This is a genomic window from Cellulomonas carbonis, assembly GCF_014636275.1.
Taxonomy (GTDB): domain Bacteria; phylum Actinomycetota; class Actinomycetes; order Actinomycetales; family Cellulomonadaceae; genus Actinotalea; species Actinotalea carbonis.
Genome location: NZ_BMEB01000001.1, coordinates 1 through 230,686, shown reverse-complemented (window position 1 = coordinate 230,686; position 230,686 = coordinate 1). Strand labels below are relative to the sequence as shown.

General features: G+C 74.4%; 202 protein-coding genes, 3 tRNA genes, 1 other RNA gene and 2 pseudogenes (1 of these 208 cut by a window edge). 90 read left to right on the top strand and 118 right to left on the bottom strand.

Features of this window, described 5'->3' with window-relative positions; genetic code table 11:
* Together ctaD and ctaC are read right to left on the bottom strand one after the other, a co-directional pair.
* On the bottom strand, positions 1-1,717 hold the 5' portion of the coding sequence (gene ctaD / locus IEV86_RS01030) for an aa3-type cytochrome oxidase subunit I (protein WP_043606919.1). Its footprint begins 122 nt before the window's first position; only the first 1,717 of its 1,839 coding nucleotides appear in the window; it begins with the start codon at positions 1,715-1,717; the stop codon falls past the left edge of the window.
* Complete coding sequence (gene ctaC / locus IEV86_RS01025; protein WP_229734427.1) at positions 1,714-2,574, bottom strand: aa3-type cytochrome oxidase subunit II; 861 nt, start codon at positions 2,572-2,574, stop codon at positions 1,714-1,716. Before ctaC ends, ctaD begins: the two co-directional genes overlap by 4 nt.
* A 285-nt stretch (positions 2,575-2,859) precedes the next feature.
* Here ctaC and IEV86_RS01020 point away from each other — a divergent pair, with 285 nt between their 5' ends.
* Positions 2,860-3,990, top strand: a complete 1,131-nt coding sequence (locus IEV86_RS01020; protein ID WP_188484519.1) for a cysteine desulfurase family protein — start codon at positions 2,860-2,862, stop codon at positions 3,988-3,990.
* 97 nt (positions 3,991-4,087) lie between these two features.
* Here IEV86_RS01020 and erpA read toward each other — a convergent pair whose 3' ends face one another.
* Both erpA and IEV86_RS01010 read right to left on the bottom strand, forming a co-directional pair.
* A complete protein-coding gene (gene erpA, locus IEV86_RS01015) occupies positions 4,088-4,438 on the bottom strand; it encodes an iron-sulfur cluster insertion protein ErpA (protein WP_043607942.1) in 351 nt (116 codons plus the stop codon).
* Between the two features lie 165 nt (positions 4,439-4,603).
* Positions 4,604-5,797 (bottom strand): glycerate kinase family protein, encoded by a 1,194-nt coding sequence (locus tag IEV86_RS01010; RefSeq protein WP_043607940.1) that lies wholly within the window; start codon positions 5,795-5,797, stop codon positions 4,604-4,606.
* Positions 5,798-5,903: 106 nt separating this feature from the next.
* On the opposite strand from IEV86_RS01010, the gene nadA reads away from it, so the two are divergent.
* The 3 genes from nadA to IEV86_RS00995 all read left to right on the top strand — a co-directional run bounded on the left by nadA (position 5,904) and on the right by IEV86_RS00995 (position 8,348).
* Positions 5,904-7,103 carry a quinolinate synthase NadA gene (gene nadA / locus IEV86_RS01005; RefSeq protein ID WP_043607939.1) on the top strand — a complete coding sequence of 400 codons (1,200 nt, stop codon included), beginning with the start codon at positions 5,904-5,906 and terminating at the stop codon, positions 7,101-7,103.
* Positions 7,104-7,164: 61 nt separating this feature from the next.
* Positions 7,165-7,764, top strand: coding sequence for a DJ-1/PfpI family protein (locus tag IEV86_RS01000; RefSeq protein ID WP_043607938.1), 600 nt, complete (start codon positions 7,165-7,167; stop codon positions 7,762-7,764).
* Positions 7,765-7,823: 59 nt separating this feature from the next.
* On the top strand, positions 7,824-8,348 hold the full coding sequence (locus tag IEV86_RS00995) for an acyl-CoA thioesterase (protein ID WP_043607936.1): 525 nt from the start codon (positions 7,824-7,826) through the stop codon (positions 8,346-8,348).
* A 37-nt stretch (positions 8,349-8,385) separates the two neighbouring features.
* Here IEV86_RS00995 and IEV86_RS00990 read toward each other — a convergent pair whose 3' ends face one another.
* Entirely contained in the window at positions 8,386-9,723 is a 1,338-nt protein-coding gene (locus IEV86_RS00990) for a dipeptidase (protein WP_043607950.1), read from the bottom strand.
* A 122-nt stretch (positions 9,724-9,845) separates the two neighbouring features.
* Between IEV86_RS00990 and IEV86_RS00985 the strand changes: the two genes are divergently transcribed.
* Complete coding sequence (locus IEV86_RS00985) at positions 9,846-10,451, top strand: DUF3043 domain-containing protein (protein ID WP_043607934.1); 606 nt, start codon at positions 9,846-9,848, stop codon at positions 10,449-10,451.
* Here IEV86_RS00985 and yczE read toward each other — a convergent pair.
* The 5 genes from yczE to IEV86_RS00960 are packed head-to-tail and all read right to left on the bottom strand — an operon-like array spanning position 10,366 to position 13,170.
* Complete coding sequence (gene yczE, locus IEV86_RS00980; RefSeq protein ID WP_043607932.1) at positions 10,366-11,148, bottom strand: membrane protein YczE; 783 nt, start codon at positions 11,146-11,148, stop codon at positions 10,366-10,368. The two genes, IEV86_RS00985 and yczE, sit on opposite strands and share 86 nt — an antisense overlap.
* On the bottom strand, positions 11,145-11,354 hold the full coding sequence (locus IEV86_RS00975) for a hypothetical protein (protein WP_043607928.1): 210 nt from the start codon (positions 11,352-11,354) through the stop codon (positions 11,145-11,147). The genes yczE and IEV86_RS00975 overlap by 4 nt, the downstream gene beginning before the upstream one ends.
* Positions 11,351-12,382, bottom strand: a complete 1,032-nt coding sequence (locus tag IEV86_RS00970; RefSeq protein ID WP_043607926.1) for a quinone-dependent dihydroorotate dehydrogenase — start codon at positions 12,380-12,382, stop codon at positions 11,351-11,353. Before IEV86_RS00970 ends, IEV86_RS00975 begins: the two co-directional genes overlap by 4 nt.
* A gap of 9 nt (positions 12,383-12,391) precedes the next feature.
* Complete coding sequence (locus tag IEV86_RS00965) at positions 12,392-12,814, bottom strand: hypothetical protein (protein WP_043607947.1); 423 nt, start codon at positions 12,812-12,814, stop codon at positions 12,392-12,394.
* Positions 12,811-13,170 carry a hypothetical protein gene (locus tag IEV86_RS00960; protein WP_043607924.1) on the bottom strand — a complete coding sequence of 120 codons (360 nt, stop codon included), beginning with the start codon at positions 13,168-13,170 and terminating at the stop codon, positions 12,811-12,813. Before IEV86_RS00960 ends, IEV86_RS00965 begins: the two co-directional genes overlap by 4 nt.
* A gap of 51 nt (positions 13,171-13,221) precedes the next feature.
* Here IEV86_RS00960 and IEV86_RS00955 point away from each other — a divergent pair, with 51 nt between their 5' ends.
* Positions 13,222-14,700 (top strand): leucyl aminopeptidase, encoded by a 1,479-nt coding sequence (locus tag IEV86_RS00955; RefSeq protein ID WP_043607921.1) that lies wholly within the window; start codon positions 13,222-13,224, stop codon positions 14,698-14,700.
* A gap of 67 nt (positions 14,701-14,767) precedes the next feature.
* Here the strand turns inward: IEV86_RS00955 and IEV86_RS00950 are convergent, their stop codons facing one another.
* Positions 14,768-15,088, bottom strand: a complete 321-nt coding sequence (locus tag IEV86_RS00950) for an oxidoreductase (RefSeq protein ID WP_043607919.1) — start codon at positions 15,086-15,088, stop codon at positions 14,768-14,770.
* Between the two features lie 147 nt (positions 15,089-15,235).
* On the opposite strand from IEV86_RS00950, the gene lpdA reads away from it, so the two are divergent.
* The 3 genes from lpdA (at position 15,236) to IEV86_RS00935 (ending at position 19,700) form a co-directional block, all read left to right on the top strand.
* Entirely contained in the window at positions 15,236-16,615 is a 1,380-nt protein-coding gene (lpdA, locus tag IEV86_RS00945) for a dihydrolipoyl dehydrogenase (protein WP_229734426.1), read from the top strand.
* Between the two features lie 24 nt (positions 16,616-16,639).
* On the top strand, positions 16,640-18,727 hold the full coding sequence (gene sucB / locus IEV86_RS00940; protein ID WP_043607916.1) for a 2-oxoglutarate dehydrogenase, E2 component, dihydrolipoamide succinyltransferase: 2,088 nt from the start codon (positions 16,640-16,642) through the stop codon (positions 18,725-18,727).
* Between the two features lie 73 nt (positions 18,728-18,800).
* Positions 18,801-19,700 carry a TIGR01777 family oxidoreductase gene (locus tag IEV86_RS00935; protein ID WP_043607914.1) on the top strand — a complete coding sequence of 300 codons (900 nt, stop codon included), beginning with the start codon at positions 18,801-18,803 and terminating at the stop codon, positions 19,698-19,700.
* Between the two features lie 3 nt (positions 19,701-19,703).
* On the opposite strand, the gene IEV86_RS00930 is transcribed toward IEV86_RS00935, so the two are convergent.
* From IEV86_RS00930 to IEV86_RS00920, 3 genes are all read right to left on the bottom strand, one after another.
* A complete protein-coding gene (locus IEV86_RS00930) occupies positions 19,704-21,116 on the bottom strand; it encodes a phosphotransferase (protein ID WP_188484518.1) in 1,413 nt (470 codons plus the stop codon).
* A gap of 167 nt (positions 21,117-21,283) precedes the next feature.
* Entirely contained in the window at positions 21,284-22,381 is a 1,098-nt protein-coding gene (locus IEV86_RS00925; RefSeq protein WP_081978712.1) for a Gfo/Idh/MocA family protein, read from the bottom strand.
* Positions 22,288-24,561 (bottom strand): MMPL family transporter, encoded by a 2,274-nt coding sequence (locus tag IEV86_RS00920; protein WP_229734425.1) that lies wholly within the window; start codon positions 24,559-24,561, stop codon positions 22,288-22,290. The genes IEV86_RS00925 and IEV86_RS00920 overlap by 94 nt, the downstream gene beginning before the upstream one ends.
* A gap of 54 nt (positions 24,562-24,615) precedes the next feature.
* Here IEV86_RS00920 and IEV86_RS00915 point away from each other — a divergent pair, with 54 nt between their 5' ends.
* The 4 genes from IEV86_RS00915 to IEV86_RS00900 are packed head-to-tail and all read left to right on the top strand — an operon-like array spanning position 24,616 to position 27,622.
* Positions 24,616-25,104, top strand: a complete 489-nt coding sequence (locus IEV86_RS00915) for a MarR family winged helix-turn-helix transcriptional regulator (protein WP_081978711.1) — start codon at positions 24,616-24,618, stop codon at positions 25,102-25,104.
* A complete protein-coding gene (lipB, locus tag IEV86_RS00910) occupies positions 25,101-25,799 on the top strand; it encodes a lipoyl(octanoyl) transferase LipB (protein ID WP_052426182.1) in 699 nt (232 codons plus the stop codon). Before IEV86_RS00915 ends, lipB begins: the two co-directional genes overlap by 4 nt.
* Before the next feature lie 19 nt (positions 25,800-25,818).
* Positions 25,819-26,820, top strand: coding sequence for a lipoyl synthase (lipA, locus tag IEV86_RS00905; protein WP_043606397.1), 1,002 nt, complete (start codon positions 25,819-25,821; stop codon positions 26,818-26,820).
* A 37-nt stretch (positions 26,821-26,857) separates the two neighbouring features.
* Positions 26,858-27,622 (top strand): DUF4191 domain-containing protein, encoded by a 765-nt coding sequence (locus IEV86_RS00900; RefSeq protein ID WP_043606370.1) that lies wholly within the window; start codon positions 26,858-26,860, stop codon positions 27,620-27,622.
* A gap of 69 nt (positions 27,623-27,691) precedes the next feature.
* On the opposite strand, the gene IEV86_RS00895 is transcribed toward IEV86_RS00900, so the two are convergent.
* On the bottom strand, positions 27,692-28,165 hold the full coding sequence (locus IEV86_RS00895; protein ID WP_152605637.1) for an RDD family protein: 474 nt from the start codon (positions 28,163-28,165) through the stop codon (positions 27,692-27,694).
* A gap of 215 nt (positions 28,166-28,380) precedes the next feature.
* On the opposite strand from IEV86_RS00895, the gene glnA reads away from it, so the two are divergent.
* Positions 28,381-29,805: a type I glutamate--ammonia ligase gene (gene glnA, locus IEV86_RS00890; RefSeq protein ID WP_043606367.1), complete on the top strand. Its 1,425-nt coding sequence runs from the start codon at positions 28,381-28,383 to the stop codon at positions 29,803-29,805.
* 94 nt (positions 29,806-29,899) lie between these two features.
* On the opposite strand, the gene IEV86_RS00885 is transcribed toward glnA, so the two are convergent.
* Positions 29,900-30,283, bottom strand: a complete 384-nt coding sequence (locus IEV86_RS00885) for a hypothetical protein (protein WP_152605636.1) — start codon at positions 30,281-30,283, stop codon at positions 29,900-29,902.
* 136 nt (positions 30,284-30,419) lie between these two features.
* Positions 30,420-31,376, bottom strand: a complete 957-nt coding sequence (locus tag IEV86_RS00880) for a NosD domain-containing protein (RefSeq protein WP_043606361.1) — start codon at positions 31,374-31,376, stop codon at positions 30,420-30,422.
* 485 nt (positions 31,377-31,861) lie between these two features.
* On the opposite strand from IEV86_RS00880, the gene IEV86_RS00875 reads away from it, so the two are divergent.
* A complete protein-coding gene (locus tag IEV86_RS00875; RefSeq protein WP_043606358.1) occupies positions 31,862-33,907 on the top strand; it encodes a S9 family peptidase in 2,046 nt (681 codons plus the stop codon).
* 38 nt (positions 33,908-33,945) lie between these two features.
* Here the strand turns inward: IEV86_RS00875 and IEV86_RS00870 are convergent, their stop codons facing one another.
* From IEV86_RS00870 to IEV86_RS00840, 7 genes are all read right to left on the bottom strand, one after another.
* Positions 33,946-34,527, bottom strand: coding sequence for a carboxymuconolactone decarboxylase family protein (locus IEV86_RS00870; protein WP_043606356.1), 582 nt, complete (start codon positions 34,525-34,527; stop codon positions 33,946-33,948).
* A 76-nt stretch (positions 34,528-34,603) separates the two neighbouring features.
* On the bottom strand, positions 34,604-35,368 hold the full coding sequence (narI, locus tag IEV86_RS00865; protein ID WP_043606353.1) for a respiratory nitrate reductase subunit gamma: 765 nt from the start codon (positions 35,366-35,368) through the stop codon (positions 34,604-34,606).
* Entirely contained in the window at positions 35,365-36,039 is a 675-nt protein-coding gene (gene narJ / locus IEV86_RS00860; RefSeq protein ID WP_043606351.1) for a nitrate reductase molybdenum cofactor assembly chaperone, read from the bottom strand. Before narJ ends, narI begins: the two co-directional genes overlap by 4 nt.
* A complete protein-coding gene (gene narH, locus IEV86_RS00855) occupies positions 36,036-37,835 on the bottom strand; it encodes a nitrate reductase subunit beta (protein WP_052426181.1) in 1,800 nt (599 codons plus the stop codon). The genes narJ and narH overlap by 4 nt, the downstream gene beginning before the upstream one ends.
* Positions 37,836-37,881: 46 nt before the next feature.
* Entirely contained in the window at positions 37,882-41,634 is a 3,753-nt protein-coding gene (locus IEV86_RS00850; RefSeq protein WP_043606348.1) for a nitrate reductase subunit alpha, read from the bottom strand.
* 73 nt (positions 41,635-41,707) lie between these two features.
* On the bottom strand, positions 41,708-43,012 hold the full coding sequence (locus tag IEV86_RS00845) for an MFS transporter (RefSeq protein WP_043606346.1): 1,305 nt from the start codon (positions 43,010-43,012) through the stop codon (positions 41,708-41,710).
* 151 nt (positions 43,013-43,163) lie between these two features.
* The gene (locus tag IEV86_RS00840; protein ID WP_052426180.1) at positions 43,164-44,069 is read right to left on the bottom strand and encodes a helix-turn-helix transcriptional regulator; all 906 of its coding nucleotides are present in this window, start codon (positions 44,067-44,069) and stop codon (positions 43,164-43,166) included.
* A 163-nt stretch (positions 44,070-44,232) separates the two neighbouring features.
* On the opposite strand from IEV86_RS00840, the gene IEV86_RS00835 reads away from it, so the two are divergent.
* Genes IEV86_RS00835 through moaA form a run of 3 tightly spaced genes read left to right on the top strand, consistent with a single transcriptional unit; the run spans position 44,233 to position 46,231 of the window.
* Positions 44,233-44,790: a MogA/MoaB family molybdenum cofactor biosynthesis protein gene (locus IEV86_RS00835; protein WP_081978714.1), complete on the top strand. Its 558-nt coding sequence runs from the start codon at positions 44,233-44,235 to the stop codon at positions 44,788-44,790.
* A complete protein-coding gene (locus tag IEV86_RS00830; RefSeq protein WP_043606344.1) occupies positions 44,787-45,206 on the top strand; it encodes a molybdenum cofactor biosynthesis protein MoaE in 420 nt (139 codons plus the stop codon). Before IEV86_RS00835 ends, IEV86_RS00830 begins: the two co-directional genes overlap by 4 nt.
* Entirely contained in the window at positions 45,203-46,231 is a 1,029-nt protein-coding gene (gene moaA, locus IEV86_RS00825; protein ID WP_043606383.1) for a GTP 3',8-cyclase MoaA, read from the top strand. Before IEV86_RS00830 ends, moaA begins: the two co-directional genes overlap by 4 nt.
* A 64-nt stretch (positions 46,232-46,295) precedes the next feature.
* Here moaA and IEV86_RS00820 read toward each other — a convergent pair whose 3' ends face one another.
* The 6 genes from IEV86_RS00820 to IEV86_RS00795 are packed head-to-tail and all read right to left on the bottom strand — an operon-like array spanning position 46,296 to position 49,630.
* Positions 46,296-46,535, bottom strand: a complete 240-nt coding sequence (locus tag IEV86_RS00820) for a MoaD/ThiS family protein (protein ID WP_043606380.1) — start codon at positions 46,533-46,535, stop codon at positions 46,296-46,298.
* Complete coding sequence (locus tag IEV86_RS00815; RefSeq protein ID WP_229734424.1) at positions 46,532-46,876, bottom strand: DUF6457 domain-containing protein; 345 nt, start codon at positions 46,874-46,876, stop codon at positions 46,532-46,534. Before IEV86_RS00815 ends, IEV86_RS00820 begins: the two co-directional genes overlap by 4 nt.
* Positions 46,873-47,535, bottom strand: coding sequence for a molybdenum cofactor guanylyltransferase (mobA, locus tag IEV86_RS00810; protein WP_052426179.1), 663 nt, complete (start codon positions 47,533-47,535; stop codon positions 46,873-46,875). The genes IEV86_RS00815 and mobA overlap by 4 nt, the downstream gene beginning before the upstream one ends.
* Positions 47,532-48,011 (bottom strand): cyclic pyranopterin monophosphate synthase MoaC, encoded by a 480-nt coding sequence (gene moaC, locus IEV86_RS00805; protein ID WP_043606340.1) that lies wholly within the window; start codon positions 48,009-48,011, stop codon positions 47,532-47,534. Before moaC ends, mobA begins: the two co-directional genes overlap by 4 nt.
* Positions 48,008-49,240 (bottom strand): molybdopterin molybdotransferase MoeA, encoded by a 1,233-nt coding sequence (locus IEV86_RS00800; protein WP_043606337.1) that lies wholly within the window; start codon positions 49,238-49,240, stop codon positions 48,008-48,010. The genes moaC and IEV86_RS00800 overlap by 4 nt, the downstream gene beginning before the upstream one ends.
* On the bottom strand, positions 49,241-49,630 hold the full coding sequence (locus IEV86_RS00795) for a DUF2249 domain-containing protein (protein ID WP_152605640.1): 390 nt from the start codon (positions 49,628-49,630) through the stop codon (positions 49,241-49,243). It abuts the gene before it with no gap.
* Between the two features lie 99 nt (positions 49,631-49,729).
* Between IEV86_RS00795 and IEV86_RS00790 the strand changes: the two genes are divergently transcribed.
* Positions 49,730-50,491 carry a helix-turn-helix transcriptional regulator gene (locus tag IEV86_RS00790; RefSeq protein WP_188484517.1) on the top strand — a complete coding sequence of 254 codons (762 nt, stop codon included), beginning with the start codon at positions 49,730-49,732 and terminating at the stop codon, positions 50,489-50,491.
* Positions 50,492-50,546: 55 nt separating this feature from the next.
* On the opposite strand, the gene IEV86_RS00785 is transcribed toward IEV86_RS00790, so the two are convergent.
* The 3 genes from IEV86_RS00785 to IEV86_RS00775 are packed head-to-tail and all read right to left on the bottom strand — an operon-like array spanning position 50,547 to position 55,693.
* Positions 50,547-51,785, bottom strand: a complete 1,239-nt coding sequence (locus IEV86_RS00785; RefSeq protein ID WP_202595212.1) for a ThiF family adenylyltransferase — start codon at positions 51,783-51,785, stop codon at positions 50,547-50,549.
* Between the two features lie 60 nt (positions 51,786-51,845).
* Positions 51,846-54,512: a multicopper oxidase domain-containing protein gene (locus IEV86_RS00780; RefSeq protein ID WP_188484516.1), complete on the bottom strand. Its 2,667-nt coding sequence runs from the start codon at positions 54,510-54,512 to the stop codon at positions 51,846-51,848.
* The gene (locus IEV86_RS00775) at positions 54,509-55,693 is read right to left on the bottom strand and encodes a DUF8744 domain-containing protein (RefSeq protein WP_202595204.1); all 1,185 of its coding nucleotides are present in this window, start codon (positions 55,691-55,693) and stop codon (positions 54,509-54,511) included. Before IEV86_RS00775 ends, IEV86_RS00780 begins: the two co-directional genes overlap by 4 nt.
* 121 nt (positions 55,694-55,814) lie before the next feature.
* Between IEV86_RS00775 and modA the strand changes: the two genes are divergently transcribed.
* Genes modA through IEV86_RS00760 form a run of 3 tightly spaced genes read left to right on the top strand, consistent with a single transcriptional unit; the run spans position 55,815 to position 58,524 of the window.
* Positions 55,815-56,663, top strand: a complete 849-nt coding sequence (modA, locus tag IEV86_RS00770; protein WP_052426521.1) for a molybdate ABC transporter substrate-binding protein — start codon at positions 55,815-55,817, stop codon at positions 56,661-56,663.
* The gene (gene modB / locus IEV86_RS00765) at positions 56,660-57,334 is read left to right on the top strand and encodes a molybdate ABC transporter permease subunit (protein ID WP_202595203.1); all 675 of its coding nucleotides are present in this window, start codon (positions 56,660-56,662) and stop codon (positions 57,332-57,334) included. The genes modA and modB overlap by 4 nt, the downstream gene beginning before the upstream one ends.
* Positions 57,331-58,524, top strand: a complete 1,194-nt coding sequence (locus IEV86_RS00760; RefSeq protein ID WP_052426520.1) for an ABC transporter ATP-binding protein — start codon at positions 57,331-57,333, stop codon at positions 58,522-58,524. The genes modB and IEV86_RS00760 overlap by 4 nt, the downstream gene beginning before the upstream one ends.
* Here IEV86_RS00760 and IEV86_RS00755 read toward each other — a convergent pair.
* The 4 genes from IEV86_RS00755 to ku form a co-directional block, all read right to left on the bottom strand.
* A complete protein-coding gene (locus IEV86_RS00755; protein WP_229734423.1) occupies positions 58,505-59,887 on the bottom strand; it encodes an MFS transporter in 1,383 nt (460 codons plus the stop codon). The genes IEV86_RS00760 and IEV86_RS00755 overlap by 20 nt on opposite strands.
* A gap of 130 nt (positions 59,888-60,017) precedes the next feature.
* Entirely contained in the window at positions 60,018-61,532 is a 1,515-nt protein-coding gene (locus IEV86_RS00750; protein WP_188484515.1) for an outer membrane protein assembly factor BamB family protein, read from the bottom strand.
* Between the two features lie 138 nt (positions 61,533-61,670).
* Positions 61,671-62,768 (bottom strand): PHP domain-containing protein, encoded by a 1,098-nt coding sequence (locus IEV86_RS00745; RefSeq protein ID WP_229734422.1) that lies wholly within the window; start codon positions 62,766-62,768, stop codon positions 61,671-61,673.
* 11 nt (positions 62,769-62,779) lie between these two features.
* Entirely contained in the window at positions 62,780-63,814 is a 1,035-nt protein-coding gene (gene ku, locus IEV86_RS00740; protein WP_043606249.1) for a non-homologous end joining protein Ku, read from the bottom strand.
* A gap of 63 nt (positions 63,815-63,877) precedes the next feature.
* Here ku and ligD (IEV86_RS00735) point away from each other — a divergent pair, with 63 nt between their 5' ends.
* Together ligD (IEV86_RS00735) and ligD (IEV86_RS00730) are read left to right on the top strand one after the other, a co-directional pair.
* A complete protein-coding gene (gene ligD, locus IEV86_RS00735; protein WP_081978704.1) occupies positions 63,878-64,816 on the top strand; it encodes a non-homologous end-joining DNA ligase in 939 nt (312 codons plus the stop codon).
* Between the two features lie 16 nt (positions 64,817-64,832).
* Positions 64,833-65,726 (top strand): non-homologous end-joining DNA ligase, encoded by an 894-nt coding sequence (gene ligD, locus IEV86_RS00730; protein WP_043606231.1) that lies wholly within the window; start codon positions 64,833-64,835, stop codon positions 65,724-65,726.
* 18 nt (positions 65,727-65,744) lie between these two features.
* Here the strand turns inward: ligD (IEV86_RS00730) and IEV86_RS00725 are convergent, their stop codons facing one another.
* The 3 genes from IEV86_RS00725 to IEV86_RS00715 all read right to left on the bottom strand — a co-directional run bounded on the left by IEV86_RS00725 (position 65,745) and on the right by IEV86_RS00715 (position 70,648).
* Positions 65,745-66,152 carry a CoA-binding protein gene (locus tag IEV86_RS00725; protein WP_052426168.1) on the bottom strand — a complete coding sequence of 136 codons (408 nt, stop codon included), beginning with the start codon at positions 66,150-66,152 and terminating at the stop codon, positions 65,745-65,747.
* Positions 66,153-66,242: 90 nt separating this feature from the next.
* Positions 66,243-69,314: a bifunctional [glutamine synthetase] adenylyltransferase/[glutamine synthetase]-adenylyl-L-tyrosine phosphorylase gene (locus tag IEV86_RS00720; protein ID WP_081978701.1), complete on the bottom strand. Its 3,072-nt coding sequence runs from the start codon at positions 69,312-69,314 to the stop codon at positions 66,243-66,245.
* Positions 69,311-70,648 (bottom strand): glutamine synthetase family protein, encoded by a 1,338-nt coding sequence (locus IEV86_RS00715; protein WP_043606222.1) that lies wholly within the window; start codon positions 70,646-70,648, stop codon positions 69,311-69,313. The genes IEV86_RS00720 and IEV86_RS00715 overlap by 4 nt, the downstream gene beginning before the upstream one ends.
* Positions 70,649-70,781: 133 nt before the next feature.
* Here IEV86_RS00715 and IEV86_RS00710 point away from each other — a divergent pair, with 133 nt between their 5' ends.
* Positions 70,782-72,431 (top strand): NAD+ synthase, encoded by a 1,650-nt coding sequence (locus tag IEV86_RS00710; protein ID WP_043606218.1) that lies wholly within the window; start codon positions 70,782-70,784, stop codon positions 72,429-72,431.
* Positions 72,428-73,252 (top strand): 3-methyl-2-oxobutanoate hydroxymethyltransferase, encoded by an 825-nt coding sequence (panB, locus tag IEV86_RS00705; protein WP_043606215.1) that lies wholly within the window; start codon positions 72,428-72,430, stop codon positions 73,250-73,252. Before IEV86_RS00710 ends, panB begins: the two co-directional genes overlap by 4 nt.
* A gap of 19 nt (positions 73,253-73,271) precedes the next feature.
* On the opposite strand, the gene IEV86_RS00700 is transcribed toward panB, so the two are convergent.
* The gene (locus IEV86_RS00700) at positions 73,272-73,499 is read right to left on the bottom strand and encodes a hypothetical protein (RefSeq protein ID WP_052426169.1); all 228 of its coding nucleotides are present in this window, start codon (positions 73,497-73,499) and stop codon (positions 73,272-73,274) included.
* Between the two features lie 74 nt (positions 73,500-73,573).
* Between IEV86_RS00700 and map the strand changes: the two genes are divergently transcribed.
* The 3 genes from map to IEV86_RS00685 are packed head-to-tail and all read left to right on the top strand — an operon-like array spanning position 73,574 to position 76,048.
* A complete protein-coding gene (map, locus tag IEV86_RS00695) occupies positions 73,574-74,464 on the top strand; it encodes a type I methionyl aminopeptidase (RefSeq protein ID WP_043606211.1) in 891 nt (296 codons plus the stop codon).
* Positions 74,461-75,240 carry a polyphosphate--glucose phosphotransferase gene (ppgK, locus tag IEV86_RS00690; protein ID WP_043606208.1) on the top strand — a complete coding sequence of 260 codons (780 nt, stop codon included), beginning with the start codon at positions 74,461-74,463 and terminating at the stop codon, positions 75,238-75,240. The genes map and ppgK overlap by 4 nt, the downstream gene beginning before the upstream one ends.
* A 19-nt stretch (positions 75,241-75,259) precedes the next feature.
* Positions 75,260-76,048, top strand: a complete 789-nt coding sequence (locus tag IEV86_RS00685) for an MBL fold metallo-hydrolase (RefSeq protein WP_043606205.1) — start codon at positions 75,260-75,262, stop codon at positions 76,046-76,048.
* Between the two features lie 4 nt (positions 76,049-76,052).
* Here IEV86_RS00685 and IEV86_RS00680 read toward each other — a convergent pair whose 3' ends face one another.
* Positions 76,053-76,442: an STAS domain-containing protein gene (locus tag IEV86_RS00680; RefSeq protein ID WP_081978703.1), complete on the bottom strand. Its 390-nt coding sequence runs from the start codon at positions 76,440-76,442 to the stop codon at positions 76,053-76,055.
* 192 nt (positions 76,443-76,634) lie between these two features.
* Here IEV86_RS00680 and IEV86_RS17780 point away from each other — a divergent pair, with 192 nt between their 5' ends.
* The 3 genes from IEV86_RS17780 to IEV86_RS00665 all read left to right on the top strand — a co-directional run bounded on the left by IEV86_RS17780 (position 76,635) and on the right by IEV86_RS00665 (position 79,972).
* Positions 76,635-76,808: a chromosome partitioning protein gene (locus IEV86_RS17780; protein ID WP_229734421.1), complete on the top strand. Its 174-nt coding sequence runs from the start codon at positions 76,635-76,637 to the stop codon at positions 76,806-76,808.
* A gap of 107 nt (positions 76,809-76,915) precedes the next feature.
* Entirely contained in the window at positions 76,916-79,606 is a 2,691-nt protein-coding gene (locus tag IEV86_RS00670; RefSeq protein WP_052426167.1) for a bifunctional diguanylate cyclase/phosphodiesterase, read from the top strand.
* A 102-nt stretch (positions 79,607-79,708) separates the two neighbouring features.
* On the top strand, positions 79,709-79,972 hold the full coding sequence (locus tag IEV86_RS00665) for a hypothetical protein (RefSeq protein WP_043606202.1): 264 nt from the start codon (positions 79,709-79,711) through the stop codon (positions 79,970-79,972).
* A gap of 46 nt (positions 79,973-80,018) precedes the next feature.
* Here the strand turns inward: IEV86_RS00665 and IEV86_RS00660 are convergent, their stop codons facing one another.
* The 3 genes from IEV86_RS00660 to IEV86_RS00650 form a co-directional block, all read right to left on the bottom strand.
* Positions 80,019-80,399 carry a VOC family protein gene (locus tag IEV86_RS00660; RefSeq protein WP_043606199.1) on the bottom strand — a complete coding sequence of 127 codons (381 nt, stop codon included), beginning with the start codon at positions 80,397-80,399 and terminating at the stop codon, positions 80,019-80,021.
* A gap of 83 nt (positions 80,400-80,482) precedes the next feature.
* An RNA gene (gene rnpB, locus IEV86_RS00655) (RNase P RNA component class A) lies at positions 80,483-80,863 on the bottom strand.
* A 58-nt stretch (positions 80,864-80,921) separates the two neighbouring features.
* Complete coding sequence (locus IEV86_RS00650; RefSeq protein WP_043606196.1) at positions 80,922-81,308, bottom strand: tautomerase family protein; 387 nt, start codon at positions 81,306-81,308, stop codon at positions 80,922-80,924.
* A gap of 103 nt (positions 81,309-81,411) precedes the next feature.
* On the opposite strand from IEV86_RS00650, the gene IEV86_RS00645 reads away from it, so the two are divergent.
* The gene (locus IEV86_RS00645) at positions 81,412-82,239 is read left to right on the top strand and encodes a YaaA family protein (protein WP_043606193.1); all 828 of its coding nucleotides are present in this window, start codon (positions 81,412-81,414) and stop codon (positions 82,237-82,239) included.
* Here IEV86_RS00645 and IEV86_RS00640 read toward each other — a convergent pair.
* The 6 genes from IEV86_RS00640 to IEV86_RS00615 form a co-directional block, all read right to left on the bottom strand.
* Positions 82,236-83,456, bottom strand: coding sequence for a bifunctional RNase H/acid phosphatase (locus IEV86_RS00640; RefSeq protein ID WP_043606190.1), 1,221 nt, complete (start codon positions 83,454-83,456; stop codon positions 82,236-82,238). The genes IEV86_RS00645 and IEV86_RS00640 overlap by 4 nt on opposite strands.
* Positions 83,453-84,193: a zinc ribbon domain-containing protein gene (locus IEV86_RS00635; protein WP_043606187.1), complete on the bottom strand. Its 741-nt coding sequence runs from the start codon at positions 84,191-84,193 to the stop codon at positions 83,453-83,455. Before IEV86_RS00635 ends, IEV86_RS00640 begins: the two co-directional genes overlap by 4 nt.
* Positions 84,190-85,419 (bottom strand): Nif3-like dinuclear metal center hexameric protein, encoded by a 1,230-nt coding sequence (locus tag IEV86_RS00630; protein WP_043606185.1) that lies wholly within the window; start codon positions 85,417-85,419, stop codon positions 84,190-84,192. Before IEV86_RS00630 ends, IEV86_RS00635 begins: the two co-directional genes overlap by 4 nt.
* 32 nt (positions 85,420-85,451) lie before the next feature.
* Positions 85,452-85,525: transfer RNA gene (locus IEV86_RS00625), tRNA-Val, on the bottom strand.
* 15 nt (positions 85,526-85,540) lie between these two features.
* The gene (locus IEV86_RS00620) at positions 85,541-86,038 is read right to left on the bottom strand and encodes a peroxiredoxin (protein WP_043606182.1); all 498 of its coding nucleotides are present in this window, start codon (positions 86,036-86,038) and stop codon (positions 85,541-85,543) included.
* On the bottom strand, positions 86,035-86,466 hold the full coding sequence (locus IEV86_RS00615) for a DUF3052 domain-containing protein (protein ID WP_043605941.1): 432 nt from the start codon (positions 86,464-86,466) through the stop codon (positions 86,035-86,037). The genes IEV86_RS00620 and IEV86_RS00615 overlap by 4 nt, the downstream gene beginning before the upstream one ends.
* A gap of 360 nt (positions 86,467-86,826) precedes the next feature.
* Here IEV86_RS00615 and aceE point away from each other — a divergent pair, with 360 nt between their 5' ends.
* Positions 86,827-89,565, top strand: a complete 2,739-nt coding sequence (gene aceE, locus IEV86_RS00610; protein ID WP_043605938.1) for a pyruvate dehydrogenase (acetyl-transferring), homodimeric type — start codon at positions 86,827-86,829, stop codon at positions 89,563-89,565.
* A 90-nt stretch (positions 89,566-89,655) separates the two neighbouring features.
* Here aceE and IEV86_RS00605 read toward each other — a convergent pair whose 3' ends face one another.
* Positions 89,656-90,339: a hypothetical protein gene (locus IEV86_RS00605; RefSeq protein ID WP_043606235.1), complete on the bottom strand. Its 684-nt coding sequence runs from the start codon at positions 90,337-90,339 to the stop codon at positions 89,656-89,658.
* A gap of 228 nt (positions 90,340-90,567) precedes the next feature.
* Here IEV86_RS00605 and IEV86_RS00600 point away from each other — a divergent pair, with 228 nt between their 5' ends.
* The 5 genes from IEV86_RS00600 (at position 90,568) to IEV86_RS00580 (ending at position 95,616) form a co-directional block, all read left to right on the top strand.
* On the top strand, positions 90,568-91,734 hold the full coding sequence (locus IEV86_RS00600; protein ID WP_188484514.1) for a PucR family transcriptional regulator: 1,167 nt from the start codon (positions 90,568-90,570) through the stop codon (positions 91,732-91,734).
* 112 nt (positions 91,735-91,846) lie between these two features.
* Positions 91,847-92,863 (top strand): ACP S-malonyltransferase, encoded by a 1,017-nt coding sequence (locus IEV86_RS00595; RefSeq protein ID WP_052426211.1) that lies wholly within the window; start codon positions 91,847-91,849, stop codon positions 92,861-92,863.
* On the top strand, positions 92,860-93,864 hold the full coding sequence (locus tag IEV86_RS00590) for a beta-ketoacyl-ACP synthase III (protein ID WP_043606679.1): 1,005 nt from the start codon (positions 92,860-92,862) through the stop codon (positions 93,862-93,864). The genes IEV86_RS00595 and IEV86_RS00590 overlap by 4 nt, the downstream gene beginning before the upstream one ends.
* 95 nt (positions 93,865-93,959) lie before the next feature.
* Positions 93,960-94,208 carry an acyl carrier protein gene (locus IEV86_RS00585; RefSeq protein WP_043606677.1) on the top strand — a complete coding sequence of 83 codons (249 nt, stop codon included), beginning with the start codon at positions 93,960-93,962 and terminating at the stop codon, positions 94,206-94,208.
* 166 nt (positions 94,209-94,374) lie between these two features.
* Positions 94,375-95,616 carry a beta-ketoacyl-[acyl-carrier-protein] synthase family protein gene (locus IEV86_RS00580; protein WP_043606674.1) on the top strand — a complete coding sequence of 414 codons (1,242 nt, stop codon included), beginning with the start codon at positions 94,375-94,377 and terminating at the stop codon, positions 95,614-95,616.
* 99 nt (positions 95,617-95,715) lie between these two features.
* Here IEV86_RS00580 and IEV86_RS00575 read toward each other — a convergent pair whose 3' ends face one another.
* Positions 95,716-96,216: a DUF3145 domain-containing protein gene (locus IEV86_RS00575; RefSeq protein ID WP_043606672.1), complete on the bottom strand. Its 501-nt coding sequence runs from the start codon at positions 96,214-96,216 to the stop codon at positions 95,716-95,718.
* A 141-nt stretch (positions 96,217-96,357) separates the two neighbouring features.
* On the bottom strand, positions 96,358-96,849 hold the full coding sequence (gene def, locus IEV86_RS00570; RefSeq protein ID WP_043606671.1) for a peptide deformylase: 492 nt from the start codon (positions 96,847-96,849) through the stop codon (positions 96,358-96,360).
* 316 nt (positions 96,850-97,165) lie between these two features.
* Between def and IEV86_RS00565 the strand changes: the two genes are divergently transcribed.
* Together IEV86_RS00565 and IEV86_RS00560 are read left to right on the top strand one after the other, a co-directional pair.
* Positions 97,166-97,516: a YtxH domain-containing protein gene (locus IEV86_RS00565; protein WP_043606669.1), complete on the top strand. Its 351-nt coding sequence runs from the start codon at positions 97,166-97,168 to the stop codon at positions 97,514-97,516.
* A gap of 137 nt (positions 97,517-97,653) precedes the next feature.
* Positions 97,654-97,845 (top strand): hypothetical protein, encoded by a 192-nt coding sequence (locus tag IEV86_RS00560; protein ID WP_043606668.1) that lies wholly within the window; start codon positions 97,654-97,656, stop codon positions 97,843-97,845.
* Here IEV86_RS00560 and aceB read toward each other — a convergent pair whose 3' ends face one another.
* Together aceB and aceA are read right to left on the bottom strand one after the other, a co-directional pair.
* Positions 97,846-99,579, bottom strand: coding sequence for a malate synthase A (gene aceB / locus IEV86_RS00555; protein WP_081978731.1), 1,734 nt, complete (start codon positions 99,577-99,579; stop codon positions 97,846-97,848). It abuts the gene before it with no gap.
* On the bottom strand, positions 99,576-100,991 hold the full coding sequence (aceA, locus tag IEV86_RS00550) for an isocitrate lyase (protein WP_081978730.1): 1,416 nt from the start codon (positions 100,989-100,991) through the stop codon (positions 99,576-99,578). The genes aceB and aceA overlap by 4 nt, the downstream gene beginning before the upstream one ends.
* Positions 100,992-101,139: 148 nt before the next feature.
* On the opposite strand from aceA, the gene IEV86_RS00545 reads away from it, so the two are divergent.
* Positions 101,140-102,672, top strand: a complete 1,533-nt coding sequence (locus IEV86_RS00545) for a helix-turn-helix transcriptional regulator (protein ID WP_081978729.1) — start codon at positions 101,140-101,142, stop codon at positions 102,670-102,672.
* Positions 102,673-102,678: 6 nt separating this feature from the next.
* Here the strand turns inward: IEV86_RS00545 and IEV86_RS00540 are convergent, their stop codons facing one another.
* From IEV86_RS00540 to IEV86_RS00530, 3 genes are read right to left on the bottom strand one after another with little or no spacing between them, the layout of a single operon-like run.
* Entirely contained in the window at positions 102,679-103,599 is a 921-nt protein-coding gene (locus tag IEV86_RS00540) for a cation diffusion facilitator family transporter (RefSeq protein ID WP_043606665.1), read from the bottom strand.
* A complete protein-coding gene (locus tag IEV86_RS00535) occupies positions 103,596-104,300 on the bottom strand; it encodes a cation diffusion facilitator family transporter (RefSeq protein ID WP_052426213.1) in 705 nt (234 codons plus the stop codon). Before IEV86_RS00535 ends, IEV86_RS00540 begins: the two co-directional genes overlap by 4 nt.
* On the bottom strand, positions 104,297-104,701 hold the full coding sequence (locus tag IEV86_RS00530) for an ArsR/SmtB family transcription factor (RefSeq protein ID WP_052426212.1): 405 nt from the start codon (positions 104,699-104,701) through the stop codon (positions 104,297-104,299). Before IEV86_RS00530 ends, IEV86_RS00535 begins: the two co-directional genes overlap by 4 nt.
* 87 nt (positions 104,702-104,788) lie before the next feature.
* Between IEV86_RS00530 and IEV86_RS00525 the strand changes: the two genes are divergently transcribed.
* The 4 genes from IEV86_RS00525 to IEV86_RS00510 all read left to right on the top strand — a co-directional run bounded on the left by IEV86_RS00525 (position 104,789) and on the right by IEV86_RS00510 (position 106,123).
* A tRNA-Ile gene (locus IEV86_RS00525) sits at positions 104,789-104,862 on the top strand.
* 209 nt (positions 104,863-105,071) lie between these two features.
* Positions 105,072-105,413, top strand: a complete 342-nt coding sequence (locus tag IEV86_RS00520; protein WP_043606662.1) for a DUF8129 domain-containing protein — start codon at positions 105,072-105,074, stop codon at positions 105,411-105,413.
* Positions 105,414-105,442: 29 nt separating this feature from the next.
* Positions 105,443-105,946, top strand: a complete 504-nt coding sequence (locus IEV86_RS00515; RefSeq protein ID WP_043606660.1) for a hypothetical protein — start codon at positions 105,443-105,445, stop codon at positions 105,944-105,946.
* A 104-nt stretch (positions 105,947-106,050) separates the two neighbouring features.
* Positions 106,051-106,123, top strand: a tRNA-Asn gene (locus IEV86_RS00510).
* Positions 106,124-106,363: 240 nt separating this feature from the next.
* Here the strand turns inward: IEV86_RS00510 and IEV86_RS00505 are convergent.
* Positions 106,364-106,978 (bottom strand): TetR/AcrR family transcriptional regulator, encoded by a 615-nt coding sequence (locus IEV86_RS00505; protein WP_229734420.1) that lies wholly within the window; start codon positions 106,976-106,978, stop codon positions 106,364-106,366.
* A gap of 345 nt (positions 106,979-107,323) precedes the next feature.
* On the opposite strand from IEV86_RS00505, the gene IEV86_RS00500 reads away from it, so the two are divergent.
* The 9 genes from IEV86_RS00500 to IEV86_RS00460 all read left to right on the top strand — a co-directional run bounded on the left by IEV86_RS00500 (position 107,324) and on the right by IEV86_RS00460 (position 126,377).
* Positions 107,324-107,824: a DUF6326 family protein gene (locus IEV86_RS00500; protein WP_043606654.1), complete on the top strand. Its 501-nt coding sequence runs from the start codon at positions 107,324-107,326 to the stop codon at positions 107,822-107,824.
* Between the two features lie 85 nt (positions 107,825-107,909).
* Positions 107,910-109,247 carry an FUSC family protein gene (locus tag IEV86_RS00495; protein ID WP_052426210.1) on the top strand — a complete coding sequence of 446 codons (1,338 nt, stop codon included), beginning with the start codon at positions 107,910-107,912 and terminating at the stop codon, positions 109,245-109,247.
* Between the two features lie 344 nt (positions 109,248-109,591).
* Positions 109,592-112,486 (top strand): DUF6603 domain-containing protein, encoded by a 2,895-nt coding sequence (locus IEV86_RS00490; protein ID WP_043606650.1) that lies wholly within the window; start codon positions 109,592-109,594, stop codon positions 112,484-112,486.
* Positions 112,483-115,347, top strand: a complete 2,865-nt coding sequence (locus IEV86_RS00485) for a hypothetical protein (protein ID WP_052426209.1) — start codon at positions 112,483-112,485, stop codon at positions 115,345-115,347. Before IEV86_RS00490 ends, IEV86_RS00485 begins: the two co-directional genes overlap by 4 nt.
* Complete coding sequence (locus tag IEV86_RS00480) at positions 115,347-119,477, top strand: hypothetical protein (protein ID WP_043606648.1); 4,131 nt, start codon at positions 115,347-115,349, stop codon at positions 119,475-119,477. Before IEV86_RS00485 ends, IEV86_RS00480 begins: the two co-directional genes overlap by 1 nt.
* Positions 119,474-121,138, top strand: coding sequence for a hypothetical protein (locus tag IEV86_RS00475; RefSeq protein WP_188484513.1), 1,665 nt, complete (start codon positions 119,474-119,476; stop codon positions 121,136-121,138). The genes IEV86_RS00480 and IEV86_RS00475 overlap by 4 nt, the downstream gene beginning before the upstream one ends.
* Positions 121,139-121,158: 20 nt before the next feature.
* Positions 121,159-122,811 (top strand): hypothetical protein, encoded by a 1,653-nt coding sequence (locus IEV86_RS00470; protein WP_081978541.1) that lies wholly within the window; start codon positions 121,159-121,161, stop codon positions 122,809-122,811.
* A 14-nt stretch (positions 122,812-122,825) separates the two neighbouring features.
* On the top strand, positions 122,826-124,781 hold the full coding sequence (locus IEV86_RS00465) for a phospholipase D-like domain-containing protein (protein ID WP_052425954.1): 1,956 nt from the start codon (positions 122,826-122,828) through the stop codon (positions 124,779-124,781).
* An 81-nt stretch (positions 124,782-124,862) separates the two neighbouring features.
* On the top strand, positions 124,863-126,377 hold the full coding sequence (locus IEV86_RS00460; RefSeq protein WP_052425955.1) for a peptidoglycan-binding domain-containing protein: 1,515 nt from the start codon (positions 124,863-124,865) through the stop codon (positions 126,375-126,377).
* A gap of 27 nt (positions 126,378-126,404) precedes the next feature.
* On the opposite strand, the gene IEV86_RS00455 is transcribed toward IEV86_RS00460, so the two are convergent.
* From IEV86_RS00455 to IEV86_RS00445, 3 genes are read right to left on the bottom strand one after another with little or no spacing between them, the layout of a single operon-like run.
* Positions 126,405-128,108 (bottom strand): ABC transporter permease, encoded by a 1,704-nt coding sequence (locus IEV86_RS00455; protein ID WP_052425956.1) that lies wholly within the window; start codon positions 128,106-128,108, stop codon positions 126,405-126,407.
* Positions 128,105-129,013, bottom strand: a complete 909-nt coding sequence (locus tag IEV86_RS00450) for an ABC transporter ATP-binding protein (protein ID WP_043603848.1) — start codon at positions 129,011-129,013, stop codon at positions 128,105-128,107. The genes IEV86_RS00455 and IEV86_RS00450 overlap by 4 nt, the downstream gene beginning before the upstream one ends.
* A gap of 3 nt (positions 129,014-129,016) precedes the next feature.
* Positions 129,017-131,863, bottom strand: coding sequence for a cation-translocating P-type ATPase (locus tag IEV86_RS00445; RefSeq protein ID WP_081978543.1), 2,847 nt, complete (start codon positions 131,861-131,863; stop codon positions 129,017-129,019).
* A 223-nt stretch (positions 131,864-132,086) separates the two neighbouring features.
* Here IEV86_RS00445 and IEV86_RS00440 point away from each other — a divergent pair, with 223 nt between their 5' ends.
* Positions 132,087-134,966 carry an EAL domain-containing protein gene (locus tag IEV86_RS00440; RefSeq protein ID WP_052425957.1) on the top strand — a complete coding sequence of 960 codons (2,880 nt, stop codon included), beginning with the start codon at positions 132,087-132,089 and terminating at the stop codon, positions 134,964-134,966.
* Positions 134,967-134,972: 6 nt separating this feature from the next.
* Here the strand turns inward: IEV86_RS00440 and IEV86_RS00435 are convergent, their stop codons facing one another.
* Entirely contained in the window at positions 134,973-136,553 is a 1,581-nt protein-coding gene (locus tag IEV86_RS00435; RefSeq protein ID WP_052425958.1) for a sensor domain-containing phosphodiesterase, read from the bottom strand.
* A 90-nt stretch (positions 136,554-136,643) separates the two neighbouring features.
* Between IEV86_RS00435 and IEV86_RS00430 the strand changes: the two genes are divergently transcribed.
* Positions 136,644-137,414 (top strand): DUF554 domain-containing protein, encoded by a 771-nt coding sequence (locus IEV86_RS00430; protein WP_043603851.1) that lies wholly within the window; start codon positions 136,644-136,646, stop codon positions 137,412-137,414.
* 30 nt (positions 137,415-137,444) lie between these two features.
* Here IEV86_RS00430 and IEV86_RS00425 read toward each other — a convergent pair whose 3' ends face one another.
* Positions 137,445-138,314, bottom strand: coding sequence for a Cof-type HAD-IIB family hydrolase (locus IEV86_RS00425; protein WP_043603854.1), 870 nt, complete (start codon positions 138,312-138,314; stop codon positions 137,445-137,447).
* Between the two features lie 191 nt (positions 138,315-138,505).
* Between IEV86_RS00425 and IEV86_RS00420 the strand changes: the two genes are divergently transcribed.
* The gene (locus IEV86_RS00420; protein ID WP_043603857.1) at positions 138,506-138,937 is read left to right on the top strand and encodes a hypothetical protein; all 432 of its coding nucleotides are present in this window, start codon (positions 138,506-138,508) and stop codon (positions 138,935-138,937) included.
* A 124-nt stretch (positions 138,938-139,061) separates the two neighbouring features.
* On the opposite strand, the gene ddaH is transcribed toward IEV86_RS00420, so the two are convergent.
* From ddaH to IEV86_RS00385, 7 genes are all read right to left on the bottom strand, one after another.
* Complete coding sequence (ddaH, locus tag IEV86_RS00415; protein ID WP_043603860.1) at positions 139,062-139,847, bottom strand: dimethylargininase; 786 nt, start codon at positions 139,845-139,847, stop codon at positions 139,062-139,064.
* Between the two features lie 27 nt (positions 139,848-139,874).
* Positions 139,875-141,917 carry a DNA primase gene (gene dnaG / locus IEV86_RS00410; RefSeq protein ID WP_043603863.1) on the bottom strand — a complete coding sequence of 681 codons (2,043 nt, stop codon included), beginning with the start codon at positions 141,915-141,917 and terminating at the stop codon, positions 139,875-139,877.
* Between the two features lie 39 nt (positions 141,918-141,956).
* On the bottom strand, positions 141,957-143,291 hold the full coding sequence (locus IEV86_RS00405; RefSeq protein ID WP_081978545.1) for a deoxyguanosinetriphosphate triphosphohydrolase: 1,335 nt from the start codon (positions 143,289-143,291) through the stop codon (positions 141,957-141,959).
* Between the two features lie 97 nt (positions 143,292-143,388).
* Positions 143,389-145,194, bottom strand: a complete 1,806-nt coding sequence (locus IEV86_RS00400; RefSeq protein WP_043603865.1) for a glycoside hydrolase family 13 protein — start codon at positions 145,192-145,194, stop codon at positions 143,389-143,391.
* Positions 145,191-146,102, bottom strand: coding sequence for a sugar ABC transporter permease (locus tag IEV86_RS00395; protein ID WP_188484569.1), 912 nt, complete (start codon positions 146,100-146,102; stop codon positions 145,191-145,193). Before IEV86_RS00395 ends, IEV86_RS00400 begins: the two co-directional genes overlap by 4 nt.
* A 13-nt stretch (positions 146,103-146,115) precedes the next feature.
* Positions 146,116-147,744, bottom strand: a complete 1,629-nt coding sequence (locus IEV86_RS00390; RefSeq protein WP_438501593.1) for an ABC transporter permease subunit — start codon at positions 147,742-147,744, stop codon at positions 146,116-146,118.
* A 217-nt stretch (positions 147,745-147,961) separates the two neighbouring features.
* Positions 147,962-149,203 carry a sugar ABC transporter substrate-binding protein gene (locus IEV86_RS00385; protein ID WP_043603874.1) on the bottom strand — a complete coding sequence of 414 codons (1,242 nt, stop codon included), beginning with the start codon at positions 149,201-149,203 and terminating at the stop codon, positions 147,962-147,964.
* A gap of 199 nt (positions 149,204-149,402) precedes the next feature.
* On the opposite strand from IEV86_RS00385, the gene IEV86_RS00380 reads away from it, so the two are divergent.
* Both IEV86_RS00380 and IEV86_RS00375 read left to right on the top strand, forming a co-directional pair.
* The gene (locus IEV86_RS00380) at positions 149,403-150,449 is read left to right on the top strand and encodes a LacI family DNA-binding transcriptional regulator (RefSeq protein ID WP_229734419.1); all 1,047 of its coding nucleotides are present in this window, start codon (positions 149,403-149,405) and stop codon (positions 150,447-150,449) included.
* Between the two features lie 248 nt (positions 150,450-150,697).
* Positions 150,698-152,476 (top strand): glycoside hydrolase family 13 protein, encoded by a 1,779-nt coding sequence (locus IEV86_RS00375; RefSeq protein WP_043603880.1) that lies wholly within the window; start codon positions 150,698-150,700, stop codon positions 152,474-152,476.
* Here IEV86_RS00375 and IEV86_RS00370 read toward each other — a convergent pair whose 3' ends face one another.
* From IEV86_RS00370 to IEV86_RS00350, 5 genes are all read right to left on the bottom strand, one after another.
* Entirely contained in the window at positions 152,477-153,955 is a 1,479-nt protein-coding gene (locus IEV86_RS00370; protein WP_043603884.1) for an outer membrane protein assembly factor BamB family protein, read from the bottom strand.
* A gap of 57 nt (positions 153,956-154,012) precedes the next feature.
* Complete coding sequence (locus tag IEV86_RS00365; RefSeq protein WP_043603887.1) at positions 154,013-155,461, bottom strand: outer membrane protein assembly factor BamB family protein; 1,449 nt, start codon at positions 155,459-155,461, stop codon at positions 154,013-154,015.
* Between the two features lie 95 nt (positions 155,462-155,556).
* On the bottom strand, positions 155,557-157,098 hold the full coding sequence (locus IEV86_RS00360; protein ID WP_188484512.1) for an alpha-amylase: 1,542 nt from the start codon (positions 157,096-157,098) through the stop codon (positions 155,557-155,559).
* A gap of 8 nt (positions 157,099-157,106) precedes the next feature.
* The gene (gene dusB / locus IEV86_RS00355) at positions 157,107-158,312 is read right to left on the bottom strand and encodes a tRNA dihydrouridine synthase DusB (RefSeq protein ID WP_438501594.1); all 1,206 of its coding nucleotides are present in this window, start codon (positions 158,310-158,312) and stop codon (positions 157,107-157,109) included.
* A 55-nt stretch (positions 158,313-158,367) separates the two neighbouring features.
* Positions 158,368-159,756 carry a glycine--tRNA ligase gene (locus tag IEV86_RS00350; protein WP_043603893.1) on the bottom strand — a complete coding sequence of 463 codons (1,389 nt, stop codon included), beginning with the start codon at positions 159,754-159,756 and terminating at the stop codon, positions 158,368-158,370.
* A gap of 210 nt (positions 159,757-159,966) precedes the next feature.
* Between IEV86_RS00350 and IEV86_RS17775 the strand changes: the two genes are divergently transcribed.
* From IEV86_RS17775 to IEV86_RS00330, 5 genes and pseudogenes are all read left to right on the top strand, one after another.
* Positions 159,967-161,004: a metal ABC transporter substrate-binding protein gene (locus IEV86_RS17775; RefSeq protein ID WP_052425961.1), complete on the top strand. Its 1,038-nt coding sequence runs from the start codon at positions 159,967-159,969 to the stop codon at positions 161,002-161,004.
* Entirely contained in the window at positions 161,001-161,777 is a 777-nt protein-coding gene (locus IEV86_RS17770) for a metal ABC transporter ATP-binding protein (RefSeq protein ID WP_043603896.1), read from the top strand. The genes IEV86_RS17775 and IEV86_RS17770 overlap by 4 nt, the downstream gene beginning before the upstream one ends.
* 23 nt (positions 161,778-161,800) lie before the next feature.
* Entirely contained in the window at positions 161,801-162,697 is an 897-nt protein-coding gene (locus IEV86_RS00340) for a metal ABC transporter permease (RefSeq protein WP_081978552.1), read from the top strand.
* Positions 162,697-163,080, top strand: a pseudogene (locus tag IEV86_RS00335) (Fur family transcriptional regulator); the annotation flags it as partial. The gene IEV86_RS00340 and the pseudogene IEV86_RS00335, both read left to right, overlap by 1 nt.
* A 106-nt stretch (positions 163,081-163,186) precedes the next feature.
* Complete coding sequence (locus tag IEV86_RS00330; RefSeq protein ID WP_043603935.1) at positions 163,187-163,672, top strand: DedA family protein; 486 nt, start codon at positions 163,187-163,189, stop codon at positions 163,670-163,672.
* Here the strand turns inward: IEV86_RS00330 and IEV86_RS00325 are convergent.
* Genes IEV86_RS00325 through recO form a run of 3 tightly spaced genes read right to left on the bottom strand, consistent with a single transcriptional unit; the run spans position 163,656 to position 165,615 of the window.
* Entirely contained in the window at positions 163,656-164,012 is a 357-nt protein-coding gene (locus IEV86_RS00325) for a VOC family protein (protein WP_043603901.1), read from the bottom strand. The two genes, IEV86_RS00330 and IEV86_RS00325, sit on opposite strands and share 17 nt — an antisense overlap.
* 14 nt (positions 164,013-164,026) lie before the next feature.
* The gene (locus IEV86_RS00320) at positions 164,027-164,884 is read right to left on the bottom strand and encodes an isoprenyl transferase (protein WP_052425963.1); all 858 of its coding nucleotides are present in this window, start codon (positions 164,882-164,884) and stop codon (positions 164,027-164,029) included.
* The gene (gene recO / locus IEV86_RS00315) at positions 164,884-165,615 is read right to left on the bottom strand and encodes a DNA repair protein RecO (RefSeq protein ID WP_043603940.1); all 732 of its coding nucleotides are present in this window, start codon (positions 165,613-165,615) and stop codon (positions 164,884-164,886) included. Before recO ends, IEV86_RS00320 begins: the two co-directional genes overlap by 1 nt.
* A gap of 238 nt (positions 165,616-165,853) precedes the next feature.
* On the opposite strand from recO, the gene rsgA reads away from it, so the two are divergent.
* Positions 165,854-167,107, top strand: coding sequence for a ribosome small subunit-dependent GTPase A (rsgA, locus tag IEV86_RS00310; protein WP_052425964.1), 1,254 nt, complete (start codon positions 165,854-165,856; stop codon positions 167,105-167,107).
* A gap of 79 nt (positions 167,108-167,186) precedes the next feature.
* Here the strand turns inward: rsgA and leuA are convergent, their stop codons facing one another.
* From leuA to IEV86_RS00245, 13 genes are all read right to left on the bottom strand, one after another.
* Positions 167,187-168,971 carry a 2-isopropylmalate synthase gene (gene leuA / locus IEV86_RS00305; RefSeq protein WP_043603904.1) on the bottom strand — a complete coding sequence of 595 codons (1,785 nt, stop codon included), beginning with the start codon at positions 168,969-168,971 and terminating at the stop codon, positions 167,187-167,189.
* A 192-nt stretch (positions 168,972-169,163) separates the two neighbouring features.
* The gene (locus IEV86_RS00300; protein ID WP_188484511.1) at positions 169,164-170,576 is read right to left on the bottom strand and encodes a variant leucine-rich repeat-containing protein; all 1,413 of its coding nucleotides are present in this window, start codon (positions 170,574-170,576) and stop codon (positions 169,164-169,166) included.
* A 133-nt stretch (positions 170,577-170,709) separates the two neighbouring features.
* Positions 170,710-172,212: an alpha/beta hydrolase family protein gene (locus IEV86_RS00295; protein ID WP_043603682.1), complete on the bottom strand. Its 1,503-nt coding sequence runs from the start codon at positions 172,210-172,212 to the stop codon at positions 170,710-170,712.
* Positions 172,213-172,272: 60 nt separating this feature from the next.
* Positions 172,273-173,244: a GTPase Era gene (gene era / locus IEV86_RS00290; protein ID WP_052425934.1), complete on the bottom strand. Its 972-nt coding sequence runs from the start codon at positions 173,242-173,244 to the stop codon at positions 172,273-172,275.
* On the bottom strand, positions 173,241-174,518 hold the full coding sequence (locus IEV86_RS00285) for a hemolysin family protein (RefSeq protein ID WP_052425935.1): 1,278 nt from the start codon (positions 174,516-174,518) through the stop codon (positions 173,241-173,243). Before IEV86_RS00285 ends, era begins: the two co-directional genes overlap by 4 nt.
* Entirely contained in the window at positions 174,515-174,967 is a 453-nt protein-coding gene (gene ybeY, locus IEV86_RS00280; protein ID WP_043603684.1) for an rRNA maturation RNase YbeY, read from the bottom strand. Before ybeY ends, IEV86_RS00285 begins: the two co-directional genes overlap by 4 nt.
* On the bottom strand, positions 174,964-176,082 hold the full coding sequence (locus tag IEV86_RS00275; RefSeq protein WP_052425936.1) for a PhoH family protein: 1,119 nt from the start codon (positions 176,080-176,082) through the stop codon (positions 174,964-174,966). Before IEV86_RS00275 ends, ybeY begins: the two co-directional genes overlap by 4 nt.
* A gap of 153 nt (positions 176,083-176,235) precedes the next feature.
* Positions 176,236-176,601: an HIT domain-containing protein gene (locus IEV86_RS00270; protein WP_043603687.1), complete on the bottom strand. Its 366-nt coding sequence runs from the start codon at positions 176,599-176,601 to the stop codon at positions 176,236-176,238.
* A 57-nt stretch (positions 176,602-176,658) separates the two neighbouring features.
* Positions 176,659-177,423 carry a 16S rRNA (uracil(1498)-N(3))-methyltransferase gene (locus IEV86_RS00265; protein ID WP_043603690.1) on the bottom strand — a complete coding sequence of 255 codons (765 nt, stop codon included), beginning with the start codon at positions 177,421-177,423 and terminating at the stop codon, positions 176,659-176,661.
* Positions 177,420-178,556 carry a molecular chaperone DnaJ gene (gene dnaJ / locus IEV86_RS00260; RefSeq protein ID WP_043603693.1) on the bottom strand — a complete coding sequence of 379 codons (1,137 nt, stop codon included), beginning with the start codon at positions 178,554-178,556 and terminating at the stop codon, positions 177,420-177,422. Before dnaJ ends, IEV86_RS00265 begins: the two co-directional genes overlap by 4 nt.
* Positions 178,557-178,662: 106 nt before the next feature.
* Positions 178,663-179,679 (bottom strand): heat-inducible transcriptional repressor HrcA, encoded by a 1,017-nt coding sequence (gene hrcA, locus IEV86_RS00255; protein ID WP_043603695.1) that lies wholly within the window; start codon positions 179,677-179,679, stop codon positions 178,663-178,665.
* Positions 179,680-179,858: 179 nt separating this feature from the next.
* Entirely contained in the window at positions 179,859-180,029 is a 171-nt protein-coding gene (locus IEV86_RS00250) for a DUF1059 domain-containing protein (RefSeq protein WP_081978527.1), read from the bottom strand.
* Positions 180,026-181,234, bottom strand: coding sequence for an EAL domain-containing protein (locus tag IEV86_RS00245; protein WP_052425937.1), 1,209 nt, complete (start codon positions 181,232-181,234; stop codon positions 180,026-180,028). The genes IEV86_RS00250 and IEV86_RS00245 overlap by 4 nt, the downstream gene beginning before the upstream one ends.
* Positions 181,235-181,351: 117 nt before the next feature.
* Here IEV86_RS00245 and IEV86_RS00240 point away from each other — a divergent pair, with 117 nt between their 5' ends.
* Together IEV86_RS00240 and IEV86_RS00235 are read left to right on the top strand one after the other, a co-directional pair.
* Complete coding sequence (locus IEV86_RS00240) at positions 181,352-182,197, top strand: DUF3097 domain-containing protein (RefSeq protein ID WP_043603698.1); 846 nt, start codon at positions 181,352-181,354, stop codon at positions 182,195-182,197.
* A 226-nt stretch (positions 182,198-182,423) separates the two neighbouring features.
* Positions 182,424-182,951: a DUF4870 domain-containing protein gene (locus tag IEV86_RS00235; protein ID WP_152605562.1), complete on the top strand. Its 528-nt coding sequence runs from the start codon at positions 182,424-182,426 to the stop codon at positions 182,949-182,951.
* Positions 182,952-183,045: 94 nt separating this feature from the next.
* On the opposite strand, the gene hemW is transcribed toward IEV86_RS00235, so the two are convergent.
* Together hemW and lepA are read right to left on the bottom strand one after the other, a co-directional pair.
* The gene (hemW, locus tag IEV86_RS00230) at positions 183,046-184,290 is read right to left on the bottom strand and encodes a radical SAM family heme chaperone HemW (RefSeq protein ID WP_043603700.1); all 1,245 of its coding nucleotides are present in this window, start codon (positions 184,288-184,290) and stop codon (positions 183,046-183,048) included.
* 40 nt (positions 184,291-184,330) lie between these two features.
* On the bottom strand, positions 184,331-186,226 hold the full coding sequence (gene lepA, locus IEV86_RS00225; protein ID WP_043603788.1) for a translation elongation factor 4: 1,896 nt from the start codon (positions 186,224-186,226) through the stop codon (positions 184,331-184,333).
* A 344-nt stretch (positions 186,227-186,570) separates the two neighbouring features.
* Here lepA and IEV86_RS00220 point away from each other — a divergent pair, with 344 nt between their 5' ends.
* Both IEV86_RS00220 and rpsT read left to right on the top strand, forming a co-directional pair.
* Entirely contained in the window at positions 186,571-187,146 is a 576-nt protein-coding gene (locus IEV86_RS00220; RefSeq protein ID WP_229734418.1) for a type II toxin-antitoxin system PemK/MazF family toxin, read from the top strand.
* Positions 187,147-187,332: 186 nt separating this feature from the next.
* Positions 187,333-187,593, top strand: a complete 261-nt coding sequence (rpsT, locus tag IEV86_RS00215) for a 30S ribosomal protein S20 (protein ID WP_043603703.1) — start codon at positions 187,333-187,335, stop codon at positions 187,591-187,593.
* Between the two features lie 100 nt (positions 187,594-187,693).
* Here rpsT and IEV86_RS00210 read toward each other — a convergent pair whose 3' ends face one another.
* From IEV86_RS00210 to IEV86_RS00130, 17 genes are all read right to left on the bottom strand, one after another.
* Positions 187,694-189,043: a helix-turn-helix domain-containing protein gene (locus IEV86_RS00210; protein ID WP_052425938.1), complete on the bottom strand. Its 1,350-nt coding sequence runs from the start codon at positions 189,041-189,043 to the stop codon at positions 187,694-187,696.
* A gap of 179 nt (positions 189,044-189,222) precedes the next feature.
* Positions 189,223-189,360, bottom strand: a complete 138-nt coding sequence (locus IEV86_RS00205; protein WP_161784018.1) for a hypothetical protein — start codon at positions 189,358-189,360, stop codon at positions 189,223-189,225.
* A 308-nt stretch (positions 189,361-189,668) separates the two neighbouring features.
* Positions 189,669-190,673, bottom strand: coding sequence for a DNA polymerase III subunit delta (holA, locus tag IEV86_RS00200; protein WP_043603705.1), 1,005 nt, complete (start codon positions 190,671-190,673; stop codon positions 189,669-189,671).
* A 4-nt stretch (positions 190,674-190,677) separates the two neighbouring features.
* Positions 190,678-192,372: a ComEC/Rec2 family competence protein gene (locus IEV86_RS00195; RefSeq protein ID WP_052425939.1), complete on the bottom strand. Its 1,695-nt coding sequence runs from the start codon at positions 192,370-192,372 to the stop codon at positions 190,678-190,680.
* Positions 192,369-193,433, bottom strand: a complete 1,065-nt coding sequence (locus IEV86_RS00190; protein ID WP_229734417.1) for a ComEA family DNA-binding protein — start codon at positions 193,431-193,433, stop codon at positions 192,369-192,371. The genes IEV86_RS00195 and IEV86_RS00190 overlap by 4 nt, the downstream gene beginning before the upstream one ends.
* 147 nt (positions 193,434-193,580) lie before the next feature.
* Positions 193,581-194,417, bottom strand: coding sequence for a DegV family protein (locus IEV86_RS00185; RefSeq protein WP_229734416.1), 837 nt, complete (start codon positions 194,415-194,417; stop codon positions 193,581-193,583).
* Between the two features lie 21 nt (positions 194,418-194,438).
* Positions 194,439-197,351, bottom strand: coding sequence for a leucine--tRNA ligase (leuS, locus tag IEV86_RS00180; protein WP_043603710.1), 2,913 nt, complete (start codon positions 197,349-197,351; stop codon positions 194,439-194,441).
* Between the two features lie 48 nt (positions 197,352-197,399).
* Positions 197,400-198,407: a fatty acid desaturase family protein gene (locus IEV86_RS00175; RefSeq protein WP_081978538.1), complete on the bottom strand. Its 1,008-nt coding sequence runs from the start codon at positions 198,405-198,407 to the stop codon at positions 197,400-197,402.
* A 187-nt stretch (positions 198,408-198,594) separates the two neighbouring features.
* On the bottom strand, positions 198,595-199,266 hold the full coding sequence (locus IEV86_RS00170; RefSeq protein WP_052425942.1) for a metal-dependent transcriptional regulator: 672 nt from the start codon (positions 199,264-199,266) through the stop codon (positions 198,595-198,597).
* On the bottom strand, positions 199,263-200,048 hold the full coding sequence (locus IEV86_RS00165; protein WP_052425952.1) for a metal ABC transporter permease: 786 nt from the start codon (positions 200,046-200,048) through the stop codon (positions 199,263-199,265). Before IEV86_RS00165 ends, IEV86_RS00170 begins: the two co-directional genes overlap by 4 nt.
* Positions 200,049-200,206: 158 nt before the next feature.
* The gene (locus IEV86_RS00160) at positions 200,207-200,983 is read right to left on the bottom strand and encodes a metal ABC transporter ATP-binding protein (RefSeq protein ID WP_043603713.1); all 777 of its coding nucleotides are present in this window, start codon (positions 200,981-200,983) and stop codon (positions 200,207-200,209) included.
* On the bottom strand, positions 200,980-201,912 hold the full coding sequence (locus tag IEV86_RS00155) for a metal ABC transporter solute-binding protein, Zn/Mn family (RefSeq protein WP_043603716.1): 933 nt from the start codon (positions 201,910-201,912) through the stop codon (positions 200,980-200,982). The genes IEV86_RS00160 and IEV86_RS00155 overlap by 4 nt, the downstream gene beginning before the upstream one ends.
* A gap of 59 nt (positions 201,913-201,971) precedes the next feature.
* A complete protein-coding gene (locus tag IEV86_RS00150) occupies positions 201,972-202,733 on the bottom strand; it encodes a YceI family protein (RefSeq protein ID WP_081978528.1) in 762 nt (253 codons plus the stop codon).
* Complete coding sequence (locus tag IEV86_RS00145; RefSeq protein WP_161784019.1) at positions 202,726-203,403, bottom strand: copper resistance CopC family protein; 678 nt, start codon at positions 203,401-203,403, stop codon at positions 202,726-202,728. Before IEV86_RS00145 ends, IEV86_RS00150 begins: the two co-directional genes overlap by 8 nt.
* 78 nt (positions 203,404-203,481) lie before the next feature.
* Positions 203,482-205,122 (bottom strand): metallophosphoesterase family protein, encoded by a 1,641-nt coding sequence (locus IEV86_RS00140; protein ID WP_229734415.1) that lies wholly within the window; start codon positions 205,120-205,122, stop codon positions 203,482-203,484.
* Positions 205,123-205,684: 562 nt separating this feature from the next.
* A complete protein-coding gene (locus IEV86_RS00135) occupies positions 205,685-206,257 on the bottom strand; it encodes a DinB family protein (protein WP_043603719.1) in 573 nt (190 codons plus the stop codon).
* A gap of 1,854 nt (positions 206,258-208,111) precedes the next feature.
* Positions 208,112-208,318, bottom strand: a complete 207-nt coding sequence (locus IEV86_RS00130) for a helix-turn-helix domain-containing protein (protein ID WP_052425944.1) — start codon at positions 208,316-208,318, stop codon at positions 208,112-208,114.
* A gap of 238 nt (positions 208,319-208,556) precedes the next feature.
* Between IEV86_RS00130 and IEV86_RS00125 the strand changes: the two genes are divergently transcribed.
* From IEV86_RS00125 to IEV86_RS00065, 13 genes are all read left to right on the top strand, one after another.
* Positions 208,557-209,363: a hypothetical protein gene (locus IEV86_RS00125; protein ID WP_043603725.1), complete on the top strand. Its 807-nt coding sequence runs from the start codon at positions 208,557-208,559 to the stop codon at positions 209,361-209,363.
* Positions 209,364-209,626: 263 nt separating this feature from the next.
* Positions 209,627-210,217, top strand: coding sequence for a hypothetical protein (locus IEV86_RS00120; protein WP_052425945.1), 591 nt, complete (start codon positions 209,627-209,629; stop codon positions 210,215-210,217).
* Between the two features lie 464 nt (positions 210,218-210,681).
* Positions 210,682-211,119, top strand: coding sequence for a hypothetical protein (locus IEV86_RS00115; RefSeq protein WP_081978532.1), 438 nt, complete (start codon positions 210,682-210,684; stop codon positions 211,117-211,119).
* Between the two features lie 159 nt (positions 211,120-211,278).
* Positions 211,279-211,830, top strand: a complete 552-nt coding sequence (locus tag IEV86_RS00110) for an SAF domain-containing protein (RefSeq protein ID WP_043603825.1) — start codon at positions 211,279-211,281, stop codon at positions 211,828-211,830.
* A complete protein-coding gene (locus tag IEV86_RS00105) occupies positions 211,827-212,594 on the top strand; it encodes a CpaE/TadZ family protein (RefSeq protein WP_052425948.1) in 768 nt (255 codons plus the stop codon). The genes IEV86_RS00110 and IEV86_RS00105 overlap by 4 nt, the downstream gene beginning before the upstream one ends.
* 1 nt (position 212,595) lies before the next feature.
* Complete coding sequence (locus IEV86_RS00100; RefSeq protein WP_202595139.1) at positions 212,596-214,170, top strand: TadA family conjugal transfer-associated ATPase; 1,575 nt, start codon at positions 212,596-212,598, stop codon at positions 214,168-214,170.
* A 188-nt stretch (positions 214,171-214,358) separates the two neighbouring features.
* Positions 214,359-215,033 carry a type II secretion system F family protein gene (locus IEV86_RS00095; protein WP_229734414.1) on the top strand — a complete coding sequence of 225 codons (675 nt, stop codon included), beginning with the start codon at positions 214,359-214,361 and terminating at the stop codon, positions 215,031-215,033.
* Positions 215,030-215,920 carry a type II secretion system F family protein gene (locus IEV86_RS00090; protein WP_043603735.1) on the top strand — a complete coding sequence of 297 codons (891 nt, stop codon included), beginning with the start codon at positions 215,030-215,032 and terminating at the stop codon, positions 215,918-215,920. The genes IEV86_RS00095 and IEV86_RS00090 overlap by 4 nt, the downstream gene beginning before the upstream one ends.
* A 25-nt stretch (positions 215,921-215,945) precedes the next feature.
* Positions 215,946-216,149, top strand: a complete 204-nt coding sequence (locus IEV86_RS00085) for a hypothetical protein (RefSeq protein WP_043603738.1) — start codon at positions 215,946-215,948, stop codon at positions 216,147-216,149.
* Between the two features lie 108 nt (positions 216,150-216,257).
* Complete coding sequence (locus IEV86_RS00080) at positions 216,258-216,617, top strand: TadE/TadG family type IV pilus assembly protein (RefSeq protein WP_043603741.1); 360 nt, start codon at positions 216,258-216,260, stop codon at positions 216,615-216,617.
* The gene (locus IEV86_RS00075; protein ID WP_043603744.1) at positions 216,614-217,069 is read left to right on the top strand and encodes a TadE/TadG family type IV pilus assembly protein; all 456 of its coding nucleotides are present in this window, start codon (positions 216,614-216,616) and stop codon (positions 217,067-217,069) included. Before IEV86_RS00080 ends, IEV86_RS00075 begins: the two co-directional genes overlap by 4 nt.
* Positions 217,066-217,509: a pilus assembly protein TadG-related protein gene (locus IEV86_RS00070; protein ID WP_052425949.1), complete on the top strand. Its 444-nt coding sequence runs from the start codon at positions 217,066-217,068 to the stop codon at positions 217,507-217,509. The genes IEV86_RS00075 and IEV86_RS00070 overlap by 4 nt, the downstream gene beginning before the upstream one ends.
* Positions 217,506-220,565: a LysM peptidoglycan-binding domain-containing protein gene (locus IEV86_RS00065; RefSeq protein WP_043603747.1), complete on the top strand. Its 3,060-nt coding sequence runs from the start codon at positions 217,506-217,508 to the stop codon at positions 220,563-220,565. Before IEV86_RS00070 ends, IEV86_RS00065 begins: the two co-directional genes overlap by 4 nt.
* 253 nt (positions 220,566-220,818) lie before the next feature.
* Here IEV86_RS00065 and IEV86_RS00060 read toward each other — a convergent pair whose 3' ends face one another.
* Together IEV86_RS00060 and IEV86_RS00055 are read right to left on the bottom strand one after the other, a co-directional pair.
* The gene (locus tag IEV86_RS00060) at positions 220,819-221,361 is read right to left on the bottom strand and encodes a TetR/AcrR family transcriptional regulator (RefSeq protein WP_043603749.1); all 543 of its coding nucleotides are present in this window, start codon (positions 221,359-221,361) and stop codon (positions 220,819-220,821) included.
* A 14-nt stretch (positions 221,362-221,375) separates the two neighbouring features.
* Positions 221,376-221,957: a sugar O-acetyltransferase gene (locus IEV86_RS00055; RefSeq protein WP_043603833.1), complete on the bottom strand. Its 582-nt coding sequence runs from the start codon at positions 221,955-221,957 to the stop codon at positions 221,376-221,378.
* Positions 221,958-221,994: 37 nt separating this feature from the next.
* Between IEV86_RS00055 and IEV86_RS00050 the strand changes: the two genes are divergently transcribed.
* The 5 genes from IEV86_RS00050 to IEV86_RS00030 all read left to right on the top strand — a co-directional run bounded on the left by IEV86_RS00050 (position 221,995) and on the right by IEV86_RS00030 (position 226,882).
* Positions 221,995-223,227, top strand: a complete 1,233-nt coding sequence (locus tag IEV86_RS00050) for an MFS transporter (RefSeq protein ID WP_043603752.1) — start codon at positions 221,995-221,997, stop codon at positions 223,225-223,227.
* A gap of 31 nt (positions 223,228-223,258) precedes the next feature.
* Entirely contained in the window at positions 223,259-224,242 is a 984-nt protein-coding gene (locus IEV86_RS00045) for a phosphotransferase (protein WP_052425950.1), read from the top strand.
* Between the two features lie 354 nt (positions 224,243-224,596).
* Entirely contained in the window at positions 224,597-225,340 is a 744-nt protein-coding gene (locus IEV86_RS00040; RefSeq protein ID WP_043603755.1) for a hypothetical protein, read from the top strand.
* 330 nt (positions 225,341-225,670) lie between these two features.
* Positions 225,671-226,057 carry a hypothetical protein gene (locus IEV86_RS00035; protein ID WP_043603758.1) on the top strand — a complete coding sequence of 129 codons (387 nt, stop codon included), beginning with the start codon at positions 225,671-225,673 and terminating at the stop codon, positions 226,055-226,057.
* Between the two features lie 114 nt (positions 226,058-226,171).
* Entirely contained in the window at positions 226,172-226,882 is a 711-nt protein-coding gene (locus IEV86_RS00030) for a hypothetical protein (protein ID WP_043603761.1), read from the top strand.
* Between the two features lie 8 nt (positions 226,883-226,890).
* On the opposite strand, the gene IEV86_RS00025 is transcribed toward IEV86_RS00030, so the two are convergent.
* The 4 genes from IEV86_RS00025 to IEV86_RS00010 form a co-directional block, all read right to left on the bottom strand.
* A complete protein-coding gene (locus IEV86_RS00025) occupies positions 226,891-227,286 on the bottom strand; it encodes a hypothetical protein (protein WP_043603764.1) in 396 nt (131 codons plus the stop codon).
* Positions 227,283-227,456, bottom strand: a complete 174-nt coding sequence (locus IEV86_RS00020; protein ID WP_161784020.1) for a hypothetical protein — start codon at positions 227,454-227,456, stop codon at positions 227,283-227,285. Before IEV86_RS00020 ends, IEV86_RS00025 begins: the two co-directional genes overlap by 4 nt.
* 161 nt (positions 227,457-227,617) lie before the next feature.
* Positions 227,618-227,824 (bottom strand): hypothetical protein, encoded by a 207-nt coding sequence (locus IEV86_RS00015; RefSeq protein WP_152605564.1) that lies wholly within the window; start codon positions 227,822-227,824, stop codon positions 227,618-227,620.
* A gap of 107 nt (positions 227,825-227,931) precedes the next feature.
* Complete coding sequence (locus IEV86_RS00010) at positions 227,932-228,312, bottom strand: hypothetical protein (RefSeq protein ID WP_043603772.1); 381 nt, start codon at positions 228,310-228,312, stop codon at positions 227,932-227,934.
* A gap of 172 nt (positions 228,313-228,484) precedes the next feature.
* Between IEV86_RS00010 and IEV86_RS18220 the strand changes: the two are divergent.
* A pseudogene (locus tag IEV86_RS18220) lies at positions 228,485-229,708 on the top strand (IS5 family transposase); the annotation flags it as partial.
* A 201-nt stretch (positions 229,709-229,909) separates the two neighbouring features.
* Entirely contained in the window at positions 229,910-230,512 is a 603-nt protein-coding gene (locus tag IEV86_RS17765; protein ID WP_229734413.1) for a hypothetical protein, read from the top strand.
* Positions 230,513-230,686 lie beyond the last annotated feature (174 nt).

Here is a 230,686-nt window from a genome sequence, read left to right as displayed (position 1 = left end):
GCCCGAGCGCCGCCTGGCCGCGTCGGTCGGCCTCCCAGTCGAAGATGCCGTCGGCATCCGGCTCGACGTGGTCCATGGCCGCGACCTCGGGGTGATGCAGGTCGAACGCGGGACGCTCGGACCGGATCCGCGGCAGCGAGGTGAAGTTGTGGCGCGGGGGCGGGCACGACGTCGCCCACTCGAGCGAGTTGCTGTAGCCCCACGGGTCGTCCACGACCACGCGGGGGGCGTTTCGCCAGCTCACGTACACGTTCCACAGGAACGGGAGCGTCGACGCGGCGAGCACGAAGGCCCCCACGGTGGAGAGCTGGTTCATCCACGTGAAGTCGTCCTCGGGCATGTAGTCCGGGTACCGCCGGGGCATGCCGACGACGCCGAGCCAGTGCTGGATGAGGAACGTCGTGTGGAAACCGAAGAAGAGCAGCCAGAAGTGGATCTTCCCCAGGCGCTCGTCCAGCATCCGCCCGGTGAACTTCGGCCACCAGAAGTAGAAGCCGGCGAACATCGCGAACACGACCGTGCCGAAGACGACGTAGTGGAAGTGCGCCACGACGAAGTAGGTGTCGGTCACGTGGAAGTCGAGCGCCGGCGAGGCGAGGATGATGCCCGTCAGGCCGCCGAAGAGGAACGTGACGAGGAACCCGATCGACCACAGCATCGGCGTCTCGAACGTCAGCTTGCCGCGCCACATCGTGCCGATCCAGTTGAAGAACTTCACACCGGTCGGGACCGCGATGAGCATCGTCATGAGGGAGAAGAACGGCAGCAGGACGGCGCCCGTCGCGTACATGTGGTGCGCCCACACGGTGACGGAGAGCGCCGCGATGGCGACCGTCGCGTAGACGAGACCCTTGTAGCCGAACAGCGGCTTGCGGCTGAACACCGGGAAGATCTCGGACACGATGCCGAAGAACGGCAGCGCGATGATGTAGACCTCCGGGTGGCCGAAGAACCAGAACAGGTGCTGCCAGAGCATCGCCCCGCCGTTGGCGGGGTCGAAGACGTGCGCACCGAACCGGCGGTCCGCACCGAGCGCGAACAGCGCCGCGGCGAGGGGCGGGAACGCCATGATCACCAGGATGCTCGTGACGAGCGTGTTCCAGGTGAAGATCGGCATCCGGAACATCGTCATGCCCGGCGCGCGCATCGTCACGATGGTCGTGATGAAGTTGACGGCGCCGAGGATCGTCCCGAAACCACCGAGCGCGAGGCCGAAGACCCAGAGGTCACCACCGAGGCCCGGTGAGAACGTCGTGCTCGAGAGCGGTGCGTACGCGAACCACCCGAACGACGCGGCGCCCTGCGGCGTGAAGAAGCCGGCCACGGCGATGAGACCGCCGAAGAAGTAGAACCAGTACGCCAGCATGTTCAGCCGCGGGAACGCGACGTCGGGCGCACCGATCTGCAGCGGCATGATCACGTTGGCGAACCCCGCGAACAGCGGCGTGGCGAACAGCAGCAGCATGATCGTGCCGTGCATCGTGAAGAGCTGGTTGTACTGCTCCTTGCTCTGCACGATCTGGATGCCGGGCTCGAACAGCTCGGCCCGGATCACCAGGGCCATGATCCCGCCGATGGCGAAGTAGAAGAACGACGAGATCAGGTACATGTACCCGATCGTCTTGTGGTCGGTCGACGTGACCCACTTGACGACCGTCCGACCCAGGGTCTGGCGCCGCGGCGCGAGACCGGGGATCACCTCGGCGTGGGCGGTCATGAGTTCTCCTCGTCAGCCGGCGTGCCGGACTCACCGGTCGGCACGCTGTTGTCGTCCCCGCGGCTCTGCAGCCGGTCGAGCTCGGGCCCGAGGCGTCCGGTCTGCCCGGCGTCGCGGAGGGACTCGATGTGCTCGTCGTACTCGTCCTGCGACACGACGGCCACGTTGAAGAGCATCCCCGAGTGGTGCTCGCCGCAGAACTCGGCGCACTTGCCCGCGTACACGCCCTCACGCGTCGGCACGACCTGGAAGGTCCGCTCGCTCTGCGGGAACATGTCCTTCTTGTAGAGGAACGCGGGCACCCAGAACGAGTGGATGACGTCGCGCGAGCGCAGGTGGAACTCGACGCGCTGGTCGACCGGCAGGTAGAGGGTCGGGAGCGTCTCGGGGTTGCCCTCGGCGCCGATGTCCTCGACGTGCACGCCGGAGTCCCAGACGTCGTCGTCGAGGTAGTTGAAGTCCCAGCTCCACTGCTTCGCGTAGACCTCGACGACGACGTCGGGCTCCTCGGTCGTGACGTCCTCGATCGCCGACATGTCGCGCGCCGTGTAGTAGAAGAGGACGCCGACCATGAGGATCGGCACGACCGTGTACATGATCTCGAGCGGCACGTGGTACCGGAGCTGGATGGGCAGGACGTCGTCGTCCTTGCGCTTCCGGTACACCGTGACGCACCAGACGATGAGGCCCCAGACGACGACGCCCACGAAGAGCGCCGCGATCCAGGAACCGACCCAGAGGGTCGTGATCCGCTCCGTCTGGTTGGTGACCTGCTGGCCGTCGTCGTAGCCGGGCATCCAGCCTCGCTGGGCCTCGGCGGAGCATCCAGTCGCGGCGGTCGCCACCAGGGCGGCCACAGCCGCCGTCCTCAGGGCGCCGGAGCGACGCCGGGGGTGTTGCACGTCCACACGGGCCTCTCATGTCACGGGTCGCGGGCGGGGTCCGAACCGGGCCTGCCCGGCCACGGAGCGCGTTCCACCTGGGACCTTGGTCCTCGTCGCGGTCAGCCTATCGCGGCGCGGGCCCCCCGCCCGCCCGTCCGCCGCACGTGGCGCGCCGCCGTCGACGGCGGGTGCCGCGCGCCGCGCCGCCCGGAGCGGCCGACGGGCGGCGGCCCCGCGGAGACGGCTAGCGTTCGCGGCGTGAGCACGCCGGACGGACGCACGTTCCTCGACGCGGGGGGCCGGGCACCGCTGCACCCGGCCGGGGTCGCCGCGCTGCGCGCCGCGGAGGCCGACGGCTGGGCCGACCCCCGGCGCCTGCACGCGGAGGGGCGCCGCGCGCGCCTCCTCCTGGAGCAGGCGCGCGAGGCGATCGCGGCCTCGCTCGGCTGCCGCACGGAGGAGGTGCACCTCTCCGGCTCGCACACCGCGTCGTTGCACGCGGCCGTGGCGGCCGTCCTGCGCGGACGCCGCCGCGTCGGACCCACGGTGGTCGCCTCCGCGGTCGAGCGGACGGCTCTGCTGGCGGCCGCACGGCACGGCGGCGAGCTCGTCACGGTCCCCGTCGACCGGAGCGGGCGCGTCCGGCTCGAGTCCTGGTCGCCGGGCGTCGCGGCGGACGGCGTCGCCCTGGCCGCCCTCCAGCACGCCAACGGCGAGGTGGGCACGCTGCAGCCCGCGGCCGAGGCGCACGAGGCGGCCCGCCGCGCGGGTGTGCCGCTCCTCGTCGACGCGGGCGCGAGCGCAGGCCACGTGCCGCTGCCGGACACGTGGGACCTGCTCGCCGCCGACCCCGCCGACTGGGGCGCACCCGCGGGGGCCGCCGTCCTGTGCGTGCGGCGAGGTGTCCGGACCGCCCGGGCGTGGCCCGAGGACGAGGACGACTGGTTCCCTGGGGGCGTCGGCGTCCCCGCGGCGCTCGCCGCGGCCGTCACGCTGCAGCACGTCCTCGCCGACATGGCCGACGCGGACCGCCGGCGCCGCGAGCTGCGCGACCTGCTGAGGGCGCGTGTCGCGGCAGAGGTGCCCGACGTCGACGTCGCCGGGGGCACCGACGGCACGCTCCCCCACGTCCTCACCTTCTCGTGCCTCTACGTCGACGGCGAGGCGCTGCTCACCGAGCTCGACCGGCGCGGGTTCGCGGTCGGGTCCGGCTCGGCGTGCACGTCACGGACGGACCGACCGAGCCACGTCCTCGCGGCGATGGGCGTCCTCACGCACGGGAACGTCCGCGTCGCGCTGCCGCGGGACACCACGCGCGACGAGGTCGAGCGCTTCTGCGACGTCCTGCCCGAGGCCGTCGCGACGGTCCGACGGATGTCGGGCGTCTGACGGGTCGAGGTCAGGGCCTGGGTCGCCCGCCCAGGACGTACCGAGGGCCGGGACCCGCAGGTCCCGGCCCTCGGTGGTCCGTCGGTGACGCGCTCGATCAGGCGAACGAGCCGCCGCACGCGCACGACGACCCGGCGTTCGGGTTGTCGATCGTGAAGCCCTGCTTCTCGATGGTGTCCGCGAAGTCGATCGTGGCGCCCTCGAGGTACGGCACGCTCATCCGGTCGACGACGACCTCGACGCCGTCGAAGTCGCGCAGCGCGTCGCCGTCGAGCACGCGCTCGTCGAAGTAGAGCTGGTAGATCAGGCCCGAGCACCCTCCGGGCTGCACGGCGACGCGCAGGCGCAGGTCGTCACGGCCCTCCTGCTCGAGGAGCGTCCGCACCTTGTCGGCCGCGACGTCGGTCAGGTTGACGCCGTGGGTGGACGTCTGGGTGGTCTCGCTCATGGTGTCTCCGCGGGATCTCGGGGGCTCTCGTCCGTGACAACAGCGCGGAGCGAGAACGTGTTCCCCATCAGCCTACGACCCGGACGCCCCGGAGCCCACAGCCACAGCGCCGCCGCGTGGCGCACCGGCGAGAGGGCGCGCGCCACGCCGGGCGCGGGCGCGCGCTCAGACCGGTCGGGACCAGGTGCGGGCGACCCGCTCGACGCGCGCGGCGAGCGTCCCGCGCGCGTCCGCCACCGAGGCGGCGACCTCGGACGGGCGCTCCGCGACCGCATACGCACCGGCGAGGCCCGCGGTCGACCACTCGCGCCGCCCGAGCAGGACCTGGCCCGCGACCGCCACGACCGGGACGCCGTGCCGGAGCCCCTCGGCGGCGACCGCGTGCACGACCTTGCCGTGCAGCGACTGCCAGTCGAGGGTCCCCTCGCCGGTCAGGACGAGGTCGGCGCCGGCGACGGAAGCGGCGAGCCCCACGGCGTCCGCCACCACGGCTGCTCCCGGCAGCAGCCGTGCGCCGAGCGCCGCGAGGCCGAAGCCGACGCCGCCCGCAGCACCCGCTCCGGGTGCCTGGGTCAGCGTCCGTGTCGTGGTCCGGGCGTCCCGTGCCGGGGCGAGCAGGTCCCGTCGCGGTCCCTCGTCGGCCCCCGCGACGGCCTCCCCGACGAGCGACGCGAGGTGACCGAGGCAGCGCTCGAGGTGCTGCGCCTCCTCGGGGCTCGCGCCCTTCTGCGCGGCGAAGCCCGCGCTCGCGCCGTGCAGGCCCAGCAGCGGGACGTCGACGTCGACGGCCGCCACGAGGTCGACGTCCCGGAACCGGTCGCGGAGGGCTGCGACCACCGCCACGTCGTTGGGGACGAGGCCGTCGAGCGCTCCCCCACCGCCGGCCAGCCGGGCCGACGGTGCGCCCAGACCGGCGAGCACGCCGGCACCGCCGTCGTTCGTCGCGGACCCGCCGAGGCCGACGACGACTCGCCGCGCCCCGGCCTCGAGGGCGGCCGACAGCAGCTCGCCGAGGCCGCGCGACGTCGTGCGCGTCGGGTCGCGGTCGCCGGCCGCGACGAGGTGCAGGCCGATCGCCTGCGCCGACTCGAGGTAGGCGGTCCGTGCCCCCTCCGCCCCAGCGAGGAGCATCACCGCGGGCGTCGGGTCCCCCAGCGGCCCGTGGACCGTCACGGGGACGAGCTCGCCCCCCAGTGCGCCGTGCAGGACGTCGACGAAGCCGGGCCCGCCGTCGGCGAGCGGGAGCTCCGTCACGACGTCGTGCGCCGCGCCGAGCGACCAGCCGGCGCGCATCGCGTCGGCCGCCTCGCGCGCCGAGAGGGTTCCGGAGAAGCAGTCGGGGGCGACGAGGATCCGCACGCCGCCATCGTGCCCCATCGGTCCGCCCGACCGGTCCCCGGCCCCCGCCCGGGCCCCACGCGGCGGCTCCTGTCCGTGCGCGACGGGCCTGTGGGACACTGCGCGCGTGAGCACGACTGCACCCCCGACCTTCAGCGAGCCCGCCCCCTCGGCCCTCCTCCTGCTGGGGCAGGGACGTGACCTCGCGTCGGAGCGAGGTGTCGAGTGCACGGGCGCGCTGCCCGATCCCGCGGACCCCGACCTCGTCGAGCGGGCACGCGCCGCGCGCGCGGCGCTCGGTGACCGTGTGTTCGTCCTGGGTCACCACTACCAGCGCGACGAGGTCATCCAGTTCGCGGACGTGACCGGGGACTCCTTCAAGCTCGCGCGTGAGGCCGCGGCGAGGCCCGACGCCGAGTACGTCGTGTTCTGCGGCGTGCACTTCATGGCCGAGTCGGCGGACATCCTGACGGGCGACGAGCAGGCGGTGCTGCTCCCCGACCTCGCCGCGGGGTGCTCGATGGCCGACATGGCGACCATCGACCAGGTCGAGGAGGCCTGGGAGGTGCTGGGCGACGCCGGGGTCGCCGAGCGGACCGTGCCCGTGACCTACATGAACTCCTCGGCGGCGATCAAGGCCTTCACGGGGCGCCACGGTGGAGCCGTGTGCACCTCGTCCAACGCGCAGGTCGCGCTGCGCTGGGCCTTCGACCAGGTCGGCGGCGTGGACGGGAGCGGCAAGGTCCTCTTCATGCCCGACCAGCACCTGGGCCGCAACACGGCGGTCCTGCAGCTCGGCCTGGACCCGGAGGCGTGCGTCGTCTACGACCCGCGCCGACCCGGCGGCGGGCTCACCGCCGCACAGCTCGATGCGGCGCGGATGATCCTGTGGCGCGGGCACTGCTCCGTGCACGGGCGGTTCTCGGCGCAGAACGTCGCCGACGTCCGCGACCGCGTCCCGGGGGTCACCGTCCTCGTGCACCCCGAGTGCAAGCACGAGGTCGTCACGGCCGCCGACATGGTCGGCTCCACCGAGTACATCATCCGCGCGCTCGACGCGGCCGAGCCGGGCAGCTCCTGGGCGATCGGGACCGAGCTCAACCTCGTCCGACGGCTCGCGCGCGCGCACCCGGAGCTGTCGGTCCACTACCTCGACTCGACGGTGTGCTTCTGCTCGACCATGAACCGGATCGACCTGCCGCACCTCGTGTGGACGCTCGAGTCGCTCGTCGAGGGCCGCGTCCCGAACCGGGTGGTCGTCGACCCCGACGACGCGCACTGGGCGCGGGTCGCGCTCGACCGCATGCTCGCGCTGCCCGGGGCATAGGCCGGGCAGCCACCGACCGGAGAACAGCAGGGCACGTCACGACGTGCGGCAAGGAGGGCTCGTGGCCACCCGTGACCCGCTCCGCGTCGGGATCCTCGTGTTCGACGACGCGGAGGAGCTCGACGTCGTCGGACCGTACGAGGTCCTGACCGCCTGGACCGCCCGGTCGCGCCTGCGACCCGCCGTCGTGACCTTCTCGCCCGACGGCAACGGGGTGCGCTGCGCCAAGGGCCTGCGCCTCGTGCCCGACCACGGGATCGACGACGTCGGCGACCTGCACGTCCTGGTCGTCCCCGGCGGCTCGGGGACCCGCGCCCTGGCGGCCGACCCCGACCACCTCGCGTGGCTGCGTCGCGTCCGCACGACGACGCCCGTGGTCGCGAGCGTGTGCACAGGCGCCCGGACGCTCGCTGCCGCCGGGCTGCTGGCGGGCCGACCCGCCACGACGCACCACGACCACCTGGACGAGCTCGCCGAGCTCGACCCGAGCATCCTCCTGGACACCGAGGCCCGGTTCGTCGACGACGGGGACGTCATCACGTCGGCGGGCGTGAGCGCCGGCATCGACATGGCGCTGCACCTCGTGGCCCGGCTCGAGTCCGTCGAGGTCGCGCGCGCAGTCCGGCACGACCTCCAGTACGACCCCGCACCGCCCGTGTGACGCCGCAGGTGCGCAGTCACGGCGCCGGTCGGGCGTCGGGGCGCCGGTAGCCTGCCGCGGTGAGCCGACAGATCCAGCTGGCGATCGCCACGACCTTCCCGCGTCGCCCCGTCCCCGGGCTCGGGCTCCTGGACGCGTCCGTGACCCGCACCCGCGTCCGTCCCGGGGACCTCGACCTCTACCTGCACGTGAACAACGGCGTCTACCTGCAGATGATGGACGTCGCGCGGAGCAACCTGATCGCCGACCTCGGAGCGGTCCCGCTCCTCAGGCGGCAGGGGTGGTACCCGGTCGTCGCCGCGTCGACCATGACGTACCGCCGGTCGATGCGGCTGGGTGACCCGGTGGAGATCACCACCCGGGTCGTCGGCTGGGACCCCCGCGTCGTCTACGTCGAGCAGGTCTTCCGGTGCCGCGACCAGCCGGCCGCGCGCGGCCTCGTCGCCGGGCGCTTCCTGTCCCGCTCCGGCGGGCGGGTCCCCGCGCCGGACGTCGTGGAGCTCCTGGGCGGTCCCGTCACGAGCCCCGCACTGCCCGAGGACGTCGCGACCTGGGCGCGCGCCCTGGACGTCGCGCACCGCTGACGGCGCGCCGGGTCCCGTGCCGGGCGGGCGACGCAGGTCAGCGCGCGAGCCGCTCCAGCAGCAGCGCCTCGGCGAGGACGACCTTCTCGAGCTCGCCGAGGTGGACGGACTCGTTCGGGCCGTGGGCACGGCTGTCCGGGTCCTCGACGCCCGTCACGAGGATCGCCGCGTCGGGGAACACCTCGAGCAGGTCGGCGATGAACGGGATCGACCCGCCGACCCCGATGTCGACCGGCTCGGTGCCCCAGGCGTCACGGAACGCCGAGCGCGCGGTCTGCATCGCGGGCGAGTCCGCCGGTGCCTGGAACGCCTTCCCGAGCTCGCCGTCGTGGACCGTGACCCGTGCCCCGAGCGGGGCGTTCCCCTCGAGGTGCCGGCGGAGCGCAGCGGCGGCGTCGCGGGGGTCCTGCCCGGGCGCGATGCGCAGCGAGAGCTTGGCCCGGGCCGACGGGGCGATGGTGTTGGACGAGTGCGCGACGGACGTCGTGTCGATGCCGATCACCGAGAGCGCGGGCTTGGTCCACAGGCGCCCTGTGAGCGTCCCGGTTCCCGCGAGGCGCACGCCGGGGAGCACCGAGGCGTCGGCCCGCAGGTCCTCCTCGTCGTAGTCCACGGTCGGCTCGGCGGCGCTCGTGAGCCCCGCGACGGCGACGGTGCCGTCGTCGTCGTGCAGGGTCGCGATGAGGCGCGCCAGCAGGGTGGGTGCGTCGAGCACCGGCCCCCCGAACATCCCCGAGTGGACGGCGTGCTCGAGGACGGCGACCTCGACCTCGCAGTCGACGAGGCCGCGCAGGCTCGTCGTGAGGGCCGGCACGCCGACCTTCCAGTTGCTCGAGTCCGCCACGACGATGACGTCCGCGGAGAGCAGGTCGCGGTGGCGCACGAGGAAGTCGACGAACGTGGGCGACCCGATCTCCTCCTCGCCCTCGACGAACACCGTGACCCCGACGCCGAGCTCGTCGCCGAGGGCCCGGAGCGCGCCGACGTGCGCGATGACGCCCGCCTTGTCGTCGGCCGCGCCGCGACCGTAGAGGCGCCCGTCGCGCTCGGTCGGCTCGAACGGCGGGGACACCCAGTCGACGTCACTGCCGGGCGGCTGGACGTCGTGGTGGGCGTAGAGCAGGACCGTCGGCGCGCCCTCGGGCGCCGGGCGCCGCGCGACGACGGCCGGTCGGCTCGTGACGCCGTCCGCACGGTCGGCCGTGAGCACCTCGACCTCGGGCATCCCCGCGCCGCGCAGCAGCGCGGCCACGGCCTCGGCGCTCGCCGTCACATGGGCCTGGTCGAACGCGGGGCTCGAGACGCTGGGGATCCGGACCAGGTCCTCGAGGTCGCCGCGGAGCGCGGGGAACAGCTCGGCGACGCGGCCGCGCAGGACGTCGGTGCTCGCGGCGACGCCCGGGGCACCGTCCTGCGGGCGGGCGGTCGTGGTGTGCAGGTCGGTCGGCGCATCGGTCACGCGACCACCGTACCGGCGGGCTCGACTACCCTGGGCACGTGCTCTCCCGTGACCGCAGGTCCCCTGCCGACGACGACGCCACCACGCACGACGAGGCGTCCGCGGCGACCCCCGCCGGCAAGGGCCGCCCGACCCCCACGCGGCGCGAGGCGGAGGCCGCGCGTCGCCGTCCCCTCGTCCCGGCGGACCGCAAGGCCGCGGCCAAGACCGCTCGTGCGGCGCAGCGCGAGCAGCGTCAGCGCGAGTACGAGGCGATGCTCAGCGGCGACGAGCGCTTCCTCCCCCTGCGGGACAAGGGCCCCGTCCGGCGCTACGTGCGCGACTTCGTCGACGGGCGCCGCAACCTCGGCGAGTACTTCATCCCGTTCTCGCTCGTGGCCGTCGGCGCCGTGCTCCTCGTCGGGTTCCTCGACGCCGAGATCGCCGCGGTGACGACCCTGGTCGTCATCTTCGTGCTCTACGCGATGATGCTCATCACTGTGGTCGACGGGTTCATCCTGTCCCGTCAGCTGCGCAAGAGGGTCGCCGCACGGTTCGGCGAGGTCCCGCGCGGCGTGGTCATGTACGGCGTGATCCGGGCGTTCCAGATCCGCAGTCGGCGGCTCCCTCGTCCGAAGGTCGACCGGGGTCGCTACCCGGCGTGACCGCCTGCCCGGAGGCACCCGTCGGTCCGACGGACGCGACGGCTCCCGCAGCAGGGGCCGTCGCGGCCCCGGGGTCGCCCGGGACGCTGAAGCGGGGCAGCAGCACGTGCACGATCGGACCGATCGCGACCGCGTAGACCGCCGTCGCGACGCCCGCCGTGCCACCCAGGAGCCACCCCGAGGCCACGACGAGCACCTCGATCCCCGTCCGCACCAGGCGCAGGGGCCACCCGGTCCGGGCGACCACCCCCGTCATCAGACCGTCACGCGGACCGGGTCCGAGCCGCGCCCCGATGTAGCACGCGGTCGCGACCCCGTTGAGCGCGATCGCGCCGGCGGCCATGGCCGCTCGCGCGCCGAGCGGCAGGTCCGGCAGCAGCGCGAGCGCCGCGAGGAACGGGTCGACCAGGACGCCGATCACGACCACGTTGGCGACCGTCCCCGAACCCGGCCGCTGGCGGAGCGGGATCCATGCCGCGAGGACGAGGACGCTGATCACGACCGTGGTCGTGCCCAGGGTCCAGCCGAGCCGACGGCTGACGCCCTGCGAGAGCACGTCCCACGGCATGTTGCCCAGACCCGAGTGGACGAGCAGCGCGATCGACGCCGCGTACAGCACGAGGCCGAGAGCGAGGCGCCACGCCCGAGCGGGGTCGGTCAGACCACGCCGCCTCCGGGGGGCCAGCCGGCTCGTCACGGCGTGCGCAGCGGGAGCGCGGGCGCGACCGGCGCTCCGTGGTGCAACAGACGGGCCGCCGCCACGCCGTCGGCCGCCATCGTCCGCCAGTGCTCCCCGATCCACGCCTCGGCGTCGAACCTGCTGGAGAACGCCGGGCTGACCGGCCGGTCGAGGACGCGGTCGTCGGCGGCGAGCAGCTCCCAGGTCCACTGCGGTCCGCTCATGCCCGGTCCTCCTCCGCCGCCAGCGCGCGGTTGATGCGCGAGGCCCAGAAGGGCCCCTCGTAGACGAACCCCGTGTAGCCCTGGACGAGGTCGGCACCCGCTCGTCGGTACGCGCGCGCGTCCTCCGCGTCGGTCACGCCCCCCACGCCGACCACGAGCGCGCCGGGGCCCAGGCGGTCGCGCAGCCGCCGGACGACCTCGAGCCCTCTCGGCAGCACCGGCGGCCCGGACAGCCCGCCCTCCCCCAGGTCGTGGTCGACCGTCGTGTTGACCGCGACGACACCCGCCAGACCGAGCTCGGCGACCAGGTCGGCGACCGCGTCGACGTCGTCGTCCGCGAGGTCGGGCGCGATCTTCACCAGGACGGGCACGGTGCGGCTGCGCGGGACGGCCCCAGCCGCCGCGTCGAGCGTCGCCCGCAGCACGGGCCGCAGCGCGTCGACGGACTGCAGCGCCCGCAGGCCCGGGGTGTTGGGCGACGAGACGTTGACGACGAGGTAGTCCGCGAAGGGTGCCAGGAGCCGCGCGCACGCGGCGTAGTCCTGGGGCGCGTCCTCGTCGGGGGTCACCTTGTTCTTGCCGATGTTGACGCCGATGACGACGTCGCGGCCCCACCGGGTCGCGCGGAGCCGGCGGAGCCGGTCCGCGGCCTCCTGCGCACCGTGGTTGTTGAACCCCATGCGGTTGCGCACACCGCGCACGTCCAGGACGCGCCAGAGCCGCGGGCGGTCGTTGCCGGGCTGGGCGCGCGGGGTGATGGTGCCCACCTCGACGAACGCGAAGCCGAGCATCGTCAGACCCCGTACCCCGCGGGCGTCCTTGTCGAAACCCGCCGCGAGGCCGAACCGTCCGGGCAGCCGTCGACCCAGCACCGGCAGGACCGGACCGGACGGGGCGACGAGGACCCGCGCGAGGACGTCCCGCAGGCCCGGCACGGCCGCCGCAGCCCGGATCGCCGCGAACGCGAGCTCGTGCGCGCGTTCCGGGTCGAGGCGTCGCAGCACGTGCCGGAAGAGGAGGTGGTACACGCCGCGAACCTACCGGGCGTCGACGGCCGTGCGCGGACGCGTCCGCCGCAGCCACAGCAGGCCCAGCACCGGCAGGACGAGCGGCACGTAGCCGTACCCGGAGCCGAATCCGGACCACACCGTCTCGTCCGGGAAGAGGCCGGGCGAGGCGAGCGAGAGCGAGCCGACCACGACGACGCCGACCAGCTCGAGCCCCACTGCGACCCACGCGAGCCGCCGCAAGGACCCGCCCCGCGCGAGCGCGACCGTGGCGACGACGTAGACGACCGCCGCGACCGCGGACAGCGAGTACGCGAGCGGCGCGTCCTCGAAGTCGCGCAGGACCTGGACCGCGGACCGGAAGCTCGCGGCGACCGCCAGCACCCCGTACAGCGCGACGAGCACCCGACCGGGCCCCGACCCGGTGCTCGACCCGGGGGTCGGGGCCGTCACGAGCCGCTCCACACCTGCACCAGGCGCAGCTGGAGGAATGCGACCGTGACCGCGGCGACGAGCAGGACGACCGAGCTCCACCGCGTCCGCTCGGCGAAGGCCCAGGCGGCCGCGACGGGGAGCACGAACAGGGTCGTCACGAGGTAGCCCCAGAACGTCGGAGCGTCCGCGGGCGGGCTGCCCGTCGCGGACAAGACCAGCGCGACGACGACGTGGACGAGGAGGAGCGCCTCGACACCGGCGCCGACCAGGAGCTGGCGGAGGATGACGGGCCGGTCGCGCAGGGCCCTCCAGGCGGCCCACCCGGCGAGCGCGAGCGAGCCGGCCGCGACGGCCCAGGCGAGGGGTGACCACACGAGGGGCAAGGATACGGCGGGCGTCCGCGGTCGATCGCCTACCATCGCCGCGTGGCCACCCTCACCCTCTCCCCCAAGGACCTGACCCGACTGACCGCCGACGCCGTGGTCGTCGGGGTCGCACCCGCCCCGGACGGCGTGCGTGTCCTCGACGCCGACGCGCTCCCGGAGGCGCTGCGCGACGAGGTCGTCGCCTCGGCGCGCGGGCTCGGCGTCAGCGGCGAGGCCGACACCCTGCACCGCATCCCCACCGGCGGGCGGCTCGCCGCGCCCGTCCTCGCCCTCGTCGGCGTCGGCGACCACACGGGCGCCCTCGGCGCCGAGGCCCTGCGGCGTGCGGCGGGGAGCGCCGTGCGGCAGCTCACCGGTGTCCGGACCGTCGCCCTCGCACTGCCGGCGGGCGACGCGACGGAGCTCGCCGCCGTGTGCGAGGGCGCGCTGCTCGGGTCCTACGCGTTCACGCGGTACCGCAAGGTCGAGCAGACCCCCGCGGCCGAGCTCGTCGTCGCGACGCCCCTCGCGCGCGACGGCGCGGCGAAGAAGGCCGCCGCCCGCGCCGCCGTCGTCGCGGAGGCGGTCCACGGCGTGCGTGACCTCGTGAACGCGGCCCCCGTCGACCTCTTCCCGGCCGCGTTCGCCGACGCGGCGCGCACCGCCGCCAAGGGCACGCGGGTCAAGGTCTCGGTGCTCGACGAGAAGGCGCTCGCCGCCGGCGGCTACGGCGGGATCCTCGCCGTCGGCCAGGGCTCCTCCCGCCCGCCGCGCGTGGTCAAGCTCACGTACTCGCCCCTGCGGGCCCAGCGGTCCGTCGCACTCGTCGGCAAGGGCATCACGTTCGACTCCGGCGGCCTGTCGCTCAAGCCCGCCAAGGGCATGGAGGCGATGAAGTCGGACATGGCCGGTGCGGCCGCCGTGCTCCACACCGTCCTGGCGGCGGCAGCGCTCGAGCTGCCCGTCCGCGTGACGGGCTGGCTGTGCCTCGCCGAGAACATGCCGTCGGGCACGGCGCAGCGCCCGTCGGACGTCATCACGCAGAAGAACGGCACGACCGTCGAGGTGCTCAACACCGACGCCGAGGGTCGCCTCGTCCTCGCGGACGGGCTCGTCGCCGCGTGCGAGGAGAAGCCGGACGTCGTCGTCGACGTCGCGACGCTCACCGGCGCGCAGGTCGTGGCGCTCGGGACGCGCGTGTCGGCGGTCATGGGCACGGACGACGCCCGGGACGCCGTCGTCGCCGCGGCTCGCGACGCCGGCGAGCAGTTCTGGCCGATGCCGCTGCCCGAGGAGCTGCGTGCGAGCCTCAAGTCGTCGGTCGCCGACCTCGCCAACATCGGTGACCGGTTCGGCGGGATGCTCGTCGCGGGGCTGTTCCTGCGCGAGTTCGTCGGCAGCACGCCGTGGGCGCACCTCGACATCGCCGGTCCGGCGTTCAACGAGGGCACCGCGCACGGCTACACGCCGGTCGGCGGCACCGGCGTGGCCGTGCGCACGCTGCTGTCGATGCTCGAGCAGCCCGAGCCGACGCGCTGACCCGGGCGGGGACGCGGCGCTCGGGACGGGGCACGGCGCAGCACCGGGCGCAGCGCGGGACGGCGCGTCAGGCCCGCCGCGCCCGCTGCCGCGAGTTCCACTCACGCATCCGGCGCGGGTAGCCGGTCAGGTGCACGTCGTACACGGGGATCCCGAGCGCGCGCGCGAGCTCGCGCGCCGCGCGCGGGTCGGGCACCTTGCGTCGCGTCCACTCCCCCGTGGTCGCGACGAGCACGACGGTGGTCGGCGTCACCCGCGTGGCGGGCTCGATGTACGCCTCGACGCCCACGCGCGTGCGCACGAACTCCGCGAGGTGGTCCGACGTCAGGCGCTGCGCGTCGCGCGCCGAGGGCTCGTCCGGGCGCCGCCGGCTCCAGGGCCACCTCATGCGGCAAGAGTACGGTCCCGCAAGTCATAGGATGTTTCCGTGGCCACCACCCGGCCACCACCCCGCGCTCCGGTTCACGCTCGTCCGCTGGTGATGACAAGATGGCCGGAGCGTCCCACCCGCCGCACCTCGGAGGAGCATCGCATCGTGGCTGAACACCCCGTCTTCGACATCGTGGTCCTGGGCGGAGGGAGCGGCGGCTACGCCACTGCTCTGCGCGCGTCCGAGCTCGGCATGACCGTCGCCCTCATCGAGGCGGAGAAGCTCGGCGGCACCTGCCTCCACTGGGGCTGCATCCCGACCAAGGCGCTCCTGCACGCGGCGGAGCTCGCCGACGGCGCACGCGAGAGCGAGCGCTTCGGCGTCCGCACCTCGTTCGAGGGCATCGACATCGAGAAGGTGCACTCGTACAAGGACGGTGTCATCGGCCGCCTCTACAAGGGTCTCCAGGGCCTGGTGAAGGCCCACGGGATCACGTACGTCGAGGGCTACGGCAAGCTCGTCAGCAAGGACGTCGTCGAGGTCGACGGCCAGCCCTACCAGGGACGCAACATCGTCCTGGCGACGGGCTCGTACTCGCGGTCGCTGCCCGGCCTGGAGATCGGCGGGCGCGTCATGACGTCCGAGCAGGCCCTGTCGCTCGACCGGGTCCCCGAGTCGGTGATCATCCTCGGCGGCGGCGTCATCGGCTCGGAGTTCGCGAGCGTGTGGAAGTCGTTCGGGGCCGACGTCCAGATCATCGAGGCGCTGCCCAACCTGGTCCCGAACGAGGACCCGGCGATCAGCAAGGCGTTCGAGCGCGCGTTCCGCAAGCGCGGCATCAAGTTCAGCACGGGCGTCCGCTTCCAGGGCGTCACGCAGGACGACGCGGGCGTGCACGTCACGCTCGAGGACGGCAAGACCTTCGACGCGGAGATCATGCTCGTGGCCGTCGGCCGTGGCCCGCGCACCGAGGGGCTCGGCTACGGCGAGCAGGGCGTCACCCTGGACCGCGGGTTCGTCATCACCGACGAGCGCCTGCACACCGGGGTCGGCAGCATCTACGCCGTCGGCGACATCGTGCCGGGCCTGCAGCTCGCGCACCGCGGCTTCCAGCAGGGCATCTTCGTCGCCGAGGAGATCGCGGGGCTCAAGCCCGCCGCGATCGTCGAGTCGGGCATCCCCCGCGTCACCTACTCCGAGCCCGAGATCGCGTCGGTCGGCCTCACCGAGGCCGGCGCCAAGCAGGCCTACGGCGACGACGCCGTGCAGACGCTCGAGTACAACCTCGGCGGCAACGGCAAGAGCCAGATCCTCGGCACCACGGGCTTCGTGAAGCTCGTGCGCCGCAAGGACGGCCCCGTCGTCGGGGTCCACATGATCGGCGCCCGCGTCGGCGAGCTCGTCGCCGAGGGTCAGCTCGTCGTGAACTGGGAGGCGTACCCGGAGGACGTCGCCTCGCTCGTGCACGCGCACCCCACCCAGAACGAGGCACTGGGCGAGGCCTTCCTGGCCCTGGCCGGCAAGCCCCTCCACGCCCACAACTGACCCCACCGAAGGAGACGCGAGGTCATGTCTGACTCCGTGCTGATGCCGGCGCTCGGCGAGAGCGTGACCGAAGGCACCGTCACCCGCTGGCTCAAGCAGGTCGGGGAGACCGTCGAGGTCGACGAGCCCCTGCTCGAGGTCTCGACCGACAAGGTCGACACCGAGATCCCCTCGCCCTTCGCGGGCACCCTGCTCGAGATCCTCGCGCAGGAGGACGACACGGTCGAGGTCGGTGCGCCGCTCGCGCGCATCGGCGCGGCCGACGAGGCGTCCGACGGCGCCCAGGACTCGTCCCCCGCCGAGGGGTCGAGCCAGGAGCCCGCCGACTCCGCGGACGACGCCGCCGGGCAGGCGGCCGCGCAGGTGCCCCAGGAGGTCACCGACGAGCCCGCCGCGGGCGGACCGGTCGAGGAGCCCGACGCAGCCGGTGGCCAGGGTGAGCCGACCCAGCAGACGGCCGCCCCGCAGGAGCCGGCCCGCGTGACCGACGGGGGTGACGCACAGGCCTCGGGCGGTGCGCAGGCCTCGGGCGGTGCGCAGGCCTCGGGCGGTGCGCAGGCCTCGGGCGGTGCGCAGGGCGGGGGCGACGCGCAGGACGTGAAGCTCCCGGCTCTGGGTGAGTCCGTCACGGAGGGCACCGTCACGCGCTGGCTGAAGCAGGTCGGCGACACGGTCGAGGTCGACGAGCCGCTCCTGGAGGTCTCGACCGACAAGGTCGACACCGAGATCCCGTCCCCGTTCGCCGGGACCGTGACCGAGATCCTCGTCCAGGAGGACGACACGGTCGAGGTCGGCGCGGTGCTCGCGCGGATCGGCTCCGGGTCCGCACCCCGGGGCGGGTCGAGCGCACCCGCTCAGTCCGAGGCCCCGAGCCAGGAGGCCCCGGGCGCGGCGCAGGCGTCCGAGGAGGCCCAGCAGGGCGGCGACTACGGCGGCCCGGGTGCCGCGACCGAGAGCGCTGCCGAGGGCACCGCGCAGCCCCAGGCCGCGTCGGAAGGCGGCGCGTCGGCCGACGTGACCGCGCCCGAGCCGTCGTCGGCGCTGCAGGAGAAGCCCGAGCAGGCGCAGGCGCCCGGGCAGGCCGTCGAGCGTGAGCAGACACCCACGACGACGGCCCCGGCCGCCGCCGAGCCGGGTGGCGCGAGCCCCACGTCGGGCGGCTACCTCACGCCCCTGGTCCGCAAGCTCGCCGCGGAGAAGGGCGTCGACCTGTCGTCGCTCACCGGGACGGGCGTCGGCGGGCGCATCCGCAAGGAGGACGTCCTCGAGGCCGCCGAGCGGGCCGAGCAGGAGCGGGCCGCGAAGGCCGCGGCCGAGCAGGCGGCGAGCCGCCCCGCTGCCGCGGCGGCCCCGTCCGCACCGGCCCGCGCGGCGTCGAAGCCCGAGGTCTCGCCGCTGCGGGGCACGACCGAGAAGGCGAGCCGACTGCGGCAGATCATCGCCGAGCGCATGGTCGACGCGCTGCACTCGATGGCGCAGCTCACCACGGTCGTGGAGGTCGACGTCACGCGCGTCGCCCAGCTGCGGGCGCGCGCCAAGGACGACTTCCGGGCGCGGGAGGGCGTCAACCTCACGTACCTGCCGTTCTTCGTGCTGGCCGCGACCGAGGCGCTCAAGGCGCACCCCAAGGTCAACGGCGTGCTCGAGGGCAACCAGATCACGTACCACGGCCACGAGAACGTCGGCATCGCGGTCGACACGGAGCGGGGCCTCGTCGTCCCGGTCATCCGCGACGCCGGCGACCTCAACCTGGCCGGGATCGCCCGGAAGATCAACGACCTCGCGACCCGGACGCGGGACAACAAGGCGACGCCGGACGACCTCAGCGGCGCGACGTTCACGGTCACCAACACCGGCTCGGGCGGGGCGCTGTTCGACACCCCGATCGTGCCGGGCGGCACGTCGGCGATCCTGGGCACGGGGTCGATCGTCAAGCGTCCCGTGGTCGCGAAGGACGAGTTCGGGAACGAGTTCGTCGCCATCCGGTCGATGTGCTACCTCGCGCTGTCCTACGACCACCGTCTGGTCGACGGGGCCGACGCGTCGCGGTACCTCATGACCGTCAAGAAGCGCATCGAGGAGGGTGCGTTCGAGGCCGACCTCGGTCTCTGACGCACCCCTCGGCGCAGGCCCGGCACCGGACGGTGGCCGGGCCTTCGCCGTCCCACCACGAGGAGGTCGACCCATGCACGTCGTCGTCGCAGGTTCGCACGGTCTGATCGGCACCGCGCTCGTCGAGCACCTCCTCGGGGGTGGGCACCGCGTGCAGCGCCTCGTGCGGGGTCCGGCGCGCGGAGCGGACGAGATCTCCTGGGACCCGTCGCGGGACGTCCTGCCGACGTCGGTCCTGGAGGGCGCCGACGCGGTCGTCAACCTCGGTGGAGCGGGCGTCGGGGACCGCCGCTGGACCACGGCCTACCGCTCGACGATCGTCACGTCGCGCACCCGGCCCACGTCCTTGCTCGCACGCACGCTGGCCGCGATGGCTCCCACCGGGGACGGCCCCCGCATCCTGCTCCAGGGTTCAGCCGTCGGTTTCTACGGTGACCGCGGCGACGAGGAGCTCACCGAGGGCTCCCCCGGCGGCTCCGGCTTCCTCGCCGACGTCGTCCGTGCCTGGGAGGCCTCGACGGAGCCGGCCGCGTCGGCCGGGGTGCGGGTCGCGCGCCTGCGCACCGGGATCGTGCTGTCCCGCACGGGCGGGTCCTTCGGGCGCCTGCTGCCGCTGCTGCGTCTCGGCGTCGGCGGACCACTCGGCAGCGGGGACAACGTGTGGCCGTGGATCACGCTCGTCGACGAGGTCCGCGCGATCGAGCACCTGCTCGACCGCGAGGTGGACGGGCCGGTCAACCTGGTCGGCCCCGCGCCCGTCCCCCAGGGGGAGCTCGTCCGGGCGATCGCCGCGGAGCTCGGCCGGCCCGCGGCGCTCGCCGTGCCACGTCTCGCCCTGCGCGCCGCGCTGGGCCCGTTCGCCGACGAGATCCTCGCGTCGCAGCGCGTCGTGCCGTCCGTGCTGCACGCCAGCGGCTTCACCTTCACGCACCCGGACGTGCGCTCCGCGGCCCGGTGGGTCACGGGCACCTGACGCTCACCCGGGCGCGTCGGTGGGCTCGACACCGCGGACGAGCCAGCCGGCCCCGCCGCGCACCAGCTCGAGCCCGGCCCACCGCGGTTCGAGGGCAGGGCCGGGTCCGCCGTCGTCGCCCGCCAGTGCGGCGGCACTGAGGACCCGGACCTCGGCCCTCCCCCCGCCCACGGCGCCGCCACGCACGTCGCTCACGAGCACGACTGCCCGACCCCGGCGCCCGTCGAGCGCCGACCACGCGGCCCGGTCCGCCGCCGCGGCCGGCGAGCCGGGGACCGTGAGCGCCGTGAGCCGGAGGAGGTCGCCGTCGGCCAGCGCGTGCGCCCGCACGTGCGTGGCGGTCACCGCAGCGACGACGGCGTCGTCGGCCCCCGGGAGCAGGGGTGCGGGGCCGGTGGCGCGGACCGACGCCTCGCTCTCGACGCCGTCGCCCACCACCGCGCCGTGCTGTCCGAGGACCGCAGCGGCGCCGGCAGCCACCACGACGACCGTGCCCACGCCCAGGGCCACGACGTGCCGGACGGGGCGCGGTCTCCGGTGCCGCCCGCGCGTCGCGGACGGCGGTCGGCGGCGCGTGCGCTGGTCGTCGTCCGCGGCCCGCCGGAGCAGCGCCGCCCGCGCGAGGACGGCCGACTCGGGCAGCCGGACGGGCTCCGGCGGGCACGCGGCGACGAGCGCCGCAGCGAGTGCACCTGCGGACGGACGTCGCCCGGGGTCGGGGGCGGCGGCCTCTCGCAGCACCTCCCGCACGCGCGACGCGTCCGCGTCGTCCGACCCGTCCCCCACGGCGGCGTCCGACGGGTCGGGCACGCCGCGCCCGTGGCGAAGCAGGTCGAGCCCCACCGAGGCGAGCGCGTGCACGTCCGTCGCACGGGTCGCGCCGCGCACACGCTCGGGCGCGGCGGCTGCCGGCGTGCCCAGCTCGTGCGCGTCGTCGCCCCAGCCGAGGTCCACCAGGACCGCCCCGCCGTCCGGCGTCACGACCACGTTGCCCGCCGAGACGTCGCCGTGGACGAGTCCGACGGCGTGCAGCGCGTCGAGCGCCTCGGCGACGGCCGACATTACGCCCACCACCTCGGCGGCACGCCACCGCCCACGCCCCTCGTCGACCGTGAGCAGGTCGGTCCCGGGCACCTCGTGGCGAACGAGCGCGACGAGGTCGTCGGGCAGCTCGAGCAGGCCGAGCACGGTCGGCAGCGAGGTGACCGCGACCGACACCGACGCGAGCCGTCCGGCGCGGTCGACCAGCCGCTCACGCTGGACCGCCGACCGGAGCCGGACGACGCTCACGACCCAGCGGGTCCCGTGCCCGTCGAGGCACACCCACCGGTCTCCCCCGGGCCCGGCGCCCATCGGCCTGGGCTCGCCGAGCCCGTGCGCGGAGAGGGCAGGGAGAAGACCGCGTGGGATGTGCACGGACACATGCCAGCAGAGCGGGCCCCGCCTCGGGCGTCGTCCACAGGCAGCAGGTGGACCCGCCGCGCGGGGCCGGCGGGCGCCGACGCACCTGCCGGCCCGCTCAGGACCCGGACCCCGCGGCGCACGTACCGAGACCCGTGGTGCTCACTCGAGCAGGACGGTGCTCAGCCGAGCAGGACGGTGCTCCGCTCGGCGGCGCTGCGGCGCGCCGCGTCGAGCACGCGGGCGGTGCGCACGGCGTCCCACGGGTCGACGGGCACCTCCCCGCCCCCGGTGACCCACGCGTCGACCGCGCGGTAGAAGTCCTCGTGCCCACCGGGCTCGCGAGGCACGGGGACGGCCTCGTCACCGCGCACGAGCCATCCCTCGTTGCCCTGCCCCGGGTCGAGGGCGGAGAACGGGGTCGGCTCCCCCTCGAAGGACGTGACGAGGTAGGCGCCTCGGGACCCGAGGACGCGCGTGCGCGGACCGGGCGCGCCCACGAGAGCACCGGCCCACAGGTGGCTCACGGTGCCTCCGGCGTGCTCGAGCGCGAGGAACACGTCGTCGTCGGCGGGCGTCGTGAGGTTCCGGATCTCCGCCCGGACGCTCGCGACCGGCCCGAAGAGCTGGGTCGCGGAGTCGACGAGGTGCGCGCCGAGGTCGAGGAGGAGACCGCCGCCCTGGCCCACGGCGTTCTCGCGCCACCGGTCCTTGGGCACCGGGCGCCACCGCTCCCACCGTCGCTCGAAGCGGTGGACCGTGCCGAGGGCGTCCTCGGCGAGGAGGCGGCGCAGCGTGCGCTGCTCGTCGTCCCACCGCCGGTTCTGGAAGACCGTGAGCGGCACCCCCGCACGCTCGGCGTGGCGGACGGTCTCCTCCGCCTCCGCGGCGTCGAGCGCGAGCGGCTTGTCGACGACGACGGGCAGGCCCGCGTCGACGGCCGCCCGGACGTGCTCGGCGTGGTTGCCCGTCGGCGAGGCGACGACGACGACGTCGACCCCCGGCGCGAGGAGCCCGTCGAGGTCGGCGTGCACCTCGACGCCGGGGTGGTCGGCGCGGGCCTCGGCCGCGCGCTCGGGGGACCGGGTGAGGACGCGCGCGATGCGGAAGCCCGTCGCGGTCAGGAGCCGGGCGTGGATCCCTCGGCCCGCGCTGCCGTAGCCGACGAGGGCGACGCGCGGTCCCGTCACGCTCGCGGCCCGGCCGCCGTCGTCGCCGGGGCGGGTGCCGAGGTCGTCGGCGGGGCGGGCGTCGGGTCCCTCGGGATGCGCGTGAGCCATGGCCACCAGGATGCCCTACCGATGTCGTGCACCAGGCCGGGGACGAGGAGCGTCCGGACGACGAGCGTGTCGACGAGGACGCCGAGCGCGACGAGGAACGCGAGCTGCACGAGGAACAGCAGCGGCAGCACCGCGAGGGCCCCGAACGTCGCCGCGAGGACGACGCCCGCGCTCGTGATCACCCCTCCCGTGACGGCGAGGCCGCGCCGCACGCCCTCGCGCGTCCCGTGCACGAGCGACTCCTCCCGGACCCGGGTCATGAGGAAGATCGAGTAGTCGATCCCGAGCGCCACGAGGAACACGAACGCGTACAGGGGGACGGCGGCGTCGGCCCCCGGGAGGTCGAGGACGTGGTTGAAGACGAGGGCGCCGATCCCGAGGGTCGCACCGAAGCTCAGCACGTTCGCGAGCACGAGCAGCACGGGCGCCACGAGGGCGCGCAGCAGGAGCACGAGGACCACGAGGATGACGGCGAGGACGGTCGGCACGATCACGGTGAGGTCCCGTGCGCTGGTCCGCTGGGTGTCGAGTGCCTCGGCCGCGGCTCCGCCGACGACGACGTCCTCCGACACCTCGTGCACGCGGTCCCGGAGCCGGTCGACGACCTCGACGGCCTCCTGGCTGTCCGACGCGGCGGACGTCACGGCCTGCACCTGCACGACGCCGTCGACGACGCGCGGGGCCGCGTCGGGGTCGGGGGCCGCGCCCGGAGCGGCGTCCTCGGTCACGGGTGCGGCCGAGTCGATCCCGTCCGTGCCCGTGATGACGGGCAGCACGGCGTCGAGCTCGCCCTCGGGGACGAAGACCCGCACGGGGTCGACCTGCCCGGCCGGGAAGTGCTCGGCGAGCACCTCGCCGCCCGCGACGGACTCGACCTCGGTGAGGAACACGTCGCTCTCGCTCGTGCCCGACGCCTGGAACGTCGGCACCCACGCAGCCGCGGCGACGAGCACGAGCGTCGTCGTGACCCAGACCGCGCGCGGGCGCCTGCCGACGAGCCGCGAGACACGGCCCCAGACGCCCGAGCGGCTCTCGACCTCCTCGAGCGTCTCGACGGGACGACCGGCACCCCCGGCCACCGACCCGGGCCGCGGCACGCGCGGCCAGAAGATGAAGCGGGCTCGGCGCCCGGCGACCAGCAGGAGGGCGGGCAGCAGCGTGAGGGACGCCAGGAACGCGGCCGCGATGCCGATCGCGGCGACGGGGCCGAGGCTCGAGTTCGACTCGAGGTCCGACAGCAGCAGGCACAGCAGACCCGCGACCACCGTGCCCGCGCTCGCCGCGATCGGCTCGAGCGACGCCCGCCACGCCCGGTTCATCGCGGTCCAGGGCGACTCGACCCGGCCCAGCTCCTCGCGGTACCGCGCCACGAGCAGGAGCGAGTAGTCGGTCGCGGCCCCCACCACGAGGATGAAGAGGATGCCCTGGCTCTGGCCATTCAGGACCAGCACGTCGGCCGCCGCGAGACCGTAGACGGCGAACCCCGCCGCCGCGAGCCCGAACAGCGCGGTCAGCAGCACCGTGAACGGCAGGCTCGGCGAGCGGTAGACCAGCACGAGGATGACGAACACGACCGCGAGGGCGACGAGCAGGAGGATGCCGTCGATCCCGCCGAAGGCCTCGACGAGGTCGGCCACCGCCCCGGCGGGCCCGGTCACCCAGGCCTCGAGGCCCGAGCCGGCCAGCTCCTCGTCGACCGTGGCCCGCAGCGTCGAGACGACCTCGTTGAGGACGCGCTCCTCGCCGACGGTCTCCTGGACGGCCTCGGCGTCCAGCGAGATCGGCAGGATGACCGCCTCACCGTCCTCGGAGGGCACCGCGACGACGGGCGCCAGCAGGACGTCCTCGATCGTCATGCCGTCACCGATCTCGAGCCCCGGAACCGTCTCGGCGAGACGCTGCAGGAGCGCGAGGTCCTCCCCGCCGAGCACGCCGTCGCCCGTCGCGACCACGATCGCCGGCAGCGCGGTGTCGTCGGAGAAGCCCGCCGCGAGCTCGGCCGCGCGCGTCGACTCGGCGCTGCGCGGCAGGAAGGCCGCGGCGTCGTTCTCCTGGACCTCCGAGAGGCGTCCGATCGACGACCCGCCGAGGCCCGCGAGGGTGAGCCACACGAGGAGGACACCGAGGACGGCCAGTCCCCGGAGGAGGCCGCGGCGGCGGCTCGACCCATCACTCAGCATGCTGAGCATCATGAACCGGACTAGCCTTGCGCACAACTCGGCGAGGGAGGCCACATGGCGGATCGGATGGGTCACTGGCCCACCGGACGCATGCTCTCCGCCGTCGCGCGCCGCATCGAGCGCGAGTGGAACGCCCACCTCGACGCGTGGCAGCTGAACCACGCGAGCCTCCCGGTGCTGTTCCTGCTCTCGCGCGCCCCGCTCTCGCAGCGTGAGCTGGCCCGGGCGAGCGGTGTCACCGAGCAGACGATGAGCCGGATCGTCGCGCGGCTCGAGCGGTCCGGCTACGTCGAGCGGCGCCCCCACGAGCGGGACCGCCGCCGTCATGAGGTCGTCCTCACGCCGCCCGGTCGCACAGTGCTCGCCGAGGCGGGCGACCCGGCCGCCGCCGAGGCGCTCAGCGTGCGCGGCCTGAGCCCCAACCAGGTCGAGCAGCTCCGCGACCTCCTCGCGACGATGCTCGCGGCCCACCCGCGCGACACCGACGACGACGAGCTCGGCCCGCCCCCGGCGCCCCCGGCCCGCTCGCAGGTCGGGCCATGACGTACCGTGGCCGGGTGGAGCTGGTCGACCTCGGCGCGGGACGCCGCCTCGTCCCCTACGAGGAGGCGTGGGCGCTCCAGCGCGAGATCCACGGCGAGGTGGCCGACGGGTCGAGGCCCGACACGGTGCTGCTCCTCGAGCACGAGAGCGTCTACACCGCCGGCAAGCGCACGGCGCCGTGGGACCGGCCGGTCGACGGCACGCCCGTGGTCGACGTCGACCGGGGCGGACGCATCACGTGGCACGGCCCGGGCCAGCTCGTCGCCTACCCGCTCGTGCGCCTGCGCGAGCCGGTCGACGTGGTCGCGTACGTCCGGGCGCTCGAGTCCGCGGTGATGACGGTGTGCTCGCGGCTCGGCCTCGCGACGGCGCGCGTCGAGGGCCGCAGCGGCGTGTGGGTGCTCGGGGACGAGTCACGGGCCGACGGGACGCCCCCGCGCCGGGACCGGAAGGTCGCCGCGATCGGTGTGCGCGTCGCCCGGGGCGTGACGATGCACGGCGTCGCGCTCAACTGCGACCCGGACCTGGGTGCGTTCGGTCGCATCGTGCCGTGCGGGATCGACGACGCGGACGTCACGTCGCTGGCGGCCGAGCTCGGCCGGGACGTGACCGTCACGGAGGCGCTCCCGATGCTCGGCGAGGAGCTCGTCGCCGCGGTCGGGCCGCTCGCCCGGGTCGAGGAAATCATCGGATGACTGACGTAGGGTGGGTGTCGTGACGATCGCTCCCGAGGGCAGGCGCATGCTGCGGGTCGAGGCCCGCAACGCCGCGACCCCGATCGAGAAGAAGCCCGAGTGGATCCGCACCCGCGCGACGATGGGTCCCGAGTACACCGAGCTCAAGCAGCTCGTGCACGGCGGCGGCCTGCACACGGTGTGCGAGGAGGCGGGCTGCCCCAACATCTTCGAGTGCTGGGAGGACCGCGAGGCCACGTTCCTCATCGGCGGCGACCAGTGCACGCGCCGGTGCGACTTCTGCCAGATCGACACCGGCAAGCCAGCCGACTTCGACGCGGACGAGCCGCGCCGTGTCGCGGAGTCCGTCCGGACGATGGGCCTGCGCTACTCGACCGTCACGGGCGTCGCCCGTGACGACCTCGCCGACGGCGGCGCGTGGCTCTACGCCGAGACCGTCCGGCAGATCCACGCGCTCAACCCGGAGACCGGCGTCGAGCTCCTGATCCCGGACTTCAACGCGCGACCGGACGACCTCGCCGAGGTCTTCTCGTCCCGTCCCGAGGTGCTCGCCCACAACGTCGAGACCGTGCCGCGCATCTTCAAGCAGATCCGGCCCGGCTTCCGCTACGACCGCTCGCTGTCCGTGATCACGGCCGCGCGGGACGCCGGCCTCGTCACGAAGTCGAACCTCATCCTCGGCATGGGCGAGACGTACGACGAGGTGGTCGCCGCACTCCAGGACCTGCACGACGCCGGCTGCGACGTCCTGACCATCACCCAGTACCTCCGGCCGTCCGTGCGTCACCACCCCGTCGACCGGTGGGTCAAGCCCGAGGAGTTCGTGGCGCTCTCGGAGGAGGCCGAGCGGATCGGCTTCCTCGGCGTGATGTCCGGGCCGCTCGTCCGGTCGTCGTACCGCGCCGGGCGGCTGTGGGCGCAGGCGATGACGCGCCGCGGCCAGGAGATCCCGGCCGCGCTCGCCCACCTCGCGACCCCGGGCAGCGCACGCCAGGAGGCGTCGAGCCTGCTCGCGCGCTGACGTCGGGTCCCACGACCGGCCACTAGACTCGCTGCCCATGGCCCGCGATCGATCCAGCTCCTCCAGCGCACCGTCATCCGCGTCCGGCGGTGCCGGCTCGACGGCCAAGCCGGCGAAGGTGAGGAAGACCCGCTGGTACCACCAGGTGTGGTCCGCCTACCAGATGACGCGGAAGGTCGACCCCGCGGTGACGTGGTGGGCGCTCGGCGCGTTCCTGGGTGTCATGGTCGTCGCCCTGACGGTCGGGCTGCTCTCCCGCCAGACGATCTACCTCGTCTACTCGCTCGTCGTCGGCCTGCCGATGGCGTTCCTCGCGGGCATGTTCGTCCTCGGGCGCCGGGCCGAGCGTGCGGCGTACCGGCAGATCGAGGGCCAGCCGGGTGCGGCGCTGTCGGCCCTGCGCACGATCCGGCGCGGCTGGGAGTTCCCCGAGGAGCCCGTCGCCGCCGACCCCCGCAGCCGTGAGCTCGTGTTCCGGGGCGTCGGACGGGCAGGGATCGTCCTCGTCGGCGAGGGCAACCCGCAGCGCTCGCAGCGGCTGCTCGAGGCCGAGCGGCGCAAGGTCGCGCGCATCCTGCCCAACGTACCCGTGACGCTCCTGCAGGTGGGCGACGCGGAGGGCCAGGTGCCCCTCGCCCAGCTCGCGCGGCGCGTCCAGAAGCTCAAGCCGACGCTCACCAAGACCGAGGTCGCCGAGGTCACGAAGCGCCTGCGCGCGCTCGGTGGCGTGCGCCTCCCTGTCCCCAAGGGCATCGACCCGTTCCGCGCGCGCCCCGACCGCAAGGGCATGCGCGGTCGCTGACCGGCCCGTCCCGACCGCACGGCATGCGGACAGGGCCGCGCCGCGGGGGCCGGGAGGGGTGGTGCCCCCTCAGGCTCGGACGGGGACCGTCGCGGCGGCGACGTCGTGCAGCCCACGACCGCTGCTGTCCCACACGGCGGCCGGGATGCCGAGGCACAGGAGCGCGGTCCTCGTGAAGGCCAGGACCGGGCCGGGCGCCGGCCACCCCGGTGCACCCGCCGACGTCGTGCCGGCGTCCCGCGCGGACGTGCCCGCGAGGTCGACGACCCGCACGACCTGGATCCCGGCGACGCGGTGGCCGATGGTGTGCCCGAGCGTCGCGACGAGGACCCACGTCGACACCCCGAACACGGCGAGGCTCGCCAGGGGGTGGTAGTCGAGGAACGCGTAGCTGATCAGCGACGCGAGCCCCCAGTCGATCGCCAGGCCGACGAGCCTGCGCGGCACCGAGGCCATCGAGCCCCGGCCCTGTGCCGGGAGGTCCAGCCGACGGGACGGCGGCGTCCCCTCGAGCCACGAGCCCATGTCCTCGCGTCGCGTCACCGGCTCAGGCTAGCGACCCGGGCTCGTACGGAGGCCGTCCGGCGTCGCGCGCGAGCGGGCGCCCCCGGTCAGGGCGGCGGTCGTGGACCAGGACGCGCACGGTAACGCGCCCGAAACACGGACTACATGCGAGGGAAACGGCCGCCCCTCTACCGTTGTCGCGACGCCCCAGCCCGCCCGAGCCGGCGCGCGGCACGAGACGAGGAGATCGCTGGATGTTCAGTTCCGCAGACGAGCTCATGACCTTCATCCGCGAGGAGGGCGTCCAGTTCGTCGACGTCCGCTTCTGCGACCTGCCCGGTGTGATGCAGCACTTCAACGTGCCCGCCGCCACCGTGGACGAGGCCTTCTTCACCGAGGGCCAGATGTTCGACGGCTCGTCCATCCGTGGTTTCCAGGCGATCCACGAGTCCGACATGAAGCTGCTCGCGGACATCTCGACGGCCTACATCGACCCGTTCCGCGCACAGAAGACGCTGAACATCAACATGTCGATCGTCGACCCGTACACCGACGAGCCGTACAGCCGCGACCCACGTCAGATCGCCGCGAAGGCGGAGGCGTACCTGCGCTCGACCGGCATCGCCGACACCGCGTTCTTCGCCCCCGAGGCCGAGTTCTACATCTTCGACGACATCCGCTTCCACACGAGCCAGTCGGAGAGCTACTACCACATCGACTCCATCGAGGCGGCGTGGAACACGGGCCGCAAGGAGGACGGCGGCAACCTCGGCCACAAGACCCCGTACAAGGGCGGCTACTTCCCCGTCCCGCCGGTGGACCACTTCGCGGACCTCCGCGACGAGATCTGCCTCGAGCTGGACAAGGCGGGCCTGCAGGTCGAGCGCTCGCACCACGAGGTCGGCACGGCCGGTCAGGCGGAGATCAACTACCGCTTCGACACGCTCGCCAAGTCCGCCGACAAGGTGATGCTCTTCAAGTACATCGTCAAGAACGTGGTGCACCGCAACGGCCGCACGGTGACGTTCATGCCGAAGCCCCTCTTCGGCGACAACGGCTCGGGCATGCACTGCCACCAGTCGCTGTGGAAGGACGGCGCCCCGCTGTTCTACGACGAGAAGGGCTACGGCGGCCTGTCCGACATGGCCCGCTGGTACATCGGCGGCCTGCTCAAGCACGCGCCCGCCCTGCTCGCCTTCACCAACCCGACGGTGAACAGCTTCCACCGCCTGGTCCCTGGCTTCGAGGCGCCGGTCAACCTCGTCTACTCGGCGCGCAACCGCTCCGCGTGCGTCCGCATCCCCGTCACGGGCTCCAACCCGAAGGCCAAGCGGATCGAGTTCCGCGTGCCCGACCCGTCGTCGAACCCGTACCTCGCGTTCGCGGCGATGCTCATGGCGGGCCTCGACGGCATCAAGAACAAGATCGAGCCGCCGGAGCCGGTCGACAAGGACCTGTACGAGCTGCCGCCCGAGGAGCACGCCGCGATCGAGCAGCTCCCCGCGTCGCTCGAGGAGGCCCTCGCCGCGCTCGAGGCCGACCACGACTTCCTCACCGAGGGCGGCGTGTTCACGCCCGACCTCATCGAGACGTGGGTCGACTACAAGCGCGCGCACGAGATCGACCCGATCCGCCTGCGTCCGCACCCGCACGAGTTCGAGCTCTACTTCGACTGCTGATCGCCGGCCCGCGGCCGCGATCGACGTCCGACGCCCCGGTCACCTCACGGTGGCCGGGGCGTCCTCGTGCCAGATCTGTGCGGCTGGGCCGCGGTCAGGCGTGCGCGGTTGCGCCGCGATGGGCGCCGGGCAGCGCGCCCAGGTGGTCGAGCAGCTCGATCGATACGACCAGCAGGATCGACGCCATGAACACGGCCAGCCAGACCTCGGCTGCGGCCGTCTCCGCCAACAGCAGAGCAGCCACGCCGAGGCCGAACGACGCGACGCCGAGCGCGATCTCGACCCAGCCGAGCCGGTCGAGCTGGTCGCCCCAGCGGAACGTCAGGAACGCCGCGACGCCGAGCACGAGCCCGATCGCCGACATGCCGCGCGGGTCCTGCACGAACGGCATCTCGCCGCGCACCAGGTAGCCCACGTACGGGACGGCGATCAGCGCCACGAGAAGGAGCGCCACGACGTCCTTGGTCTTCATCCTCATCTCACACCTCCTCCCCTCCCCTCCAGCGTCGACCGGGGAGGCGCGCGCGCCAGTGACCTCGGTCCTACCTGCACCGGTGGGCGCGCCTGCCCGGGAGGCGGTGGCGCCTCGGGTCGACGCGGGTGGGCTGCGGCGGTCAGCGGTGCGGTGTGCAGACCACCCCGACGCACTGGGGCTCGGGGTTGCCGCGGGCCACGTTGCCACCGAGGTCCGTCGCGAGCGGGACGTGGAGGCCGCGGCCGGTGTTGCGCAGCGCGACGTTGCCCTGGACCGTCGCGGGTGTCTCGACGTGCACGGCGTCGACGTTCCGCGTGAAGACGTTCCGCTCGAGGTGGATCTCGACCGCCGGGACGTCCGGGGCCCGCACGCCCGTGCCGTTGCGGGTGAACGTGTTGCGGATGAGCGCGACGCTCGTCGTCGCGTGGACGCCCGTCCCGTTGCCGACGAAGGTGTTGCCGATCAGCACGTCGGCGACGCTCTGGTAGGTCGGCCGGTACGCGACGTCGTTGCCGTCGAACGTCGAGCCCGACACCTGCGCGCCACCGCACCACCAGTGCTCGATGCCCGTCTCGTTGTCGCGGAACGTGGAGCGCCTGACCTCGAGGATCGCCTCCGAGCAGTAGAGCCCGATGCGGTTCCCGTCGAACTGCGAGCGCGTGACGGCGGTGCGGGTCGTCGCGATCGCGATCCCGGTGTCGTTGCCGGAGAACCGGGTCCGGTCGATCGTCAGGGCCCCGTAGAACCCGTGCACGGCCGTCTCGTTGCCCACGAACGACGAGCCGACGACGGTCCAGGGGTGGAAGTAGGCACCGACGCCGGTCCCGTTGTCCTCCACCACGACGTCGCGCAGCGTGCCGCTCCCGGTCCCGGGGTCGCCGGTCGCGGTGAACGCGGACCACCAGCCGCGGACCGTCCCGCCGACGACCGTCACGCTCGACGTCGACGCGTCGAACTGGACCGCCCGCGCCTCGACGTCGCGCCCCGGCCCGGCGAGCGTGTGGCCGCGCAGGTCGAGCGTGCCCGACGCCGTGAAGGTGATCCCCTGCCCGTCCGCGCAGAGCAGGTCGTCCGGCAGGTACGCGGCGCCGCTCACCTCCGAGCCACAACCGACCGGCACCCCAACCGGTACACCGACCGGCACAGCGGAACCCGTCGACCCGTGCCCCGCGGCGGTCGCGGCGGTGGGTGCCACCAGGAGCGTGGCCAACGCCCCGCACACGGCGAGCAGCCACCCGAACCTCGGCGCCGTCCTCGTCCCGGTCCTCGTCGTCCTCATCGCCGTCCCCCCTCGCCCCCGCCCCGGGGCTCGTGCCCCGGATGCCCGACGTGCCCACCCTCGTCCCGGCTCGTCCGTGATCGCGAGGCCCGTGCGTCCGCCGCCACTGCGCGGCTCGTCACGCGGAGGCCGCACCACGGCGCCCACCAGCGGGGACGTCCCGCCGCAGCGCGATCGGCCTGAAGGCTCCCGCGACCCACGTTCACTCGTCCGGGTGAACCGGGCCCGTGTTCGGGCGGCCGTCCCGGTGGCGTCGTGCCGGTGCGCCCGGGCAGGTCGAGGACGGGGCGTAGCGTGCTCGCGTGATCCCCCGCGACATCGCCCTCCTCCGCTCGCCCGGCTCCCCTGCGCTCTCGCCCGACGGCTCGACCGCCGTCGTCCCGGTGCTCCGGCCCGACCTCGAGGCGGACGAGTACACGGGCTCGCTCTGGGTGGTCCCGGTGGACGGCTCGGCGCCGGCCCGGCGCCTCACCCGGGGCCACCGCGACACGTCTCCCGCATGGTCGCCCGACGGGCGGTGGATCGCCTTCGTCCGGGCCGAGCCGAAGGGCCGACCCCAGCTGCACGTCGTCGAGGCCGGCGGGGGCGAGCCCGTGCGCCTGACCGACGCGCCGCTGGGTGTCTCCGAGCCGCGCTTCTCGCCCGACGGGACACGCATCGCCTACCTGGCGCGCGTCCCCGAGGAGGGTCGCTACGTCGAGGGTGGCGACGCCGCCGGGGAGCCGCCCCGGCACATCACGACGTTCCGGTACCGGGCGGACGGCATCGGGTTCCTCCGCGACCGCCGACAGCACCTGTTCGTGCTCGACCTCCCCGCCGACCCCTCGCCGGGTGGCCTCCCGACGCCGGTCGCGCTCACGGGCGGCGACCTCGACGTCTCGGGGCACCGGTGGCTGCCCGACGGCGAGCACCTCGTCGTCGTCGGTGCCGTGCACGACGGGCGCGAGGAGGACCTGCTCGAGAACGCCCTGCTCGTCGTCGCGCGCCGTACCCCCGAGGACGCCGACACCGTGCTGGAGCCCGACGCGCCACGGCAGCTCACCGACGCGGGCACGTCGACGCTCTCGGTCCAGACGGTGGAGCCCTCCCCGGACGGCTCGACCCTGTGGCTGCTCGCGAGCGACATGGGACCGTCACGCCGGGCGTTCGTGGCGTCGCAGACGGGCCTGTTCTCGCTCGACCTGGACCCCGCGCCCGGCTCGCCCGAGCCGCTGCCGGTGGCGCAGCGGCACACCGACGCCGAGGACGTCGACCTCGTCGCCGGCGTGCTCGCGGTCACCGCCGACCGCGTGCTCGTCGCCGACCAGCGCCGCGGGTCCGTCGTGCTCGCGGCGCTCCCGGCCGACGGGTCCGGGAGCCTGCGCACGGTCCTCGACGGAAACGTCGTCGTGCAGCACGCCGTGGCCACCACCGACGGCGCCACCGCGGTCGCCGTCGTCGCGACCCCGGACTCCGCGGGTGACCTCGTGGCCCTGCGGCTCGCGGACCACGCCACGACGTGGCTGACCGACCTCTCGGCAGAGCTGCGCGAGACGGGCCGGACGCACCTGCCGCGCGAGGCCCACGCGACCGCGCCCGACGGCCACCCCGTCCACGGCTGGGTCGCCGTGCCCGACGCGGACCGGTTCGGAGCGGGTCCGCACCCGACGGTCCTCATGATCCACGGCGGCCCCTACGCGCAGTACACGCACGCGCTCTTCGACGAGGTGCAGACGCTCGTGGGGGCCGGGTACGCGGTCGTCCTGGGCAACCCCCGCGGGTCCGCCGGCTACGGGGCGTCGCACGGCCGCGCGATCCAGCGGGCGTTCGGCACGGTCGACGCCGACGACGTGCTCGCGCTGCTCGACCACGTGCTCGCGGACCCGACGCTCGCACTGGACGCCGAGCGGGTCGGCGTCATGGGCGGGTCGTACGGCGGCTACCTGACGGCGTGGCTCACGACGCGCACCGACCGGTTCACGGCCGCGATCGTCGAGCGTGGCTTCCTCGACCCGGTGAGCTTCGTCGGGTCGAGCGACATCGGGTGGTTCTTCGGGCTCGAGTACCTCGGCGACGTCGACACGCCGGAGGCCGCCGCAGCCCTCGCCGCGCAGTCGCCCATGGCGCAGGTGCACCGGGTCAGGACGCCCACGCTGGTGATCCACTCGGAGCAGGACTGGCGGTGCCCCGTCGAGCAGGGCCAGCGCTGGTTCGTCGAGCTCAAGCGGCGAGGCGTCGAGGCCGAGCTCCTGCTGTTCCCGGGCGAGGGGCACGAGCTGACCCGCTCCGGCCGGCCGGCCCACCGGGTCGCGCGGTTCGAGCACGTGCTCGCGTGGTGGGCGCGCCACCTCCCGGTGACCACGCCCTGACCCGCCTGCGCGGCGCTGCCCGCGCACGCCGTGGGTCGTCAGTCCGCGATCGGACGACCCACGGTGAGCGCGTCGCGCAGGTCCGCGTCGAGCTCGCGGTACGCGGCGTCGGGGCGTGCGCCGACGGCGTCGAGCACGGTGCTGAAGAAGCACCGTGCCGCCGCCGCGAGCACCACGTCGAGGATCTCCTCGTCACCCAGTCCGAGGTCGCGCAGCTCCGCGAGGTCGTCCTCCGTCATGGCCGCGGCGCCCGCGGCGACGCGGTCCGCCAGCCGGACCACGGCGGCGTCGACCGGGTCGAGCACGTCATCGGCACGGCCCTGCGCGATCGCGGCGACCGTGCCGGCGTCGAGGTGGTGCTCGGCGAGGACCCGCCCGTGCGCGAGCGAGCAGTAGCTCGAGCGGAGCCGGAGTGCCGCGCCGAGCGTCGCGAGCTCGTACCGCCGGGCGTCCGTGGTGGCCTTGACGGCCCCGTTGAGGTCTTCCCAGGCCCGCAGCACCCGCGACCGGTGCGCGAGGACGCGCGTGTAGTCGGGCACGTACCCGCGCGTCGCGCGCTCGCGCGCGTACAGGCCGGCCACGTCGGGCACGGCCTCGTCCGCGTCCTCGATCCAGCTCATCGCCACCTCCTCACGCGGGCCTCGGTCCGTCCGGGGGCCGCCGTCAGGCTTCGCGCGCCGTCGCGCACGTGAAGGGTCACAGCCGACCCGCGCGCTCCGGGCGTCGCTCGACCCGCTCCCAGCCGGGTCGCGACGCGCGCGAGCCGAGCCGGTCGGTCCGCGAGCGGTAGACGACGTACGGCCGCCAGAGGTAGCCGAGCGGGACGCTGAAGACGTGGACGAGACGCGTGAACGGCCACAGGGCGAAGAGCAGCATCGCCGACATGCCGTGCAGCTGGAACCCGAGCGGCGCCTCGGCCATGAGCTCCGGGTGCAGGTCGAAGCGGAAGATGCCACGGAACCACACGGACACGCCGTCGCGGTAGTCGTAGTGCCCGCCGAGGTTGAGGATCGACCCCGCGATCGTGTTCCACATGCCCAGGACGATCACCACGGTGAGGACGAGGTACATGACCTTGTCCATCTTCGTCGTCGCGCGGAAGACCGGGCCGACCGTGCGCCGGCGGTAGATGAGCAGCGCGAGGCCCACGATGGTGCAGAAGCCGGCGACGGCGCCGATGGTGATCGCGAGGAAGTGGTAGATCTCGTCGCTCATGCCCACGGCGCGCGTCCAGGCCTTCGGGATCCCCAGACCCATCACGTGGCCCAGGAACACCGCGAGGATCCCGAAGTGGAACAGCGGGCTCGCCCACCGCAGCAGGCGGCGCTCGTACAGCTGCGAGGACCTGGTCGTCCAGCCGAACTTGTCGTACCGGTACCGCCACACGTGGCCGAGGACGAAGAACGCGAGGCAGACGTACGGGACGACGACCCACAGGACGACGTCGGCGGTGGTGGTCATCGGCGGGCTCCGATCGGGGCGGTCAGGGGTGGCGTGAACGGGTCGAGGCCGACCTCCTCCTCGGGCGGTCCCTCGGCGGCCAGGCGCGCGACGGCCTCGCGGTCGTCGCCCGCGAGCGGCGGGAGCGTCGCGCACACCGCGACGAGCACGTCCGCCCAGGGTGACCCCGCGTCGAGGAGCGCGAGGCGCAGCAGCTCGAGCCCCGCACGGTGCGCGAGGAGGAGACCGATCCCGGCGGCCCGCCCGTCGTCGTCGGCCGTCGCGGCGAGCTCGAGCACGACGGCGAGGTGGTCGGGCAGCTCCGCGTCGGCGACCTCGAACCCGGCGGCGCGGTACGCCTGCTTGAACTCCACGAGCGCGACGCCGCGCTTGCGGGTGTCCCCGTAGGCGAAGTAGGTCAGGTACGGGCTGCAGCGTCGACGCAGGTCGAACGTCTCGACGTACTCGGCCGCGAGCTCGGTGACCGGTCGTGACGTCAGGTGGTCGATGACGCGCAGCAGCGGTGCGGCGAGCTGGGGGCGCACGTCCGCGAGCGCGTCGCGCAGGACGGGGGCGAGCGCGACGAGCTCGGCGTCGGGGTACTCGAGCAGGAGGGCCGCCGCCCGGTGCACGACCGCGTTCTCGCGCGTCGCGCACCGGCGCGCGACCGCCTGGCGCTCGAGCCGGTTCACGGCGCACCACCGCCCGGGCGCGGCGCGTCGCCGTCGCGCGCGTCCGTCCCCGACCCGGCCGGTCCCGACTCGCTGCCCCCGGCGGGCAGCGGCTGGACGACGCCGCCGTCCGTGTCGGGCTGGGCGAGGTGCGGCCCGTCGGGGCGCGGCGGGAACATGCCCTCGGGTGCGCCCTTGCCGTCCCAGTTGAGGAGGTTGACCCGGGCCTTCCTCGTCGCGGGGTCGGCGACGGTGTCCGTCGTCTGCCGCTGCTTGAGCATGTGGAAGTTCTCGACCGCGATCGGGTCGTTGAGGTAGGCGCCGCCCGAGCCCTCGCCGAAGGGTCCCGACCCGCCCATCCCCGGACCGCCCTCGTAGTCGAGCGCGCACTCCGTCGCGAGCTCCTCGAGACCGTGCGCCTGCTCGGCGTGCGCGCTCGGGATGACGTAGCGCTCGTCGTACTTGGCGATCGCGAGCAGCCGGTACATGGCCTGCATCGAGTGCTCGTCCATCCCCACGCCCGCCGGGATCGACGGGTCGCCGTCGCGTCCCATGCTGATGTCGCGCATGTAGGACCGCATGGCGGCGAGCCGCTTGAGCACCGCGGTCACGGGGGCCGTGTCCCCGGCGGTGAAGAGCTCCGCGAGGTACTCGACCGGGATGCGCAGCGTGTCGATCGCTGCGAACAGGTTGCGCGAGTCCTCGGCGTCCTCACCCGTCTCCGCGACGACGTCGACCACGGGCGACAGCGGCGGGATGTACCAGACCATCGGCATGGTGCGGTACTCGGGGTGCAGCGGCAGGGCGACCTCGAACTCGCTGATGAGGCGCCAGATCGGCGACCGCTGGGCGGCGTCGACCCAGTCGCGCGGGATGCCCGCGCGCTCGGCCTCGCGCTGGACCTCGGGGTCGTGCGGGTCGAGCAGCACGCTGCGCTGCGCGGCGAGCAGCTTGTGCTCGTCGGGCTCGCTGGCCGCCTCCAGGACCCGGTCGGCGTCGTACAGCACGAGGCCGATGTAGCGCAGCCGGCCCACGCAGGTCTCCGAGCACACGGTCGGCAGGCCGACCTCGATGCGCGGGAAGCAGAACGTGCACTTCTCGGCCTTGCCGGTCCGGTGGTTGAAGTAGACCTTCTTGTAGGGGCACCCCGTGACGCACTTGCGCCAGCCGCGGCACCGGTCCTGGTCGACGAGGACGATGCCGTCCTCGGCGCGCTTGTAGATCGCTCCCGACGGGCAGGAGGCGGCGCAGGACGGGTTGAGGCAGTGCTCGCAGATGCGCGGGAGGTAGAACATGAAGGTCTGCTCGAACTCGAGGCGGACCTTGTCCGAGACCTTCTGCAGGACCGGGTCGGCCTGCGTCACGCTCGGTCCGCCGCCGAGGTTGTCGTCCCAGTTGGCCGACCAGCGCACCTGCATGTCCTCGCCCGAGAGCAGCGACTTCGGGCGCGCGACGGGCGTGTGCTCCTGCAGCGGTGCGTTCGTGAGGTTCTCGTAGTCGTACGTCCACGGCTCGTAGTACTCGTCGATCGACGGCTGCTTGGGGCTCGCGAAGATCGTCAGCAGGTTCTTGAGCCGCCCGCCGGCCTTGAGCTGGAGGCGTCCGCGCTTGTTGAGCGTCCAGCCGCCCTCCCACTTCTCCTGGTCCTCGTACGTGCGCGGGTAGCCCTGGCCGGGCCGCGTCTCCACGTTGTTGAACCACACGTACTCGGTGCCGGTGCGGTTCGTCCACGCCTGCTTGCACGTGACGGAGCACGTGTGGCACCCGATGCACTTGTCGAGGTTCATCACCATCGCCATCTGCGCCATGACCCTCATCGCGTCGCCTCCCGCGTCGTCGTCGCCGCTGCTCGCCGCTCGTGCATCAGTACGTGACCTCCTGGCTGCGTCGGCGGATGACCGTGACCTCGTCGCGCTGGTTGCCCGTCGGGCCGAGGTAGTTGAACGCGTAGGACAGCTGCGCGTACCCGCCGATGAGGTGGCTGGGCTTGATGAGCAGCCGCGTGAGCGAGTTGTGGATCCCGCCGCGCCGCCCCGTCGTCTCCGACAGCGGCACGTCGATGAGCCGGTCCTGCGCGTGGTGCATGTAGACCGTGCCCTCGGGCATGCGGTGCGACACGACAGCACGCGCGACGACGACGCCGTTGCGGTTGACCGCCTCGACCCAGTCGTTGTCGCCGACGCCGACCTTCGCGGCGTCGACGTCGCTCATCCAGATCGTCGGGCCGCCGCGCGACAGCGACAGCATGAACAGGTTGTCCTGGTACTCGGAGTGGATCGACCACTTGTTGTGCGGCGTCAGGTACCGGACCGTGACGCCGAGCGCACCGGTCTCGCCGATCACCGGCTCGTCGAAGAGCGAGGCCATGTCCAGCGGCGGGCGGAACACCGGCAGGTTCTCGCCGAGCTCCGTCATCCAGTCGTGGTCGATGAAGAACTGCTGACGGCCGGTGAGCGTGTGCCACGGGCGCAGGCGCTCGACGTTGATGGTGAACGGCGAGTAACGACGCCCGCCGTGCTCGGACCCGGACCACTCGGGCGACGTGATCACGGTGACGGGTGCGGCCTGCGTGTCCGAGAACGTGACCTTCTTGCCCTCGTGCTCGGCGGCCATGTCGGCCATGTGCTGGCCGGTGCGCTTCTCGAGCGTCTCGAAGCCCTGCACCGCGAGCCGGCCGTTGGTCGTGCCGGACAGCGCGAGGATCGCCTCGCACGCGTGCACGTCGCGGGCGAGCGACGGCCTGCCGTCGGCGACGCCGCCGCCGCGGACGACGCCGTTCTTGCGCGCCAGGAGCTCGACCTCCTCGCGCACGTCGTACGTGATGCCCTTGGTGGTCGTCCCGAGCGTGTCGAGCAGCGGGCCGAGCGACGCCATCTTCGCGGCGATCGCCCCGTAGTCGCGCTCGACGACGACGAGCTTGGGCATGGTGCGCCCCGGCACGGGGTCGCACTCCCCCGACTTCCAGTCCCGCACGCGCCCGTGCGGCGTCGCCATCTCGTCGGGCGTGTCGTGGGTGAGCGGCACCGCGACGACGTCCTTGCGCACTCCCAGGTGCTGCGCCCCGAGCTCGCTGAACCGCCGCGCGAGCGTGTGGAAGATGTCGAAGTCGGTCCTGGTCTGCCAGGGCGGCGCGATGGCGGGGCTGAACGAGTTGACGAACGGGTGCATGTCCGTCGTGTTGAGGTCGTGCTTCTCGTACCAGGTGGCCGCCGGGAGGACGACGTCGGAGTAGACGGTCGTGCTCGTCATCCGGAAGTCGAGCGCGAGGAGCAGGTCGAGCTTCCCCGTGGGGGCCTCCTCGCGCCAGACGACGTCGCGCGGGCGTGCCTCGGGCGGCGTCGGGGTGGCCCGGAGGTTGGAGTCGGTGCCGAGGAGGTGGTGCAGGAAGTACTCGTTGCCCTTGGCCGAGCTCCCGAGCAGGTTCGCGCGCCACACCGTCAGCACGCGCGGGAAGTTCTCCGGGGCGTCCGGGTCCTCGGCGGCGAAGCGCAGGCGCCCGGCGAGCAGCTCGGCGGGGACGTGCTCGGCCACGGACCGGCCGGAGGCGGCGACCTCGTCGGCGAGGTCGAGCGGGTTCCGGTCGAACGTGGGGTACGACGGCATCCACCCCAGCCGGGCGGACAGCGCGACGACGTCGGCCGTGGTCCGGCCCGAGAGCTGTCCGCGCGCCGCGCCCGGCGTCGCCGAAGCGAGCGTGTCGGCGCCGAACTGGTCGTAGCGGAACTGGTCGGTGTGGAGGTACCAGTACGCCGTCTGGATCATCGTGCGTGGCGGTCGCGACCAGTCGAGCGCGTTCGCGTAGTGCCCGTGACCCGTGACGGGGCGGCACTTCTCCTGACCGACGTAGTGCGCCCAGCCACCGCCGTTGACGCCCTGGCACCCCGTGAGCGTCGTGAGCGCGAGGAACGACCGGTAGATCGTGTCGGAGTGGAACCAGTGGTTGGTGCCCGCACCCATGATGATCATCGACCGGCCGCGCGACTCCTCGGCGTTGGCCGCGAACTCGCGCCCGATCCGCTCGGCCTTGGCGGCGGGCACGCCCGTGAACTGCTCCTGCCACGCGGGCGTGCAGCCGCCGGTCGGGTCGTCGTACCCGGTGGGCCACTGGCCCGGGAGTCCCGGACGCCCGACGCCGTACTGCGCGAGCATGAGGTCGAAGACGGTCGTGACCAGGTGCTCGCCGACCCGGCGCACGGGGACGCCACGACGCACCGTCGCGGCCGAGCCGTCGAGCGTGTCGAACCGCGGCAGCGTGACCTCCACGGCGCCCTCGGCGGCCCGGTCCTCGGCGATCGACAGGACCGGGTCGACGTCGCCGAGGTCCAGGTTCCAGCGGCCCGCGCCGTCGTCGCCGTAGTGGAAGCCGAGCGAGCCGCCGGGCACCACGGGCGCACCCGTGCCGGCGTCGAGCAGCACGGTCTTGAACTCGGCGTTCTCGGTGCGCGCCTCGGCGCCCGGCAGGTCGGACGCGGTGAGGAACTTGCCGGGCACGACGCCGTCGGGCGTCTCGTCGAGCCGTACGAGGAACGGGAGGTCGGTGTACCGCTTGACGTAGTCGGTGAAGTACGGGACCTGCCGGTCGACGAAGAACTCGCGCAGGACGACGTGGCCCATCGCCATCGCGAGCGCACCGTCGGTGCCGGGCGCCGCGGCGAGCCACTCGTCCGCGAACTTCACGTTGTCCGCGTAGTCGGGCGCCACGGCCACGACCTTCTGCCCGCGGTAGCGCGCCTCGGCCATCCAGTGCGCGTCGGGCGTGCGCGTGACCGGGATGTTCGAGCCCCACATGATGAGGTAGCCGGCGTCCCACCAGTCCCCCGACTCGGGCACGTCGGTCTGGTCGCCGAAGACCTGCGGCGACGCGACGGGGAGGTCCGCGTACCAGTCGTAGAACGACAGCATCGGCGCGCCGATGAGCGAGTGGTACCGCGCCCCCGCGCCGTGCGACACCATCGACATCGCCGGGATGGGCGAGAAGCCCGCGATGCGGTCCGGACCGTACCGACGGATCGTGTGCACCTGCGCCGCCGCGACGATCTCGACCGCCTCGTCCCACGTCGCGCGGACGAGGCCGCCCTTGCCCCGCGCGCGCTTGTAGCGCCGCGACGCCTCGGGGTCGTCGACGATGCTCGCCCACGCCTCGACCGGGTCACCCGTGCGCGCCTTCGCCTCGCGGTACATCTGCAGCAGCACGCCGCGGACGTACGGGTACCGCACCCGCGTCGGCGAGTACGTGTACCAGCTGAATGCCGCGCCGCGCGGGCAGCCGCGCGGCTCGTACTCCGGGCGGTCGGGGCCGACCGAGGGGTAGTCGGTCTGCTGGGCCTCCCAGGTGATGATCCCGTCCTTGACGTAGACCTTCCACGAGCACGACCCGGTGCAGTTCACGCCGTGCGTGGACCGGACGACCTTGTCGTGGCTCCACCGGTCCCGGTAGAACGTGTCGGCCTCGCGGCCGCCCGCCTGGTGGAGCGTGCGCAGGTCGTAGGAGACCTCACCCTTGCGCAGGTGCCGGCCGAGCCGGAGAAGGACGTCGGAGGCGGGCGAGTCGAGCCCGGGACGCCCCGGCCGGTCGGCGCGCCCGGTCCCCTCGGTGCGTTCGGTGGTGGGGTTCACGGACTGCTCCTTCGCTGGTCGGTGACGGGCGGGCCGGGCCGGAACGGGCGGGCGCGTCCCGGCGGGGCTCTGCTCAGCTCGGCTTGGGCGCTCCCGGACGGGCGTAGTAGACCCAGGTGAGGACCGTGCAGGCGGCGAAGTAGACCGCACACCCGATGAAGAAGGTGCGGGGGGCCATCACCGACAGCGCGATGCCCACCAGGAACGGGCCGAAGGCGGCGACCGACGCGGTCCAGCCGATGACACCGCCGGCCTGGCGCTTCGGGAAGATCATCGGCATCTGCTTGAACGTGCCCGCGTTGCCGACGCCCGCGAACAGGAAGATCGCGAGCATCCCGACGAGGAAACCCGTGAACTGCCCGCGGTCGGTCGGTGAGAGGAAGAAGATCGTGAAGACCGTGCTGACGGTCATCCCGATCCCGGAGACGAGGGTCCAGACGGCACCGCCGAAGCGGTCGCACAGGGGCCCGAGCGCGGCGCGCACGAGAGAGCCGACGAGGGGTCCGAGGAACGCGAACGCGAGCGGGTCGGGCGGGTTCTCGAAGCCGCCGTACTCGTTGGCGATCATGAGCCCGAACTGCGCCGCGAAGCCGCTGAACGCGCCGAACGTCATGAGGTAGATCGCCGTCATGACCCACGTGTGCTTCTCGCCGAAGATGTCGAGCTGCTGACGGAAGTTGGCCTCCACGGGCACCCGGCGGAGCACGAGCGCGGCCAGCACGAGACCCAGCACGACCCACGGGACCAGCACGAGGCCGGCGTTGTGCAGCCACATGTCCTCGCCGGTCGCCGTCTGCTGCGGCGTCAGCGCGGCGGTGCCGAGGAGGCCGAAGCCCACGACCCACGGCGTGAGGAACTGGATGAGGCTGACCCCGAAGTTGCCCAGGCCGGCCTGCAGGCCGAGCGCCGTGCCCTGGAGCCGCTTGGGGAAGAAGTAGCTGGTCGAGGGCATGAACCCCGAGAACGCACCGCCGCCGATCCCCGCCGCGGCGGCGAGGAAGATGAGCACCCAGTAGGGGGTGGTCGCGTCCCGTACCGCGATGGTCCAGCCCAGCATCGGCATGAGCATGAGCGTCGCGGTGCCACCCACGAGCGTGCGCGTGCCGACGATGGGCGGCAGGAACATGTAGACCATGCGCATGAGGCCGCCGGCGAGGCCGGGGACCGCGACGAGCCAGTAGAGCTCCTCCTTGCTCAGGTCGAAGCCGATCTGGTTGAGCCGCGGCGCGATCGCGCTGACGAGGTACCAGACGCAGAACGCGAGCGTGAGGTTGTACGTCGTGACCCACAGCGTGCGCCACGCGAACCGGCTGTCCCAGCGCTCGGGGACCTCGGGGTCCCAGTCGGCCAGCGGCACTGCGGGGTCGAGGCGGCTCATCGGTCACCCTCCGTCGGCTCGGGCCACCGGGGCGCTCCCCCGGGGCAGGGCTTCAGGTACCCAGCCAACTCCTGCACGTCGTCGACGGTGACGACCGGATGCCGTGACAAACGCCCACCCCCCGTGTGATCTGCGCCACTGCGCCTCGACGCTAGCGAACGATCGCCCCGGCGTCACCCGCGGGTCCGGCGCGCCGCGGCGTCGTCGGGCTCGGTGTCCGGTCCGGCACGGGGCCGGGATCGCCGTCGGTGACGGCGCGGTCGTCGGCGTGGTCGTCGGCGCGGTCGTCGGCGTGGGCACCGCCCCGGACCGCGAGGTGCAGCACGCAGTGGTCGGGGCCGACGAACGGCTCGAGCCGCGTCGCGTCGACGGGTCCGCCGTGCGCGGCGAGCACACCCCGCACGAGCGTCAGGTGGACGCTGCAGACCTCCTGGGTCCGGCGCCGCGCGAGCTCCTGGAACGGGCACCGGTGCAGGTGGACCCGCAGCGGGCGCGGCTCGACGACGGGGTCGAGCCCGAGGTCCTCCAGGTGGGCCTCGAGCGCGGCGACCTGCTCGCGGCACGCCGTCGGGACGGTCGCCCCCGCCACGGGGCGGGCGGTCCCGGTCGGGAGGTCGGACGGGGTCCCGGTCCGGGCGCGGTCGGGCCGGGACGGGTCGTGCCCGACGTGGTCGGGCCAGGTCCGGTCGACCGACGGGCGCGACGGCGGCGACGACGACGGCGACGACGACGACGACGACCCAGGCTCCCCGTACGCCGCGACGAGCGCCCGCAGCAGCTCGCCCCGGAAGCGCTCGTCGAGCGTCGCCCCCGCCGGTCGCTCGACCGACCGGTAGAGGATCCGCGGACGGCCCCGCGTGCCGAGCCGCTCGACGTCCCGCTCGACGAAGCCGGCGTCGCGCAGGCGCTCGAGGTGCTCACGCGTCGTGTTGACGTGCAGCCCGACGCCGGCTGCCACGTCGTCGACGGGGACCGGTCCGTCCGCCTGCTGCAGCAGGTGGAGGATCGCGACGCGGCTCGCCGACGCGAGGGCCCCGAGCGTCGCCGACCTGCTCATGCACGGGATTGTGACGGCCCTGCGGCGTCGCGACCGGGACCTTCGGCCACTAGCGTCGCCCGCACCGCGCGAGGGAGGCGAGATGCAGGACGACGTGCTCACGGGCGGCCACGGGCCGGTCGCAGGCTCGGCCACGGCCGGGCAGGGGCGTACCGTCGGTGCGATGACCGGTCCTCACGGCGGCGCGCACGCGACGGACGTGTCCCCACGCGGCACCGACCAGCGGGGCGCCGAGCGCCCGACGCGTCGGGCCGCCGTCGTCGTCGCCTCCGACCGGTGCGCCGCCGGTGCGGCCGTCGACCGCTCCGGACCGGTCGCCGTGGGCCTCCTGCGTCACGCGGGGCTCGAGACCGGTGAGCCCGTGGTCGTGCCCGACGGGGCCGCGAGCGTCGGCGACGCGATCCGCTCCGCGACCGGTCAGGGGGTCGACGTCGTCGTGACCAGCGGCGGGACCGGGGTCGGGCCGCGCGACGAGACCCCGGAGGGCACGCGCCCGCTCCTCGCGCGCGAGCTCCCCGGGCTCGCCGAGGCCCTGCGCCGCCACGGCGAGGCGCACGTCGCGACCGCCGTCCTGTCGCGCGGTGTCGCGGGCCTGACCGCCGAGGGCGTCCTCGTCGTCAACCTGCCAGGGAGCCCGCGCGGCGTCGAGCAGGGTCTCGCGGTGCTCCTGCCGCTCCTGCCCCATCTGCTGGACCAGGTGCACGGAGGTGACCACGCGTGATCAGGACCGCGCTCACGGAGCGGCCGCTGGACGTCGCCGCGCACGTCGCGGAGCTCGACGACCCGCGCTCGGGTGCCGTCGCGACGTTCGTCGGCCGCGTGCGCGACCACGACCCCGGCGTCACGGGCGAGGTCGTCGGCCTCGACTACTCCGCGCACCCCGACGCCGCCGACGTGCTCCGCACGATCGCGGAGCAGCACGCGACGCGCGACGACGTGCTCGGGCTCGTCGTGTCGCACCGCGTGGGCACCCTCGCGGTGGGCGACGTCGCGATCGTCGCCGCGGTGAGCACCGCGCACCGCGCCGAGGCGTTCACGGTCTGCCGGGAGCTCGTCGAGCACGTCAAGGCCGAGCTGCCCGTGTGGAAGCGCGAGCTGCTCGCCGACGGGTCGCACGTGTGGGTCGGGTCCGCATGAGCGCCCCCGGCGGCACGGGCACCAGGGCCCGCGACCCCCTCGTCGACCGCTTCGGCCGCGTCCACCAGGACCTCCGGATCTCGCTCACCGACCGGTGCTCGTTGCGGTGCACCTACTGCATGCCGGCCGAGGGCGTGCCCTGGCTCCCGGGCTCGACCGTGCTCAGCACCGACGAGATCGTCCGGATCACCCGCCTCGCCGTCGAGCTCGGCATCCGCGAGGTCCGCCTCACGGGTGGCGAGCCGCTCCTGCGTCCCGACGTCGTCGACGTCGTGCGCCGCATCGCGGCCCTCGAGGGCCTCCACGGGTCGCCCGAGGTCTCCATCACGACGAACGCGCTCCGCCTGCCCGCCCTCGCCGGGCCGCTCAAGGACGCCGGTCTCGCGCGGGTCAACATCAGCATCGACACGCTCGACCGCGAGCGCTTCGCGCGCCTGACGCGGCGCGACCGCCTGCCCCAGACGCTCGCAGGGATCGCGGCGGCGGACGCCGTCGGCCTGCACCCGGTCAAGCTCAACGCGGTCGCGATGCGCGGCGTCAACGACGACGAGGTCGTCGCCCTCACGCAGTTCGCCGTCGACCGCGGCTACGAGATGCGCTTCATCGAGCAGATGCCGCTCGACGCCGGGCACACGTGGGACCGTGCGCAGATGGTCACGCAGGCGGAGGTGCTCGCCGCGCTGCGGACGCGGTTCCGGCTCACCGAGGTCCCGACACGGGGCTCCGCGCCGGCCGAGCGGTGGGTGGTCGACGACGGGCCCGCGACCGTGGGCGTCATCGCCTCGGTCACGGCACCGTTCTGCGGGGCCTGCGACCGCGTCCGCCTGACGGCCGACGGCCAGCTCCGCGCGTGCCTGTTCGCGCGGACCGAGACGGATCTGCGCACGCTGATCCGCGAGGGCGCCGACGACGACGCGCTCGAGGCCGCGTTCCGCACGTGCCTCGCGGGCAAGCGTGCCGGGCACGACATCGACGACCCGACGTTCCTCCAGCCCGACCGACCGATGAGCGCGATCGGCGGGTGAGCGCTCCCGGCTGGTGAGCGCCGGCGTCGGTCGTCTCGGGCCGGCTCCGGCCGGGTCGGTCGGCTCAGCCGCCCGCGAACGGGGGCAGCACGTCGACCAGGCCGCCGGCCCGCAGGGGTGCTGCCGGGTCCGCGACGCGTGCGCCGTCGTGCAGCAGCGAGCAGCGCGCCAGGACGCGCTCGAGCTCCGCGCCGTGGCGCCCGACGACGGCCGCGGTGAGCTCCCCCACCGTGCGCGCCTCGACCGACTCGGTCGTGGTCCCCGCGGCCTCGGCGGCGGCGGCGAAGTACCGGACCGTGATCACGTCGTCGCCCCCGGCCACACGGCGGTCCGGCCCTGGACGCGGGCCACGGCCCGCTCGAGCGCGACCCGGTCGCCTCCGTCGGCGCCGACCGCGCAGCCGACGAGGAAGGCGGTCACGGGCACCGCGGGGCGGCCGACCGCGTGCGCGACGTCCCGTGCCAGGTCCAGCAGCACGTCGATGTCGACCGCATCGGGGTCGACGCCCAGGGTGTCCACGAGGTCGAGGACCCACCGGTGCAGGTCGTCGCCGACCGGCTGGTGCGCCGCTGCACCCGCGGGCGCAGGCGGCTCGTGGTCCGCGAGCGGGTGGTCGGTCCCGTCGACGGGCTGGTGATCGGTCACGGCGTCCCTCCGGAGATCTCGCGCTCGAGCTCCGCGACAGCCTCCCACGTGTCGGCGTCGCGCGCGGCGCCTGCCGGGTCCGTGACGCGGGCCCACCGCAGGTCCGCGACGAGGCGCCGCACCGAGCACCCGTGGACGCCGCCGTCGGCACGACGTCGCGCGAGGGCATCCGCCAACGACGCACGGCGGTAGACCGCGAGCAGCGGCTGGTCACGCCCGTCGCCGTCGACGAGGACCGCGCCGTCGACGGGTCCGTGGCCCGTCCCGTCGTCGTCCGTCCCGTCGTCGTCCGTCCCGTCCGCCGCGTCGTCCCCCGCCGCCTCGCCCAGCGCCGCGAGGAGCACCGGGACGACGCGGTCGGCGAGCGGGACGTCGCACGCCAGCACGAGCACCGCCCCGGGGCCGTCGTCGCCGAGCGCGCGCAGACCGGCGTCGATCCCCGCGACCGGCCCGCCGAGCGGCGGGTCCTCGAGGACCGTCGTCACGCCCGGGCGGGCGAGCCGCTCAGGACCGACGACGACCACGCGTCGCGCGCCCGTCGTCGCCCCGAGCACCCGGTCGAGCATCGGCCGGCCCGCGAGCGCGACCTCGGCCTTGACGACGCCGCCGAGCCGCCGGCCCTCGCCGCCGGCCAGCACGATCGCGTCGAACGCGCTCACGGCTCCTCCCGCACCCAGTCCCCCGAGCGTCCGCCCGACTTCGCGACGACCCGGACGCCCTCGATCGACGCGGACCGGTCGATGCCCTTGACCATGTCGACGACGGCGAGCGCGGCGACCGCGACGGCCGTCAGCGCCTCCATCTCGACGCCCGTGCGGTCGGCCGTGCGCACCGTGGCGCGCACCGCGACGCCCTCGTCGGTCACCTCGAGGTCCAGGACGACGCCGTGCACGCCGATCACGTGCGCGAGCGGGAGCAGCTCGGGCGTGCGCTTGGCCGCGGCGATGCCGGCGACGCGCGCGACCGCGAGGACGTCACCCTTGGGGACGGTGCCCGAGCGCAGCGCGTCGACGACGTGCGGCGAGCAGACGACACGCCCCTCGGCCGTCGCGGAGCGCACGGTGGGCTGCTTGGCGGTCACGTCGACCATGCGTGCGTGGCCCGCGCCGTCGAGGTGCCCGAAGGGCTGGTTCACAGGTCCGTCCTCAGGATCCGCAGGGTCGTCCCGGGCTCGACGACGTCGACGTCCGCCGGGACGACGGCGAGCGCGTCCGACCCTGCCAGACCGGCGACGAGGTGGGAACCCGAGCCCCCCCGCGCGGCGCGCGAGGCGTGCAGCACGCCGTCCTCGTCGCGGAGGCGGACCGGCATGTACTGCTCGCGCCCCTGGGGCGTGCGCCACCCGTCGTCGACGACCGCGCGGGTCGTGCGTCGGGCGAGCGCGTCCCCGCCCCGGGCGTCGAGCCCGCGCAGCCGCGCGAGCACGGGCCGCACGAAGACCTCGAAGGACACGTGCGCGCTCACGGGGTTGCCGGGCAGGCACAGGACCGGGGTGCCGCCCGGCAGACGACCGGCTCCCTGGGGCTTGCCGGGCTGCATCGCGACGGCGACGAACTCGACGCCGCCCCAGGCCGTCAGGAGCGCCTTGACGACGTCGTACGCGCCGACGCTGACGCCACCCGACGTGAGGACCAGGTCGGCCGTCGCGGCGTGCTGGCGCAGCGTCGAGCCCAGCTCGTCGACGTCGTCGGTCACGGCTCCGACCCGCAGCACGTCGGCACCCGCGGACTCGGCGGCGGCCGCGAGGAGCACCGAGTTGGAGTCGGGGATGGTGCCCCGCCGCAGGGGGCTGCCCGCGGGCACGAGCTCGGAGCCCGTCGAGACGACGACGACGCGTGGACGCCGGTGGACCCGGAGGAGTCCCGCGTTGACCGAGGCCGCCGCGGCGACGTGGGTCGGACCGAGCTCCGTGCCCGCCGCGAGGACGAGGTCCCCGACGGCGACGTCCTCACCGGCGCGCCGCACGTGGGCGCCGGGGCGCGGTGCCCGGTCGACGCGGACGGTGGTCGTCCCGCCGTCGGTGTGCTCGACCGGGACGACCGCGTCGGCCCCGGGCGGCACGGGGGCACCGGTCATGATGCGTGCGGCCGTGCCGGGCTCCACGTGCGGCTCGGCGCCCGACCCGGCGGCGAGGTCGGCGACCACGCGCAGCACGACGGGGGCCGAGGGCTCGGCCGTGGCGACGTCGGCCGCGCGCACCGCGTACCCGTCCATCGCGGAGTTGTCCCAGCGCGGCAGGGCCTCCGCGGCGCGCAGGTCCTCGGCGAGCACGTGACCGAGGGCCGCGTGCGGCGGGACGTCCACCGCGGGAAGCGGTGCGACGAGGTCGAGCACCGCCGCCGCGTGCTCGGTGACGCTGCGCACTCAGCAGCAGGTGTCGCGGCTGATCAGGACCCGCCAGACCGCGGGCCCCTCGGCCAGGTACTGCCACGCGACCCGGCCGAGCTCGTCGTCCTGGAGCTGCTCGCGCAGGCGGACGGGGTCGTGGTCGTTCGCGAGGACGAACGCCTCCCCGGGGAGCAGTCCGGACACGGCCGCGAACACCCGGGCGTGGCGCTCCTGCGGCGGGAGCCCCCGCAGGTCCAGGTCGCCCGGCTCGACGCTCGAGCCGCCCGGCACGATCTGCAGGCCGCCCGACGCCTCGCCGCCACCGCCGCCGCAGCCGCACCCGCCGCAGCCGCAGCCGCCGCCCGTCGTGGGGTCGGTCGTCGCGTCCGCCTGCGCCGGGACCGTCTCGGCACGCACGTCAGTCATGGTTCCTCCTCCGGGCCGGAGCGGCCCCGCTGTGGTCCGGGTCGTCGACCCGGCTCTCGCCGCTTGATTTCTACTCCCTCTTCGGTGAAAACTCCAACCGTGCCGATCCCCCGTACGCCGTCCGGTGCGACGGCGCCGTCGTCCCGCTCCCGCCTGCCCGTCGGCGCGCGACGCGCCGCGCTGCTGGAGCACCTGCGCACCACGGGCCAGCCGACCACCGTGGGCGACCTCGCGCAGGCGGTCGGCCTGCACGCGAACACCGTCCGCGCGCACCTGGACCTGCTCGTGCGCGACGGGCACGTCGAGCGCAGCACCGAGGTGCGCGCGACGCGCGGACGTCCGCGCGAGCTGTACCGCGCGCTGCCGGCGACCGCCGACGACGAGGGGTACGCGCTGCTCGCCGCCGTCCTCGCGGCGCAGCTCGAGGCCGTCGCGGGCGACCCCGCGGCGCAGGGCGTCGAGGCGGGCCGGCGCTGGTCCCGCAGCCGCGCCGTCGACGCCGACCCCGCCGCCGACCAGGCCGCCGCAGCCGACGCGGCCGGGTCCCCGTCCGGGGACGACGCCGACGCGACGGGCCGCGCGGTCGGTCAGGTGCTCGGCGTCCTCGCGCGCTCGGGGTTCGCGCCCGAGCTCACCGCCGACGGGCGGCGCATCCTGCTGCACGACTGCCCGTTCCGGGACGTCGCCCGGGCCCACACCGCGATCGTCTGCAGCGCGCACCTCGGGCTGATCCAGGGCACCCTCGACCGCGCCGGCGCGCCGGTGACCGCGACGCGGCTCGTGCCCTTCGTCGAGCCACGTCTGTGCGTCGCCGAGCTCGAGGTCGGCCCCGGGGCGGCGGTGACCGCCGCGTCCGGGTGACGCCCCGCACGGCCCCCGACCCGCGGTCCGTCCCGGTCCCCGAGCGGGCCGCGGGTCAGTAGCGCGCGAGGGACGGGTCGACGTCGTCGACCCAGCCGAGGACACCCCGCTCGACGTGCGCGACGTCGCTCCACCCGGCCGCGACCAGTGCCCGGGCCGCGCGCTCGGACCGGACGCCGCTGCGGCACAGCACGACGGTCGGCGCCTCCGGCGCGAGCCCGGACAGCCCCGAGCCGTCGAGCACGCGCGCGAGTGGGACGTTGACGGCGCCCGGGACGGCGACGACGTCGAGCTCGGCGGGTTCGCGGACGTCGACGAGCACCATCCGGTCGCGGCCGGCGGGTGCGTCCGTGCGCGCGGCGAGGAGGGCCGCGAGCTCGCGTGGCGTGACGGTCCGCACCGGGACCTCGCCGGCGGTCGCCTGATCGGCCGATCCGCTCGCGACCGCGGCGCGTGACCCGGTGCCCTCGCCACTGTCGGACCGTGCGCCGCCGCCGACCAGCGGGATCTCCGCCCACCGCGCCTCGAGGGCGTCGAGCACGAGGACGCGGCCCAGGAGCGGCCGACCGGCGCCGGTGACGAGCTTGACCACCTCGGTCGCCATGAGCGTGCCGACCTGCCCGCACATCGCGCCCAGCACGCCGCCCTCGGCGCACGACGGCACGGCGCCCGCCGCAGGCGGCTCGGGGAAGAGGTCGCGCAGCTGCACCGGTGCGACGCCGCCGGGCGGCCGACCCCAGAACACGCTGACCTGAGCATCGAAGCGGAACACCGAGCCCCACACCTCGGGCAGCCCGAGCCGCACGCACGCGTCGTTGACGAGGTAGCGCGTCGGGAAGTTGTCGGTGCCGTCCACGACGACGTCGTAGCCCGCGAGCAGGTCCACGGTGCCCTCGTCGAGGCGGACGTGGTGCTCGACGAGTTCGACGTCGGGGTCGATGCGCCGCACCGCGTCCGCGGCGCTCGCGACCTTGGCGCGGCCGACGTCGGCGACGCCGTGGACGACCTGCCGCTGGAGGTTCGACAGCTCGACGTCGTCGACGTCCACGACGCCGATCCGTCCCACGCCTGCCGCGGCGAGGTACTGGAGCACGGGTGCACCCAGCCCGCCCGCGCCGACGACGCACACGCGTGCGTTGCGCAGGCGACGCTGCCCCACCTCGCCGATCGCCGGCAGGAGGAGGTGCCGCGACCACCGCTCGCGCTGGGCGCTCGTCAGCGGCGGACCGGGGCTCACCAGGGGCGGCACGACGCCGCCGGTCCGGCCCGGCGCCGCGGGGGTCCGCTCGTCCACGCCGTCAGGCTAGACCGCGGACCACGGCCCGGGCCGGCCGCGCACGGTGGTGGACCGGCGTCACGGCACCACCCGGAGCACGCCCGCCGCGCCACGCTCGGCGTCGACCATGACGTGCGACACGAACGGGTAGCTCCCCGCCTCCGGCAGGACCAGCTCGACGAACCCGCCCTGGGCGGGCTGGAGCGCGAGGACCTGCGCACCGCCCGCCGTCGGCGCCGCGCCGGGGCCACCCAGGAGGTACGCGCCCTCGGACCACACGGTGTCGAACTGCCCCCCGACGACGTGGAACGCGCTGGGCCGGTTCGGCCCGGCGTCCAGCACCCAGAAGCGCACGCGCTCACCCACGCGCGCCTCGAGCGGCGCGTGCCGGTACTGCGACGCGTGCCCGTTGAAGACGACCGCGGCGGGCCGCTCGAGCCGCAGCGCGGCCTCGTCCGTCGCCAGGCCGGGCCCGCCGAGGTACAGCTCGTGCTGCACGAGGACGAACTCGCGGTCGACCGGCGGCAGGTCGGGCGGGTCGACGACCACGGCACCGGCCATGCCGTTGGCGATGTGCAGCGACATGGGCATCGTCGAGCAGTGGTACATCCAGATCCCGGCGCGCGTCGCCGTGAACGTGTACGTGAGCTCCTCGCCCGGGCCGATGGTGCGCATGGGCCGGTCGGGTGCGAGGGACCCGGCGTGGAAGTCGATCGAGTGGCCGATCGTGCCGTCGTTGACGAGCGTGATCTCGAAGGTGTCCCCGACGCGTCCGCGCAGGACCGGTCCGGGGGCGGTCCCGTCGAACGTCCAGACGGTCCGGGTCACGCCGGGCGCGACCTCCTGCTCGACCTCGCTCACCACGATCCGCCGTCGGTGCACCGTCGTCGGTGGCGCGGGTGGGAGGACCGGGTCCCGCACGACGGCCTGCTCCCCGGGTGGAGCCATGACGTCGACGACGGGCGGTGCCGCCCCGCCCGTGCCGGCTCCATGGGCGCCGTCGCCCCCGTGGTTCGCGTCCGTCGTGCCCGCTGTGTCCGCCGTGGGGTCCGCCGTGGTGCCGGCGACCACGTCGTGCCCGCGGACGTCGACCGTGAACGTCATGCCCATCTGGCGGTGCCCCGCGACCGAGCACCACCCCTCGACGTCCCGTCCGACGACGCCGAGGTCGATGCGCGCCGTGCCACCCGACGCGAGCCGACCCGACGCCGCGCCGGTGTCCAGGACGAGGTCGTGCACCGCGGCGTCGGCGTTGGTCACGTTGAGCACGACGGCGTCACCGGCGTCGACCGTGACCGACGCGGGCTCGAACCGCATGTCCCCCGCGACGACGTCGACCTCGACCACGCGACCGGTCGGTCGGGCCGCACCGACGGCCGACACGCCGAGGCCGACCGCGGCGGGGTCGCCCGCGACGCCGGCTGCCACGACCAGCACGAGCGCGACGCCGCCCGCGAGCGCCGGCCCGTGCGAGCGGCGCGCACGGGGCACGAGGAGCTCGGCGGCCGTGACGGCCTGCGCCCCTGGCACGGGCCCGCCCGCGTCGGCGGACGACCGGCGTGCGCGGTACGACACGACCGCGGCGCGCACGACCAGGAGGACGTCGGCGACGAGCGCCCCGAGCACGACCATCGAGGTCCCGACGCGCACGAGGCTCGGCGTCGGCAGGACGAAGAGCGCGAGCCCGCCGTTGACCAGCACGAGCCGGGCGCCCGCGGCGCGCTCGACGACGGCGCGCGCCGCGCGCACCGCGGCCGGGCCGCCACCGAGCGCCATCGGGCCGAGGTGCGCGAGCGCGCCGACGAGGACCTGCGCCGCGAACCCGACGGCGAGCGCGGGGAGCACGGACGCGAACCGCGCCTGGGCCGCGGCCCACGTCGGGGCCGTCCCGACCGCACCCGCCCACAGCACGACCGCGCCCGCGAACCAGGCGAGCCCGAGCCCGACCGACCACGGGGCGAAGCCCTCCGGGGGTCGCCTGCGGGTCCCGGCCAGGAGCGGCCGGACCGTCACGCCCAGCCCGGCGAGGTAGACCGCGAGGCCCGCCGCCACCAGCGCTCGCGGGCCCGCGAGGGCCGCGACGACCGCGACCGCGAGGCCGGGCACGAGGAGCTGCAGCCCCCGGCGCGCCGCCGGGAGCGCACCGGCCTCGACGGGGACCCGGAGCATCGTCGGCCAGAGCGTGACGACCGTGCCCAGGACCGTCAGGCCGACCCAGCCCAGCAGCATGACCGAGACGTGGGCGACGTACGCCCGCGACGCCAGGTCGCCTGCGGGCTCGCGGGCCAGGAGAACGCCCAGCGTCGCGCCCACGGGCATCGCCAGGGCGGCCGCGACGAAGAACCAGGTGGTCCAGCCGAGCCGCACGCCCAGGCTCGACCGGCCGAGCTCGGTGAGCGCGGCCGCGTGCCACACCGCCGCTGCCGCGACGGCGACTGCCCCGCCCACGACCACCGTGTCCACGCCGGTCAGCAGGCCGGTCACGACGGTGGCCGCTCCCGCGGTGTGGAGCGCCAGCCGCGCCGCCTGGTGCGGGCGCCCGCCGCGCAGGGGCCGCCGACGCACGGCCTCCGCGAAGTGCGCGCTCCACACGAGGATCGCGGTGCTCACGGCTCCCAGGAGCAGCAGGTGGACCATGAGCCACCCCGCGGACGGGACCCACCGGTGCGCGACGGCGACGGCCGCCGCCGCGACGAGCCAGAGGACCACGAGGGCGTTGACGCGGACGTGCCAGCGGGCTCTCATGCGTTCGCTCCTGCGCGGGTCGAGGCGGGTCGTCCTGCGGCTGCGGGGCGCGCGGGTCCTCCCCGCGCCGGCGTCCCCGACGCAGCGGAGGGACGGGGAGGGCGCCCGCGGCGATCGCGCCGGCCGCGAACCACCGAGCCGACGGCGAGCAGCACGAAGAGCAGGACCGCGACGACGTTCGCCGCGCCCCCGACGCGCAGCGCCCACGTCAGCCCGTGCAGGTCACCGCCCAGCACGCGGAGCGCCAGCGACGCCTGGAGGACCACGACGGGTGCGGCGAGCACCGGGTGGTAGGGCAACGGCGTGCGCAGCACGGCGGGCAGGATCACGGGCGCGTGCGCCATGACCATGGTGAGGGTGAATCCGAGGAACACGGCGTGGACGACGGCGTCGTAGGCGGGGCCCTCGAGGAGCGCTCCCCCGCCGAGCCACGCGGCGCCGGCGACCGTGAGCCACGCGTATCCCGCGAGCAGGCAGCCGGCGACGTAGCGCGGCAGCCCGGTCGACCGGATCGTGCGGCGCGCGACGTCGTGCCGCACGAGCACCGCGACGAGCCCGAGCAGCGCCGCCCCGAGCAGGACGTGACCCGCGCCGGGCCACAGCGTCGTCGCGACCACGCCAGCCGTCACGGCGGTCCCGGCGACGGCGCCGGCACGGTCGGCGCCGGCGGGGGCGCCCAGCCGGGCGAGCTCGAAGCGCTCCCCCGCGATGGCGAGGACCAGGAACCCTGCGAGCCACGGCACGGTGGTCGGGACGGGCACGCCCGCGGACCACAGCAGTGCGGCGCCGAGGCCGAGGGTCGCACCGAGGACCTCGAGCGACAGCGCGAGACCGGGCCCCCGCCGTCGCAGGGCGACCGCGACGCCCAGGAGGGCGGTGGCGCCCGACGGCAGGAGGACGCGTGCGACGTCGAGGGGCACGCCGGGCGCGACGAGTGCGACGGCGGCCGCGGCCAGCAGCCCGGGCGCGAGCCAGCCCGGCGTGCGCCGCAGCGCGACCGCGCGCTCGAGCGCGACGAGGGTGCCGACGAAGCCGAGGACCAGGAGGACGCCGTGCACCTGCGCGAGGCGGTCCGCGGAGACGGGTGCCGGGACGCCGATCAGCAGGAGGCCGCCGTCGAGGCCGGCGAGCAGTGCGAGCCCGCCGCCCGCGAGGAGCACGGGACGGGCGACCTTTTGCACACCTGCAAATGTAGAAAACCGCACCTCCGGCGTGCGGGACCTTGGTCCCGCCTCGAGGGCAGGCCAGGGCTAGGCGCACCGACGCGACGGCAGCGCACGTCCCCGCGGGTAGGGTCGGCCCGTGCAGCGCTCGCGACCGGCAGCCGCGGGGCCGTCGCGGGTCGTGGCCGCCTCCTCGCTCGTCGCGCGCGTCGCGACACCGCTGGTCGTCGTCGCGCTCGGTGCGTGCGCCGCGGCCGGCGGCGTCCCGAGCGGCTCGACCGCGGACGCGACGACCCGCACCGTCCGCGTCGCGGCCGCCTCCGACCTCGTGCACGTCCTCGACGACCTCGCGGGCACGCTCGAGGGCGAGGGCATCGAGGTCGAGGCGACCTACGCGTCGTCGGGCACCCTGCTGCAGCAGGTGCGCAACGGCGCCCCGTACGACCTGTACCTCGCGGCGGACGTCGCGTACGCGCGTCTCCTCGCGGACGAGGGCCTCGCGACCGACGACGGCGTCTTCACGTACGCGACCGCCCGGCTCGCGGTCTGGGTCCCGGCCGCCACCGACCGGGTCGCCGGCCTCGACGCCCTGCTGCACCCCGAGGTCCGCACCGTCGCGGTGGCGAACCCGCGGCACGCCCCCTACGGCGCGGCCGCGGTCGCCGCGATCGACGACGCCGGGCTCACGTCGGCGGTCGAGGCCAAGCTCGTCCTCGGCGAGAGCACCGCGCAGGCGGCCGAGATGGCCGCCGCGGGCCACGCCGACGCGGCGGTCGTCGCGCTGTCGGTCGTGCTCGCCGACGCGCGCGCCCAGGACGGGAGCTGGGCCGAGGTCCCGCCGGCCGCGGGGACCGCGCTCGAGCAGGGCGGGGTTGTGCTCGCGTCGGCCCGCGACGTCGACGCGGCCGCGGCGGTACGGGATGCGCTGCTCTCCGACGAGGGCCGGACGCTCCTCGAACGGCACGGGCTCGGGCTCCCGGGACGATGATCGACTGGGAGGCGCTCGTGCTGAGCGCGCGACTGGCGACCGCGACGACGGCGATCCTCCTCGTCGTCGCGGTGCCGCTCGCGGCCTGGCTCGCCTGGTCCCGCCGCCGGTGGACCGTCGTCGTCGAGGCCGTCGTCGCGCTGCCGCTCGTCCTGCCGCCGACGGTCCTGGGCTACTACCTGCTCGCCGCCACGGGCACACGCTCGCCCGTCGGGCGGTGGTGGTACGAGACCACGGGCTCGACGCTCGCGTTCTCGTTCACCGGGCTGCTCGTCGCGTCGGTCCTGTACAGCCTGCCGTTCGCGGTCCAGCCGCTGCTCGCGGCGTTCGCCGGCGTGGACAGGACGCTCCTGGACGCCGCGGCAGTGCTGGGACGCGGATGGTGGCAGACCCTCCTGCGCGTCGCGCTGCCGCTCGCGCGCGCCGGGGCCGCGACCGCCGCGGTGCTGACGTTCGCGCACACGGTCGGCGAGTTCGGCGTCGTGCTGATGGTCGGCGGCAACATCCCGGGCGAGACGCGCACTGCCTCGGTCGCGGTCTACGACGCGGTGCAGGCGCTCGACGACGCGGCGGCGGCCCGCACGAGCCTCGTCCTGCTCGGCTTCTCGCTCGTCGTCCTCACCGCGACGTACGCGCTGCAGCGGCGGGCACGACCCCGGGTGCTGCCGTGAGGGAGCACCCGGAGCCCCGTGGACCGCGTGAGCCCGGCGCAGCCCCGTCGCTCGACGTCCACGTGCGGCGCGGCCCGGTCGACGCGCGGCTCACCGTCCCGCTCGACGGCGTGACCGTCCTCTTCGGACCGTCGGGGGCCGGCAAGACGACCCTCCTGCGGGCCGTGGCCGGGCTCGGCGAGGGCGACGGCGTCGCGGTCCGGTTCGGCGACGAGCAGTGGGACGGCGGTCGCCGCCGCACACCCGCCCGCGCACGCCGCACCGGCTACGTCACGCAGTCCCCCGGCCTGTTCCCGCACCTCGACGTGCGCGACAACGTGGCGTTCGGGCTGCACGGCCGGCGGTGGGCAGGACCCCGGGGTCGGCGCCCCGACGACGCCGGCCGCGCCGGCGCCGTCCCGCACGCCGACCCGCACCGACGCGTGCTCGAGTGCCTCGGCCTCGTCGGCGCGGAGCACCTGGCCGACCGCCGCGTCACGACGCTGTCCGGTGGTGAGGCGCAACGCGTCGCGCTGGCCCGCGCGCTCGCACCACGCCCGCGACTGCTCCTGCTCGACGAGCCGCTGTCCGGGCTCGACGGCCCGGCACGCGAGGCCCTGCGGACCGACCTGCGCTCGCTGCTCGTCAGCGAGGGCGTCCCGACGCTCCTCGTCACGCACGACCGGACGGAGGCGCTCGCGCTCGCCGACAGGGTCGCGGTCGTCGTGGCGGGCACGGTGCGCCAGGTGGGGCCGCCGACCGCCGTCTTCGACCGGCCGGCGGACGCCGACGTCGCCGGCGTCGTGGGCGTCGAGACCGTCGCCGACGGCGTCGTCACCGGTGGCGCGGACGGCCTGGTCCGGGTGCGCGCCGGCGGCGCCGAGCTCACCGCGCTCGCCGAGCCGGCTCCGGTGGCCGGGACGCACGTGCTCGTGTGCGTCCGGGCGCAGGACGTCGTCCTGGAGCGGTCACCCGGCCCGTCGAGCGCGCGGAACCACCTCCTCGGGGTGGTGCGGACCGTGACGCCGCAGGGAGCGCTCGTGCGCGTCGACGTGCGGTGCGGCGAGTCGTTCGACCTCGCGGCCTACGTGACGCGCCCCGCGGTCGACGAGCTCGGCCTGCGCCCAGGCGTCGCCGTCGCCGCGGCCGTCAAGGCACCCGCGGTGCACCTCGTCGAGCGGCCAGGGCCGGTCAGGCCCGTGCGGCCGTGACGTCGGCCTCGGCCGGCTGCGGCTCGTCGATCTCCTTGCGCACCTCGGGCGACCGCTTGCCCTGCATCCGGTGGATCGTCACGTGCATCCAGACCGCGCTCACAGCCGTCAGCACGAACAGCAGGAAGAACGTCGACTGCGCCATGCCGGTCCACGCCTGCAGGTAGGCGAACATCGGCGGGAGGAAGAACCCACCGAGCGCGCCCAGGGTCCCGACGAGCCCGCCGACCGCACCGACGTCGGCCGGGAAGTACTCGGGGATGTGCTTGAACACCGCGGCCTTGCCGATGCCCATCGCGACGCCGACCACGAGCACGAGCAGCGTGAACGTGACCACCGTCAGCTCGTACGGGAGCACCTCGCGCACACCGCTCGGCTCCACCTCGGGAGAGACCCGCAGCACGATGTACCCGTACGGCATCATCAGCACGCCGGTGGCGACGAGCATCGTCGCGAACGTGCCGTACATGACGACGCGCGCACCGAACCGGTCGGCCAGGTGCCCGCCGAGCGGCCGCAGGAGGCTCGCCGGGAAGATGAAGAGCGCGGTCAGCAGGGCCGCCGTCGACAGCGGCACGTCGAAGACGTCGACGTAGTACTTGGGCAGCCACGCCGACAGCGCGACGTAGGCGCCGAACACGACCACGTAGTAGAGGCTGAAGCGCCACACCCGCACGTCGCGCAGCGGCGCGAGCATCGACCGCAGCGGTCGTCCGCGTCCGGGCGTCCGGTCCTGGCGGGGCGTGCCGACCCACACCGCGACCGCCATCGCGAGCAGCAGGCCCGTGTACAGCAGCGGGACGAAGCGCCAGCCGTCGAACGTCAGCCCGAGCACGGTCAGCGACGGCACCGCGGCGATGAGGGCGGGACCGATGAGCTTGGTCACCGACGCGCCGACGTTGCCCGCGCCGAACACGCCGAGCGCGAAGCCCTGCCGGGCGCGCGGGAACCACGCCGAGTTCCACGCGATGCCCACGCTGAACGCGTTGCCGGCGAACCCCGCGAAGAACGCGAACACCAGCAGCATCGCGAACGACGACGCCTGCGAGACGAGGAACGTGGGCACCGCGGTCGCGACGAGCATCGTGATGAAGACCCGGCGGCCGCCGTACCGGTCGGCGAGCAGGCCCGCGGGCAGCCGCCACAGCGCACCGTTGAGGATCGCGGTCGCGGTGAGCCACGACAGCTCGACGTCGCTCAGCCCGAACTCGTCCCGGATCGGGATGCCCAGCACCCCGAACATGAGCCAGACGGCGAACATGAGCGTGAACCCCGTCGTCGACAGAGCCAGCACGCGCGTGCGGGGGCCGCTCGTGCCGTCGTCGGCGGGCGGTGGCGTGATGACCTCGGCGGTGCGGCTCACGGCTGTCCTCGCGGGCTCGGGGCCGTCCCGGCGGGACGAGCGGACGCCGCCCCCGTCGCGACCTGCAGGGCCACCACTATGCGCAGCCGCCCTGGCCCGGGCAAGGGCACCTGGTCCCGGATCGGGCCGGTCACGCCATCCCGGCGACCAGGCGGTCCGCGAGCACGACGACGCGGCCCGCGACCTCGCCGACGGTCACGTGCACCTGGTCGTGGACGCGCTGCGAGAGCGGGGCGACGTCCCCCGGGAGGGGCGCCTCCCACCGCACCGAGCCCGTGTCGAGGTCGAGCGCCACGAGCCGGGCGCGCCCGGACCGCTCGACGACGACCACGACGGTCGACCCGTCGGTGACGCTCCCGCCTGCGGGGACCACGCCGGGCACCGCGGCGTCCCAGCGCGCGTCGCCCGTCCGCAGGTCCACCGACGCGACGCGGCCGGCACCGGCGACGACGGCGGCGCCGTCGCGGCGCAGGAGCGCCGTCCCGGCGGCCCTCGCACGCCACAGCTCCCGGCCCGCGGCGACGTCCGTCGCGACGAGCTCGCGCGTGTCGGGGCGCGCGGTCAGGACGACCTCGGGCAGCGACCCGTCGGAGACCTCGGGCTCGACGAGCGCGCCGTCGAGCGTCGCCACGGGGCGACCGGTGCGGTCGAACCACGTCGCCGCCGACGACCGCCGGCCCGCGGCCGCCTCGCCGGAGACGGCCCAGCCGTTCGTCCCCACCCGGACGTCCGCACCGTCGAGCGCGGGCTGCAGCGGTGAGGCCGTCCAGCCGTCGGCGTGCCACACGCCCAGCACGCGGCCCGTCGCCGCGTCGAGCACACCCGTCGTGGCGCCCTCCACGACCACCACGCCGTGCTCGACCCGCACGCGTCCCGCGCCCGAGCCGCTCTGCCGCCCGCCGGCGAGGTCGATCCGCGCGGCCCACACCTCGGCGCGCGTGACGGCGTCGGTCCGCCGCACGTCGAGCACGCGGTCGCGCTGCTGCACGGTCACCAGGTCGCCGCCGACCATCGCGGCGCCGTGCGACGGCAGGTGCGTGGGTCGCTGGGCGAGGACGCTGCCGTCCGACGCGTCCACGACGACGGCCGTGACCGTCCCCGGGGCACCGCCGCCCGACCGGCCACGGAAGCACACGAGGACCTCGACCGCGTCCGTCGACCGGTCGCCGAGGCAGCGCTCCGCGGGCGCCGGGCCGCCGGTCGCGAGCCGCCACGCCGTCCGCCCGTCCACGACGTCGACGGCGCGGACCGTCCGGTCGTCCGCGCTGGTCACGAGGGCGAGGCGTCCCACCCGTGTGACGCCGGCGACGCCCGTGACGGACCACGACTCGACGAGCGGCCGGTCGAGCGGCGCGACCGTCCCCGGCATGACGGCGAAGCGGGCCGCGCGCTCGGCGGCGCGGTGGTCCTCGACGGCCTGCGCGCCCGCCAGGACGGCGGCCACCAGCACGAGCGCCGACGCGGCCCGGGCCGCGGTCGGGGCACGGGTCAGGGGCCGGGGCCCGCTCCCGGTCCGGCGCCCGCCGCGCGCGGACCGGCCGTCCGACGGCGCGCCCCACCCGTCGGTGTCCCGGCGACCCCCTCCGTCAGGACGCGTCGGGACCGACGGGTCGGCGTCGTCCGTGCCGACGTCGACGAGCCGCACGACTGTCCCGCCCGCATCCGACGACGACGCGGGTCGCACCCTCGCTCGTGCACGCCTCGGCACCTCGCGAGCGTAACCCGGCCGGCCGTGCGCGCCTCGTGCCCGCCCTGGTGCCCGCCCTGTGCTCACCTGCGGCCCTCAGTGGCGGTGCGTCCACTCCAGGAGCCGCTCGACCGGCCACGTCGTCACGACGCGGTCGGGGTCGACGCCGTGCGCAGCGAGCCGGTCGCACCCGTCCACGAGCCAGTCGAGCTGCCCCGGGGCGTGCGCGTCCGAGTCGATCGAGAAGAGGCAGCCCGCCGCCACGGCGACGTCGATCAGCGCGTGCGGCGGGTCCCGACGGTCGGGCCGGCTGTTCACCTCGACGGCGACCCCCGCCTCCGCGCACGCCGCGAAGACGGCCTCGGCGTCGAACTCGCTCTGCGGCCGCTCCCGCCCGAGCACGCGCCGCCCGGTGCAGTGCCCGAGCACGTCCGTCGCGGGGCCGCGCACCGCGGCGACCATCCGCCGCGTCATCGCCGCGCGGTCCATGCGCAGCTTCGAGTGCACCGACGCGACGACGACGTCGAGCTCGGCGAGCAGGGCCGGCTCCTGGTCGAGGGTGCCGTCGTCGAGCACGTCGACCTCGATCCCCGTGAGGACCCGGAACGGCCGGCCCGTGGCGCGGGCCGCGTCCTCGAGGGACCGGTTGAGTGCCGCGACGCGCCGCACCTGGCCGCGAAGCCGCTCGGCCGAGAGCCCGTTGGCCACGGTGAGCCGTGGCGAGTGGTCGGTGATCGCCTGGTACTCATGACCGACCTCGATCGCCGCGAGCGCCATGTCCGTGAGGGACGCGCTGCCGTCGCTCGCCTCGGTGTGCGCGTGGAGGTCGCCCCGGAGGAGGTCGCGCAGCGCCTGCCCCTCGGGGGTCGCGGCACGGTTGCGCTCGGTGAGGTCCGCCTCGAGGTCGGCGAGCACGCGCGGCTGCTCACCGTCGAGCACCGCGGCGATGACGCCGGCCGTGCGCTCACCCACACCCGGCAGGTCCTGCCACCGGCCGTCGCGCGCGTGCGCCGCCCATGCGTCGTCGTCGAGCGCGCGCAGCGTGTCCCCCGCCGCCCGGTAGGCGCGCGACCGGTACTGCGACTCCTGGCGCCGTTCGAGGAGGAACGCGATCCGGTGCAGCGCGCGCACGACGTCGTCGCGGCCCGGGGAACCGTCGGTCGGCACGCCGGGGTCCGGGACGTCGTGGGGCACGCCGGCTGCCCTCAGGACGCCCGGCGGCGCGTCGTCTTCTTCGCGGGCGCGGCCTCGGCGTCCGCCGCGGCGGCCTTGCCGCGACCGCGTGCGGGCTTGGCCGGGGCGTCGTCGTCGGTGGCCTTGCGGCGCGTCGAGCGGGCGGCGGGCTTCGCGTCGCCGTCGGACGCCGTCCGTCGCCGGCTCGCGGCCTTCTTCGCGGGAGCCTTCTCGTCGGGCGTCTCCGCCTCGGCCTCGGCGGCCGCGGACGCCTGGCCGCCGCGCGCGCCGCGGGCGCGCTCGACGCTGCGCTGGAGCGCCGACAGCAGGTTGACGACCTCGCCGCCCGAGTCGTCCTCCTCCTCGGGGCGCGCGACGGAGACCGTCCTCCCCGTCGTCACCTTCGCCTCGATGAGCACCTCGAGGGCCTGCTGGTAGGAGTCGGCGAACTCCGACGGGTCGAAGTCGGCCGCGAGGGACTCGACGAGCGACGCCGCCATCTGGAGCTCCTGCGGGCGCACCTGGACCTCGGCGTCGAGGATCGGGAAGTCGGCCGCGCGCACCTCGTCGGGCCACAGCAGCGTCTGGAGGCAGATGACGTCGTCGCGCACGCGGAGCACGGCCATCGACTCGCGCTGCCGCAGCGCGACCTTCACGACCGCCATCCGGTCCGTCGTCTTGAGCGCCTCGCGGAGCAGCGCGTAGGGCTTCGCCGCCGTGCGCTCGGGCTCGAGGTAGTACGTCTTGCCGAGCATGATCGGGTCGACCTGGTCGGCCGGCACGAACTCCTCGACCGCGATCTCGCGCTCGGTCGCGAGCGGGAGCTCGTCGAGGTCCTCGTCGGTGAGCACGACCATGCGGCCGTCGTCGGTCTCGTAGCCCTTGGCGATGTCGGAGTACGGGACCTCCTCGCCGTCGACGCTGCAGACCTTCTTGTAGCGGATGCGGCCGCCGTCCTCGCGGTGCACCTGGTGCAGCGGGACGCTGTGCTCACCCGTCGCGGCGTAGAGCTTGACCGGCACGTTGACCAGCCCGAAGGCCACGGCACCCTTCCAGATCGCGCGCACGAGCTCCTCCTCGGTCCGGGTGCCGATGATCACCCACCTGTGCAGGATGGACCCGTGCAGCCCATGCTCGCCACCCGAGCCCCCGAGGGGAAGGACCTGCCCCGGGGCGAGGACTGGACGTACGAGGTGAAGTGGGACGGCGTGCGGGTGCTGGCCGACACGACCGGCGACCGCCTCCGGCTGCGCGCCCGGTCCGGCCGGGAGGTGACGGCCGCGTACCCCGAGCTCGCCCCGCTCGCGACGGTGCAGGGCGCGGTGCTCGACGGCGAGGTCGTCGTCATGTCGGGCGGTGTGCCGTCCTTCGAGGCGCTCGCCGAGCGCATGCACGTGCGCGACGGCGCGCGGGCCGCCCGCCTCGCGCAGCGCAGCCCGGCGACGTTCGTCGTGTTCGACGTGCTCGTGCTCTACGGCGTCGACCTCACGCGGCGGACTCTCGACGAGCGCCGCGCGACCCTCGAGCGCCTCACGCTCCCCGATCGCGTCCAGCTCTCCCCCGTCTACCCGGACCTCGACGCCCTGTGGCAGGTCACGCTCGAGCACGGCCTCGAGGGCGTCCTCGCGAAGCGGCGCTCCTCGACCTACCAGCCGGGTCGCCGCTCCCGGGACTGGGTCAAGGCCGCGCACCGGTCGACCCGGACCGCGGCCGTCGTCGGCTGGCGCCCCGAGACGTCCGCCTCGGGCGGCGGTACGACGTCGCGCCTGGGCGCCGTGCTGCTGGCCGCACCCGACGCCGAGGGCGTCTGGCGGTACCTCGGCAAGGTCGGCAGCGGGCTCGCGGGGCGACGCGGCCAGGACCTCGTGCGGACGCTGCGCCCGCTCGAGCGCGCGACGAGCCCCGTCGACGACGTCCCCGCGGTCGACGCGCGGGGAGCGGTCTGGTGCGAGCCCGGGGCCGTCGTCGACGTCGCCTACCTCGCGCGCACCCGGACGGGCCGCCTGCGCCAGCCCGTCGTGCGAGGGCTGCGCACCGACGCGCCGGTCGACCCGTGGGACGCGCCGTGACCGGGCGGGGGCACGCGTGACGCCCGCCGACGACGCGCAGTGGGTCGCGATCGGCGACCGCCGCGTTCGCCTGACGCACCTCGACCGCGTGCTCTACCCGTCGACGGGGTTCACCAAGGCCGAGATGGTGCAGTACTACACCCAGGTCGCCGAGGCGATCCTGCCCCAGCTGCGGGACCGGCCCGTCACGCGCATCCGGTTCACGGAGTCCGTCGCGGGCGAACGGTTCTTCGAGAAGAACGTCCCGCGCGGGGCACCGGACTGGCTGCGACGCCGGGTGCTGCGCGCGAGCCCGGGTGGCGAGGACGAGGGCACCGAGGTCGAGTTCCCGTTCGTCGACGACCTCGCGGGCCTCGTCTGGGCGGCGAACCAGGGAGCGGTCGAGCTGCACACCCCCCAGTGGCGCGTCGGCCCGCGCGGCAAGGTCCACCACCCCGACCGCCTCGTCGTCGACCTCGACCCCGGGCCGCCTGCGGGCCTCGACGCGTGCGTGCGCGTCGCGCGCCTCGTGGCGGACCGGCTCACCGAGGACGGCCTGGACCGGACCTACCCCGTGACGAGCGGCAGCAAGGGCATGCAGCTCTACGCGCCGCTCGACGGCCGGCGCACGGCGGTCGAGGTGCGCGAGTACGCGCGCACGGTCGCGCACGAGCTCGCCGCGGCGAGCCCCCGGACGGTCGTGGCGAACATGAAGAAGGAGCTGCGCCCCGGCAAGGTCCTCGTCGACTGGTCGCAGAACCACCCGGCCAAGACGACGGTCACGCCGTACTCCCTGCGCGGTCGCGAACGGCCCGCCGTCGCCGCGCCGCGGCACTGGGACGAGGTCACCGAGGGCATGCAGCAGCTCGGGCCGGACGAGGTGCTGCGCCGGCTCGACGAGGACGGGGACCTGATCGCGGACCTGCGCTGAGGGGTGTCGCCGCGCCGCTCAGCCCAGGCGCCGTGCGCGCCCCTCGATCGCGGGGCAGCGGTCCGTGACGACCGTCAGCCCCGCGGCGCGAGCCCGCTCCTCCGCCTCCGCGTCGTGCACGCCGAGCTGGAGCCACACGGTCCGGGCGCCGACCGCGACGGCGTCGTCGACGACCGCGCCCGCGCGCGACGAGTTGACGAACACGTCGACGACGTCGACCTCGCCCGGCACGTCAGCGAGGCGCGCGTACCCCCGCGCGCCGTGCACGGTCTCGGCGCGCGGGTGCACGGGCACGACCTCGTGGCCGAGCCGCTGCAGGTACGCCGCGACCCCGTAGGCAGGCCGCGCGGTGTTGGTCGACAGCCCCACGACGGCCCACCGCGCGGGTGTGGTCAGCAGCGCGTCGATGACGTCGTCCTCGCTCACCGCCCCAGCGAAGCACAGGGACGGTGCCCGTGGCGCGGCGATGGTCCCGGGCCGGGATCGCGCCGGCGATCGGGCCGGGCCCGGGCCACGTCAGGCGTAGAACACGCGCTCGACGACCGCGCGGGCGCGACGGCTCGTCCGCAGGTACGTCTCCTCGAGCTCGGCCCCTGAGGCGGGGGGCATCCCGAGCAGGCGCGCGAGCGCACCCAACGCGCGACGGTCGTGCGGCAGGACGTCGCCGCCGCTGCCGCCCACGCGTCCGGTCCAGAGCACGAGGGCGTCGCGCAGCCGCGAGCACAGGACCCACGAGTCGCGCAGCACCGCCGCGTCGTCGGCCGCGACCAGACCCGCGTCCTGCGCCCCCGCGAGCGCGTCGAGGGTCGACGTCGTGCGCAGCGCCGGGACGTCGTGCCCGTGCAGCATCTGGAGGAGCTGGACGGTCCACTCGACGTCGCTGAGCCCGCCGCGTCCGAGCTTGAGGTGTCGCGCCGGGTCGACGCCGCGCGGGAGGCGCTCGGCCTCCATGCGCGCCTTGAGGCGCCGCACCTCGCGCACGGCCGCGGCGTCCGCACCGCCCGCGGGGTACCTCAGCGGGTCGACCAGCGCGACGAACCGCTCCCCCAGGTCGGCGTCGCCCGCGACGGGCCGGGCGCGCAGCAGTGCCTGGCTCTCCCACGGCGCCGACCACCGCTGGTAGTACTCGCCGTACGACGCGAGCGTGCGGACGAGCGGCCCGTTGCGCCCCTCGGGGCGCAGGTCGGCGTCGACCTCGAGCACCGGCTCGGGACCCACGGCTGCCAGCAGCGCACGCAGCCGCATGGCGATCGACACGGCCTGCGCCTGCGCGAGCGACTCGTCGGCGCCGGGCAGCGGGTCGTGCACGAACATCACGTCGGCGTCCGAGCCGTAGCCCAGCTCCGCGCCGCCGAGGCGTCCCATCGCGACGACGCCGAACCGCGTGAGGAGACCGTCCGGTCCCGTGCGGTGCTCGTGCTCGGCGATCCGCAGCGCACCGCCGAGCACGACGTCGACGGCGGCGGTCAGCGCGGCCGCGGCCTCCTGCGGCGTGCGCTCCTGGAGGACCTGGGCGACCGCGGTCCGCGCCGTCTCGCGGCGGCGGATCGCGCGCAGGAGCATCGCGGCCACCTGGGCGTCCTCGGCCCGCGTGAGCACGGCGTCCGCCTCGGTGCCGAGGCGCTCGCGCGAGCGCGGCGCGAGCTCGGCGTCCGCGTCGAGCCACGTGACGGACTCCGGCGAGCGGGACAGCGCCTCGGCCGCGAACCGCGACGTCGACAGCACGCACGCGAGCCGGTGCGCCGCGACGCCCGAGTCGCGCAGCAGCTTGAGGTACCAGTGCGTCGTCCCGAGCTCGTCGGAGAGGCGACGGAACGCGAGCAGCCCGGCGTCGGGGTCGCTGCCCTCCGCGAACCAGCCGAGCAGCACGGGCAGGAGCTGCCGCTGGATCGCGGCCCGGCGGCTCACGCCCTCGGTGAGGGCCGCGATGTGGCGCAGCGCCCCGGCGGGGTCGCGGTAGCCGATCGCGGCGAGGCGTGCGCGCTGCGCCTCGGGCGCGAGGCTCGCCTCCTCGCGCGTCAGCGTCGCGGTCGCGGGCAGCAGCGGGCGGTAGAAGAGCTCCTCGTGCAGGTTGCGGACGTCGCGGCGCACGGCGCGCCACCGCTCGAGGACGGCCTCGGGACCGGCCGGCTCGAGCCGTGACGAGCGGGCGAGCCGACGCAGCTCCGCCTCGGACGTCGGCATGAGGTGGGTCCGGCGCAGCCGGTGCAGCTGGATGCGGTGCTCGAGCACGCGGAGCAGCCGGTAGCAGACCGCGAGCCGCGCCGCGTCCTCCCGGCCGACGTACCCGCCCGCGGACAGGGCCGCGAGCGCCCGCAGCGTGTTCGGGCTGCGGATCGACTCGTCGGAGCGCCCGTGGACGAGCTGGAGGAGCTGCACGGTGAACTCGACGTCGCGCAGGCCGCCCACGCCGAGCTTGAGCTGGCGGTCCGCCTCGGCCGCGGGGACGTTGTCCTCGACGCGGCGACGCATGGCCTGCGAGTCCTCGACGAAGTTCTCGCGCTCGACCGCGGCCCAGACCATGGGCCGGATCGCGTCGGTGTACGCGCGGCCGAGGTCGCGGTCGCCCGCGACGGTGCGCGCCTTGAGCAGGGCCTGGAACTCCCACGTCTTGGCCCAGCGCTCGTAGTAGGCGACGTGGCTCGCGACCGTCCGCACGAGCGGTCCGTTCTTGCCCTCGGGCCGCAGCGCGGCGTCGACGGGCCACAGGGCCGGTTCCGCCCCCGGGCCCGAGCACACCCGGGCCAGCGCGGTCGCGAGGCGTGCGCCGACCGCGAGCGCGGCGCTCTCGTCGTGCCCGTCCGCCGGCTCGGCGACGTAGACGACGTCGACGTCGCTGACGTAGTTGAGCTCGCGTCCCCCGCACTTGCCCATGCCGATGACGGCGAGCCGCACGGACGCGTGGTCCGGGTGCTCGGCACGCGCGAGGGCGAGCGCACCCTCGAGCGCGGCCCCCGCGAGGTCGGCGAGCGCCGCGGCGACGCCGGGCATCAGCGAGAGGGGTTCGGAGCTCACCAGGTCGGCGGCGGCGACCGCCATCAGGCGACGGCGGTAGGCGCGCCGGAGCGCGTCGACCCCCGCCTGCCCGGCGACGGTCGCGACCGGCTCCCCGGGCCCGTCGGGGTCCGCACCGACCGCCGCGAGGAGCTCGGCCCGCACCACGACGTCCTCGGTGCCGAGCACGCCGTCGTCGGCGAGCGCGGCGACGTCCTCGGGGTGGCGCACGAGGTGGTCGGCGAGGGCGCTCGAGCCGCCGAGGACCGCGAGCAGCCGGTCGCGCACCGGGCCCGGGACCGCGAGGGCTGCCCGGACGTCGTCGGCCCGTGGCGTCCCCCGCACGGCCGTGGCCAGGCGGCTGAGCCCGAGCAGCGCCTCGTCGGGTGCGGCGACGACGCCGAGCGCGTCGAGCAGGGGCAGGTCCGTCAGCGGCGCGAGCAGCTCGGTGAGGTCCCGGTCCTCGAGCGTGGCCGCAGCGCGTCCGAGGTCGAGGAACCCGGCGCGCGCGAGCAGCGCTCGCACGCTCGGGCCGCGCCGCGCGTCGGGGTTCGCCTCCCCCCGTGCGCCGGTACCTCCCGGGCCGCTGCTCACAGGACCGGCAGGTACCGCTTCAGCTCGAACGGCGTGACCTGGGCGCGGTAGTCCGCCCACTCGGCCCGCTTGTTGCGCAGCACGAAGTCGAAGACGTGCTCGCCGAGCGTCTCGGCGACCAGCTCGGACCGCTCCATGACCGACACGGCCCGGCTGAGGGACGAGGGGAGCGGCTCGATCCCGAGCGCGCGGCGCTCGGAGTCGGTGAGCTCCCAGACGTCGTCCTCGGCGCCCTCGGGGAGCTCGTAGCCCTCCTCGATGCCCTTGAGGCCCGCCGCGAGCAGCAGCGCGTACGCGAGGTACGGGTTGGTCGCGGAGTCCACGCCGCGGTACTCGACGCGCGTCGAGTTGCCCTTGCCGGGCTTGTACATCGGCACGCGCACGAGCGCCGAGCGGTTGTTGTGCCCCCAGCAGATGTAGCTCGGCGCCTCGGCGCCGCCCCACACGCGCTTGTAGGAGTTCACGAACTGGTTGGTCACCGCGGTGATCTCGGCGGCGTGGTGGAGCAGGCCCGCGATGAAGCGCCGGGCCGTCGTCGACAGGCCCAGCGGCGCCCCCGGCTCGTGGAACGCGTTCCGGTCGCCCTCGAAGAGCGACAGGTGCGTGTGCATGCCCGAGCCCGGGTGGTCCGCGAGCGGCTTCGGCATGAACGTCGCGTAGACGTCCTGCTCGAGCGCGACCTCCTTGATGACCGTGCGGAACGTCATGATGTTGTCCGCGGTGGTGAGTGCGTCCGCGTAGCGCAGGTCGATCTCGTTCTGACCCGGTCCCGCCTCGTGGTGGGAGAACTCGACCGAGATGCCCATCGACTCGAGCATCGTGATCGCGGCGCGCCGGAAGTCGTGGGCGGTGCCGCGCGGCACGTGGTCGAAGTAGCCGCCCTGGTCGACCGGCACGAGGGGCTTCTCGGGGTCCGCCGGGTTCTCGAACAGGTAGAACTCGACCTCGGGGTGCGTGTAGAAGGTGAACCCCTTGTCCGCGGCGCGCTGCAGGGCGCGCTTGAGGACGTGGCGCGAGTCCGCGAGGGACGGCTCGCCGTCGGGCGTGAGGATGTCGCAGAACATCCGTGCGGTCCCGTGCCGCTCGCCGCGCCACGGCAGGATCTGGAACGTCGACGGGTCGGGCTTGGCGAGCATGTCCGCCTCGTAGACCCGCGTGAGGCCCTCGATCGCGCTGCCGTCGAAGCCGATGCCCTCGGTGAACGCGGCCTCGAGCTCGGCCGGCGCGACCGCGAGCGACTTCAACGAGCCGAGCACGTCGGTGAACCAGAGACGGATGAAGCGGATGTCCCGCTCCTCGACGGTGCGGAGCACGAACTCCTGCTGCCTGTCCATGGCGCCATCCTGCCGTACGCGCGTGACGGGGGCGTGAACCGGCCGGCCACCGGGCGGGACGACGCCGCGAGCGGCCCGGGACGACGTCCGACGCCGCCTGGCGAGGTCGATCACCGTCGCTAGGGTTGCCGCCATGGCCTCGCTCCGCATCGCACTGGCCCAGGTCGACACGTGGGTGGGGGACGTCGCCGGCAACGCCGACCGCGTCCTGGAGTGGTCACGCTCCGCCGCCGACGCCGGCGCCCGGCTCGTGCTCTTCCCCGAGATGACCCTGACCGGCTACCCGATCGAGGACCTCGCGCTGCGCGACTCGTTCGCGCGGGCCGCCGAGCGCGCGCTCGACGACGTCCGGCGCCGCCTCGTCGCCGAGGGGCTCGGCGAGCTCACCGTCGTGCTCGGCACGCTGGGTCGCACGCCCGGGGGCCGCGCGACCAACCAGGCCGTCGTCGTGCGCGGCGGCGAGGTGCTCGCGCGCTACGACAAGCACCACCTGCCCAACTACGGCGTGTTCGACGAGTACCGGATCTTCGCGTCCGGCACCGCGCCGTGCGTCGTCGACGTCGACGGGCGGCGCGTCGGCGTCGTCATCTGCGAGGACATCTGGCAGGACGGGGGTCCGGTCGCGCAGCTCGCGGCCGAGGGCGTCGACCTGCTCGCGGTCATCAACGGCTCGCCGTACGAGGAGGGCAAGGGCCACCTGCGCGCCGAGCTCGCGTGCCGGCGGGCGCCCGAGGTCGCCGCACCCGTCGCCTACGTCAACATGGTGGGCGGTCAGGACGACCTCGTCTTCGACGGCGGGTCCTTCGTGGTCGCCTCCGACGGGACGCCCGTCGCAGGCTCGCCGCAGTTCGTCGAGCACCTCCTCGTGGTCGACCTCCCGGAGGACGGCGACCCCGAGCCGGGCCTGCTCGCCGAGCCGATGGACCCGGACGCCGAGGTGTACACCGCCGTCGTCACGGGCCTGCGGGGCTACGTGCGCAAGAACGGGTTCCGCTCGGTCGTGCTCGGCCTGTCCGGGGGCATCGACTCCGCGCTCGTCGCCGCGATGGCCGCCGACGCGATCGGCGGGGAGAACGTGGTCGGCGTGAGCATGCCGTCGCGCCACTCGTCCGAGCACTCGCGCGACGACGCGGCCGACCTCGCCGAGCGGATCGGCGCCGACTACCGCGTCCAGCCCATCGCCCCCATGGTCGAGGCGTTCGAGGGCCAGATGGACCTGCCCGGCGTCGCGGGCGAGAACCTCCAGGCCCGCGTGCGCGGCGTCATCCTCATGGGCGTCTCCAACCGCGAGGGCCACCTCGTCCTCGCGACGGGCAACAAGTCCGAGCTCGCCGTGGGCTACTCGACGATCTACGGCGACGCCGTCGGGGGCTACGCGCCGATCAAGGACGTCGACAAGTCACGCGTCTGGGCCCTCGCGCGGTGGCGCAACGACAGCGCGACGGACGCGGGCGAGATCCCGCCGATCCCCGAGAGCTCGATCACCAAGCCGCCCTCGGCCGAGCTGTCGCCCGGTCAGCAGGACACCGACTCGCTCCCGCCCTACGACCTGCTCGACGAGGTGCTCGACGCGTACGTCGAGCACGCCGAGGGCCGTGAGGAGCTGCTCGCGCGCGGCTTCGACGAGGCCGTCGTGGACAAGGTGCTCTCGCTCGTCGACCGCGCCGAGTGGAAGCGCCGCCAGTACCCGCTCGGCCCCAAGGTCACCGCCCTGGCGTTCGGCCGGGACCGTAGGCTCCCCGTGACGACCGCGTGGCGCGAGCCGAAGGGGAGCACCGAATGAGCGAGAGCACCGCCGCACCGCTGCGGCGTGTCCGGGTCCACCACCTGCGCCAGGCGAAGGAGCGCGGCGAGCGGATCACGATGCTCACGGCCTACGACGCCCCGACCGCGCGGATCTTCGACGAGGCCGGGACGGACGTCCTCCTGGTCGGCGACTCCGTCGCCGACAACTTCCTCGGTCACGCCACGACGCTGCCCGTCACCGTGGACGACATGATCCGGCACACGCGTGCCGTCACGAGCGCCGTGCGGAGGTCGCTCGTCGTGGCCGACCTGCCGTTCGGCTCGTACGAGGCCTCACCCGCGCACGCGCACGCCACCGCCGTCCGGATGATGAAGGAGGGCGGCGCGCACGCGGTCAAGTTCGAGGGCGGCCGCCGCGTCGCCGAGCACGTCCACCTCGTCGTGTCGTCCGGCATCCCCGTGATGGGGCACCTGGGCTTCACGCCCCAGTCCGAGAACGTGCTGGGGGGCAAGCGCGTCCAGGGCCGCGGGGACGAGGCCGCCGAGCGGCTCTCCGAGGACGCGCTCGCGCTGCAGGAGGCCGGCGCGTTCGCGGTCGTGCTGGAGATGGTCCCCGCACCGCTCGCCGAGCGCATCACCGAGGTGCTCTCCGTGCCGACCATCGGCATCGGCGCGGGGCCCGCGTGCGACGGCCAGGTCCTCGTGTGGAGCGACATGGCCGGCCTGACCGACTGGTCGCCGCGCTTCGCCAAGCGCTACGCCGAGATCGGCGCGACGCTCGGCGCGGCGGCACGCGCGTACAACGACGAGGTACGGTCGGGAGCCTTCCCGACCGACACCCACAGCTTCGCGGAGTGAGGCCCCGCCGCTGCGAGCGTCACCCCTCGCGCCAGCGGCGGTCCTCCTCGTCCCACGCGTCGGTGCGCCCCTCGGCGGTCTCGAGCGCGCGCTCGGCGGCCTCGCGGGTCGGGTACGGCCCCATGCGGTCCGACCACGGGCTCACCATCCCCTCCTCGACCTCCCGCGTGCGGGGGTTGAACCAGTACTGCGGGGCGCCGCCGTCTGCTGTGCTGTCTGCTGTGCCGCCTGCCCTGCCATCCGACATGCCGCTCACCGGGTGCCTCCTCGTCGTCGAGCCAGCGGGCGCCGTGCGCCACCCGCTTTCGTAGACTGCCAGCCATGTCGATCGCGCACGCGCCGGCGGGCACGCTGGTGCCCGGCACCGTCAGCCCCGTCCGGGAGGTCCCGGCCCACATCGAGCGGCCCGAGTACGTCGGGAAGAACCGCGAGCTGCCGTTCACGGGCTCCGAGGTCAAGGACGCGGAGACGATCGAGCGGATCCGCGTCGCAGGCCGGCTCGCGGCCCAGGCGATGCACGAGGTCGGGCGGCACGCCGTCCCCGGCGTCACGACCGACGAGCTCGACCGGATCGGCCACGAGTTCCTGTGCGACCACGGCGCCTACCCGTCGACGCTGCGCTACCAGCCGCACCCGCAGCAGGTGCCGTTCCTGAAGTCGCTGTGCACGTCGGTCAACGAAGTCATCTGCCACGGCGTGCCGGACTCGACCGTCCTGCAGGACGGCGACATCGTGAAGATCGACGTCACGGCGTACGTCGACGGCGTGCACGGCGACAACTGCGCCACGTTCCTCGTGGGCGACGTCGACGAGGAGTCGCGGCTGCTCGTCGAGCGCACGCACGAGGCGATGATGCGCGGCATCCGCGCGGTGCGGCCGGGCCGCGAGCTCAACGTGATCGGACGGGTCATCGAGGCGTACGCGCGCCGCTTCGGCTACGGGGTCGTCCGCGACTTCACGGGGCACGGCGTGGGCGAGGCGTTCCACTCGGGGATGGTCGTCCCGCACTACGACGCCGCGCCGCTGCACGCGCGCGTCATGGAGCCCGGCATGGTCTTCACGATCGAGCCCATGCTCAACCTCGGCACGCACGACTGGGACATGTGGGACGACGGGTGGACCGTCGTCACCAAGGACCGCCGACGCAGCGCGCAGTTCGAGCACACCCTCGTCGTCACCGAGACCGGAGCGGAGATCCTGACGCTGCCATGAGCACCCCCACCCCTCCCCCGCCCACGACCGCGTTCGGCATCGACATCGGCGGGAGCGGGATCAAGGGCGCGCCCGTGGACCTCGCCGAGGGCGAGTTCGCCGCCGACCGCGTCCGGATCCCGACGCCCCAGCCGTCGACGCCCGACGCCGTCGCCGCGACGGTCGCCGAGCTCGTCGACTCGTTCCACCTGCCGCCCGAGATCCCGATCGGCGTGACGTTCCCGGCGGTCATCCAGCACGGCGTCGCGCGCTCGGCCGCCAACGTGGACGACTCGTGGATCGGCACGGACGTCACGGCGGTCGTCCGCGGGACGACGGGGCGCCGGGTGCTCGCGGTCAACGACGCCGACGCCGCCGGGTACGCCGAGACCCTCTACGGCGCGGCGCGCGACAAGCCGGGCGTCGTCCTCGTCGTGACCCTGGGCACCGGCATCGGCTCGTGCCTCGTCGTCGACGGGACGCTCGTGCCGAACACCGAGCTCGGCCACCTCGAGATCGACGGGCACGACGCCGAGTCGCGCGCCGCCGACAGCGCGCGCGAGCGCGAGGACCTCTCGTGGGAGCAGTGGGCCGAGCGTCTTCAGCGGTACTTCCGCGTCGTCGAGGACCTCCTGTGGCCGGACCTCATCGTGGTGGGTGGCGGCGTGAGCAAGAAGCACGAGAAGTTCCTCCCGCTGCTCGACCTGCGCACACCCGTCGTCCCCGCCCAGCTGCGCAACGCCGCCGGGATCGTCGGCGCCGCGGCCCTCGCGGCACGCGGCACCGCGCTGGACTGACCGGCCGGGACGGCGGCCCGTGGCCCGCACCGCGGCGCGCGACCTCGTCGAGGTCGCACCCGGGGTGCTCGTCGCGACCGCACGCGCGTACACGACGACGTCGACGGTGCTCGTCGCCGACGACGCGACCTGCGTGCTCGTCGACCCCGCCGTCACCCCGGCCGACCTCGACGGGCTCGCGGCGGCCGTGGCGGAGCGGGACCTGACCGTCCTCGGCGGGGTCAGCACGCACCCCCACTGGGACCACGTCGTCTGGTCGCGCGCACTCGGCGACGTCCCGCGCTGGGCGACGCCCGCCGCGTGCGAGGCGGCCCGGCGCGAGCGCGCCCACCTCGTGCGGGACGCCGACGCCGAGGCACCCGGTCACGACGTGGCGCTGCTGGCGCGGCTGACGCCGCACCGAGCCGGTCCGCTGCCCTGGTGCACGGAGGCGCTCCTCGTCGAGCACGGTGCCCACGCGCCGGGTGCCGCCGTCGTCGTCGTACCCGCGGCACGCGCGCTCCTCGCGGGCGACCTCCTGTCCGACCTCGAGGTGCCGCTGCTGGACCTGGCCGACGCCGACCCGGTCACGACCTACCTCACCGCGCTCGACCGGGTCGAGGAGCTCGTCCACGAGCACGACGTGCGCGTCGTCGTCCCGGGTCACGGGCACCGCGCCGACCGGGCGGAGACCCTGCGTCGGCTCGCCGCGGACCGCGCCTACCTCGGCGCGCTCACGGGCCGGGGCGAGGTCGACGACGAGCGCCTCGCGGACCCCTGGCTCCGGTCGGAGCACGAACGGCAGGTCGCCGCCGTCCGGGCCCGCTGACGCCTCACGCCCCCGAGCGGTCGGCCTGGTCGTGCGGGCCGGCGTCGCGGGCGCCGGGCGCGTCCGGCGGGACGTCGTCGAACAGGTCGTGCAGGCCGAGCAGGTCGATCACCTCGCTGACGACCCGCGGGGGCTCGTGGAGGCTCACCGTGACGCCCTCCTCGCGCGCGACCGTGCAGAGCTGGATGAGGAACGCCACGCCTGCGGAGTCGATGAACTCGACCCTGCTCGCGTCGAGCACGACCGGGAGCCCGCGCTCGAGGGCGCGGGTGAGGGTCGCCCCCGCCTGCTGGCGCACCGAGTCGTCGATCTCGCCCCACAGGTGGGCGGTCGTCCGGTCCGCCGACTCGCTGACGCTGATCCCGCCGACCGACGGGTCCCGGGCGTCCGTCATGGTGCCTCCCTCGCGGTGCGGGCCGCGTCGCGTGACGGCGCGCAGAGCCACGCTAGCGACGGGGCGGCCCGGCCGCCCGGCGGTCGCCCGACCCCGGACCGCGGTCGGCCCGGGGAGGCGAGGGCGGGTGAAGCGTGCGCGAGGGCGCCCTCTCGGGATGCGACCGCGCGACCACGGTGCCACGGTGAACGGATGAGCGAGAGCCTGCCCGACAGCTTCGACCCCAAGCAGCCGGACCTGCCGACCCTCGCGGTCGACCCCGACCCCGAGGTCAGCGGCCAGGGCCAGCAGCCGGCGAAGTACTCCCCCGCGGCCCAGGACGACGACCGGGTCCCGGACCAGGACACGGGGACGACGACGAGCTGACGCGTAGGGACGCATCCGTGGGAGGGACATCGTCCGGACCCGGTGGACAGGGGGTGCCGTCCGTGGACGAGGGAACGGCACGCGCCCGACGTCCACCGGGACAGCCGGTGCATCCCGACACGGCCCGGGCCCGTCGGGCCACGCCCGCCCGCGTCCCGCTCGACCGCGAGCCGCACACCCCTGCCGCCGGGGTGCCGGCACTGCGGGAGACGGCACAGAGGGACGCGGGACGGCCGCCAGGTGAGTTCCCGTGGGCTGCCACGGCCGCCTGGTCGGCCGTCTACCTGCTCGCGGGTGTGCTCGGCGGCATCACACGACTGCCGTCGCCCCCCGTCGCGTTCGTGTGGCCGGCGGCGGGCGTCGCCCTCCTGTGGTTCGTGCTCACGCCCCGTGAGCAGCGCTACCGGGTCGCGATGCCGACCCTCCTCGTCATGGCGTTCCTCGCGAACGTCACGACGGGCGCGTCGGCCATCACGTCGCTCGCGTTCGCGCTCGCGAACGTCGCGCACGCCGTCGTCGGCGGGGGCCTCTTCCTGCGGCTCGCACCGCACACGCCCGACTCGCTGCGCGACGCACGGGGGCTGCTGGCCCTGGGCGCGGGGAGCCTCGCGGGGTCGCTCGCCGGGACGCCGCTCATCCTCGCGCTCATCGGGCCGAACGACCTCCCCGGCGCCCTCTCGATCATCGGCCTGTGGATCCCCCGGTTCACGGCGAGCACCGCCGTCGTCATGGCCTTCGTGCTCGCGTGGCGCGCGCACCGCGCGGACCGCCGCGCGGGCGTCCTGCGCCACGCGAGGAGCCGCGGCGAGATCGCCCTCGTCCTGTCGTTCGCGCTGGCCGTCCACGTGATCGTCGACTCGACGCGGCCCGACGACGCGTTCGCGTTCCTCACGCTCCCGGTGACCGTGCTCGTGGGCTGGCGGCTGGGGCCGGCGTGGACGGCGACGTACGGCCTCGTGGCGGGCGCGGTGGGCGTCGTCGCGACGCTGGGCGGCGCCGGCCCGTTCGCGGAGGTCGCGCCGGTCACCACCCGCACCGTCGTCGTGCAGGCGTTCATCGCCGTCACCGGGCTGGTCGGACTCGCCCTGAGCCTCGAGGTCGAGCAGCGACGCCTCGCGCTCGAGGCGTCGGACCGCCGCGGCGACGCCCTCGAGCGCACCCTCCAGCGGGCCGTCGTGCCCAACGCGCTCCTGTCGCTCGAGGAGGGTTCCCGCGGCACGATCCGCTACGCGAACCCCGCGCTGGAGCGCTGGTGGTCGGGCGACGACGGGGAGGCGCTCGCCGGCCGGACGTGGGCCGAGCTGCTCGGGCCGGACGAGCACGCGGGGTTCCTCGGCGCCCTCGACGACCTCGCCGCGGGACGCATCGAGGTGTGGGAGGGCGAGGTCGCGCACCGGACGCGGTCGGGTGAGGACCGCATGTGCCTCGCGGTCGCCGGCCTGGTCGGGCGTGAGCACGTCGCCGGGTCCGCCGAGCGCGTCGCGACGGTCCAGCTGGTCGACGTCACCGACCGGACCGCCCTCGAGGAGCGTCTTGCGCACCAGGCGCTGCACGACCAGCTCACGGGGCTGCCCAACCGCACGCTCCTGCAGGAGCGGATCGACCACGCGATCGCGGCTGCGCCGAGGTCGGGTCGCGCCGTCGCCGTCCTCTTCCTCGACCTCGACCACTTCAAGCGGGTCAACGACTCGCTCGGGCACGCCGCGGGCGACACCGTGCTCGTCGAGGTCGCCTCGCGCCTCGTGGAGGCCGTCCGGCCCGGGGACACGGTCGCGCGCATCGGTGGCGACGAGTTCGTCGTGTGCTGCCCGCTGGTCGAGGACCGGCACGTCGGCGCCGAGCTCGCGACGCGCATCCTGCGCCAGGTCTGCCGCCCGATCACGCTCGAGGGCCGGACCATCCCGGTCAGCGCGAGCATCGGGATGACGCTCGCGCGACCCGGGACCGACGCCGGGGACCTCCTGCGCGAGGCCGACACGGCGATGTACGAGGCCAAGCTCGGCGGGCGCGGTCGGACGGCGTTCTTCAGCGACCCGCTCTTCGACCGGGTGCGCCTCGACCTCCAGCTCGACTCCGAGCTCCGGCGGGCCGTCGACGAGAAGCAGTTCGTCGTCCACTTCCAGCCCATCGTCCAGATCGAGACCGGCCGGGTGTGCGCCGTCGAGGCGCTCCTGCGCTGGGCGCACCCTGCACGGGGGCTGCTGCTGCCCGGCGAGTGGATCGACGCGGCCGAGGCGGCCGGCCTGATGCCCGAGCTCGGCGAGTGGGCCCTCGGGGAGGCCTTCGCGCAGTGGCCGCGCATCGCGCAGCTGCACGGCGAGCACGTGTCCGTCAACGTCAACGTCAGCGCGTCCCAGCTGCGCGACGGCGGGTTCGCCGCGGTCGTCGAGCACGCGCTGCAGCGCACCGGGATGCCGCCTGACCGGGCCGTCCTCGAGCTGACCGAGAGCCACCTGCTGACCATCCGGGACTCGCTCGTGGAGGAGCTGGAGCGTGTGCGCGGCCTGGGTGTCCGTCTCGCGGTCGACGACTTCGGGACGGGGTACTCGTCGCTCACCCAGCTCACCGTGCTGCCGATCGACGAGGTGAAGATCGACCGGAGCTTCGTCTCGGCGATGTCCGACGACGCCCGCAGCCGTGCTGTCGTCGAGGGCGTCGTGGCGATGGCGCGCGCGATGTCGCTCGCCGTCGTCGCCGAGGGTGTGGAGACCACCGAGATCGCGCGGCGCCTCAGCGCCTGTGGGTGCCCGACCGCGCAGGGGTACCTGTGGGGTCGCCCGGCGGCGCTCGAGCCCTGACGCGGGCGTGGGGCGCCCGGCGTCGGCGCGCAGACCCGTGGCACCGGCGTCAGCGCGCCGCCCCGGAGCACCGACGTCGGTGGTCGTCGGCACAGTGACCTCATGGACCGAGGCCCGCACCCCGACTTCACCGCCTGGCTCGTGACGCACGGCGACCCGCGTCCGAGCGTGATGCTCCCCCGGCCGCGGCGCGCGCTGGTCCGCGGCCGCACCTACGGCGGCGCGGCGGTGGTCGTCGAGGTCGACGTCGTGGCGCGCGCCCGGGGCTTCGTGTGCGTGCGTCAGGAGGTGGCCGGGCACGACGCGTGGCACGCGTGGGTGCCGGCCTCGCACGCGGAGCCGCTGCCGCGTGAGCTCGCCCGCTGAGGCACCGGGAGGCCGTGCGTCACCCTGCCGACGGCCAGGTGCGCGCTCACGACCAGGTGCGGGCCGCCCGTCCGAACGCCTCGGGGTCGGAGTGGAGCGGGATCACGCACACGAGGTGCCCGCCGGGGACGCGGAGCGTGCGGCAGTCGAGCCAGCGCGCGATCTCGGTGGCGCCGTGCCCCACGAGCCGCGCGGTCTCCGCGTCGACGTCGTCCGTCTCGATGTCGAGGTGGTACCGCGGCGCGTCGTCGACGGACTGCACCGCCACCACGAGACCGGGCACGACCTCGGGGAGGTCGGTGTACTGCGGCTCCCCGGGGACGGGCCGCGGCGTGACACCGAGCGCGGCCGACCAGAAGGCCAGGGCGGGGCCGACGTCGTCCTGGGGGACGTCGACGAGGAGCGTGGAGACGCGACTGCGGTGCATCGACCCATCGTGGTGCGACGCACGCTCCCGCGGAAGGCGCCGGCCGGTGGCGCCGCGTCGCGGCACCGGCCGGTCCGGGAGGGCGGATGAGTCGGCCGGTACGCCGGGTTCTGTCCCCGTGCGCGGTCACCCGCGCACGGGTGGCGGCCATCCCTCTACGACGTACGTTGCCGCACGCCTCCAGCGGTCTACCCGGGAGCTCGGGCGAGCAGCCCTCGAACGCTCCCTGTCCGACCTTGCTCCAGGTGGGGTTTACCTAGCCGCACCGGTCACCCGGTGCGCTGGTGGTCTCTTACACCACCCTTTCACCCTTACCGCGGCCGTCCGAGGACGACCGTGGCGGTCTTCTCTCTGTGGCACTGTCCCGCGGGTCACCCCGGGTGGGCGTTACCCACCACCCTGCTCTGCGGAGCCCGGACGTTCCTCGGCGAGGTTGCCCTCGACGCGACCGCCTGGCCGACTCATCCGCGGGGACAGCCTAGCCCGGTGCCCCGCGGACGGGGCGACAGGCCCGGACCCGGCTCAGACGTCGACGCGGTAGTCGAGCTCGAGCTCGTCCCCGGTCCGCCCGCGGATCCCCCAGCGGCTCGGCGGCACCTCGACCACGACCACCTCGAGGTCGTCGACGCCGAGGCCGAGCGCCGGCGCGACGCCGTCCATGAGTGCTCGCAGCAGCCTGCGGACCGCCTCGGGGCTGCGCCCGGTGAAGCACACGACCTCGACGAGGAGGTACGCCGGCCCACGTCCGGGCGCGACGAGCTCGTCGTCCTCCAGGAGCAGGAAGCGGTGGAACCGCTTGGGCTCGGGGATCTCCCAGGCACCGACGACCGCGGCGTGCACGGCGTCGGACACCTCCGTGAGCCGCCCGGCCCACACCGACCGGCGTCCGTACACCTTGACCTGCGCCACGAGCGCTCCTCCCGTCACCGCCGCCCCGCGTGCGCGGGGCACGTCCGCGCCGCAACCGTAGCGACCGGACGGGCGGTCACCGCCGCACGACTACCCTGTCCCGGTGCTCGTGCTCCTCCCGCCGTCCGAGGGCAAGGCCCGTCCCGAGGCGGGGCGTCCGCTCGACCTCGACCGGCTCTCCTCCCCCGCTCTCACCGGGCACCGCCGTGCCGTCCTCGCAGCGCTCGTCGAGGTCAGCGCCCGCGACGACGCGCTCGAGGTCCTGGGCGCGGGCCGGTCCCTCGCGACCGAGGTGCGCCACAACGTCGACCTCGAGCACGCGCCGACGGCGCCGGCGCGCGAGGTGTATACGGGCGTCCTCTACGCCGCCGCAGGCCTCTCCTCGCTGGACGGGCCCGCCGCCGCGCTCGCCGAGCGCACCGTGCGGACGGTCTCGGCCCTGCTGGGCGTGGTCCACCCGGGTGACCCGGTCCCCGCCTACCGCCTCTCGATGGGCACGGACCTGCCCGGCGTGGGCCCGCTCGCCGCGTCGTGGCGCCCGCACCTCGCCGCGGTGCTCGACCCCGAGGCGGAGGGGCGGCTCGTCGTCGACTGCCGCTCGGCCGCGTACGCCGCCGCCTGGACGCCGCCCCCGAGCGCCGCCGGGCACGTCGTCGTCAAGGTGCTGCGGCAGGTCGAGGGCAGACGCGTCGTCGTGTCCCACTGGGCCAAGCAGAGCCGCGGCGCCCTGACGCGGCACCTGCTGACCCGGCCAGGCGGCGTCCCCGGCTCGCCGGCGGAGCTGCTCGACGCGACGCTCGAGCTGGTCGGGACCGGCCCGATCGGCTGCACCGCACCGGGCCTCATGACGAACGAGCTCGTGACGGCCGAGCTGTCGACGCCGCGTCGCGGCACCGGCAGCTCCGCGGTGCTGTCGCTCGTGGTCGCCTAGGGCCCGGTCCGCACGTCGGTCGGCATGCCGACGACGACGGCCTCGCGCGCACCGTCCGGCCACCACCGCAGCACGGTCACGGACGCCGCGGGGACGCGGGTCGAGCCCCACGCGCGCGGCGGCATCGCGAGCGACACGCCCACCGCGGCGCGGATCGCCATGACGTGGCTCACGACGACGACGGTCCGTCCCGTCCCGCCCGCGAGCAGCGCCGCGAGGCCCGCCTCGACGCGCGCACCGACGTCGACCATGGACTCGCCGTCGGGTGCGCGCACGGTCGGGTCCTCGTACCACCGCCGCAGCTCTCCCGGCCAGCCTTCCTCGACCTCGTCGGGGGTCAGGCCCTGCCACCGGCCGAAGTCGACCTCGGCGAACTGCGGGTCGACGTCGACCAGTGCGCCGACGCGTCGACCGATCGCCGCGGCGGTCTCCTGCGTGCGCACCATCGGCGACGCGACGACCGAGGTCGGGTACGGCAGGTCAGGCCAGACGGCGCGCCCGACGCGGTGCACGACGTCGGCGGCGCGCGCCGCCTCGACCCGGCCCGTCGAGGTCAGCGAGGGACCGGGCTCGGAGGAGCCGGACAGCGCCCTCGTGCGGGTGAGCGCCGTCTCGCCGTGACGCACGAGGACCACGGTGACCGGCTCGACGTCGTCGAAGCGCATGGCCGAGCCCGAGGGCCGGCGCGCGCGCAGGCCCTCCGGACGCGGCGCGTCGTCCGGCTCGGCGGCCTCTGCCTCGTCCGCGGTCGCGGGGACGTCCTCCGGTCGCGGCGACCCTGCCCCGCCGGCGTGGTCCCGGACGACCTCGGTCCGCGTGTCCATCGCCTCGTTGGCGATGCGGTCCGCTGCGGCGTTCTCCGCGCGCGCGACCCACGTCCAGGTGACGGTCCCCGAGGGCAGCGCCTCCCGTGCGCGGGCGGCGAGGCGCCGCATGTCCTCGTGCTTCACCTGCCATCGCCCGCTCATCTGCTCGACCACGAGCCGCGAGTCCATGCGGACCTCGACGTCCGCCGCGGGGTCGATCGCGCGCGCCGCCTCGAGCCCCGCGACGAGCCCGCGGTACTCGGCGACGTTGTTGGTGGCGACGCCGAGGAACCCGCCCCGCTCGGCCAGGAGCTCACCGGTGTCCGCGTCCACGACGCGTGCGCCGAACCCGGCCGGGCCCGGGTTCCCGCGCGAGCCCCCGTCGGCCTCGACGACGAGCCGTCGGCTCACGCCGCGTCCACGCCCCGGACGAGGATGCGTCCGCACTCCTCGCACCGGACCACCTGCTCGGCCGGTGCCGCGGAGATCCGCGCGAGGTCCGACGGGTTGAGCTCGAGGCGGCAGCCCTCGCACCGCCGACCGCGCAGCGGCGCCACGGCGAGGCCGCCGAGCTGGGCCCGGAGCCGGTCGTAGAGCGCGACGAGCGCCGCGTCGATCCCGTCCGCACGCTGCTCGCGCTCGGCCCCGAGAGCCTCGGCCTGACGGTCGATCTCGGCCACGGCCGCGTCGAGCTCGTCCCGCAGGCGCGCCTGCTCGGCGAGCAGTCCGTCACGCGCGCTGCCCAGCTCCGCGAGCGCCGACTCGTGGGCCTCGACGCGCTCCATGAGCTCGAGCTCGACCTCCTCGAGCGCCGCCTGACGACGTCCGAGCGCCTCGAGCTCGCTGCTGAGCGCCTGCACGTCCTTCACGCTCGCCGCACCGGACTCCATCCGGGTCCGGTCACGCTCGGCGCGCGTGCGCACCTGCTCGACGTCCTGCTCGGCCTTGGCGAGCTCTCGGCGCAGGTCGCCGAGGGCCGTCCGCGACGTCACGTACGCGCCGTCGACGTCGGCCAGCCGCCCCTCGAGCTCGGTGAGCGCGGCGTGCACCGGGTGGCTCGACCGCGCGTGCGCGAGCTGCGCGGCCCGCGTGTCGAGCGCCTGGACCTCCAGGAGCCTCAGCTGGTCGGCGACGGGGGCTGTTGTCACGGGCGGGTTCCTCCGGTGGTGATCGTGTCCTGCGGCGAGCCGATCCGCGCCGTCCAGGGGTCCGTGCGCAGCGTGCTCACGCGGGTCTCCACCGTAGTGCCCGGCCACGTGTCCTCCACGTCGCGCACGAGCTGCTCGGCGGCGCGCGGGAGCCACACCCACTCGCTCGCCGAGTGGGCGACGTCGACGAGGAAGGGCCGCCCGTCGTCGGCGGGACGTCCGGCCCTGACCGCCTCGAACCCGGCACGCTCGCGCAGCTCGGACGCGGGGTGGTGCCGCAGGTCGGCGGTCACGTACGCGTCCGCACCGCTCGCGCGGACCGCGTCGAACAGCGAGTCCCCCGAGCCGCCGACGACGGCGACACGGCGCACCACGGCGTCGAGCCGGCCGGCGAGCCGCACACCCTGCTCGGTCGCCGGCGTCGACGCCGCGACGCGGCGCCCGAGCTCCTCGAGCGTCAGCCCGCCCGGCAGGGTCCCGACCCGGCCGATCCCCGTGCCGCCCGGCAGCGCCGCCGGCTCGAGCACGTCGAACGCGGGCTCCTCGTAGGGGTGCGCGCGTCGGACCGCGTCGACGACGCGGGCACGGAGGCGACGCGGCGCGACCATCTCGACGCGCGCCTCGGTCACCACCTCGCGGTGTCCCGGGCTCCCGACCGCCGGCCGTGCTCTCTGACCCGGCACGAACGTCCCCGTGCCCGTCGTCGTCCACGCGCACCGCGAGTACTCGCCGAGCTCACCCGCTCCGGCCTGCGCGAGCGCGTCGACGAGCGCCTCGGCGTGGTCGGCGGGGACGAGGACCACGTGCTTGTCGAGCGGCTCGGCGAGGACCGGGACGAGCGGCTCGAGGTCGACGAGCCCGATCGCCTCCGCGAGCGCGTCGGCGACGCCGCCGACGGCCGCGTCCGCGTTCGTGTGCGCGACGTGCAGCGCGCAGCCCGCCCGGGTCAGCCGGTGCACGACCGCGCCCTTGAAGGTCGTCGCCGCGACCGAGTGGACGGCGCGCAGCAGGAGCGGGTGGTGGGTCAGGAGCAGGTCGGCACCCCAGGCGACCGCCTCGTCGACCACCGCGAGGGTCGGGTCGACCGCCAGGAGCACCTTGCGGACCGGCTGGTCCGGGTCCCCGCAGACCGTCCCGACGGCGTCCCAGGCCTCGGCCGTGCCGGGCGGGTGGCGCCGGTCGAGGAGGGCGACGACGTCCGCGAGGGTGGGGTCAGCGCTGGTCACCCTGGGACGGTACCCGGGGTGGCGCGTCGGGGTGGGCCCGGCCGGTCTCGAACCGACGACCTCCGCGGTGTAAGCGCGGCGCTCTGACCAACTGAGCTACAGGCCCTGACGGCCGCTCAGCCTACCCGTGCGCCGACCCGCTCCCCGAGGGGCGCAGCGCCCTCAGCGCGGCCCGGTGCGCCCCCGGGTCACGGGCGACACCCGCCGGGTTGACGACGCTCCACACCACGAGCCCGTCGGCGTCGAGCAGGAAGCTGCCGCGCCGCGCGGCTCCGGTCCGCTCGTCCAGCACGCCGAACGCGTGGGCCGCCGCGCCGTGCGGCCAGAAGTCGGACAGCAGGTCGAACGTGTAGCCCCGCTGCTCCCGCCACGCGCGCAGTGCGAAGACCGGGTCGCACGAGACCCCGAGCACCCGCACGCCCGCCTCGCGCAGGTCGGGCAGGTCGGCCTCGAGCGCGTCGAGCTCGGCGGTGCAGGTCCCCGAGAACGCGAAGGGCACGAAGACGACGAGGCAGGGCCCGCCGCGCAGCGACGCGAGCTCGACGGGGGTCCCGTGCGTGTCGGGCAGCGTCAGGTCGGGCGCGCGCCACCCGGGCGGGCGCTCGGCCGCGGCGGTCACTTGCCCCGGCTGCGTGTCCCCAGGCGGGTCGCGGACCAGTCGGGCGCGATCGTCAGCGTGCTCGTCGCGTGGAGGCCGGCCGTCGTCGCCGCCTCCTCGATCTCGCCGTGCGCCACGTGGCCCGACCGACCCGGCTTGGGCGTGAGGAGCCAGATCAGCCCGCCGTCGTCGAGCACCGCGCGGACGTCGACGAGCGCGTCCGTGAGGTCGCCGTCGTCGTCGCGCCACCAGAGCATCACGCCGTCGGTGACGTCGTCGTAGTCCTCGTCGACGAGCTCGGAGCCGATCACCGCCTCGACCGCGGCACGCAGCTCCTGGTCGACGTCGTCGCCGTAGCCGAACTCCTGGACCACCTGACCCGCGGTGAACCCGAGCTTGGCCGCCCCTGCCCCGCCCTGGCCGCCCGTGGGCTGCGCCGTCGTCGCCACTCGTGCCGTTCCTTCCTCACGTCCTGCCGTCACGAGGCCCGTGCCGTCTGCGCCGGGGCCACGTCTCGCCCGCTGTCCGGGTGCGCCAACGGTAGCCCACCGGCGTCGCATCGGTGTGGCAAGAGCCACACCGCCGCCCCCCTCCGGGTCGCCCGCCGCACGCGCAGCGGTGCGTGAGGGGCCCGGGACGGGCCGCGTTCCGCACGACCGTGGTGCACGGCACGCCGGGCCGGTGTGACTTTGCCCCGCCCGGAGGCGGAGAATGGTCCGACGACCCGGGTGCGCACCGCTGCGTGCGTGCCGGTCCGAACCCGAGCGCCGCACCACGAACAGGCACCGGCGCAGACGAGAGGTGAGGTTGTGGCTGCACGTGACACGACGGGCCCGCTGATCAACGGGCTCCTGAGCCAGGTCCCCGACATCGACCCGGAGGAGACCGGCGAGTGGGTCGAGTCCTTCGACGGGCTCGTCGACGAGCGGGGCGGTCCGCGTGCGCGGTACGTCCTGCTGAACCTGCTCAAGCGGGCGCGCGAGCGCAACGTCGCCGTGCCGACGTCGCTGACGACGCCGTACGTCAACACGATCGGCGTGCACGAGGAGCCGTACTTCCCCGGCGACGAGGCCGTCGAGCGCCGCTTCCGCAGCTGGATGCGCTGGAACGCCGCCGTGATGGTGACGCGCGCCCAGCGGCCCGAGGTCAGCGTCGGCGGCCACATCTCCTCCTACGCGTCGGTCGCGACGCTGTACGAGGTCGGCTTCAACCACTTCTTCCGCGGCAAGGACCACCCCGGCGGCGGTGACCAGGTCTTCTTCCAGGGTCACGCGGCACCCGGCATCTACGCGCGGGCGTTCCTCGAGGGCCGGCTGTCGGCCGAGCAGCTCGACGCGTTCCGGCAGGAGGTCTCCGTCCCCGGCGGCGGGCTCTCCTCCTACCCGCACCCGCGCCTCATGCCCGGCTTCTGGGAGTTCCCGACCGTCTCGATGGGTCTCGGCCCGGCGTCGGCGATCTACCAGGCCTGGGTCAACCGCTACCTGCACAACCGCGGGATCAAGGACACGAGCCAGCAGAACGTCTGGGCGTTCCTCGGCGACGGCGAGATGGACGAGCCCGAGAGCCGCGGCATGCTCCAGCTCGCGGCGCAGCAGGGCCTGGACAACCTGAACTTCGTCGTCAACTGCAACCTGCAGCGCCTCGACGGCCCGGTGCGCGGCAACGGCAAGATCATCCAGGAGCTCGAGGCCTTCTTCCGCGGTGCCGGCTGGAACGTCATCAAGGTCGTCTGGGGCCGCGAGTGGGACGCGCTGCTCAACGCGGACAAGGACCGCGCGCTCGTCAACCTGATGAACACCACGCCCGACGGCGACTTCCAGACGTACCGCGCCGAGAACGGCGCCTTCATCCGTGAGCACTTCTTCGGCCGCGACCCGCGCACCAAGCAGCTCGTGGAGCGCATGACGGACGACGAGATCTGGGCGCTCAAGCGCGGCGGCCACGACTACCGCAAGCTCTACGCGGCGTACGCCGCCGCGAGCGCCCACACGGGGCAGCCGACGGTGATCCTCGCGCACACGATCAAGGGCTACGGGCTCGGGTCGAACTTCGCGGGGCGCAACGCGACGCACCAGATGAAGAAGCTCAAGCTCGACGACCTCAAGAACCTGCGCGACTCGCTGCGCATCCCCGTGAGCGACGAGCAGATCGAGAACCCGTACGACGCGCCGTACTACCACCCCGGTCCGGACGCCCCGGAGATCCGGTACATGATCGACCGGCGCAAGGCCCTCGGTGGCTTCGTGCCCGAGCGTCGCGTCGCGCCGGCCCCGGTCACGCTTCCCGAGGCCAAGGTCTACGACGTGCTCGCCAAGGGCTCCGGCCAGCAGCAGGTCGCGTCGACGATGGCGTTCGTCCGGCTGCTCAAGGACCTCATCAAGGACAAGGAGTTCGGCCGCCGCATCGTGCCGATCATCCCGGACGAGGCGCGCACGTTCGGCCTGGACTCGATCTTCCCGAGCGCGAAGATCTTCAACACGCAGGGGCAGAACTATCTCGCGGTCGACCGCGAGCTGATGCTCTCGTACAAGGAGTCCGAGCAGGGCCAGATCCTGCACACGGGCATCAACGAAGCCGGCTCGGCCGCGGCGTTCCAGGCCGTCGGCACCTCCTACGCCACGCAGGGCGAGGTCATGGTGCCGGTCTACATCTTCTACTCGATGTTCGGCTTCCAGCGGACCGGCGACCAGTTCTGGGCGGCGGGCGACCAGATGACCCGCGGGTTCATCATCGGCGCGACCGCTGGCCGCACGACGCTGACCGGCGAGGGCCTGCAGCACGCCGACGGGCACTCGCCCCTGCTGGCGAAGACCAACCCCGCCGTCGTGCACTACGACCCGGCGTACGGGTACGAGATCCGGCACATCGTGCGCGACGGGATCCAGCGGATGTACGGCGACGACGGGCGCGACCCGAACGTCATGTACTACCTGACCGTCTACAACGAGCCGATGGCGCAGCCGGCCGAGCCGGAGGACGTGGACGTCGAGGGCATCCTGCGCGGCATCCACCGCGTGTCGGTCGCCGAGGGTGACGGGCCGCGGGCCCAGATCCTCGCGTCGGGCGTGGGCGTGCCGTGGGCCCTCGAGGCGCAGCAGCTGCTGGCCGACGACTGGGGCGTGCGCGCCGACGTCTGGTCGGTGACGAGCTGGAACGAGCTGCGCCGCGACGGCCTCGCCGCGGACGAGCACAACTTCCTCAACCCGGACGCCGAGCCGCGGACGGCGTACCTCACGCAGAAGCTCCAGGGCGCCCAGGGCCCGTTCGTCGCGACGAGCGACTACGACCACCTCGTGCCGGACCAGGTGCGCGCGTGGATCCCCGGCGAGTACGCGACCCTCGGCGCGGACGGCTTCGGCTTCTCCGACACCCGCGCAGCGGCCCGCCGCCACTTCAAGATCGACGGGCCGTCGGTCGTGGTGAAGGTCCTGCACCAGCTCGCACGGCGCGGCGAGGTCGACCGTGGCGCCCCCGCGCAGGCGATCGAGAAGTACCAGCTGCACGACGTCCGGGCCGGCACGTCCGGCACCGCGGGCGGCGACGCCTGACGTCCCGACGCCGAGCACGACGAAGGCCCCCGCCGTCGGCGGGGGCCTTCGTCGTACCGGCGAGCGGCGCCCGTGGCGCCGGCACGGTCGTCAGGTACCGGCGATGTGCTGCTCCGCGGCAGCCACGGCCTGCTCGAGCTCGGGTCGCAGGCGCGCGACGGCGTGCTTGTCCGGGTGCATCTCGAGCGCCGCGAGGTGGTGCTTGGCCTCGAGCGGACGATCGGCCTCGATCGCGGCGTGCACGAGGTGGCGGGCGATCTCGGGCGTCTGCTCCTTGACGCGCCAGTGGCCGACGCCGAGCCCGAGTGCCTCGACGGGCAGCCCGGCCTCGCGCAGGACGGCGAGCCCCTCGGCGAGCGCCTGCCCCGACGGGTCGCGCTCGGCCGCCGTCGCGAGCCGACGCAGCGCCGCGTCGTGGTCGTCGTGCACGGACAGGCGCGCGAGCTCGATGAGCGGGTACCAGGCCCGCGGGTTGCCGGCGATCTCCTCGCCGAGCGCCCACACCGCGAGGTCGGCCGCACGCTGCTTCTCGACGTCGTCCTGCGGCGCGGTCAGCGGGTCCCCGTCGGGGACCATCTCGGCGGCGCGGCGGCGGACGATCTCCGCGAGGGCCTGGAACGCGCGGGCGTCGTTGGGGTCCTCGTGCAGGAGCGCCCGGACCGAGTCCTCGTGGATGGTGTCGCGGCGGCGTGCGGACGTCGGTCGGCGGACGCCGACCTTCGACGCGGAGACCGGCCGGCGCAGGAGTCGTCGGAGCCGTGGGAGCAGAGCCATGACACCGACCATAGCCGCACAGCGTGCGGCGAGCCCGCCCGTCACCGGGACGAACCGGACGCACCGGACCCCGTCGCGCCCGCGCTGCGGACCGGTGCCGCGGCGTCGGGCGAGCACCGGAACCGGGGACCACCGGACGCCTCGCGGGCGATCCGGCCGGAGGCCCCGTTGCGGTTCCCTACAAAACGTCGATCCCGCGGGGACGTCTCCCAGCCCTATGCTCCCCCCATGGCCGCCGTCCCGTCCGCACGCGACCAGGCGCACACGCTGCGCCGCCTCCACGACGGCAGCGGTCTCCTGGCCGCCGCCGCGCTGCGCAAGCTCGACGAGAACCTCGCCTGGTACCGGGCGCTCCCGGCCGAGGACCGCTCGTGGCTCGGCCTCGTCGTCCAGGCGGGCATCTCGAACTTCATCACCTGGTTCTCCGACCCGAGCACCCCGCCCCACGGCGCCGGGGAGATCTTCGCCGCCGCGCCGCCCGAGCTGACGCGCTCGATCTCGCTCCAGCACACGCTCCAGCTCGTGCGACTCATCGTCGAGGTCGTCGAGGACCACAGCGAGCGGCTGGCGGCGCCGGGCGGCGAGCGCGACCTGCGCGAGGCCGTGCTGCGCTACTCGCGCGAGGTCGCCTTCTCGGCGGCCGAGGTCTACGCGCGTGCCGCCGAGGTGCGCGGCGCGTGGGACGCGCGCCTCGAGGCGCTCGTCGTCGACGCGATCGTCCGCGGCGACGCCGACGACGCCCTGCGCTCGCGCGTCGCGGCGCTGGGCTGGAGCGGGCACGGCAGCGCGCTGGTCATGGTCGGCACGACGTCGCACCCGCTCGACGACGTGCGCGCGGGCGAGCTGCGGCGCGCGACCCGCCGAGCCGCGGACGACGCGCTCGTGGGCATCCAGGGCGACCGGCTCATCGTGGTGCTCGGCGGCGAGGGCGACCTGCGCGCCGCGGCCACGTCGCTCGTCGCACGCTTCGGCCCCGGGCCCGTCGTCGTCGGCCCGGCCGTCCCGAGCCTCGCGGAGGCGGCACGCTCGGCGTCCGCGGCGCTCGCCGGGCTCTCGGCGGCCCGCGCGTGGCCGACCGCGCCGCGGCCCGTGCTCGCCGACGACCTCCTCCCCGAGCGCGTGCTCGTGGGCGACACGGCGGCCCGGCGCGCGCTCGTGGACCAGGCGTACCGCCCGCTCGTCGCGGCGGGCGGCTCGCTCCTGGAGACCCTCGCCGCGCACGTCGAGCACGGCCGGTCCCTCGAGGCCGCGGCGCGCGTCCTGTACGTGCACCCCAACACCGTCCGGTACCGCCTGCGCAAGGTCGCGGAGGTCACGGGCTGGGACCCGCTCGACGCGCGCGAGGCCTACGTCCTGCAGACCGCGCTCGCCCTCGGCAGGCTCGACGAGGACTGACGCCCGCACACCTGCGGCGCGCCAGGCGTTGTAGGGATCGCACAAGAGCGTCCGACGAGGTTGGTGCCCGTCGTGGCCCGGGCGGCTCGTGACGGTTCGGCACAGTGAGCGGGTGCTTGCCATCGTCTGCCCGGGTCAGGGCTCCCAGACCCCCGGCTTCCTCGCCCCGTGGCTCGAGCTGCCCGGGGTCGAGGACCGCGTCCGCGTCCTGTCCGACGCCGCCGGGACCGACCTCGTCGCGCACGGCACGACGTCCGACGCCGACACGATCCGCGACACGGCCGTCGCCCAGCCCCTCATCGTCGCCGCGTCGCTCGTCGCGTTCCGCGCGCTGGGTGACGACGTCGCGGGCGGCGTGGACGTCACCGCGGGGCACTCGGTCGGCGAGCTCGCCGCCGCAGCCGTCGCGGGCGTGCTCGACGACGCGGGCGCCGTGGGCCTCGTCGCTCACCGCGCTCGGGCCATGGCACGGGCGGCGGCGCTCACCCCGAGCGGCATGAGCGCCGTCGTCGGGGGCGACCCCGACGAGGTCCTCGCCCGGATCGCGGCGGCCGGCCTCCACCCGGCGAACGTCAACGGCGGCGGCCAGGTCGTCGCTGCGGGCGACCTCGACGCCCTGGCGGCGCTCGCCGCGGAGCCGCCCGCACGGGCCCGGGTGATCCCCCTGCAGGTGGCGGGTGCGTTCCACACGCCGTTCATGCAGACCGCCGCGGACGCGTTCGCCGACGTCGCCCGGACGTGGCCGGCGCAGGACCCGCGGGTCGCGTTCCTGTCCGACGCGGACGGCGAGCCCTACGCCCCCGCCGACGACGCGCCGCACGGTCGCGCGGCGGACGTCCTCGCACGCCTCGCGGCGCAGGTCGTCGCACCCGTCCGCTGGGACCTCGTGCAGGCCACGCTCCTGCGCCTCGGCGTGACCGGCCTGGTCGAGCTCGCGCCCGCCGGTGTCCTCACCGGCCTCGCGCGGCGTAGCCTGCCCGGCGTGGAGACCGTCGCCGTCAAGTCCCCGGCGGACCTCGACGCGGCACGCGAGCTCGCCGCACGCCACACCTCGCACGCGGCGCCGACGCCCGCGCGCACCTCGTCCGACGGCCGGCCGGCCGGCACCGCCCAGGAGGCGCCCGAGTGACCCGTCCCACCCTGACCCAGTCGTCCGGGCCTGCCCACTCGCGCATCCTCGGCCTGGGTGCCGTCCGCGGTGAGAACGTCGTCACGAACGACGACGTCGCGGGACCCATCGACTCCTCGGACGAGTGGATCCGCCAGCGCACCGGGATCGTGACGCGTCGGCGCGCGCGTGCCGACCAGGACGTCCTCGACCTCGCCGAGGCCGCGGGTCGCGCCGCGATCGCGGACGCCGGGCTCGTCGGCGCGGACATCGACGCGGTGATCCTCTCCACGGTCACCTACTTCCACCAGACGCCCGCCGGCGCCGCGGTGCTGGCCGACCGGCTCGGCGCGACGCCCGCCGCGGCGTACGACATCTCGGCCGCGTGCGCCGGGTACACCTACGGGATCGGGCAGGCCGACGCGCTCGTGCGCTCGGGTGCGGCGCGCAACGTGCTCGTCATCGGCGCCGAGAAGATGAGCGACTTCATCGACCCCACGGACCGCTCGATCTCGTTCCTGCTCGGCGACGGTGCCGGGGCGGTCGTCGTCGGCCCCTCCGACACCCCGGGCATCGGCCCGACGGTGTGGGGCTCCGACGGCGCCCAGGCCCAGGCGATCCGCCAGACGGCGTCGTGGAAGGACGCGATCGAGAACGGCGAGCCCTGGCCGACCCTGCGCCAGGAGGGCCCGACCGTGTTCAAGTGGGCCGCGTGGCAGATGGCCCCCGTCGCGGCCAAGGCGATCGCGGCGGCCGGGCTGACGCCGGACGACGTGGACGTCTTCGTCCCGCACCAGGCGAACATGCGGATCATCGACCAGCTCATCAAGCAGCTCAAGCTGCCCGAGCACGTCGTCGTCGGTCGCGACATCGCCGACACCGGCAACACGTCCGCGGCCTCCATCCCGCTCGCGATCGAGCGCCTCAAGCGCGAGGGGACCGCGTCGAGCGGGGATCTCGCGCTCCAGATCGGATTCGGCGCCGGGCTCGTCTACGCCGCGCAGGTCGTCGTCCTGCCCTGACGGGCGACGCGACCCTCCCGACCTCGGCGCACCCGCGCCGATGCACGCACCAGGCCCTGCGGGCCCGGCACACCACCACCACCGAGGAGACACGAATGGCCTACAGCGAGCAGGAGATCCTGGACGGTCTCGCCGAGATCGTGAGCGAGGAGACCGGGCTGCCCACGGACACCGTGACGGCCGAGAAGTCGTTCACCGACGACCTGGACATCGACTCGCTCTCGATGATGACGATCGTCACGCTCGCGGAGGAGAAGTTCTCGGTCCGCATCCCCGACGACGAGGTCAAGAACCTCACCACCGTCGGCGACGCCGTCAGCTACATCGCCGGCGCGCAGGCCTGACCCTCGCGTCCCACCGGCCGGCGCGGCCGGCAGCGACCTCGACGCCCGGCCGACGCCCGGCCGGCGTCCGGCTGCTGCCGGCCCGGCCGGGACCCGGACGCCGCGGGCCCGCGACGGCCCCGGCGCCCCACCCACCGCCCGCGACCGCGGACACCCTGGAGGACCTGTGAGCACCGCACGTGACGTCGTCATCACCGGCATGGGGGCGACGACCCCGCTGGGTGGTGACGTGCCCAGCACCTGGCGCGCCGCACTCGCCGGCACGTCGGGCGCCCGCACGCTCGAGAACGACTGGGCCGAGAAGTACGAGATCCCCGTGTCGTTCGCGGCGCAGCTCGCGGTCCCGGCCACCGACGTGCTCCCCCGGCCCGAGACCAAGCGCATGGACCCGTCGGCCCAGTACGCCGTCGTGGCGGCGCGCGAGGCCTGGCAGGACGCCGGCATCACCGACGTCGACCAGGACCGCCTCGGCGTCGTGGTCTCCTCGGGGATCGGCGGCATCTGGACCACGCTCGACGCCTGGGACACGCTCCGCGCCAAGGGTGCGCGCCGCGTGCTGCCGATGACGGTCCCGATGCTCATGCCGAACTCGCCCACCGCCTACGTCGAGCTCGAGCTCGGCGCACGTGCGGGTGCGCACGCGCTGGTGTCGGCGTGCGCGTCGGGCGCCGAGGCCATCGGCTACGGCATGGAGATGATCCGCACGGGTCGCGCCGACGTCGTCGTCGCGGGAGGCACCGAGGCGGCCATCCACCCGATGCCGATCGCCGCGTTCGCCGCGTCGCGCACGCTCTCGACGCGCAACGACGACCCTGCGGCCGCGTCACGGCCCTACGACACCGCGCGCGACGGCTTCGTCCTCGGCGAGGGCGCGGGGGTCCTGGTGCTCGAGAGCGCCGAGCACGCCGCGGCGCGCGGCGCGCGCGTCTACGCCCGGCTCGCGGGCGTCGGCCTGAGCGCCGACGGCTACCACATGACGTCGCCCGAGCCGAGCGGACGCGGGCAGATCGCCGCGATGCGCGCGGCCCTGCAGGACGCGGCGGTGTCGACGACCGACGTCGTGCACGTCAACGCGCACGCCACGTCGACCGTGGTGGGCGACCTCATCGAGGCGCGCAGCGTCCGGGCGGTCCTGGGCGACGACGCGGACGGCGTCGCGCTCTCGGCGACCAAGTCGATGACGGGCCACCTGCTCGGCGGCGCCGGGGCGCTCGAGACGATCTTCACGGTCCTCGCGGTGCACGCGCGCACCGCTCCCCCGACGATCAACGTCGACGACCCCGACCCCGAGCTGGTGCTCGACCTCGTCCGCGAGCCGCGCACGCTGCGCGACGGCCAGGTCGCGGCGATCAACAACTCGTTCGGCTTCGGCGGTCACAACGTGGCCCTGGTCGTCACCAGCGCCTGAGCACGACGACGACGGCGCCCCGGGAGCTCTCCCGGGGCGCCGTCGTCGTTCGCCCGTCCTCCGTGGTCGTCCGCGCAGCCGGTCGCGGGCTGCGGGACGTCACCCCACGCGGTGCAGCCAGCGCACGGGTGCGCCGGCACCCGCGTAGCGGAAGGGCTCGAGCTCGGCGTCCCACGCCTGACCCAGCGCCAGGTCCAGCTCCCGGCGCAGGCGCGTCGGGTCACCCGCGTGCTCGAGGGCCGCGCGGATCCGGTCCTCGGGCACCATCGTGTTCCCGTGCACGTCGGTCACGGCGTGGAAGATGCCGAGCTCGGGCGTGTGGCTCCAGCGCGCGCCGTCGGCACCGTGGCTCGCCTCCTCGGTCACCTCGTACCTGAGGTGGGCCCAGCCGCGCAGCGCGGACGTGAGTCGGGCGCCCGTGCCCTGCGCGCCCTGCCACGAGTGCTCGGCGCGGAACATGCCGGGCGCCGCGGGCTGCTCGGTCCAGTCCAGCGACAGGCGCGCGCCGAGGACCCCGCCGGCCGCCCACTCGATGTGGGGGCACAGTGCGCGGGGCGCGGAGTGCACGAAAAGGACACCGCGGGTGATGGCACCAGCCATGTCGTTCCTCCTGTCAGGTCGAGGTTCGCCTTCCCCAACGACCTCGGGACCTGCTCAGGTGGGACGGACAGGGCACGTGCGTGTCGCGGCGTGCTGGGGCAAGCATGCCCGACGACGGCGCCGCGGCGCCACCGCCACGCGTCAGGCGAGCTGCTCGCGGAGCGCGCGCATCGCCTTCTTGCGGACGGAGCGCTCGAGCCGGTCGATGTAGAGCTTGCCGTCGAGGTGGTCGACCTCGTGCTGGAGGCACCGGGCCATGAGCTCGACGCCCTCGACGACGACCTCCTTGCCGTCGAGGTCCTCGCCCACCACCCGGGCGTACCAGGCGCGCTTGGTCGGGTACCACAGGCCCGGGACGGAGAGGCAGCCCTCGTCGCCGTCCTGGTACTCGTCCTCGGACAGCTCGACGATGCGAGGGTTGAGCACGTAGCCGATCTCGTCGTCGATGTTCCACGAGAACGCGCGCAGGTTGACGCCGATCTGGTTGGCGGCGAGGCCCGCGCGCCCCTCGTGGTCCACCGTCTCGAGCAGGTCGTCCACGAGCGAGCGCACCCGGTCGTCGACCTCGGTGATGGGGTCGCACGGGGTCCGGAGGACGGGGTCGCCGACGGTGCGGATCTCTCTCATCGCCATGGGGGCCATCTTCCCACGGGGCGGACGTGCCACCTGCTGCCCGGCGCGCACGCCGTGACGGTTCACCGGGCAGCCGCCGACAGGTCGGCCGGATGTCGGCGCGAGGCCGGCCGGACGCCGCTCGGGCGACTCCGCGAGGTCGGCGGAACGCCGCTCGGCCGACTCCGCGAGGTCGGTCCCTCGTTGGCCGCGCGTCGTCCGACGCCCCGATCTAGGCTCGCAGCGAGCGGCACGCCCCGGTGACCCCGGTCACCACGGCGACGCGGCGCCGGTGTGCGCTCGCCGGCGCACCCCAGTCGACGGAAGGGACCTCATCATGCGGACGAAGGCAGCATTCCTGGTCGGGAGCGCGGTCGGTTACGTGCTCGGGACGCGCGCGGGCCGTCAGCAGTTCGAGAAGATCAAGACGCAGGCGCAGAAGGTCTGGGAGAACCCCAAGGTCCAGGAGAGCGTCTCGGGCGTCAGCGAGAAGGCGACGGGCTTCGTCAAGGAGAAGGCGCCCGAGCTCAAGGACAAGCTGACGGGCGGCTCGTCCTCCGGTGCGACGTCCCCCTCGCCGGACACGCCGGACGAGCTCGGCACGTTCACGACGGCGGGCACGGACGAGACCGAGAACGGCCGCCCCGGCTCGACCGGCACGTCCTACCCGACCGGCGGCTCGATCTGAGCTGGCGTCCGCGGAGGGCCGGGGTGGCACGTCCACCCCGGCCCTCCGTCGTCCGGGCCGGCCGCCGCGCCCGGCATCGACGACCGAGCGTCTGACGCGGCCTCGTACGACCTCGCACGGCACGGCAGACTGTCCGGGTGCCGCTCACCATCACCGTGCTCGGGGCTCTCGTGACGCTCGCGGGTGCCGCCGCCCTCGTCCTCGCCTTCCGCCAAGGTCAGGCGGACCGTCCCGACGACGAGCGGCTGACCTTCCGGCGCGCGGTCGCGCTGCTCGCCGGCGGCTCGCTCCTCCTGCTCGTCGGGACGGTCCTCCAGACGTCCGTCTGATCAGCGCCCGGCTCCGGCCTGCGGCTCGACGAGGAGCTGCGAGTACGGGCACAGCGTGAGGAACGTCGGGTAGTCCTCGCCGAGCGCGACCTGGCGCAGCACGGTCGCGGCGTCGTCGAACCGGTCCCCCGCGCCGCGCGGCTGCGCGGCGAGCACCTCCTCGAGCACCTGCTCGACAGCGGCGCGCGTGACGCGCGTGCCCTCCTCGGTCCGCACCTCGTGGTGGATCCACTGCCACAGCTGCGAGCGCGAGATCTCCGCGGTGGCGGCGTCCTCCATGAGGCCGTCGATCGCCGCGGCGCCCGTCCCGCGCAGCCACGACTCGAGGTAGCGCAGCGCGACCGACACGTTGGCCCGCACGCCCGCGTCGGTGACCGCGCCGGGGACGGACCCCACGTCGAGGAGGTCGGCCGCGGTGACGTGCACGTCGTCGCGGAGCCGGTGCCGCTGGTCGGGCCGCGCCCCGAGCACGTCGTCGAACACCTCGCGCGCCACGGGCACGAGGTCCGGGTGCGCGACCCACGACCCGTCGTAGCCGGCCGTGGCCTCGCGCTCCTTGTCGGCGCGGACCTGGGCGAGAGCGCGCTCGGTCGCCTCGGGGTCGCGGCGGTTGGGGATGAACGCCGACATCCCGCCGATGGCGTGCGCGCCGCGACGGTGGCACGTCGCCACGAGCAGCTCGGTGTAGGCACGCATGAACGGCACCGTCATCGTGAGCCGGGACCGGTCCGGCAGCACGAACCGCCGCCCGCGCGACCGGAACGTCTTGATCACGCTGAACAGGTAGTCCCACCGGCCCGCGTTGAGGCCCGCGCAGTGCTCGCGCAGCTCCCAGAGGATCTCCTCCATCTCGAACGCCGCGGTGATCGTCTCGATGAGGACCGTGGCGCGGATCGTCCCGCGCGGCATGCCGAGCATCTCCTGCACGGCGACGAACACGTCGTCCCACCACCGCGCCTCGAGGTGGCTCTCGAGCTTCGGCAGGTACAGGTAGGGACCGCGCCCCGCGTCCACGAGCGCCTGCGCGTTGTGGAACAGGTAGAGGCCCGCGTCGACGAGGCTCGCCGACGCCGCGACCTCCTGGCCGGTGCGACCGGTGAAGGCCAGGTGCTTCTCGGCGAGGTGCAGACCGCGCGGGCGCATGACGACGGTGGGCGTCGTCGGCCCGACGCGGTACTCCTTGCCCTCGGCGCTCACGAAGTCGACCTGACCGCGCAGCGCGTCGTAGAGGCTGTGCTGCCCGCCGACGACGTTGCGCCACGTCGGCGACGTCGCGTCCTCCAGGTCGGCGAGCCACACGCGGGCGCCGGAGTTGAGCGCGTTGACGGTCATCTTCCGGTCGGTCGGCCCGGTGATCTCGACCCGGCGGTCCTCGAGGCCCGGGCCCGGGCCGGCGACGCGCCAGGTCGGGTCCTCGCGGATGTGGCGGGTCTCGGGCAGGAACTGCGGGTCGGCGCCGTTGGCGAAGCGGTCGCGTCGTTCCTGGCGCGCGTGCAGCAGCTCGTTGCGTCGCCCGAGGAACCGGGTGTGCAGCTCGGCGACGAACGCGAGCGCCTCGGGCGTGAGGATCTCGTCGGAGCCGGGGACGCGCGACCCGAGGACGCGCAGCGTCCCTGCCGGGCGGGGGGCGGTGGTGCGGGCCTCCGCGTCGCGCGGCGTGGTCGCGTGCGGCGTGGTCGCGGACGGGGTGGTGGTGGCGCGCGGCGTGCCGGCGCGCTCGGTCGTGGTCGTCATCGGTGCTGCCCTCCGAACTGAGCGGTCTCGGTGGAGCCCGCCATGGCCGTGGTGGCGCTGGCGGGGTTGAGCGTGGTCGCGACGCGGTCGAAGAACCCGGTGCCGACCTCGCGCTGGTGGCGGGTCGCGGTGTAGCCGTCGGCCTCGGACGCGAACTCGGCCTCCTGGAGCTCGACGTAGGCGCTCATCCCGCGGCGTGCGTAGCCCTGGGCGAGCGTGAACATCGAGTGGTTGAGCGCGTGGAAGCCCGCGAGGGTGATGAACTGGAACGCGTAGCCGTAGGACGCGAGCTCGCGCTGGAAGCGCGCGATCGTCGCGTCGTCGAGGTGCGCCCTCCAGTTGAACGACGGCGAGCAGTTGTAGGCGAGGAGCTTGCCGGGGAAGCGCTCGTGGACGCGCTCGGCGAACTCGCGTGCGAGCCCGAGGTCCGGCTCGCCCGTCTCGACCCACAGCAGGTCCGCGTACTCGGCGTAGGCGAGGCTGCGCGCGACGACGGCGTCGAGCCCGGGCCGGACGCGGTGGTAGCCCTCGACGGTCCGCTCGCCCGTGAGGAACGGCGCGTCGCGCTCGTCGACGTCGGACGTCAGCAGGTCCGCGGCGAGCGCGTCGGTGCGCGCGACGACGAGCGTCGGGACGCCGGCGACGTCGGCCGCGAGCCGGGCGGCGCTGAGCGTCCGCACGTGCTGCGACGTCGGGACGAGGACCTTGCCGCCCAGGTGCCCGCACTTCTTCTCGGCCGCGAGCTGGTCCTCCCAGTGCACGCCCGCGGCGCCGGCCGCGATCATCCCCGTCATGAGCTCGTAGGCGTTGAGAGGGCCGCCGAAGCCGGCCTCAGCGTCCGCGACGACGGGTGCGAGCCACTCGCGCGACGGACGGCCGTGCTCGGCGGTCTCGATCTGGTCCGCGCGCAGCAGCGCGTTGTTGATCCGGCGCACCACCGCCGGCACGGAGTTGGCCGGGTAGAGGCTCTGGTCGGGGTAGGTCTGGCCCGACAGGTTCGCGTCGGCCGCGACCTGCCAGCCGGACAGGTAGATGGCCTCGAGGCCGGCCCGGACCTGCTGCACCGCCTGGTTGCCGGTGAGGGCGCCGAGCGCCGGCACCCACTCGCGCGTGTGGAGCAGCTCCCACAGCCGCTGCGCACCACGCCGAGCGAGCGTGTGCTCCTCGCGGACCGAGCCGCGCAGCGCGACGACGTCGGCGGCCGTCCAGTCGCGACGGATCCCCGCCCACCGGGGGTCGGTCGCCCACTCGTGCGCGAGCTCGTCGGCCGTCTGCGTCGTGTCGCCCGGGAGCGGACCGGTGCGGACGTCGCCGCCCGGGGCCGCGGCGCCGTCGACGTCGGACGTGCCGGCCGCGCGGTCGACCGGGTCACCGGTCGGGGTGGTGGGGGTCGTGTCGATGGTGGTCGCCATGGGGTGTCTCCTGTGCGTCGTCGGGACGGCGTGCGACCAACCTGACGCAAGGTCAAGCCCTCTTCCCGGCTCGGCGAGCGAGAAGAATCGCCGTTCTTCTACGCCGGGGAAGCGGACACGGGCGGGTGACCCGTGCCAGCGTTCTCGCATGGCTCTCACCGACGAGGTCCGCACCCCGCTCGACCGGCGGACCGCCTCCGCCCTGACGCTCCAGCCTGCGACGACGCCCGACGCCGGGACGCCGGTCGTCGACCCGCTGGTCATCGGCCGCCGCGTCCGCCACCTGCGCACGACGCGCGGCATGACGCTCGACGAGCTCGGCGACGCCGTCGGCCGTGCGCCGTCGCAGATCTCCGTGCTGGAGAACGGCCGACGGGAGGCCAAGCTCTCGCTGCTGCAGCAGGTCGCCGCGGCGCTCGGCGTGACGCTCGCGGACCTCCTCTCCCCCGAGCCGCCGACGCGCCGGGCCGCGCTCGAGATCGAGCTCGAGCGCGCGCAGCGCGGACCGTTCTTCACCGGGCTGGGCCTGCCTCAGGTCAAGGTGGGTCGGTCGTTGCCGACCGACGCGCTCGAGACGATCGTCGGCCTGCAGCGCGAGATCAGCCGGCTGCTGACGGAGCGCGCGGCGACGCCCGAGGAGGCGCGACGCGCCAACACCGAGCTGCGTCGCCAGATGCGCGACCGCGACAACTACTTCCCCGAGCTCGAGGAGCACGCCAAGGTGCTGCTCGCGGCCGTGGGCCACACGGGCGGGCCGCTGTCGCAGCGCGTGACGGCCGAGATCGCGGCCCACCTCGGCTTCTCGCTGCACCACGTGCACGACCTGCCGCACTCGACCCGGTCCGTGACGGACACCGAGCACGGGCGGATCTACCTGCCGCACGGGCTCGGCACGTCCGGCGACCCTCGATCCGTGGTGCTCCAGGCGATCGCGGCGCACGTGCTCGCGCACGGCGAGCCCACGAGCTACGGGGACTTCCTGCGTCAGCGCGTCGAGACCAACTACCTCGCGGCGGCGCTCCTGGTGCCCGAGGACGCCGCGGTCGCGATGCTCGTCGCCGCGAAGGCGCAGCGTCAGCTGTCGATCGAGGACCTGCGGGACGCGTTCGGCGTGCCGTACGAGACCGCCGCGCACCGCTTCACGAACCTGGCGACCCGGCACCTGGACGTCCCGGTGCACTTCATGAAGGTCCACGAGAGCGGCACGCTGCACAAGGCGTACGAGAACGACGGCGTCGACTTCCCGCACGACCCGCTCGGCGCGATCGAGGGGCAGCCGGTCTGCCGGCGGTGGACCGCGCGGACCGTGTTCGGCATCCCCGACCGGTTCAGCCCCTACTACCAGTACACCGACACCCCGGCCGGCACGTTCTGGTGCACGTCGAGCGTCCAGGGCTCGGCCGACGGCGAGTTCTCCGTGAGCGTGGGCGTGCCGTTCGCGCAGGTGCGATGGTTCCGGGGGCGCGAGACGACCGAGCGGGCTCAGTCGCGGTGCCCCGAGCCGAGCTGCTGCCGGCACCCGCCCGAGGAGCTCGCACGCCGCTGGGACGGGCACGCGTGGCCGGCCGCCCGCCCGCACGCGAGCATGCTCGCGGCGCTGCCGGCCGGGGCGTTCCCCGGCGTGGACCAGACCGAGGTGTTCGACTTCCTCGAGCGTCACGCACCGCGGGACGACGCCTGAGCCGCCTCAGTCGTGCCCGTGCGGCTCGTGCGCGCGGTGCCCGACGGGTTCGAGCTGGAACGTGCAGTGCGCCAGGTCGAAGTGGCTCACGAGGCAGGTCGTGAGGGCGTCGAGCACCTCGCCCGACCTGCCCTGCGCGAGGCACTCGTCGTCGACGACGACGTGCGCGGACAGGGCGGGTGCGCCGCTCGTGATGGTCCAGGCGTGCAGGTCGTGCACGTCGACGACGCCTCGGACGTCGCGCACGTGGGCCCGGACGTCGTCGAGGTCGATCCCCCGAGGCGTCGCCTCCAGCAGGACGTCGAGCACCTCGCGCAGGAGGCGCCACGCGCGCGGCAGCACCAGGAGGCCGATCGCGAACGACGCGACGACGTCGGCCCGGGCCCAGCCGGTCACCGCGATGACGACGGCCGCGACGACGACCGCGACGGACCCGAGCAGGTCCCCGAGGACCTCCAGGTACGCCCCGCGGACGTTGAGGCTCTCCTTCTGCCCCGCGTGCAGGAGCGCGAGCCCGACGCCGTTCGCGGCGAGGCCGACCAGGGCCGTCGCGAGCATCACGCCGGTCGCGACGTCGGGCGGCTCGTCCCAGCGGCGGACCGCCTCGAGCACGACCCACACCGCGATGCCGGCCAGCACGAGCGCGTTGCCGAGCGCGGCGAGCACCTCGGCGCGCTGGAGGCCGAACGTGCGCGCGTTCGTCGGCGGTCGTGCGGCGAGGCCGGCGGCCAGGAGCGCGACGGCCACGCCGGACGCGTCGGCCAGCATGTGACCGGCGTCGGCGAGCAGCGCGAGCGAGCCCGACACGAGCCCGCCCACGACCTGGGCGACCGCGACGACGAGCGTCAGGACGAGGACGACGACGAGCCGGCGCCCGTGACGACCGGTCGCCGTCCCGACCCCGTGCCCATGGCCGTGCGCGCTCATCGGCGCTCCGTCGACGGCTCGCCCTCGTGCAGGTCGTCGTCGTGCTCGTCGTCGTCGTGGTCGTCGTGGTCGTCGTCGCAGACGAGCTCGCCCTCCCATGCCTCGCGACCCTCGTGCACCGCGAACGCCGCGATGACGAGCCCGGCGACCGGATCGAGCCATGCCGCACCCGTGAGTGCGAACGCGACGAGCGCGACCAGCGTCGAGGCGCTCAGCAGGGCGCAGATGCGCGTCTCGGCGGCGTCGGCGAGGACGAGCGGGTCCCCGAGCCGGCGGCCCACGCGGCGCTTGACCTCGGCGAGGACCGGCATGACGACGAGCGACACGGCGAGCAGCACGATGCCGACCACCGAGGTGTCCGGCGGCTCGGCAGAGGTCAGGCTGCGGACGCCCTCGACCGTGACCCACGCCGCGAGCAGGAAGAACGTCACCGCGACCGCCTTGAGGGTGCGGCGTTCGGCGCGCTCGTCCGCGGTGCCGTGACGCAGCCGCGCGGACAGGCGCAGCGCGACGAGGACGGCCGCGACCGACTCGATGCCCGAGTCGATGCCGAACCCGACGACCGACACGAGCCCCGCCGCGACGCCGGCCGCGATCGCGACGGCCCCCTCGACGACGTTCCAGGCGACGGTCAGGCGCGCGAGGCCCAGCGCTCGCCGCGTGAGGCGCTCGCGCTCGACCGCGGTCAGGGCCGCGCTCACGGGCGCACCTGCGCCGTCGTCGCGACGCCGTACCGCGGGCACAGCGCGACGGCCGAGCCGGTGAGTCCGAGGAGCCGCTCGGCCGACTCCAGAACTCCCAGGAGCGCCTCCGGGTGGCTCAGCCTGTGCATCGACGCGCGGCCCTGCGTGCGGACCTCGACGAGACCGCAGTCGCGCAGGCACGCGAGGTGCTGCGACACGGTCGACTGCGCGAGGCCCAGGTGGCGCACGAGGTCGACGACGCGGTGCTCGCCGAGCGCGAGGTGCGTGAGGATCGCGAGGCGCGAGGGGTCGCTGAAGCCGTGGAACAGCGACGCCGCGGCGGCGAGCGCGTCCGCGTCGACGGGCGCACCGGCGGCCCGGTCACCTGCTGGGGTCGGATCGGTCGCGTGCTGTGTCATCGTCACGGGCCGATGCTAGCGCGCCCGTCACGCTGGCCGGCCTGCCCCGGCCCGAGCCGTCGTGAGCGCTGATATCTTCGCGCCCGCGGGCCAGTAGCTCAGCCGGTCAGAGCAGCGGACTCATAATCCGTCGGTCGTGGGTTCAAGCCCCACCTGGCCCACGACCCGCTCCAGCCCTTCGGCTGATGGTTGACAGCTGTTCCGGCTGGTGCCCGACGTCGCCGCCGGGTCGGCACCGACGGTCTCCGGTGGCCGACCGGGGCGTCGTCGCGCACGATCGGGAGATGCCACGGGCAGCAGCGTCACGCTGCTCGGCCGCTGACGACCACGGACACCGGGCGCGGCCACCGCGCCCAGGACGGAGGACGACATGCCTGATCCCGCACGCACGGACCTGCCCATCCCTGACTTCGACCACCTCTCGGTGACGGCGCTCGGCCACCGGATCCGGTCGCTCGACGTCGGCCAGATCGACTCGCTGCTCGAGTTCGAGCGAGCCCACGGCAACCGCCTCCCCGTGGTGCAGGTGCTCCAGATGCGTCGGCGCGCGGTCGCCGAGGGCGCCGAGACCTCCGACGGCGACGCGAGCGCCCCGCCCGCCGACACGTCCGCTCCCGCGGGCGGAAGCAAGGTCTCGCCCGACACGCAGGGGCCGGTGCAGAACCCGCCGTCGCAGGGCGTCCCGACCAACCCCGCCCAGCCCCGCACCTGAGGCGGCGGCGGGCGTCGTAGGTTGGGCGCATGCCGCTGTTCCGACGACGCCCCGCCCTGCCCGACGACGTCCGCGAGCGCCTCGGCGCCGCGCGCTCCGACGTCCTCGCCGTCGCCGAGCTCGCCGACGGCTGGGCCGTCGCGACGCGTGCCGGGCTCGCCGTCGTCCGCGGTGAGGACGTGCTGCGCCGTGCGTGGACCGACGTCGACGCCGCGCGCCTCTCGGACGAGACGAGCGCCCTCACGGTGACCTGGGTGGACGGGACACCCGCGACCGAGCTCGCGCTCGTCGACCGCTCACCCGGCGGGCTCCCGCGCGTGCTGCACGAGCGCGTCCAGTCGTCCGTCGTCCACCACGAGCAGGTCGCGCTGCCGGGCCGCCGCACGGTCCGCGTCGTCCTCCGGCGCGACGCCGACGGGCGGCTCTTCACCCAGGTCATCGGCACGGGTCACGTCGACCTCACGGATCCCTCCACGGCACGCGCCGTGGACGAGGCGGAGGCCCGCGTGCGGGAGGCGGCCGGGCTCTCCTGAGCCCCCGCGGCTCGCGCACCCGGGTCGACACCTCGTCCGGTTCGCGGTGACACGCCGCGTTCTGGCGCACCCCCCGGCATCAGGTAGCATTTCGACCCGCGCGATCCCGCGTAGCTCAATTGGCAGAGCATCCGACTGTTAATCGGACGGTTACTGGTTCGAGTCCAGTCGCGGGAGCAGAAGCAGAACCGCAGGTCAGGCCCCGCTCCGGCGGGGCCTTCTGCATGTCCGGCCCAGAGCGCCCGCCGGATCAAGAACGATCATGAAGGCCTTCGACGAGCCACGCGTCGCACCGGCAGACCGTGACGGGATCGCCACGCCCCAGGCTGCCCGGGCCCACCCACGTGGTGAAGGTTTCCCGACCGCGTCGCCCCCTCCCACCAGCGCGGCACGCCTCCCGAACGACGTCGCAACCGGCTACGTGGAGGACCTCAGGGGCTCGAGAGCGGCCAGGACGAGGTCGAGGCCGAAGAGGAACTCCCCCGCCGGGTCGTAGCCGGCAGCGACGAGCCCCGCCGCGGACTCGTTGAGGTAGGGGAACTCGTCAGCAGGGAGCTGGGGCAGGTAGACGCCCTCGGCCATGTCCGAGAACTCGTCGGCGGTGTCGAACGGCAGACTCGCATCCTGCAGTGCGAAACCGTAGACGTAGACGTCGAGCAACCAGTTGGCGTGTGTGGCCATCAGGACGGAGAAGCCGGCCTTCCGCAAGCAGGCGGTCACCGCTTCACGGTGGCGCAGGTGTGCGGGGCCTGGCGATGTCCTCGACTCCATGAGACCGATCGCCCATCGATGGCGCGCGAGGACCTCCCGGGCGGAGACCGACCGTCGTCGCATCGCCGATTGCCAGTCCGTGTCCTCGGGCGGGAGCTCGATCTCGTCGAACACGACGTCGATCATGGCGTCGAGCAGCTCCTCCTTGTTCGACACGTAGTGGTAGAGCGACATCGCCCCCGCGCCGAGCGCGCTGGCCAACCGGCGCATGCTCAGCCCTTCGACCCCCTCGCTGTCGGCGATCCGGATGGCCTCGGCCACCAGTCGCCGCTTGCTCAGCCCCGCGGCTGACGCGACGTGGCGCTCTTCCCTCACGAATAGGTGCCTCTCGCTCGCTCGAACCTCTTGACGAACGTACAGCGTACGGCCACAGTACAGCGTACGAGTACGCCGTACGAGTACGGCGTACGGGTCCACGCCAGCGGCTGGGGGTCTTCGCTTCGGTCGCTCGGCGAAACACCTTCCGCCCCGTCGGGGCCGGCCCACCCGAGGAGGAGTCGTCACCGTCTGACGACCCGACCGACGGGAACGTCCCCTCAGTGGGCATGCACGCCCAGACCCGCCGCCACCTCAGCGGACGGACCGCTCCTCTCGAAGGAAGAACCGATGACCATCCGAACGAGCACCCCGAGCCTGCTCGACACCACGCCGGTTCCCGTGCAGGCCAGGCTCGCGGCCGCGTGGACCAGCCTGATGTTCTTCGTCATCTACATCGACTACTTCCACCTCTACCAGCCCGGCGCCATCGACCAGATCCGGGGTGGGGGCATCTTCGAGTTCGACATCACCCCGACGCTGATGACCATCTTCGTGGTGGTCATCGGGATCCCGGCCGTGATGGTGATGCTCTCCATGGCGCTGCCCGCGAAGGTGAACCGCGCTACGAACCTGGTCGTGGCATCGCTGTACGTCCCGGTCATGGTGTTCAACGCGGCAGGGGCGTCATCGGACTGGGCCTTCTACTACGGCCTGCACATCGGGGTCGAGGTCCTGATCCTCGCCTTCATCCTGCGTTCCGCCTGGACCTGGCCCCGCCGCGCCGCGACGTCGGCGACCACGGCAGCCGGCGCGTCCGAGGAGCCGCTCCTGACGCAGCACCACGCGTAGCCCCCTCCGACGGACCGTCGCCCGGCCACGACCAGGTGCGATGCGGTCTCCCGGCCCGGGAGCCCGAGGGGGTGTACTGGGGGCGATGGCGCTCACAGCTCACATCGGCTCCTCGGCCCGGCGTCTCGCGGCCGCGGCCTGGCCGGACCATCCCGCGCGCTGGCGGGACGTCCCCGTTCGCCTGCTGCCGACGATGGCCACCATCGGCCGCCTCACGGCTGCGGCTGTCGTGTCGTACCTCATCTCGATGGCGCTCACCGATGGGGTGATCGACCTCACTGGACCGCTCACCGCGCTCCTCGTGGTCCAGGCATCCGCGTTCTCCACGATCAGGATGGGCGCCGTCCGGGTCGGGGCGGTGCTCTCGGGCGTCCTCGTCGCCACGGCCCTGTCCACCGTCGTCGGTCTGACCTGGTGGAGCCTCGGAGCGGCCATCGCCGCCTCTCTCCTGCTGGCGAAGGTGCTCCGACTCGGTGAGCAGGCGCTGGAGACACCGATCAGCGCCATGCTCATCCTGGGCGTGGCCAACCAGGACGTGGCCGCCGAGATCAGGATCCTCAACACCCTGATCGGCGCCGCCGTCGGAGTGGCCTTCAACGTCCTGTACCCGCCCGCGATGCCCACCGCCTCGGCGGGTCGAGCCCTCGTTCGCGTGGCCGACGGGGCAGCCGCTCCGCTGGACGCGGCTGCGGACGTCCTCGACGAGCGGCCGGTCACCCAGGCCGACGTCGAGGACTGGATGACACGCGCGCGGGCGGCGAACCTCCTCGTCGCGTCCGCCACCGAGCGCATCGCGGCACTGAAGGACAGCCGACGGCTCAACTCACGCGCGCTGGGCACCGCGGACGTCGAGCCGGTGCTCTCCTCGGGGCTCGACGCGCTCGAGCACGCCCTGCTGGCCATCCGTTCGCTCTTCGCCGTCGTGCTCATCGAGCTCCCGAGAGCGACGTCGGGACGAGACGACCCGTACGGCGCCGAGCTGCGCACCGTCTTCGCGGTCGTCCTGAGGGACACGGCGGAGTGCATCCGAGGCTTCGGTGCGCTGGTCGTCGCCGAGGCCGACGACCGCCAGGAGGACGCCGAGCGAGCACTCGGTCAGAGCGTCGACGTCCTGCGGGAGACCCAGGCCATCCTGACCGAGCTCATCATGGTCGACGCCCGGGAGAACACCGCCTCCTGGCTCCTGCGCGGCTCGATCCTCGCCGCGGTCGAGCAGGTCCTCTCGCGGCTCGACCTCGAGGAGCGGGCCCGGCTCCACCGCGAGTGGAAGGACGCACAAGCACGTGGGCGCCTCGCCCGGATGCCTCTCCTCGTCGACGTTGTCCTCCCCCACCCGGAACGCCCGTACCCCCGCGGCATGTCACCGACCCGCAGGAAGCCCTCGGGCGGCCATCGACCACCACCCCGGCACGACGACCGGTGAGACGACCGAGACAGGAGCCCTGGCGACGGTCCCCGAGCCGCCGACGGCGGCAGCCGTCACCCGGGACCACGTCGGCTGCGGCTCGCGCTCATGGCGGTGTTCGACGACGACTGGGGCTCGACGGATGCGGTGCGTGCGCTCGTGGCGCCGTTCCGCCCGACGACCCCATCCGCAGGCCGCGCCTGGGCCGTGTCGCGACCGTGACCAGTGTCCGATTCGCCCCTTGCGTCCTTTTCCACGGCGGGTCTAGCGTGGGCCTTCATCCGAAAGGGTGATAGCCATGGGCTCTCCAGCGCCCTCCCGTACGGCTGACCGGTCCGTCCGAGAGTGACGGGCGCGGGACGGTGGCGCAGAGCGCCGGGGACCGGCTGCTGGAGCTGCTCGCTCGCGAGTGGCTCTCCGCGCTGCATGACGCAGCGGCCCGGCTGACCGACCGCCTCGCGACCCTCGGACCGGATCCCGCGTTCGACGGGACCCCCTTCGCCGGGCGCGTCCTGGCGCGCGTCGACGACCTCGGCGGCGTGCCGGTGCTCGCCCTCGTCGCCACGCTGGTGGGCGGCACGCCGTCCGGACCCCACGTCGCGGTCCACGGCTGGCGCGACGCCCCCGCTCCCGACTCGCCGCGCGGCCTCGCGCTCGTCGTCGCCTCGGGCGGCCCCGCGGTGCTCGCCGTCACGGTCGTGCCCGGCGAGCCGCGAGCCGTGGTGCTCCGTGCCGGTGGGCTGACGGGCGGCACGGCAGCCGTGGTGGGCCTGCCGAGCGGAGCGACGCTCCAGGTGTCCGGGACCACCTCCGCCGAGCTCGCCGCCGCGGTCCTGGGCGACGGCGCGCCACCGACTCCCGCCGCGGCCGTCGGAGACCGGGTCGAGATCACCCTGGAGCGCGCCGGGCCAGGCCCGGTCTGGGGCCTCCCCGGTGGTCCCTCGGTACGCCTGGGCGCCGTCTCGGCGCAGGTCACGGTCGCCGTCACCGCCGACGGGGTCGCACGGTCGGCGGACCTCGCCCTCGAGGGCGGCGAGGTGCTGCTGGCACCGGGCTTCCTCGCGGCGCTCGTGCCGATGGACCTCACCTTCCCGCTCGACCTCGACCTCCGGGCCGCACCCGGGACCGGTGCGACGCTCGGCGGGAGCCCGTCCCTGTCGGCACGCCTCCCGGGCCCCGGTGCCGCGCCGTGGCTCGACGTCGTCGTCGACGTGGTGGACGCCGCGGACGGCCCGCGAGCGCAGGTCACGCTGACGACGGCCGTCGACGTCGACCTCCCCGCGGTGCCGGTGCACCTGCGGGCCGAGGGCCTCGGCCTGGCCCTCGCGCTCCCCCTGCGACCCGGTCCGGGCTTCACCCCGGCGCCCGACGCGGTCCGGGGTGCCGAGCCCACCGGGGCCGAGGTCGCGGTGTCCGTACCCGTCGTCAGCGGCGCGGGCGTACTGCGTCGTCGGGGTGCGGACCTCGTCGGTGCGCTCGCCGTCGAGATCCCGCCCATGTCGGCCTCCGCGTTCGCCGCGCTCACCCCCGCGGCCGACGGGAGGCCGCTCTCGCTCCTCGTGATCATGGGCGCGACGTTCCCCCCGCCCGGCGTGCAGATCGGCTTCGGCTTCGCCGTCATGGGGCTCGGTGGGGTCATCGGGATCAACCGCCGCATCGACCGCGACGCGCTGCTGCGGGCGGTCGCGGACGGCTCGGCCGCGGGCCTGCTCTTCCCGGCCGACCCGGTCGGCGCGGGCGAGCGTGCGCTCGAGGTGCTCCCCGCCGTCTTCCCGGCGTCGCGCGGCTCCGTGGTCGCCGGGCCCATGTTCCGCCTCGGCTGGGGCGGGCAGGTCGTCACCCTGTCCGTCGCCGTGCTCGTCGAGTCGGGCGTGGACGACCGCCTCACGATCCTCGGCACGATCGTCGTCGCGCTGCCCGACCCCGCCGCGCCGATCGTGCTCATCCGTGCGACCTTCGCGGGTCTGATCGAGCCCACCGTGCCGAGCGTGACCTTCCTCGCGAGCCTCGAGGGGTCGCACATCGTGGGTGCGCCCCTCACCGGCGACATCTTCCTCCTGACGCGCGGCGGGCCGGACCCCGAGCTCGTGCTCAGCGCGGGCGGGTTCCACCCCGCGTTCCGCGTGCCCGCGGGCGTGCCGGTCCTGCGCCGGCTCAGCCTCGACCTCTCCCCGGTCCCGTGGATCGAGCTGCGGTGCGAGGCGTACGTCGCGGTGACCAGCACGACCCTGCAGCTCGGCGCGCGGCTCGAGCTCGTCGCCGAGGTCGCCGGCTGCGGGCTGCGCGGGTGGCTCGCGTTCGACGCGCTCCTCCAGCTCGACCCGTTCCGGTTCGTGGCGGACGTGAGCGGGGGTCTCGCGCTGCGGGCGTTCGGCCGCAAGCTGCTCGGCGTGCAGCTCGCGCTGCACCTCGAGGGCCCGGCGCCGTACCTGGCGCGGGGGCGCGGCTCGATCGACATCTTCCTGTTCGAGGTGTCGCTCGACTTCGAGGTGGGCTGGGGCCGGCCGGCCGCCCCGCTGACGCCCGCACCCGACGTGGGCGCCGCCCTGCGTGCGGCACTCGCCGACCCCGCCGCGTGGCGGTCCCGCGGCGACCCACCCCGTGGGGTCGTCCTGACCGACGCGGCCCGCGAGGCGCTCGGAGCCGCGAGCGTGGTCGACCCGTACGGGTCGGTCACGGTGCAGCAGACCCGCGTGCCGCTCGGCGTCGAGATCGGGCGGCTCGACGGGCGTCCGGTCCCCACCCAGCGGTGGGACCTCGTGGGTGCCCGGCTGCGCGACGGCGAGCCCGCGCGGACGAGCCCGCTGCGCGCCGACTTCCCGCCCGCTCACTTCCTCGCCCCCGCGTCCGACGACGAGGCGCTCGCGACGCCCGCCTTCCTGCCGCTCGTGTCCGGCGCGACCCTCACGCCCGAGCCGGCGACCGGCGCGCCGCTGCGTCCGGTCGACCTGTCCTGGGAGGAGCGCGTGATCGTCCAGGACCTCCCCGTGCCCGTCCGGGCCGGGCTGGGCGACGTCACCGGGCTCGACGCGCTGAGCGCGGTCCTGGTCGCGACGTCCGTCGACGACGGCGTCTGGTGGCCCGAGCCCGAGGTGGTCGTCGAGGTCGTCCCCGCACCCCCGGCCGTCGCCGTCTCCACGTGGTCGATGGCGACCGCGGACGTCCGTCCCGAGCAGACGGTCCTCGAGATGGAGCAGGCACTCGGGGGGTTCGGCGACCTCGTCGCCGTCGAGGCGTGGGAGGTGGCCGTCCGATGACCGTCCAGATCTCCTCCTACCTCCAGGGTCCGCTCGGCGAGGCCGTCGTCGCGACGGACGCCACGGCGACGCTCGGGACGCCGACCCTGCGCCCCGCCCTCCTGCTCGAGGGCTCGACGGCCGGGGGCTCGACCGTCGAGGGACCGCACCTGCGCATGCTGGGCCCCGGCGACGTCGTCGGTCTCGCGCCGGGCGCGGTCGTGCGCACCGACCCGCTCGACGGGGCCGTCGACGTGGAGCCGAACTACCTCGCCGTCGTGGAGCTCGCGCCGCCCGAGCTCCCGTGGCTGCTCACGCCCGCGCGACCGGCCGACGGCAGGCTGCGGCCGTGGCTCGTGCTCGTGGTCGTCGAGGCGGCGACGGCCGGGTTCACGCCCGGCGCCCCACCCGTGCTGCGTGCGGACGTCGCCGAGCTGCCCGACCTGCGCGAGTCGTGGGCGTGGGCGCACGTCCAGCGGAGCTCCGGCGCGGTGCTGCCCGGCGGCGGCACCGCGCCGGTCGGTTCCGTCGGCCGCCTCGTGTGCGCGCGCCGCCTCCGGCCCGGGGTCCGCTACCGCGCGTGCGTCGTCCCCGCCTTCTCGACCGGCGTCGCGGCCGGTCTGGGCGACCCACCCCCGCCCGAGACGCCGCACGCCCCCGCCTGGGACGTCGGCGTCGGCGGCTCCGTGACCCTTCCCGTGCTGCACACGTGGACGTTCACCACCGGGCCGAGCGGCGACTTCGAGCAGCTCGTGCGGCGTCTGCACCCCGCCGACCCGGTCGCGTTCGCGGCGTCGTCGGCGCGCGTGGTCGACGCACGGGCCCCGTGGCCGGGCACGCCCGCGTCCCCCGAGCCGCTCCTGGTCGGCGTGCGGGGCGCGCTCGTCCCGGTCGGCGCCCCGGACGAGCCCGAGCCGCGGCTCGGGGCCGACGACGAGGCCCGGTTCCGCGAGCGCATCACCACCCACGTCGAGGCGCCCGCCGCACGCGTACGCCCCGAGGGCGACGGCGACGCGGACCGCGTCGGTGCGCTCGCACCGCCCCTGTACGGGGGCCCACACGTCGGCGCGGAGCTCCTCGCGGAGGGCCCGGCCTGGCTCGCGCAGCTCAACACGTCGATCCCGTACCGGATCGCCGCCGGGCTGGGTGCCGAGTACGTGCGGACGCACCAGGAGCAGCTCATGGCCCGGGCGTGGGAGCAGGTCGGCGCGATCCGCGAGGCCAACCGACGCCGGGGCGTGGTCGAGCTGACGACCGTGGTCGCCGAGCGCGTCCACGCGCGCCACGTCGCCCCGCTCGAGCCCGGCGAGCTCATCGCGCTCGCGGCACCCGCGAACGCACGCACCACCACGTCGCCGTCGACCACGCTCGCGCTCGAGGAGCGCATGAGCCGGCTCGTCGACGGGGCCGCGACGACGGCCTTCGCGCGCCGCGTGCGGCCCCACGGCGGCCTCGGACGACGCACGGGCGCCTCCGTCCGCGGTGTCGTCCCGCGAGCGCTCGAGGGCGCGGTCACGGTGCCCGTGCCCGCCCCGGTCGTGCCGCCGTCGCCGTCGTCGGGTGCGTCGGTCGTCCCGGGGGTCGTCGCGGAGGCCACCGCGCGGCAGCTCGTCGCGCTCACCGCGCTCGGCAGCGTCGCGGCCGTCAACGGCGACGCGGTCGGCTCGGCGGCGCTCGTCGCGCGCGTCGAGCAGGTCGCCGGTCCCGCGATGGCGTCGGCGCTCGCCGCGGGAACCGTCGCCGATGTCGTCGGCGCGATCTCGGCCGACGTCGGCGCGGCGAGCGCGGCCGCGCAGGCCACGGTCGCCGACCTGGTCGAGCACCCCGAGCAGTTCGGCTCGGCCGGGCTGCTCGGCGTCCCCGTCGAGGGTGCGCGTCTCGCGGCGCGCGTGAGCGAGTCGCTGCTGCCCGGCTCGAGCCACCGGTCACGCCTCGCGTCGCAGACCACGGTGCCGCCGGGCCTCGCGGCGTCCGGTGCGGACGCGCCGCTCATGGCGTCACCCGAGTTCCCCCTCCCGACGGCACTCACGCTGCTCGAGTCGGACCCCGAGTGGCTCGTCCCGGGCGTCGGGGCGTTCCCCGCCAACGCGGTCGCGCTGCTGCGGCCGCACGGCGCGTTCGTCGAGTCGTTCCTCGTGGGGATGAACGGCGAGCTCATGCGTGAGCTCGTGTGGCGCGAGTTCCCGACCGACCGTCGGGGTACCGCGTTCAGCCGCTTCTGGCCCCGTCCGTCGGGCACGCCGGACGTCCCGCCCGTCGCGACGTGGACGGACGACGTCCCGCTCGGCGCGCGTGCGGCCGGGTCGGGCGACCTGGCGGTGCTGCTCGTGCGTGGTGACGTGCTGCGGCGCTACCCGGGGACCGTCGTCACGGCGATCCGCTCGGCTCCGCCCGACGCCGCGGGGCGGCTCCTGCCCGACCCGGCCGGCGTCCCGCAGGTGCCGCTCTTCGCGCTGCCCGTGGACGAGAGCACCACGGCGTTCGCGTTCGAGATCCCCACTGCGGAGCTGCTGCGCGCCCCGACGGCCGACGCCCCCGGCTGGTTCTTCGTCTTCGCCGAGAACGCCTACCGCATCCGCTTCGGGTTCGACGAGCCCGGTCCGACGCCGGGTCCGCTCACCGGCTGGGCCGACGCGGAGTGGCCGCCGTCCGACGAGGCGGCACGGGTCACGTCGGTCCCCGTGGTGCGCGGGCACGCCTCGGTGGGCACGCCGTTCGGGCCGCCGACGGGTGACGGTGCCGGCGTGCCCGCCGACGTGCCGGTCTGGGGCCGCGACGCCGCCGACACCGCCCGGATCGCGCTCCAGCGGCCGTTCCGCGTCGCGGTGCAGGCCGCGACCCTGCTCGTCCCGCCCGGCGCGGGCCTCGGGGGTGGCGGCTGATGCCCCCCGTCGACCCGGCCGAGCTCGCGGCCCTGCGCCTGACGGTGACCGCCGCCCGCCAGGTGCACGAGCGCGCGCTGCGCGACCTGCGCAGCGCCGAGGTCCACGCCGACTTCTGGCGCGAGCCCGACGGGACCCTGCCCGTCGTCGACCAGGCGCTCAACCCCGACGTCTTCGCCGAGGTCCAGGGCCTGCAGCCCGCGCTCGACGCCGCGTCGGCGGCCGTCGCGGGCGCGGAGGTCGCCCTGACGACGGCACGGGCGGCGTACGACGAGGCCGCGCGGACCTCGCCGCTGTTCGCGGCCGGGTCGACCGAGCCGGTGCTGCTGCTGCCCGTGCGCCTCGAGGCCGTGTACGTGCCGCAGGGCACCGGCGCGGACCTGCGGATCCGCGTCTACCCCGACGACGTCCACGTCGACAGCCACGAGGAGGCCCTGACACCGGCCGAGCGCTCGGCCGGCACCCGGTACTGGCGTGACGTGACCGCGGCCGACGACGCCGCGCCGGCGCCTGAGGACGCGGCGGCCGTGCGACGCGACGCGTGGCGGGCCCTCGTCGAGGCGTGCGGCGGGGCGCGCGCGACCTGGGTGCGGCTCGCGCTCGCGCCGCCGGGGCCCGGCGAGGGACCCCGTCCGGACCCCGGCACGCGCGAGGAGGCGTGGACGCGTGCGGCGCGGACCGCCGTGCTCCCTGACCACTTCGTGTTCTCCGCCTACCGCGCCGGGCAGCTCGTCTGGCGCCGCACCGGGGAACCCGTGCCCGACGTGCTCGGCGTGGGCCTCGACCCCCATCCCGAGCGGGACGACGGCGAGCCGGACGACGACCCGGAGTCCGTGCTGGACCCCGGCAGCCGCTGGCTCGCGGACTTCGACGCCGCCGTCCGGCGCGGCATGGGGCTCGTCGTGCACCTCGACGAGCCGGACGAGAGATTCGACCTCCTCACCGCGGTCGGCGTCGGCACGCAGGACCCGACCACGTCCGCGGCACGCGTCGACCGCCTGCTCGAGGCGCACGCGTACGCGGCGGGCCTGTCGACCCTGCCGATCGGCACCCCCACGAACAACACCCCTGCGAGCCGCAGCGGGTGGCGGTCGCGCGAGGTGCCACCCGACCCCGAGGCCGCGGACGCGCGCCGCGCCGCGTTCGACCCGGCCGGGGACGACGACGCCGCGCGCCTGGCCCGCGCCCTCGGGGTCGACGGCCGGCGCGTGCTCGCCGCCGTCACCGAGCCCGCCGCGGGCGACGAGCGGCTGATCGCCCGCCTCAACCGCCTCCAGGCCGACCACATGGCGTTCTCCCCCGCGTTCGGCCCGCGCTCACGGCTCGGCCTGGAGCTCGTGCCCGTGACGGCACCCTGGTACGCCGTCCTGCGCGACCACGTCGCGCGGCACGTGCGCCCGCGCGGCCCGCTGCCGACGCTGCGCGTGGGCCGCCAGCCCTACGGCGTGCTCCCCGTCAGCTCGCTGGACCTGTGGCGCGGCGACGACGTCGACCCGGGTCTCGTGCGGGTCGTCGCGTCCTTCGCGGCCGCCTTCGCCGACCTCGCCCACCGCGCTGTCCAGATCGGCGAGGGCACCGACCAGGACGCGGTGCTGCTCGACGTCCTGAGCCGCGAACCGGCTCCCGGCCGGCTCGAGCACCTGTGGGCGGCGACGAGGACCGAGGCGCTCAGCCGGCCGCCTCGCGTCGCCGTGGGCGCCGTCCCCGCCTCGATGGTCCTCGCGTGGCTCCAGCCGGTCGGCACGCCGCTGGCCGACCGGGGTGACACCTCCGGCGACGTCGCACCGGTGGGTCAGCTGCCGCCGGAGGTCGCCGCGATCGCGTCCCGGAGCCTCCTCACGCGTCTCCTCGCGCTCGTCGACGAGGGGATCGCCCGGATGCGCGAGACGTCGCTGCCGCCCGACCCCGACCGGTTCGACGAGGTCTACGTGCCCGCCGTCACCGCGCTCGAGCAGCTGCGATCGGTGCCGACCCGGACGGCGTTCCACACGCAGGCGCTCGACGTGGCGAACACCCTGCGCAACATCGTCTCCTCGGGGCCGGCGCCGGCCGAGCAGGTCGCCGAGCGGGCTCGCCGGGCCGGTCCGTGGCGGGACCTCTTCGCGCAGTACGCGACCGTCGAACGTGACGTCGCGCGCGACCTGGCGCACGGGGACGCGCTCCTGCGCGACGCGATGAGCCTCGCGTCGCACCGCGTCGACGCGTGGGTCACCTCGCTGGCCACGGCACGCCTCGCCGGGCTGCGCGCAGGGGCGCCGACGGGCTTGCGGACCGGCGCCTACGGCCTGCTCACCGACGTCGAGCCGGTCGACCCCGAGCCGGCGCGCGAGGGCTACGTCGTGACGCCGTCGATGCACCACGCGACGACGGCCGCCGTCCTGCGCTCGGGGTGGAGCGCGCACAGCGACCGCGGTGCCTTCGCGGTGGACCTGCAGTCCGCGCGGGTCCGGCACGCCGAGGCGATGGTCCAGGGCGTGCGGCAGGGCCAGCCGGTCGCGGCCCTGCTCGGCTACCAGTTCGAGCGCGCGCTGCACGACGCGCGGCTCGACGTCCTCGTCGCGCCCTTCCGCGCGGCGTACCCCCTGCCGCACGCCCTCGAGGAGTCGCACGCCGCGCTCGTCGCGGTCGGCGCACGCGACGTCGTCGACGGGCAGGCCCTGCGGCGCGACGCGGGCCGCAAGGTCGACACCGGGGAGCACGCGGCCGTGGTCGCCCGCCTCGTCGGCGAGCTGGACGAGACGTTCGACGCGGTCGCGGACCTGCTGCTCGCGGAGAGCGTGCACCAGCTCGTGGGCGGCAACCCCGTGCGGGCCGGCGTCGCGGCCGACGGCATCGGCCGGGGCCAGGAGCTCCCGGGCGAGTACGACGTCCTGCGCACGCCTCGGTCGGGCGTGGCCGTGACCCACCACGTCGGCGTGCTGCTGCCGGACCGGCTCCCCCCGGGCTGGCCGGACGACCGGCCGCTCGTGCGGCTCGAACCGGGCGTCGAGGCGTGGCTCCGCAGCCGCCTCGGTCCGGCGGCCGGCCTCGGCGGGGCCGCGCTGGCGCGGACGGGCTGGTGCGCGACCGAGCTCGTGCTCGCGTCCGAGCGGACCGTCCGGGAGGTCCTCGGGGCCGACGTCGACGCCGCGACCGTCGACGACGTCGTCGTGGTCTGCGACCGCCTGCGGGCCGTCCTCGCCGGGTCGACCCCGCTCGGCCCCGCGCACCTCGCGCCCACGGAGCCGGACGCGGGGGCCGACGACCTGGAGGGCCTTCGGGGGCGCGTCGGCGGGTGGCTCGCCGAGGTGCGCGAGGCAGTGCCCGCGCTCGACGCCGTGGGCCCGGCCGGCACGGCCGGCGACGCCGCGCACGCCGAGGTCGTCGCGCGGATGCGGTCCCTCGGCCTCGCCGTCGACGACGTCGCGTCGGCGCGTGCGCTGCTCGCGCGGGCCGACCTCACCGAGATCCCGCCGCCGCCTCCCGCGGACCGACCGGTCGAGGCGGACGCCTGGCGTGCGGACGTCCTCGCGCGCACCGCGCCCGCGCACCCCGCGCTCCGGGTCGTCCCGACGCTCGCGCGTCCCCTGCCGCCGCCACCGGACCCGCCCGTCGACCAGGACGCGGTCGACGCGTGGCTGCGCGACGCGTCGCTCGTGCGGCCGCGGACGGCGGCGCTGCAGGACGCCGACGTCGCCGCCGAGCTCCTGCGGGGTGCCGCCGCGGTCGGGCACGTCGTGGCCCAGCCCGTCTCCGGGTCTCCCGGGCCGTGGCTCGCGCAGGCCCCTGCGTCCGACGAGCCGCGGCCCCGCACCGCGCTGGTCCTCGGTCGCGAGCCGGGGCAGGCGGCCACCGGACCGGTCCGCGGCCTCGTGGTCGACGAGTGGACGGAGGTGGTCCCGGCGGCGCCGGGAGACCACGGTCCCGAGGAGGTGGTCGGCGTGGCGTTCGAGTTCGACCGGCCGGGCGCGCGCGCACCCCACGCGCTGCTCCTCGCCGTGCCGCCGGACCCCGCGCGCGGCTGGTGCGCCGAGGACCTGCACGCGTGCGTCGACGAGCTGCTCCTCCTCGCGCGCGTCCGCTCGCTCGACCTCGCCGACGTCCCCGAGCTGCGGACCGTCCTGCCCGTCCCCTCCCGGGTGGACTCATGAGCCGGTACGAGACCCCGACGCGCGGCCCCGGGATCGACGAGGGTCTCGCGGCCCGCGTGCACGACCCGCTCTGGTTCGTCGCCCGCCAGTGGCAGCTCGGCGAGCTGCGGCACGAGAACACGGGGTCGCCCGCCTGGGTCGACGTGACGGTCGAGGCGCACCTCCTGGACCAGTGGCGCCCGCGTGGTGCCGGGACGTGGCTGCCCGCACCACGCGACGTCCCGCTCGAGCGGCTCGTCGAGGAGCACGGCGACGGGGCGCCGCCGCGCCTGCGTCTGGCCGGCGGCGTGCGCCTGCGCCGCCTGCTGACGACGCGCGGGGCCGCCGCCGACCTCGCGGCCTTCGTCGCCGCCTGCCCGTTCCCGCCCGGGTCGGTCGACCCGGCCGACGCCCGCGTCCGCTCGGCCGTGCCCGACGGGGCGGCGCTCGCGGACCTGCTCGGCAGGCTCGCGGTCCCGGCGTCGCGCGCGGCCGCCGTCGAGGCGCTCCGTACGGCGGGCGACGTCACCCTCGACGCCGAGGCGCTCGCGGCGCTGGCCGACGAGTGGCTCGGGTGGTGGGCCGCGAGCGTCCCCGCCGACGTCCCGCGTGAGGAGGACTGCTGGGACGAGCACCGCCTCGAGCACGCGTTCGCGCTGCGATCCTCGACCCTGCCGACCGTCGAGCTGCGGTCCGAGGAGTACCCGGGCGGTCGCCTGGACTGGCCCGCCCTGGACGCCCTGGACGCGGTGGACGCCGGCGGGGCCGAGGCGGGGACACCCGAGGTCGTCGAGCAGCGCGCCCTGCCGGCTCCCGCCCGCTTCGGCGGGATGCCCGCACCGCGCTTCTGGGAGATGGAGGACGCCCGGTTCGACCCCGGCGCGGTCGACGCCGGACCCATCGACCTCGGCCGCCTCATGCTCGTCTCGTTCGCGACCGTGTACGGCAACGACTGGTTCGTCCTGCCGGTCCGGACGCCCGTGGCGAGCCTGAGCCGCATCACGCGGTTCACCGTGCACGACGTGTTCGGCGAGGTCACCGAGCTCTCCGCCGTCGGCGCGGACCACGACGGCTGGAACCTGTTCGCGCTCACCTCGGCCGGTGCGGACCTCGAACCGGGTCAGGAGCGGCCGACGAGCCCGTGGTTCCTCCTCGCACCCGCGCTGCCCGACTGGCTCGAGAGCCCGCCGACGGACGTGGCGTTCCTCATGAGGGACGAGATGGCGAACGTCGCGTGGGCGGTCGAGGCGGTCGTGGCCGACGACCACGGCCGGCCGCGCGACCTCGACCGACCGGCGTCCGCGGAGCCCGGGACGCGTGCGGGCGACCACCCGCTCTACCGCGTCGTGAGCGAGGTGCCGGACCACTGGTTCCCCCTGGTGCCCGAGCAGCTCGCCGACCAGGAGTCCGTGCGGCTGCGGGTCGTCCCGGTGACGCGGCTCGTGGAGGACCACGCCGTCGAGGCGGCGCCGCTCGGGCCGCTCGTGCCACCGCTCGGCTCGTGGCTGCACGAGGAGGAGGTGCCCCGCGCGGGCGTCCAGGTGGTCCGGACGTGGCAGCTCGCGCGGTGGCACGACGGGTCGCGGCACGTGTGGCGGTCGCGCCGGAAGGTCACGGGACGCGGGGAGGGCGCGAGCGGGCTCGCGTTCGACCGGCTCGTCCCCGTGGACCGACGGACCTGACGGCGAGCGAGGAGGTCACGATGGAGCAGCAGGCCGGGTGGCGCGTGTGCCGACGCTGCCAAGGGCTCATCAGCACGCGCGTGCCGCCCGGCGGGTGCCTCGACCAGGACATGCACGACTTCACGTTCGGCGCCGACTACCGCGTCCACGTCACGGGTGCGCAGGCGCCGGACCTCCAGCCCGGGTGGAGCGCGTGCACGAGGTGCGCGCGCCTCGTCTTCACGGGCGCCCCCGGCGTGTGCCACGACGGGGCCCCCCACGAGCACGCGCCCTTCACCGCGCTCAGCGTCCGCTTCGGCACCGCCGCCGACGACGAGGAGGCGGGCTGGCGCTGGTGCAGCCGCTGCCAGTGCCTCAACGACACGGCCGTCGGGTCCCGGCGGTGCTTCGCGGGCGGCGACCACGACCTGTCCGCCGGCCACGCCTACTCCGTGCCCGTCGTCCGGGCCGGCGTCCAGACGTGGTGGGCGTGGTGCTCGGAGTGCCAGGGCGTGGTCATCACGTTCGGCGCGGGCGTGTGCCACGACGGCGAGCAGCACCGCCTGACCGGGGTCGAGCTCTACGCCGTGCCGTTCGGCGCGGGGTCGCCCGGATCGGAGGGTGGCTGGCAGGCCTGCACGGGGTGCGGCCTGCTCTCCCAGGTCGAGGCGGCCGACGCCGCTGCAGGGCCGTGCGCGGCGGGCGGCCCGCACGCGCTCACGGGCGCCCTGGCCTACCGCGTCGGCACCGGGCCGGCGCCGCCCGGTGCGCAGGGCGGCTGGCAGGCGTGCGTCGCGTGCCGGGTGCTCGTCTTCACCGGGTTCGACCCGGGGCCGTGCGTCGCGGGTGGGACGCACCAGCCGGACGAGCTCGAGCGTCACCTGCACCTCAGCTCGGTCCTCGCGGGCGAGCCGGGCTGGCGACGCTGCGGCGCGTGCCACGTGCTGACGTCGCTGTGGCTCGGCGAGGGACCGTGCGCGGTGGCCGGTACGCACGACCTCACGGCGAGCGCCGCCTACGCGGTGCCCCAGTTCGGGGCGCCCGAGGGCGGCGAGACCGGGTGGCGCTGGTGCCGCAGGTGCCAGGCCCTCGTCCAGGGCCACGAGCCCGGGCTGTGCGTCGGGACGGCGCCGCACCTGACCGTCGACAGCGAGCTGTACGGCGTCCACCAGAGCGCCCCGCCCGAGCGCGCCGAACGGGGCTGGGCGATGTGCCGCAGGTGCCGCTCGCTCGTCCGGCCCCCGGGCGAGGGAGAGCCGGGAGGGACCGGCCTGTGCCCCGACGGCGGCGCGCACGACCTCACGGCGAGCGCCGCGTACGCCGTCGAGGTGCTCCCCGGGCCGGCAGTCGAGGAGACCCCGACGGGGCCGCGGCTCGGGCTCACCGAACGCGCCGACGGCGTCGTCGTCGAGGGCCGGGGCTTCCCGTCCGCCGCCGCGGTCGAGCTCACGGTGGTCGCCGAGGCCGACGTGACGACGGCGACGACCACCGCGGACGCCGACGGCGCCTTCACGCACACGTTCGTCCCGGTCGTGCCCGACCCCGCCGGGGCGACCCTGCTCGTGCGCGCCGACGACGGCTCGGTCGCGTCCGGACGCCTCACCGCCTTCGTGCCCGGCACGCCCGCACCGCCCGGTGCGGCGCACCCCGTTCCCGACCCCGTTCCCGATCCCGTTCCCGGCCCCGCCGGCTGACCCAGGAGGACCTCGTGCTCGTCTCCCAGCTGTTCGCCGGCGACCCCGTCCTCGAGGCCGTCGCGGCCGACACCGACCGGATCTCCCGCACGCGCCACCGGAAGGCCCCGGCGGTCGGCAAGCTCCAGCAGGCGCTGCTCCTGCACGACCCGGCCTGCCTGCCCCGGTTCGGCGCGGACGGCGACTACGGGGACGAGACCGCGGGCGCGGTCCGCCGCTTCAAGATCGACGTGCTGGGCGTGCCGGAGGCCGAGGTCATCGACGACGTCGGGCCCCGCACGGTGCTCGCGCTCGACGCGATCCAGGCCGCAGCGGAGGCACCGCCGCCGCCACCCCCGCCCCCACCTCCGGAGCTGCCCCGCGTCGAGGACTGGCTCCTGGACGAGTCGGTGATGAGCCCGTTCCGGAGCCCGGCGTTCACCTCGGACAACGCGGTCACGTTCGAGGTCGACGGCCAGACGTACATGGGGATCCTCGCCGACCGACTCGACGCGCTCACCGTCGGCGACCAGGTGCTCCTCGCCGGCTGGCGGTTCAGCGCCGAGCAGCGGCTGCGCGCCGAGCCCGGCCCGGGGATCGCCGAGCGCCTCGCCGCCCTGAGCGCGCGCGGCGTCGTCGTCCGTGTGCTCGCCTACGGCTCGGCGTTCTCGACGCTGCCGTTCCGGCGGCCCGCCGTGCCTGCGCTCCCGTCGCGCGACAACGCGGAGTTCCGGTCGGCCGTGCGCACCGGCGGCGGCCACGCCGTCCTCGACGGCCGCGTCCCGCTGTTCGGGTCGCACCACCAGAAGGCCGTCGTCGTGACGAGCGCCGCCGAGGGTCCGTTCGCCTTCGTCGGCGGCATCGACCTGTGCCTGGACCGCATGGACAACGCCGCGCACGTCGACCCGCCGTTCCGGCAGCGCGAACCCGAGGTCGCGGGCGTCACGATCACGCTCCCCGGCTGGCACGACGTCCAGTCCCGGGTCCAGGGGCCGGCCGTGGGCCAGGTGTGGCATGCGCTGGTCCAGCGCTGGAACGACCCGACCACGCCGAGCGTGCACGACCCGGTCCCGGTCCCCGTCGACCCGTCGGAGGCGCCCGGCCCGCCGGTCACGGGCGGCACGGCCGCCGTCCAGGTGCTGCGGACGCTCGCGTGCCGCGGCATCTACTCGTTCCTGCCCGGCGGCGAGCACACCGTCCTGGCGGCCTACCGCAAGGCGATCGCCGCGGCCCGGCACGTCGTCTACGTCGAGGACCAGTACCTGTGGCCCTCGGAGGTCGTCGACGACCTGCGCGACGCCGCCGCGCGCGGCGTGCACGTCGTGCTCCTGACGAGCCGGGACTACGACATCCCGGGGCTGTCGGCCGTCCACCAGCACATGCGCGCCGAGACGGTGCGCCGCATCGCCTCGGTCGCACCGGGCAACGTGCACGTCTTCCACCTGGAACGCGCCGGGACGTCCCTGCAGATCTACGTCCACTCCAAGCTCATGGTGGTCGACGACCTGTACGCGGCCGTGGGCTCCGCCAACCTCAACTTCCGGTCGCAGACCACGGACTCGGAGCTCCACCTGGGGGTCTTCGACCGCGAGCTGAGGCCTGGGACGATGGCCGGCGCCCCCGTGCACGTCGGTGCCGGCGTCGCGGACCTGCGCATGCAGCTGTGGGGCGAGCACCTCAACGTCGACCCGGACTCCCTCGCCGACCCGGTCCAGGCGCTCGCCGCGTTCCCGCAGGCACCGGGCGAGCGGAGGGGTCACGTCGTCCGCCCGGCCGACCCGGCGTCGGCACCACCCGCCGACTTCGGGGCGGCGCTGCGCGAGATCCTGCGGGTGGTCGGCATGACCGAGGCGTCGCACGTGCTCGCGACCGCGCTGCTCGGCCCGTTCGCACCGCCCGTCCTGCCGGTCGACCTGTCGAGCCTCGCGGCGCTCGTGCCGGACCCCGAGCGGCTCGTGCGGGACTTCCTCAACCCCCGGACGACCTGCTGACCCGGCCACGGGACGGCGCCCGGCCGCCTCCGGGACCGCCCGCGCACCCGCAGTCCCGCCCACCCCGCCCGAGGAGACGCCATGGCCCTGCAGTCCGTCCGGTTCGCCGGGGTGCCCGAGCTCGAGGCGTGCGCGGTCGACCACGCCGCCCACCTCCTCCACGGTCACAACGGCCACCACGTCGCCCTGGTCCAGGAGGCCCTGGTCGACCTCGGGGAGGATCTCGGCGCGGGCGGCGCCGACGGCGTCTACGGGGACGACACGTCCCGCGCCGTCACGTCGTACAAGACCGCACGCGGGATCCTCAACGCGTCCGGTGCGATCGACGCGGTGGTCGGGAAGCTGACCATCGCCGCGCTCGACGACGAGATCGCCGCGCACGACGCGACGCTGCCCGTGCACGACGGGTCGACGTCGCCGCCGGTCGACGGGGAGGTCGACCTGGCCGGTGTCCCCGAGCCCGCGGTCAACGCGCTGCTCGGCCGCGTCGCCGCGGGCACCGTCGTCGAGGTGGACGCCGAGGGCGTCACGTCGACGCGGCTGGGCACGGCGGCCGACGCCGGGACGACCGAGCTGCTGGTCGGCGTCGCGCGTGCGGTCGCGGGTGCGCTCGGTGCCGACCCGGAGCCGTCCCGCTCGGCGCTCGTCGGGATCCTCCCCCAGGTCGCCGGGTCCGGCGTCGCGGCGTTCCCCGACGTCGTCGGGACGGTCCTGGCCCGGCTGCCCCTGCTCGCGGTCATGCCTGTCGGCGCGAGCCTGCTGGGCGACCTCCTCGCGCAGGTGTCGTCGCCGCACGTCCCCGCGCGCGACCTCACCAAGCCGCAGGCGCTCGCGATCGCCGCGGCCGCGCACGCCGCCGGCGTCATCACCATGACGCCGGCGCCGGTGCTCGACGCGGCGGGGGCCGTGGTCTCACCCGTCGCGACCGAGCCCGTGAGCATCGGGAGCACGATCGGCCCCGTGACGTTCCGGACCGTCGCCTTCGGGGACCGGAGCAGGCCACCCGGGACGCCGATGGGGTACGACCCCGTCACGACGAGCCTGCTGGCGCTGGACGTCCGGCACCTCGTCGGTCTCCTGCGGCTCGCCGACCACCTCCACCGCAGCGGCGGCGTCACGGAGATCCACCACGTCGGGATCAGCGGTGCGCGCGACCCGCGCGGCGACTGCCACCGTCAGGGGCGGGCGATCGACCTGGTCGGCCTGCGCGGGGTCGCCGCCGACACGCCCTACACGCTCACGATCCTCAACGACTGGGGCCGCCGGTCGGTCCCGAACCTCGCGCACCCGACCAGGCCGCGGCTGCCCGACTGGCCGCCGGGCAGCCGCACGCTCGAGTACCGGCTCACCTCGCTCCCGGACGCCGACGGCTTCGCACGGAGGGTGTTCGCCGAGCTCTACGCCTTCTTCACGGCCGAGTACCAGGACCGCACCGCGGGTCCGGGCCAGACCGAGCCGGCGTCCGTGATCGGCACCTCGTCGTTCGTCATGCACCCGGACCACCCCACGTCCGCGCCAGGCACCAAGCACGGCCGCGAGGCGCACGCCAACCACTACCACGCGCAGATCGGGCCGACCGGGAAGCAGGCCCCGTGACGCCCGCACCGTGACCGGCCCGCGGACTCACACCACGACGCGGTGCCGCCTCCTCGCCCGGGACGGCGCGGGACGACGCGGTCCGACGGGACCGTGCCGCCGGGCGGCCTCCGCCCGCTCGAACCGCCACGCGACCACCGCGGCCCCCGCGACGGTCCACGCGGCGATCACGAGCAGGTGCTCCGCCGGCACGGCGTCGCCGACGACCGCGGTCGTCGTCGCGTTCGCGGCGTGCCGCAGCGGGAAGACCCACGAGAGCGCGTCGAGCCAGGGCGGGAAGGTCGCACCCCGGACGAAGACGTCCGACACGAAGCACAGCGGCAGCAGCGAGCCGAGGGTGACCCCGACGACCGACTCGCCCGACCGCACGAGCGCGACGACCGCGAGACCGAGCGTCGCGAAGCACACCGCCGAGAGCGTCACGACGCCCGCCGCCGCCGACCACCCCGGCGGGACGCCGGTCCCGAACACGACCGCGCTGACGCCGAGCACCAGGGCGGTCGTCCACAGGGCGATCGCGACCGCGCCCGCGACCCGTCCGGCGAGGAGCGCGCCGAGCGGCAGCGGGGTCCCGCGCAGGCGCTTCAGGACCCCGCGCGCCCGGGCCTCCGCGAGCGACTCGGGCATGTTGACGTACGCCGTCACCGCCGCTCCGTAGACCGCCATCGTGGCCGCGAACCAGGTGCCGAGCAGGGCGCCGTCCTCGAGCTCGACGTCGCCGCCCCCGTTGACCAGCGGGATCACCACCGCGAGCACCACGGGGAACGCGACCGCGAAGAACGTCGACGACGGGTCCCGCCACAGGGCCCGCTGGGTGTGACCGACCTCGTCGAGCACGAGCCGGCCGACGGTCGGGCGGGTCGTACGACGCGGGCGCGCGTCGGCGGCGCGCGGGTCCCGTCCGCGCACGCCCGCGGCCCGCCCGCCCCGGGTCGCCCGCGTGGCCCGGGTGGTCCGCGTGGCACCGTCGGCGGTCCGGCGCAGGCCCCATGCCCCCAGGAGCGCACCGGCCACCCCCCACGTGGCGAGCGCCGCCAGTCGGTCGGGCTGGAAGCCCGAGCCGGTCAGGAACGGGTCGAACGCGTCGCCGAGCACGACGACGAGGTGCTCGAGCGGGAACAGCGAGCCGACGGTCGACATCCACGCGGGCGTCTGCGCGCCGAACGTGAAGACCCCTGAGAAGAACGACAGGACGACGACCAGGCCGTTGGTGACCGCGAGCGTGGTCTGCGGCGTGGGCAGCACGGTCGCGAGCGCGAGCCCGAGCGCGCTGAAGGTGACCGAGCCGAGCACGATCGTCACGAGGACCGCCGCGACCGACCGGGTCTGGACCTCGATCCCGAACGCCGCGACGCCGACGCCCACGACGAGCGCGGTCGCGATCAGCCCGAGCAGCAGCGCCGCCCCGATGCGTCCGCCGAGCAGCGCCCACCGCGGCAGCGGCGTGCCGCCGAGACGCTTGAGGACCCCGGTCGCCCGCGCCTCGGAGAACCCGTACGCGAGGAACGAGAACGTCGCCATGACGACGCCGAACGCGGCGAAGCCCGGGGCGACGAGCTGCGCCACGCGCACGCCCCCGCTCCCGGCGACCTCGACGTCCCCCACGAGCGCCGCGATGAGGACGAAGAACAGCAGCGGGAAGCCGACGCTCAGGATCAGCGTGACGGGCGACCGCACGAGGGCGACGAGCTCGTGACGGACCTGACGCGCGAGCAGTGCGCCGCCGCTCACGGCCCCGTCGCCTCCTCGACGAGGTCGAGGTAGACGTCCTCGAGGGTCGGACGCGCGACGGTCAGGGCCTCGAGCTCGCTCCCGCGCGCGACCGCCCACGCCGCGAGCGCGGCGACGTCGGCCGTGGCGGTCCGGGTCCGTACCTCGACGACCGCACCCGAGACGCGGACGCCGTCGCCGAGCGCGGGCAGGTCGCCCGCCGAGGCGCCGCCGGGAAGGCGGAACGACACGACGGTCGCGAGGCCCGCCGCGGCGGCGAGCTGCTCGGGTGTGCCCGTCGCGACGACGCGCCCGCGGTCGACGACGACGAGCCGGTCCGCGAGGTGCTCGGCCTCGTCGAGGTAGTGCGTCGTGAGCAGGATCGTGGCACCGAGCCCCCTCAGCGCGTCGACGAGGTCCCACGCACGGCGGCGCGCCGACGGGTCGAACCCCGTCGTGGGCTCGTCCAGGAAGAGCATCTCGGGGTTGCCCACGATCCCCAGGCCGAGGTCGAGGCGCCGACGCTGGCCGCCCGAGAGCGTGCGCACACGCGCGTCGGCCTTGTCCTCGAGACCCACGAGCGCGAGCACGTCGTCGACGGCGCGCGGCGCCGGGTAGTAGCCGGCGTGCAGGCGGACCAGCTCGCGGGGCGTGAACAGCTCCTCGAACCCGGCCTCCTGCAGCACGACGCCGATGCGCTCACGGAAGGCCCGTCCGCCCGTGCGCGGGTCGTGGCCGAGCACCCGCACCTCGCCCGCGTCGGGGGTGCGGTGACCCTCGAGCAGCTCCACCGTCGTGGTCTTCCCGGCTCCGTTGGGCCCGAGGAGGGCGACCACCTCACCCTCGTCGACCGTGAGGTCGACCTCCTCGACGGCGACGACGTCGCCGTAGGTCTTGCGCAGTCCGCGGGCGACGACGGCAGGCATGGCTCAGCTCCTTCGCGGGTCCACCTCCCGGTCTACTCCTCCACGACGACCGGCGGGAGCCCTTCGCACGACGGCCTTCGCCGCCTCCATCACGAGGAAGACGAGGACGGCGGCCCCGGCCGTCAGGACCCAGCCGTGCACGCCGATCGGCGCGGACCCGAACCAGCCGTGCATGAACGGTGCGTACGTGAACACCAGCTGCAGCGCGACGAGGGCACCCGCCGAGACCCACAGCCCCGGGTTGCCGGTGAGGACGCGGACCGTGAAGGCCGACCCGTTCAGCAGGCGGCAGCTGAGCAGGAACGCGAGCTGGCCGAGCGCGAGCATCATGACCGCGGACGTCTGCGCGACGGCGTGGTCGCCCGTGCGCGCGCTCTCGAGGAGGTAGACCAGCAGCGTCGCACCACCGATGACGACCGAGGCGACGAGCACGATCGCGGTCGCGCGCCCCGACAGCACCTGCTCGTCCGGGGACCGCGGCGGCCGCCGCATGATCCCCGGCTCGGCGGGCTCGCCGGCGAGCGTGAGGGACAGCGTGAGCGCCGTGACGAGGTTGATCCAGAGGATCTGCACGGGCGACAGCGGCAGGGTGAGCCCCGCGAGCACCGCGACGAGGACGACGAGCGACTGCGCGCCGTTGGTCGGCAGGAGGAAGACGACGGCCTTGCGGATGTTGTCGTAGATGCGCCTGCCCTCCTCGACCGCCCGCTCGATGGTCGCGAAGTCGTCGTCCGCCAGGACGATGTCGGCCGCCTCCTTGGTCGCCTCGGTGCCCTTGATCCCCATCGCGACGCCGACGTCCGCGCGCGTGATCGACGGCGCGTCGTTCACGCCGTCGCCGGTCATCGCGACCACCTCACCGTGCGACTGCAGCGCGCGGACGATCCGCAGCTTGTGCTCGGGCGAGGTGCGCGCGTAGACGTCGACGTCGCGCACGACCTCGCGCAGCTCGTCGTCGTCCATCGCCTGGAGCTCGGCGCCGGTGAGCGCGCGGACGTCGCCCTCCCCGGGTGCGATGCCGAGCTCGCGCGCGATCGCCGTCGCGGTGCCGCGGTGGTCGCCGGTGATCATCTTGACGCGGATCCCCGCACCGTGGGCCTCGGCGATCGCCGCGGTCGCCTCGGGCCGGGGCGGGTCGACGATGCCCACGACGCCGAGGAACGTGAGGTCGTCGTCGACGTCGTCCAGCGTGATCGTCACGACGCCGTCGGCCGGCCGGACGGCCGCGGCGAGCACGCGCAGCCCACGTGCCGAGAGCGCGTCGACCCGCTCGTCCCACGCCGCCCGGTCCAGGGGGGTGGGCTCGCCGTCGGCCGACCACTCGGTGCGCGCGCGGTCCAGCAGGCGGTCCGGCGCCCCGACGACGTGCACGAGCCGCAGCGCCCCGCCCGACGTGCCTGCCGGCGCACCGTCCCGCCTTCCGCCGGCGGCCCCGCCGAGCGCAGCGGCGGGGACGTCGTCCAGCGTCGCGGCGAACTTGTGGCTCGACTCGAACGGCACCACGTGCACGCGTTCCGCCGCGTCGGGCACGCCGCCCGCCTTGGCAGCGAGGACGACCAGCGCACCCTCGGTCGGCTGCCCCACGACGCGCCACCCGTCGTCGGCCCGCTCGACCCGCGCGTCGTTGCACATGCCGACGGCGAGCACCAGCGCCGCCAGGTCGGGGTGCGCCCGGGGGTCCGCCTCCGTGCCGTCCGCGGCGACGACGCGTCCGGCCGGGTCGTACCCCGTGCCCTCGACCGTGTACGAGCCCGCGGGCGTGACCACGGCACGGGCCGTCATCTCGTTCTGCGTGAGCGTGCCGGTCTTGTCCGAGCAGATCGTCGTCGTCGAGCCGAGGGTCTCGACGGCCTCCATCCTGCGCGTGATCGCCCGACGCCGGGCCATCTGCTGCACGCCGAGCGCGAGCGTGATCGTCACCAGCGCGGGGAGCCCCTCGGGGACGGCGGCGACCGCGAACCCGATGGCCGCCGAGATGAGCGCGTCGACGTCGAGCCCGTGCACGAGGCGACCGACCAGCAGCATGACGACGGCGAGGACGGCGATGAGCACCGAGAGCTGCTTGCCGAGGTGGTCGAGCTGGCGCGCCAGCGGCGTGTCCGTGGTGGTCTGCTCGCTCACGAGGGTCGAGATGCGGCCGATCTCCGTGTCCCGGCCGGTCGCGACGACGACCCCCTCGCCGTTCCCGGCGGTCACGATCGTGCCCGAGAACAGCATCGGCGTGCGGTCGCCCACGCCGGCGTCGGCGTCGACCGGGTCGGCCGACTTCTCCGCGGGCACCGACTCGCCGGTCAGGGCCGACTCGTCGACCTGGAGCTGGGCCGAGGTGAGCAGCCGGACGTCGGCCGGCACCCGGTCCCCGCTGCGCACACGGACGACGTCACCGACGACGAGGGTCGCCGAGTCGACGACGCCCCAGTCGCCGTCGCGGCGCACCTGCGCGTCGAGCGACTGCATCCTGCGCAGACCCGCGAGGGCGGACGCGGCGCGACCCTCCTGCACGAAGCCGATGAGTCCCGTCGCGACGATGACGACGACGATCACGACGAGGTCGACCCAGTCGCGCGTGAACGCCTTGAGCGCCGCGGCGACGACCAGGATGTAGATGAGGACGTCGGCGTACTGGCTCAGCAGGCGCCGGACCGCCGACGGCCGTGGCGGCTCGGGCAGGGCGTTGCGGCCGTCGCGGACGAGCCGCTCCTGCGCCTCGCGTGCGCCGAGGCCCTCCCTGCTCCCGGCGACCTCGCGCACGACGTCCTCGGGCGGGAGCGACCAGGGCGCGACGAGCGCGTGGCCGACCCCCCGCGTGCTGGGACGGGTGTCCGGCTGGTCGGCTCCGGCGGTCGTCATGCGGCGTGCTCCTCGGCTCCGGCGGGCCCGCTCGGGTGCGGACGGGTGCGTTCGGGTGCGGGTCGGCGCCGGTCGGCGTCGCCGGGACCCGCTGCCAGGATCCCGCGCCGCCGCGGTGCGCGGGGCGGGCTTCGCGCCGACGTCGTCGTCTCCGGACCAACGCGCCGGCCGACCGGGCGGTTCCCCTGCTGGCGGTGGCCCCCGCGACACGTCACAGTGGCTCATGGCCTCCCCCGGGCGGGGCGATCTCGAGCGATTCTTCGCCCTCTCGCTCGACCTGCTCTGCGTCGTCGACGCCGCGGGCCGCTTCGTGCACCTCAACGAGGCGTGGGCCACGACCCTCGACCGTCCCGTCCCGACCCTCGTGGGGCGACGCGTCCTGGACCTGGTGCACCCCGACGACGTCGACGCGACGCGCGACGTGCTCGCCGGGATGGCCGCGGGCGAGCGGTTCGCCGGCTTCGAGAACCGGTACCAGGACGCGAGAGGAGGCTGGCGGGACCTCGTGTGGAGCGCGTGGGCCGACCCCTCGACGGGCCTGTGCTACGGGATCGCCCGCGACGTGACCGAGGCACGGCGCCGCGAGGGCGAGCGACGCGAGGTGCACGACGCCGTCCTCGCGGTCTCCTCGGCGGGCACGTACGCGGCGACCGTCTCGGCCGTCGCCGAGCAGGTCCGCCGCGTCACCCGCGCGCTCGGGGTCGTGGCCTCCGCGGCGCCACCCACCGTCGTGGGGTGGGCCGGGACCGACGTCCGCCCGTACCGGGCGACCGCCGGCGCACCCGACGTGACCGTGCCGCCGGTCGACCTCCCGCTCCTGGGCCGCGACCGGCAGCCGCTCGGGAGGGTCGCGGTGTGGCTCCCGACCGGGCTCGACGACGCCGAGCGCGCCCGGCGCGTCGTGCTGCTCCACGAGGTCGCGGGCGCGGCGGCCCTCATCCTCGAGCGGTCGCGCGCCGAGCTGTCGGCGGAGCTCGCGGCGGCACGGACCCGGGAGCTGCTCGACAGCGCGTCCGACGCGTTCTACGCGCTCGACCGCCACTGGCGCTTCACGTTCGTCAACCCCGCGGCCGAGCGGCTCCTGCGCCGCCCGGCGGGCGAGCTCCTCGGCGCGTCGATCTGGGACGAGTTCCCCGAGACCGTCGGCTCGTCGTTCGAGCGCGGCTACCGCGAGGCGGTCGCGACGGGGCGCCCCGTCGCGTTCATCGAGTACTACGCGCCGCTCGAGGGGTGGTTCGACGTGCGCGCGCGCCCCTCGGGGAACGGCCTGTCGGTCTACTTCCTCGACGTCACGGCGTCGCACACCGCTGCGCGTGCGCTCGAGCGGCGTGCGGACCAGCAGCGTGCCGTGGCCGAGCTCGGCCGGGAGGCCGTGACGGCGACCGACCCGCGCACACTGACGACCGCGACCGTCGAGCAGGTCCGCCGCGTGCTCCGACCGCCGCTGGCCGGCGTGGTGAGGCTCGACGGCGCACGGGTCCTGCTCGACGCGGCAGCCGGCCCGCTCGCCGAGGGGCTCCCGCCCGCCCTCGACCTCGACGGCGTCCGGGGCACGGCGCTCTTCGGGGCTCTGACCAGCGGCGTCGCGACCGCCGTCGCCCGCATCCCGGGCCCGGACGACGTCCAGCGCGGCCCCGTCCTGCCGCTGGGCCTGCGCAGCGACGCCGCCGTACCCGTGATCGTCGGCGGCCTGGTCCACGGCGCGGTCTTCGTCGCGGCGACCGACGACGACGCGTTCCCGACCGACGACGTCGTGTTCCTGCAGCAGCTCGCGCACGTGCTCGGTGCCGCCGTCGAGCGCCACGACGCCGAGGAGCGACTGCGCGAGCTGGCCGAGCACGACGCGCTCACGCGCCTGCCGAACCGGGTGGTCCTCCGGCGCGAGGTCGACGCTGCCATCGCGACGGCGCTCGAGGACGGCTCCTCGACGGCGCTCCTGCTGCTGGACCTGGATGGGTTCAAGGACGTCAACGACTCGCTCGGTCACCACGCCGGCGACCTGCTGCTCGAGGTGCTCGGCGGCCGGCTGCACGTCGTCGTCGGCGACGCCGGGACGGTCGGGCGGCTCGGCGGCGACGAGTTCGCGGTGTGCCTGCCGGGCCCGCTCGCCGACGACGCGCTCACGATCGTGGCCGAGTCGCTCCTCGCGGCCGTCGAGGAGCCGGTGCGGCTCGACGGCCTCGACATCACGCTGTCCGCGTCGATGGGCGCCGCGGTGGCGCCCGCGCACGGGACGGACGCCTCGACGCTCCTGCGCCACGCCGACGTCGCGATGTACCGGGCCAAGCGGACGTCCGGCGGCCACTGGGTCGTGTACGACCCGACGGTCGACGCCGCGCCCGCCGAGCGGCTCACGCTCATCACCGAGCTGCGCGCCGGCATCCGCAACGGCGAGCTCGAGGTGCACTACCAGCCCGTCGTCGACATGGCGTCGGGCGCCCCCGTCTCGCTCGAGGCCCTCGTGCGGTGGCGGCACCCCGCGCGCGGCCTCGTGCCGCCCGACCAGTTCGTCCCGCTCGCCGAGCAGACGGGGCTCATCGGCGAGCTGACGCTGTGCGTCGTCCGCCACGCGACCGCGCTCGCGGAGCGGCTGCGCGCCCTCGGCGTCGCGCTCCCGATCGCCGTCAACGTGAGCGTCGCGAGCCTCACCGACCGCGAGTCGGCGGAGACCCTCGTCGACGAGCTCGCGCGCGCGGCGGGCGTCCTGTCCGTCGAGGTGACCGAGTCGGCCCTCGTGGAGCGGCGCGCCCGGGCCGTGCTCCAGCGGCTCGCGTCGGCCGGGGTCACGTGCGCCGTCGACGACTTCGGCACCGGCTACTCGGCGCTCGCGTACCTGCGCTCGCTCCCCGTGAGCACGCTGAAGATCGACCGCGCGTTCGTCGCCGAGGTCGAGGACGGCGACGTCGACCTCGCGATCATCCGGTCCGTCGTCGACCTCGCGGGGTCGCTCGGCCTGGACGTGATCGCCGAGGGCGTCGAGTCCCAGCCGGTCGCGGTCCGGCTCGCCGAGGTCGGCGTCCACCACGCCCAGGGCTTCCACTACGCCCCGCCCGTCGACGGCGAGCACCTCGTCGACTGGCTGACGGCGCGCGCAGCGGGCTGAGGCGTCCTAGCCCTCGCCGACGTCGGGCAGGACGTGCGCGAGGAGGTACGGCGGCGTGCCGTCGCGTCCCTCGACGAGCGCCGCGCGGACCCGCGCGGGCACGGGCCGGCCCGTCGCGTGGCGGTAGCGCTTGCGCACGTCGTGCACGTCGACCTCGCCGCGACGGACCTGCGCGAGGTTCGTCCGGTCGGCCTCGAGGTCCTCGTCGACGGTGAGCTCCGCGACCGTCCGTCGCATGACGTCGTCCGGGGAGAGCCCGAGCATCGCCGCGAACGCGGTGTTGACGCGCAGGAACGCGCCGTCGAGGGTCGTCATCGCCATGCCGATCGGGGCCTCGTCGAACGCGCGACGGAACCGCTGCTCGCTCTCCGCGAGCTCGAGCTCGGCGCTCACGACGGCGGTGACGTCACGTGCGACGCCGAGCGCCTCGCGCGGGCGTCCGTCGTCGTCGCGGAGGACGCGCGTCGTCACGTCGAGCCACCGCCGCACGCCCCGGACCGCGCGCCGCGCGACGTGCCGGCGCGTGCCCTCCGCCGGCACCGAGCCGCCGTCCCCGGTCTCCGGCCCAGCGCCCGAGGGACCGTCCGCGGGGGCGAGGTGGTCCTCGAGGCGCGTGCCGAGCAGGTCGCCGGGCGCGGTGCCCAGGAGCTGCACGGCCGCGGCGGACGCGAACGCGATCCGGCCGTCCGCGCGCGTCACGAGCAGCAGCTCCTCGCTCCCGGCGAGCGGCAGCGACGCGTCGTGGTCGGCGATCGGCCGGGTCACGAGCGGCGTCCCGCGGACGGCGTCCGCGAGCCGGGGGTCGTCCGCGCGGAGGGCTGCGGAGAAGAGCCACCCCTGCGCCCGGTCGCAGCCGAGCGCGACGAGCTGCCGCGCCTGCTCGGTCGTCTCGACACCCTCGGCGCAGACCCGCATCCCCATGGCGTGGGCCGCGTCGACGATGAGCCGCGCGAGCACCGCGTCGCGCGCGTCGGAGGTGATGTGGGCGACGAACGCGCGGTCCATCTTCACGGCGTCGACCGGCAGGTCGCGCAGGACCGTGAGCGAGGAGTAGCCGGTGCCGAAGTCGTCGAGCGCGACCTGCACGCCGAGCTCGCGCAGCACGCCGAGCCGCCGGTCGGTCAGGCACAGGTCCTCGACGGCGGTCGCCTCGGTGATCTCCAGGCACAGCCGTGCGGGCGCCAGACCGGTTCTCGCGAGCGCGTCGGCGACGACGTGCGCGAAGTCGGGATCCGTGAGCTGCAGCGGCGACACGTTGACGTTGACGACGATCGCGTCCGCCCCCGCCCAGGACGCCGCGTCCCGGCACGCCGCGTGCAGCGCACGACGCCCGAGCTCGCCGACGAGCCCCGTCCGCTCGGCGACCGCGACGAACCGGTCGGGCGGCACGGGCCCGAGCTGGTCGTCGTGCCACCGCGCGAGCGCCTCGAGCGCGACCGTGCGCCCGGACGGCAGCTCGACGATCGGCTGGAGGTGGAACTCGACGCGGCCCGCCGCGAGCGCGGCCGCCAGACGGCGCGCGACGTGCTCGTCGGACGTCGCGTCCGGTCGTCCCCCGGCCTCGTGCCGTCCCCCCGCGGACACCATCCCCCCATGCTCCCCCACCGACGGCGTGCCCGCGCCCTCCCGTCCGGATGCGGACGCAGCGGGTCGACCCGCGCCGTTAGGGTTCGGGCCGTGGACGGCACCTTCCCCGGCATCGGCACGGTCATCAACGTCGTCACCGTCGTCGTCGGGGCGCTCGCCGGGATGGCGGTCGGGCACCGCCTGCACGAGCGGACCCGCCACGTCGTCACCGACGTCCTCGGGCTCGTCACGCTGCTCGTCGCGGCGCTGTCGGCCGTCGCCGTGACCGACCGCGCGCTGACCGGGGCGATGCCCTCGGGCGTCCCCGTGCTGGTGGTCCTCGGGGCGCTGCTCGTCGGCGGCATCGTCGGCTCGGCCCTCGGCCTCGAGGAGCGGCTCGCGGGACTCGGCGGGCGCGTCCACACGTGGGCGACGCGCCGCTGGAGCGGTCCGGCCGCGGAGGGGCGCGAGCGCTTCGTCGAGGGCTGGCTCGCGGCGTCGCTGCTGTTCTGCGTGGGGCCGCTCGCGGTGCTCGGCCCGATCTCCGACGGTCTGGGGACCGGCATCGACCAGCTGCTCGTGAAGTCGGTGCTCGACGGGTTCGCGGCGCTCGCCTTCGCGTCGACGTTCGGCGTGGGCGTGCTGATGTCGGCGCTGTCGGTCGCCGTCTACCAGGGCGTCATGACCGCGCTCGGCGTGCTGCTCGGCTCGTTCCTGCCGGACGCGCACGTCGCGGCGCTGACCGCGACGGGCGGCCTGCTCCTGGTCGGGATCGCGCTGCGTCTGCTGCGGGTCCGCGAGGACCTGCCCGTCGCGTCGCTCCTGCCCGCGCTCGTCGTCGCGCCGCTGCTCACCGAGCTCGTCGTCCTGCTCGGCCGCTGACCGCGTGCCCGCGGCGCCCGGCCCGGCGGATCAGACCGGGTCGACGCCGTCGAGCTCGATGCCCAGCAGGGCCGCGACCGTGCGGACCACGCCGTTCTCGGCGTTGGCCGGCGCGACGTAGCGGGCCCGCGCGACGACGTCCGGGTGCGCGTTGGCCATCGCGAACGACAGCTCGGCCGCGTCGAGCATCTCGAGGTCGTTGAGGTAGTCGCCGAACGCCATCGTCTGCGCGGGCGTGATGCCGAACGCCTCCTGGACGCGGCGCACCGCCGCACCCTTGTGCGTGCCGGGGTTCATCACGTCGACCCAGTGCTCCCCCGAGACGACCACCTGGTGCGCCTCGGCGAACCGCGCGAGCGCGGGCGCCGTCGTGCGCGCGGCCGAGCCGAAGTCGAAGACGGCGACCTTGAGCACCTCGTCGTCGACCGCGAGCAGGTCGTCGACGACGGCGAGCAGCGCGTAGTAGCGGTCGGCCTCCGCGCGGAACCGGTCGTCTGTCCGCTCGACGTACGCCGACCGCTTGCCGCACACGACGACGCCCACGTCCGCCCCCGACGCGGTGAGCGCGCGCACCTCGGCGACGATCTCGTGGACCACGCCCCGGTCGAGCGTGTCGGAGCTGACCTCCACGCCGTCGCGGACGACGTACGAGCCGTTCTCGGCGATGTAGAGGAGCCGGGCACCCGCGTCCCCGAACCGCGCGGCGAGGTTCGCGTACTGCCGCCCGCTCGCGGGGCAGAACAGCACGCCGCGACGCTCGAGCTCGGCGAGCAGGGGCCACAGCGCGCGCGGCAGCTCGTGCGCGTCGTCCAGCAGGGTGCCGTCCATGTCGACCGTCACGAGCCGGACGTCGGACGCGACGGCGGGGGCGGGCAGGACCGGGGCGAGGGTGGGCGTCACCCGAGGATCATCCCAGGAGTCGCCGGGAGGACGCCCCGTGACCGCGCGACCGCGCCGTGCGACCCGCCCCTACCGCCCGGACCGGCCGGGTGCCACGATGAGCGGCATCCCCCTCCTGAGCCACGCCGCTCCGGCCGCGTGAACCCCGGTCGACGTCCGCCGGCCGGTCGGCCTTCGTCAATGGAGATGAGATGCCCACCATCCCGGTCGAGACGTACACGCTCGGTGTCGCACGCAACGGCAGCAACCCCTACGCCCACGTGACGATCACGGGGCCGGTCCTCGCGCACGGCATCCAGAACCGCGCGACCCTCTACTTCTTCCCCACGTACGCGCAGCTCGGCGGGTACGCGCTCAACGTCGGGGGCCTGAACTTCGACGGCATCCACGTCATCGGGCTCATCCCGTTCGGCGACTTCGACCGCATGTACGACGTGCTGCGCAACGAGGCGCCCGTGCACGTCTACTACTCGCACGGGTCGAGCTCGACGACCACGAAGCCGCTCACGAACATCGCCATCCAGACGGGTCCCGAGCAGCCGGGCGAAGGCCCTGCGGACGCCGACGCCGTCGACTCGATGATCAGCATGCTCGTGGGCGACCTCAAGGCACCGCTGAGCTGACGCCGGCTCCTCGCGGTCCGCGCACCCGCGGTGCGCGGACCGCGGGGCACCTGTCAGCACCGTCGGCACCGTCAGCACAGCCGGCACGGGCAGCACGGCGGGCCCCGTCAGCGCCGTCGGGCCGTCAGCGGGCCACGAGCTCCCGCACGCGCACCGACAGGCACGTGACGCAGCCCTCGAGCTTCTCGAACTCGCCGATGTCGACCGGGACGGGCGTCCACCCGAGGTCCGCGAGCAGGTCGGCCGTGCGCGGCGCCGCGGCGGACAGGAGCAGCCGCCCGCCGCCCAGGTCGACGACGGCGGCGCCGTGCGGCTCGGGCACGGGTAGGAACCGGTCGAACAGCCGTGGCTCGTCGACGAACGGCTCGTACCCGATCGCGGTCCCGTCGGGCAGCGCCGTGACCGCCGTCTTGAGGTGCAGCACGCGCGTCACGGGCACCGCGACGACCGTCGCACCGAGCGGGGCGAGCACGGCCCGCAGCTGGGCGACGCCCGAGGCGTCGGTGCGGGCGCTGCGACCGACGTAGACGGTGTCGCCGACCTTGAGCACGTCGCCGCCCTCGAGCGTCCCCGGCGCGCGGACCGCCGCCGTCGCGCAGCCGAGGTCCGCGAGCACGCGGGCCGTCGCCTCCTCCTCGCCGCGGCGGCTCGGCCGCGCGGGTCGCGTGACGACGGCGACGCCGCGGAACATCACGACCGTGTCCTCGACGAAGACGCCGTCGGGGTGCGCGTCCGACGCCGGCACCTCGACCGTCTCCCACCCCTCGGCGACGAGCGTGCGCACGTACGCGTGCCACTGCTCGAGCGCGAGCGCGGCGTCGACCGGGACGCGCTCGGAGTTCTCCACGAGGCCCTCGGCGACGCGTGGCGACGGGCGGCGGACGAGGGCGATGCGCGAGGTCGTGGGCACGTGCGCTCCTAGGGTCGGTGTCGGGCCTCAGTCGGTCGTGCGGAGGGCCCTGCGCTGCTGCTCGAGGGCGACGAGCTCGCCGAACGCCGCGCCGTACGCCTCGGCCTCGCGCTCGGGGTCCATGCGCTGCAGGCGGCTCCTGCTGTCGGCGATGCGTCGCGTGAGGCCCAGGTCCAGCAGCGCGTCGACGACGCCCCGGACGTACCCGTCGACGGCGTCGGGCCGGTCCTCGGGCAGCGGCGTCACCGCGAGCTCGGTGACGAGCTCCTGGACGGGCCCCGCCGCCTCCTCGTGCACGCGCTCGACCCACGTCGCGGGACTCTCGCCCACCGCGGACGCGAGGCCGCCGGCCGCGCGGATCGCCTCGTGCACCGCGCGGAACGCGGGGACGCTGAACGTGTCGCCCGGCAGGCCGTCGACCGTCGCGGGGTCGAGCGCGCCCGGGTGCTGCAGGAGCACCTCGAGCGCCGTCCGCTCGAGCTTGGCGACGGGGTCGGCGCGGTCCGGCGCGAGGAGACGACGGCGTTCGCCGCCCGGCTCCCCCGTGGGCCGCTCCCCCGGGCCCGGCATCGTCGGGTGCCGCCGCGGGTCGCCGCCCCCGCCGTGCCCGCCGGCGTGCCCACCGCCGTGCCCACCCGGACGCCCACCGTCAGGGCCACCCGGACGCCCGCCGTCGCGCGCTCCGCGCTCACCACCCGGACCGCCGCCCGAGCGGGCGGCCGCCGTGACGGAGCGCTGGACGACCTCGGCCTCCATCCCGAGCCAGCCCGCGAGCATGCGTGCGTACTCGGGGCGCAGCGCGGTGTCCCGGATCCCGGCGACGACGGGCGCGCACGCCCGCAGCGCGTTGACCCGTCCCTCGGCCGTGTCGAGGTCGAAGCGCCGCAGCGTCGAGCGGATGACGAACTCGAAGAGCGGCTGCCGGCCGCGCACGAGCGCCTGCACGGCCTCGGGGCCGCGCTCCTGACGCAGCTCGCACGGGTCCATCCCGCTCGGCTCGACGGCCACGAACGTCTGCGCGTAGAACCGCTGGTCCTCGCCGAACGCCCGCAGCGCGGCCTTCTGCCCGGCCTCGTCGCCGTCGAACGTGAACACGACCTCGCCGCCGACGGACGCCCCGGACGCGAGCTGCACGCCGCCGCCGGTCGACGTGTCGCCGAGCAGGCGGCGCACGATCCGTGCGTGGTCCGAGCCGAACGCCGTCCCGCACGTCGCGACCGCGGTCGGCACGCCCGACAGGTGCGCGGCCATGACGTCGGTGTAGCCCTCGACGACCACGACCTGCCTGCGGCGCGCGATCTCGCGCTTGGCGAGGTCGATCCCGTAGAGGACCTGCGCCTTCTTGTACAACGCGGTCTCGGGGCTGTTGAGGTACTTGGGCCCCTGGTCGTCCTCGAGCAGGCGGCGCGCACCGAAGCCGACGACGTCCCCCGTGACGTCGCGGATCGGCCACACGAGCCGCCCGCGGAACCGGTCGTAGAGCCCGCGGTTGCCCTGGCTCATGAGCCCCGACGCGGTCAGCTCGGCCTCCGTGAACCCCTTGCCGCGCAGGTACCGCAGCAGGTGGTCCCAGCCCTGGGGCGCGAAGCCGACGCCGAACTGCTCGGCGGCGGACCGGTCGAACCCGCGCTCGGCGAGGAACGCCCGCCCGACCGCCGCGGCGGGTGTGAGCAGCTGCTCGGCGTAGTACGCCGCCGCGTGGCGGTGCGCCTCGAGCAGCCGCTGCCGACGTCCCGGCTCCTCACCGGGGCGTGCCGCGCCGCCCTCCTCGTACCGCAGCTGCATCCCGACGCGGCCCGCGAGGTGCTCGACGGCCTCCGCGAAGGCCATCCCGTCGATCTTCTGCAGGAACGAGATGACGTCGCCGCCCTCGCCGCACCCGAAGCAGTGCCAGAGCCCCACCTGGGGCCGGACGTGGAACGACGGCGAGCGCTCGTCGTGGAACGGGCACAGGCCCTTGAGCGAGCCGACGCCGGCCGGCTTGAGCGTGACGTGCTCGCCGACCACCTCGTCGATGCGCACGCGCTCGCGGACGGCCGCGACGTCGTCACGAACGATCCGGCCTGCCACGGGCGTGAGTCTAGGCGTGCACGGCTCGCCAGGACGCGGTCAGTGGCGCGGCGGGTGCACGAGCCGTGCGTGCCACTCCGCTGCGCTCACGTCGGTCAGGGACGCGACCTGGTCGACGACGACGCGCAGGCGGGCCGCGTCGTCGGCCGCGGCCGCCCAGTCCGCCGCGAAGGTGGGCTCGAGCGACACGGGCGCGCGCCGCCCGACGACGTCCACGAGGTCCGCGATGACCTCGCGCTGGCGCCGGTACAGGGGCTCCTGCTCGCGCGGCGCCATGACGTAGGTGACGGCGAGGCCCTTGAGGACGAGGATCTCGGCGGTCGTGGCGACCGGGACCACGAGCTCGGCGCCGTACCGCACGAGCGGGCCGGGACCGAAGCGCTCGCGCGTCGCCGCGATCGCCGCACCGCAGAACCGCCCGATGAGCTGGCTGGTCATGTCCTTGAGCGCGGCGAGCGCACGACGGGACCCGTCGTAGCCGCGGACCCAGGACGGCCAGGCCGCCAGGCGCGCCATCGCGAGCCGCAGCTCGTCGGCCGGGACCGCGCCGCCGTACCACGCGACGATCTCGCCCAGCACGCGCTCGCGCTCCTGGTGGTCGTCGAGCACCTCGAGCTCGAGCCGCCCGCCGACGACGGCGTCCTCGACGTCGTGCACCGAGTACGACACGTCGTCGGCGAGGTCCATGACCTGCGCCTCGAGGCAGCGGACCCGGCCGGACGACCCCGTGCGCAGCCACGCGAAGACCTCGACGTCGTCGTCGTACACGCCGAACTTGAGGGACCCCGCGCGCGCGCCCGAACGCCGCGCGTCGGCGGCCGACCACGGGTACTTGACCGACGCGTCGAGGCTCGCCCGCGTGAGGTTGAGGCCCGCGGGGCGGCCCGTCGCGCGGTCGACGACCTTCGGCTCGAGCCTGGTCAGCAGGCGCAGGGTCTGTGCGTTGCCCTCGAAGCCGCCGATCCCGGCGGAGACCTCGGCGAGCGCGCGCTCGCCGTTGTGCCCGAACGGAGGGTGGCCGAGGTCGTGCGCGAGGCACGCCGCGTCGACGACGTCCGGGTCGCAGCCGAGCGCCTTGCCCAGCTCGCGCCCGACCTGCGCGACCTCGAGCGTGTGCGTCAGCCGGGTGCGGACGAAGTCGTCGCTCGCGGGCCCGAGCACCTGGGTCTTCGCGCCGAGGCGCCGCAGCGCCGACGAGTGCAGGATGCGCGCGCGGTCGCGCTCGAACGGCGTGCGCTGCGGGTTCTTCGGCTCCTCCGGGAACCAGCGCTCCTGGTCCGCGTCGTCGTAGGTGCCCCGGGCGGCCGCGTGGCCCTCGAGCGCGACGCCCCGGACCGCGCCCCGGAGGGCGCCGGGACCCGTCGAGTCGCTCACGTGATCACCCTAGCCAGGGGCTCCGACGGCGGCACCTGGCTCCGCGGACCGCTTCCGCACGGCACGCCACGGCACGCCACGGCACGGCACGGCGCCGTCAGGCGAGGCGCCAGACCCCGACCCCCGGACCGACGCCACCGACGTGCAGCCCGTCGGGCCCGAGGGACAGCGGCACCGACCCGTGCAGCGCCTCCGGCTCGCCCGTCGCGAGCGAGGCGGGCAGCGTCACGCCCGACCACGGTGCGCGGGCGGCCACGACGAGCACGCGCTCATCCGCGGTCTCGCGCAGGTAGCCCACCGCGTCGTCGTCGGCGAGCACCCAGCGCAGGCCGCCGTGCCTGAGGGCGCGCGACGAGCGGCGCAGCGCGACGAGCGCCCGGTACGTCGCGAACGTCGCCTCGTCCCGGTCCGCGGGCCGGTCCCACGGCATCGTCGTCCGCGCGTGCTCGCCCGTGGTGCCCGTGGCCCCCACCTCGTCGCCCGCGAAGACCATGGGCGTCCCGGGGTACGTCATGAGCAGGGCGACCGCGACCTCGACGAGCTCGGGCGAGCCCACGAGCGTCCGGATCCGGGCGGTGTCGTGCGAGCCGAGCATGTTCCACTGCGCGGCCGTCACGGTCCACGGGACGGCGGACGCGAACTCGCGCATCGTCGCGACCATCGACCCTCCGGGACGCCGCGGACGCGCGACCGGCAGGCCGAGCATCGGGTGCTCGCCCGGTGGGGTGAGCCACGTCCAGACGGGGCGGCTGAACCCGTTGTAGTTCATGTTGGCGTGCCAGCCGTCGCCCGTGAGGTCGTCGCTCGCGTCGTGGAAGTGCTCGCTGACCAGCAGCGCGTCGGGCGAGACGTCCGTGAGCGTGCGACGGATACGGCGCGCGACGTCGTGCGTCAGGTCCTGGTCGGCGTAGCGGCCCGTCATGTTGGCGACGTCGACGCGCCAGCCGTCGAGCGCGTACGGCGGGCGCAGCCAGCGCCCGATCACCGAGTCGGGGCCGTCGATCAGGCGCGGGCCCAGGGCCGGGGCCGAGTGGTCGAGCTTGGGCAGGCTCGCGTGGCCGAGCCAGCCGACGTAGCCGTCGCGCGTCCACAGGTAGAAGGACGCCTCCTCGCTGCCCCGGTCGTCGCGCGCGCGCTCGAACCACTCGTGGCCGACGCCCGTGTGGTTCGTCGTGATGTCCCCCATGATGCGCATGCCGCGCGCGTGCACCGCGGCGGACAGCGACGCGAGCGCCTCGTCCCCGCCGAGCAGCGGGTCGACGTGGTCGAACGTGCTCGCGTCGTAGCGGTGGTTCGACCGTCCGGGGAAGAACGGCGTGAGGTACAGGACGTCCACGCCCAGCCGCTCGAGGTGGTCCAGGTGCTCCTCGATCCCGGCGAGGTCGCCGCCGTAGAGCTGACGGCCGACGTCCTGGCCCGCGATGAGCGGCTCGTCGTCCCACGCGGCGGGGACCGCCCACCCCGGCACCGGGCGCTCGGCGCCGGACCGCGCGAACCGGTCCGGGAACACCTGGTAGACGACGGCGTCGCGCGCCCAGGCGGGCGCCGGCGCGTGCACCGTGAGGCGGAAGTCGCCCGCGTCGGGCACGTCGCGGTCGTGCACGCCGCGGGCGTTGAGCCAGCGGTAGCCGCCGGGCGCGTCGAGCAGGAACCGGTACCGCGTGACGGGGTTGTGCACCTCGACCTCGGCGACGAACCAGCGCTCGTCGCCGTCGGTCCGGTCCAGGCGCGCGGGCCTGATCTCGGGCTCGCCGTCGCGGACGGTGCGCACGTGCACGGCACGCGCCGGCGACCCGGCGGGCACGCGCACGCGGACCGGGACCCGGTCCCCGAGCGCCGGCGTGCCCGCCGGGACGTACAGCTCGCTGCCGTCGTGGTGCGCCTCGAGGAGGCGTGCCGTCATCCCTTGACCGACCCCGCCGTCAGGCCGCCCACGATGTACTTCTGCAGGAAGAGGAAGAGCGCGAGGACCGGCACGGCCGAGATCACGGCACCCGCCGCGAAGAGGCCCCACTGCGCCTCGAGCAGGTCGGACACCCAGCCGAACAGCCCCACCGCGAGGGTCCAGTTGCTCTCCGACTGCAGGATCACGCGCGCGATGATGAACTCGCCGAACGTCGCGATGAAGGACAGCAGCCCGACCACCGCGAGGATCGGGGACACGAGCCGCAGGATGATCGTCCAGTAGATCTGCGCGTGGGACGCGCCGTCGATCTTCGCCGCCTCGTCGAGCTCGCGCGGGACCGTGTTGAAGAACCCGTACATGAGGAACGTGTTCACGCCCAGCGCGCCGCCGAGGTACACGCAGATGAGGCCGATCTTGCTGTTCAGGCCGAGCGTCGGGACGACGTTCCCGAGGCCGATGAGCAGCAGGAAGATCGCGACGAACGCGAGCATCTGCGGGAACATCTGGATGATCAGCAGCGCCGTCAGGCCGGCACGGCGACCCGTGAAGCGGAAGCGCGAGAACGCGTACGCCGCGGCGGCGCCCATGAGCACCGTGCCGATCGCGGTGATCCCCGCGATGAGCAGCGTGTTGCCGAACCACGTCCAGAAGAGCGTGTCGCCGAGGTCCGCGTAGTTGTTGAACGACACCGTCGAGAACAGGTCGTTCGACCCCGTGAGCGTGCCCCGCTCGGCGAGGGACGCCGAGATGAGGTACAGCAGCGGGAACGCGGCGTAGACGACGGCGACGACGCCGACGAGGTGCCGCCAGCCGAGCTCGGTCATGTACCGGCCCGGGGACATCCTCTTGTGCGGCGCGACGTCGCCGCGCTGCCCGGCACGCGTGCCGGCCACCTGGGTCCGCATCTGCGTGGCCATGTCAGTTGATCTCCTCGAGCGAGCGGGTGCGACGGAACGCCAGGGCCGAGATGGTCGCCACGATCACGAAGATGACGATCGAGAGCGCGCTCGCCAGGCCGTAGTTCTTCGCCGCCGTGCCGTCGAGGCCGGAGACGGAGTAGACCATCGAGATGAGGATGTCGGTGTGGCCCAGCGGCACCGAGGCGTCGGTGAAGCGCGGACCGCCGCGCGTGAGCATGTAGATCAGCGTGAAGTTGTTGAAGTTGAACGCGAAGCTCGAGATGAGCAGCGGTGCGGTCGACACGAGGAGCAGCGGCATCGTGACCGACCACCACGTCCGGATGCGGCCCGCGCCGTCGATCTTCGCGGCCTCGAGCACGTCCGACGGGATCGCCTGGAGCGCGCCGGTCGCGATGAGGAACATGTACGGGAAGCCCAGCCACAGGTTGACCCCGAGCACCGAGAGCTTGGCGAGCGTCGGGTCGGTGAGCCACCCGACCTCCGCCCCGCCCAGGAGCATCTCGTTGACGAAGCCGTAGCGCCGGTTGAGCATGCCGGACCACAGCAGCGCCGCGAGGAAGCCGGGGACGGCGTACGGGAGGATCAGCAGCGTCCGGTAGATCTTGCGGCCACGGAGCCTCGGGTCGTTGAAGACGATCGCGAGGAAGAGGCCGAGGAGGAAGGTCGTCAGGACCGAGAGGATCGCGAACGCGAACGTCCAGGCGAGGATCTTGAAGAACGGCGTCGCGTAGCGCGCGTCGCCGAAGGCGGTCGCGAAGTTGTCGAGACCGACGTTGACGCGCCACCCGGTCTGCAGCCGCGTGCCGTCCTCGGCGACGAAGTACCCCTCGTCGCTGGGCGTGTAGACCGCGCCGGTCGAGAGGTCGCGCATGACGTCGGCCTCCTCGTCGTACTCGAGGAAGGACTTCGCGACGAACGCGTTCCGAGCGTCCTGCGTGCGCAGCGAGCCGTCCTCGGCGTCGTCGGAGACGGGGACCCGCAGGGCCGTCACGTCGTCGGCGTTCTCGAGGATCTCCTGCCGCCCGAGCACCTCGTAGCCCGGGACCTCGCTCGCGACCCCGTCGGTCGCGGTCCCGTCGACGGTCTGCAGGGGCTGCTCGGCGGTGCCGACACGGACCTCGCCGTCGGCGTTGACGATCGCGAACCCGAGCTGGTCCCCCGCGCGCACGACGGTCACGGGGTAGGTGGGCGACCCCTCGACGCGGCGCTCGTTGGAGATGAGGAGGAACTCGATCGCGTCCTGCTTGGTCGAGTTGTGGCCGTCGCCGTAGTTGGTGAAGGCGACGACACCCGTGTAGACGACGGTGAAGATCTGGTACGCGAGGAGGAACACGAGCCCGGGGACGATGTACTTCAGCGGCAGCGCCCTGCGCGAGAAGTACACGTAGTCGGCGACGACGAGCATCGCGACCATCGACCACATGATCCCGTAGGACTCCTCGCCCCACGCGGCGAGGACGACGTAGACGCCGAGGGCGTTGACCAGCGCCATCAGGATCAGCTTGACGACGAAGCCGCGGCCGAAGTCCCTCGCGTGCGACGTCCGTCGCGGGGTCCCGGCGGCGGGCGGCTGCTCGGGCGCCATCGCCCGCGCTGCCTCGACCTGGGGTGGGTGGGGGGTGCTCATCGATACCTCCGTGCTGCGGGCTCGCCGACGCGGACGCCGGTCACCCGTGCTCCGGTCCGGGGAGGGCGGCGGCTCGCACGCGAGGGCGGCACGTCGTCGTGCCGTCGTCCCGCATCATGCCAGCAGGCGCCGGGGAAAAGGGGTCATGCGCGCGTGGCGCGCAGCCGTGGTGGTACCGGCTGCGCGCCACGCGGTCGTGCTGTCCTCCCGGAGGAGATCAGGAGGCGTCGAGCGCGCCCTGGATGTCCGAGACCATCTTCTCCCAGGCGGCCACCGGCTCGGCGGCACCGGAGACGATCTGCGCCTCGGTCACGCCCCAGAACGCCCAGACCGAGCCCATCTCGGGGATCGACGGCATCGGGACGGCCTCGGAGCCGACCTCGCGGAAGCCTGCGGTGATCGGGTCGGCCGACGCGGCGTCGGCGGCAGCGACGAGGGCGGGCGGACGGCCGCCGGCCTCGTAGAGCGCCATCTGCGCCTCCTCCGTCGCCATGAAGTTGACGAGGAAGTCGTTCGCGAGGAGGTCGTTCTCCGACTGCGCGGAGATGTAGAAGCCCTGGACGCCCACGAAGGGCTGGGCGGGCTGGCCACCCGCGCTCGGGATCGGGTCGATCTCGAGGTTCAGGCCCTCGAAGGAGCCGAGCATCCACGGGCCGCCGATGATGAACGGCGACTGGCCGTTGGCGAACGCCTCGACCGCGACGTCGTACGTCACCGCGGTGTCGAGCACGCCGGCCGCACCCTGCGCCTGGAGCCACGTCGCGAACGCGTTGCCGGCCTCGCCGCCGAGCGCGAGCTCGGGCTTGTACGAGCCGTCCTCGTTCTGCGTGAAGACGGGGGCGCCGAACGACGTCTGCAGCGGGTACATCGTGTAGGGGTCGCCCTCCTCACCCATCTGGATGAGGATCGGGTACTCGGTGCCCGCCGCCTGGCCGGCCGCGACCGCGTCGTCCCACGTCGCGGGCGCCTCGGCCGCGAGGTCGGTGTTGCGGATGAGCGCGATGTTCTCGACGGAGTACGGCAGGCCGTAGACCTGGCCGTCCTGCGTGAAGGCCGCGACCGCGACCTCCTCGAACGCGCTGCTCGCCTCGCCCAGCTCGATCGGCGCGACGACGCCGTTCGCGGTGAGCTCGCCCAGCCAGTCGTGCGCACCGACGGTGATGTCGGGACCCTCGCCGGTCGGGACCTGGGCGAGGAAGTCGGGACGGATGTCGTCGAAGTTCTTCTGGACGAGCTCGACGGTCGTGCCGGTCTCCTCCTCGAACGCCGTCGCTGCGGCCTCGACGGCCGCCTGGCGGGTCTCGTCGACCCAGATCGTCAGGCTGCCACCGTCGGTCTCGGTGGTCTCCTCGGCCGTCGGCTCGCTGGCCTCCGGCTCCTCGGTGTCACCCCCGCCGCAGGCGGTGAGGGTGAGCGCGGCGCCCAGGGCGACCGCGACGAGTGGGATGCTCCGTCGCATCGTGGGTGTCTCCAAACACGAGTCTCCAACCGGCTCCGGGCGGCATCCCTGCCGTCCGGGGCCCTGATGGACGCGACGCTAACCGCCGGGTTCGCCGTCGTGCAAGCCGTTGCGGTAACTTTCATGCAACGCTTTCGGGACCGGACGTCCGGAGCGGCGACCATCACAAGGAGGTGCTGTGTCTTCTAACCTTCCGCACGTGCGGACACGGTTGAAGGACCTCGCGGAGCAGGCTGGAGTCAGCACCGCGACCGTGTCGCGCGTGCTCAACGGGAAGGCCGGCGTCTCCTCGCAGACACGCAAGTCGGTCCTCGCCGCGCTCGACGTGCTCGGCTACGACCGCCCCGAGAAGCTGCGCACGCGCTCCGAGGGGCTCGTCGGGCTGATCGTCCCCGAGCTCACGAACCCCGTCTTCCCCGCGCTGGCCCAGTCGATCGAGAACTCGCTCGCCGAACGAGGTTTCACCCCCCTGCTCTGCACGCAGTCACCCGGAGGGACCACCGAGGACGAGTACGTCGAGATGCTCATCGAGCACGGCGTCGACGGCATCGTGTTCGTCTCGGGGCGCCACGCCGACACCTCGGCGAGCGACGACCGCTACCAGCGCCTGCGCAGCCGCGGCCTGCCGATCGTGCTCGTCAACGGGTTCGCCGAGGGCGTCGACGCCCCCGCCGTGTCGGTCGACGACACGGTCGCGGTCGAGCTCGCGTGGCGGCACCTGGTGTCGCTCGGGCACGAGCGCATCGGGCTCGCGATCGGACCGGACCGGTACATCCCGGCACGGCGCAAGCTCGCGGCGTTCACCGCGGCCCTGCGCCGGCGCGACCCGGGCGCCGACGTCGCCGAGCACGTCGTGACCACGCTGTTCACGGTCGAGGGCGGCCAGGCGGCGGGCGGTGAGCTCATCGACTCGGGGCACACCGCGATCATCTGCGCCTCGGACCTCATGGCGCTCGGCGCGATCCGTGCCGCCCGGTCGCGCGGGCTCGCCGTGCCCGAGGACGTCTCGGTCGTCGGCTTCGACGACTCGCCGCTCATCGCGTTCACCGACCCGCCCCTGTCGACCGTGCGCCAGCCGGTCACGGGCATGGGCGAGGCGGCGGTCAGCGCGCTCGTCTCGGAGATCTCCGGCACCCGCGTGCCCCGCACCGAGCTGCTGTTCCACCCCGAGCTGATCGTGCGCGGGTCGACCGGCGTCGCCAGGCCCTACGCTGAGAGGCGCAGCGGAGCGGTGTCCTCCGCCTGACGACCCGCCGGCCAGCCCGGCGCGGAGAGGCCCAGGTCCGTCGACCTGGGCCTCTGCGCTTGCGGCTCCCGGTCGGCGGCCGTCCGCCCGCCCGGCGCGGACCCGAGCCCGTCCCCCGCAGATCGCCGAGCACCACGCACGTCAGCGCCGATCACCCGCCGATCACCCGCCGATCACCCGCCCATCACGTGACCACCAGTCCGTCCCACCCGTGCGGATCCGCCGGACCCGCCAGACCCAGGAGAGCCGTGACGTCCACCCAGCCCACCGGGCTCGCCCCCGCCTCGACCACGACGACCCTCGTCCACCGCGCCCTCGAGCAGAGTCCCGAGCAGGCCGAGTGGTGGCGCGACGCGGTGATCTACCAGGTCTACCCGCGCTCGTTCGCCGACGCCGACGGGGACGGGGTGGGCGACCTCCCCGGCATCACGGCGCGCCTGGACCACCTGGCGCGGCTCGGCGTCGACGCGGTGTGGCTCTCGCCCTTCTACCGCTCGCCCCAGAAGGACGCCGGTTACGACGTCGCCGACTACCGCGACGTCGACCCGCTGTTCGGGACCCTCGAGGACTTCGACGCGCTGCTCGAGCGTGCGCACCGCCTCGGCCTGCGCGTGATCGTCGACCTCGTGCCCAACCACACGTCGTCCGAGCACGTGTGGTTCCGCGCGGCGCTCGCAGCGGCACCCGGCTCGCCCGAACGCGCGCGCTACCACTTCCGCGACGGGCGCGGCCCCGACGGCTCCCTGCCGCCGAACGGGTGGACCTCGGTCTTCGGCGGGTCGGCGTGGACGCGGACGACGGACGCCGACGGGACGCCCGGCCAGTGGTACCTGCACCTGTTCGACCCGAGCCAGCCCGACCTCGACTGGTCGAACCCCGAGGTCCGCGAGGAGTTCGAGCGGGTGCTCCGGTTCTGGCTGGACCGCGGGGTCGACGGGTTCCGGGTCGACGTCGCGCACGGCATGGTCAAGGCGCCCGGCCTGCCCGACTGGGACGGCACCTCGTCGATGATCGAGGGCGCGCACCAGGGCGAGCTGGGCTCGGAGGACGGCGCGACGGGCGCGGGCACCGCCGGGCCGATGTGGGACCAGGAGGGCGTCCACGACATCTACCGCGCGTGGCACCGCGTCCTGGCGGAGTACGAGGGCGACCGTGCCCTCGTCGCCGAGGCGTGGGTCGAGCCGCTCGCCCGCCTCGCTCGGTACGTGCGCCCTGACGAGATGCAGCAGGCGTTCAACTTCGCGTTCCTCACCACGCTGTGGGACGCCGACGCGCTGCGGTCGGTCGTCACCGAGTCGCTCGAGGCCTCCGACGCCGTGGGTGCCCCGACGACGTGGGTGCTGTCCAACCACGACGTCGTCCGCCACGCGTCCCGGCTGGGCCTCGCCGTCCCCGGGTCGCGTCCGAACGGGATCCGCGCCGAGGACCCGCAGCCCGACGCCGAGGCCGGCCTCCGCCGCGCCCGGGCCGCGACGCTGCTCATGCTGGCGCTCCCCGGCTCGTCCTACCTCTACCAGGGCGAGGAGCTCGGGCTGCCCGAGCACACCACGCTCGACGACGACGAGCGCCAGGACCCCGCATGGTGGCGCTCGGGTCACACCGAGGCGGGACGCGACGGCTGCCGGGTGCCCCTCCCCTGGTCGGCGGACGAGCCCGGCCTGGGCTTCTCGCCGACGGGCCGCACGTGGCTCAGCCAGCCCGACTCGTTCCGCGCGCTCGCGCTGGACCAGCAGCGCGACGTGCCCGGCTCGACCTACGAGACGTACCGCACCGCACTGCGACTGCGCCGCGAGTTCGCGCTCGGCACGGGCTCGCTCGCGTGGGTCGACGGTCTCGCCCGCACCCCCGGCACGGAGGTCGTGGCCCTCGTCAACCGCGAGGTCCTCGTCGTGACCGTGGTGGGTGACGGGTCGGCGGCCCTGCCCGAGGGCGAGGTCCTGCACGCGTCCGGGCCGCTGGAGACCGACGAGCACGGTCGCGTCGTCGTGCCGGCCGACACGACCGCCTGGGTGCGCCCCGCGACCTGATCAGTCCCAGCCCTCGACGCCCGCGCGGGTCTCGACCACCAGGCCCGAGCCGGCCGGCTCGACCGCGCGCGCGTCGTCGGGCAGGGGCGTGCGCCACACCTGGTGGCCGTGGACGACGTCCACGGCCACCAGGTCGGGGCCGCCGTCACCGGGCACCGCGAGCAGGAGCACGCGCCCGTCGGTCACCGGCAGCGCCGGCACCGACGCGAGGGTCTCGACGTCCCAGCGATGTGCACCCGAGCGCGCGTCGAGCGCCGTGACGCGCACCGGACCGGCGAGCAGGACGACGCTGCCCAGCTGCGTGAGGACCGACGACGACCGGTGCACCGTCGTGCGCCAGAGCTCGCGACCGGACGCGACGTCGACGACCCGGACCCGGTCCGAGCGCGACTCGACGTCGGGGCGCAGGACAAGCACGTCGTCGGCGTGCCCGTGCAGGAGCGGCACCAGCGGGACGCCGAGCCTCGACCACCGGGTCCCGTCACCGTCCAGCACAGCGGTCCGGGTGCGGCTGCCCACGGTGACGAGGACGCGCGCCCCGTCGCTGAGGAGGCCGGCCTCGGCGGTCGTCGCCACACCGTCCCGGCGGTCCGGGGGCACGTCGCCGTTCTCGAGGTCGAGGACCATCACACCCCGACCGCGGACCACGAGGGTCGTGCTGCCGATCACCGAGGCGGTCCCGATCCCCCCGGTCGCGGCCACCACACCGTCGCTGCGCACGTCCCAGCGGGTCCGCCCGTCGGTCGGGTCCCACCGGACGACCCGGACGCGACCGTCGTCCTCGGCGAGGACGTGCACCAGGTCGCCGCCGACGGCGTGCACCATGACGAGCCGACCCGTCAGCACGCTCGTGGCGGCGCGGTGACCCGACACCGGGTCCACCGACACGACGGTCGTGCGACGCCGCAGCACGTCGTCCCCGGGGACGGTGTCCCAGGTCGTCGAGTGGCAGACGGCCCGGTGCAGGGAGGGCAGCCACGCCGTGCGGTGCTCCATGACCGGGCCCGACGTGCGCGGCCCGAGGACGGCGCACCAGCCGCGCTCCCGCCGCTCGCCGACCGTCCACCGGATGTCGCCCGTGCCCGGGTCCACCCCGTGGAGCATGTGGTCGGAGGTCGAGACGAGCACCGTGCCGTCGGCGGCGCCGACCAGCCGCGCGCCGTCGAGGGACCAGCGGCGCTCGAGGACCCCGTCGACCGTCTCGAGGAAGCCGGGCAGCTCCGCGAGCGCCGCGAGCCGGGCCCGCTCGCCCCGGGCGAGGCCGAGGTTCAGGCCGACGACGGCGACGGTCGTCGCGACCACCGCGGCCACGAGCGCGCGCACACCGTGCCGGCGTCCGCCGCGTGCCCCCCGTACGACCACGGGTCGTCCGGGGTGTGGGGTGGCGGCGTGCCGTCCGGGCACCGCGACGGGCCCGTCGTCCTCGACGAGCTCGACCTCGACAGCCGCGGCTTCCGGCCCCGGCCGGCTGCCCCGCATGAGACGAGGGTACGTCCGCTTCGTCCCGGTTCGTCAGGGTCGGCGTCAGGGTCGGCCTCAGGGCGACGCCAGCATCACCAGCCGGGTCCCGCCCTGCAGGACGACGCCGCCCCGGGACGGGACGAGGCTGCCGAACACCGCCGGCAGCGGGACCCGCCACTCCTCGCGGCCCGTGTCCAGGTCGAGCGCGACGAGATCGTGCCCGAGGTCGCCCCTCGTCGCCACGAGGACGCGGGACCCGTCGGTGAGCCCGACCCCCGAGACGTCGGGTGCGGCCTCGTGCGACCAGAGCTCGTCACCCGTGCTCGCCTGCAGAGCGGCGACCTCCGCCCCCGACGCGACGACCACGACGTCGCCCAGCTGGAGCAGCAGCTGGTTCGCGCCCCGGTCGTGGCGCCACAGCTCCTCGCCGCGGGAGATGGAGTACGCCGTGAGCGCGACCCCGTCGAGGGACGTGACGACGAGCACGTCCCCCTCCGGGTCGAGGACCCCGCCGAACCCCGGGTAGCCCTCGACGTCGAGCAGCAGCTCGCCGTCCGGTCCGAGCACCTGGGTCCGCGGCATCCCGGCGTGGATGTCAGCGAGGCGCACGCTCCGCTCCCCCGACAGCTCGCGGACGACGACGTCCGCCGCGTCGTCGGGGTCCGTCTCGGTGCCGTCGGCGAGGAGCAGACCGGTCGAGCCGGAAGCCGCCCGCAGCACGAGGACCTCGCCGACGACCTCCGTGACCAGGCTGCTGCTGCCGTCCGGCGCACCGACGGCCTCGTCCGAGCGGTACGACCAGCGCACGACGTCGGCTCCCGGGTCGTACCGGACGACCTCCGCGAAGCCCTCACCGTCCTGCGAGACCACGACGACGTCGCCGTCGACCACGTGGTCGAACATCGGCTGCCCGGACAGGGCGAGATCGCCCGTCCGTCGGCGGCTCGCGACGTCGTAGACCTCGAGCACACCGGGGCCGGGCGTCCCCTCGTCGGACCACCGGACCGTCGTGCACAGGATCAGGTCGGTCCCGGGCGTGCCGAGCGGGTCGGTGAGGCCCCGTCCGCCCTCGCGGCCGACGTGGCACCACGCGCCGTCGTCCACCGCGAGCTCGAGGAGCACCTCCCCGGTGGCGGCGTCGAGGACGCGCTGCCCGCCGCCGAGGCCACCGACGAGCAGGACGTCGTCCGTCTGGTCGGAGACCCACGCCCCCTCGGCGCTCCAGACCTCCACGGGCGGCTCGGGCATGGGGCGCATGACACCGGGGACCTGCGCCCACCGCCGGACCTGCGCCGCGTCGAGCGCCACCTGGACGCCGTTGACCCCGACCACCACCGCGGCGGCGGCCGCCCCGACGGCCAGCCACGTCCTGCGGCGTGGACCGTGCGGCGGCGTCGCGGCGCCGGTCGCCGGGCCGGGTGCGGGACCGGGACCGGGACCGGCCACCGGTTCGGCTCTGCCGTCGTCGTCCGCCTCGACGAGCTCGACGTCGACGACGTCGCCCGACCCACCGCTGCGGCGCATGGGGGAAGCGTAGGTGCCTCCGGCCCCTCGCCGGCAGGGCACGAGGCCCGGCCGACGCTCGGGGCGCGGCGCCCGGCCGGAGGCCCCCGGACGGGTCAGCCGTCGCCCTCGCGGGCGCCGACGTGCACGGCGAGTGCCGTGTCGCCCGCGAGCTCGGCCGTGAGACGGCCGTCGCCGTCGACGTCGACCGTGCGCCCCGTGCACCGGCCGTCGACGAGCGCCCCGGTCACGACGTCGCAGTAGGTGCCCGCGGGCAGGCGCGTCGCGAACGTCTCCTCGAGCGGGGCCGCGTTGCCGTTGACGACGACGAACCCCGCGCCACCGCGACCGAACGCGACGGCGCGGCGCCCGACCCACACGTCCTCGACGGCCCCGCCGGCCACCGCGTCCCGCCAGCCGACCATGCCCGCGACGGGGGCCCACCGGTGCTGGCACACGAAGGTCCCCACGGCGGGACGCGCGTCCGGTCCGACGTCGTCGGCGCACGTCGCGTCGACCACCTCGCCGCCCGGGGTCTGCGGCGGGCCGGCGTCGCGGTCGACGAACGCGTACCCCGAGTGCACGACGGGCGTGCCGTGGTCCAGCGCCAGCAGGAGGACGAGCGACTGCACGTACGTCGCACCGTCCTTGTAGCTCAGCGTCGACCCGTTGCGCTCGGTGTCGTGGTTCTCGACGAAGACGACGGACCGGTCCGAGGGCAGAGCCGTGTCGAGGTCGCCGAGCTCGAGCGCGCGGTGCACGGACCCCCCGCCGACGACGGCCGCGAGCTCCTGACCGTGGAAGAAGTCGAAGACGTGGCCGTTGGACAGGTAGTCCTCGGGCCGGATGGGCTCGCCGCGCGCACCGATCACCTCCTGGAGCACGAGGGTCCCCTCCGGCAGCGCGCCGACGACCGCGCCGACGTCCTCGGCGGGCATGTGCTTCGCGGCGTCGATCCGGAAGCCCGCGACGCCGAGTCCCAGCAGGTCCTCGAGGTACGCGACGATGCGCTCGCGCACACGCGGCTCCTCGGTCGCGAGGTCCGCGAGGTTGACGAGCTCGCAGCGCTGCACCTGCGCGGCGACCTGGTAGCTCTGGATGTCGTCCTCGGGCGTGAGGTCGCAGTGGTGGAAGTCGCCCTCGGCGTCGGAGTACAGCCCCGGGTACTCGTAGTGCTCGTACGGCGACCCTGCCCAGCCCGTCCCCGGCTCGTCCTTGCCGGTCATGTGGTTGATGACCGCGTCGGTCAGCACGGCGACCCCGGCCGCGTCGCACCGCCGGACCATCGCCGCGAGCTCCTCGCGCGTGCCGAGCCGCGACTCGAGCAGGTAGGACACGGGCTGGTACGCCGTCCACCACTCCTCGCCGAGGACGTGCTCCTGCGGCGGCGAGGTGAGGACGAAGTCGTACCCCGCCGGTCCCAGGACGTCCTCGCACTCGCGCCCGATCGCGTCCCACGTCCACTGGAAGAGCTGGACGCCCGTCCCGGGGCCGTGGGGCTCCACGGGGGCGGACGCCGTCGGACCGGGCTCGGCGCCGCTGCCCGCACGGGTGCCGGCGCCACCCGTCGGGTCCGCCGTGCAGCCGACGACGAGCGCCACGGCGACGGCGGCCGCCAGGGCGCGGACGACCACGCGGACGTGCGGACGGCGGGGCACGACGTCGCTCAGCCGCCCGAGACGCTGAGCTCGGCCTCGGCGAGCGCCGACCGGAACGCGTCGTCGAGGTCGCGCGAGTCGAGCCACCCCTCGGGGAGAACGGGTCGCTTGGGCGACCCGGCGCGCCCCCGCTGCCCCTCGGCCGCGGCGCCGGGGTACGGCTGCGTGAGGTCGAGCTCACCCAGGAGGTCCTCGAGCTGCGCGAAGGTCTCGACCAGGCCGAGCCGTGCGCGCAGCGACCCGCCCACCACGTACCCCTTGAGGTACCAGGCCATGTGCTTGCGCATCTCGCGCATCGCCTTGAGCTCGTCGCCGAACTCCTCGATCATCAGCTCGCCGTGCCGCCGCACGACCGCAGCGACCTCGCCGAGCCCGGGCCGTACGCGCGCGTCCGAGCCGTGGAACGCCGCGGCGAGGTCCGCGAACAGCCATGGCCGCCCCTGGCACCCCCGGCCGACGACGACGCCGTCGCAACCGGTCCGCGCGACCATCTCGAGCGCGTCCTCGGCGGACCAGATGTCGCCGTTGCCGAGCACGGGGACGTCCGTGACGGTCTCCTTGAGGCGCGCGATGGCGTCCCAGTCCGCCGTGCCCGAGTAGTAGTCGGCCGCGGTCCGCGCGTGCAGCGCGACGGCCGCGACGCCCAGGTCCTGCGCCACGAGGCCGGCCTCGAGGTACGTGAGGTGGTCCTCGTCGACGCCCTTGCGCATCTTGACCGTCACGGGCACGCCACCGGGCCGCGCGGCCTCCACGGCGGCGCGGACGATCGCGGCGAACAGGTCGCGCTTCCAGGGCAGCACGGCACCCCCGCCGCGGCGCGTGACCTTGGGCACGGGGCAGCCGAAGTTGAGGTCGACGTGGTCGGCGCGGTCCTCCTCGACGAGCATCCGGACGGCCGCGCCGACGGTCGCCGGGTCGACGCCGTAGACCTGGACCGAGCGGGGCCGCTCGTCGTCGTCGTGCCGGATGATGCGCATCGACTCCTCGGTGCGCTCGACGAGCGCACGCGAGGTGACCATCTCGGCGACGTACAGCCCCGCGCCGTGCTCGCGGCACAGCCGGCGGAACGCCCGGTTGGTCACGCCCGCCATGGGGGCGAGCACCACGGGGGTGTCGACCGTGAGCGGCCCGATGCGCAGCGGGGGCAGCACCGGCCGACCCGCACGCGCGGGGCGCCCCGGGGCGGCGGGAGGGGTCTGCGGCTCGGCTGTCACCTCGGCTGTCACCGCACGATTGTCCCCCACGTCCCGGGGCACCCCCGTCGGGGCGTCAGGCGCCGACGAGGCGCGCACCGAGGTAGGCGGTCACCTGGTCCAGGCTCACGCGCTCCTGGGCCATGGTGTCGCGGCTGCGGATGGTCACGGCCTGGTCCTCGAGGCTGTCGAAGTCGACCGTGATGCAGAACGGCGTGCCGATCTCGTCCTGACGGCGGTACCGGCGGCCGATCGCCCCCGCGTCGTCGAAGTCGACGTTCCACGCGCGGCGCAGCTCGGCCGCGAGGTCGCGTGCGACGGGCGAGAGGTCCTCGTGCCGCGAGAGGGGCAGCACCGCGGCCTTGACGGGCGCGAGCCGCGGGTCGAGGCGCAGGACCGTGCGCTTGTCGACCCCGCCCTTGGTGTTGGGCGCCTCGTCCTCGGCGTACGCCTCGATGAGGAACGCCATGAGGGACCTCGTCAGGCCGGCTGCCGGCTCGATGACGTACGGGACCCAGCGCTCGTTCTTGGCCTGGTCGAAGTAGGAGAGGTCCTGGCCCGAGTGCTCCGAGTGCGTCCGCAGGTCGAAGTCCGTGCGGTTCGCGATGCCCTCGAGCTCACCCCACTCGGAGCCGGTGAAGCCGAAGCGGTACTCGATGTCGACGGTGCGCGTCGAGTAGTGCGAGAGCTTCTCCTGCGGGTGCTCGTAGAGCCGCAGGTTGTCCCGGGAGAGCCCGAGGTCGACGTACCAGTCGGTCCGTGCGTCGATCCAGTACTGGTGCCACTCGGCGTCCGTCCCGGGCTCGACGAAGAACTCCATCTCCATCTGCTCGAACTCGCGCGTGCGGAAGATGAAGTTGCCGGGCGTGATCTCGTTGCGGAACGACTTGCCGATCTGGCCGATGCCGAACGGCGGCTTGCGGCGTGCGGTCGACATGACCTGGGCGAAGTTGACGAAGATGCCCTGCGCGGTCTCGGGCCGGAGGTAGTGCAGGCCGGACTCGTCCTCGACCGGGCCGAGGTACGTCTTGAGCATCATGTTGAAGTCGCGCGGCTCGGTCCACTGACCGCGCGTGCCGCAGTTCGGGCACGGGACGTCGCCCAGGCCGTTCTCGGCGGTGCGGCCCTTCTTCTCCTCGTACTCCTCGACGAGCTGGTCCTCTCGGAACCGCTTGTGGCACGAGAGGCACTCGGTCAGGGGGTCGGTGAAGACGCCGACGTGGCCCGACGCGACCCAGACCTGGCGCGGCAGGATGACCGACGAGTCGAGGCCCACGACGTCGTCGCGGCCCGTGACCATGGTCCGCCACCACTGCCGCTTGATGTTCTCCTTGAGCTCCACGCCGAGCGGCCCGTAGTCCCACGCCGACCGGGTGCCGCCGTAGATCTCCCCCGACGGGAAGACGAAGCCCCGCCGCTTGGCGAGGTTGACGACGGCGTCGAGACGGGACGGTGCTGCGGCCACGGTTGCTCCAGGGGCGCTCGGCGGGTCCGCACGTGGCTCGCGCGGACGGGACCGACGGCGGTGCGGCGCTGCCGCGGAAGGCGCGGGGCGCCGACCGGCCGTCAGCGGCCCAGGCTACCGGCGCGGGCCGTCGCCGCGGGTCGGGCGGGCCCCCCGTGGCCTCCGGCCCCAGTTTGACAATGGTTCTCATCCGTCCTGAGAATGAGTCTCATGCGTCTTCGTCCCTCCCCCCGCCGTGCCCTGGCCGCCCCTCGTCCGCAGCACGCCCGCTCGAGCAGGGCCACGGCCCTCCTCGCGGCCGGTGCGGTCGCCTCCCTCGCCGCGTGCGGCGGGACGGCCGCCTCGGACCAGCCGGACGGCGACGGTGCCGGTGCCGGTGCCGGCGAGGACGGTCTGCTCGTGCTGGCCGCGTTCTACCCCCTGCAGTACGTGACCGACCGCGTCGGGGGCGACCTCGTGACGGTCGAGTCGATCACGCCCCCGGGTGTCGAGGCGCACGACGTCGAGCTCTCCCCCAGCCAGCTGCGCACGCTCGGTCAGGCCGACCTGGTCGTGCACCTCGCCGACTTCCAGCCCGCGGTCGACGACGCCGTCGAGAGCCGCGGCCCCGAGCGCGTGCTCGACGTCACCGAGGCGGCGGACCTGCGCGAGGCCGACGAGCACACGGACGAGGACGAGCACGCCGACGAGGAGGCCGACGAGCACGCGGACGAGGAGACCGACGAGCACAGCGCGCTCGACCCGCACTTCTGGCTCGACCCGATGCGCCTCGCGGCCGTCGGCGACGCGATCGCCGAGGCGCTCGGCGAGGCCAGCCCGGCGGACGCCGAGGCCTTCCAGGAGAACGCCGACGTCCTTCGCGCCGACCTCGAGGCGCTCGACGCCGACCTGACGCAGGGCCTCGCGTCGTGCGAGCGGGACGTCGTCGTCACCGGGCACACCGCGTTCGGCTACCTGGCCGACCGCTACGGGTTCACCGAGGTCGGCATCGCCGGGATCGACCCCGACACCGAGCCCTCCCCCGCACGCATGCGCGAGATCGGCGAGGTGGTCCGGGAGCACGGCGTCACCGCCGTCTACACCGAGAGCGTGGCGGCACCCGCCGTGGCCGGTGCCCTCGCGGACGACCTCGGGCTCGAGGTCCTGGTCCTCGACCCCGTGGAGACCCAGGTGGACGAGGCGACCGACTACCGTGGAGTCATGGAGCTCAACCTCGAGGCCCTGCGGACGGGTCTGGGCTGCTCGTGACCGAGGTCGTCCGTGCGCAGGGGCTGCGCGTCGACCTCGGCGGCGCGACGATCCTGCACGGCGTCGAACTCGCCGTGGACGACGGCGAGGTCGTCGGCCTCCTCGGCGCCAACGGGTCGGGCAAGTCCACGTTCGTCCGCGCCCTCGTCGGCGCCGTCCCGTCCCAGGCCGGCTCCGTGCGGCTCTTCGGCACGCCGCTCGGTCGCGACGTCCCGTGGCACCGCATCGGCTACGTGCCGCAGCGCGTCTCCGCGGCAGCGGGCGTGCCGGCCACGGCGGCGGAGGTCGTGACGTCGGGCCTCCTGCACGGCCGACGCCTGGTCCCGCCGCGCGGCGCACGCCGCCGTTCGGTCGAGGCGCTCGCCGTCGTGGGCCTCGCGGACGTCGCCGACCGCGCGGTGCGCGAGCTCTCGGGCGGCCAGCAGCAGCGCGTCCTCATCGCACGAGCACTCGTCCGCCGGCCCGACCTGCTGCTCCTCGACGAGCCGGTCGCCGGCGTCGACCTGCCGAGCCAGGAGGCCTTCGCGCGTGCGCTCGCGGGTCTGGTCGCCGCCGGCACGACGGTCGTCGTCGTGCTGCACGAGCTCGGGGCGCTCCAGCCGCTCGTCCGGCGCTGCGTCGTCCTGCGTCACGGCCGGGTCATCCACGACGGTGCGCCGCCCCGGCCGAGCCCCGGTCACGACGACCCGCACCACGAGCACGTGCACCCGCACGACGCGGCCCTGGCCGACGAGGCGGGCGGCCTGGTCCCCGCGGTGAGGTGGCAGGAGTGAGCGTCGTCGACGAGGTCGTCGGGATGCTGGGCGACCCCTTCATGCAGCGTGCGCTCGTCGTCGCCGCGCTCGTCGGCCTCGCGGCGCCCGTGATCGGTACGTACCTCGTGCAGCGACGGCTCTCGCTGCTCGGCGACGGGATCGGGCACGTCGCCCTCACGGGTGTGGCGCTCGGGTGGCTCGTGGGCAACGCGATGGAGCTCACGCCGCACGACGCGCTGGCCGTCCCGGGCGCCGTCGTCGCGGCCGTCGTCGGCGCGGTGACGATCGAGCTCGTGCGCCAGCACGGGCGCACGAGCGGCGACGTCGCGCTCGCGCTGCTGTTCTACGGCGGCATCGCCGGTGGCGTGCTGATCATCTCCCAGGCGGGCGGGACCAACGCCAACCTCGTCGGCTACCTCTTCGGGTCGATCTCGACCGTCTCCACCGGGGACGTGTGGCTCACCGTGGTGCTCGCGGGTCTCGTGCTCGGCGTCGGCCTCGGCCTGCGGTCGGCGCTGTTCGCCATCTCGCAGGACGAGGAGTTCGCCCGGGCGTCGGGCCTGCCGGTGCGCGCCCTCAACCTCCTCGTCGCGGTCGTCGCCGCGCTCACCGTGACGGTCGCGATGCGCGTCGTGGGCGTGCTCCTCGTGAGCGCGCTCATGATCGTGCCCGTCGCGGTCGCACAGCTGGTCGCGTCGTCGTTCCGCCGCACGATGGGCGTCGCGATGGCGACGGGCGTCGTCGCGACCGTCGCGGGGCTGAGCACCACGTACTGGTACGACGCGTCGCCCGGCGCCACGATCGTCGTCCTCGCCCTGGCCATGTACGCGCTCGCCGCCGCGGCCCGTCCGTTCGTCCGGCGGCGGCCATCGGGCCCGCACGACCCCCACCCGCAGCTCGACGACGACGTCCAGGTCGCCACCCCCGGGAGCCGATGATGCAGCGCATGACCCGCCAGCGGACCGCCGTCGCCGAGGCGCTCGGCACGGTGGAGGACTTCCGCAGCGCGCAGCAGCTGCACGAGCTGCTGCGGGACCAGGGGCACGGCATCGGCCTGGCGACGGTCTACCGGACGCTCCAGTCGCTCGCCGAGGCGGGCGACGTCGACGTGCTGCGGACCGCGGAGGGCGAGAGCGTCTACCGGCGGTGCGAGCGGCGCGAGCACCACCACCACCTCGTGTGCCGCCGCTGCGGAGCGACGGTCGAGATCGAGGGGCCCGACGTCGAGACCTGGGCGGACCGGGTCGGTCGCCGCCACGGGTTCGTCGACATCGACCACACCGTCGAGCTGTTCGGCACGTGCGCCCGGTGCGCGACGGCGGACGCGGTCGACGACGAGCGCGGGACGGACGTCGTGGAGGAGCGCGCCGGGGAGGGCCCGGTCGCGCGTCCGGCGGGTGGCACGGTCGGCTCGGACCGGCGCTGACGTGCCCGACTGGCTCGCCGGCTGGCCGTTCGTCTGGATCTACCTGTTCTTCGTCCTCGGCGCGGCCCTGCGCTCGCAGGCGCTGTACTGGCTCGGCCGCGGCGTCGCGACGGGTGCCCTGCGGACCCGGTGGCGCGAGCGTCTCGACACGGCGGGGACGCGTCGCGCCGTCGCCGCGATCGAGCGCTGGGGCATGCCGGTCGTGCCGCTGTCCTTCCTGACCGTCGGGTTCCAGTCGGCGGTCCACGGCGCGGCAGGGCTGCTCCGGCTGCACTGGGTCCGCTACACGCTGTGGTCCGTGCCGGGGTGGCTCGTCTGGGCGCTCGTGTGGGCCGGCGGCGGGACCGCGGCGGCATGGGGCGCCGTGGCGCTCGCCGCGCGCTCGCCGTGGGCGCTCGCGGCGGTCGTGGTCGTCCTCGGGACCGTCGTCGCGACCGTCGTGCTGCGCCGTCGTCGGCGCGTCGACGCGCTCAGTGGCGCGCGCTGACGCAGAACTGGTTCCCCTCGGGGTCCGCGAGCACGACCCACGTGAACCCGGGGGTCTCGTGCCGCGCGACGACCTGGGCGCCTTCGAGGCGCAGGCGCTCGACCTCGTCGTCGCGGTCGTGCGCCTCGAGGTCGAGGTGAACGCGGTTCTTGCCCGGCGTCGGGCGTTCGACGCGCTGGAAGCCGAGCCGCATCCCGGACGCGTCGACCATGACGAACTCACCGTCGTGGTCGGCGACGACCGTCCCGCCGGTCTGCCGCGCCCACCAGTCGGCGAGAGCGCGCGCGTCGAGCGCGTCGAACGTCACCATGCCGACCCGCAGGTCCCCCGTCGATCCCATGCGTGCCTCTCCCCTCACGACCCCGTGGGCCGGTCGTCGTCCGTCGTCGTCACGTCGGTGCGGGCCCGGAGCGCGTCCACGGCCCCGCCGTACCTGCGGTCCCGGCGCGCGTAGGTCTCGACCGCGCGCCACAGGTGGCGCCGGTCGACGTCGGGCCACAGCTCGTCGAGGAAGACGAGCTCGGCGTACGCGGCCTGCCAGATCATGAAGTTGGACGTGCGCTGCTCGCCCGAGGTGCGCAGGAACAGGTCGACGTCGGGCAGGTCGGGCTCGTCGAGGTACCGCGCGACCGTGCGCTCGTCGACGCGCTCGGGGTCGAGCCGACCCGCCGCGACCTCGCGCGCGATCGCCCGCGCGGCGTCCGCGACCTCCGCGCGCCCCCCGTAGTTCACGCACATCGTGAGCGTGCACACGTCGTTGCCGCGCGTGAGCTCCTCGGCCGTCTCGAGCTCCGCGATCACCGAGCGCCACAGGCGGGGCCGTCGACCGGCCCACCGCACGCGGACGCCCCACGAGTGCATGGTGTCCCGGCGGCGGCGGAGCACGTCGCGGTTGAAGCCCATGAGGAAGCGCACCTCCTCGGGCGACCGCTTCCAGTTCTCGGTCGAGAACGCGTACGCCGACACGTGGCGCACCCCGATCTCGATCGCCCCGGCGACGACGTCCAGGAGGGCCGCCTCGCCCGCCTCGTGGCCCGCGGTGCGCGGCAGGCCCCGTGCGTTGGCCCACCGGCCGTTGCCGTCCATGACGATCGCGACGTGCTGCGGGACGAGCTCGCGCGGGACGAGGGGTGGCCGGGCGCCCGACGCGTGCGGCGGTGGGGGCACGACGTGCCCGCGGTCGGGCAGCACGTCCCGGGACCGACGCGCCATCAGATCCGCTCCACGAGCCGCAGCGAGCGCAGCTGGCGCTCGATGTGGAACTGGAGGAACGCCGCGACCAGGCCGCTCGCCTCCGAGCGGTGCCGCTCGGCGCTCGTGTCCGCCGCGGGCCAGTCGCCCGTGAGCAGCGCGGCGAGCAGCGCGAACGTCTCCGGAGCGGGCGCCGCCGCGCCGGGCGGACGGCACGCCGCGCACACGGCGCCTCCGGAGGCGACCGCGAACGCGCTGTGGGGGCCCGGGGCACCGCACCGGGCGCACTCGGTGAACGACGGCGCCCAGCCCGCCACCGCGAGCGCGCGCAGGAGGTACGAGTCGAGCACGAGACCCGGTGCGTGGGCCCGCTCCGCGAGCGCGCGGACGGCGCCGACGAGGAGGAGGTACTGCTGGACCGACGGCTCCTTCTCCGCCTCGACGAGCCGGTCGGCCGTCTCGAGCATCGCCGTCCCGGCGGTGTAGAGCGCGTAGTCGGCGCACACGGCGCGGCCGTACGGGGCCAGCGTCTCCGCCTGGGTCACGATGTCGAGGCTCCGTCCCGTGTGCAGCTGCGCGTCCACGACCATGAAGGGCTCCAGACGCGACCCGAACCGCGACGACGTCCGGCGCACGCCCTTCCCGACCGCGCGCACCTTGCCGTGGTGCCGCGTCAGCAGGGTCACGATCCGGTCCGCCTCACCCAGCTTCTGGGCACGCAGCACGATGCCCTCGTCGCGGTAGAGGCTCACCGGCCCATTCTCCCCCTTGGCGACCGCCCGGCCCACGCGCCGCACCGGCGGGTGCATGTCGGGTCCGGAATTCCCGTGGCGCCACGGCGTCGGCGGTCCCTAGCGTGGGGCCTGTGCCCAGGACCCGGTCGGGTCCTCGCGAGCGGGAGGAGGTGCGTGGCCATGACCCGTTGCGCCGTGCCCGTCCACCTCCAGGGTCGGCCCCTCGGCCGCGCCCACGCTCCCGAAGGACACACCGATGACCTCCACGCACCACCCCGTCCGGTCGATCCCTGACGACCGGGAGGGCCCCGGACCCGGACCTGGACCCGGACTCGAGGGTCCCCACCGTCGCCCGGCTCGTGCCGCCGGGCGCGTCGCGCCGCACGACGACGACGCGCTGCCCGCACTCGCGCGGCTCGGGTGGGACGCCGACCGGCCCGGCACCCTCACCACGCCCCCCGAGCCGCTCGCGCCCGACGTCGTCGTCGGACGCGTGTGCCGCGCGCACCTGCGAGCGGCCGACGTGCTGGTCCCCGACGACGACGGGACCTCCCTGCGCGTCCTGACCGCCCAGTGGCACCCCCGCCTCGTGCGCGAGACGGCGTCCGACCCCCGGGCCGTGCCGGCGGCCGGGGACTGGGTCGTCCTGCGCCGGACCGACCGCGAGCGCACCGCCTTCCAGATCGACGCCGTCCTGCCGCGGCGCACCGAGGTCGTCCGCGCGGAGGCGGGCGGGACGTCGCACGGCCAGGTGCTCGCCGCCAACGTCGACGTCGCGGCGGTGGTCGAGGGCCTGGTCCCCGACCTCGACCTCGGGCGGCTCGAGCGGCTCCTCGCCCTCGCGTGGTCCTCCGGCGCGCGACCGCTCGTCGTGCTGACCAAGGCGGACCTCGTGACCGGGACCCGGAGTGCCGTCGCCGAGGTGGCGGCCGTGGCACCGGGCGTCGAGGTCGTCACGGTCGCGACGACGCTCGGGCGCGGCCTCGAGCCCCTGCGGGAGATCCTGGCGGCGGGTGCGACGATCGCGCTCCTGGGTGCGTCGGGCGTCGGCAAGTCGACGCTCCTCAACGCGCTCGTCGCGCCGACGACGGCAGCCGGTGGCGGCCCGATGGCCACGCGGTCCCTCGGCGTCGAGGGCAAGGGCCGGCACACCACGGTGACGCGCGAGCTGCACCTCGCCCCCGACGGAGGTGCGGTCCTCGACACGCCCGGGCTGCGGACCGTCGGGCTCACCGCGGGCACGAGCCTCGACGAGGTGTTCACGGACGTCACGGACCTCGCCGGCGGGTGCCGGTTCCGGGACTGCACGCACCGCACCGAGCCCGGGTGCGCCGTCCTCGCAGCGGTCGCGGACGGACGGCTCACGGCCCGGCGGCTCGAGAGCCACCGCAAGCTCGAGCGCGAGGCGATGTGGGTGGCCGCGCGGACCGACCAGCGGCTCCGCGCGGAGCTCACGGACCGCTGGAAGCAGGTGGCGCGGTCGCAGCGGCGCAGCCCGAAGCGTCGGTGAACCTCAGCGGGCGGCCGCGGCGGTGCCCACGGCCGCGGCGGTGGTGCGGGCCCCGGGGCGACCCCCGGGGCCCGCCCGCTCAGCCGCGGTGCGCGCGGTTGACCGCCGAGATGATGGCCTTGAACGACGCCGTCGTGATCGACGGGTCGATGCCGACGCCCCACAGCACGGTGTCGCCGACGAGGCACTCGACGTAGGCCGCCGCGGTCGCGTCGCCACCCGTCGACAGCGCGTGCTCGGCGTAGTCGAGCACCTCGACCTGCTGCCCGAGCGACGCGAGGGCGCGGACGAAGGCGTCGACCGGACCGTTGCCCGAACCCTCGGCCGTGACGGCCGCCCCGGAGTCGACGAGGTCGACCGACAGGGTGTCGGGCCCGCCCTCGCCGCTGGTCGCCCGGCTGCCGCGCAGGGCGAACCGGCCCCACGGCGCGAGGCCCGAGCCGGGTTCGACGGGCAGGTACTCGTCCTGGAAGATCCGCCAGAGGTCGTCCGCCGTGACCTCCGAGCCGTGCTGGTCGGTGTAGGCCTGGACGACGCGCGAGAACTCGATCTGCAGGCGTCGCGGCAGGTCGAGGTGACGCTCGTTCTTGAGCAGGTAGGCGACGCCGCCCTTGCCGGACTGCGAGTTCACGCGGATGACTGCCTCGTAGGACCGGCCGAGGTCACGCGGGTCGATCGGCAGGTACGGGACCGCCCACACGAGGTCGTCGACCGCGACGCCCTGCGCGGTCGCCCGCGCGTCCATCGCCTCGAAGCCCTTCTTGATGGCGTCCTGGTGCGACCCGGAGAAGGCGGTGAAGACCAGGTCGCCGGCGTACGGGTGCCGCTCGGGCACCGGCATCTGGTTGCAGTACTCGACCGTGCGACGCACCCGGTCGATGTCGCTGAAGTCGATCTGCGGGTCGACGCCCTGGCTCGCGAGGTTCATGCCGAGCGTCACCAGGCACACGTTGCCCGTCCGCTCGCCGTTGCCGAACAGGCAGCCCTCGATCCGGTCGGCACCCGCGAGGTAGCCGAGCTCGGCCGCCGCGACCGCCGTGCCGCGGTCGTTGTGCGGGTGCAGCGACAGGACGACGTTCTCGCGGTGCGCCAGACGCCGGCTCATCCACTCGATCGAGTCGGCGTACACGTTCGGCGTGGCCATCTCGACCGTCGCCGGCAGGTTGATGATCACCTTGCGCTCGGGCGTCGGCTCCAGGACGTCGAGGACGGCGTTGCAGATGCGGAGCGCGAACTCGAGCTCGGTGCCCGTGTACGACTCGGGCGAGTACTCGTAGAACACCTCCGTGCCCGGGATCGTCTCCTCGTACTTGCGGCACAGGCGCGCTCCCTCGAGCGCGATGTCGACGATGCCGTCCTCGTCCGAGCGGAACACGACCTCGCGCTGCAGGATCGACGTCGAGTTGTACAGGTGGACGATCGCCTGCCTCGCACCGGCGATCGCCTCGTAGGTGCGCTCGATGAGGTGCTCGCGGGACTGCGTCAGGACCTGGATGACGACGTCGTCGGGGATCCGGTCCTCCTCGATGAGCATCCGGACGAAGTCGAAGTCCGTCTGCGACGCCGAGGGGAAGCCGACCTCGATCTCCTTGTAGCCCATCTCGACGAGCAGCTCGAACATCCGCAGCTTGCGCTCGGCGTTCATGGGCTCGATGAGCGCCTGGTTGCCGTCCCGCAGGTCGACCGCGCACCAGCGCGGGGCCTTCTCGATGCGACGCCCGGGCCACGTGCGGTCGGGGAGGTCGACCGTGATCTGGTCGTGGAACGGCCGGTACTTGTGGACCGGCATCGGCGACGGCCGCTGGGCCGTCCGCTCCGCGTACGACGCGGAGCCGGTGGTGCTGACAGGGTTCTGGGTGCTCATGACTCGTCCTTCGCAGGTGGGCTGACGTCGACCGGGCACACCAGCCACCGCGGCGAGGGACCGGTCGTCGTCAGGCCCCGCCGCGGCATCGAAGGAGGAGCCCCCGTCGGAACGCACGCACCCGGTCACTGTACCGCGAGGTCCCGCGTGCGCCCGCCGCCGTCCGGCGGGGACGGCCAGGCCGCGGGTGCGTCAGTCCGTGCAGCTGTTCCCGCGCTCCTCGCGCCCGCCGCACGTCGCGCCGAAGGTCTCGTACTCCGAGCCGATCGGGGCCTCGAAGTACAGGTCCTGGCACGCCGACCCGTCACCCGCGGCGCACGCGTCCCACAGCGCGTCGAGCTCGGCGTCGTCGCCGTAGGTCTGGGTGCCCGCGACCGAGCACCCGCCCTCGGTCTCCGCGGTGGTCCCACCGCACGTGCTGCCGAAGTCCTCGTACTGCGACCCGATCGGCGAGTCCCAGTACAGGTCGTCGCACGCCTCGCCGTCGCCTCCCTCGCACGCGTCCCACAGCGCGTCCAGCGCGGCGTCGTCGCCGTACGCCTCGCCCTCCTCGACACCGCCCGAGACGTCACCGCCGGCCATCTCCTCGACGCAGCCGCCCCAGGTCTCCTCGGTGCGGTTGCCGCACGTGGACCCGAAGCGCTCGTCGTCCGACCCGAACGGGGACTCGACGAAGAGGTCGTCGCACGCCTGCCAGTCGCCGTCCGTGCACGCGGCGCGGTAGGCGTCGAGCGTCTCGTCCGGGACGTCGTCGACGGACCCGATGAGACGCCCGACCAGCACCGCGACCACCACGGCGCCGACCACCAGCAGGCCGCCGACCACCCCGAGCACGATCCACAGGCCCCGCCGGGACCGGCGCGGGGCCGGCCCGCCGTAGGGGGGGACCCCGTAGGGCCCCGGGGCGCCGTAGGGCCCACCGGGGGGCGGCCCGAAGCCGCCGGGCGTCCCGGGCGCGCCGTGGCCGCCGGCCGCGCCGAACCCGCCCGGCGCCGGACCGGCTCCCGACGGCCCGAACGGGGGCAGGACGTGACCCGAGGCGGGAGGCCCGTCGTACGCGGGGGCGTCGCCGTGCGGGGCGGTCACGCCGTAGGGCGGCACGGCGCCGGACGGCTGCGGCGCACCGTAGGGCGGCACGGCACCGTAGGGCTGCGACGCGCCCGAAGGTGCTCCCGGGGCGCCGGCACCGGGGACCCCCGAGGGCGCCGGCCCGCCGGAGGGGGCGCCGGACGGGGGCGCGGCGGCCCCCAGCGCGACGGACCGGTCGTCACCGCCGGCCAGGTCACGGATCCGGTCGCCGACCGCGTCCTCGGGGTGGACGGCGGAACCGACCGCACCCGCGGCACCGCCGGCACCGCCCGAGCCGTCGGTACCGCCCGAGGCGGCGGCACCACCGGCGGCGCGCTCGCGCCGCTCCCGCAGCGCGCGGTCGACCGGGGGCTCGCCGAGCGAGCCGAGCCACTCGAGCAGCCCGTCGTACGCCGACGGGTTGGCCGCGACGAGCGGCCGCAGGTCCTCACGCAGCGCGGCGATGTCCGCGAGCGTCTGGGCGGGCGTCGCCGGGTCCGACGCCTGCTCGCGCGTGAAGTCCTCGGGCCGGCTCATCGTGCTCCCTCCCACCCTCACGGGTGACCACCAGCGGCGCCTGACCGCGGCTCGGACACGCGTCCGGCGGCACGCCGCCCGCACCCTATCGCCGCGCGCGCACGTCGCAGCGCCGCCCTCCGGGTGAACGTCCTCAGCCGAGCGTCGGGAACACGCCGAAGTACGCGCCGAGGAGCAGCAGCATCGTCGACCCGCCGACCGCGCCCGCGAGCGCCCACTCCCCCGCCGCCGTCCGCGCCGCCGGAACCGCACCACGGCGGCGACCGTCCAGGACGCGGAACACGAGCACGACCCCCGCGACGACGGTCGCGACGCCGGCCATGCGCACGCCGAGCCACCCGCCCTGGACGACCCACGCGTTGGTCCGGTAGTTCTGCGCCATGTTCGCGACCACGAGCAGGTAGGCCGCGAGCGCGACCAGCGTCGTCACGGCACCCGCCGAGACCATCACCAGCGGTGCGCGGACGCCGTCGGCCAGCATCCGCTCGCGCGTCCCGCGCAGCCGGCGCACGGCCCACAGGACCGGGCCGAGGACGACCGCGAGCAGGGCGCCGACGACGCCCGCGACCAGCAGGTCGCCCTCGGCGTACCAGCGCGGCCGGTCGACGGGCTCGGCGACGTACCGCTGGTACGGCTCGTCACCCGCGATCCTCGGTGCGGCGCCGGCCGTGGCGGGCAGGCCCTGGATCCAGGTCGCCAGGTCGCGCGCGAACGCGGGCACGAGACGGCGGTCGACCTTGATGCCGTGGTCGGCGCCCGCGTAGTAGCGCACCGTCCAGTCGTCGTTGCGCGCGACCTGGAGGTCGTCGATCACCTGCAGCGCGCCCTGCACGGTCGGCATCGCCGCGTCCCCCGTGCCGTAGACCAGGAGCACCGGCTGGCGCATGCGCTGCTGGAACGGCTGGACGTCGAACTCGGCGTACGCGAAGCCCCCGCCCGGGAAGTCCATGCCGACCATCCGCGGGATCGCGCGCAGGAGGTCCTCGGGGACGCCCGTCGCGCGCAGGTACGAGTCGACCGCGAAGGCGGCCTGCTGACGCGGCGGGACGACCGGTGCGGCGACCAGGACGACGAACGCGACGGCGTCGTTGTCCGCCGCCATGACGGGGACGACCCACGCGCCCTCGCTCTCGCCGTAGACGCCCACGCGAGCCGGGTCGACGCCGGGCAGGTCGCGCAGCAGCTCGACGCTGCGCAGGTAGTCGTTCGCCATCGTCACGTAGCTGCGGTCCCGCGTGCTGTAGGTGTCGAGCCGCTTGTTCGGCACCATCGTGACGACGCCCGCGCTCGCGAGGGCCTCGGCCTGCGCGACGAACGCGCGGTCGTACCGACCGGTCCCGGCCCCGTGGACGAACACGACGCCGGGCCGCTCGCCCGGCGCGTCGAGGGGCTCCATGATGCGCGCCTCGACCTCGGCGCCCGCGAGCGGGACGGTGACGACCGACTCGACGACCTCGTACGTCCCGACGGCGTCGGCGTCCGCAGCGGCCGACGGCGGACCGACCGCCGTGTCGGACGTCTCGACCTCGATCGTGCGGGTCATGGGCGTGGGGTCCCAGCCCGGCCCCGAGACGCTCCCGACGAGCCCCAGCAGCAGGACCACGAGTGCGCTGCTCAGGGCGATCCGGTAGCGCACGCCGGGAGTCTATCGACCGGGCCCGCGTCGACCGGCCGGAGCCGGCACCGCAGCGGGCGGTCAGAACCCGAGCCGGCGCAGCTGCTTCGGGTCGCGCTGCCAGTCCTTCGCGACCTTGACGTGGAGGTCGAGGTACACCTTCGCGCCCAGGAGCGCCTCGATCCCGCGGCGGGCCGTCGTGCCGACGTCACGCAGCCGCGAGCCGCCCTTGCCGATGACGATCGCCTTCTGGCTGTCGCGCTCGACGAACAGGTGGACCCGCACGTCCAGCATCGGCGGGCGCCCGTCCGATCCGTCCCGGCCCTCGCGCGGGACGATCTCGTCGACCACGACGGCGAGCGAGTGCGGCAGCTCGTCCCGCACGCCCTCGAGCGCCGCCTCGCGCACGAGCTCGGCGACCATGACGGCCTCCGGCTCGTCCGTCAGCTCGCCGTCGGGGTAGAGCGCGGGTCCGGGCGGGAGGTGGCGCACCAGGACGTCCACGAGGGTCCCGACCTGGTAACCCTCGACGGCGCTGACCGGGACCACGTCGGCCCACTCCCCGAGGCCCGCGACCTCGAGGAGGTGCTCCGCGAGCCGGCCCTTCGGCACGAGGTCCGCCTTGGTCGCCACGGCGACGACCGGGGTCGCCGCACGGCCGCGCGCGAGGTCGGTGAGCTGCTGCGCGATGTACCGGTCGCCCGGGCCGACGCGCTGGTCCGCGGGCAGGCAGAAGACGGCGACGTCGACCTCCGTCAGCGTGTCCCGCACCAGGTCGTTGAGCCGCTCGCCGAGCAGCGTGCGCGGGCGGTGCAGGCCGGGCGTGTCGACGAGCACGAGCTGGGCGTCGGGGCGGTGGACGACACCCCGCACGACGTGACGGGTCGTCTGGGGCCGGCCCGAGGTGATCGCGACCTTCTGGCCGACGATCGCGTTTGTCAGCGTCGACTTGCCCGCGTTGGGACGTCCCACGATGCACGCGAAGCCCGACCGGAACGGCTCGCCCGTCCCGGGGCGTGCGCCGCCCGCGTCCGTGCCGTCGGGGTCGCTCATCGGTGGGCTCCTTCGTCGTGGTGCTGGTGGGGGTCGCCCGCGCGGGCGACGACGAGCGTCGCGACCTGCCGTCGGCGGCCCTGGACGCGGTCGGCCGTCAGGCGCAGACCCGCGACCTCCGCGCTCGACCCGGCGAGCGGCACCTTGCCGAGCGCCTTCGCGAGGAGTCCGCCCGCGGTGTCCACGTCGTCGTCCTCGAGCTCGATGTCGAACAGCTCCCCGAGCTCGTCCACGGGGAGCCGGGACGGCACGCGGTACGTCCCGTCACCGAGGTCCTCGACCTCGGGACCGGAGCGGTCGTGCTCGTCGGTCAGCTCGCCGACGATCTCCTCGAGCACGTCCTCGATCGTCACGAGGCCCGCGACCCCGCCGTACTCGTCGACGACCATCGCGATGTGCGACGACATGCTCTGCATCTCGCGCAGGAGGTCGTCGACCGGCTTGGACTCGGGGACGTAGACGGCGGGGCGCGCGAGCGGGCCGACGGGCTCGTCGTCGACGTCCCCCGCGTGACGGTGGCTCAGCAGGTCCTTGAGGTAGAGCACGCCGACCAGGTCGTCGACCGACTCCCCGACGACGGGCACGCGCGAGTACCCCGAGCGCACGAACAGCGAGAGCGCCTTGCGCACCGTCGTGTCCGCCGGGACGGTGATCATCTCGGTGCGCGGGACCATGACCGCGCGGACGCGCGTGTCGCCGAGCTCGAGGACGGACCGGACGAGCTCGCGGTCCTCCGCCTCGATGCGCTCGTACTCGTCGACGCGCTCGACGACCTGGCGCAGCTCGTCCTCGGACCGGTCGGGGACGGGCGCCGCCGCGTGCGCGAACCCCCGGACCGGCGCGACGAGCGTGCGCGCGAGGACCATGAGCCCCGCGGTGCGCCCGGCCGCCGCGAGAGCGTGCGACCGGGCGAGCGACCGGGGCACGTAGCGGACGACGAGGACGGCGAGCACCGCGACGACGACGGCCGCGACGCCGAACGTCTGCCACCACGTCAGGCCGGCGGCGACGAGCGCGAGGGTCACGGCGACCGCGCCGACCGCCTCGAGCACCACGCGGACCCACGCCGCCGCCGCGGCCGTCCCGTGCGGGTCGTGCTGGATGGCGCCGGCGTGCCGGGCGCGCCGGCCCCGCGCGCCGTCGACCAGCGCGAGCTCGGCGAGGCCCGAGCGACCGAGGCGCAGGACCGCGGCCTCGCCCGCGCTGAGCGCGACGGCCAGGACGAGCGCGAGCGCGGCGACCGCCACCAGCGCCCCCGTGGGGGTGTCGGTCATCGTCCGGCGAGGAAGGTGAGGAGGAGCTGTCGCTGCAGGGCGAACATCTCCTTCTCCTCGTCCGGCTCGGCGTGGTCGTACCCGAGGAGGTGGAGGATCCCGTGCGTCGTCAGCAGCAGGAGCTCCTCGGTCGTCGAGTGGCCCGCTTCGCGCGCCTGCTTCGCGGCGACCTCGGGGCACAGCACGACGTCGCCGAGCAGGCCCGGCGGCGAGGGCTCGCCCTCGGCACCCGGGCGCAGCTCGTCCATGGGGAACGACAGCACGTCGGTGGGTCCGGGCTCGTCCATGTACTGCACGTGCAGGTCCGACATGACGTCGGTGTCGACCAGCAGGATCGAGAGCTCGGCCTGGGGGTGGACGTGCATCGCGTCCAGGACGTGCCGCGCGAGCGCGGCGAACTCGGCCTCGTCGACGCGGTGACCCGACTCGTTGTTGACCTCGACGCTCATGCCACGTCCTCCGGTGCACGGCCCTCGGCGCGACGGCGCTGGCCGTGTCCGGCCCGTCCGGCCCCCTCGCCACGCTCCGACCGGTCCTGCCGGTCCCCGCGCGCCGCGCCGTCCCCGACCCGAACACGGTCGTCCCACAGCGCGTACGCGTCGATGATCTCCCCGACCAGGCGGTGGCGGACGACGTCCTCCGACCCCAGGCGGCAGAAGGCGACGTCGTCGACGCCACCGAGGATGTCCTGCACGACGCGCAGGCCGGACGCCGTCCCGCCGGGCAGGTCCACCTGCGTGACGTCGCCCGTGACGACGATCCGCGAGCCGAACCCGAGGCGCGTGAGGAACATCTTCATCTGCTCGGTCGAGGTGTTCTGCGCCTCGTCGAGGATGATGAACGCGTCGTTGAGCGTGCGCCCGCGCATGTAGGCGAGCGGGGCGACCTCGACCGTGCCGGCCTCCATGAGGCGCGGGATCGAGTCCGGGTCGACCATGTCGTGCAGCGCGTCGTAGAGGGGGCGCAGGTACGGGTCGATCTTCTCGCTCAGGGTGCCCGGCAGGAACCCGAGACGCTCCCCCGCCTCGACCGCGGGCCGGGTCAGCACGATCCGGTTGACCTGCTTGCCCTGGAGCGCCTGCACCGCCTTGGCCATCGCGAGGTAGGTCTTTCCCGTGCCCGCGGGGCCGATGCCGAACGTGACGGTGTGCCGGTCGATCGCGTCGACGTACGCCTTCTGCCCGACCGTCTTGGGCCGGATGGTGCGTCCGCGGCTCGACAGGATGTTCTGGGTGAGCACCTCGGCCGGCCGGCTCACCGTCGCCGCGGTGAGCATCGACACCGACCGGCTGACGACGTCCGCGTCGAGCGTCGTGCCCGTCGAGGCCACCTCGAGCAGCTCGTCGAGGAGCCGCGAGACGAGCGCGACGTCGGCCGGCGGGCCGAGCAGCGTGATCTGGTCGCCGCGCGCGTGGATGCGGACCGCCGGGAAGCCCTGCTCGACGGCCCGGAGGACCTCGTCACCGGGACCGAGGAGCGCGACGACCGGCAGGTGCGCTGGGACGACGATGCGGTGCTCGACGTCGGAGGCGGCGCGAGGGCGCCGCGAGGGTGTCTCGCTCATGGGAACGGCCGGGCGGCCTGAGATCTCCTCGTCGTCGTGCTTCGTGGTGCTGTCGTCGCGCCTGCCGCCGTGCGTCAGGTCGCCCCATCGTACCGAGAGGCCCCCGGCCCCACGCGTCGGGGCCACGCACGCGCCCGCCGGCGGGGCCGTCCCTCAGGCGGGCGACCAGCCGAGGCGCGTCCCCCCGATCACGTGCCCGTGCACGTGGAAGACCGACTGCCCCGCCTCGCTCCCCGTGTTGAAGACGAGGCGGAACGCGCCGTCGCACTCGTCCTCCGCCACCTCGTGCGCCAGGCGGACCACCGACGCCAGCAGCGCCGGGTCGGCCGCGGCGAGCTGGCCGACGTCGGCGTGGTGGTCGCGCGGGACCACGAGGACGTGGACGGGCGCCTTGGGATCGATGTCGCGGAACGCGACCGCGTCGTCGGTGCTCGCGACGAGCGTCGCGGGGACGTCGCCCGCGACGAGACGGCAGAAGAGGCAGTCCGGGGCGGTCAGCGGTGAACGCTCGGGGGTCATGCGGTCAGGTTAGCGAAGCACCGTCGGGCCTCCCCGGCACGCCGCCGGAAGCCGCCCTCACCAGCGCCGCAGCCGCTCCGCGAGGAGGGCGAGCGCGACCGGCCCGGCGGTCGACGTGCGCAGCACGTGCGGGCCGAGGAGAGCCGTGACGGCCCCCGCCGCCGTGAGCGCCGCGACCTCCTCGTCCGAGACGCCGCCCTCGGGTCCGACGACGACGAGCACCTCGCCGTCCGAGCCCGCGGCGGGGACCCGGACGTCGCGCAGCGGCGTCCCGGCCTCCTCGTGGAGCAGCACGACGGCGCCACCCGCAGCCACGACCGCCTCGACGCGCGCGACGAGGCCGCGCAGGTCGAGCGCCTCCGCGACGGCGGGCACGTGGGCGCGCCGCGACTGCTTCGCCGCCTGGCGCACGGTCGCGCACCACTTCGCGCGGCTCCGCGCGGCGCGCTCGCCGCGCCAGACGACGACCGCACGCTGCGCCTGCCACGGGACCACCTCGTCGACGCCCACCTCGGTCGCCGCCTCGATCGCCATCTCGTCCCGGTCGCCCTTGGCGAGCGCCTGCACCAGCACGAGCCGGGGCGCGCCGGGGCGCTCCTCGACCCGCTCGAGCACGTCCAGGTGCAGCCGACCGGGCTCGACGTCGGCCACCTCGCACCGCAGGCGCACGCCGGCACCGTCGACGACGTCGACGCGCTCCCCGGGCCGCCGCCGCTGCACGACGCCCGCGTGCCGGGCCTCCTGCCCCTCGAGCACGTATCGGCTCCCCGGCGACGACGCGTCGAGCATCCCCGGGTCGGCGAGGAAGACCGGTGCCGTCACCGGCCGGCGAGCTTCTCGCGCAGCTTGGCGAACATCCCGCCGTCGGCCCGGGCCAGGCGCGACGCGGGTCGCTCCTCGCCGCGCAGCTCGGCGAGGCGCCGCAGGAGCTCCGTCTGCTCGTCGTCGAGGTTCGTCGGCACCTGGACGTCGACGTGCACGTGCAGGTCGCCGCGCCCGCCGGTGTGCAGGCGCCCGACGCCGAGCCCCTTCTGCACGACGACCTGACCCGGCTGCGTCCCGGGGCGGACGTCGAGCTCGAGCGGCCCGTCCAGCGTCTGCAGCTCGACGACGGTCCCGAGCGCCGCGGCCGTCATGGGGACCGGCAGCGTGCAGTGCAGGTCGTCGCCGCGCCGGACGAAGACCTCGTGCGGTCGCTCGCGGACCTCGAGGTAGACGTCGCCCGCCGGCCCGCCGCCGGGCCCGACCTCGCCCTGGCCCGTGAGCTTGATGCGCGTCCCGGTGTCCACGCCCGCCGGGACGTCGACGCTCAGGGTGCGGCGGCTGCGGACACGGCCCTCGCCCGAGCACTCGGGGCACGGCTCCGGGATCACGGTCCCGTACCCGTGGCACGCGGCGCACGGGCTCGACGTCATGACCTGGCCGAGGAAGGACCGCGCGACACGCTGGACCACGCCGCGCCCGCCGCACACGTCGCACGTGCGCGGCGACGTCCCGGGGCGGCAGCAGCTGCCCTGGCACGTCGGGCAGACCACGGCCGTGTCGACCTGGACCTCGCGGTGCGCCCCGAAGACCGCGTCGGCCAGGTCGAGGTCGAGCCGCACGAGCGCGTCCTGCCCCCGACGCGCACGCGGCACGGGCCCACGCTGACCCGCGCCCGGGCCCGCGCCGAAGAACGTCTCGAAGATGTCCTGGAAGCCGAAGCCAGCGCCGCCGAAGCCCGCCGCGCCGCCGCCGGGGGCCGCGGGGTCGACCCCGCGGTCGTACATCTGGCGCTTCTCGGGGTTGGACAGCACCTCGTAGGCGCGCGAGACGTCCTTGAACCTCTCCTCGGCGCCGTCCCCGGTCGCCACGTCGGGGTGGAGCTCGCGTGCGAGCCGCCGGTAGGCCTTCTTGATCTGGTCCGGCGTCGCGTCCGGGCTCACACCGAGGATCTCGTAGTAGTTGCTGCTCACCAGGTCGCTCTCTGCTGGGGACCGGCGCGGTGCACCGGTCGGGGCGCGGGGTTCGGGCTGCTGGTCGGGGCGGGGCGTCTGGCCGGTCGGTGCCGTCCGGGCACGGTCAGCCGGCCAGGATCCGGGTCAGGTACCGGGCGACCGCGCGGACCGACGCGATCGTCGCCGCGTAGTCCATGCGCGTCGGGCCGAGCGAGCCGATCCGTGCGACGGCCTCGCCGTCGCCGCCGTAGCCCGTCGCGACGATCGACGCCTCGACGAGGCCCGCGTGGTGGTTCTCGCTGCCGATGCGGACCGCGACCCCGGCCGAGTCCTCGGCCATCTCGGTCAGCAGGCGCAGGAGCACGACCTGCTCCTCGAGCGCCTCGAGCACCGGCCGGATCGTGCCCGTGAAGTCCGTGCCGCTGCGTGCGAGGTTGGCGGTCCCGGCCATGACGATCCGCTCCTCGGTCGCCTCCGCGAGGGTGTCCTCGACGACACGGATCACGCGGTGCACGAGCGGCCGGTCGGCCTCGGGGAACGCCGCGACCATGCGGTCGAGCGGCTCGGTGAGCTCCGCGAGGCGTCGGCCGGCGACGGCGGCGTTGAGGCGCGCGCGCAGCTCCGGCACGACGTCGGTGACCGGCGCCTCGAGCTCGAGCATGCGCTGCTCGACGCGGCCCGTGTCCGTGATGATGACGACGAGCAGCCGCGTGTCGCCCAGCGGCACCAGCTCGAGGTGGCGCAGGGCGGAGCGGCGCAGCGACGGGTACTGCACGACGGCGACCTGCTGGGTCAGCTGCGCGAGCAGGCGAACCGAGCGGTCGACGACGTCGTCGAGGTCGACGGCGTCCTGGAGGAACGCCTCGATGGCACGCCGCTCGGGCGAGGAGAGCGGCTTGACGGTCGAGAGCCGGTCGACGAAGAGGCGGTAGCCCTTGTCCGTCGGGACGCGGCCCGCCGAGGTGTGCGGCTGCGCGATGAAGCCGGCGTCCTCGAGGTACGCCATGTCGTTGCGCACGGTCGCGGGCGAGACGCCCAGCTGGTGGCGCTCGACGAGCGTGCGGGAGCCGACGGGCTCGCGCGTCTGCACGTAGTCCTCGACGATCGCGCGCAGCACCTCGAGCCGTCGTTCGTCGCTCACCGCACCTCCCGTCGCGTCGAGTGCCCCGGGCCGTCGTGGCACTCGACGGCCCTGAGTGCCAATCGTACGACGAGCACCCGCGGCCGGGCACGAGGGCACCCCGCGCGCCCGGCCCGCGTACCGGAGCCGGGGCGTCCGCCCGCGGGCCGAGGCGTCCGCGCCGCGGAGGGACGCGGGCCTCAGGCGGCGACCATCGCGCCCCGGACGGCGCTCACGAGCTCGGGCGTGACCTCGTCGACGCCGTGGTCGTGGTGCGCGTGCAGCGCGACCGCGGCGAGGATCTCGTCCTCGGTGCCGGCGAACGTGGTCGGGCAGTCGGTGATGATGTCGCCGCAGCGGAACTGCTTCATGGTGTCGCTCCCAGGGTGTGGACGGACCGGACGTGGACGTGCTGACGGGGTGGTGCCGGCTCGCCGTCGCGCTGGGCGAGCACGTGGTCGACGAGCGCGGCGACGGTGATGGTCCCGACGACGGCGCCCGCGCTGTCGGTGCAGACGACCGGCGCGTGCCGCCACCGCGCGACGCGAGCCATCGCGCGGCGCAGCACCTCGTCCGGCGGGGACGACGGCGCGACGACGAGCGCGGGGACGAGGTGGTGCCCACCCGCGGGGTCCTGCACGACGACGGACGCGGGCCGGCCCCGGACGTCGAGCAGCACGTCGCCCTCCTCGACGCCGGGCCGGACGGGGTCGACGGCGGCGTGCGCACGGACCTCGGCGGGCCGGACCAGCGCGGCCACGTGGTCGCCGAGGCCGGCCCGCAGGCGGTGCGACGCGACGGCGGTGGCGGTCGCCGGCGGGAGCTCGGGCCACCCGGGCTCGGGGCGGCCGACGGCCCAGCCCTGCACGAGCGGGACCTTGAGGTCGGCGAGCTCGGCGAGCTCGGCATGGGTCTCGACGCCCTCCGCGAGCAGCCACGCGTCCATCCGCCCGGCGAGGTCGCCGAGCAGGCGCACGGCGGCGCGACGCACGGGGTCGCGGTCGAGGCCCTGGACGAGCTCGCGGTCGACCTTGACGATGTCGGGGCGCACGGTGAGCATCTGGGTCAGGCCCGAGTAGCCGGTCCCGGCGTCGTCCATCGCGATCCGGCCCCCCGCGGCGCGGACAGCGGCCATGACCTCCGCCAGGACCGCCTCGTCGCCGTAGCCGACGTGCTCGGTCAGCTCGACGACCGTGTCGTCGAGGCGGCCGGAGCCGATGAGCTCGGCCTGCACGAGGGGGTCGACGAGCAGGTGGGGCTCGACGTTGAGCGTCACGAACGTCCCGGCCGGCCGGCCGGCGGCGACGTCGCGCAGCAGACGGATCGCGCGCGCCGACAGCCGGGCGTCGAGGCCGTGCCGCCGAGCGGCGTGGAACCAGACGTCCGGGCTGCGCCGCGGCGGCCCCGTGAACCGGGACAGCAGCTCGTACCCGGCGATGCGCGCCCGGGCCACGTCGATGATCGGCTGTGCGACGACGTGCAGGCCCTCCCCCGCCACGACGCGCTCGAGCGCGTCGCGCCACCGGGGGTCGTCCAGGTCGACGAGGTCGTCGACGTCGTCGGTCCCGACGGACACGCGGCCTCCTGCCTTGCCGGCGACGTCCGTGTGGCGCTGGCATGATCCGTGGCTCCCGGTCCGTCGGGAGCCTGCTCCCCTCAGGATCGGCCGGGACCCCCAGGTGGATGAGGAGTCATGACCGACAGATACGGACGCGACGTGCTGTCGTCGCCGCGCACGCCCGCACGCCCCGCGTCGACGCCGACCCCCGCCGAGCCCGGTCTCGTCGTCGAGGACGTGACGAGCGGCTGGGTCGGTGCCGTGGTGCGCACCGAGAAGTCCGGCGGGATGCACGTCGTCGTCCTCGAGGACCGCCGGGGCCGCACGCGGACCTTCCCGCTCGGGCCGGGCTTCTGGGTCGACGGGCGTCCCGTCGAGCTCGTGCCCCCGCGCGGGCTCGCGGCGCCCGCCGCGCCGACGCGCACCGCGTCGGGGTCCGTCGCGGTGCACGGCGCGCGGGCACGCGTCGCCCGCGGGAGCCGCATCTGGGTCGAGGGCAAGCACGACGCCGAGCTCGTCGAGAAGGTCTGGGGCGACGACCTGCGGGTCGAGGGCGTCGTCGTCGAGATGCTCGACGGGGTCGACGACCTCGCCGCGGCCGTGCGCGAGTTCGCCCCGACCCTCGACCGGCGCGTGGGGGTGCTCGTCGACCACCTCGTGCCGGGCAGCAAGGAGAGCCGCATCGCCGCGGACGCCGTGCGCGCCGCGCCGGCCGGGACGGTCCTCGTGCTCGGTCACCCCTACGTCGACGTCTGGCAGGCCGTGCGCCCCGAGCGCCTCGGGCTCGACGCCTGGCCGACGATCGAGCGCGGGACGGAGTGGAAGCGCGGCATCCTGCACCGCCTCGGCTGGCCCGCCGCCGAGCAGGCCGACGTCGCGCGCGCGTGGCAGCGCATCCTGGGCTCCGTGCGGGACTACCGCGACCTCGAGCCGACCCTGCTGGGCCGGGTCGAGGAGCTCATCGACTTCGTCACGACGTGACCGCGGCCGGCGCGGGCCACGGCGACCCGCGGCGCCACCCCCCACGCACGGACCGCTCGACCGCACCGCGTCCTCGGCCGTCCGGGCGACACCCCGGGCGGACCCTCCACGCGGATTGTCCGGTTCGCTACTGTGCCGAGCACGGACGTCCATCGGACCGTCCCGGTGCGCGCTCGGGATCGCGGGGCGCGCACGACGACCCCCTTCGCGAAGCTGGTGGAGTGAGATGACGACCAACCCGTCCGACGCCCAGGAGCCGGGCGTGCCCCCGACCCCGCCGCCCTCCGGCGGCGCGTACCCGCCGCCCCCCGGCGCGGGTCAGGTCCCGCCCGCCGGCGGGTACCAGCAGCCCGGCGGCTACCAGCAGGGCGCCTACCAGCAGGGCGGCTACCAGCAGCCCGGGTACGGCGCGCCGGCCGGGGCGCCGCTGAGCGACTCCGACCAGCGCATGTGGGCGACGCTCGCGCACATCGGGGGCCTGCTCGTGTCCTTCGTGGCCCCGCTCGTCGTCTGGCTCGTCTTCAAGGGCCGCGGCCAGTTCGTGGAGGACCAGGCCAAGGAGGCGCTCAACTTCCAGATCACGCTGGTGATCGTCGGCATCGCGATCTCGATCATCACGGCGCTGACCCTCGGGCTCGGCGCGATCCTCTACCTCGTGTTCATCGTCGCCCTGGTCTTCATGATCCTGGCGGCGGTCGCCGCGAACCGTGGCCAGTACTACCGCTACCCGGCCAACATCCGCATCATCAAGTGAGCAACCCGTCGGGCGTCCACGCGCCCGACGGCCCGCACGGCACGAGGGGCCGGTCCGTCAGGGCCGGCCCCTCGTGCGTGCGGCCGGCCGGCCGTCAGTCGGTGAGGTCGCGGACGACCGCGTCGGCGAGGAGCCGTCCGCGGCGCGTCAGGACGACGCGGCCCGCCACCGCGGCGCGCCCGTCGAGGAGGCCGTCGGCGACGAGGCCGGCGACGGCGCGCCGCCCCCCGGGTGGCAGCGCCGTCACCGGGAGGCCCTCCGCGAGCCGGACCCCGAGCAGCACGCGCTCGAGCCCGGTGTCGTCCTCGCCGAGCAGCTCACGCCCCGCCGCGGGCGTCCGGCCCGCCGCGAGGCGGTCGGCGTACGCCCGCGGGTGCTTGACGTTCCACCAGCGCACGGACCGCTCGCCCGTCCCGACGTGCGAGTGCGCGCCGGGTCCGAAGCCCCACCAGTCCGCCCCGCGCCAGTAGGCCAGGTTGTGCCGGCACGCGTGGTCGGGGGTCCGCGCCCAGTTGCTCACCTCGTACCACGAGAGCCCCGCGGACCCCAGGACGTCGTCGGCGAGCTCGTACTTGGTCGCCTGGTCGTCGGGGTCGGGCAGTGCGAGCCGCCCACGACGCACCTGCGCGGCCATCCGGGTGCCCTCCTCGACGACGAGGGCGTACGCCGACACGTGGTCGACGCCGGCCGCGACGACCGCGTCGAGCGACCGGCGCCAGTCGTCGAGGCTCTCCCCCGGCGTGCCGTAGATGAGGTCGAGCGAGACCGCGAGCCCCGCGTCGCGCGCCCAGCCGACGACGGCGGGGACGCGGTCGGGGTCGTGCGTCCGCTCGAGCGTCGCGAGCACGTGAGGCACCGCGGACTGCATGCCGAACGACACCCGGGTGAACCCGCCGTCAGCGAGCGCGCGCAGCGAGGCGGGCGTGACGGAGTCCGGGTTCGCCTCCGTGGTGACCTCGGCGTCCGGCTCGAGACCCCACGTGTCGCGCAGCTCGGCGACGAACCGCACGAGGTCGCCGGCGGGAAGGACCGTCGGCGTGCCGCCCCCGACGAAGACCGTCGAGACCGGCCGCACGCGCCCTGCCCGGCGCAGGACGTCGTCGGCGAGCCGGAGCTCGGCGAGCGCGGTCCCGGCGTACGCCGCCTGGTCGGCCCCGCCGCCGAGCTCGGCCGACGTGTAGGTGTTGAAGTCGCAGTAGCCGCACCGGACGGTGCAGAACGGGACGTGGAGGTAGACGCCCAGCGCGCGTGCGGCACCCGCCCGGCGGTCCTGGGCGACCCAGTCCGGGAGCGCGCCGTCGTCGGGCACCGGCTCGCCGTCAGGCAGGGCCGGGCTCACGCGCGCGACCTCCGACGGGCCCCGCGCACGCTGGCCGTCGTCACTTCCTCGACTTGTCCTTGGCGTCCTTGCCGGACGCGGCCTCCGACGACAGCGCGGCGATGAAGGCCTCCTGCGGCACGTCGACCCGGCCGATCGTCTTCATGCGCTTCTTGCCCTCCTTCTGCTTCTCGAGCAGCTTGCGCTTGCGGCTGATGTCGCCGCCGTAGCACTTGGCGAGGACGTCCTTGCGGATCGCGCGGATGGTCTCGCGGGCGATGACGCGCGAGCCGATGGCCGCCTGGATCGGGACCTCGAACTGCTGGCGCGGGATGAGGTCCTTGAGCTTGCCGGCCATCATCACGCCGTAGGCGTAGGCCTTGTCCTTGTGGACGATCGCGCTGAACGCGTCGACCTGCTCGCCCTGGAGCAGGATGTCGACCTTGACGAGGTCGGCGACCTGCTCGCCCGACGGCTCGTAGTCGAGCGACGCGTAGCCGCGCGTGCGCGACTTCAGCTGGTCGAAGAAGTCGAACACGATCTCGGCGAGCGGCAGCGTGTAGCGCATCTCGACGCGGTCGGCCGAGAGGTAGTCCATGCCCTGCAGGTCGCCGCGCCGGGTCTGGCAGAGCTCCATGATCGCGCCGATGAACTCGCTCGGCGCGAGGATGGTCGCCTTGACGACGGGCTCCCGGACCTCCTTGATCTTGCCGCCCGGGAACTCGCTCGGGTTGGTGACCGTGATGACGCTGCGGTCCTCCATCGTCACGTCGTAGACGACGTTGGGCGCGGTGGAGATGAGGTCGAGGTCGAACTCGCGCTCGAGCCGCTCACGGACGATCTCGAGGTGCAGCAGCCCGAGGAAGCCGACGCGGAAGCCGAAGCCCAGCGCGACCGAGGTCTCCGGCTCGTACAGGAGCGCGGCGTCGTTGAGCTTGAGGCGGTCGAGCGCGTCGCGCAGCACGGGGTAGTCCGAGCCGTCGATGGGGTACAGCCCCGAGAACACCATCGGCTTCGGGTCCTGGTAGCCGCCGAGGGACTCTGTCGCCGGCTTGCCCGCGTTCGTGACGGTGTCGCCGACCTTCGACTGGCGCACGTCCTTCACGCCCGTGATGAGGTAGCCGACCTCGCCGACACCGAGGCCCGACGTCGGGATGGGCTCGGGCGAGATGACGCCGATCTCGAGGAGCTCGTGCGTCGCCCGGGTCGACATCATCGCGATGCGCTCGCGCGGGCTCAGGTGGCCGTCGACGACGCGCACGTACGTGACGACACCCCGGTAGGTGTCGTAGACCGAGTCGAAGATCATCGCGCGTGCGGGGGCCGACGCGTCACCCGTCGGCGCGGGGACCACGTCGACGATCCGGTCCAGCAGGGCCTCGACGCCCTCGCCCGTCTTCCCCGACACCCTCATGACGTCCGCCGGGTCGCCGCCGACCAGGCCCGCGATCTCCTCGGCGTACTTCTCGGGCTGGGCCGCAGGGAGGTCGATCTTGTTGAGCACGGGGATGATCGCGAGGTCGTTCTCCATCGCGAGGTACAGGTTGGCGAGCGTCTGTGCCTCGATGCCCTGCGCGGCGTCGACGAGCAGCACGGCACCCTCGCACGCGGCCAGCGAGCGCGAGACCTCGTACGTGAAGTCGACGTGCCCCGGCGTGTCGATCATGTTGAGCGCGTACGGCTGCGTCGCACCGTCGGGACCGGCGACCGCCCAGGGCATGCGGACCGCCTGCGACTTGATCGTGATGCCGCGCTCGCGCTCGATGTCCATGCGGTCGAGGTACTGCGCCCGCATCGCGCGCGCGTCGACGACCCCCGTGAGCTGGAGCATCCGGTCGGCCAGCGTCGACTTCCCGTGGTCGATGTGGGCGATGATGCAGAAGTTCCGCAGCAGCTCCGGTGCGGTCGCCGAGGGCGTGATGCGGCCGGTCTGCGCCGTGCTGGGGATCGGGGACAACACTGCTCCGGTGCTCGGACGGACAGGGCTCGTGACGTGCGCGGCCCGCGGCGCGGCCCGCCCGGCGGCGTGCGGCGCCGGCCGCCACGTGGCACCGACGACGACCGCCCGCGTGGGCGTGTCGGGCGTCGGCAGCACCATGGTCCCATGAGCGCCGCCGACCTCGACCACCTCGAGCACCTCGTCGCGCTCCAGGAGGCGTTCGCGGACGGTCCTGGGCCCGTACCTGTCGGTGCGGGTGCAGTGGTGCCGATGCGTCCACGTCCGCGTCCTCGTGGTCGGACCGCCCCGCGGCGTCTCACCGTGGCGCACCCCGGCCCGGGTGCCGCCGATAGCCTGCGGTCGTGACGTCGATCCTCAACCGCCTCGTGGGAGCCGCGCTGCGCACCGCCGCGTCGGCACGCCGGACCGCGCACCGCCCGGCGGACCCCGCCGAGCCCGCTCGGGGCCGGGGACGCGGTCGACGGGGAGCCCGGACCGACCGGCAGCGCCCCGACGGGCCGGCCGGCGCGCCTCGCACCGCAGCGGGAGGGACCGGGACGTACCCCGGCGACCACCACGGGCGGGTGCGCCCGGTGTACGCCCCCGACCTCGACGGCGACGCCGATCCCGGCGAGATCGTCTGGACCTGGGTCCCGTTCGAGGAGGACCACGAGCGCGGCAAGGACCGACCCGTCCTGGTGATCGGGCGTGACGGGCCGTGGCTCCTGGGCCTCGTCCTCACCTCGCGCGACCGGGACTCCGCGCCCGACCCGCGCGGCGAGCGCTGGATGGACCTGGGCGCCGGTGACTGGGACGCCCGCCGTCGCCCGAGCGAGGTCCGCCTCGACCGCGTCGTGCGGCTCGACCCCGACCGCATCCGGCGCGAGGGCGCCGTCCTCGACCGGGCCCGCTTCGACGCCGTCGCACGCGCCCTCTGAGCCGGGCGCCCCCGCGCCCCGGGCGACGTGCGTCGCCTGCTAGACTTCTCGCTCGCGTGTCCGCCCGGGTCGGCGGGCACCTGTCCAGTGCCTCTCCGCGGGTGTCCCCACGCCCCAGTCCCGGCGCTGGACGCGCCCTCTACGACCTGTCAGCTCGCTTCGGCGAACACACAAGAGAGTTCTCACGTGGCCAACATCAAGTCCCAGATCAAGCGGATCCGCACCAACGAGATCGCCCGCCTGCGCAACAAGGCGGTCAAGTCCGAGCTCAAGACGCACGTCCGCCGCGTCCGCGAGGCCGTCGCCGCGGGCGACAAGGACGCCGCGGCGGAGGCGCTCCGCTCCGCGACGACCAAGCTCGACAAGGCCGTCAGCAAGGGCGTCATCCACGCCAACCAGGCTGCCAACCGCAAGTCGGCCCTGGCGAAGCAGGTCGCCTCGCTCTGAGCGACCCGCGCGCGGGCTGTCCGCGCCGCTGAACGGACGACGAGGGCGGCGTCACCTCCACGGTGACGCCGCCCTCGTCATGCCCGGGTACAGCCGGGGATCAGCGCTCGGCGCTCGCGCCACCCACGCGTCCACGGGTCGCATCGGGCGCGACCAACGGGAACGTGGTGGGCCGGATGCCGGCCTGGCTCAGGGCGCTGTCGTACGCGTTGAGGGCTCCCGCCACGTCACCGTGCTCGAGGAGCCGGTCCCCGATCGACCGCCACACCGCCGCCGACTCACGCGCCGCGGTCATCATGCCCAGCATCTCCGCGGCCCACTGGTAGGTCGTCCGGGCCTTGTCGATGTCACCCTGCGCCGCGAGCGCGTCGCCCAGCAGGATCCGGCCGTTGCAGATGTCGAGGACCGCCTGCTGGTCGAGGAGCGCGAGTCCCTCCTGGGCCTCGCGCTCGGCGCGGGCCGCGTCGCCGAGCATCAGGTGCGCCCTGCCGGTCTCGAACGCGCACCGGGCGCGCTCGGGCTCGGACCCCACGACCGCCAGCTCACGGGCCGCCTGCTCGAGCTGGACGAGAGCGGCCTCGGGCTCGGCCGGCTCGCCGCGCAGCAGGAGCCAGCCGTAGTGCAGTCGGAGCCGCGGCACGTCGCGGCTCGCGGCGCCCTCGCTCAGGTACGCGAGGGCGCGCTCGGTGAGCCGCCTCGCCTCGGCGAGGTCACCGCGCCCCTCGGCGACGAGCGACGCGTTCCAGTAGATGCTCCCCCGGCCCCGCATCGTGCCCTTGGCCTCGGCGAGCGCGATGAGCTCGGACGCGCGGTGCGTCGCGTAGAGGAGGTCGCCACGCTCGTAGTAGGACCAGAGGATCGTCGACGCGAGCCGCAGGTGCTCGTCGGTGCCCGCGATGCCGCCGCGCTCGATCTCGGCGAGCACCTGCTCACCCAGCTCGATGCTGTGCCCGAGGTCACCGGCCTCGTGGTACGCCGCGACGAGCTGGGTCGCGACCGTCGCGGCGTCGAGCCAGCGTCGGTGGTCGCGCGCGTTCGCCAGGAGCGGCTCGAGCACCGTCACGGCCTGACCGAGCTCGCCGAGCGCCTCGTGCGCCGCGGCGAGGGTCTGCATGGCCTCGGTGTGGAACCGGGGAGAGATGGTCGCGAGGTCGAGCGCCAGGAGGCGCTCCTTCGCCTCGGCGGCCGACCCGTTCGCGAGCGCGAGCCGCGCGAAGCCGATCTCGAGGCGCGCGCGCTCCTCGCTGGGCGCCTTGTCCCCGTGGCGCAGGTAGTCCGACGAGGTGCCCAACCGCTGCGCGAGCACGCCGAGGGCATGGTCCGTCGGGATGCGCCGGCCCGCCTCGATGAGCGAGATGTAGCTCGGCGAGAAGTCGGCGCCCGCGAGCGCCGTCTGGGACAGGCCGGCCCGGATGCGCTCGGCGCGAAGCCGCTCTGAGAGTTCTGTCACAGTAGGTCACTCTATTCGTGACAGGTCGTCACCGACAGGGCCGCGCGTGGCACGGACGGGTGAAAATTCACCGACCGACCGACCGACCGACCGACCGAGCGACCGAGCGACCGGCGGGTGACGCAGCGGGACGTCTCCCCTACCGGCCGGCCGGCCGGGGAGACGTCCCGCTGCCGCTGTCACTGCTTGCAGCAGCCGGTGCTCCCGATCGTCTGCGGGGAGACCGTGTCCGGGCCCGACGCGAGCGCGGGGACGCCCACGAGCGCGAGACCGAGGGTCACGGTGGCTGCGGCGAGGGTCGTGGCGATGCGGTTCATGGTGGATCCTCCTGTGTGGCTGGCGGTGCCGCTTGTCATCTTGACTATGACAGTTGTCTCGCCGGCCCAGCAGCAGTGCCCGCAGGCGTTTCGGCGCCGTTCACCCGGGTGCCGCGCGACGGACGTCGTCCGGGCCGCCGCGACGGGCCCGAGCCCGAGGCACGCCGACGGAGCCCTGACGGACGCTCGGCTCGCAGGACACGGCCGGTCCGGGGGACGTCTGCCATCTCGCACGTGCGGTGACCGTCGGGCGCGCGTCAGCGCTGGGCTCGCGTCAGCGCTGGGCTCGCGTCAGCGCTGGGCCCGCGTCAGCGCTGGGCCCGCGTCGACGACGCCACCCGGAGCACGGCGCGCTCGACCGCGAACACCGGGTCGCGTCCGGCGCCCTTCACCTCGGCGTCGGCCTGCGCGACCGCCGTGATGGCCGCCGCGAGGGCCTCGGGCGTCCAGCCCGCGAGCTCACGCCGCGCGCGGTCCACCTGCCAGGGGGCCAGACCGAGCTGGCCCGGGTCGAGGCCCCGCCCGCGCGCGGCCCCGACCTTGGCGAGCGTGCGGAGCTTCGCGGCGAGCGCCGCGACGAGCGGGACGGGATCGGTCCCGGTGGCCAGCGCGTGCCGCAGCAGCGCGACGGCCTCCCCCGCCCTGCCTGCCACCGCGGCATCGGCGACGCGGAAGCCCGTCGCCTCGACCCGACCCCCGTGGTACTGCTCGACCATCGCGACGGTGATCCGGCCCGTCGTGTCGGCGACGAGCTGCTGGCACGCCGCCGCGAGCTCGCGCAGGTCCGTCCCGCACGCCTCGACGAGCGCCCGGACGGCGGCCGGCTCCGCCCGACGGGACGCCCGCTGGAGCTCCGCCGCGGCGAAGGCGACCTTGTCGGCGTCCTTCTTGACCGGCTCGCACGTCACCACCACCGCGCCGGCGGACCGTAGGGCGTCGACGGTCCGCCGACCGCGCTGCCCGCCGCCGTGGTGGACCACGAGCGTGACGTCGTCGGCGGGGTCCTCGACGTACGTCGCGACGTCCGCGAGCGCCTCGTCGGTACCCGCGTGCAGCCCCTCGACGACCACCACGCGCGCCTCGCCGAACAGCGACGGGCTCGCGATGACGCGCAGGTCGCCCGGCCGGTAGGCGGCGGCGTCGATCCGGGTGACCTCGACCTCGGGGTCCTGCTCACGACGGAGAGCGACGACACGGTCGACCGCGCGCTCCGCGAGCAGGCTCTCGGTTCCGGTCACCAGGACGACGGGCGCCGGCTCGACCGCGTCCCACGTCGGTCCGGAGGACGTCGGGGCACGGCGTGCGGGGGGCATGTGCTCAGCCTGCCAGGGACCGCGCGGCGGGCACGACCCGCCGCCCCGGCAGCGCCGCCTGCGCGGGCGTGGGCACGCCCGAGAGCCTGCGGCGCAGGCCCGTCCAGAGCACCACGCAGACCGCGGTGAGACCCGCGAGGAGGAGCGCACCCCCGGGGCCCGGCGGCCAGGGGACGACCGCGCCGGGCAGCCCCGCGACCGTCCGCGCGACCGTCGCGATCCACCACGCGGCGGGGTGCGCGCACCATGCGGCCACCTCGGCCCCGGCCGGCCACACCGGCGACACGACCGTGGCTGCGACGCCGATCAGGGTCGCGGGAACGAGCGCCGGGCCCGCGAGGACGTTCGCGAGGACGGCGTAGGGCGTCACGACCGGCTCGAGCAGCACGAGGACCGGGGCGCACGCGGCCTGCGCGGCGACGGGGACCGCCACCACGAGTGCCGCGTCGCGGCCCCGCCCGCGGGGGACGCCGTCCACGAGTGCGGGTGCGAGCAGCACGATCGCCGCGGTGGCCGCGACCGAGAGCACGAGGCCGTAGGACCGCGCGCTCCACGGGTCGACCACGACCAGCACGACCACGGCCGTCGCCAGCGCCGGGAGCGACGCCGCGGGCCGGCGCAGGACCAGCGCCACGACGGCCACCGCCGCCATGGCCGCCGCCCGGAGCACCGCGGGCCCGCCGTGGACGAGCAGCACGAACCCTGCGCCGGTCAGGGCCGACGCGACCGCCCTCGCGGGAGGCGGTAGACGGGCGGTACCGCACGCGAGCGCCACCGCGGAGGCGAGCACGGCGAAGTGCCCGCCCGAGACGGCCGTCATGTGGGTCAGGCCCGCAGCGCGCATGGCGTCGTCGAGGGCAGGTGGGACGCGGGACGTGTCGCCGACCGCCGCCCCGGGGACCAGACCCCTGCTGTCGGGCGGGAGCGCAGCGGACGCCGCGAGCAGCCCCGCGCGGAGCGAGGCGGTCACGCGGTCGACGAGCGCGGCCGGCGGCCGCGAGTCGACGGGTCCTCGCGCTGCGAGTGCCGCAACGGCTCCGTCGTCGGACCACGGGGGCCCGAGGGTCCCGACCGTCGTCACGCGCGCGCCCGGCACGAGGTGCGACCAACCCCGATGACCCGTCACCAGGACGTCACCCGTGGACGGACCCGATGCGGTCTCGCCCGTGACGTGCCTGACCGCCACGCGGACGAGCACGCGGTCCTCGCCCGGTCCCCCGAGGGCGCGAGGGGGTGCCACGACGACGCCACGGAGCTCGACGACGTCCCCGGCGTGCACCAGCGGCTGGAGCACGCCCGTCGCGTCGGCGCGTGCGTGCGCCGCGCTCGAGGCCGCGGCCGCAGCGCCCGCGAGGAGCGCGACGACGACGGTGAGGCGCACACGGTCCACGACGCCGCGTGTCGTCCCGGTGCCGGCACCACGGCCGCTCGTCGTCGTCGCACCGGCCCGCCGGCGCCTCTGCGCCCCCGCCCCGGCACCGTCCCGATCAGTCGTGCCACGGCGCCCCCTGAGCAGACGGGGCAGGCCGCGGACCCGGCGCGCGCGCCGCGTCGGTCCGAACGCGAGCGCCACAGCCGCAGCCACCAGACCCACACCCACGAGGACTGCCGTGCGCGGGGCCGCGCCCGCGGTCACGGCGGCCGCGAGCCACGCGCACAGGGCCGCCGGCACCAGCCGCAGGTCGGTCGTCGTCGTCATCCGACGCGCACCTCCCCCGCGAGCCGAGCGAGGACGGCCGGGCCGATCCCGCTCACCGCCGCGAGGTCCTCGACCGTCGCGAACGGGCCGAAGGTCGCCCGGTGGTCGACGATCCGCTGCGCCAGGACGGGGCCGATGCCGGGCAGCGCCTCGAGCTCGACCGCGGATGCCGTGTTCACGTCGAGGCCCTGCGTCGCATCTCCTCCCCCGGCCTGACCGGCGGACGGTCCGGCGGCGGTCGCCGGACCCGCGGGACCCGGGTCCCCGCTGCCTCGGGGCGACGCCCCGACCCCCGGGACGGCGATCTGCTCACCGTCCACGACGGTGCGCGCGAGGTTGACCCCCGCGAGGTCCGCCTGGTCGGTCGCACCGCCCGCCCGGTCCACCGCGTCGACCACGCGCGCATCGGCCGGCAGCGTCACCACACCGGGCGAGCGGACCGCTCCCACGACGTGGACCACCACGACGCCGTCGTCGCGCTCCGGTGGGCCGCCCGACGTCGGCGCCTGCCCCGCCGACCCGGGCGCCGAGCCGGGCCCGGGGGCGGCGGAGGGCCCGGCGGCGCGCTCGACGGACGTGAGCACCGGGGGCGTCGTCGGGACGACGACCGTCGCGGGCGCCGCCGCGAGAGCCCTGACCACCACGACGATCGTGAGCAGGGCGAGCGCGCCGGCGGCGGCCCCGGCCACGCGTGCGCTCGTCCCCCAGCGCACCTTGCCGTGCCCGTCGTGCCCGTCGTGCGCGAGCGGGTGCCCGTACGTCAGCGCGTAGGTGGACGCCGCCGCGGCGAGCGCTCGCCGTCGCAGCCCGTGCGCGTCGACGGCGCCCGACCGGTTCCCGGCAGGGTTCTCGAGAGCGCCCGCCACCGGACCCTCACCGCGCGTCCCGCCGTCGGGTCGGTGGTCGGCGCCGACGGCCGACCGGACCGTCCCGTCCCGGGCCGCGGCTCCGTGCGGCGGACCGTCGGCACGTGCATCGTCGGCCGGTCGGCCGTCCGCGTCCGGCGCGGACACGGGGGCGAGCTCGGCGAGGCGCCTGCGCACCTGCTCCTCGCCCGTCACGTCCGGGACCGTACGGAGCACCCGCTCGTCGCCGGCACCGGTCCCGCGCGGCCTGAGGACGCGGCCGCGCACGGGACGGTGTGGACGGGCCGGGGGCGGGCCGCCCGGAGCACCGACCGACCCGTCGCGCACCCGGGCGGCCGGGCGTCAGCGCGAGACGTCGGCGACGACCGCGGCCACCACCCCCGGCCCGACGTGCGCGCCGAGGACCGCGCTGAGCTCGGCCACGTGCACCGCACCGGCTCCCGGCCCGCAGCGCCCCTGCAGCTGCTCCGCGAGCTCCCCGGCGCGCTCCGGCTCGCCGAGGTGGTGCACGGCGACCTCGACGTGTCGCCGCCGCGACGCCTCGGCGGCGACGAGCTCGACCACGCGCTCACGCGCACGCGCCGCCGTGCGGACCTTCTCGACCACCTCGAGCCCGCCCGAGCGGACACCCAGCACGGGCCGCACGCCGAGCATCGTCCCGACGGCGGCTGCGACCGTGCCGAGCCGCCCGCCGCGGCGCAGGTGCTCGAGGGTGTCGACGGCGAAGAGGACCTCGGAGCTGCGGGCCGTGGCCTGGGCCGCACGCGCGGCGTCCGCGCCGTCCTCGTCGGCGCGGGCCCGCCGCGCCGCGGCGAGGACGGCGAGGCCGAGACCCATCGCGACGGTCCGCGAGTCGACGACGTGCACCGGCACGGGAGCCGTCTGCGCGGCGAGGCGAGCCGAGGTCACCGTGCCCGACAGGGTCTCGGAGAGGTGGACCGACACGATCTCGCGCGCACCGCGGGCCGCGAGCCGCGCGTACGTGCGCGCGAACGCCTCGGGGCCCGGTTGCGACGTGCTCACCCGCGCCCCGCGCCGCAGCGCCGCGAGGAGCACGTCGGTCGGCAGGTCGACGCCCTCGCGGTGGTCCTCGCCGTCGATCACGACGTGGAGCGGGACCACGACGACGCCGGCCGCCTCGACGAGCGCCGCCGGGAGCGACGCCGTCGAGTCGGTCACGACGACGACCGGGTCCACGGGTCAGACCGGGACGATGTTCACGAGCTTCGGCGCGCGGACGACGACGGTGCGGATCTCGCGGCCCGCGAGCGCCCGCTGGGCTCCCGCGGTGGCCAGCGCGCGCTCGCGCAGCTCGTCCTCCGTGATGTCGGGCGCGACGTCGATCCGGTCCCTGACCTTGCCCTGGACCTGGACGACGCACGTGACCGACTCCTCGACCAGGTACGCGGGGTCGGCGACCGGGTACGGCTCGCGCAGGAGGCTCTCGGTGTGCCCGAGCCGCTCCCAGAGCTCCTCGCACACGTGCGGAGCCACGGGCGCCAGCATGAGCACGAGCTGCTCGGCGACGGACCGGGGCACCACCGGCAACGACGTGAGGTGGTTGTTGAGCACGATGAGCCGGGCGATCGCCGTGTTGAACCGCATGCCGGTCATCTCGACCGTGACGTCGGCGATCGTGCGGTGCAGCACGCGCAGCGTCGCCTCGTCGGGCTCGACGTCCGCGACGACCGTCCGGCCGGTCGTCTCGTCGACCACGTTGCGCCACAGGCGCTGCAGGAACCGCTGCGACCCGACGACCGCGCGGGTCTCCCAGGGACGTGACAGGTCGAGCGGCCCCATCGACATCTCGTACACGCGGAACGTGTCCGCGCCGTAGGCCTCGTACATCTCGTCGGGCGTCACGGCGTTCTTGAGCGACTTGCCGATCTTGCCGTACTCCTGCGTGACGGGCTGGCCCTGCCAGGTGAACCCGGTCGGCGACGACGCGTCCTCGACCACCTCGGCCGCGGGCACGGGCTGACCGCGGTCGTCGCGGTACGCGTACGCCTGGATGTACCCCTGGTTGAACAGCCGGTGGAACGGCTCGCGGCTCGAGACGTACCCCAGGTCGTGCAGGACCTTGTGCCAGAAGCGCGCGTAGAGCAGGTGCAGCACGGCGTGCTCGACGCCGCCGACGTACAGGTCGACGCCGCCCGCCTCCCCGACGCTGTCGTTGTGGCCGGGACCCATCCAGTACGACTCGAGCGCGGGGTCGACGACGACGTCGCGCTGCGAGGGGTCGAGGTAGTGCAGGTAGTACCAGCACGACCCCGCCCAGTTCGGCATCGTGTTGGTGTCGCGACGGTAGACCTTGGGGCCCTCGCCCAGGTCGAGCGTGACCGACACCCACTCGTCGTTGCGACCCAGCGGCGGCTCGGGCGTCGACTGCACGTCGTCGGGGTCGAAGGTCCGCGGCGAGTAGTCCGGGACCTCGGGCAGGTCGACGGGCAGCAGGTCGGCCGGGAGCGCGATGGGCAGGTCGTGCTCGTCGTACACGATCGGGAACGGCTCGCCCCAGTACCGCTGCCGGCTGAACAGCCAGTCGCGGAGCCGGTACGTCACCGTGCCCGTCCCGAGGCCCTTCTCCTCGAGCCACGCGATGATGGCCGACTTCGCCGCCGCGACGTCCAGGCCGTCGAGGCTGATCTCGTCGTTCGCGGAGTTGATCGCGGGGCCGTCGCCCGTGAACGCACCCGACCAGTCGGCCGGCGGCTGGACGGTGCGGACGATCGGCAGGCCGAACTGCTCGGCGAACTGCCAGTCGCGCTCGTCCTGCGCGGGCACGGCCATGATCGCGCCCGTGCCATAGCCCATCAGCACGTAGTCGGCCGTGAAGACCGGGATGAGCTGGCCGTTGACCGGGTTGGCGGCGAGGTGGCCGGTGAACACGCCGGTCTTGCGGCCGGCGTCGGCCTGCCGCTCGACGGCCGTCTTGGCGGCCGCCTCGGCGCGGTAGGCCGCGACCGCGGCGGCCGGGTGGTCGTGGCCCCCGGTCCAGTCCGTGTGCGTGCCGTCCGGCCAGTGCGCGGGCACCTCGTCGAGCAGCGGGTGCTCCGGGGCGACGACCATGAACGTCGCCCCGAAGAGCGTGTCGGGCCGGGTCGTGAAGACCTCGACCTCGTTCCCGCCGATGACCTCGAACGTGACGCGGGCACCCTCGGAACGCCCGATCCAGTTGCGCTGCATCGCGCGCACCTTCTCGGGCCAGTCGATGAGGTCGAGGTCGTCCGCCAGGCGGTCGGCGAACGCCGTGATGCGCATGTTCCACTGGCGCAGGTTCCGCTTGAAGACCGGGAAGTTGCCCCGCTCCGAGCGGCCGTCGACCGTCACCTCCTCGTTGGCGAGGACCGTGCCCAGCCCGGGGCACCAGTTCACCGGGGTCTCGGAGACGTAGGCCAGGCGCTGGGCGTCCACGACCCGGCGGCGCTCGACCGCGTCGAGCTGCTCCCACGTGCGGCCACCACCGAGGTCCTCCGGCACGGGGCGCAGACCCTGCTCGTACTCCTCGACGAGCTCCGTGACGCGTCGCGCGCGCCCGCGGCCGCCGTCGGGGCGGACCGCGTCGTCGTCGTACCAGGCGTCGAAGATCTGCAGGAAGATCCACTGCGTCCACCGGACGTAGTCGCTGTCGGTGGTCGCGAACGTGCGCCGAGGGTCGTGCGCGAGCCCCAGACGGCGCAGCTGGCGACGCATCGTCGCGATGTTCGCCTCGGTCGTGATCCGCGGGTGCTGCCCGGTCTGGACCGCGTACTGCTCGGCCGGCAGGCCGAACGCGTCGTACCCGAGGGCGTGCAGGACGTTCTCGCCGCACATGCGCCGGTAGCGGCCGACGACGTCCGTCGCGATGTACCCGAGCGGGTGGCCCACGTGCAGGCCCGCCCCCGAGGGGTACGGGAACATGTCCATGATGAAGTAGGACGGCGCTGCGCCCGCGGGCCGACCGTCCGCGTCGGCGAGCCCGGTCGGGTTGGGCGTGTGGAAGGTGCCCCGCTCGTCCCAGCGGTCCTGCCAGCGCTCCTCGATCTCGGCGGCGAGCGCGGCGGTGTAGCGGTACGGGGTCTCGGCGGTGGACGCGGCGGCGTCCCGGGCGGTGCTGGCGTCCTGCGTGGTCACCGGCTCAGGCTACCGCCCGGGACCCCGCCTCCCGGCGGCCGGCCGGGCTCAGCGGGCCGAGCGGTACTCGAGCGTGAGCGGGCACTGGAACGGGTCGCGCGCCGCGAGCCCGACCCGGTTGAGGTACCGGATCACGATCGCGTACGAGCCCATGAGGGTCGTCTCGGTGTACGTGATGCCCCGGCTCTCGCAGAACTCACGGACCATCGGCTGGACGCGGCGCAGGTGCGGCCGGGCCATGCTCGGGAAGAGGTGGTGCTCGACCTGGTAGTTCAGGCCGCCCGTGAACCAGTCGGTGAAGCGGCCGCCGCGCACGTTGCGGCTCATGAGCACCTGGCGCCGCAGGAAGTCGACCTTGGCGTTCTTGGGGACGATCGGCATGCCCTTGTGGTTGGGCGCGAACACCGCACCCATGTAGAGCCCGAAGAGGCCGAGCTGCACGCCGAGGAACGCGAACGCCATGCCCACCGGCAGCAGCCAGAAGACGAGGGCGAGGTAGCCGCCGAGACGCAGCGTGACGAAGGCGATCTCGACGGGACGTCGCTTGACCTCGCCGCGGCCGAAGATCGTCCGGACGCCCGAGATGTGGAGGTTGAGGCCCTCGAGGAGCAGGAGCGGGAAGAAGAACCAGCCCTGGCGCTTGGCGAACCACGCCTTGACGCCCGTGCGGGGCCGGTCGAGGTCCTCGGTGGTGAACACCAGCACGCCCGACTCGATGTCCGGGTCGGCGTCGACCTGGTTCGGCTTGGCGTGGTGGCGGCTGTGCTTGTGCTGCCACCAGCCGTAGCTCATGCCCGCGTAGAGGTTGGCGATCACGAGGCTCGCCCAGTCGTTCCAGCGCCCCGAGGCGAAGATCTGCCGGTGGGCCGCGTCGTGCCCCAGGAACATGACCTGCCCGAGGACGACCGCCAGCGCGGCCGCGACCAGCAGCTGCCACCACGAGGCGCCGATGACGACGAACGCCGCGACGAGACCCACGAGCAGCGCGGTCAGGACGACGAACTGCGTCCAGTACCACGCGTAGCGCCGACGCATCAGGCCCGCGTCCTGCACCATGCGCGCGAGCGCGGTGAAGTCGCTCGTCTGCCGGGTGCGCTCACCACGGACGGACCGACCGGCGGTCGCGGGGCGCGCGTCGCCGGGGTCGCCGTCGGCGGGGGTCGGGGCGGGGTTGTCGAGGGCGGTCGTGGCATCCACGGGCAGCTCCGGTTGTCAGGGGCCGGCGGGGCCGCCGACACTGAACCTACGGCAGCGTAACCTGCGCTCCGCCGTCGCGCGCCCCCTCGCCGTCCGGCGCGTCCACGGGCTGGACGCGGACCGCACGCAGCGCCGGCCCGGACAGCGCGACGGGCGCGACGACGACGACGTCGAGCGCCACGCCCGCGGCGTCGCACTCGCGCAGGACCTCGGGGACCGCGTCGTCGACGCGCACGACCCGTCCCGCCTGCCCGGCCGCGAGGTCGGCGAGCAGCACCGCGTCCGGTCGGTGCACGGTCCCGTCGGCGTCCGGCACCGGGTCGCCGTGCGGGTCGCGCGTCGGCGAGCCGAGCGCGCGGTGCAGGCGGTCGACGAGCCGGTCGGACACCGCGTGCTCGAGCACCTCCGCCTCCTCGTGCACCTCGTCCCAGGCGTACCCGAGGGCCTCGACGAGCCACGTCTCGAGCACGCGGTGCCGGCGGACCATCCGCACCGCGAGCGCTCGCCCGGTCGCCGTCAGCGTCACGCCGCGGTACGGCTCGTGGACGAGCCACCCGCGCTCCGCGAGCCGCTGCACGGTCTCCGAGACCGTCGGCGCGCCGACGCCGAGACGGCGCGCGAGCCGCGTCGTCGTGACCGGCGCGTCGTCCCACTCCTGGAGGCTCCACACCACCTTGAGGTAGTCCTCGACCGTGGCGGACGGCGTGCGGGCGCTCACGCGACCGCCCTCGTCCGCACGCGGGACACGACGTACGCGGCCGCGAACAGCAGGCCCTGGCACACCACCACGAGGCCCGCGCTGCCGACGTCGAGCGCGTAGCTGCCCCACGTCCCGACGACGGCCGCGACGGCCGCGAGCACGGGCGCGACGACGAGCATCCGCCCGATCCGGTCCGTCAGGAGGAAGGCCGTCGCGCCCGGCGTGATGACCATCGCGACGGCCAGCACGACGCCGACGGCCTGCAGCGCGACGACCACGGTCACCGCGAGCAGCCCGAGCAGCAGCGCGCCCGTCCGTCGCACCGGCAGCCCGACGACGTGCGCGTGCACGCGGTCGAACGCGTACAGCGTGATGTCGCGTCGCAGGACGACGAGCGTGATCCCCGTCGCGGCCGCGAGGACGAGCACCTGGACGATGTCCGCGTCCGAGACGCCCAGGACGTTGCCGAAGAGGATGTGCGTGAGGTCGACCTGGCTCGGCGTGGTCGAGACCAGGACCACGCCGACCGCGAACACCGTCGTGAAGACCACCCCGATCGCGGTGTCCTCCTTGAGCCGGGTCGTGTCCCGCACGGCGCCGATCAGTGCCACCGCACCCACGCCGAAGACGACGGCGCCCACGGCGAACGGCGCCCCGACCAGGTAGGCGAGGACGACGCCGGGCAGGACCGCGTGGGAGACGGCGTCGCCCATGAGCGACCAGCCGATGAGGACCAACCAGCAGCTCAGGAGCGCGCTCACGACGCTCGCGACGACCGTCACGAGCAGCGCGCGGCGCATGAAGCCGTACTGCCAGGGCTCGACGAGGACCTGCCACCACGCCGAGGCGTCGGCCGTCCCCGGCCCGCCGGGTGCGGTCACCACGTCGACCAGCCCGACGAGGCCCGGGAGGGCGCCCAGGGCCTCGGCGCTCAGCGCGCTCACGGTGCTCACCGTGCTCACCGTGACCCTCCCCCGCGCGTCGGGACGCGACCGGTCGCGGGGTCGAGGCCGAAGGTCCGAGCGAGGTTCGCCGGCGTGAGGACGTCGGCGGTCGGCCCCGCGGCGAGCACCCGGTGGTGCAGGAGCACCGAGCGCGAGCACAGGTCCGGCAGGACCGACAGGTCGTGCGTCGAGACGAGCACGCTGCCGCCCGCGTCGACGATCTCCCGCAGCACCTCGGTCACCGCGGCCTGCGACATGACGTCGAGCCCCGTGAACGGCTCGTCGAGCAGCAGCAGCCGCGCCTCCTGGGCGAGCGCGCGAGCGAGCAGCACGCGCTGGCGCTGACCGCCCGAGAGTCGCCCGATCTGGCGCCCGGCGAGCCCCTCGAGGCCCACGCGCGCGAGGGCCTCGGCGACCGCGCGGTCGTCGTCGGGGCGCGCGCGACGGGTCGGGCCCATCCGGTGGTAGCGACCCATGAGGACGACGTCGCGCACCGAGACGGGGAAGTCGCGGTCGAGGTCGTCCTGCTGCGGGACGTAGCCGACGGCGCCCCGCGCCCGGGCCTGCGCGACCGACCCGCCGAGGACCTCGACGCTGCCGGCCTGGGCCCGCACGAGCCCCACCACGGTCCGGAACAGCGTGGACTTGCCCGACCCGTTCATCCCGACGAGGCCGCACGCCTGACCCGCCCCGACGTCGAGCGTCACGTCCTCGAGCGCGACCGTCTCGCGGTACCGCACGGTCAGCCCGCGAACCGCGAGCGCGGTGCCGGTGCCGGTGCCGGTGCTCACGAGCCCTCCCCTGTGAGCCCCGCCACGACGACGTCGACGTCGTGCCGCAGGAGGTCGAGGTAGGTCGGTGCGGGGCCGTCGGCGGTCGTGAGCGAGTCGACGTGCAGCACGCCCGCGAACCGGGCGCCCGTCTCCCGGGCGACCTGCACCTGTGCGGTCGGGGCGACGGTCGACTCGCAGAACACGGCCGGCACGTCGGACTCGCGGACGGCGCGGATCACCGCGGCCACCTGGCGCGGCGTCCCCTGCCGCTCCGCGTTGACGGGCCACAGGTACGCCTCCGCCATGCCCGCGTCGCGCGCGAGGTAGGAGAACGCACCCTCGCACGTGACGAGGAGCCGCCGTGCGGGCGGGACGGTCGCGAGGGCAGCGAGCAGCTCGCCGTGCAGACGCTCCAGCCGCGCCGCGTACCGCTCGGCGCGCGCGGCGTAGCCCGCAGCGCCCGCGGGGTCCACCTCGGCCAGCGCGCCCGCGATCGCGTGCACGTAGTCCTGACCCGCGCGCGGCGACATCCACAGGTGCGGGTTCCGGGCGTCGCCGTCGGCGATCGGCAGGCTCGCCATCCCGTCGGTCACCACCACGGTGCGCAGCCCGAGCGGCTCCACGAGGCGCTCGACCCACCCTTCGAGGCCGAGCCCGTTGACGAGCAGCAGGTCGGCGCCGGTCGCGCGGCGCAGGTCGTCCGGGGTGGGCTCGTAGCCGTGGATCTCCGAGCCGGGACGGGTCACCGACGTCACCAGCACGTCGTCGCCGGCCACCTCGGCCGTCATGTCGGCGAGGACCGTGAAGCTCGCGACGACGTGCAGCCGCGCGTCGCGACCGTCGTCAGCCGCGGGCGCGTCGGGGGCCGCGGCGCCCACCGCGCACCCGGCGAGCAGCGAGAGCGCTGCGGCGGCCGCACCGCGACGTGCGCTGGCAGGTTTCGGCACACCGAAATGTCACCACACACGGTGCCCGTGCGCCAGGGAGCGGGCGGGGGTGCCGCCTCTCAGCGCGTGAGCTCGAGCAGGAGCTCGAGCGTCCCCTGCGGCTCGACGGTCACGAAGCCGAGGTCCGGTGCGGACAGCCCGAAGTCCTCGAGGACCACCGGTGCCGTCGCGGCGACCTGGACGCCGTCGGGCGTCCGGCGTGCCTCCACCTCGAGCGTGACCGGCCGGTCGACCCCGTGCAGCGTCAGGGTCCCGGCGACGGGGACGAGGACCGGCTCCTGCGCCGTCGCGAGCCCCGAGACATCGACCGGCTCGGTCAGGCGGAAGACGGCCTGCGGGTAGGTGGTCGTGTCGAGCGCACGCCGGAAGTACGCGTCGCGCGCGGACTCGTCCGTCGCGACGCCCGCCATGTCGACCGCGACCTCGACCTGGGTCAGCATCCCACCGGTGACCGTGAGCGCTCCCGTGACCTCCTGCGTCCGCCCGACGACGGTCACGGCCTCGCCAGCGAGCACCTCGTCGATCCGGTAGCCGGCCTCCGACCCGGGGCCCACCTGCCACGTGCCCTCGACGTCGAGCGGTCCGGCGACCGTCGCCGGCTCGTGCGTCTCCTCGGGCAGGACGAGCGGCTCACGCTCCTGCGGGGCCACGACGCGGGCGTACACCCACGGGCCACCCGTGAGGAGCGCGACGACGAGGAGCACGGCGCCGAGCGTGACGAGCCCCCGACGACGCGTGACCTCGGGGTCCGGCTCCCGACGCGGTCGCGGCGCGCTCGGCCGGACGTCCCCACGTCGTGCGGGTCGCGTGCGTTCAGCCACGCCCGGACCCCCGGCGGCGCACGACCGTCCACGCGGCGAGGGCCAGGAGCGCGACGCCGACGACGACGCCGACGGGACCGGCCGGGCCGCGACGCGCGGGCTCGGACGCGTCGGCGCCGGCGGCCTGCGAGGCTCCCGCGGCGGCGACGTCGTCGTCCGCACCGTCCGTGGTGCCCGCCGCCGCGCTCGGCGCGGGCGCCTGGTCCCCCGATTCCTCCGCCTCCTCCGTCGGCACCGGCTCGGGCGAGGCGCTCGGCCCGGCCGGGTCGGTGGCCCCCGCGGCCACCTCGAACGCGAACGTGCCCGTCACCGGGTGACCGTCGCCCGACACCGATCGCCACTCGACGGTGTAGCTGCCCGGGACCATGCCGGTCGCGAGCGGCTGGACGACCCGCTCGCCCTCGACGAGGGGCGCGCCCTCCACCCACTCGCGACCGTCCGGGCCCGTGACGGTGACCGCCGCTCCGACGTCGAGCTGCGTCGACGAGAACGTGAGCACGACGTCGGTGGGCGGAGTCCCGACGACGGCCCCGTCCGCGGGCTCGCTGCCCACGAGGGCGTCGTGCGCGAGGGCCGGGAGGGGTGCGACCACGGCGAGCACCAGGCCGAGCAGCAGCACGAGGGATCGGCGGCCGCGCGGGCCCGGGGTCGGCAGGGGGCGGGGACGCACGGGGCTCCTCTCGACGGGCGGGGGCGTCGCGCCGGGCGAACGCGGCACCTACCGTACGCCCCGCGCCCGGGGCACCCGTCAGACGGGGACGTCGGGGTCGGTCGTGCGGGACCAGACGGGCGCCGCGGCCGGCCAGCGCAGCGCCGGGCTCACGGTCACGGCGGCGTCGCGTGCGACGCGGACCAGGCGGTAGTCCACGACCCGGCCCGTGGCGGCGTCGAAGCGCAGGACGGTCATCTCGGCGGCGCCGTTGAGCGGTCCCACGGTGGCCTGACCCTCGATCGCACCCGCGGTGCTGCTGCTCACGTACCGCACCCCGCTGCCCTCCACGACCGGGCCGATCCGGCGGTGCCAGTGGCCCGACACCTGCGCGGGTGCGCACCCGCGCGCGAGCGTCTCGGCGCCGATCGCGGGGTCGTGGACGAGCATGAGGTCGATCCCCGCGTCGTCGGCGCACGCGACGTCGGCGAGCCTGTCCGCGAGCTCGCGCGGCGTCTCGGCCCCGTCGACCACGGTGCCCTCGCCGATGCGGGTCGAGCGCGGGTCGCGTGCGCCGAGGACGCGCACGCCCGCGACGTCGACAGGCTGACCGTCGAGCACGACCCAGCCGAGCGAGCGTGCGTGACCCGTCACGACGGCGCTGTCGTGGTTGCCGTCCGCGACGACGGTCGTGACCCCGGCCGGCGTGGCCTGCGCGAACGCCGTGACGCAGTACGTCTCGACCTGCGTGCCGTTCATGGTCGTGTCGCCCGCGTTGAGGACGACGGTCGCGCCGGACTCCTCGATCGCCGCACGGATCACCCGCGCCATCCCGACGTTGCAGTGCAGGTCCGAGACGACCAGCGCCACGACCGGGTCCTCGACCGGGGACGGGCCGACGAGCCCCGCGGCCTCACGCACCTCGGCGACGCGTGCGTCGACGTCGCGCCGCTCGTCCCACGCCTCACGCACGCTCGCCGCGGCGGTGTCGTAGAACGCCTCGTTCGAGCGGTACGCCGCGACGGCCCGCCCACCGTAGGTGTCGATCACGCCCGCGAGCCGCCCGGTGATGACGGCGCCCTCGAGCGCCGTCCCGTCGAAGACGGACGACGCACGCCCCGGGGACGGTCGCGTGGGCGGCGAGGTGCCCGATGCGGTGACGGTCGACGCGACGACGACGAGGACCAGCGGAGCCGCGACGAGGACGTGCCGGTTGTCCCGGACGACGACGGCGAGCTCGCGGCGCCGATCGGGTCCGAGCAGTGCGCGGAACCCCAGGACGAGCCCGGCGAGCACGGCCGTGGCGACCGCGGTGCGGCGCAGCGCGTCGGTGACCAGCGTGCGGACGGCCACGTCGAGCGTGGCCTCGGGCGCGCTGAAGAGCCGGACGTACCGGTCGAGGTCTCCCGACAGCTGCTCGAGCGTGCTGGCCGTCGGCACCTCGACGAGCTCGCGGGGGATCTCCTGGACCGTCACGCGCGCGCCGAGCGCCGGCACGGGCGACTCGATCACGAGGGTGCCCAGCGGCCCCAGGTCGACCGTCACGCGGTCGTCGAGCGTGACCTCGTAGCGAGCCTGGTGCGGGCCGAGGCTCGCGGTGGCCGACGCGGTCGCGATCCCGTACAGGGCAGCGGGCAGCACCAGGGCCACGACGACGAGCAGGTCCTTCGCGACGGCGCGCAGGTCGGGCCGCGGCCGGCGCCCACGTCGTCGCCCGGGAGCGTGCGGTGGCATGGTCATCTCGGGTCCAGCCTGTCACGCGGTGCGGCACCCCCGCCTGCCGAGGGCAGGGGCCGGAGGGTGCCCGGGGACGGCGCCTCGGAGGACCGCGGCGGGCGGCCCGGGACACGCAGAAGGGGCCCGACCTGACGGTCGGGCCCCTTCGTCGGTGGAGCTGAGGGGACTCGAACCCCTGACCCCCTGGATTGCCACGGCACCATCGCGACCCAAGAAGGTCTTCGCTCATCTCGACTCGTCTCGCGCTGACCTGGGCAGACGTCCGGATCGGTGCGGTTCAGACTCCTCACGCTAGACGCTTCTGGGGCTTCTTGGCGCCCCCTGGCCGCCGAAAAGTGTCCATTAAGTGTCCAGTCCGGGCAGTCCCCTGTCGCGCGAGGGCGTCCGCGTTCTGCCACGACCAGTGCACCCCAACCACGCATCGTTGGTGTCGCTCATCGGCGGACGCAGAGCCCGCAGGCATGACCGTGCGTCTGAGCAGCGCGATGAGCGACATGGCGTGGCTGGGCTGACGGCGCCGCGCCAGTGGGCGGGACATCTCCGAGGACTTCGCCGTCGTAGACGTTCAGGCCATGCGGGCGGCCGCCCGCGCTGCAGCGTCCACCTGCGCTCGGTGTGCCGCCCAGTCCTCATCGGACGACCTCGGGTGAGCACCGGCCGCGTCGTCCAAGTGCTCGCGCAGGATGTCGGCGTGGCCGGCATGCCGGTTGGTCTCGGTGAGGACGTGCACCATCACGTTGAACAGCTTCACTTCCGGCCGCGGCCACCAGGGGACGACCCCTGGGGCGTCGATCGGCAAGGCCTCGATCGTGGCGTCGGCGTGAGCGCAGGCCCGCCGGTAACCGTCCAGGATGTCGCCGCGCGACTCACGCTCGGTGACCCACAGGCTGTCTCGGTTCGCGTAGTTCGGGTCGTCGAAGCTGGGAATCGGTTCCGGGTACGGCCGGCCGAAGATGTCACCGAGGTACCGCGCCTCGGACAGGGTCAGGTGCTTGACCAGACCGAGCACGTTGGTCCCCGTCCTCGTCAGCGGACGCCGAGCGTCGTACTCCGAGAGACCCTCGACCCTGCTGAGGATCGAACGGCGTACCCAGCGCAGGTCTTCGTGGAGGTAGGCCTTCGCATAGTCGTCGATCACACAGCGAGCATCGCACCCGCGACGGTCACCGATCAGCCTGACGTGCCCCTCACTGATCGCGTGGTGGCCTGCTGCCCGCCCATCGACCGCGCACGCGCCTCGGCGGTTACAGGCCGCCTGCGGCATGTGCGGGCGCTGTCATTTCAGGGAGATCACTCGGTGCTCGAGGTCCTCGAGATCTACGAGCTGCAGAGCGGTGGCTGTGCCGGGTAGCCCGATCTCCGGCCAGGAGACGACGAGGCCGAGACGGCCGTCCTGGGGCAGATCGCAGATCCAGGACGCCTAACGCGAATCGAATCGACCGCTGCCGCCCGACTCCGACGTCGCGACGGGCTCGACCAACCCCCGCTTGCCGTTGGCCGTTGCGACCAGGCGCAACGCGGAAGCGATCCGACCGAGACGTTGAGAGGCCTCAAACCTGACCCGACTCGGCAAGAGTTTCGCCCCCGGACACAGGGGAAGGCGCAAAGGCGCTAACGACACGCACTGAACCCTAGCGCCGGCGCAACTCCCCACTGGGCAGATCGACACCCAGCGAGCAGACGCCCGGCGGCCTAAGCGCGACGTGCACGCGGATTGGGAGGGCGCACCCTAGGGACGGCGCCCCTGCAGGGAAAGCACTCGACTGGCAATCGACCGAACCACACGCCTGGCCGAGCGCTCGCTCGGACTCGAGCCGGTCTGCCAAGTGCTATCAACTCGACCGTGTCCGATCAGGAACTCCTGTCGGCGCTCGTACGCCTCGGCGCGAAGCGCCCACACAGGTGCCTGCGCGTACGCCTGGCGCAGCCCTCGGCGGGAGAAGGCCCACGCTACCCCCGCAGCGACAAGGCCGAGAACCACAGCACCCACGCCGACATATAAAGCGCGTACGAGCACAGACAAGCCTGGATCGTTTCCCTCGGTCAGTGCGATCGAGAGCAGGATTCCGATAAGGGTCCCGTTCGCGAGTGACGTGGCGTAGACGTCGCGTCCGCCGCGGCTCGCGAGTTCGGCTGCGACGACTCGCGCCAATCTCGCCCACTGCCCCGCTTCATCGGCTCTGTCGATCATGTGGGGCCTTGGGAACTTGACGGGGCGGTCGCGCTTCAACCCACGCCGAGGGGGCGTACAGAGCCATGGCGACTGATCGTCGGGATCGTCTACGGTCCACAAATGAGAGGCGGGCTCAGATCTCGTCCACGCGCGCATGCCCTAGAGGCGTCGTCCAGTCGGTCACCATTCACGACCAGACTTTATGCGCCAAGCGGCGACCGAGGCGGGATTCGGGGCCCGAAGGGCCGCTCTCACCGAGTGCTAAGTTTGCTGGCCCTCGACTGGTTCGAGTCCAGTCGCGGGAGCACAGTGTTTGCGCAGGTCAGGCCCCGTTTCGGCGGGGCCTTCCGCGTGTCCGTGCCCAATACGTGCCCAATCGAGAACGATCTTCGAGGGCCTCGAGGGCCAACGCGGCGCCGTTGCCCGGCAGCTGGCGTCGCTCGAGGGCGGCCTGGAGACATGCGTTGGGCGTGCCGGGCTAGCCCTCTTCGGGGTGCGGCTCGCCCTGTGCGACGACGCGCACCTCGAGGCAGAGCTCGCACCGGTACGAGGTGGTCGCGCCGTGCTCACTGAACGACCTCCACTGCACTCGCCACATGTGCATGCGTTCAGCGTCCACGACCCACCGCGCTGCTCCCCCGGGGCGACCTGGCGTGCGGTGCCGCACATCGCGGCGAAGCGCGGAAGGCGTCGGCAAGCCGCGTCGTGCGGCCGGTGCACACCGGTCGGAGTCGTCTCATACCCAGATCATCGCGCGGGCCGCACGTCGGCGGGTGGGTCGTCAGCCGAGCTCCTGATGGTGCCCGCCACCGCAACGGCTCAGCCGACGCCACCGAAGGGGCGCAGGATCGCTTCTACGTCGCTGCGGCGGATGCGGACCACGCGCGAGCCCACCTTGACCGCCCGGAGTCGCCCGGTCGCGATCAGCTGACGCACGAACCGCTCGGTGACCTGAAGGTCCCGCGCGACGTCCGAGACCGTGACGAACGTCGACGGGCGTGCGCCCTGCACCGGATGCGTGGTCATGGCTCCTCCAACGAGCGAGTGACGTGGCGCCGAGGTTCCTCGCCGTGGATAGACGCGCCGATGACGGGGAGCCGACTCAGTCACCCGTCATCGAGGGCGTCACGGTCGACGCCCGTCGTCGGTCTCCCACACCTGCACCCGTCATCACGCTGCTGACCTGCACCACCGTTCCGCGTCATCGCTGCGGCTACACCTCCCGAACACCGTCGCCCGTGTCCGCCGAGACCGGGAGGCAGTCATGGACGACATGCACACGACGAGAACGACCCATCGTGGGTTCAAGACCACACCCCCGAGCGTCGTGCGTGACCGCGCCGGGCTGATCAGTGCGCTGCGACGGGTCGACGCCGAGGGATGGGAGGGCCCGACGGGGACCGCACTTCTGCACTACCTACGCGCCGAGCTCGTGCGTCCGCTCGCGATCCGGGCGGGCCTTCGAGGCGCGGCGGCGTCGCAGGCGGAAGCCACCGCGTGGGAGGCGGTGTGGGAGGCGATGACCAAGCCCTCGCTGCGCGAGGCTCAATCGCCATGGGGAGTCCTGTGGCAGGTCGCCCGGCGCAGCGTCCTCGGCGAAATCGTCGCCGCCCAGTACGGCACGAACGAGCGGCGCGGTCGAAGCCTCGCCGCAGCCGCCCGGCAAGGTGGCGCCCACCCGGCTACCTCCCTGGACGCCGTGCTGGCGGAGGGACGTGAACCGGCGTCCGCGACCGCCGACCCCGCCGTTGGCGTGCTCTGGCAGGAGGTGCTGCATCACGCGTGCACCGCGCTCGTAGATGTCGGGTGGGAATCGGGAACCGCGGCTCGCATCGTCGACGCGGTGCTGTGGATGCCCACGACCCCGGATCCGCGGTGCACGATCGTCGGCTGGCGCCTGCTCGCGTGCGATCTCGACGTCCCCCCGTGGCAGGCCCGCCGGCTGGCCCTCGCGCTTCGAGGCACCAGCAGCGCACCGGGTCTGATGCCACTCCTCGCCACGATCGGCGAGCCCGCCCTACGGGACCCGGCGCTGCGCGAGGCGCTACGTGCCACGCGGCGCCGCACATGACCGTCGCCGCGCCGACGGCCGGACTGCCGTCCACAGCCCATCGAGCCCCGTGGGTTTCCCACAGATCTACGCGCAGCGCCCCATGTTGCGTACTGGCGCGCCCTACCTAGTCCTATGAGGACTCGCGCGACGTCGCATCAGTGCACGGCTCGGCTCGATCTGGGCCTGTTCGATCGTGCGCGGAGGGTGTCCAATGGAAGCTCCGGTCGAGGGGGACCGGGCAGCAGCGCATCGCGCGTGAGCCGTGGGGGCGGTGACCGGGCATGAGGCGTCGATCGGCCGTCGAGCGGCTGGCAGTCATCGCAACCGTCGCCGCGCTCGCGACCGCCCTCGGCTCATGCACCACAGAGCCGCCGGCGACGGAGGCCACTCCCAGTAGCCCGTCCGTTGTCACGCCCGAGCCGACCCCCACGCCGAGCCCGACCGTCGACGCCGAAGTCGCGGCAGCAGAACAGGCCGTGCTCGACGCCTACAACGGCTACTGGCGGGCCAAGGTCGCAACGTTCGCCCGACCGGCGGACCCCGAGCCGCCGGAGCTCAGCCAGTACGCGATCGACGTCGCGTACACCGACGTCAAGGCGAACGCCTTCGCATTGCAGTCAGACGGCGTGGCAATCGTTGGCGAGCCAGTTCTTCGACCGACCGTGTCAGCGATCGATCTAGCAGACCCGGGGACGGCGACGATCGTGGACTGCGTCGACGTCAGCGACTGGCAACCGATGTTTCAAGCGACTGGGGAGTCGGCTGCCGCCCCTGACCAGGCGCGCCGAGTGCTGAGTACCTCCACCGCCTTCCTCAGCGAGGGCCGCTGGGTAATCCGCACGTACGAAGTGGACCGGGGCACCCAGTGCTGACCGCCATAGTCCTCGCTGCAGTCGTCGCCGTCGCACCGGCACAGAGCGGCGCGACAACGGGTGGTTCGGTGACGTGCCCACCAGGCTCTGACGTCTGCTGGGTCGAAGCCGACGGCCCAGGGACTACTCCGTCGCCGCCGCCACGTGATGCTGGCGGCGACGGCACAGGCGGTGACCGCGTCTGCGTGATCGACCGCACGAGCGAGGTAGTCCCATGCCACCTGGACGACTTCGGGTGGTTCAACGCTGCCGACGCCTGCTACTACTCGATGCTCGACCCGCAACCACCGAGCACAGATGCCGCGTGGCAAGGCAGATACCCCGAGGGTGCCGTCTACCGAGTGATCTGCGTGGATCGGGTTCCGGGGACGAACGGCGGCTGGGCCTGGCTCCCTACTCCCCCGCCTGGGTACGGCGGGATCTCGGTGACGCCGGCGCAGCTGGCGTCCCGGGCGGTGGACCAGATGGCTCTGGCGGGTCCGGCGATCGGGATCACGGTGCCGCCGGAGAGGGTGGGGCTGGTGGGTGTGCCGGTGTGGTTGTGGACGGAGGTCACCCCGACGACGTGGGGCCCGAACTCCGCGACCGCGTCCGTGCCGGGGCTGGTCGTCACGGCGACCGCGCGGGTGACTCAGATCGTGTGGGACATGGGCGACGGGAACTCGGTGCTGTGCCCGACCGCGGGCACGCCTTGGTACGAGGGCGGAATCGAGTCCCCGACCTGCGACCACATCTACGACCAGCCGTCGTTCGAGCAGCCGAACGGCGCCTACACGATCACCGCGACGTCCACCTGGGACGTCGCCTGGTCTGGTGGTGGGGCGTCGGGGTCGTTGACGGTCACGCGCTCGTCGTCGACGACGGTGCGCATCGGCGAGCTGCAGGTGCTCGTCACGAACTAGCCGGGCACGGCGGCGTCATCGGGGGGAACCATGACGACAACGACCAGCACCACGGTCACTGGCAACGGCCGGGCCAAGCCGGCCCTGCGGGCGCCGGTGGTGGTCCCGCCGAGGGGTCGGCGCCGCCCGGGTCTGGTCGTTGCCGGGGTCGCGTTGGCGATGGTTGGGGCGCTGGTGGCGGTGTGGCTGGTGGCGTCCGCCGGTCAGCGGACTGGCGTCGTCGTCCTCGCGCGCGACGTGCCCTACGGCGCGACAGTAACCGCCGATGATCTACGGGTCGCGCAGGTGTCGTTGGACCCGACGGTCGCCTCCATCCCCGCGGACGCCGTCGGGACGGTGATGGGTCAGGTCGCTGCGGTCGGTCTCGTAGCAGGGTCGGTGCTGGCCCCGAACCACGTCACCGCGGCCGGTCCTCCGCGCGAAGGGGAGGTGGTGGTACCGCTGCCGCTGCCGCCGGCACGGGTGCCGGCACGTGGCCTGGTAGCGGGTGACCACGTGCTCGTGGTCGACACCCCGCCGGAGCAGGCCGAGCCACCGTCGGTCGACCCGGCCATGTTCGAGGTGACCGTGGCGGCCGTCGGCGCGGCGGACCTCAATGGGATGGTCGTGGTCGACGTGGTCGCGGCCGCCGACGACGGGCCGGCGTTGGCCGCACGGGCAGCCACGGGCCGGTTTGCTCTGGTCGTGCGGCCCTCGGAGGTGGCGCCGTGAGCGTCGTGGCGTTGTGCTCGGCGGGCGGGGCGCCCGGGGTGACGACCGCGGCCCTCGCCCTGGGTTGGGTGTGGCCCACCGCAGAGCCCGGGCGTCGGGTGCTGGTAGTCGACGCCGACCCGGCTGGGTCGGGTGTCGTGCCGGGATGGGCACAGGCCGGTGTGGCCAGCGATGGTGGCGTGCTCGCGCTCGCCGCCAGCCGCCTCCCCGTGACTGCCGACACGCTGCTCGAGCACTGCCTGACTCAGGACGCGGACGCGCGCCGCCTCGTCCTGACCGGGGTCGGATCCTCGGCGCAGGCCCGCACGCTTGCCCCGATCTGGCGGGCCATCGCCGACGCTGCGACGGACCTGGATACCGCAGGCGTGGACGTGGTCGTGGACGCCGGGCGACTGGGTCACCGCTACGAACCCACAGTGCTGCTCGAGCGGGCGGACGTAGTTGCGCTGGTCTTGAGTCCGACCCTGAGCTCGGTCGCCACTGGCATGCACGCGCTGCACGCTCTACGCGAGGTCCGCGGCCCTGCCGCGACCACGACCGCTCTCGTGGTGGCGGGTGGTGGTCCCTACGGCGCGGGTGAGATCGGTCGCGAGCTCGGCCTCGACTCGGTGCCCGTGCTGGCCCACGACCCATGGGCGGCGCGGGCGCTTGCTGACGCTGCCACGAGCGGGTGGCGCTTCGACCGGTCACCGCTGCTGCGTTCGGCGACCACGCTCGCCCGGCACCTCCGGGCGCTGATCGCCCCGGTGAAGACGCGGGTGTGACATGACCGACCTCGAGCGCTACCCCTGGGGTCCGCCGCCGTCGGGCCGGAACGGTACGGCCCGCAACGGCGTCGTCAACGGCCACGCCCACCTCGATTCGGGCTTCGGTGAAGCGCCCGGCTGGGGCATAGCTGCCGGGGCAGCGGCACCCTCACCTGCCACGGTCGGGCCCACGTCGATTCCGGCCCCGGTCATGGGCGCCGACGAGGGGGTTGTGCCGGGCCCGGCGGTTCCGGATTCGGTGGTGGTGCGTCAGGTCCGGCGTGTGGTTGCCGAGCGCCTGGCCGCGCGGCTGCAGGTCGAGGGGGTCGCGGACGTGGCCGCGCGCCGGGAGCTGGCCCGGTCATTGGTCGCCGACGAGCTGTCGGATCGTGCCCGGGCACGGGTTCATGACGGGGCGGACGCATGGTCGGCGGTTGCGGAGATGGGGATCGCCGCGGCGGTGATGGCCGACCTGTTCGGGTTGGGGCGCCTGCAGCCGCTGGTGGATGACCCGGCGGTGGAGAACATCGAGGTCGACGGGTACGACCAGGTGTGGGTCTCCTACGCCGACGGCCACGACCGTCGCGGCCCGGCCGTCGCGGACTCCGACGCGGAGCTGATCGAGATGATCCAGCTCCTCGCCGCCCGCAGCGGGTCAGCGGAGCGCACGTTCTCCTCCGCGCACCCGTGCCTGCACCTACGCCTGGAGGACGGCTCACGCCTGGCGGCGATGGCCTGGACGACGCCACGCCCGCACGTGGTGATCCGACGCCACCGGGTCCGCGACGTCGACCTGGACCACCTCGTGGGCTTGGGCACGGTGGACACGGTGCTGGCGGGGTTCCTGCGCGCGGCGATCGGCGCGGGCAAGAACGTGGTGGTGACTGGGCTGCAGAACGCCGGCAAGACGACCCTCGTCCGCGCGCTGGCGAACGAGTTCGCCCCGGTGGAGCGGTTCGCGACCATCGAGAAGGAGTACGAGCTGCACTTGCACGACCTGCCCCACCGCCACCCCCGCGTGGTCGCCATGGAAGCCCGCGAAGGATCAGCGGAGAAGGACGCCCATGGCCGCCGTGCCGGGGAGATCACGCTGACCGATCTGGTCACCGACGCCCTGCGGATGAACCTGCGGCGGATCATCGTCGGGGAGGTCCGCGGCCCAGAGGTTCTGCCGATGCTGGAGGCGATGTCCACCGGCGACGGGTCGCTGTGCACGCTGCACGCCCGCACCGCCCAGCACGCCATTGACCGGATCGTCACCCTGTGCCTGTCCGCCGGGGTCTCGATGACCGAGGCCTTCGCCTACCGCTTGCTGGCGGGCTCCGTCGACCTCGTTGTCCACCTGACCTTCCTGGACCACTCCGCTACCGGCGGCGCCAAGCACCGGTTCGTCTCCGACGTCGTGGAGATCAGCGGCCTGGGTGAGGGCTTCCGCCCCGCGACGACGACCGTGTTCGGTCCCGGTGCGGACGGGCGGGCGGTGCCGCTGCACCGGCCTACCTGCCTGGACGACCTGATCCGAGCCGGGTTCGACCCGGTGTTCCTGGACCACCGCAACGGCACGTGGCACGTCCCCGTGGACGGGAGGTCGTGATGACCTCCGTCCTGGCGGCGCTGGCCGGCGCGACCGCAACCACTGGGCTGCTCATGGTGTGGGCTGGTGCGCGCCGGTCGACCGCCTCGGCACGCCCGCGCCCGGTCCGGCGGCCGTCCCGCCGAAGGGTCACTCGGGTTGGGTGGGATCGGTGGCGCTGGGTCGTCGCCGGCGCGGCCGGGCTGCTGGTGTGGGGGGTCTCCGGGTGGCCGGTTGCCGGCGCGCTGGTCACTACGACCGTCATCGGCCTGCCGGTCCTGCTGGGCACCGGGGCGGTCGCGGCGCGGCGGATCGGCCGGGTCGAGGCGATCGAGGAGTGGACCCGACGCCTGTCCGACATCCTGATCGCCGGCGTCGGCCTGGAGCAGGCCCTGACCACCAGCGTCCGCACCTGCCCGCCAGCACTGGCCAGCGAGGTGCAGGCTCTGGGGGCGCGGCTGTCGGCTCGGTGGCCCACCGAGCAGGCGCTGCGCGCCTTCGCCGACGACGTCGACGACGCCGCCGCCGACCTCGTGGTCACCGCCCTCGTCCTGGCCTCCCGCCGGCGCGGGCCCGGTGTGGCGCGCGTGCTTACCGCGGTCGCGGACTCCGTCGCCGAGGACGTCGCGGTGCGCCGCAAGGTCGAGGCCGAACGTGCCAAGCCCCGCGCGACCGCCCGCGCCGTCACCCTCATCACCCTCGCCGTGGTCGCGGTCGGGGCGCTGAACGGCGCCTACCTCGACCCCTACACCACCCCACTGGGCCAGGTCGTCCTGGCCGCGATCGCTGCGGGGTTCATCGGCTGCCTGGTGTGGATGCGCGCGCTGACCCTGTCCCCGCCCGAACCGCGGTTCCTGACCGGTGAGGCGGTGAGCCACCCATGACGCTGTGGCCGGTCCTGCTCGCCGGTGCGCTGGTCGGCACCGGGCTGACCGTCGTCGCCGCCGGCCTCGTGCCCGCCGCACCGGACCTGCACGCCGCCCTGGCCCGCCTGGACCCGCGCACCACACGGCCGCAGGAGACGGTCGGCGGTCCGCGGCTCCTCGCCGGTGCCCGCCGACGGGTCGTGCCCCACCTGGTGGAGACCCTCGGGCTGCGCCGCTACGCCGCGGACCTGCACATGCTCGACCAGATCCCCGAGGAGCTGGCTGCCCGCAAGGTCGGCTACACCCTCCTGGGCTTGGCGTTCCCCACGGTGCTGGCGGCCGCGGCCGGGGCGCTGGGCGTCTCTGTGCCATTCGCCGTGCCGGCCGCCGCCGCGATGGTGCTGGCAGGCGCGTTGTTCGTGGTCCCAGATGTGGACCTGCGCCGCCGCGCCACCACCGCCCGCGGCGATCTGCGCCGAGCCACGTGCGTCTACCTGGAGCTGGTCGCCCTGGAGCGGGCCGCCGACGCCGGCACGACCGAAGCGTTGGACCGCGCCGCCACGGTCGGCACCACCCGCGAGTTCGCCCGCATCCGCGCCGCGCTCCTGCGCGCAGAGGTCAACGGCAGACCGCCGTGGGACGGGTTGAGCGACCTCGCCGACGCCACCGGTGTGGCCGAGCTCGGCGACCTGGCCGACATCATGCGTCTGTCCGGCCACGACGGTGCCGCCGTCTACGCCACCCTGCGCGCCCGCGCCGCTTCACTGCGCACCCAGTTGCTGACCGCCAGCACCGCCAAGGCCAACGCCGCCTCCGAGCACATGGTCGTCCCCGTCGCCCTGCTCGGGGTCGCGTTCATGGCGCTGGTCGCCTACCCCGCCTTCGCCCGCATCCTGCTCAGCTGACCCACCACACCCCTCGGAGGACACCATGCCCATCTACCCCGCACTGCTAATCCTGTCCGGCTACGTCACCGCTCTGCGCCGCACCGTGCGGGACAGGCTCGGCGACCACGACGTCGGAGCCTCCACCCTTGAGCTCGTCATCATCATCCTCGGGCTGATGGCCGTCGCCACCCTGCTGGTGGTCGCCGTGACCGGTGCCGTCCAGCGGCGCGTCGACCAGATCACCTGACAACCGACGACCATGACCACGGCCTCACCGCCCCGCAAGGACGCGACCCGGCGTGCCCGGTGCAGGCGCGCACGGCCGGGGTGGGGCGGTGACCGTGGGTCGGTCAGCGTGGAGCTGACGATCCTGTTCCCGGTCCTGCTCCTGGTGGTCACCGGGGTCCTGCAGTCCGGGCTGTGGTTCCACGCCCGATCGGTCGCCCTCGCCGCAGCCCAAGAGGGCGTCACCGCTGCCCGCACCTACACCGCGGACCCCACCGCCGGGGCGACACGCGCCCGCGCGTTCATCGACGCCCACGGCGCCGACACCCTGACCGACCCCACCGTCACCGTCACCGCCCCGAGCCCGAACCGGGTCAGCGTCCAGGTCACCGGACAGGCCCTGTCGCTGCTGCCGGGTGTGCCGGGGATGGCGGTGACGCAGTCCGCCGACGGGCCCGTCGAGCGCCTCACCACGGCCGGTGACCCATGACACCCACCACACCCCACCGGCGCCCGGTCCGCGCACACGCTGGTGACGCGGGCAGCGCGACGCTCGAAGTCGCGATCCTGACCCCAGCGCTGCTCCTCTTGCTCGCCTTGGTGGTGTTCGCCGGGCGGGTGCAGGTGGCCGCCGGGGCCGTCGAGCACGCCGCAGCGGTCGCGGCCCGCGAGGCATCCCTGACCCGCACCGCCGGCGCCGCCCGCACCGCCGCGACGACAGCAGCAACGATCGACCTGGACGGGCAGGACCTGCGCTGCGCGACGTCCACCGTCACGGTGGACACCGCCGGCTTCGCCAGGCCCCTGGGCAGCGGGTCGCACGTCACCGCAACCGTCACCTGCACCGTGTCCATCGCCGACCTGGCCATCCCCGGACTACCAGGGACCAGGACGCTTACCGCGACGGCCACCTCACCGCTGGACCGGTACCGGGCCCGATGACCACCCGCCCGCCCCGCTACCCCGCTCCGCAGGAGGACCGGGGGTCGGTCAGCGTGTTCGTCTGCATCGCCGTCGTCGGACTGCTCGTCCTGGTCGGCCTGGTCGTGGACGGCGGGGTGAAGCTACGCACCGGGCAGCGTGCGGACACGGTCGCCGCCGAAGCCGCCCGCACCGGCGGCCAAGCCGTCGCCGTGCCGACCGTCGTCGGCCACCAGCACGTCACCGTCGACCGCGCCGCCGCCGTCCAGGCCGCCACCACCTACCTGACGACCACCGGACACACCGGCACCGCGGCCATCGGCCCCGACGGGAGCACCATCCAGGTGACCGTGACCACGACCTCACCGACCACGTTCCTCGCCCTGATCGGCGTCACGTCACTGACGGTCACCGGGCACGGCGAAGCGGCCCTCGTCCATGTCACCGGAGCCGGGCCATGAACCCCACCTACGCCCCACCGCGCCCACCCGCCCGCACCACCGGCGACATCGCCCGAGGCGCCGGCGCCCTGCTGGCCGTGGTCGCGTTCACCGTCGGCGTCCCCGTCATCCTCGGCGTCGTCGCCCCACTGCGGCGGCCGCGGATCTCGGCGACCTGGGACTCGTTGCCCGGTGCGCTGACGCGAGCCGATGACGGGAGCCTCCTGTTGGTCGTCATCACCGTCATCGCCTGGGCGGCGTGGGCGACTTTCACCACCAGCGTCGTCCTGGAGCTCATCGCGACCGCCCGGCGCATCCCCGCGCCGAGCCTGCCGATGCTGCGGTGGGCCCAACGCAGCGCCGCCCACCTGGTCTCCACCGCAGGACTGCTTCTGAGCACCGCCGGACCCGTCATCGCCGCGACCGCCCAACCCATCATCGCCGCCCCCGCACCGGAAACCGGCGTCGCCCGGCCCAGTGCAGTGATGGGTGCCCCTGCCGCTATGACGGGTAGCCCGGACCCGATGACAGCCAAGCCCACCACGGCGACAGCGACCGCCGGCGGAATGGCGGGTCACGCGATCCCGATGACGGGTGGTCCAGCCGGCCCGGCTGCAACCACGCAGCCGGTCGTCACGGTCACCCGCGGGGACACGCTGTGGTCACTGGCCGAACGCCACCTCGGCACTGGGCACCGCTACACCGAGATCCGCGACCTGAACCTCGGCCGAGCTCAACCCGACGGGAACACCCTGACCGACGCCCACTGGATCTACCCCGGCTGGCAACTCCTCATGCCACCCGACGCCACCGCACTGCCCACGGCCACGCCGGGTCCACCCGCCTCGCGGCCCGCCACGACGCACGAGGTCCGCCCGGGCGAGACCCTGTGGGTCATCGCCGCCACGCACCTGGGCGACGGCAGCCGCTACCCCGAGATCCTCGAGGCCAACACCGGGATCACGCAGCCGGACGGCTCGACGCTGACCGATCCAGATCTCATTCGCCCCGGCTGGCGACTGACCATCCCAACCGCGACCAGCCCACACGCACCACCGCCCGTCCGGGTGACCGCGCCAGCCGCGGTAGGCGCTCCCCCGCCGTCAGCTGAGGTGGCCGACACCCCGGTCGGGGCGGGCTCGCCGGCGACCTCCGTGCGGCCAGACATCGACCGCGGAGCCGACGTGCCCTACGCCAGCATCGAGCCGTTCGACACGGCTCAAGCAGCGGTCGCGGGCGACGACGTCGACCGTGAGGACACGGCGGCAGTCGCGCGGCTGTTCCTCGGGCTCACCGGCTTGGCGGCGGTCGGCCTCATCGGCGAACTCACCCGCCGCCGACACCTGCAACACCGACGACGCCGCACCGGCCAGCGCATCGCCCTACCCGCCCCCGCGTCCCCCGCCGACCACGCCGAACGAACCCTCCGCCAAGCCAGCACCCCACTAACGATCCCCCAGCTCAAGCAGGCACTGCAGAACCTTGCGAGCCGCAGCTACACCGCCGAACGAGACCTCCCCCGCATCACCACCCTGCTCCTGAGCCAGCACACCCTCGAGCTCCACCTCGCCGACGCCGACCACCACCCGATCCCCCCGTTCGAGGCGACCAGCCCCACCACCTGGGCTGCTCCGACGACCGCACTCGTGCAGGATGAGCCGGCCGAGCGCGACCCCGCCTGCCCCGAGCCCTACCCGGCACTGGTCACCATCGGCCACACCGACGACGCGACCGTCATCGTCAACCTCGAAGCCGCCGGCACACTGACCATCACCGGCGACCCCACCGCCGCCCACGACACGCTCCGCGCCATCGTCACCGAACTGGCAACCAGCGACCTCACCGGACGCATCGGCCTGATCACCGGGCCCAGCTACGCGAACCTCGCCGCGGCGATCGATCCCACCCGGCTACAGTGCGCCGATGTGGCGACCCTCCCTACCCAGCACGATGCGCGACGTCCGGCCATCGCCAGCGTGCTCGAGGGGGTCGGAGCCGACGACACCCTCCAAGCCCGGTCCGACCGCACCGGCGACGACACCTGGCTCCCCGTCATCTACGTCCACGACCACCCCGCCGATGACTGGGCACCACCAGCACCGTGGTCCGGCTCCATCCTGCTGACCACCGGCTCACTCGAAAGCGCTCCCTGGACCATCGACGTACCCAGCCACGCCAGCGCCCGCCTCGAACCGGCCGACCTCGCGTTCGTCCCCCAACGCTTGACCGAGTCGCACCTCGCCGACCTGGTCGATCTCCTGAGCACCGCGGCGACACCGGATGCCGATGCCGGGACTGGGCAGCCTGTCCCGACCGGCACCGACGAGCCAACTGCCGCGCTGCACGCCCTCCCGCCACCGGCACACGTCGACCACCGGAACCAGGCGGGGACGCCCGAGACATTTGCCTTGCGGATCAACCTCCTCGGACCGATCGAGATCGCCGGGCTCCCCCCGAGCCCCAGACCCCTGGGAAGACGCTCCACCGAGCTGCTCGTCTACCTCGCCCTGCGCGGCAAAGCCACCGGACCCGAGCTGGATGAAGTCCTCTGGCGAGGGCGCCGCGTCGACAACCAGACCCGCAACAGCCTGCTGTACCGCACCCGCCAACGCGTCGGCGCCCACAACCTCCCACCCGTCGACCCCGACGGGCACTACCGCCTCGGCCCGGACGTCACCAGCGACTGGGAGGACTTTCAACACCTAGCTCGGGCGGCCTACCGCTCCGAGGAACAGCGGATCGTGCACCTCCAGGGAGCGCTGGAACTAGTCCGCGACCGGCCCCTCGCTGGGCTGTCCGGCGATGACTACACCTGGGCAGACCACGACATACAAGAGATCGCCAGCGCCGTGGTCGACGCCGCCCACATCCTCGCTACCGAACTTCTCACTACTAACGACACGGGCGGGGCCCTGTCGGCGGCGACCAGTGGCCTGCTCGCGGAACCCTGCTCCGAGCTCCTCTACGACGACGCAATCCGAGCGGCTCGCGTACGCGGTGACACCGACCGAGCGCACCGGCTCGAGGCTCACCTCAGGACCACGCTCGAAAACCTCGACCCGGACTACGTCGCCTGAGCACCCTCAGGCCGCCCCCGGTCGGCTCTCAATGAGTCATGCACCAACCGCGGGCTCGGCGGCCCGCCAAGCAACACGACCGCCCGCCGTGTCCGCGCTCATGCCGATGTGCGGATGGCGTGTTGCCCTCGTCGGCGGGACGGTCGGTTGAACGGCGCAGACGGTCCCGGTCCAGTTGATCGTTTCCCGAGCCACTGGCACGGCGGTTTCTCGGCGATCCCCTGTCGTCGAGGGTCGCGCATCCATGTGCAGGTCAGTCGGTGAGGGTCAGAGACATAGTGTCTTCGGTGAAGTGTCGGTCGGGGGGCTCGAGGTCTAGGGCGCGGTGGATCGACAGTCCTTCGATGAGGGCATCGACGCGGCGTGCTTCGTCGGGGGTGAAGTGCCGTTCGAGCTCGTGCCTGCTGGCGGCCATCCAGTTGCGGGTGATGTCGCGGAAGGCCGGCTTGCGGGCGGCGAGGGTGTAGAGCTCGAAGGTGAGGATTAGGTCGCGGTTCGCTGTGCTGGTGTCGCCGTGGATCAGGTCTACGACCGCGGCGCGGGCCTGGTCGCGACCGGTCGCCGCTCGCAGAGCGGTCTCGAACCGCGCGATCCCCGTCGCGGCGAAGCGCATGAACGCCTCACGCAGGAGATCGTCCATGCCGTTGAAGTGGTAGGTCATCGACCCCAGCGGAACGTCGGCGCGGTCGGCGATCGCCCGGTGGGAGGCGCCGGCCACGCCGACCTCGGCGATCACGTCCAGGGCGGCGTCGATGATCCGACTGCGCCGGTCGGGGTCGTGACGGCGGGTGCCCATGGGCGGATCTTCTCTCAGAGCGTCTTGACGACGCGGGCGGGGTTGCCGACTGCCACGGACCGGGCGGGGACATCTCGTGTCACGACGGCACCGGCGCCGATGACCGCGTGATCGCCGATGGTGACACCGGGTAGCACGATGGCGCCTCCGCCGATCCAGACGTTGTCGCCGATGACGATCGGCTTGGCGGCCTCGAGCTTGTCCCGCCGCATCTGGGGGTCCAGCGGATGGGTGGGGGTCAGCAGCTGCACGTTCGGGCCGATCGCGCAGTCGGCCCCGATCGTGATCGGTGCGACGTCCAGCGCCATCAGCCCGTAGTTGATGAAGGTGCCGGGCCCGACGGTGATGTAGGTGCCGTAGTCGACGTGAACCGGCGGGCGGATGTGGGCGGTGGGGTCCAGGCTGCCGAACAGCTCGCGCGCGATCGCCTGCGCGCCGTCCACGTCGGTGGCGAATGCCGCCAAGAACTGCGCGGCCAGCGTGATCCCACGCTGCTGGGCGGCCGCGATCTGAGGATCGTCGGCGGCCATGTAGAGGTCACCGGCGAGCATCCGCTCGTGGTTGGTCCTGGGGTCACCCGCGAAGTAGTCCGTCATGCCGACCACCGTACAACCGATGTGTACGATCGTCCACATGACGTCTGTCGCTCCCGTATCCGCCGCGGTCCGCCCACCGTTCAGCCGCGCGACCGCACGCCGCCGCACGGCGCTGTTCACGGTGATGCTCGCGGTGGGCATCGGCACGGCGTCGTGGGTGGTGCGGACCCCAGCCGTACGCGACCTGCTGCAGGCGTCCACCGCGCAGATGGGGTTGATCCTGTTCGGCCTGTCGGTCGGCTCGATGACCGGGGTGCTGTCGTCCGCCTCGGTGGTGCGCCGGCACGGTGCGCGCCTGACGATCGCCGTCGGCGCGTTCACGTTCGCCGCGGGCGTCGGTGTGGTCGGTGTCTCGGCGCAGCTGTCCTGGGCGCCCGGCGCCTTCGCCGGACTCGCCCTGGTGGGCTTGGGTATCGGGCTGTGCGAGATCGCGATCAACGTCGAGGGTGCGGCCATCGAGATCGCGTCGGGCCGATCGGTCCTGCCCATGCTGCACGGCTGCTTCAGCCTGGGCACCGTCCTCGGGGCGGTCGCGGGTATCGGTCTGAACGCGATCTCGTTCCCAGTCGTCTGGCACCTGGCGGGTGTCGCCGCCGCGGGTGCGGCGGCCATGGCGTGGGCGATCCCGTCGGTGTCCGCCGACACCGGCCGCGCTGCCCAGGGGTCGACGAACGGGCCGGGGTGGCGGGCGCAGCTCGCGCAGTGGCGCCATCGCCGGATCGCGTTCCTCGGGGCGATCGTGCTCGCGCTGGCGTTGGCGGAGGGATCGGCGTCCGACTGGCTCCCCCTGCTGATGGTGGACGGCCACGGCGTCTCGGCGACCGCAGGGTCGGTGGTGTTCGCCGGGTTCGCCGCGGCGATGACGGTGGGCCGTTTCGCCGGTGAGCCGCTGCTGGCGCGGTTCGGCAATGCCGCGGTGCTGCGGGCCAGTGCACTGGTCTCGGCCGCCGGGATCGCGGTCGTCGTCTTCTCTGACAGCGCCGTGCTCGCGGGCTTTGCCGTGGCCCTGTGGGGGCTCGGTGCCGCCCTGGGGTTCCCGGTCACCCTGTCGGCCGCCGCGGACAGCGACGATCCGACCACCTCGGTCGCGGCCGTCGCAGTGGCCGGGTACTTGGCGTTTCTCGTCGGGCCACCGCTGTTGGGCTTCCTTGGCGAGCACGTCGGACTGCGTGGCGCGATGCTCGTGGTGCTCGTGGTGGTCGCCGCGGCGAGCCTGCTCACCTCCGCGGCACAACCCCGCGCCGCGGTCGATCGGGTGGCCGCCGCGTGACTGGCCCGACCGACGGGAGGCTGTTCGTCCGATGACCAGCGCCAGCGAATTGGAACAGGCCATCTTCGGGGTCGACACCGCCGGGCACATCGACGGCTGGCTAGCGTCCGTCGTCACCAGTCGGCTCGGCACCGGCATCGACCGGATCGAGTTCCGCGCGGGCCGCGTCGACGCCGTGTACGGACTGCGGCTCGATGACGACCGCGCGGTCGTCCTCAAGGTCCATCGACCTCCCGTGGGAATCTCCCACCTGGAGACAACCGACGCCGGGCTGCGTCACCTCAGCCGACACGGCTACCCATGCCCCGACCCCATCGACGGGCCGGTGCTCATCGACGGACACGTCGTCACAGTCCAGTCGCTGCTCACACGGGGAACTGCCGGCGACGCACACCGGCCCCCCGTTCGCCGGGCGATGGCCGCCTCCCTTGCGGAGCACATCGAAATCCTCACCGGCATCCCCGGTGGAACCGCAGCGCTCGCCCCGCGGCTCGGCCCCGGGCCAGCGTGGACCCAGTACACCGGCGGCCCCTGGCCCACACCGCACGAACCGATCTTCGACTTCACTGGCACACCGGCCGGCTGGGAATGGCTCGACGACTACGCCCGCGAAGCCACCGCCGAGCTCATCCGCCTCCACAGCGTCAGCCCGACCGTGATCGCCCACGCCGACTGGTACGCAGGGAACCTGCGCTTCGAGGACGACCGCGTGGTCGCGGCATTCGACTGGGAACTCATCGCCGACCAGGAAGCCGTACTGGTCGGACTCTCCGCCGGGGGGTACCTGGCAGACGCCGCGCCGAGCCCCACCGAGGTCGCCGACTACATCGACGACTACGACAAAGCCCGTCCCCTGCACACCGACGGCCGACGCGCCGCCGCGACCGCAGCCCGCTGGATGCTGGCCTTCAACGCCCGCTGCGACCTGTCCATGCTCGAAGACGCCCCCGCACCAGGCTCAGCACTACACCGCCTCGCGACCGACCGAGAGGCCTACCGGCTCATCCACCCGTGATTCGACGGCGGCCTTCGCCGCATGACGGGTCATGGACGGAGTTCCCAACCGTCGCCGTGGCACGCACGGTCATGCTGCACTGAGGGCGGCTACGCTCGCCTGAATCTGCCGCCATCCGTGTCCCCAATGGCCGGGCACTGGAGCGCCTGTTCCTGCGAGCGGGTCCACGGTGAAGTGGCCGAGTCTCGGCCACGCCCGTAAACGGCTCACCGTCTCGGTCGCTGTGGGCACCTCCCGTGCGCCGTTCTACGTCGATGCCCTCGCGCGTCATTTGCTGAAGACGCACCGGCTGATCCTCCACGACCCCGAGTGAACGGCCACGGGCGACGAACGGTTTGTCAGTAGGATCGCCGGGTGGACTTTGACAACGCGGCCGGTCACCTGCACCACGTGCTCAGCGTCCTCAAAACTCAACCCAGTGAGGTCCTCGGTACCGCATGGTCTGAACTTCTCGGCATCGACCTCGATGATCGGGCCGCTCTCTTCCGAGCGATCGCCGCGGTAGCGGAACTACCCGACCTCGCAGTCAAGCAGATCGAAGCAACACCGGGGGTCACCCTCGAGCTGTACACCCGGTGGCGGGCACCGGTGCACGCTGCGATGCAACGCGCGCATCTGCTGGAACAGCAGGCCCAGCAGATGGTCGCGCACTACTCGGAGACCCATCTTGCGTACCTCGAGGTCTGCGCCGAGCGCATCGCCCAGCACGGCACCGCCCTCCGGGTCAACGACGATGCCCTAGCGGAAGCCCGCGGCCTCGCAGACGAAGTGCTCGAGCTGCTGCGCGAGGCGACAGAGCTGCCAGCCGAGGTCCGAGAGTTGCTGGTGCGACACGCAACCGCCCTGCGCACCGCCCTAGACCTCGCGGACGTCCTCGGTGGGCAAGCCATCCAAGATGCAGTCGCCGGCGTGATCGGCGCGGTCGCCCTGGCGGAGCGAGCCAGTACGAGCGCCCGCCAGTCCAAGAGCGTTCAGCGTCTCTGGGAGGTGCTTGACCGCTTCACGAGGTTGACGAACCTCGTCACGGGCACGGCTGGCGCAGTCGACGAGTTAGCGCCCGCCGTTGAGCACGTGATCCGACAGATCACGTCTGGATGACATCCACCCTTTGCCTTGGAGCGCGCCCACCAGCAGCGGAGCAGTGAACCCCGAGGATCTCGGCGAAGCATGCAGGCGGCGCACGCTCCTGCCGCGCTGAGGGCGGCTACGCTCGCCCGGATCTGCCGCCCTGAGGGCGGGCTACGCTCGCCCGGATCTGCCGCAGGTTGCCGTGAGGCGTGGCGAGATCCTGCCGCCCGCGTCGGCCGATCACCGATCGAGCGGACACAGCCTGCTTCGTGCCCCTTCAGAGGTCCGGTGACGGCGCCGAAGAGTGGAAGGGCAACATGCCCACGGCACGGCGCGTCCCCCGGACTGGTCAGGAGGAACATGGCACGGCTCACGATCGAGTCCGGCCTGATTGCAGTCGAGCTCTCGCCAGCCGAGCGACTCGCTTGCGCTCACTTCAGCGCCCAGCCTGTGGCACCAGCGGCGGCAGTGTCGGATGTGAAGTTCATCGACAGTGTCACGCAGCCGATCGTGGACGAGGTGCTCAACGTGGGGTGGCCGGCCTGGTTCGGCTCGCCGATCCGAGTCCATACGCTCCACACCCGGGGGCGCACCTGGGACTCGGGCGCCCGCGCCATCGCGATCGCCTACTACAAGCAGCCGGCAGTCGCGATCTCCTTCAGGACAGGCCCGGGTGTTGACTGGGGGCTCTTCCTGCTTTCTGGCCGGACGAACGTCGCCACGACGTTGGAGCAGCTCAGGGCGTGAGCGATTGCCGTAGCTCCAAGGACGCTCGCCCGGTCTGCCGCAGATCGGGAGGCGACAGCGCATCCGACGGCCCTGATCGAGTCCGAGCGTGGACGGCGTGACTAACCTTCGAGCGTGCCCCGCCTCGCTTCGATCTGGGACTGCGCTGACGGTGCACACCTGCCGCCCGTCACGTCGGTCCGCGAGTACCAAGGCGAGCCGGTGATCGCGGTCGCCGCGACACAGCTTCACGCGAGGCACACCCGGACTCAAGCGACCAAGATCGTGGACGAGTGGGTGGAGTTCTTCTCCGCCGGGCCCTCGCCCATCACCGAGCTGCACTTCGTGACCCGCACCCCGAAACGCCTCTTCGCTGCGTTGGCGGGGCAGACGCAACTGCTCCGCCTCTTCGTGAAGTGGGGCGACTACGCCGACCTGTCGGCCCTGTCCGCGATGGACCAACTCGAGGTCCTCCGGCTCGGCGGAGCCTCCAGCGTGCGATCCGTCGAACCCCTGGCGGACCTAGACGCAACACTGACGCACCTTGAGATCGAGTCCCTGCGCGACGCCCATGACCTCTCCCCGCTCGGCCACCTGAACAACTTGGTCCAGCTGGACCTCGGCGGTGACTGGATGAGCCCGCGGATCGCGCACATCGACTCCATCACGTGGCTGCCGGGCCTACGGCGACTCGAGCATCTGCTGCTGCACACCCTGATAGTCGACGACCTCGACTACACCCCGCTGCTAGGCCTCAAGAGGCTCAAGGCGGTGCGAGTGATGCAGGCGCGGGGGATGCGACCCTCGCTCACGGTTCTGAGTGACCAGCTGCCCTGGAGCACGTAGTGCGGCAGCTACGAGGCGCGCTCGATGAGGCGGAGCGTCTGCGCGACGGCGGGGTAGGCGCGGGCCTGGGTGCTCAGCCATCCGCGGAACTCGTTGGGGAGGCAGTCGTAGGGGTACAGCCACGCCCGGGCGGCCTCGATAACCGACGCCTTCTCCTCGGGGTCGTCGGTGTAGTCGACTACGGCTCGCAGCGCGTCCCGGCCTTGTTCTCCCCCGCTGGCTAGCCGGGTGACGACATCCGCGAAGCCCTGGTCGACCTTGGTGTTCTCGAGTCGTTTGATGTCGGTTCGGGTACGGGCCCGCGTGATCGCCCAGTAGTAGTCCGCGCGGGGCTCGTCGAAGTCGGCCGGCTGGTAGTCCTTCGGACTCGGCGCCCAGTCCGGAGACAGTCCATCACCCCTCACCCGTCCTCCTCCGGTGATCGGCCTTCATCCGGCGTGACATCCATTCTTGAGGTTCGCCGCCGATCTCGTTCAGCGAGCACCTGGCTCACAGCGATCAGCATGGCCGCAGTGAACGTCCACCAGTTGCCGATCGCGGCGGCCGCAACACCGATGACAACAGCGATCACCATCAAGGCGACTCTCCAGCGGGGCACGACTCGAACCTGGCAGGAGATTCTCTCCAGCACCAGCCGTCAAGTCGGCGGGATCGCGCTGCCCCAGCGGACGACATCCGCTCATGCCGCCGTCCGAGCAGCGGTCGGCCAGGGCGTCCACCGGTCGCACGTGGTCGCTAAGCGCCGTAGCCCTTCGTCCTACGCCACAAGAACACCGCCACGAGCGCTAGGGCGCTGAAGAGCACAGCCGCGATGCGGATAAACAGCCGATCGCTGAAGACCGCCAGCACGAGCCAAGCGACCGCGAAGGTCGATGACATGATCAGCATCCAGTTCGTGAGGAGACGCCTGGACTCAGCTTCGTCGTCATCCTTCGGGCCCATCCCGGCATGATCGCAGCAGAAGCTAGTCGTCCGCATCTGCCGCACCGAGGGCGGCTACGCTCGCCTCGATCTACCGCTACCCGAGCCGTTCAGTTGGGATGTCGTCGCTAGTACCGCTCGCTGTGCGCTGTAGAGCCGTCCTCGAGCCGAACCGTCGTCTTGCCTCCTCGCCCTGCGGCCTGCTCAACGACATCGCCGGCGATAACGGCGCGCACGATCGCCTTAAGGAACTCAAGACCGTCTTCCGTGTGGTCGAGCTCCCACCGTCCGAACCGGCCTACCTCGATGATGACCTCGTCGACCATCTCCACCCACGCGAGTCCGGTGCTTGCAGGGTCGGTCGGGGCGACCGTGACGGTACTGATTCGACCGTCGCTGAGCTTGGCCCGTTCGATGGTCAGGACGTGGCCGTGCGCCGTCCGCAGTCCCTGCTCGAAGCCCAGCAACTCGCGAGCGATCTGAGCTTTGCTCATGGGCGCACCGGTCATCTGCTCATCATGACGGTGCAGCGTTTGACCCGCAGCGCGACCCAGAAGCCGCATCCGGATCTGCCGCGCTGAGGGCGGCTACGCTCGCCCGGATCTGCCGCACTGAGGGAGGGCTACGCTCGCCCGGATCTACCCCTGACACGGCGACCTCGCGGCATGCCGTACTGGTTGGATGCGTCCGTGGGGTCCTCCGGCGACTGGCGCAACTCGACCTGGTTCACCGTGGCGTTCGTCGTGTTCACGGTCGTACTGCCCGCTGCGGTCGCTGTCGTCCTGGATCACTCCTTCGGCACCCTGGCGCGAGCGACTGCGGCCGCTGTCGGCCTTACATCCCTGGGGGCTCTCGGCGCCTTCACGCGTCGCCAGATGCGCGGCGGCGGAAGGCGGAAGAAGCGCGAACCAGTCGACTCGCCTCGAAATCCCTAACCAACCCGTTCCAGTGATACTGCTCACGGCGGCCATCCGGATCTGCCGCGCTGAGGGCGGCTACGCTCGCCCGGATCTGCCGCATCCGCGGTTGTCGTGGCGGGTCCGCCCACGTAGACGGAGTCTGCGGAGGCCACGGTGTCAGCGGACCCTACTGGCTGTGTCCCTATCCGCGGCGACTGCGTCGGGACGTCAGGCGGGCACGGTCGGCGGCATGGCATACCCGAGTGACCTCACCGACGAGCAGTGGGCGCTGTTGTGGCCCGTGTTCAGCGCACCCGGCAAGCGCGGTCGCAGGCACAGCGGGAGCCTACGCACGGTGGTGGACGGCATGCTGTACATCGCGCACACCGGGTGCCAGTGGCGCTACTTGCCGGAGTGCTTCGGCCCCTGGACGCGCGTGTGGTCCCAGTTCCGTCGATGGTCGGCCAACGGGACCTGGGCCCGTGCCCTGACGGCCCTTCACACCACGGCGCGGACGGCCGCGCGACGGCGCGAAGCGGTGCCGTCGATGGTCGTCATCGACACCCACTTGGCCCGGGGTGCGTCCAACGGGGGACGGACCTTCCACGACCGGGGTGGGCCGTACGGACGCACCAAGGGGGCCAAACGCGTCGTCGCTGTGGATGTCACCGGCCTGCCCGTCGCGGCCTTGGTAGTCCCGGCTTCGACACACGAGAACCACGCTTGCGACCTCGTGCTCGAGCACCTGGCCGAACAACGCGCCCTGGAACGGCTCGAGCTCGCCCTGGTGGACCGCGGAGTCACAGCCGCGGCCGCCCACAGGCTTGGGCGACGTCATGGGGTGGAGCTCCGCCGGGTCGGGTGGGAGGACAAGCAGCCGGTGTTCCGTCCACTTCGACATGCCTGGCGGGTGGAGGTCGCTCACGCCCGCATCGGCCGCAGCCGAAGCCTGGCGAAGTCCTTCGAGAACACCACCGCCTCTGCCACGGCTTGGCTGCAAGTCGCCTGCGTCGCAGACATCCTCCGCGTCCTTGCCGAAGCTCAGGGCGCGGCGGGCAGGCGCCGGGTCCGCCACGGCCGGCCCCGCGGGCTGCGGTGCGGCCGCCGTCGCATGAGCACGCACGGAAGAGCTGCCGGCCGCGGACCGGGAGTCGGATGGACCTGTCCCGGCAACCCGGCGAGGGCAGGACGCGACTACCCTCAACCCGTGCGCGAAGTGCCCCCCCGCTTCCCCTGGGAGATCCCGGTCGAGTCGGACGCACTCGTCGGCGGAGCGCTTGCTGTAGCTCGGCCGGCAGCCTCGACGGACACGGAGGCGCGCCTCAACGGACTGCAGGACGCGATGGTTGCGGAGCGTTACCAGGCACTCCGGGCGTTGGTCTGGGAGCGGGCCGGCGGCGACCAGTCCGCACTCGAACGTTTGCTGGTCCTGGAGGAGAGCGACGCCGAGGTCTCGTGGACACGGTGGCAGACAAGCCTGTCCAGGTGCGGTGTCAACGATGACGCCGTCGTGATCGAGGCAGCCCGGGCTGTGTGGGAAGCGCTGGGCCCGAACGCATACGCACTGCACTTCAAGCACCGACCGCGGACATGGCGAGGGTTCCAGGAGGGAAGAACCTGGCTCCAGGTTGGGGTACTCGGTTGCGTCGCTCTCATCTTCGCCGCGTTCATCACCGATGAGCGGGCCGGAGTCCCGTGGTGGATCTGGCTACCTGCTGTCGTGGGGTGGCCCCTTCTGGTGTGGCGCATCTTCATCGCCAGCTATCGGCGCCGTGCGCGCGTCGGCGGCAGGGAACTTCCGCACCTCTGACGGGGCCCAATGGGCGGTGCACGGCGCACCCCCGGGGATAGTGACACAGGGGTCTGCTGCACGGATAGGTGACATCTTGACCTGCCCCACGCCCTGGTTACCACTTGTGGTGTGGTGGTCAGGCGGGGATGAGGGGCAGTTCGGAGCGTAGTTCGAACTCGATCGGGCTGAGGT

Coding starts and splice junctions, on each gene's coding strand:
- IEV86_RS00165 (WP_052425952.1), bottom strand. CDS start 200,048: ATGCGCCGCGCGCTGCTCGTGACGGTCGTCGCGAGCGTCGTGAGCGCG.
- aceA (WP_081978730.1), bottom strand. CDS start 100,991: ATGGCGACCACCATCGACACGACCCCCACCACCCCGACCGGTGACCCG.
- IEV86_RS00325 (WP_043603901.1), bottom strand. CDS start 164,012: ATGGGATCGACGGGGGACCTGCGGGTCGGCATGGTGACGTTCGACGCG.
- IEV86_RS00700 (WP_052426169.1), bottom strand. CDS start 73,499: ATGTCGGATGGCAGGGCAGGCGGCACAGCAGACAGCACAGCAGACGGC.
- IEV86_RS00515 (WP_043606660.1), top strand. CDS start 105,443: ATGCCGCTGTTCCGACGACGCCCCGCCCTGCCCGACGACGTCCGCGAG.
- erpA (WP_043607942.1), bottom strand. CDS start 4,438: ATGAGCGAGACCACCCAGACGTCCACCCACGGCGTCAACCTGACCGAC.
- IEV86_RS00045 (WP_052425950.1), top strand. CDS start 223,259: ATGACCAGCGCCAGCGAATTGGAACAGGCCATCTTCGGGGTCGACACC.
- narH (WP_052426181.1), bottom strand. CDS start 37,835: ATGAGGGTCATGGCGCAGATGGCGATGGTGATGAACCTCGACAAGTGC.
- IEV86_RS00020 (WP_161784020.1), bottom strand. CDS start 227,456: ATGGTGATCGCTGTTGTCATCGGTGTTGCGGCCGCCGCGATCGGCAAC.
- IEV86_RS00660 (WP_043606199.1), bottom strand. CDS start 80,399: ATGCACCGCAGTCGCGTCTCCACGCTCCTCGTCGACGTCCCCCAGGAC.
- ppgK (WP_043606208.1), top strand. CDS start 74,461: ATGAGCACCCCCACCCCTCCCCCGCCCACGACCGCGTTCGGCATCGAC.
- IEV86_RS00975 (WP_043607928.1), bottom strand. CDS start 11,354: ATGAGCGGACCGCAGTGGACCTGGGAGCTGCTCGCCGCCGACGACCGC.
- IEV86_RS00370 (WP_043603884.1), bottom strand. CDS start 153,955: ATGCGGGGCAGCCGGCCGGGGCCGGAAGCCGCGGCTGTCGAGGTCGAG.
- ligD (WP_081978704.1), top strand. CDS start 63,878: ATGCTCGCCACCCGAGCCCCCGAGGGGAAGGACCTGCCCCGGGGCGAG.
- narI (WP_043606353.1), bottom strand. CDS start 35,368: ATGACCACCACCGCCGACGTCGTCCTGTGGGTCGTCGTCCCGTACGTC.
- IEV86_RS00085 (WP_043603738.1), top strand. CDS start 215,946: ATGCCCATCTACCCCGCACTGCTAATCCTGTCCGGCTACGTCACCGCT.
- lipB (WP_052426182.1), top strand. CDS start 25,101: ATGACGTACCGTGGCCGGGTGGAGCTGGTCGACCTCGGCGCGGGACGC.
- IEV86_RS00545 (WP_081978729.1), top strand. CDS start 101,140: ATGGCTCTCACCGACGAGGTCCGCACCCCGCTCGACCGGCGGACCGCC.
- IEV86_RS00440 (WP_052425957.1), top strand. CDS start 132,087: ATGGCCTCCCCCGGGCGGGGCGATCTCGAGCGATTCTTCGCCCTCTCG.
- IEV86_RS00845 (WP_043606346.1), bottom strand. CDS start 43,012: ATGAGCCGCCTCGACCCCGCAGTGCCGCTGGCCGACTGGGACCCCGAG.
- IEV86_RS00130 (WP_052425944.1), bottom strand. CDS start 208,318: ATGACCACGCATCCGGTGCAGGGCGCACGCCCGTCGACGTTCGTCACG.
- IEV86_RS00475 (WP_188484513.1), top strand. CDS start 119,474: ATGAGCCGGTACGAGACCCCGACGCGCGGCCCCGGGATCGACGAGGGT.
- IEV86_RS00435 (WP_052425958.1), bottom strand. CDS start 136,553: ATGGTGTCCGCGGGGGGACGGCACGAGGCCGGGGGACGACCGGACGCG.
- IEV86_RS00070 (WP_052425949.1), top strand. CDS start 217,066: ATGACCACCCGCCCGCCCCGCTACCCCGCTCCGCAGGAGGACCGGGGG.
- IEV86_RS00320 (WP_052425963.1), bottom strand. CDS start 164,884: ATGGCGCGTCGGTCCCGGGACGTGCTGCCCGACCGCGGGCACGTCGTG.
- def (WP_043606671.1), bottom strand. CDS start 96,849: ATGGCGATGAGAGAGATCCGCACCGTCGGCGACCCCGTCCTCCGGACC.
- IEV86_RS00300 (WP_188484511.1), bottom strand. CDS start 170,576: ATGAGCCGGCCCGAGGACTTCACGCGCGAGCAGGCGTCGGACCCGGCG.
- IEV86_RS00950 (WP_043607919.1), bottom strand. CDS start 15,088: ATGAGGTGGCCCTGGAGCCGGCGGCGCCCGGACGAGCCCTCGGCGCGC.
- IEV86_RS00485 (WP_052426209.1), top strand. CDS start 112,483: ATGACCGTCCAGATCTCCTCCTACCTCCAGGGTCCGCTCGGCGAGGCC.
- IEV86_RS17775 (WP_052425961.1), top strand. CDS start 159,967: ATGCGTCTTCGTCCCTCCCCCCGCCGTGCCCTGGCCGCCCCTCGTCCG.
- ybeY (WP_043603684.1), bottom strand. CDS start 174,967: ATGAGCGTCGAGGTCAACAACGAGTCGGGTCACCGCGTCGACGAGGCC.
- IEV86_RS00240 (WP_043603698.1), top strand. CDS start 181,352: ATGACCGACAGATACGGACGCGACGTGCTGTCGTCGCCGCGCACGCCC.
- modB (WP_202595203.1), top strand. CDS start 56,660: ATGATCGACTGGGAGGCGCTCGTGCTGAGCGCGCGACTGGCGACCGCG.
- IEV86_RS00500 (WP_043606654.1), top strand. CDS start 107,324: ATGACCATCCGAACGAGCACCCCGAGCCTGCTCGACACCACGCCGGTT.
- rsgA (WP_052425964.1), top strand. CDS start 165,854: ATGACCTCCACGCACCACCCCGTCCGGTCGATCCCTGACGACCGGGAG.
- IEV86_RS00585 (WP_043606677.1), top strand. CDS start 93,960: ATGGCCTACAGCGAGCAGGAGATCCTGGACGGTCTCGCCGAGATCGTG.
- IEV86_RS00420 (WP_043603857.1), top strand. CDS start 138,506: ATGCCCACCATCCCGGTCGAGACGTACACGCTCGGTGTCGCACGCAAC.
- IEV86_RS00495 (WP_052426210.1), top strand. CDS start 107,910: ATGGCGCTCACAGCTCACATCGGCTCCTCGGCCCGGCGTCTCGCGGCC.
- IEV86_RS00460 (WP_052425955.1), top strand. CDS start 124,863: ATGGCCCTGCAGTCCGTCCGGTTCGCCGGGGTGCCCGAGCTCGAGGCG.
- IEV86_RS00900 (WP_043606370.1), top strand. CDS start 26,858: ATGGCCCGCGATCGATCCAGCTCCTCCAGCGCACCGTCATCCGCGTCC.
- IEV86_RS00605 (WP_043606235.1), bottom strand. CDS start 90,339: ATGGCTCTGCTCCCACGGCTCCGACGACTCCTGCGCCGGCCGGTCTCC.
- IEV86_RS00115 (WP_081978532.1), top strand. CDS start 210,682: ATGGCTCTGGCGGGTCCGGCGATCGGGATCACGGTGCCGCCGGAGAGG.
- IEV86_RS00065 (WP_043603747.1), top strand. CDS start 217,506: ATGAACCCCACCTACGCCCCACCGCGCCCACCCGCCCGCACCACCGGC.
- IEV86_RS00795 (WP_152605640.1), bottom strand. CDS start 49,630: ATGACTGACGTGCGTGCCGAGACGGTCCCGGCGCAGGCGGACGCGACG.
- IEV86_RS00935 (WP_043607914.1), top strand. CDS start 18,801: ATGCACGTCGTCGTCGCAGGTTCGCACGGTCTGATCGGCACCGCGCTC.
- IEV86_RS00060 (WP_043603749.1), bottom strand. CDS start 221,361: ATGGGCACCCGCCGTCACGACCCCGACCGGCGCAGTCGGATCATCGAC.
- IEV86_RS00565 (WP_043606669.1), top strand. CDS start 97,166: ATGCGGACGAAGGCAGCATTCCTGGTCGGGAGCGCGGTCGGTTACGTG.
- IEV86_RS00205 (WP_161784018.1), bottom strand. CDS start 189,360: ATGAACCGCATCGCCACGACCCTCGCCGCAGCCACCGTGACCCTCGGT.
- IEV86_RS00885 (WP_152605636.1), bottom strand. CDS start 30,283: ATGAGGATGAAGACCAAGGACGTCGTGGCGCTCCTTCTCGTGGCGCTG.
- IEV86_RS00340 (WP_081978552.1), top strand. CDS start 161,801: ATGCTGGGCGACCCCTTCATGCAGCGTGCGCTCGTCGTCGCCGCGCTC.
- IEV86_RS00920 (WP_229734425.1), bottom strand. CDS start 24,561: ATGCTGAGTGATGGGTCGAGCCGCCGCCGCGGCCTCCTCCGGGGACTG.
- IEV86_RS00285 (WP_052425935.1), bottom strand. CDS start 174,518: ATGACCGACACCCCCACGGGGGCGCTGGTGGCGGTCGCCGCGCTCGCG.
- IEV86_RS00680 (WP_081978703.1), bottom strand. CDS start 76,442: ATGACGGACGCCCGGGACCCGTCGGTCGGCGGGATCAGCGTCAGCGAG.
- IEV86_RS00390 (WP_438501593.1), bottom strand. CDS start 147,744: ATGAGCACCCCCCACCCACCCCAGGTCGAGGCAGCGCGGGCGATGGCG.
- IEV86_RS00600 (WP_188484514.1), top strand. CDS start 90,568: ATGGCCGCCGTCCCGTCCGCACGCGACCAGGCGCACACGCTGCGCCGC.
- IEV86_RS00010 (WP_043603772.1), bottom strand. CDS start 228,312: ATGACCGGTGCGCCCATGAGCAAAGCTCAGATCGCTCGCGAGTTGCTG.
- IEV86_RS00035 (WP_043603758.1), top strand. CDS start 225,671: ATGGCACGGCTCACGATCGAGTCCGGCCTGATTGCAGTCGAGCTCTCG.
- IEV86_RS00520 (WP_043606662.1), top strand. CDS start 105,072: ATGCCTGATCCCGCACGCACGGACCTGCCCATCCCTGACTTCGACCAC.
- IEV86_RS00175 (WP_081978538.1), bottom strand. CDS start 198,407: ATGGTGCAGGACGCGGGCCTGATGCGTCGGCGCTACGCGTGGTACTGG.
- IEV86_RS00870 (WP_043606356.1), bottom strand. CDS start 34,527: ATGAGCTGGATCGAGGACGCGGACGAGGCCGTGCCCGACGTGGCCGGC.
- IEV86_RS00400 (WP_043603865.1), bottom strand. CDS start 145,194: ATGACGGCACGCCTCCTCGAGGCGCACCACGACGGCAGCGAGCTGTAC.
- IEV86_RS00530 (WP_052426212.1), bottom strand. CDS start 104,701: ATGACACAGCACGCGACCGATCCGACCCCAGCAGGTGACCGGGCCGCC.
- IEV86_RS00840 (WP_052426180.1), bottom strand. CDS start 44,069: ATGAGCAGGTCGGCGACGCTCGGGGCCCTCGCGTCGGCGAGCCGCGTC.
- IEV86_RS00140 (WP_229734415.1), bottom strand. CDS start 205,122: ATGACCATGCCACCGCACGCTCCCGGGCGACGACGTGGGCGCCGGCCG.
- holA (WP_043603705.1), bottom strand. CDS start 190,673: ATGCCCCCCGCACGCCGTGCCCCGACGTCCTCCGGACCGACGTGGGAC.
- IEV86_RS00365 (WP_043603887.1), bottom strand. CDS start 155,461: ATGCGCCGCAGCGGTGGGTCGGGCGACGTCGTCGACGTCGAGCTCGTC.
- IEV86_RS00480 (WP_043606648.1), top strand. CDS start 115,347: ATGCCCCCCGTCGACCCGGCCGAGCTCGCGGCCCTGCGCCTGACGGTG.
- IEV86_RS00385 (WP_043603874.1), bottom strand. CDS start 149,203: ATGCGACGGAGCATCCCACTCGTCGCGGTCGCCCTGGGCGCCGCGCTC.
- aceB (WP_081978731.1), bottom strand. CDS start 99,579: ATGACGACCACGACCGAGCGCGCCGGCACGCCGCGCGCCACCACCACC.
- IEV86_RS00915 (WP_081978711.1), top strand. CDS start 24,616: ATGGCGGATCGGATGGGTCACTGGCCCACCGGACGCATGCTCTCCGCC.
- IEV86_RS00575 (WP_043606672.1), bottom strand. CDS start 96,216: ATGGCTGGTGCCATCACCCGCGGTGTCCTTTTCGTGCACTCCGCGCCC.
- IEV86_RS00715 (WP_043606222.1), bottom strand. CDS start 70,648: ATGGACAGGCAGCAGGAGTTCGTGCTCCGCACCGTCGAGGAGCGGGAC.
- IEV86_RS00445 (WP_081978543.1), bottom strand. CDS start 131,863: ATGACGACCGCCGGAGCCGACCAGCCGGACACCCGTCCCAGCACGCGG.
- IEV86_RS00055 (WP_043603833.1), bottom strand. CDS start 221,957: ATGACGGACTACTTCGCGGGTGACCCCAGGACCAACCACGAGCGGATG.
- IEV86_RS00540 (WP_043606665.1), bottom strand. CDS start 103,599: ATGAGCGCGCACGGCCATGGGCACGGGGTCGGGACGGCGACCGGTCGT.
- sucB (WP_043607916.1), top strand. CDS start 16,640: ATGTCTGACTCCGTGCTGATGCCGGCGCTCGGCGAGAGCGTGACCGAA.
- IEV86_RS00710 (WP_043606218.1), top strand. CDS start 70,782: ATGGCCTCGCTCCGCATCGCACTGGCCCAGGTCGACACGTGGGTGGGG.
- IEV86_RS00235 (WP_152605562.1), top strand. CDS start 182,424: ATGACGACCAACCCGTCCGACGCCCAGGAGCCGGGCGTGCCCCCGACC.
- IEV86_RS00075 (WP_043603744.1), top strand. CDS start 216,614: ATGACACCCACCACACCCCACCGGCGCCCGGTCCGCGCACACGCTGGT.
- IEV86_RS00470 (WP_081978541.1), top strand. CDS start 121,159: ATGGAGCAGCAGGCCGGGTGGCGCGTGTGCCGACGCTGCCAAGGGCTC.
- IEV86_RS00665 (WP_043606202.1), top strand. CDS start 79,709: ATGGACCGAGGCCCGCACCCCGACTTCACCGCCTGGCTCGTGACGCAC.
- IEV86_RS00835 (WP_081978714.1), top strand. CDS start 44,233: ATGACCGGTCCTCACGGCGGCGCGCACGCGACGGACGTGTCCCCACGC.
- IEV86_RS00275 (WP_052425936.1), bottom strand. CDS start 176,082: ATGAGCGAGACACCCTCGCGGCGCCCTCGCGCCGCCTCCGACGTCGAG.
- moaA (WP_043606383.1), top strand. CDS start 45,203: ATGAGCGCCCCCGGCGGCACGGGCACCAGGGCCCGCGACCCCCTCGTC.
- map (WP_043606211.1), top strand. CDS start 73,574: ATGTCGATCGCGCACGCGCCGGCGGGCACGCTGGTGCCCGGCACCGTC.
- IEV86_RS00925 (WP_081978712.1), bottom strand. CDS start 22,381: ATGGCTCACGCGCATCCCGAGGGACCCGACGCCCGCCCCGCCGACGAC.
- IEV86_RS00250 (WP_081978527.1), bottom strand. CDS start 180,029: ATGAAGCAGTTCCGCTGCGGCGACATCATCACCGACTGCCCGACCACG.
- IEV86_RS00125 (WP_043603725.1), top strand. CDS start 208,557: ATGGACGACATGCACACGACGAGAACGACCCATCGTGGGTTCAAGACC.
- glnA (WP_043606367.1), top strand. CDS start 28,381: ATGTTCAGTTCCGCAGACGAGCTCATGACCTTCATCCGCGAGGAGGGC.
- IEV86_RS00395 (WP_188484569.1), bottom strand. CDS start 146,102: ATGCGGACCCAGGTGGCCGGCACGCGTGCCGGGCAGCGCGGCGACGTC.
- IEV86_RS00100 (WP_202595139.1), top strand. CDS start 212,596: ATGACCGACCTCGAGCGCTACCCCTGGGGTCCGCCGCCGTCGGGCCGG.
- IEV86_RS00050 (WP_043603752.1), top strand. CDS start 221,995: ATGACGTCTGTCGCTCCCGTATCCGCCGCGGTCCGCCCACCGTTCAGC.
- IEV86_RS00270 (WP_043603687.1), bottom strand. CDS start 176,601: ATGACCCCCGAGCGTTCACCGCTGACCGCCCCGGACTGCCTCTTCTGC.
- IEV86_RS00015 (WP_152605564.1), bottom strand. CDS start 227,824: ATGGGCCCGAAGGATGACGACGAAGCTGAGTCCAGGCGTCTCCTCACG.
- IEV86_RS00090 (WP_043603735.1), top strand. CDS start 215,030: ATGACGCTGTGGCCGGTCCTGCTCGCCGGTGCGCTGGTCGGCACCGGG.
- leuA (WP_043603904.1), bottom strand. CDS start 168,971: ATGAGCACCCAGAACCCTGTCAGCACCACCGGCTCCGCGTCGTACGCG.
- era (WP_052425934.1), bottom strand. CDS start 173,244: ATGAGCGACCCCGACGGCACGGACGCGGGCGGCGCACGCCCCGGGACG.
- IEV86_RS00195 (WP_052425939.1), bottom strand. CDS start 192,372: ATGACGACGACGACCGACCTGCGGCTGGTGCCGGCGGCCCTGTGCGCG.
- IEV86_RS00120 (WP_052425945.1), top strand. CDS start 209,627: ATGAGGCGTCGATCGGCCGTCGAGCGGCTGGCAGTCATCGCAACCGTC.
- IEV86_RS00450 (WP_043603848.1), bottom strand. CDS start 129,013: ATGCCTGCCGTCGTCGCCCGCGGACTGCGCAAGACCTACGGCGACGTC.
- panB (WP_043606215.1), top strand. CDS start 72,428: ATGAGCGAGAGCACCGCCGCACCGCTGCGGCGTGTCCGGGTCCACCAC.
- IEV86_RS17780 (WP_229734421.1), top strand. CDS start 76,635: ATGAGCGAGAGCCTGCCCGACAGCTTCGACCCCAAGCAGCCGGACCTG.
- IEV86_RS00110 (WP_043603825.1), top strand. CDS start 211,279: ATGGTTGGGGCGCTGGTGGCGGTGTGGCTGGTGGCGTCCGCCGGTCAG.
- IEV86_RS00780 (WP_188484516.1), bottom strand. CDS start 54,512: ATGAGAGCCCGCTGGCACGTCCGCGTCAACGCCCTCGTGGTCCTCTGG.